Source organism: Variovorax sp. W2I14, from assembly GCF_050435205.1.
Classification (GTDB): Bacteria; Pseudomonadota; Gammaproteobacteria; order Burkholderiales; family Burkholderiaceae_C; genus Variovorax; species Variovorax paradoxus_C.
This window is the reverse complement of sequence record NZ_JBNDJX010000001.1, coordinates 902,543-1,128,180: the sequence shown is the minus strand read 5'-3', so window position 1 is coordinate 1,128,180 and position 225,638 is coordinate 902,543. Positions and strand designations below refer to the sequence as shown.

203 protein-coding genes, 7 tRNA genes, 3 pseudogenes and 1 riboswitch (1 of these 214 cut by a window edge) are annotated in these 225,638 nt (G+C 66.4%); of the genes and pseudogenes, 83 read left to right on the top strand and 130 right to left on the bottom strand.

All coding sequences use genetic code 11. From position 1 onward, the window contains the following. The 11 genes from QF040_RS05315 to icd all read right to left on the bottom strand — a co-directional run. Positions 1-763: the 5' portion of a TagK domain-containing protein gene (locus QF040_RS05315; RefSeq protein WP_429610124.1), read on the bottom strand. The gene continues 212 nt to the left of window position 1, outside the view; 763 of the gene's 975 nt are visible here — the first part of the coding sequence; its start codon is at positions 761-763; its stop codon lies beyond the left edge, outside the window. A 116-nt stretch (positions 764-879) separates the two neighbouring features. Continuing rightward, positions 880-1,596, bottom strand: a complete 717-nt coding sequence (locus tag QF040_RS05310; protein WP_429610123.1) for a TagF domain-containing protein — start codon at positions 1,594-1,596, stop codon at positions 880-882. Between the two features lie 12 nt (positions 1,597-1,608). After that, positions 1,609-5,607 carry a type VI secretion system membrane subunit TssM gene (tssM, locus tag QF040_RS05305; protein ID WP_429610122.1) on the bottom strand — a complete coding sequence of 1,333 codons (3,999 nt, stop codon included), beginning with the start codon at positions 5,605-5,607 and terminating at the stop codon, positions 1,609-1,611. A gap of 20 nt (positions 5,608-5,627) precedes the next feature. Continuing rightward, positions 5,628-7,007: a type VI secretion system protein TssL, long form gene (tssL, locus tag QF040_RS05300; RefSeq protein ID WP_429610121.1), complete on the bottom strand. Its 1,380-nt coding sequence runs from the start codon at positions 7,005-7,007 to the stop codon at positions 5,628-5,630. Beyond that, the gene (gene tssK / locus QF040_RS05295) at positions 7,004-8,359 is read right to left on the bottom strand and encodes a type VI secretion system baseplate subunit TssK (RefSeq protein WP_307512713.1); all 1,356 of its coding nucleotides are present in this window, start codon (positions 8,357-8,359) and stop codon (positions 7,004-7,006) included. Before tssK ends, tssL begins: the two co-directional genes overlap by 4 nt. 32 nt (positions 8,360-8,391) lie before the next feature. Then, positions 8,392-8,991, bottom strand: coding sequence for a type VI secretion system lipoprotein TssJ (gene tssJ / locus QF040_RS05290; RefSeq protein WP_429610120.1), 600 nt, complete (start codon positions 8,989-8,991; stop codon positions 8,392-8,394). Positions 8,992-9,070: 79 nt separating this feature from the next. Then, complete coding sequence (locus tag QF040_RS05285; protein ID WP_013541687.1) at positions 9,071-9,556, bottom strand: Hcp family type VI secretion system effector; 486 nt, start codon at positions 9,554-9,556, stop codon at positions 9,071-9,073. Between the two features lie 134 nt (positions 9,557-9,690). Then, positions 9,691-11,193, bottom strand: a complete 1,503-nt coding sequence (gene tssC / locus QF040_RS05280; protein WP_429610119.1) for a type VI secretion system contractile sheath large subunit — start codon at positions 11,191-11,193, stop codon at positions 9,691-9,693. A 21-nt stretch (positions 11,194-11,214) separates the two neighbouring features. Beyond that, entirely contained in the window at positions 11,215-11,760 is a 546-nt protein-coding gene (gene tssB / locus QF040_RS05275) for a type VI secretion system contractile sheath small subunit (RefSeq protein ID WP_429610118.1), read from the bottom strand. A 58-nt stretch (positions 11,761-11,818) separates the two neighbouring features. Beyond that, complete coding sequence (gene tssH / locus QF040_RS05270) at positions 11,819-14,518, bottom strand: type VI secretion system ATPase TssH (protein WP_429610117.1); 2,700 nt, start codon at positions 14,516-14,518, stop codon at positions 11,819-11,821. Positions 14,519-14,881: 363 nt separating this feature from the next. After that, positions 14,882-16,141, bottom strand: coding sequence for an NADP-dependent isocitrate dehydrogenase (gene icd, locus QF040_RS05265; protein ID WP_429610116.1), 1,260 nt, complete (start codon positions 16,139-16,141; stop codon positions 14,882-14,884). A 219-nt stretch (positions 16,142-16,360) separates the two neighbouring features. Here icd and QF040_RS05260 point away from each other — a divergent pair, with 219 nt between their 5' ends. The 3 genes from QF040_RS05260 (at position 16,361) to QF040_RS05250 (ending at position 17,586) form a co-directional block, all read left to right on the top strand. Further along, positions 16,361-16,684 (top strand): cell envelope biogenesis protein TolA, encoded by a 324-nt coding sequence (locus QF040_RS05260; RefSeq protein ID WP_307644968.1) that lies wholly within the window; start codon positions 16,361-16,363, stop codon positions 16,682-16,684. A 148-nt stretch (positions 16,685-16,832) separates the two neighbouring features. Then, the gene (locus QF040_RS05255; RefSeq protein ID WP_041942932.1) at positions 16,833-17,021 is read left to right on the top strand and encodes a hypothetical protein; all 189 of its coding nucleotides are present in this window, start codon (positions 16,833-16,835) and stop codon (positions 17,019-17,021) included. 94 nt (positions 17,022-17,115) lie between these two features. Next, positions 17,116-17,586 carry a DUF192 domain-containing protein gene (locus tag QF040_RS05250; protein WP_306876654.1) on the top strand — a complete coding sequence of 157 codons (471 nt, stop codon included), beginning with the start codon at positions 17,116-17,118 and terminating at the stop codon, positions 17,584-17,586. Between the two features lie 67 nt (positions 17,587-17,653). Here the strand turns inward: QF040_RS05250 and QF040_RS05245 are convergent, their stop codons facing one another. Together QF040_RS05245 and xseA are read right to left on the bottom strand one after the other, a co-directional pair. After that, positions 17,654-18,235, bottom strand: coding sequence for a superoxide dismutase (locus tag QF040_RS05245; protein ID WP_013541695.1), 582 nt, complete (start codon positions 18,233-18,235; stop codon positions 17,654-17,656). Positions 18,236-18,274: 39 nt separating this feature from the next. Further along, positions 18,275-19,603 carry an exodeoxyribonuclease VII large subunit gene (gene xseA / locus QF040_RS05240; protein WP_429614616.1) on the bottom strand — a complete coding sequence of 443 codons (1,329 nt, stop codon included), beginning with the start codon at positions 19,601-19,603 and terminating at the stop codon, positions 18,275-18,277. Between the two features lie 313 nt (positions 19,604-19,916). On the opposite strand from xseA, the gene QF040_RS05235 reads away from it, so the two are divergent. The 6 genes from QF040_RS05235 (at position 19,917) to adk (ending at position 23,732) form a co-directional block, all read left to right on the top strand. After that, the gene (locus QF040_RS05235) at positions 19,917-20,549 is read left to right on the top strand and encodes a MotA/TolQ/ExbB proton channel family protein (protein ID WP_013541697.1); all 633 of its coding nucleotides are present in this window, start codon (positions 19,917-19,919) and stop codon (positions 20,547-20,549) included. An 11-nt stretch (positions 20,550-20,560) separates the two neighbouring features. Beyond that, a complete protein-coding gene (locus QF040_RS05230; protein ID WP_041943708.1) occupies positions 20,561-20,986 on the top strand; it encodes an ExbD/TolR family protein in 426 nt (141 codons plus the stop codon). Next, on the top strand, positions 20,987-22,006 hold the full coding sequence (gene lpxK / locus QF040_RS05225) for a tetraacyldisaccharide 4'-kinase (protein WP_429610115.1): 1,020 nt from the start codon (positions 20,987-20,989) through the stop codon (positions 22,004-22,006). Beyond that, positions 21,987-22,169 (top strand): Trm112 family protein, encoded by a 183-nt coding sequence (locus QF040_RS05220; protein WP_007836935.1) that lies wholly within the window; start codon positions 21,987-21,989, stop codon positions 22,167-22,169. Before lpxK ends, QF040_RS05220 begins: the two co-directional genes overlap by 20 nt. Then, entirely contained in the window at positions 22,166-22,951 is a 786-nt protein-coding gene (kdsB, locus tag QF040_RS05215) for a 3-deoxy-manno-octulosonate cytidylyltransferase (RefSeq protein WP_429610114.1), read from the top strand. The genes QF040_RS05220 and kdsB overlap by 4 nt, the downstream gene beginning before the upstream one ends. Positions 22,952-23,075: 124 nt before the next feature. After that, a complete protein-coding gene (gene adk, locus QF040_RS05210; protein ID WP_429610113.1) occupies positions 23,076-23,732 on the top strand; it encodes an adenylate kinase in 657 nt (218 codons plus the stop codon). A 29-nt stretch (positions 23,733-23,761) separates the two neighbouring features. On the opposite strand, the gene QF040_RS05205 is transcribed toward adk, so the two are convergent. Next, on the bottom strand, positions 23,762-24,724 hold the full coding sequence (locus QF040_RS05205) for an asparaginase (RefSeq protein ID WP_429610112.1): 963 nt from the start codon (positions 24,722-24,724) through the stop codon (positions 23,762-23,764). A 73-nt stretch (positions 24,725-24,797) separates the two neighbouring features. Here QF040_RS05205 and lexA point away from each other — a divergent pair, with 73 nt between their 5' ends. From lexA to QF040_RS05160, 9 genes and pseudogenes are all read left to right on the top strand, one after another. Next, the gene (lexA, locus tag QF040_RS05200) at positions 24,798-25,481 is read left to right on the top strand and encodes a transcriptional repressor LexA (protein ID WP_013541704.1); all 684 of its coding nucleotides are present in this window, start codon (positions 24,798-24,800) and stop codon (positions 25,479-25,481) included. 138 nt (positions 25,482-25,619) lie between these two features. Next, positions 25,620-25,976: a hypothetical protein gene (locus QF040_RS05195; RefSeq protein ID WP_429610111.1), complete on the top strand. Its 357-nt coding sequence runs from the start codon at positions 25,620-25,622 to the stop codon at positions 25,974-25,976. 100 nt (positions 25,977-26,076) lie between these two features. Then, positions 26,077-27,084 (top strand): D-2-hydroxyacid dehydrogenase family protein, encoded by a 1,008-nt coding sequence (locus QF040_RS05190; protein WP_013541706.1) that lies wholly within the window; start codon positions 26,077-26,079, stop codon positions 27,082-27,084. A gap of 60 nt (positions 27,085-27,144) precedes the next feature. Beyond that, positions 27,145-28,302 carry an MFS transporter gene (locus tag QF040_RS05185; RefSeq protein WP_429610110.1) on the top strand — a complete coding sequence of 386 codons (1,158 nt, stop codon included), beginning with the start codon at positions 27,145-27,147 and terminating at the stop codon, positions 28,300-28,302. Positions 28,303-28,446: 144 nt separating this feature from the next. Then, a pseudogene (locus QF040_RS05180) lies at positions 28,447-29,969 on the top strand (3-hydroxyacyl-CoA dehydrogenase). Between the two features lie 38 nt (positions 29,970-30,007). Further along, complete coding sequence (locus QF040_RS05175) at positions 30,008-30,787, top strand: oxepin-CoA hydrolase, alternative type (protein WP_429610109.1); 780 nt, start codon at positions 30,008-30,010, stop codon at positions 30,785-30,787. Between the two features lie 60 nt (positions 30,788-30,847). Continuing rightward, positions 30,848-31,567, top strand: coding sequence for a Crp/Fnr family transcriptional regulator (locus QF040_RS05170; RefSeq protein WP_013541710.1), 720 nt, complete (start codon positions 30,848-30,850; stop codon positions 31,565-31,567). 1 nt (position 31,568) lies between these two features. After that, positions 31,569-32,675 carry a phosphotransferase gene (locus QF040_RS05165; RefSeq protein WP_306876671.1) on the top strand — a complete coding sequence of 369 codons (1,107 nt, stop codon included), beginning with the start codon at positions 31,569-31,571 and terminating at the stop codon, positions 32,673-32,675. A gap of 34 nt (positions 32,676-32,709) precedes the next feature. Further along, complete coding sequence (locus QF040_RS05160; protein ID WP_429610108.1) at positions 32,710-33,981, top strand: acyl-CoA dehydrogenase family protein; 1,272 nt, start codon at positions 32,710-32,712, stop codon at positions 33,979-33,981. 81 nt (positions 33,982-34,062) lie between these two features. Here the strand turns inward: QF040_RS05160 and QF040_RS05155 are convergent, their stop codons facing one another. The 5 genes from QF040_RS05155 to QF040_RS05135 all read right to left on the bottom strand — a co-directional run bounded on the left by QF040_RS05155 (position 34,063) and on the right by QF040_RS05135 (position 39,556). Further along, positions 34,063-34,545, bottom strand: a complete 483-nt coding sequence (locus QF040_RS05155; protein WP_429610107.1) for a GNAT family N-acetyltransferase — start codon at positions 34,543-34,545, stop codon at positions 34,063-34,065. Continuing rightward, positions 34,542-35,879, bottom strand: a complete 1,338-nt coding sequence (gene glmM, locus QF040_RS05150; RefSeq protein WP_429610106.1) for a phosphoglucosamine mutase — start codon at positions 35,877-35,879, stop codon at positions 34,542-34,544. The genes QF040_RS05155 and glmM overlap by 4 nt, the downstream gene beginning before the upstream one ends. Further along, a complete protein-coding gene (gene folP, locus QF040_RS05145; RefSeq protein ID WP_429614615.1) occupies positions 35,876-36,688 on the bottom strand; it encodes a dihydropteroate synthase in 813 nt (270 codons plus the stop codon). Before folP ends, glmM begins: the two co-directional genes overlap by 4 nt. A gap of 115 nt (positions 36,689-36,803) precedes the next feature. Then, positions 36,804-38,720: an ATP-dependent zinc metalloprotease FtsH gene (gene ftsH / locus QF040_RS05140; RefSeq protein WP_307600787.1), complete on the bottom strand. Its 1,917-nt coding sequence runs from the start codon at positions 38,718-38,720 to the stop codon at positions 36,804-36,806. 167 nt (positions 38,721-38,887) lie between these two features. Then, positions 38,888-39,556: an RlmE family RNA methyltransferase gene (locus QF040_RS05135; protein ID WP_307600788.1), complete on the bottom strand. Its 669-nt coding sequence runs from the start codon at positions 39,554-39,556 to the stop codon at positions 38,888-38,890. An 88-nt stretch (positions 39,557-39,644) separates the two neighbouring features. Here QF040_RS05135 and QF040_RS05130 point away from each other — a divergent pair, with 88 nt between their 5' ends. Beyond that, the gene (locus QF040_RS05130; protein ID WP_429614614.1) at positions 39,645-40,124 is read left to right on the top strand and encodes a YhbY family RNA-binding protein; all 480 of its coding nucleotides are present in this window, start codon (positions 39,645-39,647) and stop codon (positions 40,122-40,124) included. Between the two features lie 26 nt (positions 40,125-40,150). Continuing rightward, positions 40,151-40,870 (top strand): glycosyltransferase, encoded by a 720-nt coding sequence (locus QF040_RS05125; protein ID WP_429610105.1) that lies wholly within the window; start codon positions 40,151-40,153, stop codon positions 40,868-40,870. Positions 40,871-40,919: 49 nt separating this feature from the next. On the opposite strand, the gene QF040_RS05120 is transcribed toward QF040_RS05125, so the two are convergent. From QF040_RS05120 to rpsB, 21 genes are all read right to left on the bottom strand, one after another. Further along, positions 40,920-41,336 (bottom strand): DUF4149 domain-containing protein, encoded by a 417-nt coding sequence (locus QF040_RS05120; protein WP_307685261.1) that lies wholly within the window; start codon positions 41,334-41,336, stop codon positions 40,920-40,922. A 23-nt stretch (positions 41,337-41,359) separates the two neighbouring features. Next, positions 41,360-41,836, bottom strand: a complete 477-nt coding sequence (gene greA, locus QF040_RS05115) for a transcription elongation factor GreA (RefSeq protein ID WP_013541721.1) — start codon at positions 41,834-41,836, stop codon at positions 41,360-41,362. A gap of 64 nt (positions 41,837-41,900) precedes the next feature. Then, on the bottom strand, positions 41,901-42,770 hold the full coding sequence (locus tag QF040_RS05110) for a Kdo hydroxylase family protein (RefSeq protein WP_429610104.1): 870 nt from the start codon (positions 42,768-42,770) through the stop codon (positions 41,901-41,903). A gap of 8 nt (positions 42,771-42,778) precedes the next feature. Beyond that, entirely contained in the window at positions 42,779-46,027 is a 3,249-nt protein-coding gene (carB, locus tag QF040_RS05105; RefSeq protein ID WP_429610103.1) for a carbamoyl-phosphate synthase large subunit, read from the bottom strand. Next, positions 46,020-47,228 (bottom strand): glutamine-hydrolyzing carbamoyl-phosphate synthase small subunit, encoded by a 1,209-nt coding sequence (carA, locus tag QF040_RS05100; RefSeq protein ID WP_306876681.1) that lies wholly within the window; start codon positions 47,226-47,228, stop codon positions 46,020-46,022. Before carA ends, carB begins: the two co-directional genes overlap by 8 nt. A gap of 139 nt (positions 47,229-47,367) precedes the next feature. Continuing rightward, a complete protein-coding gene (locus tag QF040_RS05095) occupies positions 47,368-48,153 on the bottom strand; it encodes a TrmH family RNA methyltransferase (protein ID WP_429610102.1) in 786 nt (261 codons plus the stop codon). Between the two features lie 7 nt (positions 48,154-48,160). Continuing rightward, positions 48,161-48,877, bottom strand: coding sequence for a ribonuclease HII (gene rnhB, locus QF040_RS05090; protein ID WP_429610101.1), 717 nt, complete (start codon positions 48,875-48,877; stop codon positions 48,161-48,163). After that, positions 48,849-49,997, bottom strand: a complete 1,149-nt coding sequence (lpxB, locus tag QF040_RS05085) for a lipid-A-disaccharide synthase (RefSeq protein ID WP_429610100.1) — start codon at positions 49,995-49,997, stop codon at positions 48,849-48,851. The genes rnhB and lpxB overlap by 29 nt, the downstream gene beginning before the upstream one ends. Positions 49,998-50,007: 10 nt before the next feature. Beyond that, entirely contained in the window at positions 50,008-50,796 is a 789-nt protein-coding gene (lpxA, locus tag QF040_RS05080; RefSeq protein ID WP_429610099.1) for an acyl-ACP--UDP-N-acetylglucosamine O-acyltransferase, read from the bottom strand. Positions 50,797-50,821: 25 nt separating this feature from the next. Continuing rightward, on the bottom strand, positions 50,822-51,271 hold the full coding sequence (fabZ, locus tag QF040_RS05075; RefSeq protein WP_013541729.1) for a 3-hydroxyacyl-ACP dehydratase FabZ: 450 nt from the start codon (positions 51,269-51,271) through the stop codon (positions 50,822-50,824). A gap of 23 nt (positions 51,272-51,294) precedes the next feature. Further along, on the bottom strand, positions 51,295-52,272 hold the full coding sequence (gene lpxD / locus QF040_RS05070) for a UDP-3-O-(3-hydroxymyristoyl)glucosamine N-acyltransferase (RefSeq protein WP_429610098.1): 978 nt from the start codon (positions 52,270-52,272) through the stop codon (positions 51,295-51,297). A gap of 14 nt (positions 52,273-52,286) precedes the next feature. Beyond that, complete coding sequence (locus QF040_RS05065; RefSeq protein WP_176657742.1) at positions 52,287-52,832, bottom strand: OmpH family outer membrane protein; 546 nt, start codon at positions 52,830-52,832, stop codon at positions 52,287-52,289. Then, positions 52,833-55,295: an outer membrane protein assembly factor BamA gene (gene bamA, locus QF040_RS05060; protein ID WP_429610097.1), complete on the bottom strand. Its 2,463-nt coding sequence runs from the start codon at positions 55,293-55,295 to the stop codon at positions 52,833-52,835. Between the two features lie 38 nt (positions 55,296-55,333). Further along, a complete protein-coding gene (gene rseP / locus QF040_RS05055; protein WP_429610096.1) occupies positions 55,334-56,704 on the bottom strand; it encodes an RIP metalloprotease RseP in 1,371 nt (456 codons plus the stop codon). A gap of 24 nt (positions 56,705-56,728) precedes the next feature. After that, entirely contained in the window at positions 56,729-57,916 is a 1,188-nt protein-coding gene (ispC, locus tag QF040_RS05050; protein ID WP_429610095.1) for a 1-deoxy-D-xylulose-5-phosphate reductoisomerase, read from the bottom strand. After that, complete coding sequence (locus QF040_RS05045; RefSeq protein WP_176657746.1) at positions 57,913-58,758, bottom strand: phosphatidate cytidylyltransferase; 846 nt, start codon at positions 58,756-58,758, stop codon at positions 57,913-57,915. The genes ispC and QF040_RS05045 overlap by 4 nt, the downstream gene beginning before the upstream one ends. Before the next feature lie 21 nt (positions 58,759-58,779). Next, positions 58,780-59,499, bottom strand: a complete 720-nt coding sequence (uppS, locus tag QF040_RS05040) for a polyprenyl diphosphate synthase (RefSeq protein WP_013541736.1) — start codon at positions 59,497-59,499, stop codon at positions 58,780-58,782. Positions 59,500-59,507: 8 nt separating this feature from the next. Next, the gene (frr, locus tag QF040_RS05035; protein WP_007836991.1) at positions 59,508-60,068 is read right to left on the bottom strand and encodes a ribosome recycling factor; all 561 of its coding nucleotides are present in this window, start codon (positions 60,066-60,068) and stop codon (positions 59,508-59,510) included. Between the two features lie 11 nt (positions 60,069-60,079). Continuing rightward, positions 60,080-60,802 (bottom strand): UMP kinase, encoded by a 723-nt coding sequence (gene pyrH / locus QF040_RS05030; RefSeq protein ID WP_013541738.1) that lies wholly within the window; start codon positions 60,800-60,802, stop codon positions 60,080-60,082. A 96-nt stretch (positions 60,803-60,898) separates the two neighbouring features. Further along, positions 60,899-61,822, bottom strand: a complete 924-nt coding sequence (gene tsf, locus QF040_RS05025) for a translation elongation factor Ts (RefSeq protein ID WP_429610094.1) — start codon at positions 61,820-61,822, stop codon at positions 60,899-60,901. Between the two features lie 81 nt (positions 61,823-61,903). Further along, positions 61,904-62,659 (bottom strand): 30S ribosomal protein S2, encoded by a 756-nt coding sequence (gene rpsB / locus QF040_RS05020; protein ID WP_013541740.1) that lies wholly within the window; start codon positions 62,657-62,659, stop codon positions 61,904-61,906. 212 nt (positions 62,660-62,871) lie between these two features. Between rpsB and QF040_RS05015 the strand changes: the two genes are divergently transcribed. Next, the gene (locus QF040_RS05015; RefSeq protein WP_429610093.1) at positions 62,872-64,197 is read left to right on the top strand and encodes an amidase; all 1,326 of its coding nucleotides are present in this window, start codon (positions 62,872-62,874) and stop codon (positions 64,195-64,197) included. Between the two features lie 53 nt (positions 64,198-64,250). After that, the gene (locus QF040_RS05010; RefSeq protein WP_429610092.1) at positions 64,251-65,504 is read left to right on the top strand and encodes a D-amino acid dehydrogenase; all 1,254 of its coding nucleotides are present in this window, start codon (positions 64,251-64,253) and stop codon (positions 65,502-65,504) included. Here the strand turns inward: QF040_RS05010 and QF040_RS05005 are convergent. After that, complete coding sequence (locus QF040_RS05005; protein WP_429610091.1) at positions 65,494-65,922, bottom strand: hypothetical protein; 429 nt, start codon at positions 65,920-65,922, stop codon at positions 65,494-65,496. The two genes, QF040_RS05010 and QF040_RS05005, sit on opposite strands and share 11 nt — an antisense overlap. 30 nt (positions 65,923-65,952) lie before the next feature. Here QF040_RS05005 and QF040_RS05000 point away from each other — a divergent pair, with 30 nt between their 5' ends. Beyond that, entirely contained in the window at positions 65,953-67,413 is a 1,461-nt protein-coding gene (locus QF040_RS05000; protein WP_429610090.1) for an NAD(P)H-hydrate dehydratase, read from the top strand. A 7-nt stretch (positions 67,414-67,420) separates the two neighbouring features. Here the strand turns inward: QF040_RS05000 and QF040_RS04995 are convergent, their stop codons facing one another. Continuing rightward, a complete protein-coding gene (locus QF040_RS04995; protein WP_429610089.1) occupies positions 67,421-68,188 on the bottom strand; it encodes an SDR family oxidoreductase in 768 nt (255 codons plus the stop codon). Between the two features lie 48 nt (positions 68,189-68,236). Then, complete coding sequence (rnr, locus tag QF040_RS04990) at positions 68,237-70,504, bottom strand: ribonuclease R (protein ID WP_429610087.1); 2,268 nt, start codon at positions 70,502-70,504, stop codon at positions 68,237-68,239. 81 nt (positions 70,505-70,585) lie between these two features. Here rnr and QF040_RS04985 point away from each other — a divergent pair. Both QF040_RS04985 and QF040_RS04980 read left to right on the top strand, forming a co-directional pair. Then, positions 70,586-70,670, top strand: a tRNA-Leu gene (locus QF040_RS04985). A 164-nt stretch (positions 70,671-70,834) separates the two neighbouring features. Next, positions 70,835-70,919 (top strand) — tRNA-Leu (locus QF040_RS04980). Positions 70,920-70,997: 78 nt separating this feature from the next. Here the strand turns inward: QF040_RS04980 and rimO are convergent. The 6 genes from rimO to QF040_RS04950 all read right to left on the bottom strand — a co-directional run bounded on the left by rimO (position 70,998) and on the right by QF040_RS04950 (position 77,026). Beyond that, complete coding sequence (gene rimO / locus QF040_RS04975) at positions 70,998-72,404, bottom strand: 30S ribosomal protein S12 methylthiotransferase RimO (protein ID WP_429610086.1); 1,407 nt, start codon at positions 72,402-72,404, stop codon at positions 70,998-71,000. A gap of 78 nt (positions 72,405-72,482) precedes the next feature. After that, a complete protein-coding gene (phaR, locus tag QF040_RS04970) occupies positions 72,483-73,043 on the bottom strand; it encodes a polyhydroxyalkanoate synthesis repressor PhaR (protein WP_013541748.1) in 561 nt (186 codons plus the stop codon). Positions 73,044-73,113: 70 nt separating this feature from the next. Then, the gene (locus tag QF040_RS04965) at positions 73,114-73,497 is read right to left on the bottom strand and encodes a hypothetical protein (protein WP_429610085.1); all 384 of its coding nucleotides are present in this window, start codon (positions 73,495-73,497) and stop codon (positions 73,114-73,116) included. A gap of 155 nt (positions 73,498-73,652) precedes the next feature. Continuing rightward, positions 73,653-73,729: transfer RNA gene (locus QF040_RS04960), tRNA-Val, on the bottom strand. Between the two features lie 48 nt (positions 73,730-73,777). Then, positions 73,778-75,967 carry a RelA/SpoT family protein gene (locus QF040_RS04955; RefSeq protein ID WP_307645100.1) on the bottom strand — a complete coding sequence of 730 codons (2,190 nt, stop codon included), beginning with the start codon at positions 75,965-75,967 and terminating at the stop codon, positions 73,778-73,780. Positions 75,968-76,030: 63 nt separating this feature from the next. Next, positions 76,031-77,026 (bottom strand): alpha/beta fold hydrolase, encoded by a 996-nt coding sequence (locus tag QF040_RS04950; RefSeq protein WP_429610084.1) that lies wholly within the window; start codon positions 77,024-77,026, stop codon positions 76,031-76,033. Between the two features lie 26 nt (positions 77,027-77,052). Here QF040_RS04950 and QF040_RS04945 point away from each other — a divergent pair, with 26 nt between their 5' ends. Further along, on the top strand, positions 77,053-77,823 hold the full coding sequence (locus tag QF040_RS04945; RefSeq protein ID WP_429610083.1) for a 3-hydroxybutyrate dehydrogenase: 771 nt from the start codon (positions 77,053-77,055) through the stop codon (positions 77,821-77,823). A gap of 27 nt (positions 77,824-77,850) precedes the next feature. Here QF040_RS04945 and QF040_RS04940 read toward each other — a convergent pair whose 3' ends face one another. Further along, entirely contained in the window at positions 77,851-78,552 is a 702-nt protein-coding gene (locus QF040_RS04940; protein WP_013541752.1) for an SIMPL domain-containing protein, read from the bottom strand. Between the two features lie 49 nt (positions 78,553-78,601). Then, the gene (locus QF040_RS04935) at positions 78,602-78,958 is read right to left on the bottom strand and encodes a hypothetical protein (protein WP_429610082.1); all 357 of its coding nucleotides are present in this window, start codon (positions 78,956-78,958) and stop codon (positions 78,602-78,604) included. Between the two features lie 173 nt (positions 78,959-79,131). On the opposite strand from QF040_RS04935, the gene ompR reads away from it, so the two are divergent. Then, on the top strand, positions 79,132-79,863 hold the full coding sequence (gene ompR / locus QF040_RS04930) for a two-component system response regulator OmpR (protein ID WP_007837017.1): 732 nt from the start codon (positions 79,132-79,134) through the stop codon (positions 79,861-79,863). 83 nt (positions 79,864-79,946) lie between these two features. Next, complete coding sequence (locus tag QF040_RS04925) at positions 79,947-81,362, top strand: ATP-binding protein (protein WP_429610081.1); 1,416 nt, start codon at positions 79,947-79,949, stop codon at positions 81,360-81,362. Here the strand turns inward: QF040_RS04925 and ispF are convergent, their stop codons facing one another. Beyond that, a complete protein-coding gene (ispF, locus tag QF040_RS04920) occupies positions 81,363-81,857 on the bottom strand; it encodes a 2-C-methyl-D-erythritol 2,4-cyclodiphosphate synthase (RefSeq protein ID WP_429610080.1) in 495 nt (164 codons plus the stop codon). It abuts the gene before it with no gap. Beyond that, positions 81,854-82,567: a 2-C-methyl-D-erythritol 4-phosphate cytidylyltransferase gene (gene ispD, locus QF040_RS04915; RefSeq protein ID WP_429610079.1), complete on the bottom strand. Its 714-nt coding sequence runs from the start codon at positions 82,565-82,567 to the stop codon at positions 81,854-81,856. Before ispD ends, ispF begins: the two co-directional genes overlap by 4 nt. 119 nt (positions 82,568-82,686) lie before the next feature. Here ispD and mfd point away from each other — a divergent pair. From mfd to QF040_RS04900, 3 genes and pseudogenes are all read left to right on the top strand, one after another. Continuing rightward, positions 82,687-86,160, top strand: a pseudogene (gene mfd, locus QF040_RS04910) (transcription-repair coupling factor); the annotation flags it as partial. A gap of 6 nt (positions 86,161-86,166) precedes the next feature. Further along, positions 86,167-86,880, top strand: a complete 714-nt coding sequence (gene serB / locus QF040_RS04905; protein WP_429614613.1) for a phosphoserine phosphatase SerB — start codon at positions 86,167-86,169, stop codon at positions 86,878-86,880. Then, entirely contained in the window at positions 86,877-87,944 is a 1,068-nt protein-coding gene (locus tag QF040_RS04900; RefSeq protein ID WP_429610078.1) for an Ldh family oxidoreductase, read from the top strand. Before serB ends, QF040_RS04900 begins: the two co-directional genes overlap by 4 nt. A gap of 4 nt (positions 87,945-87,948) precedes the next feature. Here the strand turns inward: QF040_RS04900 and QF040_RS04895 are convergent, their stop codons facing one another. Further along, entirely contained in the window at positions 87,949-88,272 is a 324-nt protein-coding gene (locus QF040_RS04895; protein ID WP_257859564.1) for a DUF6172 family protein, read from the bottom strand. Between the two features lie 74 nt (positions 88,273-88,346). Between QF040_RS04895 and QF040_RS04890 the strand changes: the two genes are divergently transcribed. The 3 genes from QF040_RS04890 (at position 88,347) to QF040_RS04880 (ending at position 92,516) form a co-directional block, all read left to right on the top strand. Then, on the top strand, positions 88,347-88,574 hold the full coding sequence (locus QF040_RS04890) for a hypothetical protein (RefSeq protein WP_013541760.1): 228 nt from the start codon (positions 88,347-88,349) through the stop codon (positions 88,572-88,574). A gap of 93 nt (positions 88,575-88,667) precedes the next feature. After that, the gene (locus tag QF040_RS04885; protein ID WP_429610077.1) at positions 88,668-89,984 is read left to right on the top strand and encodes a sigma-70 family RNA polymerase sigma factor; all 1,317 of its coding nucleotides are present in this window, start codon (positions 88,668-88,670) and stop codon (positions 89,982-89,984) included. A 129-nt stretch (positions 89,985-90,113) separates the two neighbouring features. Continuing rightward, positions 90,114-92,516 (top strand): TonB-dependent siderophore receptor, encoded by a 2,403-nt coding sequence (locus QF040_RS04880; RefSeq protein WP_429610076.1) that lies wholly within the window; start codon positions 90,114-90,116, stop codon positions 92,514-92,516. A 53-nt stretch (positions 92,517-92,569) separates the two neighbouring features. Here the strand turns inward: QF040_RS04880 and QF040_RS04875 are convergent, their stop codons facing one another. Next, the gene (locus QF040_RS04875) at positions 92,570-93,757 is read right to left on the bottom strand and encodes a PLP-dependent aminotransferase family protein (RefSeq protein WP_429610075.1); all 1,188 of its coding nucleotides are present in this window, start codon (positions 93,755-93,757) and stop codon (positions 92,570-92,572) included. Between the two features lie 140 nt (positions 93,758-93,897). On the opposite strand from QF040_RS04875, the gene nth reads away from it, so the two are divergent. Next, on the top strand, positions 93,898-94,545 hold the full coding sequence (nth, locus tag QF040_RS04870; protein ID WP_429610074.1) for an endonuclease III: 648 nt from the start codon (positions 93,898-93,900) through the stop codon (positions 94,543-94,545). 10 nt (positions 94,546-94,555) lie between these two features. Next, on the top strand, positions 94,556-95,404 hold the full coding sequence (locus QF040_RS04865; RefSeq protein WP_429610073.1) for an Ivy family c-type lysozyme inhibitor: 849 nt from the start codon (positions 94,556-94,558) through the stop codon (positions 95,402-95,404). Between the two features lie 63 nt (positions 95,405-95,467). Here QF040_RS04865 and QF040_RS04860 read toward each other — a convergent pair whose 3' ends face one another. From QF040_RS04860 to QF040_RS04845, 4 genes are read right to left on the bottom strand one after another with little or no spacing between them, the layout of a single operon-like run. Then, positions 95,468-96,031, bottom strand: a complete 564-nt coding sequence (locus QF040_RS04860) for a histidine phosphatase family protein (RefSeq protein ID WP_429610072.1) — start codon at positions 96,029-96,031, stop codon at positions 95,468-95,470. Beyond that, on the bottom strand, positions 96,028-96,822 hold the full coding sequence (locus tag QF040_RS04855; protein WP_429610071.1) for an adenosylcobinamide-GDP ribazoletransferase: 795 nt from the start codon (positions 96,820-96,822) through the stop codon (positions 96,028-96,030). The genes QF040_RS04860 and QF040_RS04855 overlap by 4 nt, the downstream gene beginning before the upstream one ends. 5 nt (positions 96,823-96,827) lie before the next feature. Beyond that, complete coding sequence (gene cobT, locus QF040_RS04850; protein ID WP_429610070.1) at positions 96,828-97,868, bottom strand: nicotinate-nucleotide--dimethylbenzimidazole phosphoribosyltransferase; 1,041 nt, start codon at positions 97,866-97,868, stop codon at positions 96,828-96,830. Next, complete coding sequence (locus QF040_RS04845; protein ID WP_429610069.1) at positions 97,865-99,331, bottom strand: cobyric acid synthase; 1,467 nt, start codon at positions 99,329-99,331, stop codon at positions 97,865-97,867. Before QF040_RS04845 ends, cobT begins: the two co-directional genes overlap by 4 nt. Before the next feature lie 155 nt (positions 99,332-99,486). Here QF040_RS04845 and QF040_RS04840 point away from each other — a divergent pair, with 155 nt between their 5' ends. Next, positions 99,487-99,723 (top strand): hypothetical protein, encoded by a 237-nt coding sequence (locus QF040_RS04840; protein ID WP_429610067.1) that lies wholly within the window; start codon positions 99,487-99,489, stop codon positions 99,721-99,723. Here QF040_RS04840 and QF040_RS04835 read toward each other — a convergent pair. The 4 genes and pseudogenes from QF040_RS04835 to QF040_RS04820 form a co-directional block, all read right to left on the bottom strand. Next, positions 99,698-101,170 (bottom strand): efflux transporter outer membrane subunit, encoded by a 1,473-nt coding sequence (locus tag QF040_RS04835; RefSeq protein WP_429610066.1) that lies wholly within the window; start codon positions 101,168-101,170, stop codon positions 99,698-99,700. The genes QF040_RS04840 and QF040_RS04835 overlap by 26 nt on opposite strands. A 30-nt stretch (positions 101,171-101,200) precedes the next feature. Next, positions 101,201-104,496: pseudogene (locus QF040_RS04830) on the bottom strand (efflux RND transporter permease subunit). Between the two features lie 40 nt (positions 104,497-104,536). Next, positions 104,537-105,793, bottom strand: coding sequence for an efflux RND transporter periplasmic adaptor subunit (locus QF040_RS04825; protein ID WP_429610065.1), 1,257 nt, complete (start codon positions 105,791-105,793; stop codon positions 104,537-104,539). Between the two features lie 149 nt (positions 105,794-105,942). Further along, positions 105,943-106,833: an alpha/beta hydrolase gene (locus tag QF040_RS04820; protein WP_429610064.1), complete on the bottom strand. Its 891-nt coding sequence runs from the start codon at positions 106,831-106,833 to the stop codon at positions 105,943-105,945. Between the two features lie 191 nt (positions 106,834-107,024). Here QF040_RS04820 and QF040_RS04815 point away from each other — a divergent pair, with 191 nt between their 5' ends. Further along, the gene (locus QF040_RS04815; protein WP_429610063.1) at positions 107,025-107,939 is read left to right on the top strand and encodes a LysR family transcriptional regulator; all 915 of its coding nucleotides are present in this window, start codon (positions 107,025-107,027) and stop codon (positions 107,937-107,939) included. Positions 107,940-107,982: 43 nt separating this feature from the next. On the opposite strand, the gene QF040_RS04810 is transcribed toward QF040_RS04815, so the two are convergent. Beyond that, positions 107,983-108,453 (bottom strand): OsmC family protein, encoded by a 471-nt coding sequence (locus QF040_RS04810; protein ID WP_429610062.1) that lies wholly within the window; start codon positions 108,451-108,453, stop codon positions 107,983-107,985. Positions 108,454-108,486: 33 nt separating this feature from the next. Beyond that, positions 108,487-109,329: a helix-turn-helix domain-containing protein gene (locus QF040_RS04805; RefSeq protein WP_429610061.1), complete on the bottom strand. Its 843-nt coding sequence runs from the start codon at positions 109,327-109,329 to the stop codon at positions 108,487-108,489. A 121-nt stretch (positions 109,330-109,450) separates the two neighbouring features. Here QF040_RS04805 and QF040_RS04800 point away from each other — a divergent pair, with 121 nt between their 5' ends. Both QF040_RS04800 and QF040_RS04795 read left to right on the top strand, forming a co-directional pair. Continuing rightward, on the top strand, positions 109,451-110,425 hold the full coding sequence (locus QF040_RS04800; protein ID WP_429610060.1) for a Bug family tripartite tricarboxylate transporter substrate binding protein: 975 nt from the start codon (positions 109,451-109,453) through the stop codon (positions 110,423-110,425). Positions 110,426-110,441: 16 nt separating this feature from the next. Continuing rightward, positions 110,442-111,287, top strand: coding sequence for a PhzF family phenazine biosynthesis protein (locus tag QF040_RS04795; protein WP_429610059.1), 846 nt, complete (start codon positions 110,442-110,444; stop codon positions 111,285-111,287). A gap of 6 nt (positions 111,288-111,293) precedes the next feature. Here the strand turns inward: QF040_RS04795 and QF040_RS04790 are convergent, their stop codons facing one another. Genes QF040_RS04790 through QF040_RS04715 form a run of 16 tightly spaced genes read right to left on the bottom strand, consistent with a single transcriptional unit; the run spans position 111,294 to position 127,134 of the window. Continuing rightward, a complete protein-coding gene (locus QF040_RS04790) occupies positions 111,294-112,022 on the bottom strand; it encodes an LrgB family protein (protein ID WP_429610058.1) in 729 nt (242 codons plus the stop codon). Beyond that, complete coding sequence (locus QF040_RS04785) at positions 112,019-112,372, bottom strand: CidA/LrgA family protein (protein ID WP_429610057.1); 354 nt, start codon at positions 112,370-112,372, stop codon at positions 112,019-112,021. Before QF040_RS04785 ends, QF040_RS04790 begins: the two co-directional genes overlap by 4 nt. A gap of 4 nt (positions 112,373-112,376) precedes the next feature. After that, on the bottom strand, positions 112,377-113,387 hold the full coding sequence (locus tag QF040_RS04780; protein ID WP_429610056.1) for an aminotransferase class I/II-fold pyridoxal phosphate-dependent enzyme: 1,011 nt from the start codon (positions 113,385-113,387) through the stop codon (positions 112,377-112,379). Next, a complete protein-coding gene (gene cbiB, locus QF040_RS04775; protein ID WP_429610055.1) occupies positions 113,384-114,352 on the bottom strand; it encodes an adenosylcobinamide-phosphate synthase CbiB in 969 nt (322 codons plus the stop codon). Before cbiB ends, QF040_RS04780 begins: the two co-directional genes overlap by 4 nt. Before the next feature lie 21 nt (positions 114,353-114,373). Beyond that, positions 114,374-114,568, bottom strand: a complete 195-nt coding sequence (locus QF040_RS04770) for a hypothetical protein (RefSeq protein WP_429610054.1) — start codon at positions 114,566-114,568, stop codon at positions 114,374-114,376. Next, entirely contained in the window at positions 114,565-118,413 is a 3,849-nt protein-coding gene (gene cobN / locus QF040_RS04765) for a cobaltochelatase subunit CobN (protein WP_429610053.1), read from the bottom strand. The genes QF040_RS04770 and cobN overlap by 4 nt, the downstream gene beginning before the upstream one ends. Beyond that, complete coding sequence (locus QF040_RS04760; RefSeq protein WP_429610052.1) at positions 118,410-118,766, bottom strand: DUF2149 domain-containing protein; 357 nt, start codon at positions 118,764-118,766, stop codon at positions 118,410-118,412. Before QF040_RS04760 ends, cobN begins: the two co-directional genes overlap by 4 nt. Further along, on the bottom strand, positions 118,763-119,236 hold the full coding sequence (locus tag QF040_RS04755) for a MotA/TolQ/ExbB proton channel family protein (protein WP_429610051.1): 474 nt from the start codon (positions 119,234-119,236) through the stop codon (positions 118,763-118,765). The genes QF040_RS04760 and QF040_RS04755 overlap by 4 nt, the downstream gene beginning before the upstream one ends. After that, entirely contained in the window at positions 119,236-119,937 is a 702-nt protein-coding gene (gene bluB, locus QF040_RS04750; RefSeq protein WP_429610050.1) for a 5,6-dimethylbenzimidazole synthase, read from the bottom strand. The genes QF040_RS04755 and bluB overlap by 1 nt, the downstream gene beginning before the upstream one ends. 5 nt (positions 119,938-119,942) lie before the next feature. Continuing rightward, positions 119,943-120,512, bottom strand: coding sequence for a cob(I)yrinic acid a,c-diamide adenosyltransferase (cobO, locus tag QF040_RS04745; protein ID WP_429610049.1), 570 nt, complete (start codon positions 120,510-120,512; stop codon positions 119,943-119,945). Between the two features lie 13 nt (positions 120,513-120,525). Beyond that, entirely contained in the window at positions 120,526-121,302 is a 777-nt protein-coding gene (locus tag QF040_RS04740) for an ABC transporter ATP-binding protein (RefSeq protein ID WP_429610048.1), read from the bottom strand. Beyond that, positions 121,299-122,309: a FecCD family ABC transporter permease gene (locus QF040_RS04735; RefSeq protein ID WP_429610047.1), complete on the bottom strand. Its 1,011-nt coding sequence runs from the start codon at positions 122,307-122,309 to the stop codon at positions 121,299-121,301. The genes QF040_RS04740 and QF040_RS04735 overlap by 4 nt, the downstream gene beginning before the upstream one ends. A gap of 11 nt (positions 122,310-122,320) precedes the next feature. Next, positions 122,321-123,190, bottom strand: a complete 870-nt coding sequence (locus QF040_RS04730; protein WP_429610046.1) for an ABC transporter substrate-binding protein — start codon at positions 123,188-123,190, stop codon at positions 122,321-122,323. Next, positions 123,190-123,768 (bottom strand): bifunctional adenosylcobinamide kinase/adenosylcobinamide-phosphate guanylyltransferase, encoded by a 579-nt coding sequence (locus QF040_RS04725; protein WP_429610045.1) that lies wholly within the window; start codon positions 123,766-123,768, stop codon positions 123,190-123,192. The genes QF040_RS04730 and QF040_RS04725 overlap by 1 nt, the downstream gene beginning before the upstream one ends. Further along, complete coding sequence (locus tag QF040_RS04720) at positions 123,755-125,182, bottom strand: cobyrinate a,c-diamide synthase (RefSeq protein ID WP_429610044.1); 1,428 nt, start codon at positions 125,180-125,182, stop codon at positions 123,755-123,757. The genes QF040_RS04725 and QF040_RS04720 overlap by 14 nt, the downstream gene beginning before the upstream one ends. Continuing rightward, complete coding sequence (locus QF040_RS04715; RefSeq protein ID WP_429610043.1) at positions 125,167-127,134, bottom strand: TonB-dependent receptor domain-containing protein; 1,968 nt, start codon at positions 127,132-127,134, stop codon at positions 125,167-125,169. Before QF040_RS04715 ends, QF040_RS04720 begins: the two co-directional genes overlap by 16 nt. A gap of 106 nt (positions 127,135-127,240) precedes the next feature. Continuing rightward, positions 127,241-127,510: riboswitch (cobalamin riboswitch) on the bottom strand. A gap of 187 nt (positions 127,511-127,697) precedes the next feature. Between QF040_RS04715 and QF040_RS04710 the strand changes: the two genes are divergently transcribed. From QF040_RS04710 to QF040_RS04695, 4 genes are all read left to right on the top strand, one after another. Further along, positions 127,698-127,922 (top strand): hypothetical protein, encoded by a 225-nt coding sequence (locus QF040_RS04710; protein WP_013541792.1) that lies wholly within the window; start codon positions 127,698-127,700, stop codon positions 127,920-127,922. Continuing rightward, the gene (locus QF040_RS04705; protein ID WP_429610042.1) at positions 127,919-128,251 is read left to right on the top strand and encodes a cell division protein ZapA; all 333 of its coding nucleotides are present in this window, start codon (positions 127,919-127,921) and stop codon (positions 128,249-128,251) included. Before QF040_RS04710 ends, QF040_RS04705 begins: the two co-directional genes overlap by 4 nt. Positions 128,252-128,533: 282 nt before the next feature. Further along, on the top strand, positions 128,534-129,355 hold the full coding sequence (locus tag QF040_RS04700) for a sulfite exporter TauE/SafE family protein (RefSeq protein WP_429610041.1): 822 nt from the start codon (positions 128,534-128,536) through the stop codon (positions 129,353-129,355). 67 nt (positions 129,356-129,422) lie between these two features. Beyond that, positions 129,423-129,848 carry a universal stress protein gene (locus QF040_RS04695; protein WP_429610040.1) on the top strand — a complete coding sequence of 142 codons (426 nt, stop codon included), beginning with the start codon at positions 129,423-129,425 and terminating at the stop codon, positions 129,846-129,848. 24 nt (positions 129,849-129,872) lie between these two features. On the opposite strand, the gene QF040_RS04690 is transcribed toward QF040_RS04695, so the two are convergent. Beyond that, positions 129,873-130,835 carry a helix-turn-helix domain-containing protein gene (locus QF040_RS04690; protein WP_429610039.1) on the bottom strand — a complete coding sequence of 321 codons (963 nt, stop codon included), beginning with the start codon at positions 130,833-130,835 and terminating at the stop codon, positions 129,873-129,875. A 171-nt stretch (positions 130,836-131,006) separates the two neighbouring features. On the opposite strand from QF040_RS04690, the gene QF040_RS04685 reads away from it, so the two are divergent. From QF040_RS04685 to QF040_RS04675, 3 genes are all read left to right on the top strand, one after another. Beyond that, entirely contained in the window at positions 131,007-132,041 is a 1,035-nt protein-coding gene (locus QF040_RS04685; RefSeq protein ID WP_429610038.1) for a carbon-nitrogen hydrolase family protein, read from the top strand. 16 nt (positions 132,042-132,057) lie between these two features. Next, positions 132,058-133,119 (top strand): phenylacetaldoxime dehydratase family protein, encoded by a 1,062-nt coding sequence (locus QF040_RS04680; RefSeq protein ID WP_429610037.1) that lies wholly within the window; start codon positions 132,058-132,060, stop codon positions 133,117-133,119. Between the two features lie 70 nt (positions 133,120-133,189). After that, positions 133,190-134,638 carry a serine hydrolase gene (locus QF040_RS04675; protein WP_429610036.1) on the top strand — a complete coding sequence of 483 codons (1,449 nt, stop codon included), beginning with the start codon at positions 133,190-133,192 and terminating at the stop codon, positions 134,636-134,638. Here the strand turns inward: QF040_RS04675 and QF040_RS04670 are convergent. The 8 genes from QF040_RS04670 to QF040_RS04635 all read right to left on the bottom strand — a co-directional run bounded on the left by QF040_RS04670 (position 134,635) and on the right by QF040_RS04635 (position 142,301). Continuing rightward, positions 134,635-136,170 carry a malonate--CoA ligase gene (locus QF040_RS04670; RefSeq protein ID WP_429610035.1) on the bottom strand — a complete coding sequence of 512 codons (1,536 nt, stop codon included), beginning with the start codon at positions 136,168-136,170 and terminating at the stop codon, positions 134,635-134,637. The two genes, QF040_RS04675 and QF040_RS04670, sit on opposite strands and share 4 nt — an antisense overlap. 23 nt (positions 136,171-136,193) lie before the next feature. Continuing rightward, positions 136,194-136,961 (bottom strand): enoyl-CoA hydratase/isomerase family protein, encoded by a 768-nt coding sequence (locus QF040_RS04665; protein WP_429610034.1) that lies wholly within the window; start codon positions 136,959-136,961, stop codon positions 136,194-136,196. Then, positions 136,958-137,941: a Bug family tripartite tricarboxylate transporter substrate binding protein gene (locus QF040_RS04660; protein WP_429610033.1), complete on the bottom strand. Its 984-nt coding sequence runs from the start codon at positions 137,939-137,941 to the stop codon at positions 136,958-136,960. The genes QF040_RS04665 and QF040_RS04660 overlap by 4 nt, the downstream gene beginning before the upstream one ends. An 83-nt stretch (positions 137,942-138,024) precedes the next feature. Beyond that, positions 138,025-139,491, bottom strand: a complete 1,467-nt coding sequence (locus QF040_RS04655) for a malonyl-CoA decarboxylase (protein ID WP_429610032.1) — start codon at positions 139,489-139,491, stop codon at positions 138,025-138,027. 46 nt (positions 139,492-139,537) lie between these two features. Continuing rightward, positions 139,538-140,206: a GntR family transcriptional regulator gene (locus QF040_RS04650; RefSeq protein WP_429610031.1), complete on the bottom strand. Its 669-nt coding sequence runs from the start codon at positions 140,204-140,206 to the stop codon at positions 139,538-139,540. A 134-nt stretch (positions 140,207-140,340) separates the two neighbouring features. Then, positions 140,341-141,168, bottom strand: coding sequence for a prolipoprotein diacylglyceryl transferase (lgt, locus tag QF040_RS04645; RefSeq protein WP_429610030.1), 828 nt, complete (start codon positions 141,166-141,168; stop codon positions 140,341-140,343). 57 nt (positions 141,169-141,225) lie between these two features. After that, entirely contained in the window at positions 141,226-141,495 is a 270-nt protein-coding gene (locus QF040_RS04640) for a hypothetical protein (RefSeq protein ID WP_429610029.1), read from the bottom strand. Positions 141,496-141,527: 32 nt separating this feature from the next. Next, complete coding sequence (locus QF040_RS04635; RefSeq protein WP_429610028.1) at positions 141,528-142,301, bottom strand: SDR family oxidoreductase; 774 nt, start codon at positions 142,299-142,301, stop codon at positions 141,528-141,530. A gap of 135 nt (positions 142,302-142,436) precedes the next feature. On the opposite strand from QF040_RS04635, the gene QF040_RS04630 reads away from it, so the two are divergent. Continuing rightward, positions 142,437-143,369, top strand: coding sequence for a LysR family transcriptional regulator (locus QF040_RS04630; RefSeq protein WP_429610027.1), 933 nt, complete (start codon positions 142,437-142,439; stop codon positions 143,367-143,369). On the opposite strand, the gene QF040_RS04625 is transcribed toward QF040_RS04630, so the two are convergent. Continuing rightward, a complete protein-coding gene (locus QF040_RS04625; RefSeq protein WP_429610026.1) occupies positions 143,366-144,298 on the bottom strand; it encodes a LysR family transcriptional regulator in 933 nt (310 codons plus the stop codon). The two genes, QF040_RS04630 and QF040_RS04625, sit on opposite strands and share 4 nt — an antisense overlap. 100 nt (positions 144,299-144,398) lie before the next feature. Here QF040_RS04625 and ilvD point away from each other — a divergent pair, with 100 nt between their 5' ends. Next, positions 144,399-146,093 carry a dihydroxy-acid dehydratase gene (ilvD, locus tag QF040_RS04620; protein WP_206178947.1) on the top strand — a complete coding sequence of 565 codons (1,695 nt, stop codon included), beginning with the start codon at positions 144,399-144,401 and terminating at the stop codon, positions 146,091-146,093. 4 nt (positions 146,094-146,097) lie between these two features. Here the strand turns inward: ilvD and QF040_RS04615 are convergent, their stop codons facing one another. Both QF040_RS04615 and QF040_RS04610 read right to left on the bottom strand, forming a co-directional pair. Next, positions 146,098-146,922, bottom strand: a complete 825-nt coding sequence (locus tag QF040_RS04615; protein WP_429610025.1) for a DUF3592 domain-containing protein — start codon at positions 146,920-146,922, stop codon at positions 146,098-146,100. A gap of 53 nt (positions 146,923-146,975) precedes the next feature. Next, positions 146,976-147,230 carry a TIGR04438 family Trp-rich protein gene (locus tag QF040_RS04610; RefSeq protein ID WP_013541815.1) on the bottom strand — a complete coding sequence of 85 codons (255 nt, stop codon included), beginning with the start codon at positions 147,228-147,230 and terminating at the stop codon, positions 146,976-146,978. Positions 147,231-147,338: 108 nt separating this feature from the next. Here QF040_RS04610 and QF040_RS04605 point away from each other — a divergent pair, with 108 nt between their 5' ends. Continuing rightward, positions 147,339-147,647 carry a c-type cytochrome gene (locus QF040_RS04605; RefSeq protein ID WP_307645041.1) on the top strand — a complete coding sequence of 103 codons (309 nt, stop codon included), beginning with the start codon at positions 147,339-147,341 and terminating at the stop codon, positions 147,645-147,647. Between the two features lie 16 nt (positions 147,648-147,663). On the opposite strand, the gene QF040_RS04600 is transcribed toward QF040_RS04605, so the two are convergent. Continuing rightward, positions 147,664-148,170: a LapA family protein gene (locus QF040_RS04600; RefSeq protein WP_306876779.1), complete on the bottom strand. Its 507-nt coding sequence runs from the start codon at positions 148,168-148,170 to the stop codon at positions 147,664-147,666. A gap of 251 nt (positions 148,171-148,421) precedes the next feature. Continuing rightward, entirely contained in the window at positions 148,422-150,419 is a 1,998-nt protein-coding gene (acs, locus tag QF040_RS04595) for an acetate--CoA ligase (protein WP_429610024.1), read from the bottom strand. 147 nt (positions 150,420-150,566) lie between these two features. On the opposite strand from acs, the gene QF040_RS04590 reads away from it, so the two are divergent. Beyond that, on the top strand, positions 150,567-151,202 hold the full coding sequence (locus QF040_RS04590; RefSeq protein WP_429610023.1) for a YqhA family protein: 636 nt from the start codon (positions 150,567-150,569) through the stop codon (positions 151,200-151,202). 21 nt (positions 151,203-151,223) lie between these two features. On the opposite strand, the gene QF040_RS04585 is transcribed toward QF040_RS04590, so the two are convergent. Beyond that, a complete protein-coding gene (locus QF040_RS04585) occupies positions 151,224-152,141 on the bottom strand; it encodes a LysR family transcriptional regulator (RefSeq protein WP_429610022.1) in 918 nt (305 codons plus the stop codon). A gap of 110 nt (positions 152,142-152,251) precedes the next feature. Between QF040_RS04585 and QF040_RS04580 the strand changes: the two genes are divergently transcribed. Next, a complete protein-coding gene (locus QF040_RS04580) occupies positions 152,252-152,869 on the top strand; it encodes an NAD(P)-dependent oxidoreductase (protein WP_429610021.1) in 618 nt (205 codons plus the stop codon). A gap of 64 nt (positions 152,870-152,933) precedes the next feature. Here the strand turns inward: QF040_RS04580 and fumC are convergent, their stop codons facing one another. Continuing rightward, on the bottom strand, positions 152,934-154,331 hold the full coding sequence (gene fumC, locus QF040_RS04575; protein ID WP_429610020.1) for a class II fumarate hydratase: 1,398 nt from the start codon (positions 154,329-154,331) through the stop codon (positions 152,934-152,936). Between the two features lie 518 nt (positions 154,332-154,849). Between fumC and proV the strand changes: the two genes are divergently transcribed. From proV to QF040_RS04540, 7 genes are all read left to right on the top strand, one after another. Then, positions 154,850-156,103, top strand: coding sequence for a glycine betaine/L-proline ABC transporter ATP-binding protein ProV (gene proV / locus QF040_RS04570; RefSeq protein ID WP_429610019.1), 1,254 nt, complete (start codon positions 154,850-154,852; stop codon positions 156,101-156,103). 21 nt (positions 156,104-156,124) lie between these two features. After that, positions 156,125-157,294: a glycine betaine/L-proline ABC transporter permease ProW gene (proW, locus tag QF040_RS04565; protein WP_429610018.1), complete on the top strand. Its 1,170-nt coding sequence runs from the start codon at positions 156,125-156,127 to the stop codon at positions 157,292-157,294. Between the two features lie 23 nt (positions 157,295-157,317). After that, positions 157,318-158,325 carry a glycine betaine/L-proline ABC transporter substrate-binding protein ProX gene (gene proX / locus QF040_RS04560; RefSeq protein ID WP_429610017.1) on the top strand — a complete coding sequence of 336 codons (1,008 nt, stop codon included), beginning with the start codon at positions 157,318-157,320 and terminating at the stop codon, positions 158,323-158,325. Positions 158,326-158,402: 77 nt separating this feature from the next. Beyond that, positions 158,403-159,956 carry a fumarate hydratase gene (locus QF040_RS04555; RefSeq protein ID WP_429610016.1) on the top strand — a complete coding sequence of 518 codons (1,554 nt, stop codon included), beginning with the start codon at positions 158,403-158,405 and terminating at the stop codon, positions 159,954-159,956. Between the two features lie 4 nt (positions 159,957-159,960). Further along, positions 159,961-160,758, top strand: coding sequence for a glutamate racemase (gene murI, locus QF040_RS04550; RefSeq protein WP_429610015.1), 798 nt, complete (start codon positions 159,961-159,963; stop codon positions 160,756-160,758). Positions 160,759-160,771: 13 nt separating this feature from the next. Then, positions 160,772-161,554, top strand: coding sequence for a hypothetical protein (locus QF040_RS04545; protein ID WP_429610014.1), 783 nt, complete (start codon positions 160,772-160,774; stop codon positions 161,552-161,554). Positions 161,555-161,642: 88 nt separating this feature from the next. Beyond that, positions 161,643-163,847, top strand: a complete 2,205-nt coding sequence (locus tag QF040_RS04540; protein ID WP_429610013.1) for an Ig-like domain-containing protein — start codon at positions 161,643-161,645, stop codon at positions 163,845-163,847. Positions 163,848-163,850: 3 nt separating this feature from the next. Here QF040_RS04540 and QF040_RS04535 read toward each other — a convergent pair whose 3' ends face one another. From QF040_RS04535 to QF040_RS04475, 13 genes are all read right to left on the bottom strand, one after another. Beyond that, positions 163,851-165,155 (bottom strand): MFS transporter, encoded by a 1,305-nt coding sequence (locus QF040_RS04535; protein WP_429610012.1) that lies wholly within the window; start codon positions 165,153-165,155, stop codon positions 163,851-163,853. A gap of 33 nt (positions 165,156-165,188) precedes the next feature. Beyond that, positions 165,189-165,830: a DUF6806 family protein gene (locus tag QF040_RS04530; protein WP_429610011.1), complete on the bottom strand. Its 642-nt coding sequence runs from the start codon at positions 165,828-165,830 to the stop codon at positions 165,189-165,191. 21 nt (positions 165,831-165,851) lie between these two features. Then, positions 165,852-165,943: transfer RNA gene (locus QF040_RS04525), tRNA-Leu, on the bottom strand. 98 nt (positions 165,944-166,041) lie between these two features. Further along, a tRNA-Cys gene (locus QF040_RS04520) sits at positions 166,042-166,115 on the bottom strand. 63 nt (positions 166,116-166,178) lie between these two features. After that, positions 166,179-166,254, bottom strand: a tRNA-Gly gene (locus tag QF040_RS04515). 54 nt (positions 166,255-166,308) lie between these two features. Then, on the bottom strand, positions 166,309-168,750 hold the full coding sequence (gene lon / locus QF040_RS04510; protein WP_307507629.1) for an endopeptidase La: 2,442 nt from the start codon (positions 168,748-168,750) through the stop codon (positions 166,309-166,311). A gap of 10 nt (positions 168,751-168,760) precedes the next feature. Beyond that, positions 168,761-170,026, bottom strand: a complete 1,266-nt coding sequence (gene clpX / locus QF040_RS04505) for an ATP-dependent Clp protease ATP-binding subunit ClpX (protein ID WP_013541833.1) — start codon at positions 170,024-170,026, stop codon at positions 168,761-168,763. Between the two features lie 111 nt (positions 170,027-170,137). Next, positions 170,138-170,746, bottom strand: a complete 609-nt coding sequence (gene clpP / locus QF040_RS04500) for an ATP-dependent Clp endopeptidase proteolytic subunit ClpP (protein WP_013541834.1) — start codon at positions 170,744-170,746, stop codon at positions 170,138-170,140. A gap of 114 nt (positions 170,747-170,860) precedes the next feature. Further along, positions 170,861-172,180, bottom strand: coding sequence for a trigger factor (tig, locus tag QF040_RS04495; protein WP_429610009.1), 1,320 nt, complete (start codon positions 172,178-172,180; stop codon positions 170,861-170,863). Positions 172,181-172,206: 26 nt separating this feature from the next. After that, positions 172,207-172,293: transfer RNA gene (locus tag QF040_RS04490), tRNA-Leu, on the bottom strand. Positions 172,294-172,502: 209 nt separating this feature from the next. After that, positions 172,503-175,673, bottom strand: coding sequence for an efflux RND transporter permease subunit (locus QF040_RS04485; RefSeq protein ID WP_429610008.1), 3,171 nt, complete (start codon positions 175,671-175,673; stop codon positions 172,503-172,505). Beyond that, a complete protein-coding gene (locus tag QF040_RS04480; protein WP_429610007.1) occupies positions 175,670-176,860 on the bottom strand; it encodes an efflux RND transporter periplasmic adaptor subunit in 1,191 nt (396 codons plus the stop codon). Before QF040_RS04480 ends, QF040_RS04485 begins: the two co-directional genes overlap by 4 nt. 115 nt (positions 176,861-176,975) lie before the next feature. Continuing rightward, positions 176,976-178,820 (bottom strand): potassium transporter Kup, encoded by a 1,845-nt coding sequence (locus QF040_RS04475; RefSeq protein ID WP_429614612.1) that lies wholly within the window; start codon positions 178,818-178,820, stop codon positions 176,976-176,978. Positions 178,821-178,968: 148 nt separating this feature from the next. Here QF040_RS04475 and hpnC point away from each other — a divergent pair, with 148 nt between their 5' ends. Genes hpnC through QF040_RS04455 form a run of 4 tightly spaced genes read left to right on the top strand, consistent with a single transcriptional unit; the run spans position 178,969 to position 182,274 of the window. Continuing rightward, positions 178,969-179,883 (top strand): squalene synthase HpnC, encoded by a 915-nt coding sequence (gene hpnC / locus QF040_RS04470; protein ID WP_429610006.1) that lies wholly within the window; start codon positions 178,969-178,971, stop codon positions 179,881-179,883. Next, positions 179,880-180,719: a presqualene diphosphate synthase HpnD gene (hpnD, locus tag QF040_RS04465; RefSeq protein ID WP_429610005.1), complete on the top strand. Its 840-nt coding sequence runs from the start codon at positions 179,880-179,882 to the stop codon at positions 180,717-180,719. The genes hpnC and hpnD overlap by 4 nt, the downstream gene beginning before the upstream one ends. Next, the gene (gene hpnE, locus QF040_RS04460; RefSeq protein WP_429610004.1) at positions 180,716-181,975 is read left to right on the top strand and encodes a hydroxysqualene dehydroxylase HpnE; all 1,260 of its coding nucleotides are present in this window, start codon (positions 180,716-180,718) and stop codon (positions 181,973-181,975) included. Before hpnD ends, hpnE begins: the two co-directional genes overlap by 4 nt. Next, positions 181,972-182,274, top strand: coding sequence for a hypothetical protein (locus QF040_RS04455; protein ID WP_429610003.1), 303 nt, complete (start codon positions 181,972-181,974; stop codon positions 182,272-182,274). The genes hpnE and QF040_RS04455 overlap by 4 nt, the downstream gene beginning before the upstream one ends. A 4-nt stretch (positions 182,275-182,278) precedes the next feature. Here the strand turns inward: QF040_RS04455 and QF040_RS04450 are convergent, their stop codons facing one another. Then, positions 182,279-182,920: a LysE family translocator gene (locus tag QF040_RS04450; protein ID WP_306876799.1), complete on the bottom strand. Its 642-nt coding sequence runs from the start codon at positions 182,918-182,920 to the stop codon at positions 182,279-182,281. Positions 182,921-183,040: 120 nt separating this feature from the next. Here QF040_RS04450 and QF040_RS04445 point away from each other — a divergent pair, with 120 nt between their 5' ends. Beyond that, the gene (locus QF040_RS04445; protein ID WP_013541845.1) at positions 183,041-183,346 is read left to right on the top strand and encodes an NIPSNAP family protein; all 306 of its coding nucleotides are present in this window, start codon (positions 183,041-183,043) and stop codon (positions 183,344-183,346) included. A gap of 3 nt (positions 183,347-183,349) precedes the next feature. Here QF040_RS04445 and QF040_RS04440 read toward each other — a convergent pair whose 3' ends face one another. Continuing rightward, entirely contained in the window at positions 183,350-184,081 is a 732-nt protein-coding gene (locus QF040_RS04440) for an HAD family hydrolase (protein ID WP_429610002.1), read from the bottom strand. Positions 184,082-184,096: 15 nt separating this feature from the next. Here QF040_RS04440 and hemH point away from each other — a divergent pair, with 15 nt between their 5' ends. Continuing rightward, the gene (gene hemH / locus QF040_RS04435; protein ID WP_429610001.1) at positions 184,097-185,140 is read left to right on the top strand and encodes a ferrochelatase; all 1,044 of its coding nucleotides are present in this window, start codon (positions 184,097-184,099) and stop codon (positions 185,138-185,140) included. Positions 185,141-185,145: 5 nt separating this feature from the next. Here the strand turns inward: hemH and QF040_RS04430 are convergent, their stop codons facing one another. The 11 genes from QF040_RS04430 to QF040_RS04380 form a co-directional block, all read right to left on the bottom strand. Beyond that, entirely contained in the window at positions 185,146-185,646 is a 501-nt protein-coding gene (locus QF040_RS04430) for a thioredoxin family protein (RefSeq protein ID WP_429610000.1), read from the bottom strand. A gap of 178 nt (positions 185,647-185,824) precedes the next feature. Beyond that, a complete protein-coding gene (locus tag QF040_RS04425; RefSeq protein ID WP_429609999.1) occupies positions 185,825-186,331 on the bottom strand; it encodes a DUF1993 domain-containing protein in 507 nt (168 codons plus the stop codon). 57 nt (positions 186,332-186,388) lie between these two features. Next, on the bottom strand, positions 186,389-187,273 hold the full coding sequence (locus tag QF040_RS04420) for an alpha/beta fold hydrolase (protein WP_429609998.1): 885 nt from the start codon (positions 187,271-187,273) through the stop codon (positions 186,389-186,391). Then, the gene (locus QF040_RS04415; protein ID WP_307607381.1) at positions 187,270-188,337 is read right to left on the bottom strand and encodes a branched-chain amino acid ABC transporter permease; all 1,068 of its coding nucleotides are present in this window, start codon (positions 188,335-188,337) and stop codon (positions 187,270-187,272) included. Before QF040_RS04415 ends, QF040_RS04420 begins: the two co-directional genes overlap by 4 nt. Positions 188,338-188,351: 14 nt before the next feature. Continuing rightward, positions 188,352-189,335 (bottom strand): branched-chain amino acid ABC transporter permease, encoded by a 984-nt coding sequence (locus QF040_RS04410; protein WP_429609997.1) that lies wholly within the window; start codon positions 189,333-189,335, stop codon positions 188,352-188,354. Between the two features lie 148 nt (positions 189,336-189,483). Continuing rightward, positions 189,484-190,212 carry an ABC transporter ATP-binding protein gene (locus QF040_RS04405; RefSeq protein WP_429609996.1) on the bottom strand — a complete coding sequence of 243 codons (729 nt, stop codon included), beginning with the start codon at positions 190,210-190,212 and terminating at the stop codon, positions 189,484-189,486. 145 nt (positions 190,213-190,357) lie between these two features. Further along, positions 190,358-191,125 carry an ABC transporter ATP-binding protein gene (locus tag QF040_RS04400; RefSeq protein ID WP_429609995.1) on the bottom strand — a complete coding sequence of 256 codons (768 nt, stop codon included), beginning with the start codon at positions 191,123-191,125 and terminating at the stop codon, positions 190,358-190,360. Positions 191,126-191,172: 47 nt separating this feature from the next. Further along, complete coding sequence (locus tag QF040_RS04395; protein WP_429609994.1) at positions 191,173-192,621, bottom strand: extracellular catalytic domain type 2 short-chain-length polyhydroxyalkanoate depolymerase; 1,449 nt, start codon at positions 192,619-192,621, stop codon at positions 191,173-191,175. 179 nt (positions 192,622-192,800) lie between these two features. After that, entirely contained in the window at positions 192,801-193,988 is a 1,188-nt protein-coding gene (locus QF040_RS04390; protein ID WP_013541857.1) for a substrate-binding domain-containing protein, read from the bottom strand. A 153-nt stretch (positions 193,989-194,141) separates the two neighbouring features. Continuing rightward, positions 194,142-194,408, bottom strand: a complete 267-nt coding sequence (locus QF040_RS04385) for a hypothetical protein (protein WP_429609993.1) — start codon at positions 194,406-194,408, stop codon at positions 194,142-194,144. Further along, positions 194,405-195,925, bottom strand: a complete 1,521-nt coding sequence (locus QF040_RS04380) for a sigma-54 interaction domain-containing protein (RefSeq protein WP_429609992.1) — start codon at positions 195,923-195,925, stop codon at positions 194,405-194,407. The genes QF040_RS04385 and QF040_RS04380 overlap by 4 nt, the downstream gene beginning before the upstream one ends. A 138-nt stretch (positions 195,926-196,063) precedes the next feature. On the opposite strand from QF040_RS04380, the gene QF040_RS04375 reads away from it, so the two are divergent. The 5 genes from QF040_RS04375 to QF040_RS04355 are packed head-to-tail and all read left to right on the top strand — an operon-like array spanning position 196,064 to position 204,010. Beyond that, positions 196,064-196,831, top strand: a complete 768-nt coding sequence (locus QF040_RS04375; protein ID WP_429609991.1) for a TetR/AcrR family transcriptional regulator — start codon at positions 196,064-196,066, stop codon at positions 196,829-196,831. Beyond that, on the top strand, positions 196,828-198,342 hold the full coding sequence (locus tag QF040_RS04370; RefSeq protein ID WP_429609990.1) for an efflux transporter outer membrane subunit: 1,515 nt from the start codon (positions 196,828-196,830) through the stop codon (positions 198,340-198,342). Before QF040_RS04375 ends, QF040_RS04370 begins: the two co-directional genes overlap by 4 nt. Next, the gene (locus QF040_RS04365; RefSeq protein WP_429609989.1) at positions 198,339-199,571 is read left to right on the top strand and encodes an efflux RND transporter periplasmic adaptor subunit; all 1,233 of its coding nucleotides are present in this window, start codon (positions 198,339-198,341) and stop codon (positions 199,569-199,571) included. The genes QF040_RS04370 and QF040_RS04365 overlap by 4 nt, the downstream gene beginning before the upstream one ends. Before the next feature lie 19 nt (positions 199,572-199,590). Continuing rightward, positions 199,591-202,731, top strand: a complete 3,141-nt coding sequence (locus QF040_RS04360) for an efflux RND transporter permease subunit (RefSeq protein ID WP_429609988.1) — start codon at positions 199,591-199,593, stop codon at positions 202,729-202,731. Positions 202,732-202,756: 25 nt separating this feature from the next. Further along, the gene (locus QF040_RS04355; protein WP_429609987.1) at positions 202,757-204,010 is read left to right on the top strand and encodes an acyltransferase family protein; all 1,254 of its coding nucleotides are present in this window, start codon (positions 202,757-202,759) and stop codon (positions 204,008-204,010) included. A gap of 102 nt (positions 204,011-204,112) precedes the next feature. On the opposite strand, the gene QF040_RS04350 is transcribed toward QF040_RS04355, so the two are convergent. The 3 genes from QF040_RS04350 to QF040_RS04340 all read right to left on the bottom strand — a co-directional run bounded on the left by QF040_RS04350 (position 204,113) and on the right by QF040_RS04340 (position 207,255). Continuing rightward, complete coding sequence (locus QF040_RS04350; protein ID WP_429609986.1) at positions 204,113-205,636, bottom strand: tripartite tricarboxylate transporter permease; 1,524 nt, start codon at positions 205,634-205,636, stop codon at positions 204,113-204,115. A 1-nt stretch (position 205,637) separates the two neighbouring features. Further along, complete coding sequence (locus tag QF040_RS04345; protein ID WP_429609985.1) at positions 205,638-206,198, bottom strand: tripartite tricarboxylate transporter TctB family protein; 561 nt, start codon at positions 206,196-206,198, stop codon at positions 205,638-205,640. A 97-nt stretch (positions 206,199-206,295) separates the two neighbouring features. After that, entirely contained in the window at positions 206,296-207,255 is a 960-nt protein-coding gene (locus QF040_RS04340; protein WP_013541867.1) for a tripartite tricarboxylate transporter substrate binding protein, read from the bottom strand. Between the two features lie 140 nt (positions 207,256-207,395). Between QF040_RS04340 and QF040_RS04335 the strand changes: the two genes are divergently transcribed. The 5 genes from QF040_RS04335 to QF040_RS04315 all read left to right on the top strand — a co-directional run bounded on the left by QF040_RS04335 (position 207,396) and on the right by QF040_RS04315 (position 211,142). Then, positions 207,396-208,076: a response regulator transcription factor gene (locus QF040_RS04335; RefSeq protein ID WP_013541868.1), complete on the top strand. Its 681-nt coding sequence runs from the start codon at positions 207,396-207,398 to the stop codon at positions 208,074-208,076. Between the two features lie 7 nt (positions 208,077-208,083). Continuing rightward, positions 208,084-209,502, top strand: coding sequence for a sensor histidine kinase (locus QF040_RS04330; RefSeq protein ID WP_429609984.1), 1,419 nt, complete (start codon positions 208,084-208,086; stop codon positions 209,500-209,502). A 19-nt stretch (positions 209,503-209,521) separates the two neighbouring features. Then, positions 209,522-209,956: an RNA-binding S4 domain-containing protein gene (locus tag QF040_RS04325; protein WP_307507701.1), complete on the top strand. Its 435-nt coding sequence runs from the start codon at positions 209,522-209,524 to the stop codon at positions 209,954-209,956. A 43-nt stretch (positions 209,957-209,999) separates the two neighbouring features. Next, positions 210,000-210,806: a polyphosphate kinase 2 family protein gene (locus tag QF040_RS04320; RefSeq protein ID WP_429609983.1), complete on the top strand. Its 807-nt coding sequence runs from the start codon at positions 210,000-210,002 to the stop codon at positions 210,804-210,806. Positions 210,807-210,953: 147 nt separating this feature from the next. Next, the gene (locus QF040_RS04315; protein ID WP_052810687.1) at positions 210,954-211,142 is read left to right on the top strand and encodes a hypothetical protein; all 189 of its coding nucleotides are present in this window, start codon (positions 210,954-210,956) and stop codon (positions 211,140-211,142) included. A gap of 59 nt (positions 211,143-211,201) precedes the next feature. On the opposite strand, the gene QF040_RS04310 is transcribed toward QF040_RS04315, so the two are convergent. Beyond that, complete coding sequence (locus tag QF040_RS04310) at positions 211,202-211,873, bottom strand: hypothetical protein (protein WP_013541873.1); 672 nt, start codon at positions 211,871-211,873, stop codon at positions 211,202-211,204. A gap of 162 nt (positions 211,874-212,035) precedes the next feature. Between QF040_RS04310 and QF040_RS04305 the strand changes: the two genes are divergently transcribed. Further along, a complete protein-coding gene (locus tag QF040_RS04305) occupies positions 212,036-212,368 on the top strand; it encodes a c-type cytochrome (protein ID WP_429609982.1) in 333 nt (110 codons plus the stop codon). Positions 212,369-212,395: 27 nt separating this feature from the next. Here the strand turns inward: QF040_RS04305 and QF040_RS04300 are convergent, their stop codons facing one another. From QF040_RS04300 to QF040_RS04290, 3 genes are all read right to left on the bottom strand, one after another. Further along, a complete protein-coding gene (locus tag QF040_RS04300) occupies positions 212,396-214,366 on the bottom strand; it encodes an ATP-binding protein (RefSeq protein ID WP_429609981.1) in 1,971 nt (656 codons plus the stop codon). Between the two features lie 80 nt (positions 214,367-214,446). Next, complete coding sequence (locus tag QF040_RS04295; protein WP_013541876.1) at positions 214,447-214,905, bottom strand: (2Fe-2S)-binding protein; 459 nt, start codon at positions 214,903-214,905, stop codon at positions 214,447-214,449. Between the two features lie 10 nt (positions 214,906-214,915). Then, positions 214,916-217,117 carry a molybdopterin cofactor-binding domain-containing protein gene (locus tag QF040_RS04290; protein ID WP_429609980.1) on the bottom strand — a complete coding sequence of 734 codons (2,202 nt, stop codon included), beginning with the start codon at positions 217,115-217,117 and terminating at the stop codon, positions 214,916-214,918. 191 nt (positions 217,118-217,308) lie between these two features. Between QF040_RS04290 and QF040_RS04285 the strand changes: the two genes are divergently transcribed. The 7 genes from QF040_RS04285 to QF040_RS04255 all read left to right on the top strand — a co-directional run bounded on the left by QF040_RS04285 (position 217,309) and on the right by QF040_RS04255 (position 225,569). Beyond that, on the top strand, positions 217,309-218,025 hold the full coding sequence (locus QF040_RS04285) for a Crp/Fnr family transcriptional regulator (RefSeq protein WP_306876842.1): 717 nt from the start codon (positions 217,309-217,311) through the stop codon (positions 218,023-218,025). Positions 218,026-218,298: 273 nt separating this feature from the next. Then, entirely contained in the window at positions 218,299-218,835 is a 537-nt protein-coding gene (locus tag QF040_RS04280) for a MarR family winged helix-turn-helix transcriptional regulator (RefSeq protein ID WP_429609979.1), read from the top strand. A 6-nt stretch (positions 218,836-218,841) separates the two neighbouring features. Then, positions 218,842-220,425, top strand: coding sequence for an ABC transporter substrate-binding protein (locus QF040_RS04275; RefSeq protein ID WP_429609978.1), 1,584 nt, complete (start codon positions 218,842-218,844; stop codon positions 220,423-220,425). A gap of 123 nt (positions 220,426-220,548) precedes the next feature. Beyond that, positions 220,549-221,490, top strand: coding sequence for an ABC transporter permease (locus QF040_RS04270; RefSeq protein WP_429609977.1), 942 nt, complete (start codon positions 220,549-220,551; stop codon positions 221,488-221,490). Between the two features lie 35 nt (positions 221,491-221,525). Next, positions 221,526-222,467, top strand: a complete 942-nt coding sequence (locus QF040_RS04265) for an ABC transporter permease (protein WP_429609976.1) — start codon at positions 221,526-221,528, stop codon at positions 222,465-222,467. A 2-nt stretch (positions 222,468-222,469) separates the two neighbouring features. Next, a complete protein-coding gene (locus QF040_RS04260; protein WP_429609975.1) occupies positions 222,470-224,119 on the top strand; it encodes a dipeptide ABC transporter ATP-binding protein in 1,650 nt (549 codons plus the stop codon). A 64-nt stretch (positions 224,120-224,183) separates the two neighbouring features. Beyond that, positions 224,184-225,569, top strand: a complete 1,386-nt coding sequence (locus QF040_RS04255) for an amidase (RefSeq protein ID WP_429609974.1) — start codon at positions 224,184-224,186, stop codon at positions 225,567-225,569. The last annotated feature ends 69 nt before the right edge of the window (positions 225,570-225,638 follow it).

The window sequence follows — 225,638 nt, the reverse complement described above, 5'->3', positions numbered from 1 at the left end:
CGAACGCCTCGATGACCTGGTCGATGCCTTCGCGCGGCAGCAGGATGTCACGCAGCAAGGGATACGTCTCGGCCTGCCTGCTCAACTCTTCCAACGTGGGGGCTGCCTCGGTGCCGAAAGCCACGAAGCCCTCCCAGGGAGTGCGGCCAGCGAGTTGGCCGGGATCCTGGACCACGCGCACGAATTCCTCGTGCAACTCATCCAGCAGGACACTTGCAGGTCCGGCATCGAGCGGTGGCCCGGCGGAAGGCGCGGCCCGCGCTTCGAGTCGCGGTCTTTCGTCAAGCAGTGCAGCCAAGGTGTCTGCGGCAGGGCGAGACCTTGCACCCGAGATGTCGAGCACGCCGAAAGGGTCTGCCAGAGGATCGATTCGCCGGCCGTTGTCACTGCCCTGGCTATTGAGGTCGCGCAGATCGAAGGTTTGTGGCGGTGCCGTCCCAATGGTCCGGTCTTCAGGCACGGCCAACTGGATCGCTTGCGTTTCGAGGGCCCCTGGCATTGGTTCAGGCGCTTGTCGAACTTCTTGCGTCCCCTGCTCCAGCACGAAGCGCAGCAGCCCCAGTTCGAGCGTATCGCCCACCGCGACAGGCACCACCGCGCCTGCCCGAACTCGCTTGCCGTTGCGTGCGCACATCAGCGTGTAGCTGCCATTGCTCAATTGCCATCCCTCCGCTTCCCCGCACCAGGCAATGCGGCACAGATTGGCGACGCCTCCCGTGCCCACGCCGTGGTGCTCGGCACATGGCTGGAGGATGTTGGCCATGCCTGCGCCTGCCGGTGGAATCGACATGGTTTCATTTCGCGCCTCGCCGCCGCTATGGGTGAGGCGAAGAACCAAAGGAGCCACATGGGTGTTCCCCGCGTAAAGACTGCCAGTGTTCACGGCGAGGCGCTCCACAGTCTTTTCAGCTTGTGGGCTGCACCGATGAACCGGCCATTGGCGTCCTGTTGCCAGAACGCGCTCTCGGCACTCGCGCCTTGCAGGCGGTGCGGCCAATCGGCCCAAGGAAGATGGCGGACGCCATGCAATGCGGCCGCGGGATCGTTGCGAGGGGCCGGACCCGTTCGCTGATCGAGCAGGGCTTGCATCCAGCGAACGCGCTGTACGGAGAAGTTCTTTTCCAACTCGCGGCTCTCCGCGCGCAGCGCACGCAACGTGGTCTCCAGGGCATGAATATCGGCAAGCCCGATGCATGCCTGGCGAGCGACGGCGCGCGCAAGCCAGAACTGCCAATCGAGCGGCTGACGAAGTTGCGCCTCGAAATGCCGCATGGCCTGGCGCGGCGACTCCTGCTGATAGATCACCAGGGGATGAGATCGCCCTTCCCTGTCTACGGACAGCGCAATCACGCCAAGCACAAACCGTTGCCGCGCGAACGGCAAGGTGCCGGGCGGCAGCGCAAAAGCCACCGGCACCGACATGACCCTCGCAGTGGCCCCGATGTCCGCATCAAGGCCGTGCGTCGCGAGCCATTGCGTCCACGCCTCCGCTTCACCCTGCCGCACGCCGCTGCATACGAGGTCCGTGTGGCCCCGCAGCCTGCCCCAGATAGCCGGTGGAGGTATGCGCCAGGGAGCAATCAGTCTTGCGAGCATGGAATCAGGACTTCATGCCGCTCGACCCGGGCAGCGGAAGCCCTTGAGCACATCGCTGTTGAGCGGGTTGGGCTGGCTGCCCGAGTTGATGTCGATCAACGCCTTGCGACCGTCGAATGAATATTCGACGCTCAGCCGCCCCGGCGTCGCCGTGTTCACGATGCGGCCCTTTTCAAGCAATCGGAACAACGCCCATGGACCGCTGGCCAGAAGGGTCGAGGTGGGGCCCGAGATGCGCGGATTGGCCGTGATCTCCGCCATTGCACCGCCACGCGGCCCCGGCCAGTGAACGGTAAACGCCTGCACCGGGCCATGGATGTAGCGCTGGCCCTGCCCGTCGATGTCGATGACCAGATCAGTGATGCTGGGCTCCAGTTCGAGCACCCGGAGGTCCATCTTCCAGGCCAGTTTCTTGCCGCCCGCATCGCGGAAGAAAAGGTCGCGTATCTGCTGGGCGCGGTAGAAGGCATCGAGGTTCGGCCCGCTCTGGGCCAGCAGCTTGAGCAGTTCGCCAAGCAATGTCGGCCCCGGGGTCGCGGGGGCCGGCGCCACTCCGCCGGCTACGCCCTCGGCACCGGCAACGGCCTGGGCCACATTCGGGTCCTTGTAGCGCCATGGGCGCGCGCTGGTATCGACGTAGGAAGCCAGGTATTTGTTGAAGAACTCGTCCGCGGCACCGCTCGCGGCGAAGACCAACGTGAAGTCTTCGATCGATGCGTCCTGCGCCACCTCGGCCAGCGGATAGCGCCCTTCCACGCCACGCTTGCATGGTTCGCTGACCTGCATCGCCATCAGGCCCATGATGCGGTCGAGTTGCTGCTGGGCCTGGTTGCGCAGGATGCCGGTGGAACCGAGCGCCACCTTGTCGCCGCCGCTCGTGGCCAACGCGGTCAGCACCTCGCGAAACGGCGCCGGGAGTTTTCCGGCCTCCAGCTTCAACCGCGCACCAACTTCGGAGCCTCCGGGCGGCAGGCTGCCTGCCGTCAGCGCCGTATCGGCCACGACCAGCAGGGTATAGAACTCGTTGACAAGGCCTGAGATGGTTTCGAGCCCCGGCTTGGCGCCGGTGGCTCCAGCGCTTGCAGCACCGATGTCCGGCTGGCCCGTCACCACTTCGCGCAGCGCCGCAAAGCGGTTGTCGACGATTTCCTTTTCGAGTCGCTCCTCCGCACGGATGCCGAGATTCCTGCCGATCGCGCTCGTCTGCTTGCTCAGTTCATCGGAAGCCTTGTCGAGAAACCCCTTTTCCTCCTGGACGCGCACGACCAGTGGACGCGACAGCGTGGTCTCGCGCGCCGCCGCACGCGCCAGCCGCGCCAGGGGCGAGTCGGGCGCGGCGAACTGGCGCAACACGCTCAGGTCGAAACCCAGGCTGGTGCCGGTGGTGTCGCCGCCTCCGACCGTGCGAATCGATTCGAGAAAGGCTTCCCAGTGCTGGGCATATTCGCTCAGGTACTGGCGACGGATGTCGTCGAGGAACGGATCGTTCTGCAATTTGCGGGCAGCGGCATCGAGCACAGCCGAGGCATTGCGCCCCATCACCCATGCGTCGTCGTCAATGGCCTGCCCGACGAATTCCGGCAAGCGCTTGCTGAAGACGTCGTGGTACCCGTCGTAAGTGAAAAGGCCCGGCACCCCTTTCTCGAGAGGCAGGCCGCCGGCACGGGAAAATACGGTGCCTGCTTGCGGCCCGACCGCCCGGACCAATGTGAATTCCTGGGGCGCCTCGCGCAGCATTGCCGCCTTGGCGCGTTCGTAGACGCGTTGCGTCGAGGTGTTGCTGTTCAGGAAGTCCTGCACAGCACGCACGAGCGCCTCGTTGGGCAGCGATGCCGACTGCACCGGACGTTCACCGGAGAAAAGTGCCATGGCATGGCCTGTCATCGAAGCGCGTCCGCCGAAGGCGGCGGCACTGTCGGTGCGCTCCCAGTCCTTGAGAACCCAGTTGCGGACATCCCGGGCACCTCCCTTCATGTACCGGTCCTTGTCGTGCAGGAGCTTGTAGACGCGCAGGGTTTCATAGGCGATCTTGGCATCGCCGTCCTTCATGCTCTGCGTCAGTACGGCCTCCATGCGCTGCAGGATGGTCGGCAGCAAGGTGTGATCCTGCAGTTGGGCATAGGTGTCGGCGGCCACTGCAAGCACTGGCGGCACGCTGTACAGGCCATAGCGAAAGCTGCCCGGCGGGCTGTCGATGTCCAGCTCCGCATAGCCGGGCAACTCGCGTGCGCCGTTCAGTACATCCGGCACGCCAGACGGCTTGAAGCTGCCGAGCAGCGCGCTCACCTGTCCGGCAAGCACATCGGTACGCTGGCTGACGGTGTCCAGGTATCGGCGGTTGTTGCCGAAGCTCACGGCCAGCGCACCGGCCAGCCAGATGAAGATCACGAGCGCCAGGGCGTGTCCCATCAGACGCAACAGCCGGAACCGAAACTCCCAGCGCAGATTGGGCCTCACCAGGTGAGCCTCCGGGATGATGACCTTGGTCAGCAGGTCCTGGAGAAAGAATCCTTGCTGCCCCTGTTCGGGCGACGTGCCCGCGGCCTGCAGATTCGAAGATGGCGACAGGCCGAGGCTGCGCTGCAGTCGCTGGACCAGCGTCTGGTGGTCGGCGGGCACCTCTGCATGGGATTGCGCACCGCTCGTGAAGTACACGCCGCGCAGCGTGTCGTGCAACTGGGTCCTGTCGAAACGCGAGACAAGAAAGATCTGGTCCAGCATCGGCACCAGCGGCACAGCCAATGCGGCCAGTTCCTTGGGCAATGCGAACAGACGCTTGCGACGTTCGACGTCGAACTCCTCATTCAGTCTCGCACGAAGCCCATCGGCCAACCGGTCGTTGAGCAATGCAAGCTCCGCGTCCACCTGCGTGCGGAGGGTGTCCCGGACCTGCACGCCGGCCCGTGTGTTTTTCATGCCGTGGAATGGCAGCGCGAAGCCCCAGGCCTGCATGCGCCCTTCGCCGGTGAGCGATTGAAAGTATTCGCTGAACCCACGCAACAGATCCATCTTCGTGACGACCACGTACACGGGGAAACGAATGCCCAACTCCTGACGCAGATCGGTCAGGCGGTCGTGCACCAGGCTTGCATGCTCGGCGCGCTCCATCTCGGTCATGGTCAACAACTCGGCTGCATCGAGCGTGACGATCACGCCGTTGAGCGGCGCACGCGTGCGGTGCTTGCGGAGCAGGCCGAGGAAAGCGCGCCACTCGATCGGATCGGTCGTGGGATTGCGCTCCTGCGTGGTGTAGCGGCCTGCTGTGTCGATGAACACGGCCTCGTTGGCAAACCACCAGTCGCAATGCATGGTGCCGCCCTCCGACTTGAACACCACGCGCTTCGACGCATTGCCCATCTGGCGGGCCAGGGGAAACTGCAGCCCCGCATTGAGCAACGCCGTGGTTTTCCCCGCACCGGCGCTACCGATGACCATGTACCAGGGCAGTTCGTACAGGTGGCGATTGCCTTCGAACAAGCGACGCAATCCACCGCGACCGCGCAGGCCCTTGAGTTGCGCCAAGGCGCGTTGGACTGCGGCGGTGACCGTCTTGATCTCTTCCTTGGCCGTCTCGTCCTTGCCCGCATCCTTTCCGAAGCTCAGGACCTTTGCTAGCAGGTCCTCGTTGTTGCGCAGGGCCTGCCAGAAGCGATAGAGCCAGTACAACGCATACAGCAGCAGGATCGCGCCAATGATCGCCACACGCACGCCGACCGATGCGAGCGGCTTTGCCGCACCGATGTCCAGCAAAGGCCCCGCCTGCCAAAGCAAGAGGCACAGCGCGGCCACCCCGACGAGGCTGTACGGCCCCGAAACGAGCCAGAGGATGCCAAGCACCAGCAGCAACACGATGAAAGCCACGCGCACGTCGACCGAAGCCAGCGGGCGCAGTCCATCCACGGCAAGCAACGGACCGACGAACCAGATCGCCAATGCCAGCAGCACCATGGCGACGAAGGCCAGCATCTGCCGGGAAAAAAGAAACGCCAGGAACTGTTTGAGGTATTGCATGAGTGACTCCCGTCGCGCCTCTAGCGCGCCGCCGGCGTTGTGGCTGGCGACGTGGGGCTCCCGCCGTCGCCCTGGACGACGACGATGTCGACGCGGCGATTCCTGGCGCGCCCGGCGGCCGTTGCACTGTCGGCCATCGGCATCGTGTCGCCGCGCCCTTCGGTACGGATGCGCGACGCCACCACGCCCTTGCCCAGCAATACGGCGCTCACCGCCTCGGCCCGCTTCTCGCTCAAGACCTGGTTGTTGGGAAACTCGCGGGTCTTGATCGGGCGGTTGTCGGAGTGGCCGGTGATCTGGACAGAGCCCGAGACTTGATTGACCTCGTCCGCCACCTTGCCCAAGACCGGAAGGATCTTTGCGTTCAGGCGCGCCTGGCCGGGGATGAACATGTCGTCGCCTCTGAACGTGACCGCGCTGCGGTGCTCGTCTTCTTCCACGCTCACGGTGCCGCGTGCGATCTCGGGAGCCAGCAGCTCTTTCAGGCGCAGAGGTTTGACCGCCGGCGCTGGCGGTGCGGGTGGCGGACGCATCCGGCCGATGGCGGCGATGCGTTGCTCCACGTCGGCGCTGGTCTGCAACAGCTGGTACTTGTACCAGGCGAAAAGGCCGCACAAGACCAGTGTCAGCAGCGACACCGTCAGCCACACTGGAATGCTGCGCAACAGGCGGAACGTGCCCGCACCCACACCCTTCCAGTGCGGGGAAAGATCGCGCGGGACTTCGCCCCGCGCCGTACCAAGCAGTGTGAAGAGCCGATGGCGAACCGTCTCCAGCTGCCGGCGCCCATTGGTCGCCGTGCCGAAGCGTCCCTCGAAGCCCAGCCCCAGGACCTGGTACATCAGCTCGAGCAGATCGATGTGCTCCTGCGGACTGGCGGCCAGACGCCCGACCAGCAGGAAGAATTTGTCGCCGCCCTTCGTGTCACCGTGGAATTTCGCAGCCAGCTGCTGTCCGGCCCAGATGCCGGCCTCGCCATTCTTGCCGCCGCCCCACTCCGTGCTGTTGGCAGCCTCGTCGAGCGCGGTGCACAGCGAATAGCTTGCCGCCACCGCATGCTCGTGCCTGATCTGCGCGCTACCGCAGAGGGATTGAAAGCTCGCGACCTCGCGCTCCAGCAGTTGATGCAGAATCGTCACGCCCTCGCTACCGAGCGTCGCCGGCATATCGGCGAGTGCGCGCAGCAGCGGTTGCGCCGCCTCGAGCAGAGGATTCCTGGAGGCAGTGACCGCGACCAGACGCACTTGCATCGATGGCTCGGGGGCGAGATGCACACCCTTCTCTGCTGGATCACCCGGCAAGGAATCGTTGGGTGAAGAGTCGGCAGACGGATCGAGCCTCCGCGAGTCGTCGTGGGGCTCTTCCTGGTCGTGCGTGGGATCTTCGACGAAGGGTTTCATTTCTCTCGCACGCCCCAGAGTTCAAGACGCAGACCAGGGAACTCGCCTGCCACGTGCAGCGCCAGTCCACCGTGCTTGACCATGTGCTCCCACAGCGGCCCGCGCGAGTCGATCTGAAAATAGACAAAGCCTGCGTTGAAGGGAATCTGGCGCGGCGGCACCGGCAGCGTTTGCAGCGGAATCCCGGGCAGATGCGAGCGGATGAGTTCGCCAAGCCGATCGCTCGGCCCGACCTTGCATCGCGCCGGAAACTCGCTGGCCAGCTGATCAGGCGGTGTATGGGCCGCCACGGCGAATACGAGGCTCGAGAAGCCCTGCAGCTCCGAGGGCTCGACGCTTGCCACGCGCACGCCGTTGGCGCGATTGGCAAGGGGAATGCTCTGCGCGCTGCGAACCAGCACATCGTTGAGCAAGGCCTGCACATCGGCGATCAGTCCTCTGAAAGACAGGCACGGATCGATGTGCCGGTAGGCCGGGTGCTCGGTGGGGCGACGCGTGCTCGCGCGCACGAACGTCGCAAGCTCCCCGCTGAGAGAGCACAAAGCGGTGTACAGCACCTCCGGCGAGGTTTCCCGCACGCGCAGCCAGTGCTCGAACAAGGGCTCGTAGCGATTGAGTATCTGCAGCAACAGGAAATCAGACACCTCGGCCGATTCGCTCGACTTGCCGTCATTGCCGCTGAGCCGCGCCGCAAGCGTTTGCGCGCGAAGACGGCACAGGCCGTGCAGGTTCGTCACCCAGTCCGCCAGCAGCGGGCTCGCGCCGTAGCCAGCGACTGGCGGGATCAGATACGGGTCGGTGGCGATGCTCCCATCGGAGCGCAGCACCGTCACCTTGGCGAGCGGAAGACCGATCCAGGCATCCGTCAGCTCCCTTTGCGGAAGCAGGCGCAAGCGAAGCCGCGAAAGCTGCACCGTCTTCGGGCCTTGTCCGATGGAATTCGCGTCGCGCAACTCGGTGTCGAAAACCGAGAAGCGTGCGAGCGACGCCGCAGCAGCCATCGCGTCGTCGAAAGTCGTTTCCTCGCCATTGGGCGTGCGAATGGGCACGGCCAGATGGATGACCTGCTCCAGATGCTCCGGCTGGATGGTGAGCGGCGCGGGCGGCAGCGTCTGGCCGGGGGCGTCGAAGGGGGTGCCGTCCGAAAAAATGCCCGCGGCACTGGCGAGCACGAGCTTGCCAAGGGACAGGGACTCCGCATCGATGCTGTAGTGATTGAAGCCCCAGTAGAACGGGCTGAGCGAGGCCGTGCGCTTGTGGGCGAGGTGCTCGAGATAGCGCTCCTGCTGCTGGAACAGCTGCGGGCGCAGGAAGAGTCCTTCGCTCCAGGCGACTTTGTTGTACCAACTCATGGGATCGATCGTTGTGCGTTCAAGTCGCAGACCTATTTGAGGGGGGTGAGCTGGATGCCCTTGGCTTGAAGGCCGATCTGCAACTTGAGCTTGTTCGCCGGCAGGACCGAGCGATACCAGGCGACTTCCGGTGCGGGATCGATCTTTTGCACCGCTCGCCAATCGGCTTGCGCGAGATCGCGGTAGCCGGCGACGACACCGATGGCCGCAAGGTCGGGGTGCGACTCGCGGCGGATGGTCTTGACATCGCCGGGCCGCAGGATGAATTCGTCTCGAACGAGCAGCTCGCTGCCGATCAGGGCCTTGTCATTGCCGGAGAGCGAAAAGTAGTCGGCGGCTTCGAAGACGCCTTCCGACTTGAGTTCGTAGATGCGCACCAGGATGGGCGCCGCCCTGCCCTTGTCGTCGGGATTGACGCCGGCCTCCGCCGTGATCGTGATGTCGAGCTTTGTCTGCTCTCTCGGGTAAGAGAACTGGGCATGCGAGGGCCGTGTCGTCCCCAGCGCGAACGCCAGAACGAGCAACGAGAGCACCGCGGGAAGCCATTGCCGTGAGGCGGTTCGCCGGGGACAAGGCACATTGAATGACATGCTGAAAAGGACGTGATGCGATCCGGAGACGGGAATGGCCATATGCAGCGCAACGCACCTTCGTGCGCCGCGCCGCTTGAGGCCGTGAGGCTCTGAGCTGACTCAGGCCCTGCCGTCGTTGTCAGGACTCCTTGTTGCCCTTGATGTCGTAGCCGGCCGTGACCGCGCCACCGCTGCCGCCTTGGGCGTTCTGCACCGAGTACTCCTGCTTGATCTTCGAGAAGGACAGGCGCACACGTTCCCTGATGCGCAACTCATCGGAGTTCGAACCGAAAGGCTGGACGGCCGTGATGATCACGTCGGAGAACGTGAGCTTGAGGTACTCGAGCGGATTGCCGCCGGCCTTGCGAACGGTGAGCTTCGCCTCCTGGACGTGCTTGCCTGTGAGGCAATACTTCATCAGGTTGGGACTCGATCGATCGACGTAGTGCTCGAACTCCAGGTCCTCGACCGTGGCCTTGCCGGCGCCGCCGCCCGAGCCCGCATGCATGGTGGATTCCTGGAAGGCCTTCCAGTTGAAGGCCAGGACCTCGATCTCGTTCTTGTGGTCGGAATCCTGGGACTCGCCCTCGATCCCGTTGATCTTCAGAAAAATGTCTTGCGTCATAAAAAACTCCCTGAACTTTGTTTTTTCAATATCTGACTGATGCGCTCCAGCGCCCTTTGCGCTTCGAGCGACTTCGCGGGTGGCGTCTTCGCGCCACTTCATCGAACGACTCGGAATGGATGGAGGCAGGCCTGTCAGGCAGCCTCTTTGAGAGACGGCAACTTTGCGACGAGGCGCAATGAAACGGTCAAGCCTTCGAGCTGGAAATGCGGGCGCAGGAAGAACTTCGCGCTGTAGTAGCCGGGGTTGCCCTCGATGTCTTCCACCACGACTTCAGCCGCCGCGAGCGGCCTGCGCGCCTTGGTTTCCTGCGAGGAGTTGGCGGGATCGGCATCGACGTAATGCATGATCCATTCGTTGAGCCAGCGCTGCATGTCCTCGCGCTCCTTGAAGGAACCAATCTTGTCGCGAACGATGCACTTGAGGTAGTGCGCGAAACGGGTGCTCGCGAACAGGTACGGCAGGCGGGCCGACAGATTGGCATTGGCCGTCGCATCCGGGTCCATGTACTCCTGCGGCTTCTGCATCGATTGCGCACCGATGAAGGCAGCGTGATCGGTGTTCTTGCGGTGAACCAGCGGAATCAGGCCTGCCTTGGCGAGCTCGGCTTCGCGGCGGTCCGAGATCGCGATCTCGGTCGGGCATTTCATGTCGAAGCCGCCGTCGTCGGTTGGGAAGGTGTGGCATGGCAGGTTTTCTACCGTGCCGCCCGACTCCACACCGCGGATCATCGTGCACCAGCCGTAAAGCTTGAAGCTGTGGTTGATGTTGACGGCCATGGCATAGGCCGCGTTGCTCCAGACGTAGTTCCGATGATCGGCGCCTTCGGTTTCCTCCTCGAAATCAAACTCGTCGACCGGGTTGATCTTTGCGCCATAGGGCAAGCGCGCGAGAAAACGCGGCATGGCGAGGCCAACGTAGCGCGAGTCCTCGGTGTTGCGCAACGAATTCCAGGGCGCGTGCTCGAGGTTCGAGGTGATCTTCGCCAGGTCGCGCGGGTTCGCAAGCTCTTGCCACGACTCCATGCCGAGCAACGAAGGTGCCGACCCCGCGATGAATGGCGCATGCGATGCGGCCGAAATCTTGGCAATGGCGCCGAGCAGTTCGACATCGGGCGGTGTGTGGTCGAAGTAGTAGTCCGCCACTAGGCAGCCATAGGGCTCGCCGCCGAGCTGTCCGTACTCTTCCTCGTAGATGCGCTTGAATATCGGACTCTGGTCCCAGGCAATGCCCTTGTGGCGACGAAGCGTGCGGCGCACTTCATCCTTCGACACATCCATGAAACGGATCTTGAGCTTCTCGTCCGTTTCGGTGTTGTAGACCAGGTGATGCATGCCGCGCCAGGCCGACTCGACCTTCTGGAACTCGTCCTTGTGCAGCACGAGGTTGATCTGCTCCGAGAGCTTTCGATCGATCTCCGCAATGATGGCCTCGATGCTGCTGTAGGCATCGTCGGTCATCGTCGCGGCATTGACGAGCGCCTGCTCGGCCAGGGTGCGAACGGCTGCCTCGACGGCGTCGCGAGCCTCATCGGTCTTGGGCTTGAACTCCTTGTCCAGCAGGGACGCAAAGTCGGAAGGGTTGGCGTATTGCGCCGTGACCGGCGCGTCGAGCACGGCATCGCTTGTGGTGTTCATGTGAAGTTCCTAGGTTCGGATTCACGCCGCCGAGTCGGCAGTCCGTGCGTCGTTGTGATCTGTTGCCGCGCGGGGCTTGGGAGCCTGCGCCAACGACTTCATGAGCGCGGGGTCTTGCAGCAGCTGGTTGAGCAGGCCTTCGGCACCGGCCTTGCCGTCCATGTACGTCTGGAGATTGGCAAGCTGGGTTCGCGCCTCGAGCAGCCGGCTCAAGGGCTCGACCTTGCGGGCCACGGCGGCCGGCGAGAAGTCATCGATGCTCTCGAAGGTGATGTCGACCATGAGTTGTCCCTGGCCCGACAGCGTGTTGGGTACGGCGAAGGCCACGCGCGGCTGGATCGCCTTCATGCGCTCGTCGAAGTTGTCGATGTCGATGTCGAGGAACTTGCGGTCGGCCACCGGCGGCAACGCCTGGGTGGGTTTGCCGGAAAGATCGGCCAGGACACCCATCACGAAAGGCAGCTCGATCTTCTTCTCCGAGCCGTAGATTTCCACGTCGTATTCGATCTGTACGCGTGGCGCCCTGTTGCGGGCGATGAATTTCTGACTGCTGTTGTTGTTTGTCACGAAAACTCCCTGATGGAAACTAAGAAATAGAGCGCTGGAAACACTGCGCTTCGAAGCGTCAGACGTATTCGGTATGGCAGGTGACGACATCTCCTTCCTGCAAACGCGGCCCTGTTTTTCCGAGCGGCCTTGCATCGACGGAGATACGCGCGATCGTTCGCTTTTCCTGCAAGGCGTTGAGCCACTGCCGCGACAAGACCGGGAGCAGGTTCTGCTCGATGAAGCCCGTCAGTCGGCGTGCCCCGGTTTCATGCGTGCCGCATCGATCGACGATTTCGGCCACCAAACCCGGGGCGTAGTGCAATTCGATGCCATGCTTCTTTTTCATCCGATGGACCACGTGGTCCAGATGCAGCGAGACGATGCGGCTCAAGGCCTGCACACCCAATGGCAGGTAAGGCACGACGGACAGGCGACCGAGGAATGCAGCCGGGAAAACCTGGCGAAGAACAGGCTGCAGCGCTTCGCGCAGGGTTTCGACTTCGGGCGGCGATGCAGGGTCTTCGCAAACGCTCTCGATGAGTTCCGCACCAGCGTTGCTCGTCAAAAGGATGGTCGTGTTCCTGAAGTCGATGCGGCGGCCTTCGCCGTCCTCCATCCAGCCCTTGTCGAACACCTGGTAGAAGATTTCGTGGACGTCCGGATGCGCCTTTTCCACCTCGTCGAGCAGGATCACGCTGTAGGGCTTCCGGCGCACGGCCTCCGTCAGAACACCGCCTTCTCCGTATCCCACGTAGCCCGGCGGCGAGCCCTTCAGCGTCGAGACGGTGTGCGGTTCCTGAAACTCGCTCATGTTGATGGTGATGAGGTTCTGCTCACCGCCATACATGGCGTCCGCAAGTGCCAACGCGGTTTCGGTCTTTCCAACGCCTGAAGGACCGGCCAGCAGGAAGACGCCGACCGGCTTGTTCGGATCGGTCAGACGCGCCCGCGACACACGGATGCGCTCCGCAATCGCGGCAAGCGCGCGGTCCTGGCCGACAACACGTTCGCCGAGCGTGGCTTCGAGCCTGAAGACTGCGGCAACTTCGTCTTGCACCATGCGGCCAACCGGTATTCCCGTCCAATCTGCAACGACGGCCGCGATCACCGACTCGTCGACCTGGGAAAGAACCAATGGCGTGTCCTGCTGGCGCAACAGGAGTTCTTCTTCCAGGGCATGCAGTCGCGCCGAGGGCCACTCGCCCTCGGCGCCACTCTCCCCCTCCTCCTCCCTCTTCTTTGTTCTCAGCGATTGAATCTGCTGAACCATCGCAAGCTCTTCTTGCCACCGGGCCTCGTAAGTCGAGAGTTCATGTTCGGTGGCATCGAGTCGGGCATTTGCCGCTTCGAAGCGCTTTGATCGGGCGTCACTGCCTCGCGAGATCGCGCTTTCCTGAGCCAGCAAGGCGAGCTCCACGTCCAGGGCTGCGACCCGCTGTCGCAGTTGATCGACCACGGCGGGTGGCGTGTGCAACGACATGGCGACACGTGCGCATGCCGTGTCGAGCAGGCTGATGGCCTTGTCCGGCAACTGGCGCGACGGAATGTAGCGATGGGACAGGGACACCGCCGCCCGCACCGCCTCGTCCAGTACCGTGACACCGTGATGTTCGGCGAAGACGGCGACCAGCCCGCGCACCATTTCGGCGGCCGAGGCCTCTTCTGGCTCGGAGACCTGCAGCGTCTGGAAACGACGGGTCAGTGCAGGGTCCTTCTCGATATGGCGCTTGTATTCGCTCCACGTGGTCGCGCCGATGGTGCGCAAGGTGCCGCGTGCGAGAGCAGGCTTGAGCAGATTGGCCGCATCTCCGGTACCGGCCTGTCCGCCGGCACCGATCAGGGTGTGCACCTCGTCGATGAAAAGAATGACCGGCTGACTCGACTTGCTCGCTTCTTCGAGCAGCGACTTCAGGCGGGACTCGAACTCCCCCCGCATGCTGGCGCCGGCTAACAACGCCCCCACATCGAGGCTGAGCAGGCGCGCATCGCGCAGCGAGGGCGGAACCTCGCCGTTGGCGATTGCCAGCGCGAGTCCTTCGACTACCGCCGTCTTGCCCACCCCGGCCTCTCCGGTGAGCAGAGGGTTGTTCTGCCGCCGGCGCAGCAGGATGTCGACCATCGTGCGGATCTCGTGCTCACGGCCGATCACGGGATCGATTTGCCCGTCGCGTGCGCTGTCGGTCAGGTCTCTGCAATACCGGGCCAGGGCAGATTTGCCATCTGACGAATCTGCAATCGCGCCGCTCGCTTCTCCTGGCGTTGCAGCCGGGAGGCCCAAGCCATCGTGCGGCCCTTCGTTGCGTTCAGGGGAGCCTTCGATGAGGGAGACGACGGTATCCGTCAATTGCTCGACCGGGAGCTTGCGGAACGCGGGCGACATGCCAAGGAGCAGCCGCCGCAGATCAGGCGTTTGCACCAACGCCGCGAGCAGCCACGCACTGCGCACACGACGATCGCCGAATTCGAGGCTGGAGAGGATCCAGGCGCGCTCAATGGCCGCTTCGACGTGATGGGAGAAATCACTCAGCGATGTCGCGCCCGAGGGCAATTCCGACAATCTGGAAATCAGATCTTTTTCGATGACCTGAAAATCAATTTGGTAATGGCGGCAGATGCGATGAAAATCGCTGTCATTGAGTTGCCAGATTTGATGAATCCAATGCGTCAATTCGACATATGGATTTCCTCGCAGCTTGGCAAATGCTGTTGCGGCTTCAATACCGCGAAACAAGGTGAGATTGAGCTTTCCGAACAGCGCCCGTCGGGAGATGGTCATTGCAACCTAGCGGCTCGCAGCTGACGTTAATTGCGCATTGAAATCACGCGGCTTCCCGCTCGGCAAAGCACCGATCTCTGCTGTTTTTCCGCCCATTTCTCGCTCCCTATGCTTTTTCGAATAGGCGCGATTTTGCGTGCTTGCGCAGACCTGTGGCGGAGCACAGTTCCTACCAATAGTTAAATACCGAAAGCAGGCAATTGATCTGTGAAATTTCTCCGGGAGCAGACGGTCCAGAAATTCGCAAGTAGTAATTTCTATTGAATGGAGCGGCTATTTGGCCAACAAAAAAGCCCTTGAATTCCTTTCGGAAGTTCAAGGGCTCGTTGCCTGACGTCGCAAGACGTCGAAGCGCGCAGTCGATTACATGTGCTCGATCATGACTTGCCCGAAGCCCGAGCAGCTCACCTGCGTCGCACCTTCCATCAGGCGCGCGAAGTCATAGGTCACCCGCTTGCTGGCAATCGACTTTTTCATCGCGCTGATGATCAGGTCGGCCGCTTCGGTCCAGCCCATGTGGCGCAGCATCATTTCGGCCGAGAGGATTTCGGAGCCGGGGTTCACGTAGTCCTTGCCGGCGTACTTGGGCGCGGTGCCGTGCGTGGCCTCGAACATTGCGACGGTGTCGCTCAGGTTCGCGCCCGGAGCGATGCCGATGCCGCCGACCTGTGCGGCCAGCGCGTCGGACACGTAGTCGCCGTTGAGGTTCAGCGTGGCGATGACGCTGTACTCGGCGGGACGCAACAGGATCTGCTGCAGGAACGCGTCGGCAATGCTGTCCTTGACGGTGATTTCCTTGCCCGTCTTCGGGTTCTTGAACTTCATCCACGGGCCGCCGTCGATCAACTCGGCGCCGAACTCCTTGGCGGCCAGGTTGTAGGCCCAGTCACGGAAGCCACCTTCGGTGAACTTCATGATGTTGCCCTTGTGCACGATGGTCACGCTGGGCTTGTCGTTGTCGATGGCGTACTGGAATGCCTTGCGCACGAGGCGCTCGGTGCCTTCGATCGACACGGGCTTCACGCCGATGCCGGACGTGTTGGGGAAGCGGATCTTCTTGACGCCGAGCTCGTCCTGCAGGAACTTGATGAGCTTCTTGGCCTTGTCGCTTTCGGCTTCGAACTCGATGCCGGCATAGATGTCTTCCGAGTTCTCGCGGAAGATGACCATGTTGGTCTTGTGCGGCTCGCGCACTGGACTGGGGACGCCTTCGAAATACTGGATGGGGCGCAGGCACACGTAGAGGTCGAGTTCCTGACGCAGCGCAACGTTCAGCGATCGGATGCCACCGCCGACGGGCGTGGTGAGCGGGCCTTTGATGGAGACGACGTAGTCGCGCACCGCGTGCAGGGTTTCCTCGGGGAGCCAGACGTCGGGGCCATACACCTTGGTCGACTTCTCGCCGGCATAGACCTCCATCCAGTGAATCTTCTTCTTGCCGCCGTAGGCCTTGGCCACTGCGGCGTCCACCACCTTGAGCATCACCGGCGTGATGTCCAGCCCCGTACCGTCGCCTTCGATGAAGGGAATGATCGGTTGATCGGGCACATTCAGCGAGTTGTCTGCATTGACCGTGATCTTCTGGCCTTCGGTCGGGACTTTGATGTGCTGATAGCTGGACATGAGGGGGATGCGCTCCGGGAGTGACGTAATTTTGACGAGTGTCAGCGAATTCAGACAGCGAGGGGGTTCCGCTGTACAACCGGCTAACAAATCGCTGTACATTTTAGACGCTGCCCATCAGCTGGCGTTTGTCAACCATGGGGCCATTGGGCTCGTTACTGGCTGACCTTCTGCTCGCCGGGAGGCGTTTCCAACCAATTCTCGATAGAGGAATCTTCAATGAGCAAAATTCTCGCAGTCATGATCGCTGGTCTGTTCGCAGCTGGCGCCTATGCCCAAAACCCGGCCGGCACCACGCCCGAACAAGGGAACGCAACCAACAGCAAGTCGCAAGCACGCGCCGAAGCCAAGAAGGATGCCAAGCCCGCTGGTCAAGTGGCCGCTCCCGCTGGCGACATCGCCAAGACGCCCGAAGGCGGCAACCTCGGCGGCGACAAGGCTGCAGCCTCTGGCGAAAAGCGCGCGGAAACGCGCGACCAACGTCGTCGCAACAAGGACGGCAGCGTCAAGCGCAAGTCGACCCAAGGCGGCACGCCCAAGTAATTCGGCGTCCCCTGAAAAAAGCGCTCCTCGGAGCGCTTTTTTTTCGTCCGCCTCGACCAAAGTGCTGTCAACCGCGTGCGATGGGCTCCGTTGAATGTGGACCTTCCACAGGGAGGTGATCCAAATCAACGATATCAAAGGATTTCTCATGAACAAGCTGCTCGCAGCCCTGGTCGCCGGTCTCTTCGCTGCCGGTGCATTTGCTCAAACCCCCGCACCCGCGGCCGCCGCTCCGGCCGCACCTGCTGCTCACAAGGCCAAGGCCAAGCACGCAGTCAAGAAGCACAAGGTTCGCCACGTGGCCAAGGCCCACACGGCTGCCGCCAAGAAGGTGTAAGCTTTCAAGCTCACCCGGCAATGCCCGCATCAGCGGGCATTTTTATTGGTTACGGGCCGGGCCTTCCACGACCCCGCCCTGAAAGAGTTCTCCGATGTTTCAGCGTTTAGCCGCCCTGCTCCTGCTGTCCGCCTCGTTCGTGATGCCGACTCATGCTCAACAACAACAGCAGCAGCAACCCCAGACCGATCTTGCGCGCACGCAGTTGTCGGTCGGCCTGTACAAGATCGATACCCAAATTGCCCAGACGCCGCAGCAGCGTGAAATCGGGCTGATGTTCCGCAAGACCATGCCGCAGGCGGAGGGCATGATCTTCGTTTTCGAGCAGCCCGCCACGCAGTGCTTCTGGATGCGCAACACCCTGCTGCCGCTGACGGCCGCCTTCGTGGCGGATGATGGCCGCATCGTCAACCTGGTCGACATGCAGCCGCTGACCGAAAACTCGCATTGCTCCGAAGAACCCGTGCGCTATGTGCTCGAGATGAACCAGGGCTGGTTTGCCAAGAAGAACATCAAGAAGGGTGCCAAGCTGGGTGGCGAACTGTTCTCAGCCACCAAGCGCTGAGTTTCTGCCGCCTTCAGCCCACAAAAAAGCCGACCCGAGGGTCGGCTTTTTTGATGCGCGAATGTGCTCAGCCGAAGTTCTTGGCCGCGAAGTCCCAGTTGACCAGCTTCGCCAGGAAGGTCTCGACGAACTTGGGGCGCAGGTTGCGGTAGTCGATGTAGTAGGCGTGTTCCCAGACGTCCACGGTCAGCAGCGCCGTGTCAGCGGTCGTCAGCGGCGTGCCGGCGGCACCGGTGTTCACGATGTCCACCGAACCGTCGGCCTTCTTCACGAGCCAGGTCCAGCCCGAACCGAAGTTGCCGACAGCCGACTTCACGAAGGCTTCCTTGAAGGCGTCGTAGCTGCCCCACTTGGCATCGATGGCCTTGGCCAGCGCGCCGGTCGGTGCGCCGCCGCCTTGGGGCTTCATGCAGTTCCAGAAGAAGGTGTGGTTCCAGATCTGGGCAGCGTTGTTGTAGATGCCGCCGCTGGCCTTCTTGATGATCTCCTCCAGCGTGAGGGCTTCGAACTCGGTGCCCTTCTGCAGGTTGTTGAGGTTCACCACGTAGGCGTTGTGATGCTTGCCGTAGTGGTATTCGAGGGTTTCCTTCGAATACTCGGGTGCCAGCGCGTCGAGGGCGTACGGCAGGGGTGGGAGCACATGTTCCATGGTTTTTTCTCGTGGGTTGGTTGTGGGGAATAAAGGATTCTAGGAACTAATTTTCGAGGGCGCGTCGGACGTGTTCCCGTTGTTGCTCCCTCCATGCGTCACGGTCAGGTCGACCTCGCCATCCGCAAGCCGCGCGACGACCGCGTCACCCGCGTTCAACTTCTTCGCGCTGACGACCGCGCGGCCATCCGCATCGGTGAGCCAGGCGTAGCCGCGCTGCAGCACGAGCGCCGGATCGAGCAGACGCAGACGCAGAGCCACGCGCTCCAGGCGCTCGCGCCGCTGCACGAGTGCGCGGTCGAATTTCGCTGGAAGATTGACCGCGATCGATCGTGGTACCTGCGCCAAGCGCTCCTGTCTTGACAGCACCGCAAAGTGCAGGCGCTGCGCATGGTGCGCCAGTCGAAGTTGCTGGCGAGCCACCAGGTTCGACGGACGGCCGAGGCGGCCTGCGGCCTGATCGAGCCGCTGCCCGAGCACGTCGAGGCGCGTGCCCAGCGCATCTCCGAGCCGTTCATCGAGCAAATCGAGCGCCCCGAGCCACAGGTCGCGCGGCGCGCTGACGAGTTCGGCCGCGGCGGTGGGGGTGGGCGCACGCAGGTCGGCGCAGAAATCGGCGATGGTGAAGTCGGTTTCGTGCCCGACACCGCTCACCACCGGCACGGGGCTCTGCACGATGGTCCGCGCCAGCGTCTCGTCGTTGAAGGCCCACAGGTCTTCGATCGAACCCCCGCCTCGCACCAGCAGAATCACATCGACGGCCGGCTCCAATGTGTAGAGCGATTGCAGCGCGCGCACCAGCTCGGCGGGCGCATTCGCGCCCTGCACTGCCGCCGGGGCCAGGACCACGGGGATGTGCGGCACGCGCCGTCGCAGCGCGGTCACGACGTCGTGCAGCGCGGCCGCGCCGAGCGAAGTGACGACACCGACCGCGCGCGGCATGGTGGGCAGCGCACGCTTGCGCGCCGGATCGAACAGCCCCTCGGCTTCGAGGCGCGCCTTCCGCTGCAGGAACTGCTCGAAGAGCGCGCCCTGCCCGGCGCGCCTCAGGCTTTCGACGACCAGTTGGAGATCGCCGCGCGGCTCGTACACGGCAAGGCGTCCACGCACTTCCACCTGGTCACCATCCCGGGGCGAGAAATCGAGCAATCCGGCGGCGCGGCGGAACATCGCGCAGCGCAACTGGCCGGACTCGTCCTTGAGCGAGAAGTAACAATGTCCACTCGAGGCGCGCGAAAAACCCGAGATCTCGCCGCGCACGCTGACCGGATTGAAGCGTGCGTCCAGCGTGTCGGCCACTGCCCGGCACAGCGCGCCGACAGCCCAGATGCGCGGCCCGGGCGCGGAATTCGTTTCACGCAAGTTCACAAAGCGCACGAATGGCCGAAAGCCACTCTTCCACAACAGGCCTGACTTCCCCCGCCCCAAGTCCCCCATGCGGGGCAGGCGCACGGTTTCTCGTGCAAGTGGTTGATTTCATTCAAAAAAGTACTGCTCAAAATTCAATCGATCTAGCGGAAAGGCCCATCCATGCGGGTTCGGACGAGTTGCGAAGCAGGTTAATCACAAAGTTATCCACAGAATCTGTGCGTCCTTGCTGACACGCAAACAAGCCGCATGCCGATGGTGGGCTCGGTGGATAATCGCCGCGCATTTGCAGTCTACGGGCCGGAGGATTTTCTTGTTTTCCATCATTGTTGCCGCGGGTTGGCCTATTTGGCCGCTGCTCGCTTGTTCGGTTATTGCGCTCGCGCTGGTTATAGAACGTTTCACGAGTCTGAAGACCGTGAAGGTGCTTCCGCCAAAATTGCTCGACGAAACCATCACTGTCTCGCGCGGAGCCATTCCCGGCCCTGACGTCGTCACGAAACTCGAACGCAACTCGATGCTTGGCCAGGTGCTGGCTGCGGGCCTGCGGGCGCTCAACGCCAATCCGCGCTGCACCGAAGACGATCTTCGCGCTGCCATGGAAGCGTCGGGCCGCACCATCGCTCACAAGCTGGAGCGCTACCTGCCGGCGTTGGCGACCATCGCCTCCGCTGCGCCGCTGCTCGGCCTGCTGGGTACGGTGATCGGCATGATCGAGATCTTCGGTTCGCAGTCGCCCGTCAACGGCGCGGTCGGCTCGGGCAACCCGGCGCAACTGGCGCACGGCATCTCGATTGCTCTGTACAACACGGCGTTCGGTCTGATCGTGGCGATTCCCACGTTGATCTTCTGGCGCTACTTCCGCAGCCGTGTCGACGAATACCTGCTGAACCTCGAACTCTCGGGTGAGCGCTTTGCACGCCACCTGAACGCGCTGCGCAAATGACCCGCGCCCGCATGCAGTTTCGCCACGGCGCGCGCGACGAGCCGGAGATCAACCTGATCCCGTTCATCGACGTGCTGCTGGTCATCCTGATCTTCCTGATGCTGTCGACCACCTACAGCAAGTTCACCGAGATGCAGTTGCGGCTGCCGACGGCGGACGTGGACGCGCAGCGCGACTATCCAAAGGAAGTGATCGTCACGGTCTCCGCCGACGGCCGCTATACGGTCAATAAGGCCGCGGTGGCGGACCGCAACGTGAGCACCGTGGCTGCAGCACTCGGCGCCGCGGCCACCGGCGGCAAGGAAAGCGTGGTGATCATCAGCGCCGACGCAAGCAGCCCGCACCAGGCCGTGGTCACGGTGATGGAAGCCGCGCGCCGCGCCGGCCTGATGCAGATCACGTTCGCCGCACAGTCGACGGCGCAAGCCGGGCACTGAGTGCCGTCGCAGGGCCGCAGCAGCACGGGCGCAGCCTCGCGGCTGCAGGACGCCTGGCTGCACCGCGGCCTGCTGGCCTGCCTGCTGTGGCCGCTGTCGCTGCTCTACGGCGCGATCTTTTCGCTGCGCGGCTGGCTCTATCGGATCGGATGGTTGCGGGCCGAACGCGTCCCCGTTCCCGTGATCGTCGTCGGCAACGTGATTGCGGGCGGTGCGGGAAAGACGCCTGTCGTGATGGCCGTCGTCCGGCATCTGCAGGCTCGTGGGCTTCAGGTCGGCGTGGTGTCGCGCGGGTACGGCCGACGCACCGACGATTGCCGCGAAGTGCTCGACGGGAGCGATCCCCACGATGTCGGCGACGAACCGGCGCTGATTCGCCACGCTACAAATGCACCGGTTTTCGTCGCGCGACGACGCATCGAAGCCGCGCGCGCGCTGCTGGAGCGGCATCCGGCCACCCAAGTGATCGTGAGCGACGACGGGCTGCAACATCTGGCGCTCGCTCGCGACATCGAGATCTGCGTGTTCGACGACCGCGGCATCGGCAACGGCTGGCTGCTGCCTGCGGGCCTGTTGCGCGAACCCTGGCCACGTCGCTGCGACCTGGTGCTCCATAGCGGCGAGAAGCCTGCCTTTTCGGGCGGCTACACCGCCACGCGCAACCTTTCGCAGGATGCGGTTGCAATCGATGGAAAACATATTCCTCTGGAGGCTCTCGCGGGCAAGTCGCTGATCGCGCTGGCAGCCATCGCGCGGCCCGAAGGGTTCTTCGACATGCTGCGCGCGCGCGGTCTCGCGCTCACCGAGACCATCGCCCTGCCCGATCACCACGACTTCGACGCTTGGCAGCGCCCGTCCGGCAGCGAATACACCTTGCTGTGCACCGAGAAAGATGCAGTCAAGCTGTGGCGCAAGGCGCCCGATGCGCTGGCCGTGCCGCTGCACTTCGAACCTGCCCCGGAATTCTTCGCTGCACTCGACGCAAAGCTATCATCGCCCGATGGATACCAAGCTGCTTGAACTGCTCGTCTGCCCCGTGACCAAGGGCCCCCTGACCTGGAACCCCGAGAAGCAGGAGCTGTGCTCCCGCAGCGCCCGCCTCGCCTATCCGGTGCGCGATGGCATCCCGGTGCTGCTCGAGAACGAGGCGCGCACGCTGTCCGACGAAGAGCTGGGTCTGTGACCGGCTCCGTAAGCTTCACCGTCCTGGTGCCGGCACGCCTCGCCTCGACGCGGCTGCCCAACAAACCACTTGCCGATATCGCGGGCCTGCCGATGGTGGTGCGTGTCGCGCAACGTGCGAGCCAGTCCGGCGCATCGCGCGTTGTTGTGGCTGGGGACGATGCGTCCATCGTTTCGGCCTGCAAGGCACACGGCGTCGAAGCCATCCTCACTCGCCAGGACCATCCGAGCGGCACCGACCGGCTGGCTGAAGCGTGCGAGCAACTGGGCCTCGATGGCGACGAGATCGTCGTCAACGTACAAGGCGACGAGCCGCTCATCGACCCCGAGCTGATCGATGCCGTCGCCGCCGCGCTGGCCCTGCATCCCGAAGCGGCGATGAGCACGGCGGCTCACGAGATCGATTCGGTGAGCGATTTCATGAACCCGAACGTGGTGAAGGCGGTGCTCGATGCCCAGGGCAATGCGCTTTACTTCAGCCGCGCCCCGATTCCCTGGTGGCGCGATGGCTCGGCCGGCGGTGCGGCACCGACCGTGCTGCCCTCGCCCGCGCCGCTACGACACATCGGCATCTATGGCTATCGCGCCGGCTTCGTGCGGAAATTTCCGTCGCTGCCGCCATCGCCCGTCGAAGCCACCGAAGCACTCGAGCAATTGCGCGCGCTCTGGCATGGGCATCGCATCGCGGTGCACGTGAGCCATGTCGCGCCCGGGCCGGGCATCGACACCCCTGAGGATCTGGCGCGCGTGCGTGCCGTCTTTGCTGCCGGACCCGCCTCCTAAGACGTGCGTCGCGGAGGGAATTCCCTATGGGGACGCATGCTATCCTCGACGTGAAATCCGCCTCGCCCAGCCCTCGGGCCAACGCTTGGCGTGACACAAAATCTAAGAACCGTCCGAGGACACCATGAGACTAATTTTGCTGGGCGCGCCCGGGGCGGGCAAAGGCACGCAAGCGGCCTTCATCTGCCAGAAATACGGCATCCCCCAAATCTCGACCGGCGACATGCTGCGCGCCGCCGTCAAGGCCGGCACGCCGCTCGGATTGCAGGCCAAGGCCGTCATGGATGCAGGCGCACTGGTGAGCGACGACCTGATCATCAACCTCGTGAAAGAGCGCATCGCCCAGCCCGATTGCGCCGATGGTTTCCTGTTCGACGGTTTTCCGCGCACCATCCCGCAGGCCGATGCCATGAAGGCCGCGGGCGTCAAGCTCGACTACGTGCTGGAGATCGACGTGCCTTTCAGCGACATCATCGAGCGCATGAGTGGCCGCCGCTCGCACCCGGCATCTGGCCGCACCTACCACGTCAAGTTCAACCCGCCCAAGGTCGAAGGCAAGGACGACTTGACCGGTGAAGACCTGATCCAGCGCGAGGACGACAAGGAAGAAACCGTGGGCAAGCGGCTCGACGTGTACAGCCAGCAGACGCGTCCGCTGGTCGACTACTACTCGGCCTGGGCCAAGGCCGATCCGGCCGCTGCCCCGAAGTACCGCGCGATCAAGGGCGTCGGCACGGTCGACGAAATCACGCAACGCGCCCTGGCGGCACTGAGCAGCTGATCCCGCCGCCCTTTTTACAGGGCGGCTATTTATTTCCCTAGCAGTTCCAGCATCAGCGCGATGCGCGCCTTCACGGGCGTGAGCGCGCCTGCGTCGCGCAGCCGGTCATCGGGCTTCGGCAGAATGCGACCGCTGGTGCAGCGCGTCGCGCGCAGCACCGCAATGCCGGCGTCCTGTGCCTTGAGTGCTGCCGCTTCCAGCGCGTGGTGCACGGTGCCATTGCCGGTAGTCGCGAGAACCAATCCGCGGACTGGTTCTTCCGCGCCCTCCCGAAGAAGTGCATCGATGATTGCGCCACTCGCACCGGCGTGGCTCATGACGATCTCGACCCGCGGCCAAGGCCCTGATGCGCTCAGCGCCGTCGATGCCTGGGGAGACGGCGCAGCCGGCCACTCCCTCACGCGCCTCACCGCGCCCTCTTCCACGTAGCCAATCGGCCCTGCATCGCCGGATGCGAAGGCATCGAGGCGGTACGTGTGCACCTTCTGCACTTCCACCCCGCTGTGGACCGTGCCAGCACACACCGCCGTCACGCCCTGCGCGCCCGCCGTCACCGCGACAGCGATGGCATCGCGCACGTTCTGCGGACCATCCGGCGAAAGAGCAGTGGCCGGGCGCATCGCGCAAGTCAGCACCACAGGCTTCGCCGGTGCCAGCACCGAATGAAGGAAGAAGGCGGTCTCCTCGAGCGTGTCGGTGCCGTGGGTGATCACCACGCCAGCCACATCCGGCTGCGCGAGCCAATGCGCGCACCGCTGCGCGAGCTTCTGCCAGATGTCGATGGCCATGTCCTTGCTGTCGACCTGCGCCACCTGCTCCGCCAGCAGGGTGACGCCCTCAGGCGCGTCGATGCCACCCAGCAAGTCCGACACGTCGACCTGCCCAGCGGTGTAGCCGATGTTGTCGCCGCTGCTGGAGGCCTTTCCGGCGATGGTTCCGCCGGTCCCCAGAACCACCACGCGACGCACTTCGGGCAACGGGGAATTGGCCATGACTTGTCAACTTCCAAAAACTGGTTAAAAATACAGGTACTGGATATCTAGCCAGTGCCGCAAGGAACCACATATGCAGTTCGCCGTGAAGCTTACCGCCCGCCAGCAGCAGATCCTCGACTTAATCCAGAGCGCCATTGCGCGCACTGGCGCCCCGCCCACACGCGCCGAAATCGCCAATGAGCTGGGGTTCAAGTCGGCCAACGCTGCCGAAGAGCACCTGCAGGCGCTGGCCCGCAAGGGCGTGATCGAACTTGTCAGCGGCACCTCGCGCGGCATTCGACTCAAGGGCGATGCGCTGCGTTCGCTCAACGAAACGCGGCATCGCGAAGGCGGGCAGTTCTCGCTCTCGCTGCCGGGCATGGCGCAGTTGGCGCTGCCGCTCATCGGTCGCGTCGCGGCAGGCTCGCCGATCCTGGCGCAAGAGCATGTCGACCAGACTTACTACGTCGAGAACACGCTCTTCCAGCGCCAGCCCGATTACCTGCTCAAGGTACGCGGCATGTCGATGCGCGACGCCGGCATCATGGACGGCGACCTGCTCGCCGTGCAGGCCACCAAGGAAGCGCGCAACGGCCAGATCGTCGTGGCACGCCTGGGCGACGAAGTCACCGTCAAGCGCCTGAAGCGCAACAAGCAGGTGATCGAGCTTCACGCCGAGAACCCCGACTACCCGACCATCATCGTCCAGCCCGGCGAGCCCTTCGAAATCGAAGGCCTCGCGGTCGGCCTCATCCGCAACACCATGCTGATGTAGGTCTCGCGGCCTGCTTGCAGCAGCACCCCATCCGGCCTCGACAGGTGGCGGGCGTATGGCGCGAAGTCGCCATCACCCTGTCGCGGCCGATTCAAGAAATCCTGCCTGTGTTCAACCTCAGACTTTTTTGGAGTTCACATGGGAATCGCCCTCCTCGCCATCGCTGATTTCTGGATGCCGCTGCAATCGCTTGCAAACCGGTTGTTGCCTGCGCGCCGCGCTCACCGCCGGGACAGCAGCGACACTGCCGCCGGCCTGCGCTACGTGGCCGTGCGCCCCGCCTGCACCACGCGCACCGCTGGTACGCCTGCACCGACGGCAACCGCCACCGCGACGGCACGCCCGCTGCGTGTAGTTCGCGTGATCGACGGAAAAAGCCGGGACCGCAGCCGCATGGTGATCTCGGGCCGCATGGCCGATGTCTGCGCGGAGCTCGACCGACTGGCCGCACTCGAAGCCGCGGAAACCGCACCCAGTTCCACGCGCCTGCACTGAGGCATTTCCCCCGGCGAGCCGCACCAGCAGTGCCCCGGGGGTGGGTATCCAAACGTTCACTGGCGCGACATCCCAATGCTGCGAGGCACAATGGCACGCCATGAACATTGTGATCCTTGACGATTACCAGGACGCCGTGCGCAAGCTGCGCTGCGCCGCCAAGCTGGACGCGTACGCGGCCAAGGTCTACACCAACACGGTCAAGGGCATCGGCCAACTGTCGGTTCGCCTGAAAGACGCCGACGTGATCGTGCTGATTCGCGAGCGCACCCAGATCTCGCGCCAGCTCATCGAAAAGCTGCCCAAGCTCAAGCTCATTTCGCAGACCGGACGCGTCGGCGGCCACATCGACGTCAATGCCTGCACCGAGCGCGGCGTGGCGGTGGCCGAAGGCTCGGGCTCTCCGCAGGCACCGGCCGAACTCACCTGGGCGCTGATCATGGCGGCCATGCGCCGGCTGCCGCAGTACATCAGCAACTTGAAGCACGGAGCGTGGCAGCAGTCGGGGCTCAAGTCGGCTTCGATGCCACCCAATTTCGGACTTGGCTCGGTGCTCAAGGGCAAGACGCTCTGCATCTGGGGCTATGGCCGCATCGGCCAACTGGTCGCGCGCTATGGGCAGGCCTTCGGCATGCAGGTGGTGATCTGGGGACGCGAAGCGAGCTGCGCCAAGGCGCGCTCCGACGGCTTTCAGGTCGCGCAGAACCGCCACGAATTCTTTGCCGCGGCCGACGTGCTCTCGGTGCACCTGCGGCTCAACGAGGAAACCAACGGCCTCGTCACGCTCGAAGACCTGTCACGCATGAAGCCGACAGCGCTCTTCGTGAACACCTCCCGCGCAGAACTGGTCGAGGCCGATGCCCTGCTCGCCGCGCTCAATCGCGGACGTCCGGGCCTCGCGGCCATCGACGTGTTCGAGAGCGAACCGCCGCTGCAGGGCCACGCCTTGCTGCGCCTCGAAAACTGCATCTGCACACCGCACATCGGCTATGTGGAGCAGGACAGCTACGAGAGCTACTTCGGCCAGGCTTTCGACAACGTCGTGAGCTTCATCAAGGGCAATCCCACCAACATCGTGAATCCCGGCGCCTTGCAGGTCCGCCGGTGAGTTCATGAGCCGCCGGGCCGCTCCAAGGCGAATACCGCAGCCGAAGGCGCAGGTCATTCGATGAGCCGGCCTGCGCCTCGAGGCGCGCTCTGGGCGCTGCTGGCCGGCAATTTCGTGATCGGCACCGGCGTGATGGTGGTGCCCGGCACGCTCAACGAGATCAGCACATCGCTTGCTGTCACTGCTGCGACAGCGGGCCAGCTGATCACCGCCGCCGCGATCGTGATGTGCCTCGGCGCACCGTTGCTGGCGGCCTTGGTCGCGGGCTGGGATCGCCGCCAGCTCCTGGCCCTCACGCTCCTCTGGTATGCCGCCGGACACGCCCTCTGCACGCTCATGCCGAGCTTCGCCGCGCTCTTGCCGGTGCGCATGCTCACGGTGATTGCGCCGGCGATCTTCACGCCCCAGGCCGCGGCCTGCGCCGGCATGCTTGTGCCGCCGGAACACCGCGGGCGCGCCGTGACCTTCGTTTTCCTTGGCTGGTCGATGGCCTCGGTGCTCGGCCTGCCCATCGGCGCGCTGATCGGCGGCCACCTCGGCTGGCGCATGGCCTTCATGGCCATTGCGCTGCTCAGCATCGTCAGCGCCGCTTCGATCTGGCTCACGCTGCCCACCGGCATCCGGCCTGCCGCGCTCACGGCCGCCGCGTGGTCTCGCGTGCTGCGCAGCCCGGTGCTGATGGGCATCGTTTCAGTCACGGCGCTCCAGGGCTCGGGACAGTTCGTGCTCTTCAGCTATTTCGGACCCATCCTCAAGCAGAGCTTCGGTGCGGACGCCAACACGCTGAGCCTGATGTGGGCGCTGTTCGGCGCCTTCGGGCTGATCGGCAACATGGTGGTCAGCCGCTACATCGACCGCGTGGGCGCCGGCCGGATGGTGCTTCTGACGTCCTCGTTGATCGCCTTGAGCCTGCTGCTCTGGCCGTTCGCGAGCACGCTCGCCTGGCTCGCGGTGGTGATCGTGCCCTGGGGCATCGGCTGCTTCGCCACCAACTCGGCTCAGCAGGCGCGGCTCGTGGGCCTGGCGCCCGCGCTCGCGCCCGGCTCCGTGGCGCTCAACAGCTCGGGCATCTACATCGGTCAGGCGGTCGGCGCGGCGCTCGGCGGCTGGCTGCTGGCGAACGACGCGGCGCCGTGGCTGAGCCGAGTCGGCCTGGCGCTGCTGCTGCTTGCCATTGGCCTCAGCGTCGCCATCGACCGCAGCCGCCGCGCGTCCTGAAAACACGAGACCCGCGTAAGACCCGGGATGCATCGCCCGCGCGGGATTGCAAAATCGGAGGCTGCCGACGCTCGCCAGCCGCTTTCCGGCCAGCACCTGCGCGTCAGGCCCTCACACCACTCAACCAGCGAAAATCTCCATCAAATGACAGTGAACTACCAACGGATCGGGCTCATCGGCGCGGGCGCCATGGGTCGCGGCATCGCGCAGATCGCCGCGCAGGCCGGCAGCGAGGTGCTGCTCCTCGACAGCTTTGCGGGCGCCGCCGAACGCGGACGCGAAGCCCTCATCGCCCAGTGGAACAAGCTGCACGAAAAGGGCAAGCTCGATGCCGCGACGCGCGATGCACAGATCGCGCTCGAGTGCAGGCCGTCGATTCAATCGAGGCACTCGCTGGTTGTGACCTCGTGATCGAAGCAGTGATCGAAGACCTCGAAGTCAAGCGCAAGCTCTTCCGCGAAATCGAGGCCGTGGTGGCCCCGACTTCCACGCTGGTCACCAACACGTCCTCGCTCTCGGTGACGGCCATTGCGGCCGGGCTCGCGCATCCCGAGCGTTTCGCGGGCTTCCACTTCTTCAACCCCGTGCCGCTGATGAAGGTGGTCGAGGTGGTGGCGGGCTTCAAGACCGCGCCCGAGGTCTGCAAGCAACTGGCCGGCTACGCGGTGCAGATGGGCCACAGCGCGGTGCAGGCGCAGGACACGCCCGGCTTCATCGTCAACCATGCGGGCCGCGGCTACGGCACCGAGGCGCTGCGGATCGTCGGCGAAGGCGTGACCGACTTCGCGACCATCGATCGCATCCTGAAGGACCAGGCCGGTTTCCGCCTCGGCCCGTTCGAGCTGCTGGATCTGACCGCGCTCGACGTGTCGCACCCGGTGATGGAATCGATCTACCACCAGTACTTCGAGGAGCCGCGCTTCCGCCCGAGCGTGATCACCGCGCAGCGCCTCGCCGCCGGCGCGCTCGGCCGCAAGACCGGCGAAGGTTTCTACCGCTACACCGACGGCGTGATGCAGCAGACGCCCGAGGCTCCGCCACCCGTGGTCGACGGCACCCCCTCGGTCTGGGTCTCGCCCCGCGCCGCGCGCCGTGCCGAGTTGCTGCGCCTGATCAACACGCTGGGCGCGCAGATCGACAGCGGCGCCACCGCCGCGCCGCATTCGCTGATCCTCGTGGCCCCGCTGGGCTTCGACGTGACCACGGTCGCGGCCGTCGAGCGCCTGGACGCCACGCGCACCGTCGGCATCGACATGCTGATCGACGACGCCGCCACCAAGCGCCGCGTGCTCGCCACCAATCCGGCCACGCGCCGCGACATCCGCGATGCCGCGCATGCCCTCTTCGCACGCGACGGCAAGGCGGTGAGCGTGATCCGCGACAGCGGCGGCTTCGTCACGCAGCGCGTGATCGGCACCATCGTCAACATCGCCACCGACATGTGCCAACAGCGCGTGTGCTCGCCGGCCGACCTGGAGACCGCGGTGCAGCTGGGTCTTGGCTACCCGCGCGGCCCGCTCGCGATGGGCAACCTCTACGGCCCGACCAACATGCTCGAAGTGCTGTTCAACCTGCAGACCGTCTACGGCGACCCGCGCTATCGCCCGAGCCCGTGGCTGCGCCGCCGCGGTGCGCTGGGCCTGAGCCTCCTGCACGAAGAAGAATAAATAACAAACCACCAACCGACTGGAAACGCGACACAGCGATGACCGCCGAACTCAAGAGCACGAGCGAAGGCAGCACCATGGTGCTGACCATCTCCAACCCGACCCAGCGCAATGCGCTGGGCCCCGAGATCTACGCCGCGGGCATCGAGGCGCTCAACGGCGCCGAGAGCAGCAGCGAGATCCGCAGCGTAGTGATCGTGGGCGAAGGCGCATGGTTCTGCGCGGGCGGCTCGTTGCAGCGCCTGTTGGCCAATCGCGAACTCGACCGCTCGGTGCAGGCCGAGAGCATCGAGGGGTTGCACAACTGGATCGATTCGATCCGCACCTTTCCGAAGCCGATCATCGCGGCCGTCGAAGGCGCCGCGGCCGGCGCGGGCTTCTCGCTCGCCCTCGCCTGCGACTTCGTGGTGGCAGCGCGCGACGCGGTATTCGCGGCCTCCTACAGCAACGTGGCGCTGTCGCCCGATGGCGGCCTCAGCTGGCACCTCGGGCAGCAGCTGCCGCGCCAGCTCGCCAGCGAATGGCTCATGAACGGTGAGCGCATCGCCGCGCCGCGCCTGCATGCGGCCGGCCTCGTGAACGAACTCACCGAAAGCGGACAGGCGCTCGCGGGCGCCCTGGCACTCGCGAAGAAGCTCAACGCCCGCGCGCCCAACTCGCTCGCCAGCATCAAGGAGCTGCTGAGCGAAGCACGCGGCGCCACGCTGGCCGCGCAGCTCTCGCAGGAGCGCGATCACTTCGTGCGCAACCTGCACCATGCGAACGCGGGCATCGGCATCGCCGCGTTCCTCGGCAAGAAACCGCCGCAATACGAGTAGCGCCTCGCGGCGTCGCTCCCGTGACACCCACCAGCTTTTCAGTCGCCGAGAGGACAACCAATGGACGACCCCATTCTTACCATCGAAGAACGTGAAGCGATCAACAGTGGTCGCTGGTTTTCTTCCCTATCTCCATCGTTACGGCACGACATCCTCCGATGCGCTTTCGTCAAACGCTACAAGGACGGCGACCTGATCGCCGCACGCGGCGATCCACCCGAACACTGGATTGCCTGCGCCAGGGGCGCGGTGCGGGTCAGCTCGACGGCCGTCTCGGGCAAGCAGGTGACGCTGACCTACGTGGAGCCGGGCATCTGGTTCGGCGACGTGGCGATGTTCGACGGGGACCGGCGCACGCACGACGCCTATGCGCATGGGGACAGCACCATCCTTTGCGTGGCGCGGGCCGACTTCCAGAAAATCCTGGCTGCGCACGTGGAGCTCTACGAAGCGCTGATGCGGCTGCAGGCACGCCGCATCCGCACGCTGTTCGGGCTGGTGGAAGATCTCAACACCCTTCCCTTGCGCGCACGCCTGGCCAAGCAGCTGATTCACCTCGTGCGCAGCTACGGCGTGCCCAACCTGGACGATGGCAGCCAGATGCGCATCGGCCTGCAACTGGCGCAGGAAGAGTTGGCGCAACTGCTCGGCGCATCGCGCCAGCGCGTCAACCAGGAACTCAAGACCATGGAACGCGAGGGCAGCATCCGGATCGAGCCGGGCGGCCTGGTGGTTCTCGACCGTGCGGCGCTGCGGCGCATTTCCGAAGCGGATATCTGACATGAGCCAGGACTTCTCCAACTTCGTCGGCACCCGCGCGGTGTCGCAGCAGCATGCCTTCGACATCGAGGTGCTCGCCGCCTGGCTCGAGAAGAACCTCGAGGGTTTCAAGGGTCCGTTGACGGTGGAGATGTTCAAGGGCGGGCAGTCGAACCCGACCTACAAGCTCGTCACGCCCACGCAAAGCTACGTGATGCGCGCCAAGCCCGGCCCGGTCGCCAAGCTGCTGCCCTCGGCGCATGCGGTGGAGCGCGAGTTCAAGGTCATGAGCGGCCTGCAAGGTACCGACGTGCCCGTGCCGCGCATGCATTGCCTCTGCGAGGACGAGTCCGTCATCGGCCGCGCCTTCTACGTGATGGAGTTCATGCAGGGCCGCGTGCTCTGGGACCAGTCGCTGCCCGGCTTCAGCAACGCCGAGCGCGCGGCCTACTACGACGAGATGAACCGCGTCATCGCGGCGCTGCACACGGTCGACTTCGCGGCCCGGGGCCTGGCCGACTACGGCAAGCCCGGCAATTACTTCGAGCGCCAGATCGGCCGCTGGAGCAAGCAGTACAAGGCCTCGACCGATGGCGCCGGTGAACTGTCGCAGCCGATCGAGGCCATGGAGCGGCTGATCGACTGGTTCCCCGCCCACATGCCGGCGAGCGCGCGCGACGAGAGCAAGGTCTCGATCGTGCACGGCGACTACCGCCTGGACAACGTGATGTTTCACCCCACCGAGCCGCGGATCATCGCGGTGCTCGACTGGGAGCTCTCCACGCTGGGCCATCCGCTGGCGGACTTCAGCTACCACTGCATGTCGTGGCACATGCCGCCCACCACCGGCCGCGGCATCGGCGGCGTGGACGTCGCGGCGCTGGGCATTCCCACCGAGAGCGAATACATCCGCCGCTATTGCGAGCGCACGCGCATCAGCACGCCCGAGGCGCTGGCGCCCGACTGGAACTTCTATCAGGCCTATAACCTGTTCCGCATGGCCGCGATTCTTCAAGGCATTGCGAAGCGGGTCGAGGCCGGTACCGCATCGAGCGAGCAAGCCGTGGCATCGGCCCGCGGCGCACGGCCGATGGCCGAGATGGCCTGGCAGTTCGCCCAAAAGGCGTAACCAGCCTTCCCCCAAAAACCCACCAGGAGACGACATGGATTTCGAATATTCGGCCAAGACCAAGGAACTGCAGAAGCGCGTCAAGGCGTTCATGGACGAAAACATCTACCCGGCAGAGGCCGAGTACAGCGCCGAGCTGGCTGCGAACACGGCGGCCGGCAAGCGCTGGACCGCATTGAAGACGGTGGAAAAGGTCAAGGAAAAAGCCAAGGCCCAGGGCCTGTGGAATCTCTTCCTGCCGGTCGACAGCGCCTCGGCCTCCGGCTACGCAGGTGCAGGCCTCACGAACCAGGAATACGCGCCGCTGGCCGAAATCATGGGTGCGGTGCCATGGGCGAGCGAAGCCTTCAACTGCTCCGCCCCCGACACGGGCAACATGGAAACCATCGCCCGCTACGGCTCCGAAGAGATCAAGGCGCGCTGGCTCAAGCCGCTGCTCGAAGGCCAGATCCGCTCGGCCTTCGCGATGACCGAGCCCGACGTGGCATCGAGCGACGCGACCAACATCTCGACCCGCATCGAACGCCAGGGCGACGAGTACGTGATCAACGGCCACAAGTGGTGGATTTCGGGTGCTGCCGATCCGCGCTGCGCCGTCTTCATCACGATGGGCAAGAGCGATCCGGACGCACCGCGCCATTCGCAGCAGAGCATGGTGATCGTGCCGGCCGATGCCAAGGGCATCCGCATCGTGCGTCCGCTCAACGTGATGGGTTACGACGACGCGCCGCACGGCCACGTCGAGATGTATTTCGAGAACGTGCGCGTGCCTGTCGACAACATCCTGCTCGGCGAAGGCCGCGGTTTCGAAATCGCCCAGGGCCGCCTTGGCCCGGGACGCATCCACCACTGCATGCGCCTGATCGGCCTGGCCGAGCGCGCGCTCGAGCTGATGTGCAAGCGCGCCTCCTCGCGCGTCGCCTTCGGCAAGACCGTCGCCTCTCAGACCGTGACGCAGGAGCGCATCGCCGAAGCGCGCTGCAAGATCGACATGGCCCGCCTGCTCACGCTCAAGGCCGCCTGGCTGATGGACGTGGCGGGCAACAAGGTCGCCAAGAACGAGATCGCGATGATCAAGGTGGTGGCGCCGAGCATGGCCTGCCAAGTGATCGACTGGGCCATGCAGGTCCACGGCGGCGGCGGCATGAGCGACGACTTCCCACTCGCCTACGCCTATGCCGGTGCGCGCACGCTGCGCTTTGCGGACGGCCCGGACGAAGTGCACCGCAATGCAATCGCGAAGTGGGAGCTGGGCAAGTACGCGCCCAGCAAGACCGAAGCCGACGCACCCGTCACGCGCTTCTGATTTGTCTTGCTCCCTCTCCCCTCGGGGAGAGGGTTGGGGTGAGGGCCGGCGGCGATCATTTCGCCTCGGCCCTTTTTCTTTTCAGAGCTTCTTCTGCAAAAAGATCGCGTGCCCGAAGGCCGGATCGAGCTGGTAGCCGATGAAGCCTTCACGCTCATACGAGCGCAGCGCCGGCGCATTGCCCGACAGCACTTCGAGCGTGAGCTTGCAGGCGCCGCGCTTGCGTGCCTCCTGCTCCACCAGCGCGAACATCTGCTGCGCGACGCGCTGGCCGCGATGGCTGGGCAGCACGACCACGTCGTGCACATTGACCAGCGGCTTGCAGGCGAAGGTCGAGAAGCCCTCGATGCAGTTGATCAGGCCCACGGGCGTGTCGCCATCGAAGGCCAGCACGCTGAAGGCCTGCGGACGCGCCGCCAGCGCCGCGGGCAAGCCTTCGCGCACGGCGGCATCGAGCGGCGTGCCGCCACCGGCAGGATCGCGGGCGTAAGCGTCGAGCAGATCGACCAGCGCCGCGGCCTGCACGGCGTCACCGTAATCCGCGACGAAGGTCCGGATGCTCATTGCGCCGGCTGCAGCGTCGCTGCCAGGCGCTCTGCACACGAGCGCGACTGCTTGGCATCGCGCGCCTCGACCATCACCCGCACCAGCGGCTCGGTGCCGCTCGCGCGGATCAGCACGCGGCCGCCGTCGCCCAGTTCGGCCTCGATGCGCTTCGTTTCGCTGGCCAGCGCCTTGTTGTCCTGCCACTTCTGATCGGGCGCGACGCGCACGTTGATCAGCGTCTGCGGAAACAGCGTGACGCCTTCGAGCAACTGCGCCACAGTCTTGCCGCTGCGGACGCACGCCTGCAGCACTTGCAGGGCGCTCACGATGCCGTCGCCGGTGGTGTGACGATCAAGCGCCAGCAGATGGCCCGAGCCCTCGCCGCCCAGAAGCCAGCCGCGCTTGTCGAGCTCTTCGAGCACGTAGCGGTCGCCGACCTTGGCACGCACGAATTCAATGTCCTGCCCGCGCAGCGCGACTTCCACCGCCTTGTTGGTCATGAGCGTGCCGACCACGCCCACCGGCTTCTCGCCGCGCGCGATGCGCTCGGCCACCATCAGGTAAAGCAGTTCGTCGCCGTTGAAGAGGCGCCCGCTGGCGTCGACCAATTGCAGGCGGTCGGCGTCGCCGTCGAGCGCGATGCCGTAGTCGGCCTTCTGCGCGGTCACCGTGGCGACCAACGCCTCGGGATGTGTGGCGCCGAAGTCCTTGTTGATGTTGAGCCCATCGGGCGCGCAGCCGATGCTGGTCACTTCCGCGCCCAGTTCGTGGAACACGTTGGGCGCCACTTGATAGGCCGCACCGTGCGCTGCATCGACCACGAGCTTCATGCCGCGCAGCGTGAGGTCGTTGGCGAAGGTGCTCTTGCAGAACTCGATGTAGCGGCCGGACGCATCGTCGAGGCGGCGGGCCTTGCCGAGGTTGACGGAATCCACCCAGACCGGCGCTTCTTCCAGTACGGCTTCGACGGCCAGCTCCCAGGCATCGTCGAGCTTGGTGCCCTGCGCGCTGAAGAACTTGATGCCGTTGTCGGGAAAGGCGTTGTGGCTCGCGCTGATCACCACGCCGAGGCTCGCGCGCTGGGCACGCGTGAGATACGCCACGCCGGGCGTGGGCAGCGGTCCCAGCAGCACGACGTCGACACCGGCCGAATTGAAGCCCGATTCGAGCGCCGATTCGAGCATGTAGCCCGAAATACGGGTGTCCTTGCCGATCAGTACACGGGGGCGGGCTTCGGTTTTCTTGAGCACACGGCCCACGGCGTGCGCGAGGCGCAACACGAAGTCGGGTGTGATGGGTGCCTGGCCGACGGTGCCGCGGATGCCGTCGGTGCCGAAATATTTGCGGGTCATGCGAGTTCCTCTTTTGTTTGTCTTTGTTGTGCTGCTGCCTTCATGGCGCGCCACACCGCGAGGGCGGCCACCGTGTCGCGCACATCGTGCACGCGCACGATGGCGGCGCCGCGGTCCACGGCCAGCACCGCAGCCGCGACGCTGGGCACGATGCGCTCGCCCGCCGCCTCGATGCCAGTGACGGCGCCGATCGACGACTTGCGCGACCAGCCCAGGAGCAGCGGGTAGCCGGCACCGAGCAGCTCGCGCTGCCGGCCCAGCAGGGCGAAATTCTGCGTCACGGTTTTCCCGAAGCCAATGCCCGGGTCGAGGGTGATGCGCGATGGATCGATCTGCAGCGCGTGAAGCTGTGCCAACTGCGCGGCCCAGAACGACAGCACCTCGGGGATCACGTCGCCCTGCATCGGCACGGCCTGCATGGTCTGCGGATCGCGGTGCATGTGCATCAGGCAGATGCCGCACGACGGATGCGCCGCCACGGCTTCGCGCGCGCCCGGCTGGCGCAGTGCCCAGATGTCGTTGACGATGTCCGCGCCCAGGTCGAGCACGGCGCGCATGACCTCGGGCTTGTAGGTGTCGATGGAGAGCGGCACGTTCAGCTTCACCGCCTCGCGCACCACAGGCAGCACGCGCGCCAGTTCGGCGTCGAGCGGAACGGCCGGGCTGCCCGGGCGGGTGGATTCGCCGCCGATGTCGAGAATGTCGGCGCCCTCCTTCAGCAACTGCTCGCAATGGCGCAGCGCGGTGTCGGTGGAGGCGTGTGCGCCGCCGTCGGAGAAGGAATCGGGCGTGACGTTGACGATGCCCATGACGCGCGGCTGCGCGAGGTCGATCCTGAAGCGCGAGGTCTGCCAGACTGCCTCGCCCGGCGCACCATGGAAAACGGGGCCAGAGGCCCCGTTGTTGCTTGATTTCAAGCCCACCTCAAGCGGCGGTCGGCGCCGGGTCAGTGTTGACCGCCGGCGTGCCGCCACTGCCGCCGCTGCCCGAAGGAGGGGTCCGCGGCGTCCAGTCCTTGGGCGGACGCGGTGCGCGGCCGGCCATGATGTCGTCGAGCTGCTCGGAGTCGATGGTTTCCCATTCGAGCAGCGCCTTCGCCATCGCGTGCATCTTGTCGCTGTTCTCTTCGATCAAGCGGCGCGCCAGGGCGTACTGCTCGTCGATGATGCGGCGGACTTCGCCGTCGACCTTTTCCATGGTCTGCTCGCTCATGTTCGTGGTCTTGGTGACCGAGCGGCCGAGGAACACTTCGCCTTCGTTTTCGGCATAGACCATCGGGCCCAGCGCATCGGTCATGCCGTAGCGCGTGACCATGTCGCGGGCGATGGAAGTCGCGCGCTCGAAGTCGTTGCTGGCACCCGTCGTCATCTGGTGCATGAAGACTTCTTCGGCGATGCGGCCACCGAACAGCATGCTGATCTGGTTCAGCATGTATTCGCGGTCGTAGCTGTAGCGGTCCTGCGCCGGCAGGCTCATGGTCACGCCCAGGGCGCGGCCACGCGGAATGATCGTGACCTTGTGGACCGGGTCGCACTTGGGCAGCAGCTTGCCGATGAGGGCGTGGCCGGACTCGTGGTAGGCCGTGTTGCGGCGCTCTTCCTCGGGCATGACCATGCTCTTGCGCTCGGGGCCCATGAAGATCTTGTCCTTGGCCTTCTCGAAGTCCTGCATCTCGACGACGCGCGCATTGCGGCGGGCGGCCATGAGAGCTGCTTCATTGCAGAGGTTGGCCAAGTCGGCGCCGGACATGCCGGGCGTGCCGCGGGCGATGACGCTCGGGTTCACGTCCTGGCCCAGCGGGACCTTGCGCATGTGCACGCCGAGGATCTGTTCGCGACCGCGGATGTCGGGCAGCGTGACGTAGACCTGGCGGTCGAAACGGCCCGGGCGCAGCAGCGCGGCGTCAAGGATGTCAGGGCGGTTGGTGGCAGCCACCACGATGACGCCGAGGTTGGTTTCGAAGCCGTCCATCTCGACCAGCATCTGGTTCAGGGTTTGCTCGCGCTCGTCGTTGCCACCGCCGAGGCCGGCACCGCGCTGGCGACCCACTGCATCGATTTCATCGATGAAGATGATGCAGGGCGCATTCTTCTTGGCGTTCTCGAACATGTCGCGGACACGGGCAGCGCCCACGCCGACGAACATTTCAACGAAGTCGGAACCGGAGATCGAGAAGAAGGGAACCTTGGCTTCGCCGGCGATCGACTTGGCCAGCAGGGTCTTGCCGGTGCCGGGAGGGCCAACCAGCAGCAGACCGCGCGGAATGCGGCCGCCGAGTTTCTGGAAGCGCTGCGGGTCTTTGAGGAAGTCGACGACTTCGCGGACTTCTTCCTTGGCCTCATCGCAGCCTGCGACGTCGGCGAAAGTGACCGTGTTGTTGTTCTCGTCCATCATGCGGGCCTTGCTCTTGCCGAAGCTGAATGCCCCGCCCTTGCCGCCGCCCTGCATCTGTCGCATGAAGTAGATCCAGACGCCGATCAGGAGGAGCATCGGGCCCCAGCTCACCAGGAGCGTCATGAGGAGCGAGCCCTCTTCGCGCGGCTTGACGTCGAACTTGACGTTGTGGTCGATCAGGTCGCCCACGAGGCCGCGGTCGAGAACCGTGGCGGTCGTGCGGATCTTGCGGTCGTCGTTGGTGACAGCGACGATCTCGCCGCCGCCGGCGCCTTCAGGGATGACGGCGCTCTTGATCTGGTTGCCGCGAACCTGGTCGAGAAACTCGGAGTAGCTCACTGCGCCAGAGCCGACGCCGCCGCGGGTGTCGAACTGCTTGAACACAGTGAACAACACCATGGCAATGACGAGCCATACGGCAACTTTGGAAAACCACTGATTGTTCAAACGAAGCTCCAGTCGAAAGCGCGTGACGAGGATGTGAAAAAACGCGCTATGGGTACGCAATTGCGCCCCATTTTAGGCTTTTCAAGCTGCGAAAAACGGGCATTTCCCTAAAGCAGCCATAGCCTGACAAGGGTTTGCGCCCCCTGACCACCCGTAGCGGCAAGGTATCAAGGCGTATCCAGGGCCTTCAAGCCCATCCCCACCAGGAACGTCTCGGCCGATTTATCGCGCGACGCCTTGGGCTTGAACGGCTTGACGGTACGGAAACTGGCCTTGAACAGCTTGACCGATTCGTCATAGCCGCCTCCGTGGAAAAGCTTGGCCACCAGAGCGCCCTCGGGCTTCAGATGGTGCTGGGCGAAGTCGACTGCAAGCTCGATCAGGTGCGCAATGCGGGCGCCATCGGCCGAATGGATGCCCGAAATGTTGGGTGCCATGTCCGAGACCACCAGATCGGCCTTCCGTCCCGCCAACACCCCGAGAACCTGCTCCAGCAGCTCCGCCTCGCGGAAATCCCCCTGGATGAATGTGACGCCCTCGATGGGCTCCATGGCCAGCATGTCGAGCGCGATGATGGTGCCGTTCAGCGTGCCGACAGCGGCGCCCTCGGGCGACATGCGCCGTCGCAGGTACTGGCTCCAGGCCCCGGGCGTGGAGCCCAGGTCGACCACCAGTTGACCCGGTTTGACCAATCCCAGCGACTCGTCGATCTCCTTGAGCTTGTAGGCGGCGCGTGCGCGATACCCCTCTCGCGTGGCCAATTTCACATACGGATCATTGATGTGATCGTGAAGCCAGGCTTTGTTGACTTTTTTGCTTTTTGCTTTGGTGCTCATTGGGAACCTCCGTGCTCCGCACTGCGGTATTCGCCTTGGGAACGGCCCGGCGGCTCAGGAGGTGCTTTCTACCCTCGATAATACGGGGATGCCCGCCATTCAACTTACCCCTGCCGAGCGCAAGGTGCACCGCGCCGAAGCTCACCACCTGGATCCGATCGTCATGGTCGGTGGAGACGGGCTCACCCCTGCCGTGAAAAAAGAGGCCGACGCGGCGCTCAAGGCCCATGGCCTGATCAAGGTGCGTGTGTTCTCCGACGACCGCCTCGCCCGCGACGCCATGCTGCAAGAACTCGCCAACGAGCTCAACGCCGCCCCCATTCAGCACATCGGCAAGCTGCTGGTGCTCTGGCGCCCGATTCCCGAAAAAGAAAAAGTGGTCGATGAAGACCGCATGCCGGGCCCGCGCGACGTCAAAGTCCTGAAGTACAGCAAGCGCGGCGGCCAGCGCCCCGAAATCAAGACGCTGCGCGTGCTCGGCAACCAACGCCTCACCCCCGGCGGCACCATCAAGCGCGCCAAGGCGAAGCGGCCGCTGTCGGCCAAGAAGCGCAACCAGTCGGATTGAGCCGGGTGGGACGCCATATCCTCTGCATGAAGTGGGGCACGAAATACGGCCCCGAATACGTCAACCGCCTCTACGCGATGGTGCGCCGCAACCTGAGCGGCGACTTCAAGTTCGTCTGCCTGACCGATGACGGCACCGGCATCCGCCCCGAGGTGACCTGCCTTCCTATCCCCCCGCTGAACCTGCAACTGGCCCCCGGCCAGCGCGATGGCGCCTGGAAGAAGCTCACTACGCTCGAAGGCGACCTCCACGGACTGCGCGGAACCGCCCTCTTCCTGGACGTCGACGTGGTTGTCGTGGGCAGCCTCGATGCCTTCTTCGAGCAGCCTGGCGAGTTCCTGATCATTCACGACTACGCCCGGCCGTGGCGGGGCCGGCGGATCACCGGAAATTCATCGGTCTACCGGTTCGAGTTGGGCGCGCATGCCGACGTGCTGGCGTATTTCCGGAACAACATGGACAAGGTCCAGGCCGAATACCGCAACGAACAGACCTACCTGTCCGCCATGCTGCACAAGCAGGGCAAGCTCTCCTACTGGCCGGACGACTGGTGCCCGAGCTTCAAGTACCACGGCATCCCTGCCTGGCCGACCAACTACTGGGAAGCGCCCTTCGTTCCCGAAGGCGCACGCATCATGATTTTTCATGGCGAGTGCAATCCGCCTGATGCGCTGGCTGGTCGGCGCAATCGCGCCTTCCGGTACATCCGGCCGGCGAACTGGGTCGCTGAGTTCTGGAAAGAGTGAGTGTGTAGATGGCGGCGAAAGCCGCCATCGCCGCTTTACCGGCGATAGGTCAGCGACCGGGCCGAGCGCCCATGCGCCAAAGCAGCACCAACGTGCACAGCCATTGCGCGACATACATGCCGCTGCCGACGGTGTGCCACAGCTTGAGGTTTTCCCGCGCCAGGATGCGCGGCGCCACGGCGTATTGCTGGAGCAGCGCCAGCAACAGCGCGCCGAGGACGAGACCAATGGAAGTCATCGTGGCCGCGTCCATTCGTTCATCGGCCTTGCTCCGGAAATGAATCAGCAGGATCAGGCCGCACCCAATGGCGACCCAGCTCTGCGCCTCGAACAGCTGGCCGGCAAAATTGCCCGCAACCGCCGGATTGCCTAGCTTGGCGAACAGCATCGGCACCACGAGGAAGCCGATCGTCGTGAGGCTGCCCCACCAAAAGGCGGCGAGCAGCAGGGCCAAGCGGTCTTTCATCGAAGGTTCTATCGGCTGGACGATCAGAGGTAGCGAACCGCCACGATCTCGTAGCGCTTCAGGCCGCCCGGGGCCTGCACTTCGGCGGTGTCGCCCTCTTCCTTGCCGATCAGCGCGCGAGCGATCGGACTGGAGATGTTGATGAGGCCCAGCTTCAGGTCGGCTTCGTCCTCACCCACGATCTGGTACTTGACGGCTTCACCCGACTCTTCTTCCTCAAGTTCGACGGTCGAGCCGAACACCACCTTGCCGCCGGCGTCGAGCTCGGACGGATCGATGATCTGCGCGGCCGAAAGCTTGCCCTCGACCTCCTGGATGCGGCCTTCGATGAAGCCCTGGCGGTCCTTGGCGACTTCGTATTCGGCGTTCTCGCTCAGGTCGCCCTGCGCGCGCGCTTCGGAAATCGCGTTGATGACCCAGGGACGCTCAACGGTCTTCAGTTGATGCAACTCGGCGCGCAGCTTTTCGGCACCGCGCTTGGTGATTGGAATGGTGGCCATGTTTGGTTCTCCATAAAGCGAAACCGCCGAACGATGCCGTTCGGCGGTCGATTGGGGGGACAGATCAGACGAGATTGCGTCCGGTCAGCCGGCTCAGGATGGCGAGCGGGCTCGAGGCGGGATTGTATTGCTTCGAAGCGGCCAGATGAAGGGTCTGCTCGAGCATGTACTGGCCCGCCATCACAGCGTGCGAGGTCTGGTCGGAAAAGCACACCCACACCGAACCCGGCGGGAACTCGGCCTTCTCCTGGGGAGAGGCTTCCTGGTACGCCATGTCCGACTTCATACCGTCGTGCAATTGCAGCATCAGGTGGTCGTATTCACTGCGGAACGACTTGGTCACATGCAGCGCCTGCAACAGCTTGGCCTGCCAGCGTACGTAGGGCTTGGCCCGCGGCAGGAAACGCCTGGCGATGTCCTCGAAAGGCTCGCCCACGCGCCAGACGCGCGGCGCGCCTTCGGGGTTCACGTTGGTGAATACGCGCAGGATGCGCTCGCCGTAGTTGGGCCGCGACGGAAACGCATCGACGTGCAGCCGACGGTCGTCCGCACGCCACGACTGCACGCGCGTCTCGACCTGCGCCGGCCGGTAGCTCGTAGGCGCGAGGCGCAGCGCCGGCGTGTAGTGCGGCAGCAGGCCATGAATAAGCTGCTGCGCCTGCGCGCGAAATCGTCCCACCATCGCCGCCGCAGTGCGCTGCACGGCCTCGTCGCCGACGGCGCCCTTGAGCTTGCCGTTGGCGTCGAGGCTGATGTTGCGCACGTCGGGCGACAACAGGCTGGGCGTCAGCAGGCTGCGCTCTTCGGGCAGCAACTCGAAACCCAGGCGCGGAAAGTACAGCACCTTGCCTGCTTCCAGCTCCGCGATCCACGCCTCATTGGGAGTGGCTGCGTTCCAGTCGGTCAGGCCGAGTTCGACGAGCTGCGTTGCCATGTGGTCGCTCAGGCTGCGGCGAGTTGCGCGTGCATCTCCTGCACCGAGATCACGCCCAGCTCGTCCATGAAGCCCATGCCCTCGACCGCGGCTTCGGCGCCGAAGATCGTGGTGAAAGTCGTCACGCGGGCCAGCAGCGCCGAGGTGCGGATCTGCCGCGAATCGGTGATCGCGTTGCGGCGTTCTTCCACCGTGTTGATGACCAGCGCAATCTCGTTGTTCTTGATCATGTCCACGATGTGCGGGCGGCCCTCGGTCACCTTGTTCACCGTCGCGCATTCAATGCCCGCAGCGGCGATGGCGGCGGCCGTGCCCTTGGTCGCGATCAGTTCGAAGCCCAGTTTCGCCAGGCCGCGCGCCACTTCCACGGCACGTGCCTTGTCGTTGTTCTTCACCGAGATGAAGACCTTGCCCGACTTCGGCAGGTGCGTGCCCGCGCCCAGTTGCGACTTCACGAAGGCTTCGCCGAAGGTCTTGCCCACGCCCATCACTTCGCCGGTCGACTTCATCTCCGGGCCGAGGATCGTGTCCACGCCCGGGAACTTGACGAACGGGAACACGGCTTCCTTCACGCTGAAGTACGGCGGCGTCACTTCCTTGGTCACGCCCTGCGATGCGAGCGACTGGCCGGCCATGCAGCGTGCGGCCACCTTGGCGAGCTGGATGCCGGTGGCCTTGCTCACGTAAGGCACGGTGCGCGATGCACGCGGGTTCACTTCGAGCACGTAGATGACGTCCTTGCCATCCTTCTGCTGGATCGCGAACTGCACGTTCATGAGGCCGACCACGTTCAGCGCCTTCGCCATCGCGGCGCTCTGGCGCTTCAGTTCGGCGATGGTGTCGGCGTTCAGGCTGTAAGGCGGCAGCGAGCAGGCGGAGTCGCCCGAGTGCACGCCGGCCTGTTCGATGTGCTCCATCACGCCGCCGATCAGCGTGCCGCCTTCGGCGTCGCGGATGCAGTCGACATCGCACTCCACGGCGTCGTTCAGGAAGCGGTCGAGCAGCACCGGCGAGTCGTTGCTGACCTTCACGGCTTCACGCATGTAGCGCTCGAGGTCGCGCTGCTCGTGCACGATTTCCATCGCGCGGCCACCGAGCACATAGCTCGGACGCACCACCAGCGGATAACCGAGGGCAGCAGCCTTTTCGAGCGCTTCAGGTTCGGTGCGCGCGGTGGCGTTCGGCGGCTGGCGCAGGCCCAGCTCGTGCAGCAGCTTCTGAAAGCGCTCGCGGTCTTCGGCTGCGTCGATCATGTCGGGCGAGGTGCCGATGATCGGCACGCCGTTGGCTTCGAGGTCGAGCGCGAGCTTCAACGGCGTCTGGCCGCCGTACTGCACGATCACGCCGAACGGCTTTTCCTTGTCGACGATCTCCAGCACGTCTTCGAGCGTCAGCGGCTCGAAGTACAGGCGATCGGAGGTGTCGTAGTCGGTCGACACAGTCTCGGGATTGCAGTTGACCATGATGGTCTCGTAGCCGTCTTCGCGCATCGCGAGCGCGGCGTGCACGCAGCAGTAGTCGAACTCGATGCCCTGGCCGATGCGGTTGGGACCGCCGCCGAGCACCATGATCTTCTTCTTGTCCGTCGGGTCGGCTTCGCACTCGTCTTCATAGGTCGAGTACATGTAGGCCGTGTTGGTAGCGAACTCGGCGGCGCAGGTGTCCACGCGCTTGTAGACCGGACGCACGCCAAGCGCCCGGCGCTTCTCGCGGATGGCCGTGTCGGTGGTCTTGAGCTGCTTGGCGAGGCGGCGGTCGGAGAAACCCTTCTTCTTGAGCGCGAGCAGCGTGTCCTTGTCGATGTCGTCCAGCGACTTGGTTTCCAACTCGAGTTCGATCTTCACGATCTCCTCGATCTGCACCAGGAACCACGGGTCGATCTTGGTCAGCGCGAACACTTCATCCACGCTCAGGCCCATGGCGAAGGCGTCGCCCACGTACCAGATGCGCTCGGGGCCGGGCTCGCCCAGTTCCTTCTCGAGCACTTCGCGGTCCTGCGTCTTCTCGTTCAGGCCGTCGACGCCCACTTCGAGGCCGCGCAGGGCCTTCTGGAACGATTCCTGGAAGGTGCGGCCCATGGCCATCACCTCGCCCACCGACTTCATCTGCGTCGTGAGACGCGAGTCGGCCTGCGGGAATTTCTCGAACGCGAAACGCGGAATCTTGGTGACCACATAGTCGATCGAGGGTTCGAACGACGCGGGCGTCGCGCCGCCGGTGATCTCGTTGCGCAGCTCGTCGAGCGTATAGCCCACGGCCAGCTTGGCCGCGACCTTGGCGATCGGGAAGCCCGTGGCCTTGGAGGCCAAGGCCGACGAGCGCGAGACGCGCGGATTCATCTCGATGACGACCATGCGGCCGTCCTTCGGGTTGATCGAGAACTGCACGTTCGAACCACCGGTATCGACGCCGATCTCGCGCAGCACGGCCAGCGAGGCGTTGCGCAGGATCTGGTATTCCTTGTCGGACAGCGTCTGCGCGGGGGCCACAGTGATCGAGTCGCCGGTGTGCACGCCCATGGGGTCGAGGTTTTCGATCGAGCAGACGATGATGCAGTTGTCGGCCTTGTCGCGCACGACTTCCATCTCGTACTCTTTCCAGCCGAGCAGCGATTCTTCGATCAGCAGCTCGTTGGTGGGCGAAGCTTCGATGCCGCGCTTGCAGATGGTCTCGAATTCGTCGGGGTTGTAGGCGATGCCGCCGCCGGTGCCGCCCAGCGTGAAGCTAGGGCGGATCACGGTCGGGAAGCCGAGCGTCTTCTGCACGGCCCAGGCTTCGTCCATCGTGTGGGCGATGCCCGAGCGGGCCGAACCGAGACCGATCTTGGTCATCGCGTCCTTGAACTTCAGGCGGTCCTCGGCCTTGTCGATGGCTTCAGGCGTGGCGCCGATGAGCTCGACCGGCTTGTTGGTGGCCGCGCCCGTGTACTTGTCGAGCACGCCGTTGCGCCAGAGGTCGAGCGCGCAATTCAGCGCGGTCTGGCCGCCCATGGTCGGCAGGATCGCGTCGGGGCGTTCCTTGGCGATGATCTTCTCGACCGTCTGCCAGGTGATGGGCTCGATGTAGGTGACGTCGGCCGTGGCCGGGTCGGTCATGATCGTCGCGGGGTTGCTGTTGATCAGGATGACCTTGTAGCCCTCTTCGCGCAGCGCCTTGCAGGCCTGCACGCCGGAGTAGTCGAACTCGCAGGCCTGGCCGATGATGATCGGGCCGGCGCCGATGATGAGGATCGATTTGAGGTCTGTGCGCTTAGGCATTCTTGCTCTCCGTCTTTTCTGTCTTGTTCTTTTCCATGAGTGCCGTGAAGCGGTCGAACAAATAGCCGATGTCGTGCGGGCCGGGCGAGGCTTCCGGGTGCCCCTGGAAGCAGAACGCCGGCTTGTCGGTGCGGGCCAGCCCTTGCAGCGTGTTGTCGAACAGGCTGATGTGGGTGGGACGCAGGTTGGCCGGCAGCGACTTCTCGTCGACCGCGAAGCCGTGGTTCTGGCTGGTGATGCTCACGCGGCCGTTGTCCAGGTCCTTCACCGGATGGTTCGCGCCGTGGTGGCCGAACTTCATCTTGAAGGTCTTGGCGCCCGAGGCGAGCGCCATGATCTGGTGACCCAGGCAGATGCCGAAGGTGGGGATGCCGGTCTCGATCAGTTCCTTGACGGCGCTGATGGCGTAGTCGCAAGGCTCCGGGTCGCCAGGGCCGTTGGCCAGGAAGATGCCGTCGGGCTTGAGCTTGAGCACGTCGGCTGCGGGCGTCTGCGCCGGCACCACCGTGATGCGCGCGCCGCGCTGCGCGATCATGCGCAGGATGTTCTTCTTGACGCCGTAGTCGAAGGCGACAACGTGGAACTTGGGCGTGATCTGCACGCCATAGCCCGGCTTGCCGTTCAGGTTCACGAGCTTCCACTCGGTCTCGGTCCATTCGTAGGTTTCGGTGACCGACACCACCTTGGCAAGGTCCAGGCCCGCCATGCTCGGCGCGGCCTTGGCGGCGGCGATGGCCTTGTCGATCAGCGCCTGCGTCACCGCTTCGCCTTCGGCCAGGCCCAGGATGCAGCCGTTCTGCGCGCCGTGGGTGCGCAGATGGCGCGTGAGCTTGCGGGTGTCGATGTTCGCGATGGCGACCGTCTTGCCGGCCACGAGGTATTCGCTCAGCGTGGCGGTCTGGCGGAAGTTGGAGGCGACGAGGGGCAGGTCCTTGATGATCAGGCCCGCGGCATGGATCTTGTCGGCTTCGATGTCTTCCCCGTTGACGCCGTAGTTGCCGATGTGCGGATACGTCAGGGTGACGATCTGCTGGCAGTAGCTCGGGTCGGTGAGGATTTCCTGGTAACCGGTCATGGCAGTGTTGAACACCACTTCACCGGTCGTGGAGCCGGCGGCTCCGATCGAATTGCCTTGAAAGACCGTGCCGTCTGCGAGCGCCAGGATGGCGGGCGGGAAATTTCCCTTGAGAGACAAAAGCACTGGGTTCTCCGGATGGTTACGGTCGCCCGGAGCCCCAGGCGCGTTGCCTGCGGACTGCTGCTTAAGGGGATTTTGGCGTTAAAGGCGGCCGGGCGACGCTATTGCGAGTAAGCCCCCGATTGTAGCCCGGACTGGAGGCCTATCTGGCCTGGAGGGCTGCTCCGCTTGCATGCAGGCAGATGGCGGCGGCTGCCGCCACATTCAGCGACTCTTCACCGCCGGGCTGGGCGATACGGATATGGTGCGTCGCGCGGGCTTCCAATGCGGCGGAAACGCCCTGCCCTTCGTGGCCCATCAGCCAGACGCAGGGGTACGGCAGGCGGGCCTGGTGAAGCCATTCGCCACGGTGCGAACTGGTGGCGACAAGCGGGATCTTCAAAGCGTCGAGCGCATCGGCCTCCACGCCTTCGATCAGCCGCAGGCCGAAATGAGCGCCCATGCCGGCGCGCAGCACCTTCGGCGCCCACAGTGCGGCCGTTCCCTTGAGCGCGATCACCTGGGTGAAGCCGAAAGCGGCTGCGCTGCGCAGGATGGACCCGGCGTTGCCGGCGTCCTGCAGGCGGTCGAGCACCACGCTCGGGGCGTCCGGGATCAACTCCGGCCGCGCCGGCAGGTCGAGCACGAAGCCCATCGGCGCCGGCGACTCCAGGCCGCTGACGCCGCGGAGCAGATCATCGGCGACGACTACGGTTTTGATAGCACTCGCACCCCATTCAGCCGGGGCGGTCGGCCAGAAAGACTCCGAAAACACCGCGATCGCCGGCTTTACGCCGCGCGCCAGCGCCGCCCGGCAAAGGTGATCGCCCTCGAGCCAGATACGCCCCAGCTTGCGATAGGCACCCGGGTCCTGGCCGAGTTTGCGCAGGTCCTTGAGCAGCGCGTTGTCGCGCGAGCTGATGTGGCTCGCGCCGGCGTCGGTGGTCATCGGCGGCTCAGGGCGCGGTGCGCAGGTCGAGGTGCACGGTCTCGGTCGTCGTGATCACCATGGGCATCGCCGCTTCCGTTTCGATGACCAGGGCACCAGCTGCCGTCCGCGTCAGCGCCGCGGCCACCGGACTGAACGACCTGCGGTGATGCACGCAGGCACCGTGTTTCTGCAGCGCCTCAAGGTGCTCGGGCGTGCCATAACCCTTGTGGCCGGCAAAACCGTAGTGCGGGAATTCGGTATGCAGCTGCTCGCACAGCCGGTCGCGATGGACCTTCGCCAGGATGGACGCGGCCGAAATCGCCTTGACCAGCGCATCGCCCTTGACCACGGCTTCGGCCAGCACATCCAGCGTCGGCAGCCGGTTGCCATCGACCAGCACCTTGGCGGGCTTCAGCCGCAGGCCTTCGACGGCGCGGCGCATGGCGATCATCGTGGCCTGCAGGATGTTGTGGGTGTCGATTTCCTCGACGCTCGCCTGCGCGATGGAACAGCACAGGGCCTTGGCCAGAATCTGGTCGTGCAGGCGTTCGCGCTGCAGGGCGGTGAGGGTCTTGGAATCGGCAAGGCCACGGATCGGCCGCGTGTCGTCGAGGATCACCGCCGCAGCCACCACGGGACCCGCCAGCGGGCCGCGGCCGGCCTCGTCGACGCCCGCGAGCAGGCCCGGCGCATCCCACACCAGGCGGGCCTGCTCAGCCTTCAAGAACTTTCTGGATCGCATCGGCGCAAAGTGTCGGCGTATCGCGCTGCAATTGCACGTGCAGCTCGGAAAATCTTTGTTGCAGGACCTGTGTCTTTTCAGGCGCATCGAGCCAGGCCAGCGTGGCCTGGGCCAGCGCCTCGGGCGTGGCGGTTTCCTGCAGCAATTCGGGCACCACGAATTCGCGGCACAGGATATTGGGCAGGCCAACCCAGGGCTGCAACTGCTTTTTTTGCATGAGGCGCCACGAGAGCCCATTCATGTTGTACGCGATAACCATTGGCCGCTTGAAGAGCGCCGCCTCGAGCGTGGCGGTGCCGCTAGCGATCAGCGTGACGTCACAGGCCGCCAGCGCGGCGTGCGACTGGCCGTCGAGCAACTTCACCCGACCCGCCATGCCGCTGTCCTGGAGCAAGGCGTCGACCTCTGCGCGCAGGCTCGGGATGATGGGCGCCACGAACTGGAGTTCGGGCCGAGCCTTCTGCATCAGCGCGGCGGCGGCGAAGAATCGCCCGGCCAGGTAGCGGATCTCGGAGCGGCGGCTGCCTGGCAGCAAGGCGACGACCTGCGCATCGGGCGCCAGTCCCAGCGCGGCGCGCGCTGCGGCGCGGTCGGGCATCATGGGGATCACATTGGCAATCGGGTGGCCCACGTAGCTCGCGGCAACGCCCTGCTTCTCGAGCAACTCGGGCTCGAACGGGAAGATGCACAGCACATGGTCGGCGGCCGCACGGATCTTCTCGATGCGCTTCGGTCGCCACGCCCAGATCGACGGGCAAACGAAGTGAACCGTCTTGATGCCCTGGCTGCGGAGCCCTGCTTCGAGATCGAGATTGAAATCTGGCGCATCGACGCCGATGAAGAGCTCGGGGCGCTCCTGCAGCAGCCGGGCCTTCAGCTGGCGCCGGATGCCGGCGATTTCCGCATAGTGCCGCAGCACTTCGATGTAGCCGCGCACCGCGAGCTTTTCCTGCGGCCACCAGCTCTGGAACCCGTGCGCGAGCATGCGAGGGCCGCCGATGCCGGCGGTCTGGAGGCCGGGCCAGCGGGCCTGCAGGCCGTCCAGGAGAAGCCCGGCGAGCAGGTCGCCGGACGCTTCGCCCGCGACCAGCGCGAAGCGTCGCTGTTCGGTTGACTGCATCGCCGTCACATCAGCGCGCAATGCCGCGCGTGGAACTGGCGAGGAAGGACTCCATCAAGGCGATGTCGCCCACTGCCTCGGGCATTTCGGCAGTCAGCGCGGCGATGCCTGCGCGCGCCTCTTCGAGCGTCTTGCCCTGGCGATACAGAAGCTTGTGCATCTGCTTGACCGCAGCGAGTCGCTGCGCCGAAAAATCGCGCCGGCGCAGGCCCACGACATTGAAGCCGCGGACCGCCAGCGGATTGCCGTCGACCAGCATGAAGGGCGGGACGTCCTGAGATACCGCGCTCGCGAAGCCGACCATGGCATGCGCGCCGATCGAGACGAACTGGTGGATGCCGGTAAGCCCGCCGATCGTCACCCAATCGGCCAGGTGCACGTGGCCTGCCAGCGTCGTCTGGTTGGCCAGCGTGGTGTGGTTGTCGACATGGCAGTCGTGCGCAATGTGCGTGTACGCCATGATCCAGTTGTCGTTGCCCACGCTGGTCACGCCCCCTGCCCCCGGCACGCCGAGGTTGAAGGTGCAGAACTCGCGAATGACGTTCCGGTCGCCGATGACGAGCCTGGTCGGCTCGCCGGCGTATTTCTTGTCCTGCGGGATCGCGCCGAGCGAGGAGAACTGGAAGATCCGGTTGTCGCGCCCAATGGTCGTGCGCCCCTCGATCACGCAATGCGCGCCGATGGTGGTGCCCGCCCCGATCTGCACGTGCGGGCCGATGACGGCGTAAGGCCCGACCGACACCGAGGCGTCGAGTTGTGCCTGGGGGTCGACGAGCGCTGTCGAATGAACCTGGGTCATGCCTTGCTGATGACGAAAGCCGAGGTCAGCTGATCTGGCGCATGGCGCACATCAGCGTGGCTTCGCAGGCAAGCTCGCTGCCCACCAGCGCGCGGCCCTTGAACTTGGAGATGCCGGCCTTCATGCGTTCGATCTCGACTTCGAGCGTGAGCTGGTCGCCCGGCTCCACGGGGCGCTTGAAGCGCGCGCCGTCGATGGCTGCAAAGTAGTAGACGGTGTTGTCGTCCGGCACGATGTCGAGCGAGTGGAACGACAGCAGGGCCGCGGCCTGCGCCATGGCTTCGAGCATCAGCACACCGGGCATCACCGGGCGGTGCGGGAAGTGGCCATTGAAGAATGGCTCGTTCATCGTCACGTTCTTGAGCGCCGTGATGCGCTTGCCCTTTTCCATGTCCAGCACGCGGTCCACCAGCAGGAACGGGTAGCGGTGGGGGAGCAGCTTGAGGATTTGATGGATATCGAGCGTCGTCGTCATGATTTTCTGTTCCTGCATCGTCGTCATTTTTTCGGGAGGGCTTTCTCCAGCGCCTTCAGTCGTTCGCGCAGGCTGTGCAACTGCTTGAGCGTTGCCGCATTTTTTTCCCAGCTCGCATTGTCATCGATGGGAAACATGCCGGTGTATTGGCCGGCCTTGTGAATGGATCGTGTCACCACGGTCGCGGCGGACACATGCACGCCGTCGGCCACCGTCAGGTGCCCCAGCACGATGGCGCCGCCGCCAAAGGTGCAGTTCGCGCCGATGGTCGCGCTGCCGGCCACGCCGACGCAGCCCGCCATGGCGGTGTTCTTGCCGACACGCACGTTGTGGCCGATCTGGATCAGGTTGTCGAGCTTCACGCCGTCCTCGATGACGGTGTCGTCGAGCGCGCCGCGGTCGATGCAGGTGTTGGCGCCGATCTCCACGTCGTTGCCGATGCGCACCGCGCCCAGTTGCTCGATCTTGACCCAGGCACCCTGGTGCAGCGCGAGGCCGAAGCCATCGGCACCGATCACCACGCCCGGGTGCAGCAGGCAGCGATCACCGATCATGCAGTCTTCGCTGACCGTCACGCGCGACTTCAGCACGGTGCCCGCGCCGATGCGCGCGCCCCGCTCCACCACGCTGAGCGCGCCAATGCACGCCGTGGCGTCGATATGGGCTTCCGGGTGGATCACGGCGGACGGGTGGATGAGGTCGGCCTCCGGGCGCGCATGGCGCGACTTCCAGAGTTGCGTCAGGCGCGCAAAGTAGAGATACGGATCGGGCGTGACGATGAACGCCCCACGCGCGGCAGCCGCCTCCTGCATGGCAGGCGACACGATCACGCACGCGGCTTTCGAGGCTGCGAGTTCTTGCTGGTACTTGGGATGGCTCAGGAAGCTGAGCGCATCGGGCTGTGCATTCTGAAGCGGCGAAAGCCGTTCGATGGACAGCGTGGCATCTCCATGAAGCTCGCCCCCAAGGGCGTCAACGATGGCTCCGAGCTGCAGCGACACGCCGGTTCGCGGCGTTACTTGCCGGCCGCGGGCGCTGTGGAGCCGACCGACGCGTTCAGCGCCTTGATCACCTTGTCGGTGATGTCGTGCTTCGGATTGATGTAGATAGCTTCCTGCAGGATGGCGTCGTACTTTTCAGCTTCGGCCACCTGCTTCACGACGCGATTGGCGCGCTCGTAGACCTGCTGGAGCTCTTCGTTCTTGCGCGCATTCAAGTCTTCCTGGAATTCGCGGCGACGGCGCTGGAAGTCGCGGTCTTGATCGATCAGCGCCTTCTGGCGAGAGGCGCGCTGGCTCTCGGAAAGAGTCGGCGCTTCGCGTTCGAATTTTTCCGACGCGGTCTTCAGTGCATCGCCCTGCGAAGTGAGATCCTTTTCGCGCTTGAGAAACTCGGCTTCGAGCTTCGCTTGAGCCGCCTTGGCTGGCTGCGCTTCGCGCAGCACGCGGTCCGGATTCACGAAGCCGATGCGAAAGGTTTCCTGCGCCTGTGCAGGCGCAGCGACGATCGCGAAAGCGGGAATCAACAACGCACCAGCTGCGGCGCGAATCAAATGCTTCATTTAGAAAGACGTTCCGATCTGGAATTGCAAGCGCTGAATTCTATCCTTCGGGATCAAGACGGTTTGCAATCCCGTCACCGGATCCGGCCCCAACACTTCCTTCTGCGACTTGATGGGGAAGGCGTAGGCGAGGCGCAGTGGTCCCAGCGGCGAGATCCAGCTGATGCCGAAGCCGACGGAGGCACGCACCTTCTTCTGTGCTTTCCATTGCTCGTCGGACAAGCCGGGCGCGCGCGAACCGAACACATTGCCCACGTCGAAGAAACTGTAGAGACGCAAGGTGCGGTCGTTGCCGGCACCCGGGAACGGCGTGCTGAGTTCGGCGTTGAAGACCGCCTTCTTGGTGCCGCCCAGTGGAGCGCCATCGGTCTGACCGAGCAGCGGCACATCGCGCGGACCCAGTGAATTCTGTTCAAAACCGCGGACCGAACCCAGGCCGCCCGCATAGAAGTTCTTGAAGATAGGGAAGGTCTTGCCGCCCAGAGCCTTCGCATAGCCCACGTCGGCGTTGATCGCGAAGGTGTATTGCTTGTTGATCGCGAAGAACTGCTGGTATTGGTAGTTCGTCTTGATGTATTGCATGTCGCCGCCGACGCCAAGCTCGAGGTTGGCACGCTGCAGACGGCCGGTGGTCGGAACGAGCGCGCTATCGCGGCTATCACGACCCCAGCCGACGGTGAGCGGCACGCCCCAGACGCTCTTCTGGTCGCATCCAGTCACGATGAAGCCCGGTGGCCACGGCCCTTCGGTGTTCGTCTGGCACTGGAAATATCTCAGATAGGACTTGGGCGTATAGAGGCCCGAGAGCGAAGTCGACGAGTTCGGATCGAACGCGTACCGCTCAAGTCCGACGCCAAAAAACACGGTGTCAAGCTCGCTGAATGGCACGCCAAAACGGATGGACGCCCCCTGGTTGACCAGCTTGTAGTCACCGTCGGTGGTCTCCGAGTACGGACGCGTCGTCGTGTGATAGACGCTGATCGTGCGTGAGATGCCGTCCTTCGTGAAGTACGGATCTGTGGTGGTCAGCGACAGCGTGCGGTTGTACTTGCTGGTGTTGACCTGCACACCCAGGAAATTGCCCGAGCCGAACACGTTTTCCTGCGAGATGCCGAAGGTCAGCGCAACCTTCTCGGCGCTCGAATAACCGGCGCCGAGCTGCAGGCTGCCGGTGGGCTTTTCGGCCACGTTGACGGTCAGGTCCACCTGATCGGGCGAACCCGGCACCTCTTGGGTCTCGACGTTCACTTCGGTGAAGAAGCCCAGGCGGTCCACACGGTCGCGCGATACCTTGATCTTGTCGCCGTCGTACCAGGAGGCTTCGAACTGGCGGAACTCGCGGCGAATGACTTCGTCGCGGGTCTTGTTGTTGCCGCCGACGGACACGCGGCGCACGTACACACGGCGCGAAGGCTCTGCCTGCAGCGTGAGCGTGACGCGGTTGTTCACGCGATCGATGTCCGGGACGGCCTGCACACGGGCGAAGGCGTAGCCGAAGGTGCCGAAATAGTCGCTGAAAGCCTTGGTGGTTTCGGTGACCAGTTCGCCGTTGTAGGGCTCGCCGGGCTTGATGGTGATGAGCGATTTGAACTCGTCGTCGCGGCCCAGGTAGTTGCCGTTGAGCTTGACGCCCGCCACCACGAACTTTTCGCCCTCGGTGATGTTGACCGTGACCGTCAGGTCCTTGCGGTCCGGCGAGATGGCGACCTGGGTCGAATCGATGCGGAACTCGAGGTAGCCGCGCGTGATGTAGTACGAGCGAAGCGTTTCGAGGTCGGCGTTGAGCTTGGCGCGCGAGTACTGGTTGGACTTGGTGTACCAACTCATGAAGCCGCCGCTGTCCTGGTCGAAGAGGCTCAGCAGCGTCGATTCGCTGAAGGCCTTGCTGCCGACGATGTGGACTTCGCGGATGCGTGCGGAATCGCCTTCGGTGACGGTGAACGTCAGGTTGACGCGATTGCGCTCGATGGGCGTGACGGTGGTCACGACCTGCGCGTTGTAGAGGCTGCGGCTCACGTACTGGCGCTTGAGCTCCTGCTCCGCGCGATCGGCCAGCGCCTTGTCGTAGGGACGGCCATCGGTCAGGCCGATTTCGCGCAGTGCTTTCTGCAGCGCCGCCTTGTCGAATTCCTTGGTCCCTACGAAGTCGACGTCCGCAATGGTCGGGCGCTCTTCGACGATCACCACCAGCACGTTGCCGTTGACGTCGATGCGCACGTCCTTGAACAACCCCAGGTCGAACAGCGCACGAATGGCGGCCGAACCGCGTTCGTCACTGTAGGTATCGCCCACGCGCAACGGCAACGACGCGAAGATCGTGCCGGCCTCGACGCGTTGCAGGCCTTCTACGCGAATGTCGCGCACCGTGAAAGGCTCGACGGCCCAGGCTGCCGTGGCTGCAAGCGCACTGGCAACTACCGCGACAACGCTACGCAGGCGAAAGCGATTGGAGTTTTTGTTCATCTGTGAATTGAGCCGGCACGGAAAGGGCCGGCAGAAAGTTAACCAAAGAGCCGCGTGACGTCGTTGAAGAGTGCGACCGACATCATGACCAGCAGCAAGGCGACACCGCCGCGCTGAAGCCGTTCCATCCAGGCGTCAGAGACGCTTTTGCCAGTCAGGCCCTCCCAAAGATAATACATCAGGTGTCCTCCATCGAGGACTGGCAGCGGCATGAGATTGAGCACGCCCAGGCTCACGCTGATGACCGCGAGGAAGATCAGGTACTGGGTCAGGCCGAGGCTCGCGGACTTGCCCGCATAGTCGGCAATGGTCAGCGGACCGCTCAGGTTCTTCAGCGATGCCTGGCCGGTCACCATCTTGGCCATCATGCGCACCGTCAATGCGGACATCTCCCAGGTGCGCACCACGCCGCGCCAGACGCCGTCAATCGGGCCCTGGCGCACCGTGACCATCTCGGGCGGCGCACCCACGTAGGCGCCGACACGGCCAACCTTGACGGCGCCCTCCTCGCGCACCTCGGGCTTCACCTCGAGCGTGAGCGACTGGCCACCGCGTTGAATCTCCCAGGCCTGGGTGCGCGGCTGGTCGCCGTCGACCGAAGCACGGATCACCTCGCGCAGCTGCTGCCCGTCGTAGATCGGCGTATCGCCGATGGCGCGCACCAGATCGCCCTTGCGCAGACCCGACTGCTCGCCGGCGCCACCGGCCATCACGTCGCCGATCTCCGGCCGGGTCAGGGGGGCGAGCACGCCGATCTTGCGGAACATCTGCAGATCGGCATCCTTGGCCTCCATCCGGCTCAGTGACAGCACCAATTGGCGTTCGGGCTTGCCGTCTTCGCCGGACACTTCGAGCGTGAGGTCCCGGGCGTCGAGCGCGCCCTGCGTCATGCGCCAGCGCAGATCCTCGAAGGACTGGACGGGCGTCAGATCGCCGTCGAAGCCGGCACGCGTGATGTGCTCCCCGCCACGCAGGCCCGCGGCCTCCGCCAGCGAAGCCGCCACCGGCCGCGCCAGCTTGGCAACCGGCTCTTCCACGCCGATCCAATTGACGGCCGTGTAAAGCGCGATCGCCAGCAACAGGTTGGCGATGGGACCGGCCGCCACGATGGCCGCGCGCGAACGCAGGGGCTGGGTGTTGAAGGCCCGATGCCGCTCCTCGGGCGCCACGGGGCCCTCGCGCTCGTCGAGCATCTTGACGTAGCCGCCCAACGGAAAGGCGGCGATGACGAATTCGGTCTGCTGCCCCGGGTGCTGGCGCTTGGGCTGCCAGCGGAACAGTGTCTTGCCGAATCCGATCGAGAAGCGCTCCACCTTGACACCGCAGGCGACAGCCACGCGGTAATGGCCGTATTCGTGCACCGCGATCAGGACGCCGAGTGCAACCACGAAGGCTATGACAGTGAGCATCGGATCCTCAACGAATGGGGGAGGTCAGGCTGCGAAACGCAGCGCTGCGGCATTGGCCGCAGCACGGGCGCTGGCATCGAGCGCCAGCAGATCGGCCAGCGACGCCGGCTTGGAGGGGACAACAGCTTCCAAAGTTTCCATGTTGACCGCATGAATGCGATCGAAACGCAGGCGCCGGTCCAAAAAGGCCTCGACGGCGACCTCGTTGGCCGCATTGAGCACCGCCGTCGTTCCGGGCGCCGCGCGCAATGCGTGCCATGCAAGACCCAGGCCGGGGAAGAGTGCCGCGTCAGGCGCATCGAAGGTGAGCGACGCCATCTGGCGGAAATCGAGCCGTGCCGCCCCGCTCTCGATGCGCTCGGGCCAGGCCAGGCCGACCGCGATCGGCACCCGCATGTCGGGCGTGCCGAGTTGGGCGATGACCGAAGCATCGGAGAACTGCACCATCGAATGCACCACGCTCTGCGGATGGATGACAACCTCGATCTGCTCGGGCAACACACCGAACAGGTGGCGCGCCTCGATCACCTCGAGCGCCTTGTTCATCATCGTGGCTGAATCGACCGAGATCTTGCGGCCCATGACCCAGTTGGGATGGGCGCAGGCCTGCTCGGGCGTGACGCTGCCCAGGGTCTCGGGCGCGCGGGTGCGGAACGGGCCGCCCGAAGCGGTCAGGATGATCTTGTCGATGCGCCGCGCCCAAGTGGACGGATCCTCGGGCAGCGACTGGAAGATGGCCGAGTGCTCGCTGTCGATCGGCAGCAGCGTCGCGCCGCCCTCGCGCACCGTGCGCATGAACAGTTCGCCGCCGACGACCAGGGCCTCCTTGTTGGCAAGCAGCAGGCGCTTGCCGGCGCGCGCGGCGGCCAGGCAAGGGCCGAGCCCGGCGGCGCCAACGATGGCGGCCATGACGGCGTCTACCTCTTCGTGCGACGCTATCTTTTCAATAGCATCATCGCCCGTCAATACATGGGTGTTCAGGCTGTTTTGCTTGAGCTTCTCGGCCAGCAACGCCGCATGCGGCGCGCTCGCCATCACGGCGAACCGGGGCGAGAACTGCGCGCACTGCGCCAGCATCTCGTCGACCTTGGTGGCCGCGGACAGCGCGAAGACTTCGAAGCGCTCGGGGTGCCGTGCAATGACGTCGAGCGTGCTCACGCCGACCGACCCGGTCGACCCCAGCACTGTGACGCGTTGCTTGGGAATGTTCACAGGAAGGCCAGCATCATGGCAATGGGAAGTGCGGGCAAGAGGGCATCCACACGGTCGAGCACGCCGCCATGGCCGGGGAGCAGGCGGCTGCTGTCCTTGGCGCCGGCGCTTCGCTTGATCAGCGATTCGACCAGGTCGCCCACGACGCTCATCGCGGCGAGGAACACCGCGCCGATCAGGAGCAGCCACCAGCCGCGCTCGTTCAGGCGGGTGTAAAGGCTCGGCACCGTGGCGCCCAGGGCCTTGTCGGCGAAGACCCAGGCAACGGCGAGCACAAGGACGCCGATCATTCCGCCCCACACGCCTTCCCAGCTCTTGCCAGGGCTGATCGCCGGAGCCAGCTTGCCGCGGGTGAACTTCAGGCCGAAGGCGCGGCCCGCAAAATAGGCGAACACGTCCGCCACCCAGACCAGCACGAGGATCGACAGCAGGAAGTTGATGCCGACCATGCGCGCCTGCACAGCGGCGAGCCACGCTACCCAGAGTGCCAGCAGCCCGCCGACCAGGCGCAACCCGCGCGGAATGCGGGGCCAGCCCGGCACCGCCACGCGCAGCAGCGCGGCGCCACCGAGCACCCAGGCTGCGCTGGCCAGCATCCACATCAGGACCAGCGGTTGTTCGAGCAGGCCCAGCCACCACGAGAGCCCGCAGAGCGCGACCATCTCGGCACCGAGGAACAGCGACATGCCCTGGCCGTAGCCGTTCAGGCGCCCCCACTCCCACGCGGCCGCACCAATCAACACGAGCATCACGCAGGCAAATGGAATGTAGTTTCGGTAGAACAGCGCCGGCAGCAGGATCGCGAGCAGCACGATCGCCGTGAGGATGCGTTGTTTGAGCATGCGGGAGGTTGTGAGGCCTTCTCAGGCCGCAGCCGTCGAGACCTGTGCCGAGGTTTGGCCGAAGCGGCGCTCGCGACCCTGGAACGCGGCGATGGCCTCGTCCAGCGCGGCCTCGTCGAATTCGGGCCAGAGCTTGTCGCTGAAGAAGAGCTCGGCGTATGCACTTTGCCAGAGCAGGAAATTCGACAACCGCTGCTCGCCGCCGGTGCGGATGAACAAGTCGGGGTCAGGCACATGGGCCAGCGCCATGGCGCGGTCCATGTTCATCTCGGTCATCGGAAGACCCTGCTCGGCAAGCTTGGCCGCGGCCTGGGCGATGTCCCAGCGCCCACCGTAGTTGAAGCAGATATTGAGCACGAGCCGCGTGTTGTGCGCGGTCGCCTCTTCGGCACTGACCAACCCGGCCACCAACTTGGCGGACAGACCGCCGCGTTCGCCGACGAAATGCAGCCGAACGCCGTCGCGGCTCAGGCGCGGCACCTCGCGCGCCAGCGCGCCCACCATCAGCGACATCAGGCCGGAGACCTCGTCGGGGGGACGATTCCAGTTCTCCGAGGAGAACGCGAACACGGTAAGAACACCCACGCCGCGGTCGGCGCAAGCCTTGACGCAGCGACGCAGCGATTCGACGCCCTGCTTGTGTCCCGCCACGCGGGGCAAAAATCGCTTTGTCGCCCAACGACCGTTGCCATCCATGACGACGGCAACGTGGTGGGGAATGGGCGGCGGCGAAGAGGCCATGGCGGGCCTCAAACGGCCATGATCTCCGCTTCTTTCGCCGCGACCAGACGGTCGATTTCAGCGATATGGCGGTCGGTGACCTTCTGGATCTCGGCTTCGGCGCGCTTCTGGTCGTCCTCGGACGCCAGCTTGTCCTTGACCAGCTTCTTGACCGACTCGTTCGCATCGCGGCGCAGGTTGCGCGTGGCGATCTTGGCGGTTTCGCCTTCGTTGCGAACCAGCTTGGTCATTTCCTTGCGGCGCTCTTCGCTCATGGCGGGCAGCGGCACGCGGATGAGGTCGCCCATCGATGCGGGGTTCAGGCCCAGGTCGCTTTCGCGGATGGCCTTCTCGATCTTGGCGCCCATGCCCTTTTCCCAGGGCTGAACGCTGATCGTGCGCGAATCGAGCACCGACACGTTGGCCACCTGGCTCAACGGCACTTGCGAGCCGTAATACTCGACATGGATCGAGTCGAGCAGCGCCGAGTTGGCACGGCCCGTACGGATCTTGGTGAGGTTGTTCTGGAATGCGGCGAGCGACTGATTCATCTTCGCGTCGGTCGCACTGCGGATGTCTGCAATGGTCATCTCAAATACTCCTAGGCATGCACCAGCGTGCCCTCGTCCTCGCCCATCACGACGCGCTTGAGCGCGCCGCTCTTGAGAATCGAGAACACCTTGATCGGCAGCTTCTGGTCGCGGCACAGCGCGAAGGCCGTGGCGTCCATGATGCCGAGATTTTTTGCGATCGCCTCGTCGAAACTGAGCGAGACGTAACGCGTTGCGTGGGGGTCGAGCTTGGGGTCGGCGGAATACACACCGTCCACCTTCGTGGCTTTGAGCACCAGCTCGGCACCGATCTCGGCACCGCGCAGCGCAGCCGCCGTGTCGGTGGTGAAGAACGGGTTGCCGGTACCGGCCGCGAACACGACGACCTTGCCCTCTTCGAGGTACTGCAGGGCCTTGGGGCGCACATAGGGCTCGACCACCTGCTCGATCGCGATGGCGGACATCACGCGGGCCACGAGGCCCTGCTTGTCCATCGCATCGGCCAGCGCCAGTGAGTTCATGACGGTGGCCAGCATGCCCATGTAGTCGGCGGTGGCGCGGTCCATGCCGACCGAACCGCCCGCGACGCCGCGGAAGATGTTGCCGCCGCCGATCACGACCGCGACCTGCACGCCCATGTTCACGACCTCGGCCACGTCCTGCACCATGCGCACGATGGTCGCGCGGTTGATGCCGAAGGCGTCATCGCCCATCAGTGCCTCTCCCGACAGCTTCAACAAGATTCGCTTGTGGGCTGGGCGGGCATCAGACATGGGCAATTTCCTTTGAGTTGGCGGTGACGAGTGTAAAACGTAGCGATGAAAAAACGACGGCACGCGAGCACGCGCCGTCGTTGGAAGCCTTATGGCTTAAGCAGCGGCCTTGGCTGCTGCAACTTGCGCGGCCACTTCGGCAGCGAAGTCGTCAACCTTCTTCTCAATGCCTTCGCCGACCACGTACAGGGTGAAGCCCTTGATCGAGGTGTTTGCGGCCTTGAGCATCTGCTCGACGGTCTGCTTGTCGTTCTTCACGAACGGCTGGTTGTGGAGCGAGACTTCCTTGAGGTACTTCTGCACGCCGCCTTCGATGCGCTTGGCAACGATGTCGGCCGGCTGCGGCTTCTTGCCCTCGGCTTCGGCCGTCTTGCGGTCTTCTTCAGCCTTGCCAGCGGCAACAGCGCGCTCTTTTTCGATCAGTTCGGCAGGCACGTCCGACGCCTGGATGGCAACTGGCTTCATGGCGGCGATGTGCATCGCGACGTCCTTGGCCGACGTGTCGTCGCCCTCGAACTCGACCATCACGCCAATGCGCGTGCCGTGCAGGTACGAAGCCAGCTTGCCGTTGCCGGCAAAGTGCTTGAAGCGGCGGAAGCTCATGTTCTCGCCGATCTTGCCAATCAGGCCCTTGCGCACGTCTTCGAGCGTCGGGCCGAAGCCGTCCTGCTCGTAGGGCAACGCGCCCAACGCAGCGATGTCGGCGGGGTTGTTCTTGGCGACCAGCATCGCGGCAGCGTTGGCCAGGGCCAGGAAGCTGTCGTTCTTGGTGACGAAGTCGGTTTCGCAGTTGATTTCGATCATGCCGCCGGCAGCGCCGTCGACGAAAGCCGTGACCACGCCTTCGGCCGTGATGCGGCCCGACGCCTTGCCAGCCTTGTTGCCGAGCTTGATGCGCAGCAGCTCTTCGGCCTTTTCCATGTTGCCTTCGGCCTCGGTCAGGGCCTTCTTGCATTCCATCATCGGCGCGTCGGTCTTTGCGCGCAGTTCGCCGACCATGCTTGCGGTGATTGCAGCCATTTGTGTATCTCCGTAAATCCAAAAATCAGGTTAAAAAAAAGGGGCACCAAAGCCCCTTCTTCAGGCTCGCGAGAGCACCAATCAGGCCGAAGCGCTTTCTTCGACTTCGACGAATTCATCGCTGCTGCCTTCGGCAATGGCCTTGACCACGTCACCGCCGGCGCTGTTGCGGCCTTCGATGATCGCGTCGGCAATACCGCGCGCGTACAGCGTGACGGCCTTGGACGAGTCGTCGTTGCCGGGGATTACGTAGTCAATGCCTTCGGGCGAGTGGTTGGAGTCCACCACGCCGATCAGCGGAATGCCCAGCTTCTTGGCTTCGGCCACGGCGATCTTGTGGAAGCCCACGTCGATCACGAAGATGGCATCAGGCAAGGCAGCCATGTCCTGGATGCCGCCGATGTCCTTTTCGAGCTTCGCGATTTCACGCGAGAAGGTCAGCTGCTCTTTTTTGCTCAGGCTGTCGAGGCCGGCTTCTTGCTGGGCCTTCATGTCCTTCAGACGCTTGATCGAGGTCTTGACGGTCTTGAAGTTGGTCAGCATGCCGCCGAGCCAGCGGGTGTCGACGAAAGGCACTCCGGCGCGGCGGGCTTCTGCAGCGACGATTTCACGGGCCTGGCGCTTCGTGCCGACCATCAGGATCGTGCCGCGGTTGGCCGTGAGTTGCTTGGCGTACTTCATCGCGTCCTGGAACATCGGGAGCGACTTTTCCAGGTTGATGATGTGAATCTTGTTGCGATGGCCGAAGATGAACGGAGCCATCTTGGGGTTCCAGAAGCGGGTTTGGTGACCGAAATGGACACCGGCTTCCAGCATTTCGCGCATGGTGGTAGACATTAGAAATTACTCCAAAGGTTGGGTCTAAAATCCAGCCCGTTTTGCGCTCCTTTCGAATGGAGTCACAACACCTTGATTGGGCCGGTTTGCGGATGTGTTTGGCTGGATGCAACGGGAGCCGTCGCTCGACCAGCGAAACCCAAAGAGTATAGCACGGCCGCAGCCTCTCTTTCCCCTTGAAACCGAGCCGTCCGCGGCACCTGCAGCCACCCATGAACGACCTTCACGCCGCCCGTCTTACCCTTCAGGCAGGCGGCTCCGATGCACGCACCGAAATGGAGCGCGCCATCGAAATCTCTCAGTCCCCGGCCTGCGCCCACGTTTTCACCCGCACGATGTTCGACGAGGCCCGCCAGGGCGCCGCCGAAGCGAATCCTGAAAGCAGGCTCGCCGGACTCGCCTTCACGTCCAAAGACCTGTTCGACATCGCCGGCCAACCGACGCTCGCAGGATCCGTCGTCCTGTCCCATGCATCGGCGGCCAAAACCGATGCCGTTGCCGTGGCACGACTCCGCGCTGCGGGCGGCGTGCTCACTGGCCGTACCAACATGAGCGAGTTCGCCTTCTCGGGAGTGGGCGTCAATCCGCACCACGGCACGCCGGTCAACGTCAGCGACAAAGCCACCCCGCGCATCCCGGGCGGCTCCTCTTCCGGTGCGGCGATTTCGGTGGCCAGCGGCGCTGCCTTCATCGGCCTGGGCTCCGACACCGGTGGCTCGATCCGCATTCCGGCCGCGCTGAACGGCATCGTCGGTTTCAAGAACACGGCCCGCCTGGTGCCGGCCGACGGCGCGCTGCCGCTGTCGACCACGCTCGACACCGTCTGCGCCATGACGCGCTCGGTGCGCGATGCGATCACCGCGCACGAGATCCTCTCTGCCCGCCGCGTGACCGCCGGCACGGCGCCACTCGCCGCCTACAGGCTGGCCGTCGTGAAGAACGTCTTCTTCGACGGCATCGAGCCAGCCGTAGCTGCCGCCTTCGAACGCACGCTGAAAACGCTTCGCAGCGCCGGCGCCCGCATCAACGAAATCGAGTTACCCGAGCTGGCCGACCTGCAATCCATCAACGCCACGGGCGGCTTCTCGGCAGCCGAATCCCACGCCTGGCACCGCTTGCTGCTGGAGCGCAGCGGTGCGGGTTACGACCCGCGCGTGGCCCAGCGCATCCTGCGCGGCGCCACGATGAAGGCGCATGAATACATCGACCTCATCAACGCCCGCCGCGCCTGGATCGCCCGGGTCGAGACGGCGCTTGCGCCCTTCGACGCCGTGCTCTCGCCAACCGTGCCCATCACCGCGCCGTCGATCGCCAGCGTGGCGCCGGGCGCCGAGCGCGACGACGAATTCTTCCGCGTCAATGCGCTGCTGCTGCGCAACCCGTCGATCGTCAACATGCTCGACGGCTGCGCCCTCTCGTTGCCCTGCCACGCCGCCGGCGAATTGCCGGTCGGCCTGATGCTGTGGCACGCCGCGCTGCATGATGACGCCGTGCTCGCCATCGCCCTGCAGGCGGAGCGGGCGCTGCAAAACCAATAGCTGTCCACGCCGCCTCGCGGGCGTCAGCCGTCTCTTTTACCTCTGAACAATCAATGAAAATCGCGATCGTGGGCGCCGGCATCATCGGCGTCACCACCGCCTGGGAACTGGTCTCCGACGGCCATGAAGTGACCGTGTTCGAGCGCCGCGGCGCCGCGGCCGAAGAAGCCAGTTTCGCCAATGCCGGCGTCGTCGCGCCGGGCTACGTCACGCCGTGGGCTGCGCCGGGCATGCGCATGAAGGTGCTCCGCTCGCTGCTCTCCTCGCACGGCGCCATCAAGCTGCGCTGGCCGCTCGGCGCACGCGACCTCGGCTGGATGTCGCGCTGGCAAAAGGCCTGCAAGCTCGAGACCTACCTCGCCAACCGCGCCCGCATGCAGCGCCTCGCCTTCTACAGCCGCACCCGGCTGCACGAAGTGAGCGAGGCGCGCGAGCTCAGCTACGAGCGCAGCGACGGCTACCTGGTGCTGTTGCGCTCCAAGCGCGAGAAAAAGCTGATCCAGCCGGGCCTCGAGGTACTGCGCACGGCCGGCAGCGTGTTCCGCGAAGTCGACGCCGACGAAGCCCGCCGGATCGAACCCGCGCTCAATGCCGACACGCCGCTCGCGGGCGCCATCCACCTGCCGGAAGACGAAGTCGCCAACTGCCGCCAGTTCGCGCTGCTGCTCAAGTGGGAGGCCGAGGCGCTCGGCGCGCAGTTTCATTTCAACTGCGACATCGCGCCGCTCAGCCGCGCGGCACCCACCTCGCTGTCGCTTGCCAGCGGTTCGGAAGCGCTGCGCTTCGACGCTGTGATCGTCTGCGCGGGCCTCGACTCGGCAACCCTGCTTCGGCCGCTGGGCCTGCGAATTCCGCTCGCACCGGTCTATGGCCACTCGGTCAGCGCGCCGGTGCGCGAGCCGCTCAATGCACCGCGCAGCGCGGTGATGGACGAGCGCTACAAGGTCGCCATCTCGCGCCTGGGCCAACGTGTGCGCGTGGCCGGCAGCGCCGAGATCGGCGGCTCGCTCGACACGATGAATCCGGCCGCGATCCAGACGCTCTACAAGGTGCTGCACGACTGGTTTCCGGGCGCCGCGACGCTGCAATCGGGCGTGCAGCAATGGAAAGGCGCGCGGCCGATGCTCCCCGACGGCCCGCCGGTGCTGGGGGCGAGCGGCATCCCCGGCGTGTGGCTCAACCTCGGGCACGGCTCGAGCGGCTGGGCGCTGTCGTGCGGCAGCGCGCGCGTGCTGGGCGACCTGATCGGCGGACGCGACCCGGGCGTCGATCTCGAAGGCCTGGGCGTCGAACGGCTCAGTCTTTAGGGTCCCACCGACGAAGCATTTCCGGACTCGGCGGCAGCTCGACCGGCAGGTCGAGCTCCGCTGGCGGCCTGAGCTTCTCGGCGGTCCACGCCAGCAGCGCAGGTGCCACGAGCGCAAAGAAAACAAGGCACAGCAGATCGGCGCCCATCATCAGCCAATGCTGCATGGTGGAAAGCCCGTCGACCGGCAGATCGAACCATCGGATCACGCCGACGCCATAGGCGACACCTGCAACCCAGGCCACATCGCGCAGCGGCACCCAACGCCTCACTTCGGCGAGCAAGAAGGTGCCCCACACGAGGCCCAGCAAGCCGAGCGACCACGCCACGCCAGCGATCCATGCCAGCGTCGCGGCCACGAAAAAGACGATCCCCGCAAGCAGCAGGACCAGCAGCCAGCCAAGGCTCTTGAGCTTCATCCGTCGATCATAGGACGGCAAAATGCCTCGATGCACCGCATCACCCCCGCCACCGTCGCCGACCTGTTCGACATCGCGGCAACGCGTCGCATCGAACAGGCTGCAGCCGCCGCCCTGCCCGCCCACATGCTGATGCAGCGCGCCGGACTTGCCGTGGCGCGGCTCGCGATGTCGATCGCGCCGCATGCGCGCACGATCTGGATCGCCTGCGGTCCGGGCAACAACGGCGGCGATGGCTTCGAGGCCGCGGCGCAATTGCAGCATCGCGGCTTCATGCCGATCGTCACGTTCGTGGGCGACGAGCACCGCCTGCCGCCCGATGCCAAGGCATCGCTGCAGCGCGCCCGCGATGCCAGCGTCATCTTTGCGCCGAAGCCGCCCGCCGAATACGAGCTGGCGATCGATGCGCTGCTCGGCATCGGATCGACACGGCCGCCCGGAGGCGTGATGGCCGAGTGGCTGCGGGAGATGGATGCGAAAGGCCAGCCGGTGCTCAGCGTCGATGTGCCGTCCGGGCTGAACGCGGACACGGGCGTGCTGTCGGGCAGCACTGGAGCCCATGCGAACACGGCCCGCTTCTGCGTGACCTTCCTGACCTTGAAGCCCGGCCTCTTTACCGCGCACGGCCGCGATTCAGCAGGCACTGTGTGGTTCGACGACCTCGGCTTCGGTGGCACCGCCGAGCCGCCGACCGCCCGCCTGGCAGGCGCACCCAAGGCGCAGGCCCGCACCCACGCATCGCACAAGGGCAGCTACGGCGATGTCGCAGTGATCGGAGGAGCGTCGGGCATGGCGGGCGCCGCGTTGCTGGCCGGATCGGCCGCGCTGCATGCAGGGGCCGGCCGCGTATTCGTCGGGCTGCTCGATCCGAGCGCTGCGCCGGTGGACACAGCGCAACCCGAGTTGATGCTTCGCGACGCCAGCGCGCTCGACCTCTCGGGCATGACCGCAGTCTGCGGCTGCGGCGGTGGCACGGACGTTCGCTCGGCGCTGCCGCGCGTGCTGGCGACGGCTGCTGCCTTGGTGCTCGATGCCGACGCGCTCAACGCCATCGCCACCGACAGCGCATTGCAGACGCAACTGGCATCGCGTGCCCGGCGCGGAAGGCCGACCGTGATCACACCCCATCCGCTGGAAGCAGCGCGTCTGCTGGGTTGCACTGCCGGCGACGTTCAGGCGGATCGGCTGTCGGCGGCGCGCCAACTCGCATCGCGCTTCGACGTCGTCGCCGTGCTCAAGGGCTCGGGTACGGTGATCGCCGACGACAGCGGCGCGCCGGCGGTGCTCAACATCACAGGCAATGCGCGGCTTGCGACTGCCGGAACCGGCGATGTGCTGGCCGGCATGATCGGCGCCGCGCTGGCAGCGCAGCAACCGGCATTCGAGGCAGCATGCGAAGCCGTCTGGCGACATGGCCGCATCGCCGACACCTGGCCAACGAATGCGGCCCCGCTCACGGCTGGCACGCTGGCCCGCCAGGCGCCCTTCTGACAGCTTTTTAGCCGCGCCCGACGAAGGGCATCTTCGTCGCCATGATCGTGTGGAAGAGCACGTTGGCTTCCAGCGGCAGGTTCGCCATGTAGAGCACCGACTGGCCCACGATCTTCACGTCGATCAGCGGCTCGATCGCGAGTTCGCCGTTCGCTTGTGGCACACCCGTGGCCATGCGGGAAGCCAGCTCTGTCATCGCATTGCCAACGTCGACCTGGCCCACGGCAATGTCGTACTTGCGGCCATCGAGCGACGCGGTCTTGGTCAGCCCCTCGACCGCATGCTTGGTTGCCGTGTACGCAATCGAATTCGGACGCGGCGCAGTGGCCGAGATGGAGCCGTTGTTGATGATGCGGCCGCCCATCGGCACCTGCACCTTCATCGTGCGGAACGCCTGCTGGATGCAAAAGAACATGCCGGTGAGATTGATGTCGACCACGCCCTGCCACTGCGCGGGCGTCCAGTCCTCGAACGGGCCCGGCGGGTTGCCCACGCCGGCGTTGTTGAACAGGAGGTCGACGCGGCCGTAGCGCTCCACCGTGGCGGCGAAGAGCGACTGCACCGATTCGGCATTCGACACATCGGTCGGCACCGCGAAGGCGCGCGCACCGGCGCCCGACTCCTCGGCCACCTGCTCCAGCGGTTCGAGACGACGGCCCGCAAGGACCACGCTCCATCCATCGCCCAGCAGCGCCAGCGCAGCGGCCCGGCCGATGCCGGAACCCGCACCCGTGACGATCGCGATGCGGGCCTTGTTGTTGCTTTCAACGCTCATGCTCAATGTCTCCTTCTAGTCTTGTTTGTATCTGGGGATTGCCACGCGTCATCCGCGGCGGGGCTTGCGCCCCTTCATCTTGTTGGCGGCTTTCTTGACCGCCGACTTGAAGGCCTGCATCGCCGACTGCGGCCCGGCGGCAACTGCAGCCGTACTGCGCTCCGCCCGCTGGTCGCTGGTGGCCGCCTCTGCCTTGTGGCGCGAGCCGCGCTTGGCCGATGCCTTGACCGGCACGCCGGATGCGGCACCCTTGTCCTTCATGGCCCGCGTCGTCAGGTCTTCGCCTTCGCGGACGAGGCGGAAGTCGATCTTGCGGCCGTCCAGATCGACGCGGCTCACCTGCACCCGCACCCTCGTGCCGATGGCATAGCGGATACCGGTGCGCTCGCCGCGCAGTTCCTGGCGCATCTCGTCGAATTTGAAGTATTCGCCGCCGAGCTCGGTGATGTGCACCAGGCCCTCGACGTACATCGCGTCGAGCGTGACGAAGATGCCGAAGGTGGTGGCCGCACTGACCACGCCGCCGTATTCCTCGCCCAGATGCTCGCGCATGTACTTGCATTTGAGCCAGGCCTCGACGTCACGGCTGGCCTCGTCGGCGCGGCGTTCGTTGGCGCTGCAGTGCAGGCCCGCGGCCTCCCACGCCAGCACTTCCTTGGTCGGCGCGATGGTCGCCTTCTGCGGCTTGGTGGTCGGCGCCTTCACGCGCGAAGCGAGCCGCTTGGCCAGCTTGGCGTGCGCCTCGCCCGGGGTCGGCAGCATCGGCAGCTGGTAGCGCGTCTTGGTGAGGATCGCCTTGATCACACGGTGCACCAGCAGGTCGGGATAGCGACGGATCGGGCTGGTGAAATGCGTGTACGCCTCGTAAGCCAGACCGAAGTGGCCGCTGTTGAACGGCGTGTAGATCGCCTGCTGCATCGAACGAAGCAGCATCGTGTGGATCTGCTGCGCGTCGGGGCGCTCCTTGGTGGCTTCGGCAATCGCCTGGAACTCGCCGGGCTTCGGATCGTCGGTGATGCTGAGGCCCACGCCCATGGCCTTGAGGTAGCCGCGCAGGATTTCTTTTTTCTCCGGCGTCGGACCTTCGTGCACGCGGAACAGGCCCGGGTGCTTGCCTTCGGCAATGAAGTCGGCGCTGCAGACGTTGGCCGCAAGCATCGCTTCTTCGATGAGCCGATGCGCTTCGTTGCGCGTGCGCGGCACGATCTTCTCGATGCGGCCGGCGTCGTCGCAGATGATCTGCGTCTCGGTGGTTTCGAAGTCGACCGCGCCGCGCTTGCCGCGCTGCTTGAGCAGGGCCTTGTAGACGTCGGCGAGGTTCAGCAGGTCTTTGACGCGGTCCTTGCGTTTCGCAGCCTCGGGGCCGCGCGTGTTGCCGAGGATTGCAGCCACCTCGGTGTACGTGAAGCGCGCGTGGCTGAACATCACGGCCGGGTAGAACTGGTACGCGTAGATCTCGCCATCGGCGGCCACGAGCATGTCGCACACCATGCAGAGGCGTTCGACCTCGGGGTTCAGCGAGCAAAGGCCGTTCGACAGCTTCTCGGGCAGCATCGGAATGACGCGGCGCGGGAAGTAGACGCTGGTGGCGCGGTCGTAGGCATCGATGTCGATCGCCGAGCCGGTCCGCACATAGGCGCTGACGTCGGCAATCGCGACGAGCAATCGCCAGCCCTTGCCGCGGCCCACCTTGGCGGGTTCACAGTACACGGCATCGTCGAAGTCGCGGGCGTCTTCGCCATCGATGGTGACGAGCGGGATGTCGGTGAGGTCGACGCGTCCCTTCTTGTCGGCAGGGCGAACCTTCTCGGGCAAGGCCTTGGCCTCGCCCAGGCATTCCGCGGAAAACTCATGCGGCACGCCGTACTTGCGCACGGCGATCTCGATCTCCATGCCGGGGTCGTCGATCTCGCCCAACACTTCTTTCACACGGCCGACGGGTTGGCCGAAAAGCGCGGGCGGCTCGGTGAGCTGCACCACAACCACCTGGCCCACCTTGGCGGGACCGGTCGCCCCCTTGGGAATCAGGACGTCCTGCCCATAGCGCTTGTCTTCAGGGGCTACGAGCCAGATGCCGCCCTCGTGCAACAGGCGGCCGATGATCGGTTGCTCGGGACGCTCGACGATCTCGACCACGCGCCCTTCGGGACGCCCGCGGCGGTCTTGGCGCACGACTCGCGCCTTGACGCGGTCCTTGTGCAACACCGCGCGCATCTCGTTCGGGGGCAGGTAGATGTCTGCCTCGCCGTCATCGCGTTGCACGAAGCCGTGACCGTCGCGATGTCCTTGAACAGTGCCTTCGAATTCGTCCAGCAAGCCGCTGGAATTGACATTATTTTTGATATGATCTCCTTCTTTCCTGAAATTCAAAACGTACTTGCTTTCGCAGGTATGTGGGCCCAGATGGCGGAATTGGTAGACGCACTAGTTTCAGGTACTAGCGAGTAACATCGTGGAGGTTCGAGTCCTCTTCTGGGCACCAAGTTTAAACAGACCCTCATCGGGTCTTTCGATTCAAGCCACCGGTCTCCGGTGGCTTTTTTCTTGCCCGCTCGAGTTAGAGCCGGCACAGAGCAACCCACGAATTCCTTCGTTGCGGCGAAATTGCAGCATTCGATTTGGTATACTCGTAGGCTTTCCTGAAATGCCCAGATGGCGGAATTGGTAGACGCACTAGTTTCAGGTACTAGCGAGTAACATCGTGGAGGTTCGAGTCCTCTTCTGGGCACCAGAGTCAAGCAGACCCCTACCGGGTCTTTCGAATGAAGCCACCGGCATCCGGTGGCTTTTTTCTTGCCCGTTCGAATCATCAAACAGGCAGCGCGATCAGGTCATGTCCCTCGGCGCCCACGATGCGCGCGCGGGTGAACTCACCGACCTTCAGCGTCTTGCTGATCTTCTCGGGTGGCAGAAGCCGCACGGTGCCGTCGATCTCGGGGGCATCGGCATAGGTGCGGCCCACGCCGCCCTTGCGACCCATGCCGGGCGCCGAATCGACCAGCACCTGCATCGTCGCGCCAATACGGCGTTGCAGCTTGGCGATTGACACGGCTTCGGCCACTTCCATGAAACGGGCGCGACGCGCTTCGCGCTCGGCCTCGGGCAGCATGCCCGGAATGTCGTTGGCGGTGGCGCCTTCGACCGGGCTGTAGGCAAAGCAACCGGCGCGATCGATTTCAGCCTCGCGGATGAAGTCGAGCAGATGCTCGAATTCCTGCTCCGTCTCACCGGGGAAGCCGGCGATGAAAGTACTACGGATCACAAGCTCCGGGCACACCTCGCGCCAACGCGCGAGTCGCTCCAGATTCTTCTCGCCGCTCGCGGGACGCTTCATGCGCTTGAGCACATCGGGATGGCTGTGCTGCAGTGGCACGTCGAGGTACGGCAGCACCTGGCCGCTCGCCATCAACGGGATGATTTCGTCGACGCTCGGGTACGGATACACGTAGTGCAGGCGAACCCAGGCACCGTAAGGCTCGGCGATTTCGCCAAGCGTGCGCACCAGTTCAAGCATGCGGGTCTTGACCGGCTTGCCATCCCAGAAACCGGTGCGGTACTTCACGTCGACGCCGTAGGCGGAAGTATCCTGGCTGATCACCAGCAGCTCTTTCACGCCGCCTTCGAAGAGGGCCTTGGCCTCGCCGAGCACATCACCCACCGGCCGCGACACGAGGTCGCCGCGCATCGACGGAATGATGCAGAAGGTGCAGCGGTGATTGCAGCCTTCGCTGATCTTCAAGTACGCATAGTGGCGTGGCGTCAGCTTGAGGCCGGCAATGCCGAAAGTGCTCGGCACCAGGTCGATGAACGGATCGTGCGGCTTGGGCAGATTGGCATGTACCGCATCCATCACTTCTTGGGTGGCATGCGGACCGGTGACGGCCAGCACGCTCGGGTGCATCTGGCGCACCAGATTGCCGCCCTGGTCGCCGGTCTTGGCACCCAGGCAGCCGGTGACGATCACACGGCCGTTCTCGGCCAGCGCTTCACCGATGGTGTCGAGGCTTTCCTTCACGGCATCGTCGATGAAGCCGCAGGTGTTGACGATCACCAGATCGGCACCTTCGAAAGTCTTGGAGGTTTGATAACCCTCGGCGCTCAGCCGGGTCAGGATCAATTCTGAATCTGTAAGGGCCTTGGGGCAGCCAAGGCTCACAAAGCCGACCTTGGGGGCGGTCGACGTGGTCGTTCGTTCGGGGGAGGCAACTTCGCTCATATGCCTCTATTGTCCCAGCTATCGGTGACAACCGGGCAATCATTGGGCAAGCCCCGTCTCGGCCATGCCCGGCGGCGCTCAGGGACGCTTGATGCCAAAGGCCCCCAGCACCTGCTCGGTATTTTTCTGCATCTGTTCCTGCATCTGCAGGAAGACATTCTTCGATTGCTCCACGTAGTTGCCCATGAGGCCCTGGAGCATCGGCGACTGCATGGTCATGAATTTCGACCACATCTCGGGCGTCAGGCCCTCGGCCTTGTCGGCGAGTTGGGCCTGCACTTCGGTCATCGCCTGGATATTCTTCTCGAGGTAGGGCCCCATGTAGCCCTGCATCGCCTGACCATAGAAACGGATGATGTTGGCCAGCACCTGTTCGGTAAACATCGGGGCGCCGCCCGCCTCTTCTTCCAGGATGATCTGCAGCAGGATGCTGCGCGTGAGGTCGTCGCCAGTCTTGGCATCGCGCACCACGAACTGGGCATTCTGGATGACCAGCTGCTTCACCTCGGTCAGCGTGATGTACGTGGATGTCTCGGTGTCGTAGAGCCTTCGGTTGGGGTACTTCTTGATCACACGCTGTACCGGCTTGACCCCGGACTTCTTGCTCTGCACTGCGGACTCCTTCACATGGACGCCCATGTCATCGGATGATTCTAGGGAGCGGTTTTGCTGCATCGCGACAAGGTTTACCCTGACCGCGCGCCACACTTCAGCCGCGCGATGTCGCGTACTCGGCGCCACATGCATGGCAGGCGGCTGTTTCGGGGCGTTCTTCGGTCGCCTCGCGAAAGCGAAGCGGACTCTTGTGACCATAGACCACCCAGCATCGCGGGCAGTGTTCTTGCCCCGCGGTCGGCAGATAGGCGCGGGCGCGCTGTTCGGCGCGCTCCTCGGTCACCGCCACGCCTTGCCGGAGAGCCCGCGCCACTTCGCGCGCTGCCATGGTGTCGGTGCGACCGCCTGCATGGTCGTTGATGCCATAGACCGCGCGCGCAAACTCGATGGGGGCCTGCCGCAACAGCGCGGCAACGCGTGCGCCAACATGAGCCCGATCAACCAGCGTTGATCGCGTATTCATCGGATCGCTTGTCAAGAAATTGGGAGTGAGATTGCAGAACGGCCAAGGTAGCACAACAACATGGCTATGGTCTTTTTCTGCATCACCACAAGGACGATTGAAACACCGGGGAACCCGGTGAAAGCTCTGCTCAACAGACCCGGTGGTTGGCCGGAAGTTGAAACAGAAATTGGTAGGCGCGATTGGACTCGAACCAACGACCCCCACCATGTCAAGGTGGTGCTCTAACCAGCTGAGCTACGCGCCTAAGGATGTGTCCGAGAAGCAGCTATTGTAGCAGGAGAAAACACGCTTTTTAGCGGCGACGTGCAGATCGCACACCAACAACTGCAGTGACGATGCCGAGCACCTGCGTCAATCGTGCTGCATCGGCGATTTCCACAGTGAACGTCATCCACGCCGTGCCCTTCACCGATTGCGTCTGCACACCGATCACATTCATCTTTTCTCGAGCGAACACATCGGAGATATCGCGCAGCAGGCCTTGGCGGTCGGCCGCTTCGACAGCGACATCGACCGCATAGACCGGCGCATCGCCCCCCTTCTTCGTCGCACCCCATTCGACATCGATCACACGTTCGCCATCGCGCGTGGCCATCATGCGGAAGTTGCTGCAATCGCTGCGGTGCACGCTGACGCCGTGGCCGCGTGTCACGAAGCCGCTGATGGCATCGGGCGGCGCAGGCTTGCAGCACTTCGCGAGCTGCGTCATCAGCGACGACACGCCCACCACCAGCACGCCGCCCTTGCCGGACTTTTCGCTGCCGCGCGACTTCTTGATCTGCACGCCGTCGTCGGGGTTCGGTGCCGGCTCCGGCGGACGCAGCAGCGTCTCGATGTTGCGCAGGGAGAACTCGTCCTTGCCCACCACTTCGAACAGATGGTCCGCCGACTTGAAGCCGAGCTGCGAAGCCAGGTCCTCGAGCCGCATGGCCGTCTTGCCTTCACGCTGCAGCAGCTTCTCTACCGCTTCGCGTCCGCGTGCGACGGTCTCGTGCGTGATCTGCGCGTTGAACCATGCGCGCACCTTGGCACGCGCGCGGTGACTTGCCAGATAACCCAGTTCGGCATTGAGCCAATCGCGCGACGGGCCGCCTTCCTTGGCTGCAATGATCTCGACTGTCTGCCCATTCGACAGCGGCGTATTGAGCGGCACCATGGCGCCATCGACGCGCGCACCGCGGCAGCGATGGCCCAGCGTGGTGTGCACCGTATAGGCAAAGTCCACCGGCGTCGCGCCCTGCGGCAACTCGACGATGGCTGCATCGGGCGTCAGCACATAGATGCGGTCGTCGAACAGGCCCTGCCCCTGCAAGCCGCCCGAGAGATCGCGCTCCCATGCCAGCAGTTGACGCAGCACCGCGATCTTCGCGTCGTACTCGCCGCTCGCCCAGACGCCCGCATAGCCCTTGTGCCCTGCTTCCTTGTAGGCCCAGTGCGCGGCCACGCCATGCTCGGCGTGATCGTGCATTTCTTCCGTGCGGATCTGGATCTCGATCGGCTTGCCCGGCTTGCCGTCGACCAGCTCGCGCACCACCGTGTGCAGCGACTGGTAGCCGTTCGGCTTGGGCCGCGCGATGTAGTCGTCGAACTCCTCGTCGATCGGCTGGAAATGCGTGTGCACCCAAGCGAGCGCCGCATAGCAGTCCTTCACGTCCGCCACCACCACGCGCAGCGCGAGGATGTCGAACACCTGCGCGAAGTCGAGCGACTTGCCGCGCATCTTCTTCACGATGCTGTAGATGTTCTTGGGCCGCCCCTGCACCGTGGCGTGCACGCCCTCGGCCTGCAGTTCGCGTTCGAGTTCCGAGCGCAATTGCTCGATGTGGCCTTCACGCTCGATGCGTTTTTCGTCGAGCAGGCGCGCAATCAGCTTATAGGTTTCAGGCTCGATGAAGCGGAACGAAAGATCCTCGATCTCCCACTTCACCTGCCAGATGCCCAGCCGGTTGGCCAGCGGCGCGAACACCTGCAGCGACTCGCGCGCCACGCTCTCGGGCGCCGGCTGCTTGCTGGCCGCCGCATGGCGCAAGGTCTGAAGGCGCGACGCAAGCCGCAGCATCACGACACGCAGATCGCGCGAGAACGCCAGCAGCATCTTGCGCACGTTCTCGGTTTGCGCACCGGCGCCCTCGATGTGATGCCCCTGCGACGCCGATCGGGCCTGCTCCTGCACGCGCACCAGCTTGGTGGTCTCGACCGCGAGCGCCGCGAAGTTGTCGCCGAACACCTTGGCGATCACTTCCTGTGGCCGGTTCAGGTGCTGGCACGAATAGACGAGATAGCTCGCCGCCTGCATGGCCTCGGAGCCGCCCATCTTCGCGACGATGGCGGCCACCGCATCGGCATGCGCCAGAGTGTTCTCGCCGGTGTCGAGTTTTTCATCGGCGATCAGCGGTTCGGCAAATGCGCGGGCGCGCGCGAGCATGTTCTCGATCACCGGCGTGCGATCGGCGGTTGCCGCGGACAACGGGTAGTCGACCACGGCGGTATCGGACAGGGGTGCCGTGTGCAGGCTCGATGACTCGCGCTTCACGCTTTCACCCCATCAGTCGAACAGAAAGGAAGTGACGACGGCGACCTGCGCGGGATCGATGAAGGTCGGCGCATGGCCCACGCCTTCGAACTCGACCAACGCTGCCTTCGGGCCGCGTTGCGTCATGGCTTGTGCCGTTTCGCGCGAGAGCAAGTCCGAATCGGCACCGCGCGTCACCAATGTGCGCGCGGTGATGGCGTCGTACAGGCTCCACATGATCGCGCCGCCCTGTGCCGCCGCTTCGGGTGTGATGGCGCGTAGCGCCACGGCGATGGCCGGGTCGTAATGCAGCAGCCACTGGCCATCGCCCGCGTCGTTGCCGGCTTCGATCTTGGCGGCACCATCGGCCGCGCGCTGCGAAGCGGGCACCACCATGTGCTGCGAGAGCGCGAGCCATTGCTCGGGCGTGTGCGGACCGAAGCTGGTCGAGATTGCCCACATCGCATCGGCCGCTTCTTTCACGCTGCTGTAGCGACCGCCCTGCCCCACATAGGCTGCGATGCGCTGAAGCGCGACAGGCTCGATCGTTGGACCGACATCGTTCGCGATGAAGCGGCGCACTGGCCGCGCGAGCGGCAGTTCCTTGTGACCCGCCAACACGAAGCCGATCAGCCCGCCCATGCTGGTGCCGAAATAGTCGAGCGTGTCGATCGCCTGTTCGCGTTGCAGCTGGGCAATGAGCGCCACCATGTCTGCCGCGTAGACCGGCACTTGATAAAAGGCGGGATCGCGCAGCCAGTCGCTGCGCCCGCGCCCCACGACGTCGGGGCAGACCACCCGCACATTGCCACCCGCGCGCGTCACGATGGCCTGTGCCAGCACGTCGAAGTCCCGACCCTGCCGCGTGAGCCCGTGCACGCAGACCACGACATGCGCGCTGCGCTCGTCGCCCCATTGCCAATAGGCCATGCGATGGCCGCCTTGGGCGTCGTCGCATGCCACGTAATGAAGCGTCGGTTCGGTCATGAAAACGGGGAGGTCGTGGTGCGGATAATGGTCTCGTTGCATCGTAATTCATCCGGAGATTGATCTTCATGCTCAAAGGCAAAACCGCGCTTGTCACGGGGTCCACAAGCGGCATTGGCTTCGCCATTGCCAAGTCGCTCGCCCAGCAAGGCGCACACATCGTGCTCAACGGCTTCGGCGATGCCGAAACGCCCAAGTCCCAGATCGAAGCGCTCGGCGTTCGCGCCGAGTACCACGGCGCCGACATGAGCAAACCCGGCGAGATCGAGGACATGATGAAGTTCGCCGCATCGAAGTTCGGCCGCGTCGACATCCTCGTGAACAACGCCGGCATCCAACACGTTGCCAAGGTCGAGGACTTCCCGGTCGAACGTTGGGACGCGATCATCGCGATCAACCTCACCAGCGCATTCCACACGACGCGCCTCGCCATCCCGGCGATGCGCGAAGCCAACTGGGGCCGCATCATCAACGTCGCATCGGCGCATGGCCTCGTGGCCTCGGCGCAGAAGTCAGCCTATGTCGCCGCGAAGCACGGCATCATAGGCTTCACCAAGTCGGTCGCGCTCGAAACCGCGACCACCGGCATCACCAGCAACGCGATCTGCCCGGGCTGGGTGCTGACGCAGCTCGTGCAAAAACAGATCGACGACCGCTCGGCCCGCGAAGGCATCTCGGCCACGCAGGCGCAAAACGATCTGCTGGGGGAGAAGCAGCCCTCGCTGCAGTTCACGACGGTCGAACAACTCGGCGGACTCGCGGTCTTCCTGTGCTCGCCGGCAGCCGACCAGGTGCGCGGCGTGGCCTGGCAAATGGACGGCGGCTGGACAGCGCAATAAAGCGCCGTCCAGCGGGGCCTGCGCTCTTTACTTGAGCTGCACCGACCCCGACACGTTCACGATCACGCTGGTCTTGCCGGCTTCGACCGGCACGGCCGAATCGGCCGAGAACGACTTGGCCTGCATCGCCATCACCCGCGGACGCGGCCCACCGTCGTTCGCGTTCACCGACACCTCGCGCAGCGTGTAGCCGCCGAAGCCAAAGCCCTTGGCCAGCTCGTTGGCCTTCTGCTTGAAGTTCTCGATTGCGATGTTCTGGGCTTCGGTCTCGGTCTTGGCACGCTGCTCGCGGCTCAGGCCGAAACCGACGTTGCCCACGCTGAGCGTGGTGATGCGGCCGGCCGTCTGCGTGATGCGCGGAAAGTCACGGCCTTCGAGCACCAGTTCGGTCGACCCCTGCCAGCCGTTGATCTTGCCGTCCTTGGTGTAGCGCGGCGAGAGGCTGAAGTTGCCGGTGCGCACGTCGAGCTGACCAGTCTGGGCGTTCTTCTTGGCTTCGGTCAGCGCGGCATCGAGCGCGGCCTTGAGCTGGGTCTGCACCGTGGCCGCATCGGTCGCGTCGCGGGTGGTCACGAGCGTCATGCTCAACAGGTCCTGCTGGACCTCGACCGTGCCGGAAGCGGTGAGCTGCAGCACGTTCTGCGGTGCCGGGGTGACCACGTTCTGGGCCAGCGCGGAACCGGCGGCGGCCAGGGCGGCGCAAACCGCGAGCAATTTGATTTTTTTCAAGACAAGGGACTCCCTAGATTGATGGCGAGGAACGCCCGCGCCGAGGCGCTCAGTGGCGCTGGCTGCGCGGCACGTTCAGCGCACGGGCGGCGGGCATCGGAGCCGGCGAGATCCGCTCGGCTGGCTGCGATTCTGCCGAATTCGCCATGGCGCCCACGCCTGGCGGCATCCACTGCCCCCGGATCTGCTGCCGCAGCTCGAACAGTTCCCCGGCGGTCAGGCGTCTGCCGGCGGCGGCTTCCTCACGTCGGATTTCCTCTCGCTGCGCCGCCCGGTGGGCGGCCACGGCATTCCGCACTTCGCTGCGGCGTACCTCGCCGACCCTGAAAAAGTCACCAGAAACCGCCCATGTGGAACCACAGGCGCAGAAAAGGAGCAATGGCAGTGCGGAAAAAGGAAGTCTCATCGAGTGTTGGTCATGAAGGCAGGGGAACTTTGCCACCGCTGCGCTAACGTCGGATGACCAGAGGGCGAGCTTCCGCAAGTTTTGTAACTTAGTGTCAAACCATAAGTAAATCCGGCTCGATGGGGTGCTAACGCCTTCAGAATCGGCGCTGTTACAAATTCAACGTTGTAGAAATGACTCAAGTTCCCGCTCGCACCGACAAGATCGTGATCGTCGACGACGACGCCCGCATCCGTGACCTCCTTCGCCGCTACCTGACCCAGGAAGGTTTCGAAGTGATCGTGGCCGAGGACGGCAAGGCGCTCAACCGCATCCTGTTGCGCGACACGGTCGACCTGATCGTGCTCGACCTGATGATGCCCGGCGAAGACGGGCTCTCCGTCTGCCGGCGCCTTCGCGCCGCCAACGACCGCACGCCGATCATCATGCTCACCGCCAAGGGCGAAGACGTGGACCGCATCGTCGGCCTGGAAGTCGGCGCCGACGACTACCTCGGCAAGCCCTTCAACCCCCGCGAACTGCTGGCCCGCGTGCACGCCGTGCTGCGCCGCCGTCCGCCGCTCGAGGCACCCGGCGCGCCCTCCACCGAGAACGAGACCGTCACCTTCGGCCCGTTCGCCTTCGATCTCGGCTCGCGCACGCTCAAGAAGGACGGCGAAGAGCTCTCGCTGACCACCGGCGAATTCGCGATGCTGAAGGCGCTGGTGCGCCATCCGCGCCAGCCGCTGTCGCGCGAAAAGCTCGCGCAGCTGGCCCGTGGCCGCGAGTTCGAGCCCTTCGACCGCAGCCTGGATGTGCAGATCTCGCGGCTGCGCAAGCTGGTGGAGTCCGACGCCGCGGCGCCGCGCTACATCCAGACCGTCTGGGGCGTGGGCTACGTGTTCGTGCCGGACGGCACGGCCTGAGCCGCCGCTGAGAGGTGGCCATCGGCCCATCTGCCAGACCTGCCAGACCCGGCCCCGCGCAGGAGGACGGCGCGCAGGTCACGATGCCGAGCCCGCTGGAGGCCAGCGCGGCGCGTGACCGTCGCCCCGGCCTCAAGCTGGGCTTCAGCCTTTTCTGGCGCACTTTCTTCCTGCTTGCGCTGCTGCTGATCGGCTGTACGGTCGCCTGGCTGCAGACGTTCCGCTCGCTCGAATACGAGCCGCGCGCCATTCAAACCGCCCACCAGATCGCCTCGCTCGTGAACCTCACGCGCGCGGCGCTGGTGTATTCGGACGCCATCACCCGCGTCTCGCTGATCAAGACGCTGGCCGACCAGGAAGGCGTGCGCATCCTGCCGCGCGAGCCCAATGACCGGTTCCAGCCTTACACCAGCGGTGCGCTCGACCAGCGCGTGACCGAGGAGCTGATCGACCAGCTCGGCGAAGGCACCACCGTGGCCAGTCGCGTGAACGACGAGGCGGGCCTGTGGATCGGCTTCACGATCGAGAGCGACACCTACTGGCTGCTCTTGGACCCCACGCGCTTCAGCCGCGTGGGCGGGCGCACCTGGCTGGTCTGGCTCAGCACCGCGATGGCGCTGTCGCTGGCCGGCGCGGCGCTGATCACCCGGCTCATCAACCTGCCGCTCAAGCAGTTGTCTCGCGCCACCATGCAGGTGCGCGAGGGCGAGTACGAGGCGCACAGGCTCGACGAGCGCGCCCGCACCAACGAAATCCGCGCAGTCAACATCGGCTTCAACCGCATGGCCGACCAGCTTGCCAAGATCGAGCAGGACCGCGCGATCATGCTGGCCGGCATCTCGCACGACCTGCGCACGCCGCTCGCGCGCCTGCGCCTTGAAACCGAGATGAGCGTGGCCGACGAAGACGCCCGCGACCACATGGCCGCCGACATCGCCCAGCTCGACGCGATCATCGACAAGTTCCTCGACTACGCCCGGCCAGACCATGTCGATCCGCGCCCCGTGCTGCTGCGCGATGTGGTCGATGCCTGCACCTACGCCGTGCAGGACTACGAGGAGATGAACATCAAGGTCGAGGTCCCGCCCGACCTGCGGGTGCTGGGCGACGAGGTCGAGCTCACCCGCGTGATCTCCAACCTGGTCGAGAACGCGCGACGCTACGGCAAGACGCCGGCCACCGGCGTGGCGGACGTCACGATCCAGGCGCAGGCGAACAACGATGCGGTGCTGATCAAGGTGCGCGATCACGGTGCAGGCGTCGAGCCCGCCCTGCTTTCGCAGCTGACCAAGCCGTTCTTCCGTGGCGACGCGGCGCGCACCTCGGCGGCGGGCGCGGGCCTGGGCCTGTCGATCGTGGCGAAGAACATCGAGCGCATGGGCGGCACCTTCGCGCTCACCAGCACGCCGGGGCGCGGGCTCGCGGCCCACATCCGCATGCCGCGTGCGATGCCGACGCCCAAGCCGGGCGAAGTACCGGGCGGCAAGAAGCCCGGCTGATCAGCGGTGGAGCAGGACCGCCGCGCGCGCTTCCATCGCGCGGCCCTCGCCCACCGGGCCGAGCTTCTCGGCCGTCTTGGCCTTCACATTGACCTGATCTAGCGCGATGCCCAGCGTGTCCGCGATGCGCTGACACATGAGCGGGATGTGCGGCGCCAGCTTCGGCGCCTGCGCGATCACGGTGCTGTCGATGTTGCCGATCTCCCAGCCGGCGGCCCGCACGCGGCGCGCCGCTTCGGCCAGCAGCACCGCCGAATCGGCACCGCGGAATTGCACGTCGGTGTCGGGAAAGTGCCGGCCGATATCACCGAGTCCGGCACCGCCGAGCAGCGCATCGGTGATCGCGTGCAGCAGCACGTCGGCGTCCGAATGCCCCAGCAGGCCGGTGGTATGCGGTACCTCGATGCCGCCCAGGATGAGCTTGCGTCCCGCCACGAGCTGGTGAACGTCCCAGCCCTCGCCGACGCGAATGTTGAAGGGTGCAGATGACGTCATGCGATGGCCTTCTTGCGGCTGAGCAACACCGCCTCGGCCAGTGCGAAATCTTCGGGAAAGGTCACCTTGAAATTCTGGGCGCTGCCCGGCACCAGCAGCGGCGAGAGGCCGATGGCCTCGATGGCGCTGGCCTCGTCGGTCACCGCGTCGCCCACGCGCTCCAGCGCGTCGAGCAGCATGCCGATGCGGAACATCTGCGGCGTCTGGGCGAGCCATTTGTCGGCCCGCGAGAGGGTCTGCGAGACGCGGCTGTCGGTCGAGGACACCTTCAGCGTGTCGGCCAGCCGGTGCGCCAGCAGGCCACCGACGGCGTCGTGCTCGCAGGCGGCGATCAGCGCCTCGATCTGGCTGGAAGTGACGAGGCAGCGCGCCGCGTCGTGCACCAGCACCCAGTCGTGTGCCCCGGCACCCTTCTGCCGCAACGCGGCAAGGCCGTTGCGCACCGTGGCCGCTCGGGTCAGGCCGCCGACCTGCAGCAGGTATTCGCCGTCACCCGGAAAACGCGGCAGCGCGGCCTGCACTTCACGGTCGTCCGGCGACACCACCACGGCCAACCCGGCAAAACGCCCGGCCAGCGCGCGGAACGCCTCCACCGTATGGGCCACCATCGGCACGCCCGCGATCCGCTGGTACTGCTTGGGCTGGGCGCCACCCGCGCGATGGCCGGAGCCGGCACAAGGGATCAGCACGAAAAATCGGGAAGAAGACATTGATGAAGGCGGCACGGGCCAATGGCCGACAAGCGAATAAAGGGCCGCCATTCTAGAATTGCCCTCCGCACACCCCTCGCCGCCCGGCGCGGGGTGTCTTGCATTTTTCGAAGCGTTCCATGGACCTCCCCCACCTCACGGCGGGCAAGCGTTTCACGCTGCCGCGCCCCCCTCTGTCGGCCGATGCCCTGCTGCTCGCGCAGCTGGGCATGCGCGAGAAGGCTGCCGGCCGCGCCACCGCGATGTTCACGGCCGACGCCAACGATGCGCAGCGCCTCATCGACGAGATCGCATTCTTCGCGCCCGACCTGCGCTGCGCTCTCTTTCCCGACTGGGAAACGCTGCCCTACGACAGCTTCTCCCCCCACCAGGACCTGATCAGCGAGCGCCTCGCCACCCTCTGGCGCATCAGCCAGAAAGAGGCCGACGTGGTGCTGGTGCCCGCCACCACCGCGCTCTACCGCCTCGCGCCGCCCGCATTCCTGGCCGGCTACACCTTCCACTTCAAGGCCAAGCAGAAGCTGGAGGAATCCAAGCTCAAGGCCCAGCTCACGCTGGCCGGCTACAGCCATGTGACGCAGGTGGTGAGCCCGGGCGAGTACGCGGTGCGCGGCGGGCTGATCGACCTCTTCCCCATGGGCTCGCTGGTGCCGTTCCGCGTCGACCTGTTCGACGACGAGATCGACTCCATCCGCACCTTCGACCCCGACACCCAGCGCAGCCTCTACCCCGTGCCCGAGGTGCGCCTGCTGCCGGGCCGCGAGTTCCCGATGGACGACGACGCCCGCGCGCGCTTTCGCAGCCGCTGGCGCGAACTGCTCGAAGGCGACCCGACGAAGAGCCGTATCTACAAGGACATGGGCAACGGCGTGGCGACCGCCGGTATCGAGTACTACCTGCCCCTCTTCTTCGACGAGACGGCCACGGTGTTCGACTACCTCGGGCCCGACGCCACGGTCGTGCTGCACGGCGACCTCGAACCCGCGTTCCAGCATTTCTGGCAAGACACGAACGAGCGCTACCGACTGGTGCGCGGCGACCCCGAGCGTCCCGCGCTGCCGCCCGAGGCGCTGTTCCTCAATGCCGAACAGTTCTATCAGCGCGCCAAGCCGCACGCCCAATTGGCCATCCGCGGCGACATCGCCACCGACACGCCCTACGCCGAGTTCGACAAGCTCCCGCCCTTTGCCGTGGTGCGCGGCGCCGAAGACCCGCTGGTCGGCCTGAAGGCCCACATCGCCGCCACGCCGCACCGCGTGCTGATGATTGCGGAAAGCGACGGCCGGCGCGAAAGCCTGCTCGACTTCCTGCGCGCGAGCGGCGTAAGCCCGCCGGCCTTCGACTCGCTGGCCGAGTTCGAAGCCTCCACCGACGAAAAGATCGGTATCGTCACCGCCGCGCTGGCCTCGGGCTTTGCATGGCGCGAGCAAGGCATCGACCTCGTCACCGAGACCGAACTCTTCGCGACCGCGCCCACCACGCGCCGCCGCAACAAGAAGCAGGAACAGGTCAGCGACGTCGAGGCGCTGATCAAGGATCTTTCGGAGCTCAACGTCGGCGACCCGGTGGTCCACACCGCGCACGGCATCGGCCGTTACCGCGGCCTCATGCACATGGACCTGGGCCAGGGCGTCGACGCCGAAGGCAAGCCGCTGTTGCAGGAAATGCTGCACCTGGAGTACGCCGACAAGGCCACGCTCTACGTGCCCGTGTCGCAGTTGCACCAGATCAGCCGCTACACCGGCGTGAGCGCCGACGAGGCGCCGCTGCACCGGCTGGGCTCCGGCCAATGGGAAAAGGCCAAACGCAAGGCCGCCGAGCAGGTGCGCGACTCTGCGGCCGAACTGCTCAACATCTACGCCCGCCGCGCCGCTCGCGAAGGCCATGCCTTCCGCTACTCGGCCGCCGACTACGAGGTGTTCGCCAACGACTTCGGCTTCCAGGAAACCGCCGACCAGAAGGCCGCGATCCACGCCGTGGTGCAGGACATGATCTCGCCCCAGCCGATGGACCGGCTGGTCTGCGGCGACGTGGGCTTCGGCAAGACCGAGGTCGCGCTGCGCGCCGCCTTCATCGCGATCACCGGCGGCAAGCAGGTGGCGTTTCTTGCGCCCACCACGCTGCTGGCCGAGCAGCACTACCAGACGCTGGTCGACCGCTTTGCCAAGTGGCCGGTGAAGGTGGCGGAGATGAGCCGCTTCCGCTCGGCCAAGGAAATCACTGCCGCCGCGAAGGGGCTGGCCGAGGGCCAGATCGACATCGTGGTCGGCACGCACAAGCTGCTTTCGCAGTCGGTCAAGTTCAAGAACCTGGGCCTGCTCATCATCGACGAGGAGCATCGCTTCGGCGTGCGCCATAAAGAGGCGATGAAGGCGATGCGCGCCGAGGTCGATGTGCTCACGCTCACCGCCACGCCGATTCCGCGCACGCTGGGCATGGCGCTCGAAGGCTTGCGCGATTTGAGCGTGATCGCCACCGCGCCGCAGCGGCGCCTGGCGATCAAGACCTTCGTTCGCAACGAGGGCACCGGCGTGATCCGCGAAGCCGTGCTGCGCGAATTGAAGCGCGGCGGGCAGGTCTACTTCCTGCACAACGAGGTCGAGACCATCGAGAACCGCCGCCAGAAGCTCGAAGAAATATTGCCCGAGGCCCGCATCGCAGTCGCCCACGGCCAGATGCCCGAGCGCGAGCTGGAGCGCGTGATGCGCGACTTCGTGGCGCAGCGCTACAACCTCTTGCTGTGCTCGACCATCATCGAGACCGGCATCGACGTGCCCACCGCCAACACCATCGTGATGAGCCGCGCCGACAAGTTCGGCCTCGCGCAGTTGCACCAATTGCGCGGCCGCGTCGGCCGCTCGCACCACCAGGCCTATGCCTACCTGATGGTTCCGGACACCGAAGGCCTCACCAAGCAGGCGGCCCAGCGGCTCGACGCCATCCAGCAGATGGAAGAACTGGGTTCGGGCTTCTACCTCGCGATGCACGACCTGGAAATCCGCGGCACGGGCGAAGTGCTCGGCGAGAACCAGAGCGGCAACATGATGGAGATCGGCTTCCAGCTCTACAACGAGATGCTGAGCGAAGCGGTGCGCGCGCTCAAGGCCGGGCAGGAGCCCGACCTGCTGTCGCCGCTGTCCGTCACGACCGAGATCAACCTGCACGCCCCTGCGCTCTTGCCCGACGACTACTGCGGCGACGTGCACCTGCGCCTGTCGTTCTACAAGAAGCTCGCCACCGCGAAGACACCCGACCAGATCGACACGCTGCTCGAAGAAATCGTCGACCGCTTCGGCAAGCTGCCGCCGCAGGCGCAGACACTCATCGATACGCACCGCCTGCGCGTGCTCGCGCGGCCGTACGGCGTGGTGAAGGTCGATGCGGCGCCGGGCATCATCAACATCACCTTCAAAAAGGACGCACCGGTCGACGGCATGGCCATCATCCAGCTGGTGCAGAAGAACAAGCACATCAAGCTCGCCGGCAACGAGAAGCTTCGCATCGAACGCGAACTCAAGGAGCCGAAGGACCGCGCGCAGATGGTGCGCGACGTGCTGCGCAGCCTCGGTCAACCCCTCGTCAAGGAACCCGCCCCCCGCATGAGCGCTACAGAAGAAATCTCCTCCGGCCTCGTCCTCCAGCGCGTGAAGCCGCCGCTGGCGCTGGCCGACTTCAAGCTGATCGCGTTCGACATGGATTCGACGCTGATCAACATCGAATGCATCGACGAGATCGCCGATGCGGTCGGCAAGAAAGCCGAGGTGGCCGCGATCACCGAGGCCACGATGCGTGGCGAGATCAAGGACTTCAAGGAGAGCCTGCGCCGCCGCGTGGCGCTGTTGCAGGGCATGCCGGTCGAAGCGCTGCAGCAGGTGTACGACGAGCGGCTGAAGCTCAACCCGGGCGCTAGCGAACTGGTGGCGGCCTGCAAGAAGGCCGGCCTCAAGGTGCTGCTGGTATCGGGCGGCTTCACCTTCTTCGCGAACCGCGTGAAGGACCGGCTGGGCATCGATTTCGCCCGTTCGAACCTGCTCGATGAAGCCGACGGCAAGCTCACCGGCCAGGTCGTGATGCAGAGCTGGGGCGACATCTGCGACGGCGCCGAAAAGCGCCGCACGTTGCTCGAAGTCGCGTCGCTCATGGGCATTTCGCCGCAGGAAACCATCGCCGTCGGCGACGGCGCCAACGACCTGCCGATGATGGGCGAGGCCGGGCTCTCGGTGGCCTATCACGCGAAGCCGAAGGTGCGGGAGCAGGCCATGGTGGCCATCAACGAAGGCGGGCTCGAACGGCTGCTGGAGATCCTGAAGTGACCGACGCCAACGTGCCGCTCTACAGCGCCGACGCGCTGCGCGACTACGCGAGCGCCCTGCTGCAGAAGGCCGGGCTCGCCGCAACGATGTCCGACAGCGTCGCCCGCACCCTGGTCGAAGGCGACCTGCTGGGCCACGACACCCACGGCCTCGCGCTGCTGGCGGGCTATGTGAAGGAAATCGAATCCGGCGGCATGACGCGCGACGGTGCGCCCGAGGTGCTGTCGGACCGCCCCGCCGCCGTGCTGTGGGACGGCAAGCGCCTGCCCGGCCCTTGGCTCATGGACCAGGGCATGGACCTGCTGGTGCCACGCGCCCGCGAACTCGGCACTGCCTCGCTCGTGATCCGCCGCAGCCACCACATCGCCTGCCTCGCCGTCTACATGCTGCGCGCGCTGCAGGAAGACATGCTGATGCTGCTGGCCTGCTCGGACCCGAATGCGGCCAGCGTCGCGCCCTTCGGCGGCACGCAGGCGGTGTTCACGCCGAATCCGCTTGCGATGGGCTTTCCGCTTTCGCACGGCGGCGTGATGGTCGACATCTCGGCCTCGATCACCACCAACGGCATGAGCAACCGCAAGCGCGCGGCCGGCGAGACCTTCGCGGAGAAATGGCTGATCGACGCCAGCGGCAAGCCGACGAACGACCCACAGGTGCTGTTCGATGAGCCACCCGGCACGCTGCTGCCCGTGGGTGGGCTGAGCCATGGCCACAAGGGCTACGGCATGGCGCTGCTGGTGGAGACATTGACGGCAGGGCTGGCGGGCTTCGGCCGGGCCGATCCGAAAGAGGGCTGGGGCGCGACGGTGCACATCACGCTGCACGACCTGAATGCGTTCGGCGGCAAGGAAGCGTTCCTGCACCAGATGGACCACGTGGCGGCTCAGTGCCGGGACAACGCGCCCATCGACCCTGCGAAGCCGGTCCGGCTGCCGGGAGAAGGCGGGTTGAAGCGCCGGGAAGCGCAATCGAAGAACGGGGTGCGGCTGCACCCGTCGATTGCGCGCTCGCTGCAGGAAGCGGAGCAGCGCCACGGCCTGCAGCTCGCGCAGGCGCTTCTCTAGAGGGTCAGTCTTCCTCGGGCGGCTCTTCGGTCCGCTCCCCGGCCGGGCGCGGCGTGCGCTTGCCGGGCTTGGCGAGGATCTCGACGTAGAACTGCTTGCCGGCATCTTTCACGATGCCGTCGATCAGCTTGTTGATGGCTGGCAACTGGGCGACTTCAGCGGTTTCCGCCGATGCCCCGAACTTGCAATCGAAGTCCCAGAAATCGCTGCCCTCGGGCAGGTCGCGCCGCCGTTCGCGCTTGATGTACTTGCTGATCTCGTGCTTGATGGCTTCGACGAGACGATCGGGGTGCTTGCCCTCGACTTGAAGCTGAAAGGTTTTTCTCATGGGTGATCGTAACTCCCTGGTGGGCACTGCCGCGCTGTGTACAGTCGGCGGTTCAATGGAAAGCAGGTGAAGACATGGCGCGCGCGAACGACTGGGCAAGCAAGGTGATGGCATTGGTGAACGGCGGAAACGCTCCGGCCGCCATCGCGCAGATCAAGGTCGCGCCCTCGGTCAAGGACCTGAAGGCGCTGCAGACCATCATGACGCTCTCGAAAATGAAAGGCCGCTATCCGAACGTGGATGCGGCCATCTCGGACAACCTCGACCTGCTTGCGGCGCCCCGCCTGCATCGCTCGCCCTGAGGCATCGTCCCGCAACCTGATCCGGAGTCCTCGCCAAATGAGAACCGTTCTCGACAATAATCGAGAAACGATTACGTACGTTCTCATTTGCCCATGTCCGCCCAACTCTCCCCCACCCCGCTGCTGCGAGCCTTTCAGGACAGCTATCAGGACCTGGTGCGGTTCATCGCTCGGCGCACCGGCAGCACGCACGACGCACGCGAGTTGGCGCACGACACCTGGCTGCGCCTGGCCGAGCGGACCGAGAGCGAGCCGGGCGACAGGCCCTCGCCGGAGCCCGCCGCGCGCGCCTATGTCTACACCGTGGCCGAAAACATCGCCATTGATCACCTGCGCCACCGGCAACGCGGCATGGAGCGCTTCGCTTCGGCACCGCAAGACGCCGACGCCGAGGTGGGCGCTGCGCACGACCACAGCACGCACGACATAGCGGAACGCTTGTCGCATCGGCAAGCCCTCGACGCGGTCGATGCGGCGCTGCGGCAGTTGCCGCAACGAAGCCGCGACATCTTTCTGGCGGATCGCCTCGAAGGCACCGGCCACGCAGAACTGGCCGAGCGATACGGCGTCTCCATCAAGACCGTCGAGCGCGAAGTGATGCGTGCGCTCGACAGCGTGGAAGCGGCACTGCACCGTTGGCGCGGCGACACGGCACCAGTGCGCACCGGACGCCGCCGGGCGCTGTCGGCACTGCTTGGCGTCGTCGGCATGGGCGTCGGCAGCACTGCGCTGTGGCAGGCATGGCGCCAATGGATACCGAGCTACCAGAGCACCCTGGCCACAGCCGTCGGCCGCCTCCGGACCCAGACCCTGCCGGACGGCACCCGCCTCAGCCTCGATGCGGCCAGCCGCACCGAAGTGGCTTACTACGCCACGCGCCGCGCCGTGCAACTGCTTGCGGGCAGCGTCTTCTTCGACGTGGCGCGCGATGAAACGCGCCCTTTCGTCGTCACCGCGCTGGGCCACGAGATCACCGTGCTCGGCACCCGTTTCGAGGCTGCGCTGCAAGACGGCAACCTGCGCGTGGCGGTTGAATCGGGTCAGGTGCGGGTTCGCAGCAGCAGCGGCGAAGAACGCGTCCTCGGCGCCGGCGACAGCGTGCGCATCGATGCATCACAGCAGTTCACCACGGCGCACCCCGGCGAGGCCGTTGCGGTGGCGCCATGGCGCGAAGGCTGGCTCGACTTTCACCATGTGCCGCTGGGCGAGGTCGTGTCCCGCCTCGCCCGCTACAGCCCGCGGCCCCTGCGCGTCGAGCCCGATGCCGCTTCGCTGCCTGTGTTCGGCCGCGTGCACATCGCACAGGCCGGCACCTGGCTGCGCCTGCTGCCCGGCAGCCTGCCCGTGCAGGTGAGCGAAGACCTGGGCAGCCCGCATGCCATCGTCATCGCGCGCCGCTCGCCATCCTGAGATCGCGAATTTTTGCGAATTGCATGAGGGATTCCCACTGCTCGGTCGTATCAGCCTGAAGAGCCCGGGAAAGTCCGCCCAGCGGATGACCCGGTATCCCATGGCCCAGAAATGAACCGACCTCATCGCATGCCTTCTCGCACCCCCCTTCCACGCGGCGCCTCGCGCCACCTGATCGCCGTCGCCGTCCTGGCCTGCATCGCCCAGGCGGGCCAGAGCGCGATGGCCCAAGACACGGCAGCCCCGCGGACCTCGCAAGCCACACCGACGGCGGCGGGCGCAGGCGCGGTCATCGGCTTCTCCATCCCCGCCCAACCCCTCGATCAGGCGCTGAACCAACTGGCCCGCCAGGCCAGCCTGCAGTTGCTGGCGCCGTCGGCCTTGCTGAGCGGCCTGCGCAGCCGCGCAATACAAGCCGACCTGAGCGTCGGCGCGGCCACCTCGCAACTGCTGCAAGGCACGGGATTGACCGCTCGGATGACAGGCAACATGCTGGTCATCGAACGGGCCGCGCAGACCTCCGACACCACGCTGCCCGCCGTGACAGTCAACGCCTCCGCAGAGCGCGAAACCGCCATCGGTCCGGTGCCCGGCTATGTGGCGCGGCGCAGCCAGACCGCCACCAAGACCGACACGCCGCTGCTCGAAGTGCCGCAGTCGATCTCGGTCATCGGGCGGGAAGAAATGGACGCACGCGGCGTGCAGGACATCATGGAAGCCGTGCGCTACACGCCCGGTGTCACGGTCAACAACTGGGGCTTCGACCCCCGGGGCATCGAATGGATCCTGATGCGCGGCTTCGACACGACAACGGGCATTGCCGGCTACCGCGACGGCCTCGTCCTGCCCGCCTATTCCGTGACCGAGCCCTACGGCGTCGAGCGCGTCGAAGTGCTGCGCGGACCGTCCTCGGTGACCTTCGGCCAAGGTGACGCCGGCGGCATCATCAACCGTGTGAGCAAGATGCCGAGCAACACGCCCGTGAACGAAGTCGAGGTGAAGTACGGCAACTTCCAGCGCAAGCAACTGGCCTTCGACCTGGGCGGAGTCGCCGGCGACACCCTCAGCTACCGTCTGGTCGGTCTCGGTCTGGACACCAACTCGCAGGTGTACTACGGAGATGGCACGCCGTTCTCGAACAAGCGCACTTACCTGGCTCCTTCGCTGCGCTGGCAGCCCTCGGCCGACACCTCGTTCACGCTGCTCGGCGAGTTTCTGGACAACAAGGCCAGCGACGACGTCTTCTATGTCATGGACAAGGCGGGCAACAACACCGGCATCGTTCGCGGCGACCCCAACTTCAGCCGCATCCGGAACCGCCAGGAATCGCTGGGCTACCTGTTCGAACACCATGTGAACGACAACTGGACAGTGCGCCACAACCTGCGCTACTCCGACGCCCGCATTGAAAAGCACATCCTGCGTCACGCCCTGCTGCCGGACAACCACACGCTCACGCGCAGCGCGCGCTCCTTTCCCGAGTGGTACGGCCAGTGGAGTTCGGACGCACAGCTGCAGGGCCGTGTCCGTACCGGGATCGTCGAGCACACGCTGCTGTTCGGCTTCGACGCGACCCGCATCCGCTACACGTCCAAGGAGTTCTCGGGACCGGCACCCGGCCTGGACCTGCGCTATCCCGTCAACACCCTGCCGATACCAGAGCCCCTCGTTCCCGCGAGCAACTACACCCAGATCACCCAGCAACTCGGCCTCTACGCCCAGGACCAGATCAAGATCGACGACCGCTGGGTGCTCACGCTCAGCGGCCGGCAGGATCGCGTGAAGTCCGAGACCACCGACCGCATCAACAGCACCCGCAAAGGCCAGACCGACAACAAGTTCAGCGGCCGTGCGGGCCTGAGCTATCTGGTCGGCAACGGTTGGGCGCCGTATGTCAGCTATGCCACGTCCTTCATGCCGACCAGCGGCGTCGACCTCAACGGCAACCCGTTGCAGCCGACCCGTGGCAAGCAGGTGGAAGCCGGCATCAAGTATCAGCCCGAGGGTTCGCGCACGTCGTTCGCCGCGGCTGTCTTCGACCTGCGCAAATCGAGCGTGGTCACCTATGACCAGGACACCTTCGAGCCCCGTCAGATCGGCCGCATCCGCTCGCGCGGACTCGAACTGGAAGCCAAGGCCGAACTCGCTCGCAACCTGAACTTCACCGCCTCCTATACCGTGCTCAACATGAAGGTGCTGGAGAGCGCCAACACGAGCGAGATCGGAAAGATGCCGATCCAGGTGCCCAAGCAATCCGCCTCCTTGTGGCTCGACTACACCCTGGGCAATGGCATCGGATTCGGTGGCGGTGTGCGCTACATCGGCAGACGCTGGAACGACGTGACCAACACCTCGGACGAAGGCGGCGTTGCGCTGTTGGACGCCACGGTGCACTACAAGACCGGCCCCTGGCGCTTCGCACTGAGCGCAACCAACCTGGCCAACCGCAAGTACACCGCCTCACGCGCCTACAACAACTACTACAGCGGCAACGAGCGCACGCTGGTCGCCAGCGCGAAGTACCAGTTCTAGGCAGCGTCCGGCCGGCAGTGCGCAACCCGCGCACCACCGGCCCCCGCAATGCTTCAGAGCGCCTGGCCGAGGCGCTTCACACCCTCTTCGATCTTCGCCACATCGGCCGTCGCAAAACTCAGGCGCAGCGTCGACACGTCGGGCTTCTCCGCAAAGAACGGCGCGCCGGGTACGAAGGCCACGAGCTTCTCGATGGCGCGCTTGGCCAGCTCATTCGCATCGGCCAGCTTGCCGTTGGCGCCCGTAAGGCGAGCCCAGAAGAACAATCCGCCGTTGGGCTGCGTGAAGCTCACGGCATCGCCCAGTTCGCGCTTCAGCGCCGCGCCCATGGCCTGCGCGCGCTGGCCGTAGACCTCGCGCACATGCGCGAGCGTGGCGGGCATGCGGCCGCTCTTGAGGTATTGCGCGGCCGTTGCCTGCGAGAAAGTGCTCGTGTGCGCGTCGCTGAACTGCTTGCACATCGTCGCCTTGGCGAGCAGTTCGGGCGGCGCGATCATCCAGCCGATGCGCAGGCCCGGGCTCAGCACCTTGCTGAGGCTGCCGCAATGCGCGAGCAACTCGCGGCTGCCGGGCACGTCCTTGCTCAAGGCGAGGATGGAAGGCGGCGGCGCTTCGCCGAAGTAGAGGTCGCCGTACGGGTCGTCCTCGACGATCAGCGTCTGGTACTTCACGGCCAGTTCGAGCACCTTCTTGCGGCGCTCCAGCGTCAGCATCGCGCCGCTGGGATTGCCGAAGGTCGGGATCAGGTAGACGAACTTGGGCTTGTGCTCGGCGATGAGCTTTTCCAGTTCGTCGGTCTTCACGCCGTTGGCGTCGATCGGTGCGCTGATGAGCTGCGCGCCGTAAAGGCGGAAGCACTGGATGGTGGCCAGGAAGGTCGGGCCCTCGACGATCACCTTGTCGCCGGGCGAGATCATGGTCTTGCCCAGCAGGTCGAGCGCCTGCTGGCTGCCGGTGGTGACGATCAGGCCGCTGGGGTCCACATCGACGCCCTTGGTCTTCATGAAGGATGCGAGCTGGCTGCGCAGCGGCTCGTAGCCTTCGGTGGCGCCGTATTGCAATGCGCCGCCGGGTTCTTCGGTCAACGCCTTCTGGCTCGCTTCCTTCAGGCCCTCGACGTCGAACATCGCGCTGTCGGGGAACCCGCCTGCAAAACTGATGATGCCGGGCTTGCCGAGCAGCTTGAAGAGTTCGCGGATGGCGGAGGTTTCGACGTTGTCGAGGCGGGAGGCGAATTGCATGATGGTCAGTCTCACTTTCTGGTCGCCATTGTCGCGAAAGCCGGTGCATGAATGCTGCATAAGGCCATCGGCTTTCAACGATATATTGCGCCTGTCGCCGCCCTGCGCGCCCGGGCAGACGCGCGGCGCCCCCGAGCCCCATGAAAAAAGACAATATCCCCCTCTTCTTCGCCACCCTGCAGGCGGCCAACCCCACGCCCGAGACCGAACTCGAATACGACACCCCTTTCGAACTGCTGGCCGCCGTGCTGCTATCGGCGCAGGCCACCGACGTGGGCGTGAACAAGGCCACGCGCAAGCTGTATCCGGTGGCGAACACGCCGCAGGCGATCCTCGACCTGGGCGTCGAAGGGCTGGAGAGCTACATCAAGACCATCGGCCTGTACCGCAGCAAGGCGAAGCACCTGATCGAGGCCTGCCGCATGCTGGTCGAGCTGCACGGCGGCGAGGTGCCCCGCACGCGCGCCGAGCTCGAAGCGCTGCCGGGCGTCGGCCGCAAGACCGCCAACGTGGTGCTCAACGTGGCCTTCGGCGAGCCGACCATGGCGGTCGACACCCACATCTTCCGCGTGAGCAACCGCACCGGGCTCGCGCCGGGCAAGACGCCGCTGGAGGTGGAACTCAAGCTCGAGAAGCGCGTCCCACCGGAATACCGGCTGCACGCGCACCACTGGCTCATCCTGCACGGCCGCTACATCTGCGTGGCGCGCAAGCCGCGCTGCTGGGAATGCGCGGTGGCGCCGTACTGCGACTACAAGCCCAAGACACCGGCTCCGAAAACGAAATGACAACGCACGCATGACGATCCTGAAGACCCACGGCGCCCTGCTCGCCACCGCCCTGCTCTCGGCAGCCGCCTCCGCGCCGGGCGCCGCGTGGTCGCAGCAGGGCAGCAAGGGCCTGCCACCCGACGCCATGGCGGCCTACGGCGGCCGCTGGTCGACCTCGTGCGCCGATGCGTCCGCACCGACGCTGCAGGTGCGCGAGGACCAGTTGATCGTCGAAAGCGGCAAGCGCCGGGTGGTCGGCCAGTCGCCCGAAACGGCCCACAGCTTCTTCGGCAACAGCCAGCCGCCGGCCCGCTTCGACGTCGCCCTGATGAGCGATGTCGACAAGGCCGGCGCCCTGACCTTCCTGGTCTTCCGCGAGGCGCGGGGGCAGTCCATCACGCTGGATGCCGCCAAGCCGGTGGCGGGCCAACTGGGCCCTGAGCTGATGAAGCTGCGCTACTGGCGATGCGACGGCTCCGCGCGCGCCGCGCTGCCGGCCGTGGAACCCACCGCGACGAAGCAACCCGCTCCGCCAACAGGCAGCCCGGCCGCGCTCGCGCAGGGCCCCGCGATGCAGAAAGCCTGGCGCGCCGCATTGAGCACCAAGGAAAACGACCGCTGGCTGGTGCGCCGCGAGGGCCCGGCGCCCGAGCCGCAATGGGTCACCGTGGCCGGCACGCGCTATGTGCTGCATGCCTTCTGCAAGCCGCACGACTGCCATGACAACAACGCGATCGCGCTCTACGACCAGGGCTCGGGACGCATCTACGGTCTGGTGCAGCGCAACGGAAAGAACGTCCTCGTGGGCGCACCGCCGCAGGCGCTGGCGCCGCAGCTGGACAAGCTCTGGCGCGAGCAGTGGCGGCAGAAGAACTGAGCTGACGGGCGCTTTCCCGGAGTCCGTCACCACCTCGAACCGCAGTTCGCGCGAGGGTCGCAGTCAGCCGGCCGGCGGATGCTCGAAGTTCAACCAGCCGCCGAATGCCAGTTCGCCGACCGGCCAGTCGGCAGCGGCTTCCGGGCAGCGAACGCCACGCTGCAACAGCGTCACCGCCCTCAGCACGCCGGCGTGAGTGACCCAGAGCGCATCGCCCTCGCCCGCCAGCCATTCATCGTGTGCCTCGGCCGTGCGCCGCATGAACGCACGCACGCTCTCGCCGTTCGCGCCGGCGATGCCGTCGGCGAAATTGCCGGTCCAGGCCTCGAACTCCTCGCGCGCGATGGCGGACCATGGCTGCCCTTCCCATGCGCCGAAGCTCATCTCCGCCAGACGGGCATCGTGCTGCACAACCAGATCCGGACGCAGCGCTGCGATGGCGCCGGCCAATGCGGAGCAACGCCGCAGCGGCGAACTGCGCAGCGCGATGCCGGCGGGCAGCAAAGGCGCGATGCGTTGTGCGGCGGCCAGCGTGGCTTCGGCTTCCGCTTCGAGGTCGGTCGTGCCGTAGCAGAGCCCGGGCTCCGCGATCACGGGCGCGTGGCGCAGCAGCCAGAGCTTTTTCATGCCTGCCAGGCGAGCGCCAGATAGATCGCCAGCTCGCAGACCTGCTGGGTCGCCCCGAGCCCGTCGCCGGTGAAGCCCTGCAGGCGACGCATGAAAAGACGCGCCATCCAGCCCGCGGCCACGACGACGGCCAGCAGCGCCGCGACGACATGCACCACGTCATGCGCGCACAACAGCAGCGCCACGGCGGGAATCGACCACAGCACGGCGACGATCAGCGCCCCGCCGCTGATCGCATCCGCCAGCGGCTTCGCCTTGCTCGCCCCGCTGTCGCCCACATAGGGCAGCCATCGGATCAAGAACAGCGGCGCGAGGCGCGACAGCACATGCGCCCCGACGATTGCCAAGGCCACTGTCTCCAGCCCACGCCCGGCCAGCGTCGCGAGCAGCGCGAACTTGAGGCCCAGCGCAAGCACCAGCGCCACGGCACCGAAGGCGCCGATGCGCGAGTCCTTCATGATCTCCAGCGCGCGATCGCGGTTGGCCGAGCCGCCGAGACCATCGGCCACGTCGGCCAGGCCGTCTTCATGGAAGGCACCGGTCAGCATCACGGTGGCGACGGTGCTCAGCACGGCTGCGGCGAATGCGCCGGCCACGCTCTGCAAGCCGACGCCCACGGCCACGAAGACCAGTGCGGCCACCCCGCCCACCAACCAACCAATGCCCGGCAGATGCGCCGCACTCGCCCGCAGCATCTGCGGACTGAACCCGACCCACGTCGCAAGCGATCCCGTCACCGGCACGCGCGTGAAGAACTGCAGTGCCAGCAGGAAGTGGCGAATGCCGTTCATCGAACTCAGTTTTCCTTGCGCGACACGCCCGCCGCCTCGAAGCTCGCCATCTCGCGCAGGATGCGGCAGGCCGATTCGAGCAGCGGCCAGGCCAGCGCGCCGCCCGAGCCTTCGCCCAGGCGCAGGTCGAGGTTGAGCAAGGGCTCAAGTCCGAGATGTTTCAGCAGCAACGCATGGCCCGGCTCCGCAGAGCTGTGCGCGGCCACGCAGCGCTGCGTCACGTGCGGCTGCAGCGCCTGTGCGACCAGCACCGCGGCGCTGGCGATGAAGCCGTCGACCACGATCACGCGACGCTCCTCTGCCGCCTGCAACACCGCGCCCACAAGCGTGGCGACTTCGAAGCCGCCGAACGCAGCCAGCGCATCGAGCGGCTCCGTCGCCGTCGAATGCAGCGCAAGCACTTCGCGCAGCACATCCCGCTTGCGGGCGAGCCCCGCCGCATCGAGGCCGGTGCCCGAGCCGGTGCAAGCGCCGATGTCCAGCCCGGCAAGCCGAGCCAGCAGCAGCGCAGCCGACGAGCTGTTGCCGATGCCCATCTCGCCCAGCAACAAGGCATTCCCCGGCAGCGCGCGCACCACCTCGCGGCCGTTGGCGATGGCCTGCGCGCATTGCCCGGCAGTCATCGCCGGGCCAGCCGACGCATCCGCAGTCCCGGCAGCAATCCGTCGCGACACCAGCCCCGGACGAGGCTGGAAGTCCCGCCGCACGCCGCAATCGACCACCGTCAGCGCCAGCCCGTGCTGCCGCGCGAGCACGCTGACCGCCGCGCCACCGGCAAGGAAGTTCTCGACCATCTGCCAGGTCACATCGCTCGGAAATGCGGAGACGCCGCGCGCCGCCAGCCCATGGTCGCCCGCGCAGACCAGCATCTGCGGCGCCTCGAGCACCGGTGCTTCGCTGCCCAGGATCGTGCCGATCCGCAGGGCCAGCGTCTCGAGCCGGCCCAGCGCGCCGAGCGGCTTGGTCTTGTTGTCGATCGCGTGCTGCAGCCTGGCTGCCAGCGCGGCATCGGTGATATCGGAGATGGAGGGAATCGTGTCGTTCATGCGGATTCAATCAGGCCGGCAAGCACGCCGGCGTCGAAATGGGTGTCGATGAAATCGGCCAGGCCGTCGAAGGTGCTGTCCAGCGTCGGGGCCGCCGCACCGAACAGCGCATGCAGCACCGCGGCATCCTCGAACAGGCCGTGAAGGTACAGCCCGAGCACATTGCCGCGCGCGTTCTGCCAGGCGAGGCCCTCGGGCATCACCGCGTGACCGTCCTCGGCCATCTGCGGGTGCGCGGCGGTCTGGCCGTGGTGGATTTCGTAGCCGGCCATCGGCACATCCGACAGCGCGGCCCAGTCGCCGGTCAGCGTGCCGAAGGTGGCGTTGCGATGGCGCACAGTCTTCTCGCGTTCAAACACGGTTACCAGCGGAAGCAGGCCGAGCCCGGGTGCGTTGCCATCGATGCCGTGCGGATCGACCAGCGCCTCGCCCAGCATCTGCAGCCCGCCGCAGATGCCCAGCACCACGCCGCCCCGCGACGCATGCACAGCCACGGCGCTGTCCAGCCCCTGCGCGCGCAGCCAAGCCAGGTCGCCGCTCGTGTGCTTGGAGCCGGGCAGCACGATCCAGTCGGCGCCGGCCACGTCGGCGGGCGTGCGCGCCCACACGAGGCGCACGCCGGGCACGTTCTTGAGCGACTGGAACTCGTCGAGGTTGCTGATGCGCGGGTACGCGATGACCGCCACCGTCGTCGTCACCTTGCCGCTTGCACGGCTGCGGTCGTCGAACACGCCGTCTTCCTCGGGCAGGCCGTGCTGCCACCACATCGGCAGCGTCGCGACCGTGGGCACGCCGGTCAGCGCCTGCAGCTTCTCGGGCGCGGGCGACAGCAGCGAGGCGTCGCCGCGAAACTTGTTGAGCACGAAGCCGTGCAGCAGCGCGCGGTCGGCCTCGGGCAACAGCGCCCAGGTGCCGTAGAGATGGGCGAAGGCGCCACCCCGGTCGATGTCGGTTGCCAGCAGGCAGCGGGCCTCGGCGTAGCGGGCCACGCGCAGGTTGACGATGTCGCTGGCCATCAGGTTGATCTCGGCCGGCGAGCCCGCGCCCTCGATCACAAGCACGTCGTTTTCGGCGCGCAGCTCGTCGAGCGCCTGTGCGATCTGCGGCCACACGCGTTCGCTGCGCCCGCGCCAGGGTAAGGCCGACAGCGCCTCGCTCACCTGCCCCATCAGGACGACCTGGCTGTGGGTGTCGCGCTCGGGCTTGAGCAGCAGCGGATTCATCCGCACATCGGGCACGGCGTTCGCGGCCAGGGCCTGGAAGTACTGGGCGCTGCCGATCTCGCCGCCGTCGACCACGCGGGCGTTGTTGCTCATGTTCTGCGCCTTGAAGGGCGCCACTTTCAGCCCCTGCCGCGCATACCAGCGGCACAGCGCCGTGGCCAGCCAGCTCTTGCCGGCTCCGCTGGTGGTGCCCAGGACCATGACGCACCGCGCCGGCCTGCTTTTCGCCGTTGAACTCATGGACCGGATTGTCGTTGAGCGCCGGCGGCCCCCAAGCCGGGCGGCCGAAATGCGGCATCTTTCACGCAGGCGGCCGCAGATGCGGTTGCGTTTTGAATCCGGGGTCGGCGCGTATCCGTATACAAGACATACCAATGCCTTGCGATCACGGACCCATGCCTGCCCTCAACGACCTGGCGCTCACCGTCGAAGAACGCGAGCCGGGCCAGTTCTACTGGACCCTTCTCGAAGCCCTCGACAACAGTGGCCATTCAGACCTTCACGACAGCCGCGACACCCTCGACTACCGGGTGTTCCGCTCGGCCGCCAAGCCGCAGGCCAGCCACTCCAACGCCCTGGCCCTGGGCGTCGCGGAGCTCCAGAAGATCAGCGCGTCGCCACCTTCTGCGTAGCGGCGGCGGATGCCGTCGCGGCCGGCACTTCCCATGTACCGCCGATCGCGCGGATCAGGCCCACAGCCGCCTGGTACTGCGCCGACTTCACCTGCAGCGCCTGGCGCCGGTTGCGCAGTTCGCTCCGGCGCGCATCGAGCAGATCGAGCTGGCTGATGTAGCCGTTGCGGTAGCGCGTGTCCGACAGGCTCGTCGCCCGCTGGGCCGACGACACCGCCTTGGCCTGCACGACCGACTGCTCCTGCAGGATGCGGATCGCCGCCAATTGGTCTTCGACCTCCTGGAACGCCACCAGCACCTGCGTGCGGTAGCTGGCGAGCGCGCCGTCGAGCTGGGCATTTGCGCCCTGCACGCCGGCCTCGCGGCGGCCGCCGTCGAAGATCGGCAGCGACAGCAACGCGCCCACGCCCCATGAACGGGCCGACCACTTGAAGAGGTCGCCGATCTCGGGCGAGGCGTAGCCAGCAGCGCCGGTCAGCGAGATGTCCGGGAACCACGCGGTCTGCGCCACGCCGACGCGGGCCTGCGCCGCGAGCACCGCGTTCTGCGCGGCCGACACGTCGGGCCGGCGCGTGAGCACCGTGCCGGGCACGCCGGGGGGAATCGCCGGCAGCGCCGTCGCCCACTCGTCGGTGCGCACGCCGAAGCTGGAGGCCGAATCGCCCACCAGCACCGCGAGCGCATGCTCGACCTGGGCGCGTTGGCGGTCGAGCGCCAGCGCATCCGATTCGGTGGACGACACCTCGGTCTGCACGCGCGCCACGTCCAGCTCGGCGATGTCGCCAGCGGCCTGGCGGCGCTGCGTCAGGCGCAGCGTGTCGCTGTAGGCCTCGACCGTTTCGCGCATCAGTGCGCGTTCGGCGTCGAGCGCGCGCAGCTGCAGGTAGGTCTGCGCCACTTCGGCCTGCACCGCGAGCCGCGTGCTCTGCAGCAGGCCTTCGCGGCCGACCGCATCGAGCTTGGCCGCGTTGCTGGCGCCAGAGAGGCGGCCGAACAGGTCGACTTCGTACGAGAACGTGGCGCCGATGTTGGTCATCGTGCCCGGCCTGACGCTGGCGGAAGCCTTGTCCAGGCCCGCGCCGCGGTTGGCGCCGGCGCCCAGTCCGATCTGCGGCAGCCGGTCGGCATTGGCGCTGCGCGCCAGCGCGCGGGCCTCGGCCAGCCGCGCTGCTGCGGCCTGGATGTTGTTGTTGTTGACGTCGGCCTTCTCGACCAGCGCATTGAGCACCGGGTCGTTGAACGCCAGCCACCAGGCGCCGCGGGCCTGCGCTTCGGAAGGCAGCGCCTTCGTGAAGCCGGCGGGCGGCGTGGCGCCCTGCTCCTTGAACTGCGCCGTGGTCTGGATCTCCGGCACGCCGGAGGGCACGGTGGCGCAACCGGCCAGTGCCAGAGCCGCCACCAGCGGCAGCAAGGCGCCGCGGACCCAAGGTTGGAATGCGAATTTCATGATGAACTTTCTTCTTGATCGGTTGTGCGATCAGTCATGCGACTCGTGCGAGGGACGCGGTGAAGCCGGCACCGGGTGCAGCCCGCCACCGCCCGAACCACCGTGCGAAGACGAAGGTGCCGGAGCGGCCGGATGGCCCGCCGAGACGAACTCCTCGCCATGCGGCACTTCGCCATGCAGCTTGAGCGGCCGGTTGCCCGCCAGGCGGCGCAGCAGCACATAGAACACTGGCGTCAGGAACAGGCCGAAGGCCGTCACGCCGATCATTCCGGCGAACACCGCCACGCCCATGGCCTTGCGCATTTCGGAGCCAGCGCCGGTCGAGAGCACCAGGGGCAGCACACCCATCACGAAGGCCAGCGAGGTCATGAGAATCGGGCGCAGGCGCAGGCGGCTCGCTTCGATCGCGGCCTGGATGGGCGTGCGTCCGGCGAACTCCAGCTCCCGTGCGAACTCCACGATCAAAATCGCGTTCTTCGCACTCAGCCCCACCAGCACGATCAGCCCGATCTGCGTGAAGACGTTGTTGTCACCCCCCGATATCCACACGCCCGCCATCGCAGCCATGATGCCCATCGGCACGATCAGGATGATCGCGATTGGCAGCGTCAGGCTCTCGTACTGGGCAGCCAGCACCAGGAACACCAGCAGGATGGCCAGCGGGAACACCAGGAATGCGGAGTTGCCGGCCAGGATTTCCTGGTAGGTCAGCTCGGTCCACTCGAAGCTCACGCCCTTGGGCAGCGTCTCGGCCGCGATCTTGGTGATCACGTCCTGCGCCTGGCCCGACGAATAGCCCGGAGCCGGACCGCCATTGATGTCAGCGGCCAGGTAGCCGTTGTAGCGCATGGCGCGTTCCGGACCGAAGGTCGAATCGACCTTCATCAGCGCCGCGAGCGGCACCATCTCGCCCGAGGTCGAGCGCACCTTCAAGAGGCCCACGTCTTCGGCACGGGCGCGGTACGGCGCATCGGCCTGGACGCGCACGGAGTACGTGCGGCCGAACTTGTTGAAGTCGTTGGCGTACAGGCTACCCAGGTAGATCTGCATCGTGTCGAAGATGTCCGTCACCGGCACGCCGAGCTGGCGGGCCTTGGTGCGGTCGATGTCCGCGTAGAGCTGCGGCACGTTGACCTGCCAGCTCGTGAACATGCCCGTGAGCTCGGGCGCGGCCTGCGCCTTGGCCATGAAGGCCTTCACCGCGGCGTCCATCTGGTCGTAGCCGACCGAGGCGCGGTCTTCGATCTGCAGCTTGAAGCCGCCCGTCGTGCCCAGGCCCGCCACCGGCGGCGGCGGGAACATCACGATGAAGGCGTCCTGGATGCTGGAGAAGGCGCCGTTGAGCTGGCCCGCCACCGCACCGCCGCTCTGGTCGGGGCGCTTGCGCTGGTCGAAGGGCTTCAACGTGGCGAACACGATGCCCGAGTTCGAGCTGTTGGTGAAGCCGTTGATCGACAGGCCCGGGAAGGCAATGGCGTCTTCCACGTTCTCTTCCTCGGGTTCTTCTTCATGATCTCGCCCATGCGCTTGATCACTTCGTCGGTGCGGTCGAGCGTGGCGCCATCGGGCAGTTGCGCAAAACCGATGAGGTATTGCTTGTCCTGCGCCGGCACGAAGCCGCCGGGCACCGCCTTGAAGAGCCCGAAGGTCACCGCGATCAGCGCGACGTAGATCGCCAGCATCAACGCCTTGCGAGAAATGACGTTCTTCACGCCGCCGCTGTAGGCCTCCGAACCGCGATGGAACAGCTTGTTGAAGCCGCGGAAGAGCCAGCCGAAGGCCTTGTCCATGCCGCGCGTCAACGCGTCCTTGGGTTGGTCATGGCCGCGCAGCAAGAGGGCCGCAAGCGCCGGAGACAACGTCAGCGAGTTGATGGCCGAGATCACCGTCGAGATCGCGATGGTCACCGCGAACTGGCGATAGAACTGGCCCGTCAAGCCACTGATGAAAGCCAGTGGCACGAACACGGCCACCAGCACCAGCGCGATCGCGATGATGGGCCCGGACACTTCGCGCATCGCGCGGTACGTCGCTTCACGCGGCGTGAGCCCCGCCTCGATGTTCCGCTCGACGTTCTCCACCACCACGATGGCGTCGTCCACCACGATGCCGATCGCCAGCACCAGTCCGAAGAGGCTCAGCGCATTGATCGAGAAACCGAGGACGTGCAGCACCGCGAAGGTACCGATCACCGACACCGGCACAGCCAGGAGCGGAATGATCGATGCGCGCCACGTCTGCAGGAACAGGATCACGACCAGCACCACCAGCGCGATGGCTTCGAGCAGGGTGTGGATCACCGATTCGATCGATGCGCGCACGAACTGCGTCGGGTCGTAGGCGATGCGGTATTCCAGGCCTTCCGGCATGTTCTTGTTGAGCTCCTCCATCGTCTTGCGAACGTTGGCCGAGATGTCGAGTGCGTTGGAGCCCGGTGCCTGGAACACACCCATGCCGACGGCCGGGTCGTTGTTCAGGAGCGAACGCAGCGAGTAGTCGGCGGCGCCCATTTCGAGGCGGCCGATGTCGCGCAGGCGCGTCACGGCGCCGTCGGTGCCGCTCTTGACGATGATGTCGCCGAATTCTTCTTCGCTCTGCAGGCGCCCTTGCGCATTGATGGAGAGCTGCATGTCCACGCCCGAGAGGCCCGGCGATGCGCCGACCACGCCGGCCGCGGCCTGCACGTTCTGGCCGCGGATCGCAGCCACCACGTCGCTTGCCGAGAGGCCGCGCTGCGCAACCTTCTGCGGATCGAGCCAGACACGCATCGAGTAATCGCCGCCGCCGAAGATCTGCACCTGGCCCACGCCTTCGATGCGCGCGAGCGGGTCCTTCACGTTCAGCACCGCGTAGTTGCGCAGGTAATTGATGTCGTAGCGGTTGTTCGGCGAGACGAGGTGAACCACCATCGTCAGGTCGGGCGCGCTCTTGACGGTCGTGATACCGAGACGGCGCACTTCCTCGGGCAGGCGCGGCTCGGCTTGCGAGACGCGGTTCTGCACGAGCTGCTGTGCCTTGTCGGGATCGGTGCCGAGGCGGAAGGTGACGGTGAGCGTCATCACGCCGTCGGTCGTCGCCTGGCTGCCCATGTAGAGCATGCCTTCGACGCCGTTGATCTGCTCTTCGAGCGGGGTTGCAACGGTTTCGGCGATCACCTTGGGGTTGGCGCCCGGGTACTGGGCGCGCACCACCACCGAAGGCGGCGCGACTTCCGGGTACTCCGAGATCGGCAGCCCGCGCAGCGCGATCAGGCCGGCTATCAGCATCAATAGCGACAGCACGCCGGCAAAGATCGGCCGGTCGATGAAGAATTTAGAGAGATTCATGTTGGTTCTCCGGTGAGCACTGGTGCGCTCCCCTCCGGTTTCAGGACTTCGCGGCTTCCGCCACGCGTTCCGGTTGTTGTTGCTTGGCGGCATCCGCCTTGGCGTCCATCGTCACGTTCTGCGGCACCACCAGCGCACCCGGGCGGATGTGCTGCAGGCCATTGACCACGACGCGATCGCCGGCCTTCAGGCCCTTGCTCACGACGCGCAGGCCGTTGATGGAAGCGCCGAGCGCCACTTCGCGGTAGACCGCCTTGTTGTCTTCACCCACGACCATCACGAACTTCTTGTTCTGGTCGGTGCCGATGGCGCGTTCGCTCACCAGCAGCGCCGTGTCGTTGCGCGCCTGGCCCATGCGGATGCGGGCGAACTGGCCGGGGATGAGCGCGCCGTCCTTGTTGTCGAACGAAGCGCGCACGCGCACGGTGCCGCTGCGGGCGTCGACCTGGTTGTCGATCAGTTGCAGCTTGCCGGTGAACGGCGTGCCTTCGAGGCCGGCTGTGCCCATCTGCACGGGGATCGTGTCGATCTGGCCGCGGGCGCCGGCGTTGGCCGGCAGGTCCTTCAGGGCGCGGGTGACGACCTGCTCGTCGGCATCGAAGCTCGCATAGATCGGGCTCACCGACACCAGCGTGGTCAGCACCGGCGCGCCGGGGCCCGCGGCGACGAGGTTGCCCACCGTCACTTCGAGCTTGCCGATGCGGCCGGAGACCGGTGCGCGCACCTGGGTGTAGCCCAGGCTCAGGCGTGCGGTCTGCAGCGAGGCTTGCGCGGCGCGCAGGTTGGCTTCGGCCTCGCGGCCGGCGTTCACGCGCTCGTCGAGCTCACGCTGCGCGATGGCCTGCTCGTCCCACAGACGCTTGGCGCGTTCCTGCTCGCTGCGGCTGAACGCCTGGCGGGCTTGCGCCGAGGCGACCTGCGCTTCGGCACGCTCCACTTCGGCGGCATACGGTGCGGGGTCGATGGTGATCAGCAGGTCGCCCTGCTTGACCAGCGCGCCTTCACGGAAGTGCACCGCCTGCACGGCGCCTGCCACGCGGGATCGCACGTCGACGCGCTCGACCGCTTCGAGGCGGCCCGAGAACTCGTCCCAGGCGTTGATCTCGCTCGACGCGACGGTCGCGACCGACACCGGCGTACCCTGCTGCGCCGCGACCGGTGCCGTGGCCTCGGCCTTGAAGCTGTACATGCCCACGACCGCGGCGGCGACCGCCAGCAGTGCGGTGAGGCCGGTCACGGCGGGCCAGAGGCTCTTGCGGGCGGCGGAAGACAGCTTGTGTTGTTCGTTGTTCGACATGGTTTCGTCCTTCTCGATGACTTTTTGGGATGCAACAGGCCACCCCGGTGCTTTTGGCACCAGGAGGCGGATTTCAGGGAAAAAAGGGGCCGTACGCCCGCCTCGAAGGAGGCGGCGGCTGTCAGTGGGCGGTGCTGACTCTTGCGGGTCTAGCTGGGCTCGGGCGCTGCCGGGGGCGGCGGCGCCGGAGGTGGCGTCGTCGCGCTGAAGAACTCGCGAAAGTGCTGCTGCACGTTGGCGGCACAGTCCCGACAACCCTCGTTTTCAGGGTCGTACAGCGCTCTGGGCCAGTTCGCAGCGCCGGGCAGCACGCTGCTGGTGACCTCGATGCCGGCCGCGCGCAAACGGCCTGCGAAGGTCATGGCTTCGTCGCGCATCGCGTCGTCCTGCCCCACCAGCACCAGCGCAGGTGCCAGGGCAGACAGGCGCAGCGACCCGCTCGGCACCGCATAGGGGTGCGTCGCGTTCGAAGGGCAGCTCAAGTACTTTTCCCAACCGCTCGCCCAGCGGCATTCGGGCGCATCGTTGGTCGCCTTGCGCAGCGAGGCGGTGCCTGCGCACGGATCGAGCATCGGCGACAGAAGGATCTGGCCTGCCACCGGCGGATGCGCCCGGTCGCGGGCGATCAGCGCAACGGCCGCGGCCAGGTTGCCACCGGCTTCTTCGCCGGCCAGATAAACCAGCGCGCCCTTGCCGCCCAGCTTGTTGCGTTGCTTGTAGAGCCATTCAAGGGCGGCATAGCCGACTTCGATGGGCTCGGGGAACGGCACCAGCGGATAAGCCAGCGAAACCACCACCGCGCCCGCGCCGGCCAGCAGCCGGCCCACATTGCGCCCGTTGTCCAGGCCGCCGCACACGAAGGTGCCGCCATGGAAATGCAGCACCAGGGGTGCCGTGTCGCTCTTGGCGCGCTGTCCGTAGACACGGGCGGCCACCGGCTCGCGACCGGGCAGTTCGATCAGCAGATCGGCTTCCACGCCTTGCACCGCGGCAGCAGCAGCGGCAGCTTCGGCAGAACGGGACGATGGAACGGGTGACATGGACGACCTCAGGGTGATGGGCGATGGTTGAAATATAAGGCGCCGTGTGTGACATGAAACAGGCAACCTGACCCCACTCTGTTTCCAAACGGCTAACAATCCGTATGCCACAGGGGGTTGAGCGCCTTGTGTGAGAATCCGCCTCCCTCCGGCGTGGGCCGGCCCCCTCAACAGGCATTCACAGGCATTCAATGGATCAGATCCAGGCAATGCGGATCTTTGTCCGCGTGGTGGAAGCCGGCACATTCACCCGTGCCGCCGATTCACTCGCCCTGCCCAAAGGCACGGTCACCAAGCAGATCCAGGCGCTGGAATCGCGCCTGCGCGTCAAGCTCCTGAACCGCACCACACGCCGCGTGACGGTCACGCCCGACGGCGCCGCCTACTTCGAACGCGCCGCCCGCCTCCTGAACGACTTCGACGACATGGAGGCCAGCATGACCAATGCACAGGCCAGCCCCACGGGGCGGCTGCGCATCGATGTCGGGACTTCGGTCGCCCGGCAGATCATCCTGCCCAACCTCGCCAGCTTCTGCGACCGCTATCCCGACATCCAGGTCGACCTGGGTGTGAGCGACCGAACGGTCGACCTCATCAGCGACAACGTCGACTGCGTGATCCGCGCGGGCGAGCTCAGCGACCAATCGCTGGTGGCCCGGCGCATCGGCACCCTGCATTTCGTGACGGTGGCTTCCCCCGCCTACATCAAGCGCTATGGCGCACCGCAGCATCCGAACGACATCGAGAAGCGTCACACGGTGGTGAGCTATTTCTCGGGCACCACGCGGCGCATCTATCCGCACGAGTTCCACAAGGGCGACGAGCGCATCGAGCTGAACGGGCCGTACCGGGTGTCGGTGAACGAGAGCAATGCGCACATGGCTGCGGTGCTTGGCGGCTTCGGCATTTCGCAGTGCATTACCTTCATGGCCGATCCGCACCTGGAAAGCGGCGAGTTGGTCGAGGTGCTGGCCGACTGGAGCCGCGATCCGCTGCCGATCCACGTGGTGTATCCGCCGAATCGGCACCTGAGCGCGAAGGTGCGGGCGTTCGTGGATTGGGCGGCCGAGCTGTTCGCCAAGAACCCGCGGCTGCAGCGGCGTTGAGACTCACGTCCGGCGCACGGACCTTGCACCGGCGCCGCCGCTGCTACGACCGATAGACCGGCTCGCAGCGCACATCCGTCTTCACCGAATTCGCGATGAAGCACTCCTCGTGCGCGCGGTGGTGCATGTGTTCGATCTGCTCGCGCGTGGGCAGGTTCTCGCCCGAAAACGTGACTTCGGGCCGGAGCGTGACGACGGTCATGGCCATCTTGCCGTCGGCGTTCTTCTCCATCACGCCGCTCGCCGCATCGAAGTAGCGGTCGACGCAGAACTTGCGCTTCACCGCCATCGTCAGGAACCACAGCATGTGGCAGCTGGACAGCGATGCGACGAAGGCTTCCTCCGGGTCGACCGCCGACGCATCGGAGAACGGCAGCGGCACCACGTGCGGCGAAGACGAACCCGCCCATTCCGCGCCGCCATCGAAGCGCAATGAATGCCTGCGGCTGTAGGTGTTGGCCAGGAAGTCCTGATCGCCTCGTTGCCACAGGATTTCTGCGGTGTATTCGGACATGGTCGTCGTTCTCCGTGGGAGTTGTTCGTTGATTCAGTGGCGCGGTGGCGCCGAAGCGCGGATCTGCGCGGCGGTCACCGCCCATGCCTTGCCGAGCATGCGCGAGAGGTAGGAGCCCGACTCCCATCCCACCTGCTGCGCGACGGAGAGCACCGAGTCGTCGGTGGTCTCGAGCAGATAGCGCGCGCGCTCCAGTCGCTTGCGTTGCTGGAACTCGAGCGGCGATGCATCGAACGCTGTCTTGAAGATCCGTTCGACCTGCCGCCGCGACATGCGGTGCCGCTCGGCGAACGCGTCCAGCGAGAGCGGGCGCGCGAGGTCGGCCTCGATGCCGTCGGCCAGCAGCGCCGCAAGCACCTGGGCGGGCGCACCCTTGTCGTTCGGCTGCACGAGGGGATGGGCAGTGAGCCGCGCCGCCTCCATGACGAGTGCGCCGCAGTGGGCGGCGACGCGCTCCTCGGTCTCGCCCGCCTGCGCCAGCGACAGCATCTGCTGCGACAGCACGGTGAGTGCCGCACTCCCCGCTCGCATGCCCTGCGCCGGCGCATGCACGCCCTGGGCGCGCAACGCCATCTCCCAGAACTCGGAATCGACATACACCGCGACATGCGTCTGGCGCAGCGTCTGCGCGCTCGTCGCGTGGGCCGCACCTGCGGCGAACCAGAGAAAGTGGCCGGGCGAAGACTGCAGCGCGTCGCCCTGCGCATCGACGATGTCGAAGCGGCCCGCGAGCGGCACGAAGAGCATGTCGCAATCGTGCGCATGCGTGCTCGTTGCATAGCCCTCGCGCGCGTTCGCCACCATCGTCGCCTTGTGGGCGAGCCGGTCGATGAACGGCGAAATCCGCAGGCCGGGCTGGGCGTCTTTCGGTGGCATGGGCGGGATTGTCGCCAATGTCGCTTTCGTGCGCGAGGGTGTCGCGATCCGTCGCACCTCGACGGTGGCCTTCGACAAGACTAGGCCGCATCCCACTCTGTCGATCCTGCAAGGAAGCTTCATGAATCCCTCGTCCCTCGTGCACGCCGGCCTGCGCCTGGCTGCTGTCGGTGTGCTGGCAGCCGCAGCGGCTGCACACGCCGCCTATCCGGCCAAGCCCGTGACCATCGTCGTGCCCTTCCCCGCGGGCGGCGGCACCGATGTGATCTTCCGCGCGGTGCAGGTGAAGCTGCAGGCCGAACTGGGCGTGCCGGTGATCATCGACAACCGCGCCGGCGCGGGCGGCACCGTCGGCACGGGCTACGCAGCCAAGGCCACGCCCGACGGCTACACACTGCTGGCAGCGACGACCACCACCATCGCCTCGGCCCAGGCCGTGTATCCCAAGCTGCCCTACGACCCGCTGGCCGACCTCACACCGGTCGGCATGCTCGGCACCACGCCTTTCGTGCTGGTGGTGTCGCCCGCACTGCCTGCGCAGAACCTCGCCGAGTTCATCCGCTACGCCAAGGCCAAGCCCGGCACGCTCAACTACGGCAGCATCGGCAACGGCACCGCGAGCCACCTGGCGGCGGAGCTCTTCAAGCAGCGCACCGGCGTCGACATGACGCACATCCCCTACCGCGGCGCCGCGCCCGCGCAGACCGACCTGATGGCCGGCCAGATCCAGGCGCTGTTCGACAACCCCGTGGCGCTCGCGCCGCAGGTGCGCGCCTCGCGAATGCGCGCGCTGGCGATCAGCCAGCCCTCGGCGGTGTTCCCCGAGTTGCCGACCTTCGAGGCGTCGGGCCTCAAGGACTTCAAGCCCGAGCTCTGGTATGGCCTGATGGCGCCCGTCGCCACGCCCAAGGATGTGCTGCAACGCCTGCGCACTGCCCTCGACAAGGTGCTGCAAGACCGCAACCTGCGCGCCGACATGATGAGCAAGGGCGTCGCCCCGGAAAGCCTGAGCCCGGAAGCGTTCGCGCAAAAGATCCGTGCCGACATCGCGCTGTGGGGCGGCATCGCCCGCGCCGTCAACGCCAAGGCCGATTGAGGGGAAGGAAAAATAGATGACCATGCAACTCGTTCGCGTATTCGCCCTCCCCGGCGCCGACACTGGCGGGAACCCCGCGCCCGTCTGGCTCGATGCCGACGACATGACCGCTGCGCAGATGCAGGAACACACGCGTGTGAGCGGACATGAATCGGTGTTCGTGCTGAAGCCGTCCAGCGCCGACCACCAGTTCCGCATGCGCTATTTCGTGCCGCGCCACGAGATGGAAATGTGCGGCCACGCGACCATCGGCGCGCTGTGGCTGCTGCATGCGCGCGGCCTCTGGAATGGCGAGCCGGTGCGCATCGAAACCCTGAGCGGCACGGTCGAGGGCCGCTACATGCAGGGCACGGTCGAGATCAGCCAGCCGCGCGCACAGGTGCAGGTCGTGGGCGATGCGCTGGTGCAGGCGATTGCGCGCTGCCTCGGCGTGGAAATGCGGCAGATCGTCGGGCCGGTGCTCAATTCGGCAACGAGCCGCGTCAAGACACTGGTGCACCTCGAAAGCCTGGACGTGCTGCACACGCTGCGCGTGGACCTGGGCAGCGTCGAGGCCCTGTGCGACCGGCTCGGATCGACTGGTCTCTACCCCTTTGCACTCGCCAGCAACGTTGGCCCGGTCGTGAGCGCGCGGCAGTTTCCGCGCTCGTCCGGCTATCCGGAAGATGCCGCCACGGGCATCGCCGCCGCCGCGCTGGCCTGGGGTCTGCGCGAACAGACGCTGGCGGGCGATGCGGCCACGCTGGTGACTGTCCGGCAAGGCGAGGCGATGGGCTCGCCTTCGATGATCGGCGTGCGGCTCCCCGCGCGTGGCGAGGAAACGCAGGGCTGCTGGCTGCGCGGCGACGCGCGAGCCATGTGAGCAGCGTCAGGCGCCGAGCAGCTTGACCAGCAACGGCACCAGCAACGCCGTCGCGATGCCGTTCAGGCCCATCGCCAGCGCCGAAAAAGCCCCGGCAGTTTCGTTCACCTGGATGGCCCGCGCAGTGCCGATGCCATGCGCCGCCATGCCGACTGCAAAGCCGCGCACCGCGGGCTCCTTGATGCGCAGCAGGTTCAACAGGCCCGTCGCCATGATCGCGCCCGAGATGCCGGCCACCGCAGCCGCCACCGCGGCCAACGACGGCAGGCCGCCGATCTTCTCGGCCACGCCCATCGCGATGGGCATGGTGGCCGACTTCGATGCGAGCGACATGATCAGTTCGTGCGAGCCGCCCAGCGCCCACGCGATGCCGATGGCAGAGACGATCGCCGCAACAGAGCCCATCAGCAGCGCGACACCGATCGGCAGCCACAGCCGACGCAGCCGCGCGATCTGCCCGTAGAGCGGCACCGCCAGCGCCACGGTCGCCGGGCCGATCAGGAAGTGCACGAACTTCGCGCCTTCGAAATACGCGTCGTAGGGCGTGCGCGTGACGAGCAGCACCGTCACGATGACGACGACGGAGATCAGCACCGGATTGATCATCGGGTTCGCGCCGCTGCGCTTGTGCAGCCACAGCGCGCCCAGGTACGCGAGCAGCGTGAGCGACAGCCACAGCAGCGGCGACTGCGCAAGAAAGACCCAGATCTCGGAGAGCTTTGCCGGGGCGCTCATTCGGCGTTCTTCCCTGTGATTCGGATCATCCAGCGGAAGGTGAGCGCGGTAACGGTCATGGTGAACGCCGCGCCCAGAATGCCGGCCGCCAGGAACGGCAGCCACTCGCGCCCCACCCGCTCGAAATGCAGCATGACGCCGGTCACGGCGGGAATGAACAGCAGCATCAGGTTGCGCAGCAGATGGCCCGAGGTGTCGGTCAGCGCCTGCGGCACGCCGCCGCGCACGAGCAGCGCGATGAAGAGCAGCACCATGCCGATCAGAGGACCCGGAATCGGCAGGCCCAGCCACTGCACGAGCAGTTCGCCGGCCAGTTGGCAAAGGAAGAGCGAGGTGATGGCGTAGAGCATGGCTTCAATCTTCGGCGGAAGCGGCGGCGCGTGTCCAGGCCTGCCTCAGCGCCTGCTGGCTCTGCGGCGGAAGCACGCCCAGGCGCACGTGGCCCGGCAGGCCGAAGGAGGCGCAGTCGCGCAGCTTGATGCCGTCGGCACGCAAGGCGGTGGCGAGCCGGGGGTATGGGGTGTCGGTGCGGGCGCAGAAGAAATTGGCGTCGCTGGGGAGGCACTGCCAATTCAGCGATTCGCAGAGGGCGCGTTGTTGCAACTTCCAGGTTCGCAGGGTGTGCAGGCTTTGGGCGAGCCAGGCCTGGGCTTCGTCGCCGGTCCAGGTGTCGAGCAACGCGACGCCGTGGGTGCCGAGCGGCCATGACGGAGCGAGTTGCTCGAGCCGCTGGATCAAGGGCGCGGCGGCAGCGTCGTCCGGCGCGATTGCATAAGCCGCGCGGATACCGGTGAGGCCCATGGCCTTGTTGGGCGTCCACAGTTGCCAGACGCGATCACGCTGCGCCCCGTCGAGCGAAGGCCGACCTTCGAGGCGGAGCGGCTCGTACGCCATGTCGAGCACACAGGTGCTGCCGGCATCGGCGTGCAATGCGAGATCTTCCTGGGCCTGCCCGAGCGGGCTCGACGGCTCGCAGCACCAGTGCAGCGCCGCATCGCGATGCGGCTCCGGTGCGCGCAGCACCTGCAGACCCCAGGCCTGCGCCGCGCGCTCGTAGTCGCCATAGCTGTGCGCCGGCAACCAGACCTGCCGCCCGCCACCTTGCGCGACGGCCGCACTGATGCGATGGATGAATTCGCTCGCGCTCGCAGCGATCACGATGCGCTCGCCCGCAACGCCATGAAAGGCAGCCAGCCTGTCGCGCAACGACGTGTAGCGCGGATCGGGATAGTGCGCGGCATCGACCGCGCGCAATGCAGCCACCGCCGCCGGGCACGCGCCCACCGCGTTGCCATTGGTCGAGAAGTCATGCGGCGCCGCGCCGGTTTCGTCGGGGCCGCCGTGCATGCCCGGGGTGAATGTCATGGCCACCCCGCCATCGCAACGATGGCCGCCGATGCGAACACGGCGGCCGCCAGCACCGCCCTGCCACTGAGCACCGCGGTGCGCCGCGTGTCCTCTGCCGCGGCTTTGCGCCCCTCGCCGTTCAAGGTGTAGACGCCGGGCTTCGCCAACCGCACGCCCACCAGCAACGCCATCGCCGCCATCGGCCAGCCGCTGTTGGGCGACGGCGTGCGGCGCGCTTCGCGGCCCAGATCCCTCGGCCATCGCCATGCCACAAGTACCAGCAGCAGCACGGTGATGCGCGCCGGAAGCCACGAGAGCACATCGTCGGCACGCGCGGCCCACTTGCCGAGCCAGGTCCAGTCGCGGCCGTTGCGCAAACCGCGGTAACCCCACATCGCATCGGCCGTGTTGGCGAAGCGGTAGAGCGCCGCGCCCGGCAGGCCGAGCAGCACGAACCAGAACAGCGGCGCCACCAGCGAATCGTTGAGGTTCTCGGCCAGCGATTCGATCGCGCTCTCGCGCACCTCGCGCTCGCTGAGCGCGGACACATCGCGGCTCACCAGCCGGGCCAGTTGCGCCCGGCCCGCGTCGAGCGACACAGCCAGCGCCGCCTCGACCGCGAGCACTTCGTCGCGCAGCATCCGCCATGCGAAGAGCGGCTTCAACAACAGCCCCAGCAGCACGGTCGCGGCCCATGCGGGAAGGTGCAGCGTGACGAGCGATTGCAGCAGCTGCGCCGCGCACCAAGCCGCGGTGCCGCCGAGGCACCACGTCAGCGCGCCGATGAAGAAGACCGGCAAGTCCACGCGCTTGACCCGGTGCGGCTCCGGCGCGATGCGCGAGCCGATCCAGCCGAGGTACTGACCCATCCACACCACCGGATGCAAGCGCGCCGTCGGCTCGCCCAGCCAGCGGTCGATGGCCAGCGCGAGCCAGAGCGCCGCGACGGCGATGAGGGCGTGGGCGAAGGAGAGAGCTGGCATGGGGGCCGTCATTCTCGCGAATCAGGCCGTGGTGGCAGCCGGCTGTCGCGCCCGGCCGCGCCGCCACTGCGCGAACGCGCCGAGCGCGATGAGCAGCGCCGCGCCGAAGGCGACCCAGAGCCGGAGCACCATGGTCTCGGCCTTCGGCGGCGGTGCCTCGTCGGGCGTGGGATCGAGCTTGAGGCCGGTCACGGGCTGAGCGCTGTCGTCGCTCATGGATGTGGGCTTGTCGGGTGCTGCCGGTGCGGGCGAAGGCGCGGTGGCCGGCGCCGCTGCAGGCGCCCTCTGCACTTCCACCGGCGCGGCAACGCGCGGGGCGCCAGTTCCGCCTGCACGAAGCGCTGCACCGCCGTATTGCGCTCGCGAAGACCCGTGGCGCGCACCGCCTCGGCATAGGCTTTCGCCAACTCGCGCCGCGTCGCGACATCGGGCTTCCAGTAGTCCAGTCGCACCGCATCGAGCATGCGCTCCAGCGTCTGTGCGAAGGCGGTGCGGTTGTCGACCTCCAGCCATTCCCGCGTGCCCAGCTTGTATCGGTCGCGCACATACACGTCGTGCAGCGACTGCCACTGGTCCTGCCGCACGGTGCCCGGCGCGGTGACTTGCCAGCCCCAGAGGAACTGCGCGGTCTTGAGAACCTGCAGCGTGCCGCTGTAGCCCTCGGCCTTCTGCGCTTCAATCCATTGCGGGTGTAGATAGCGCGTCTGCATTTCGCGGGCGATGGCGCCGGCGGCCGTGTCGGTGCGCACAGTGCCGGCGTCGCGCAGGTTCTGCACGTACAGCGCCGGGTCCTTGCCGGTGAGTTGGCGCACGGCCTGCGCGATGCCGCCCAGGTACTGGAACGGATCGTCGTTGGTGAGCACGCCGTATAAGTTGGAGGTGCGCGCCATCAGCGCCGCATCGACCTGCGCGAGATTGCCCGCGTAGGCGCCGGGTCGCGCCGCACCGCCGAGCCCCTGGCCGTAGGCGTGGCCCATGCGGTCCATGTAGAGCTGCGCCATCTGCGCATCGCCGCCGCCGCGCCGCTGCGAAGTCCAGACATCGCTCGCGAGCGCAGCTTCTTCGAGCCCGGCGCCGTAGCTGCCCTGCTCGTTCGAGAACACGCGCGCGGTCGACCAGCGCTTGGCCTCGGCCGGCGTTGCGCCTTCCGCGCGCAGCTTCCGGGCCAGCGCCTCGCTGTGCTGCGCGACGGCGTTGCCGGGCTCGTTCAGGGCCGCCACCTGCTGCACCGCCTCGTCGAGCCAACGCATCACGTTCGGGAACTGGTCGCGGTACGAGCCGGTGACGCTGACCAGCACGTCCATGCGCGGCCGCTTCAATGTCGATGCAGGCAGCACCTCGATGCCCGCGATGCGCCCTGCCTCGTCCCAGCGCGGCTTCACGCCCATCGCGTAGAAGGCCTGGCTCTCCAACACACCTTGATGGCGGGAGGCCTCGCCGGCCCAGAGGGTGAAGGCGATCTTCTCGGGCGGCTTGCCGGCGTGGGTCTTGGCGTGCTCGGCGATCCACGCATCCATCGCAGCGACGCCGATGTCCCAGGCGGTGCGCGTCGGCACACGGCTCGGGTCGAAGCCATAGAGGTTGCGGCCGGTCGGCAGGCTGTCGGGGTTGCGCACCGGGTCGCCGCCATAGCTGGCCTTGAGGTAGCGGCCATCGAGCGCGGTGAGCAGGCCTTCGATTTCTTCGTTGTGTGCGAGTGCGGTGTCGATCTTTTGCGCGCGCTCAGCCATGGCTCGCAGCGCTTCGGCTTTCGGGGCATCCGCGCCCATCGCGCTCGCTGCATCGACATCCTTGAGCGCCACTTCGACCCACTGCGCCGGACGCGAAGCCGCGATGCTCTTCGCGTCGATGAGGAAGGCTTCATCGACGTCTTCCCCCAGCGCCTCGGCCAAGGGCTTGCCGAGGATCTGCAGGATCGTCATGCGCCGCCGTTCCGCCTCGGGCGCCTGCCCGAAGGTGGCAAGGCCCAGCGGCTGCGCGGTCAGCGCCAGTTCGTCCAGGTACGGATGCAGCACCGCGATGAAGCCCGTGAAGTCGGCGCGAATGCGCGCGGGCGTCCATTTCAGGTCGCGGTCGTAGTGCTGCTCTACGAACTCCACGGTGAGCTGCCTTTCCATCGCGGTCTTCACCGGCCCGGGCGACAGCGTCTCCCAATCGTGCATGCGCTCGTGCATCGCCTGCACGCCGGGGCGAAAGCCCGCCGGCGCGAACATCGGCGTCGAATGGCTCACCATCGTCGCGCGGCCGCGGCGCTTGGCGGTCGTGGCTTCGCCGAGGTTGTCCATGATGTACGGGTAGATGTTCGGCAGGTCGCCGAGCGCGAGCAGCGGATCGTCCTGCACCGAGAGCCCGCGCTCCTTGCCCGCCGACCATTCGACCGTGCCGTGCGTGCCCACATGCACGACCGCATTCGCGCCGAACTGCGTGCGCAGCCAGAGGTAAGTCGCCAGATAGCTGTGGCTCAGCGGGATCGCCGAGCGGTGATAGACCTGTTCGGGCTTGCTCGCCACCTGCGTGCCGGGCTCGAAGCGTGGCGGCTGGCGCAGCACGACGACGTTGCCGAACTGCACGCGCGGGATGACGAAGGCCGGCTCGCCCGCGACCGGCCGCAGCATGGTCGATTTCTCGGGCGGTCCCCAGTAGGTCTCGATCCGCCGCTGCGTCTCCGTGGGCAACGAACGAAACCACGCGACGTAGCGCGCCAGCGGCAGCGAATCGGCCAGCCCCTTGCCGAGCAGCGGCTGCAACGCATCGCCGCCATCGACCGGGTAGTACGCCCTCATCGTCGCCTGTACCTGCGCGATGAGCGCGTCCGCACCGGGTATCTCGGTGCGATAACCCGCCGACTGCATCGCCGCCAGCATGTTGTTCACGCTGCGCGGCACGTTGAGAAACGACGCTCCGAAGTTCGTCTCGCCCGGCGGGTAGTTGTAGACCAGCATCGCGACACGACGGTCCACGGCCGGCGTGCGTTGCAGGCGCAGCAGCGCAGCCGCCTTGCCAGCCACGGCGTCGATCTGCGCGGGCAGCGGTTGCAGCCTGCCGGTGGCGGCGTCGCGCGCGCTCACGAGCATCGGGTCGGTCATGCCGGCCAGTTCGCTCGGGCTGTAGTAGGCGGCGATGTCGGTCTGCGCGAGGCCGTCCTTGCTTTGCGCCCATTGCGCGCCGTCCATGGCGAGCGACGGCAGGGTCTGCAACACCGGCACGCCGATGCGTTCGAGATCGGCCTTGCGCTCGTTCGGCGTGAAGACCAGCGAGGCGTTGACGATCAGGTCCGCAACGCGGCGCTCTTGCACACCGGCCGCATGCGTCATGCGAAAGAACAGGTCCTTCTGCTGGCGCGGGCCGTAGAAGGCATAGGCGCGCAGGCCGCGCTGTTCGAGCGCGCCGATCAGCGTATCGAGCCAGCCGGTGTCGTCGCCCGTCACGGTGGCGCTGTTGACGGCTATGGCGATGGTTCCTGCGGTGCAGGGCAGCTTGTCCACTGCCGCAATATCGGTCTCGATGCGTGGCCAACGCGGGTGATAGAAGCCCGAGAGCGGCGTCGGCACAGGCGGCGGCAGGCCGTTTACATCGTCGATCTGCGCCAGCGCCTTCATCGCCGACTTGAGGTTGGCCGTGCCGGCGAACCGCCAGTACTCGCGCAGCCGCTGCGCCCACACCGCATCGACGCCGCGCTCGGCGGCGAGCGGCGCCGCGCTGGCGCTTTGCCCCTTGGCGACGAGCGCGAATTCGCCGATCAACACATACGGCACGGCACCGCGCGAGATCACATCGCCGAATCGCGCCGCCGCGGCCTGCACCACACTGATGTGCGGTGCGTCGATCACCAGCAGCCGCGCGCCGCTGAGCGCCGCAGCCAGCGCCTCAGGCGAATCCTTCGCGGCCGACACCACCTGCAGCGGCAAGCCCACCTCGTGCGCCGCCGCCTGCAACCGCACCACGCGCGCCGGTGACACCAGCGATGTGCTCAGCACCACGATGCGCGAAGGCTCGTCCGGCTCGGCGTGCGCGCAGAACGCCAGCGCCATCCACAAGAGCCCGACAAGAAACCGCGTCACTTCCCGCCCTGCGCCGCAGGCACCGCATCGGCCGGCACATAGACCATCGTGCCGTCCTTCAACCGCCAGGCCGTGCCGGCCTTCTCGCCATCGCCCTGCCCCGTCGCACCGCTGGCCTTGAAGCGCGTCACCTTCTGCCCCTCGCGCGTGATGATCTCCATGTCCGGCTTGCCCTCGTTGCGGATGACCGTGACCTTGTCCTGCGCGAACGGGTTCATCGGGTTGTTGATGACCGCGATCATCAGCATGCCGATCACGACCATGAACACGTCGATCAGGTTGATGGTCGAGAGCACCGGGTCGTCGTCATCGCTGTCCAGGCTGCTCAGGATCGAGAACTGCCTGCGGGTCATGACAAGCGGTCCCGCGCATCGAGCACCGTCACCAGCTCGCGCATCAGCCAGCGCCGGCGCACGGTGTAGACCACGAAGGTGATCGAGGCCGAGGCCAGCGCCACGATCACCGCGGCGAACGCGGGCGCAAGGCTCTGCGCCACGCCCTGCGATTCGCCCGAAGCAACGGCCACCAGCGCCGGACCCATCGGGATCATCGTGGCGATCAGCCCGAGCATCGGCGCCACGCGGCTGCACAGGCGCACGCCTTCGAGTTGCTTCAGAACCATCAGCTCCATCTGCTCCTGGCTCGCATCGGCGTGGCGCTGCAGCGCGAGCACCCGCGACGGGTCGCGGCGGCGCTGCAGGTACTCGATGCAGAACGCGCCGAGGCAATACACCGCATAGACAAAAGACAGCAGCACGCCGAGCGTCACCGGCCAGAGGAACAGGCGCGCGAGTTCGAAGAGAACGGAATCGAAGGCCGGCATCAGGCGGGTTCCACGGAAGACAGAGTGGGAGAAAACAGGTCCGATGGCTGGCCCCAGCGTTCATCGAACACCAGCGCCGAGAGCGGCTCGCGCTTGGCCCAGCGTTCGCGCTGCAGCATCGGCTCTTCGTAGAAATCGTGCACCGGGCCGAGGCACAGCAGCGCGATGGGTTCGGCGCCTTCGGGCAGGCCGAGCAAGGTGCTCAGTTCGACCGGATCGAACAGCGACACCCATCCCATGCCCAGCCCTTCGGCGCGCGCCGCGAGCCAGAGGTTCTGGATGGCACAGGAGGCCGACGCCAGGTCCATCTGCGGCAGGGTGCGGCGGCCGAACACATGCTTGTCGCGGTCGTCGGCGAGCGACACGGCCAGCAGCTCGGCCGCATCGAGCAGGCCCTGTACCTTGAGGCGCATGAACTCGTCTTCACGCTCGCCGAGGGCGCGCGCCGTGAGCACGCGTTCGCGCTCGACCGCGTCGTGCAGGCGCCGGCGCAACGCAGCATCGCGGATGCGGATGAATCGCCATGGCTGCATGAAACCGACGCTGGGCGCGTGGTGCGCCGCTTCGAGCAGCCTCTGCAACACCTCGGGTGCGACCTCGCCGCCCGCGAAGTGCCGCATATCGCGCCGCTCGCGGATGGCTCGGTACACCGCCCTCGCCTCGTCGGCCGCGAATGCGTGTTGTTGCGGCTCCTGCGCCATCGCGCTCAATCCTCGATGCCGCGCTGCGCCGGGATGCCTGCCTTGAACGCGTGCTTGACCATCGTCATCTCGGTCACGGTATCGGCCAGCTCGATGATTTCAGGCGGGCAACGGCGCCCCGTGAGCGCCACGTGCACGTGCTTGGGCCGCGCGTGCAGCGTCTCCAGCACGCCTTCGAGCGGCAGCCAGCCGTAGATCAGCGGATAGGTGATCTCGTCGAGCACCACGAGAAAGAACTCGCCCGACAGGATCGCCGCCTTCGCCTTTTCCCACCCGTCGCGCGCAAGCTGGCCCGAGCGTTCGAGGTCCTGGCTCTTCCAGCTGAAGCCGTCGCCGAGCCCTTCGATCGGAATCCCGATCTGCTCGAACATGCGGTGCTCGCCGAAGCGCGCCGAGGGCACCTTCATGAACTGGTAGATCTTCACGGCCTTGCCGCGGCCATGCGCGCGCAGCGCGAGGCCGAATGCGGCCGTGCTCTTGCCCTTGCCGTCGCCGGTGTTGACGATGACGATGCCGCGGCGTTCGCCCTCGGGCTTCTCGTAGGGCTTTTCGCTGGGGGGAGTTTCGATCTGCATGGGTGTGTGTTCCTTATTTCGGCAGTGCGATCCACTGGTCCGCCACGCGGTGGACGCGGATGCGGTGGTCGAACACCTGTTCGAGCGCGGTGTGGGTGGCCGGGTCGGCGCAGCCGCCGTGGTGCACCACGCGGCCCTTGTCCATCACGACCATTTCGTCGGCGGCCAGTGCCATCGGCAATTCGTGCAGCACGCTGACCACCGTGCGGCCTTCGGCCACGAGGGCGCGGGCGGTCTGCATCCAGTCGGCCTGGTGCGGCGGGTCGAGGTTGGCGAGCGGCTCGTCCATCAGCAGCACCTGGGCCTCGACTGCGAGCGCGCGGGCGAGCAGCACGCGCTGGCGCTCGCCGCCCGAGAGCTGGCCGAGCGGGCGGTCGCGCCAGTCCCAGGCCTGCGTGCTGCGGAGCGCTCGCTCCACGGCTTCGCGGTCGGCCGCGCTCGGGGCGGCGAGCCAGCGCTGGTGCGGCAGGCGGCCGAGCATCGCGACGTCGTAGACCATGAGATCGTCGGCGCTCGCCTCGCCCGTGCCGCTCTGGCCGAGCCAGGAGAGGCGTTGTGCGCGGATGCGGGCTGGGATCTTGCCCTCTGCCTCGCCGAAGAGTCGCACGTCGCCCCGGTGCGCGAGCAGGCCCGCGAGCGCCTTGAGCAGCGTCGACTTGCCCGCGCCGTTCGGGCCGACGATGCTGGTCCAGCGCGCGGACGAAAGCACAAGGTCGATGCCGTGCAGCACCTCGGTCGTGCCGAGCGTGGCGCTGACGCGGCGCGCTTCGATGGCCGGTGTGCCGCTCACGACAAACCTCCACGCGCGCTGCGGCGGTGCATGAGCCACAGCAGATAGCTGCCACCGAGCACCGCGGTGAGCACGCCGACCGGCAGTTCCTGCGGCGCAATCAGCCACCGCGCCAGCAGGTCGGCCGCCATCAGCAGCAGGCCCCCCATCAGCGCAGCGAGCACGATCAGCCTCGCATGCGTGGTCTTGACGACCGAGCGAACGAGATGCGGCGCCGCGAGGCCGACGAAGGCGATCAAACCGGTCTGCGCCACCGCCGCGCCAGTCGCCAGGGCAAGCACCACGACCAGCGCCGCGCGCATGGCGCCGAGCGGCAGGCCGAGGCTGTGGGCAGTCGCCTCGCCGAGCGCCAACCCGTCGAGCACCGGCGCAAGAGCCCATGCCGCCAGCAGGCACACCGCGCAGACCGCGCCCATCACGGCGCAGGCGCTCCAGCCGACCAGGCCGGTGCTGCCGAGAATGAAGCCCTGGATGGCCTGCAGGATGTCCGCCGAGGCGATGGTGATCAGGTCCTTCGCGGCGCCGAGCACCACGCCGACGATCACGCCCGCGAGCAAGAGCCGCAGCGTCTGCTGCACACCGCGCGCCAGCGTCAGCGTGAGCAGCACCGCGAGCACTGCACCGATGAAGGCCGCTCCGGTGAGCCCGAGGCGCATCACCCATTGCGTGCTCGCGGCCGAGCCGCCGAAAAGCATCAGCGCCACCGCGACGCCCAATGACGCACCCGAGGCGCTGCCGAGCAGATAAGGGTCGGCCAGCGGATTGCGGAACAGCCCCTGCGCCACCGCGCCCGCGAGCCCGAGCAGCGCGCCCGCGAGCCATGCGCCGAGGGTGCGCGGCAGGCGGATGTCCCACACGATCTGCAACGCCACCGGGTCGTGCCGCGCGGCCAGAAGGCTCTCGAAGCCGGTGCTGCCGATGCCGAGGCCGAACAGCAGCAGCGCGGCGCCCAGCACCAGCAAGGCCGCGCCGAGCAGCACGACGCCGCGCAGGTGGGCGGTGTGCATGCGCGCGGCGTTCACTGGCCCTTGTCCACCAGGCATTGCGCCATCAAGCGTGCCGCTTCGTCCATGCGCGGGCCGGGGCGCACGAGCACATCGGACTGCAGCGCATCGAAGCGGCAGATGCGGCCTTCGCGCACAGCGCGGATGCCGCCCCAGCCGGGACGCTGTTCCAGCCCCTGCGCGCTGCGCACGCTGACCATGATGAGGTCGGGATTGGCGCGCACCACGTACTCAGGGTTCAGCTTGGGAAAGGGCCCGAGCTTCGCGGGCACGATGTTCTTCATGCCCAGCCGCGTGAGCGTTTCGCCGATGAACGACGACTCGCCCGCCGCGTATGGCGTGCTGTTGACCTCGAAGTACACGCGCTTGCCCCGCGCGCTCGCGGGCACCGACTGCGCCGCCGCCGACACGCTCGCATCGATCACGCGCCACACGCGCGGCGCCTCGTTCGTGCCGAGCACCTCATCGAGTTTGCCGAGCACGCGCTGCACATCGGCATGGCTCTTGGGTTCGAGCACCAATACCTTGAGGCCCAGCGCCTCGAGCCGCTGCGTGACGCGCGACGACTTGGCGAGCAGCACCGCATCGGGCCGGAGCGCGACGATGGCTTCCACGTTGGGCTCGATGCCGCCGCCCATCTGCGGCAAGGCGCGCACCGCGGCCGGCGAGTTGGAATAGTTGTCGACGCCCACCAGCCGCTCGCAGGCGCCGAGCGCGCAGACGGATTCGGTGAGCGACGGCAGGAGCGAGACGATGCGCTGCGGCGGCTGCGGCAGGCTCACGGTGGTGCCGCGTTCGTCGACCACGTCGAAGGCGTGCGCGGCAAGCGCGCACAGCGACAGGCCGATGGCGGCGAACAGCGAGGAAACACGGCGCAGCTTCATCAGGCGGGCGCCTTCAGGCTCAGCGGCAGGCCGGCGACCATCAGCGTCACGCGGCTGCATGTGGCGGCCACGTCCTGGTTCAGGCGGCCCAGCGCATCGACGAAGGCGCGCGTTTCGCGGCCGAGCGGAATCACGCCCAGGCCGATCTCGTTGCCGACCAGCACTACCGGTCCGCGCGCCTCGCGCAGCGCGATCTGCAGCATCGCGATGTGCGCCGAAGGCGTGCGCGTCGTCGGCCGAGCGGCTTCGGTGCGCAGCGGCATCAACAGGTTGGTGAGCCAGAGCGTGAGGCAATCGATCACCACCAGCGTCTCGGGCGCGCTCTGCGTGACGATGGCGCGCGCGAGTTCGACCGGCTCCTCGATGGTCCGCATGCCGGGCACGCGCTCTGCGCGGTCGGCCTGGTGGCGCACGATGCGCTCCTGCATCTCGTCGTCATAGGCCTGGGCGGTGGCGATCAGCACGGCGCGGTGCGTGCCGGGCGCAGCTGCGAGCCAGTCGATGGCGCGCTGCTCGGCGCGACGCGACTTGCCGCTCTTCTGACCGCCGAGGATGAATTCGTGCTCAACAACGGTCATCGATTGCTTCCTTTGCGGCATCGTTGCCCAGCTCGATCGGCATGGCGCCGAAAAGTCGCGCGGTGGCTTCCGAGCTGGAAGCGAACCACGCGTGGAAATAGCTGGCCCGCACCGGGCCGTGTACATAGAAAGCCTCGCCGCTGCGCGCACCAACGGCCTGCGTGGCGCCGGGCCGCGCGGTGTGGGCGAATGGCGCGAGCGGTGTTTCGCAGCGCGAATAGTGGAAGGTGTGGCCGCGCAGGGTGTGGCTTCCCAACTGGAGTTGCTGGGGGCCAAGGCCGGCAAGGCGCTTCTGCATGGTCACGCGGCCGGGGAGCAGGCCCCAGAGGCGATGGACCTGTTGCTGTTCTGAATCGCCCGTAGCCAGTTCGTCGAACAGCGCCATCATTCCGCCGCACTCGGCCCACACGGGCTTGCCTGCGGCGGCATGCGCGGCCAGGGAGGCGCGCATCGATTCGTTCGCCGACAGGGCCTCGGCATGCAGCTCGGGGTAGCCGCCCGGGAGCCAGACGGCATCGCAGGCCGGCAACGCATCGCCGGCCAGTGGCGAGAAGAACGAAAGCCGCGCGCCGAGTGCCGAGAGCACGTCGAGGTTGGCGGGGTAGATGAAGGAGAACGCCGCGTCGCGCGCGATGGCGATGGTGCGGCCTGCCAGCAATTGCGGCGTGCCTGCGTCGTCTGTTGTGACCGGATCGAAACGCATCTGCGGCAACTGCGAGACCGGCAACTGGCCCAGCGGCGTGTCGGCCAGCACATCGGCGGCCGCATCGAGCCGCGCCATCGCGTCGTCGAGCTCATTCGCGCCGACAAGGCCCAGGTGCCGTTCGGGCAAGGTGAAACTCGCATCGCGCGGCAAGGCGCCCATCCATTGCGAAGGTTCGCGCAATGCGTCCTTCAGCATGCCCGCATGCCGCTCGCTCGCCACGCGATTGGCCAGCACGCCGGCCCACGGCAGGCCGGGCTTGAAGTTCTGCAATCCGTAGGCCAGCGCCCCGAAGGTGCCGACCATGGCGTGCGCATCGATCACGGCCAGCACCGGCAGGCCGAAGCGCTCCGCGAGGTCGGCCGCGCTCGGCGTACCGTCGAACAAACCCATCACGCCTTCGACGATCACAAGATCGGCCTCGTCCGCTGCGGCGTGCAGGCGCGCCCGGCAATCGGCCTCGCCCGTCATCCAGAGGTCCAGCGAATGCACCGGCGCGCCGGTGGCGAGCGCGAGCCAGTGCGGATCGAGAAAGTCCGGCCCGCACTTGAAGGCCCGCACCCGCCGGCCTTGCCGCGCATGCAGCCGCGCGAGCGCCGCAGCCAACGTGGTCTTGCCCTGCCCCGAGGCGGGCGCGGCGATCAGCACCGCGGCACAGGTGGCTGCCGTGCCGTCGCGTCGTCGCGAAAGGTCGTTTACTGCGGTGTCCACTTGAGGCCGAGGTAGGCGGTGCGGCCCCCGTTGGCGTAGAGGCGTGCGTACTGGTAGTCCTTGTCGCCCACATTGTCGATGCGGGCCACGAGGTTCAGGTCCCGTGCGATCTGTGTACTGGCCGACAGGTTCAGCAGCGTATAGCCGCCGAGCTTGATCTTGTTGGCCGCGTCGTCGTAGCGCTGGCTCGAAGCCTGCACTTCGGCGCCCAGCGTCCAGCCGGCCACGTGCCAGTCGGCGCCCAGCGTGCCGTGGCGCTTGGCGCGGCGTGCGAGCAGGTTGCCGGTTTCGGTGTCCTTGGGGTCCTGCACGTCGAACGAAGCGCGCAGCGTGACGTCGCCGATGCGCTGGCTGGCCGAGAGCGTCGCACCTTGCAGCGTGGCGCGGGCCACGTTGGTGTAGCAGCCGAAGGTCGAGGCGCAGCCCGTGGCGGTGCCCACGAAGTTGATCAGGTTGCGCACGCGATTGCGGTACACCACGATGCCGGCGGTGGTGCCGTCCTTGGCGTAGTTCAGGCCCAGCTCGAGGTTGCGGCTGTCTTCGGGCTGCAGCGTGGCCACGCCGTATTCGCTGAAGCGCTGGTAGAGCGTCGGCACGCGGAAAGCCGTGCCGGCCGATGCGGTGAAGCGCAGCGACGGCAGAATGGCAAAGCCATAGGCGGCGCTGCCGGTGGTCTTGCCGCCGAACTCGCTGTCCTTGTCGCGGCGCACATGCAACTGCAGCGAATGCGGGCCCTGCACGAAGCCGTAGCCGAGCGCGAGCGCGTTCTGCGAGCGGTCTTGCGAGAAGAGCTTGGCCGAGGTGGTGGGTGCGTTTTCGAGCGCGTCTTCGCGGCGCTCCAGCGTGGCAGTCACCAGGTGCGGGCCGAAGCGGAATTCGTTCTGGAACAGGTAGCCGCGCAGGTTGGTTTCGGTACGGTAGAACGACGGCTGCGTCTTGTAGACCGATTGCGAGTCGGTCACCTGCACGCGGGTGCTGTAGATGTCGTTCCACTTGGCCGACCAGGTGAGGCCGGCGGTGCGCAGCGTGTTGTCCGAGACGTCGTTCCTGAAGCGGATCGGCGGCCGGGTCCTGAAGCTGACCGAGGCGTCGTAGCCGGCTTCGACGTTGCTCTGGAGCAAGGTGGCTTCGATGCGCTGGTCGGGCGTGATCTGGAAGCCCAGCTTCAGGTTGCCCGAGGTGCTGCGGTAGCCGTCGCGGTCGGGGCTGGTGAAGCCGTCCTTCGAGGGCGTGCGCTTGGATGCGGGCTGCACGTCGAAGCCCTTGCTCTCCTCGTGCGCCACGCCGAACGAATAGTCGAACAGGCCCGACTTGCCGCTCACGCCGCCCTCGATCTTGCGGAGGCCATGGCTGCCGAAGCCGACGCCCGCGTAGGGCGACACGCCCTCTTCGCCGCGCTTGGTGAAGAGCTGGATCACGCCGCCGATGGCGTCGGAGCCGTACACCGCGGCGGCCGGGCCGCGCAGCACCTCGATGCGGTCGATCTGCGCGAGCGGAATGCCTTCCCAGCCGGCGCCGCCGGTCGATTGCGAGTCGATGCGCACGCCGTCCAGGTAGACGGCCGTGAAGCGCGTCTCGGCCCCGCGGATGTAGAGGCTGGTGTTGTTGCCCACGCCGCCGGTGCGCGTGATCTCGATGCCGGGCTGGCGCGCCAGCACGTCGGCCACGCCGGTCGCGCCGCTGCGCTCAATGGCCTGGCGGTCGATGATGGACACGTCGCCCACCAGGTCCGACAGCGGCTGCGGCGTGCGGTTGGCCGTGACCACCGTTTCCCCCAGCGTGGCTGTTGCTGCCTTTTGTTCCTGCGCATGCGCAAGCGTGGGCAACTGAATCAATGCGAGGCCGCCGAAGGCCGAGGCCAGCGCAAGCGGGAGGCCGGCAAGGCGGCGATGGCGAATGGGCGCAGGCGCGCGACCGCGGGAAACGCGGAAAAGGGAAACGCAGGAAATCATGAGTGAGCCGAACGAACGTCAATGCCCCTGGCCGGCCTCCCCGCCGGCGCCCTGGGCGCAATGACCGCCGCGGGCATGAACCGGTTCTATTCGTTCATTCATGCATGCGGCAGCCGCCTTGTTGGCCGGTATCCGGGCTGGCAGAACGGCCCCTTGCCGCCTTCCCAGGCACCTGTTTCAGGGCGCCCAGTGGCTGGATGGAAAGGGGTGACGCCTTGCGGCGCCGTCTGCTTGACCGTTGCGGGGGCAGCGCAGGCGGCTTCGGCCTTGATCCGATGTGTCCGGCTTTCCGGATCTCTCGGGGGCGTTCACTCCTGCTTCCCGTTGAACTGCACCGTGCGAACCACGGCGCGAGCACCAACGGGCGGGATTTTAGGCCCAGCGGCGGATGCGCTAAGTCGAAAGTTGTGGCGCCGCCGTCGCACCTCTGTCCATCTCTGCACCCGTCTTTGCCGAAAATTTGAATGCCTCGGGCGCAGGCCGCAGAATCGCCGCCAGGACGAAGCCAGGCGCCGCGCTGACTGCCAGCGGACCGCCTCCCCGGGAAACTACAATCGCCAACCATGCCCGCCTCCAGCCCCATCGATCAGATCGCCGAGCGTGTGGAACGCTTGCTCGTGCGTCACGAAGAGGTACAGCGCACCAATGCGCTGCTCCAGGAACAGGTCGATGCGCTCGTGCGCGAACGCGACGGGCTCAAGTCGCGGCTCGCCGCGGCACGCACGCGCCTCGACGCACTGCTCGAGCGGCTGCCGGCTGAACCACCTCCCGAAGATTCCACCGCATGAAGCAGATAGAAGTACAGATCATGGGCCAGAGCTATTTGCTCGGCTGTCCCGACGGCGGCGAGCCGCAGCTGCGCGATGCGGTCGAACGCGTGGATGCCGCCATGTGCAAGATCCGCGACGCAGGAAAAGTCAAGGCGCGCGATCGCATCGCGGTGCTGGCTTCGCTGAACCTCGCCTTCGACCTCGCGGCACAGCAAGCGGCAGCGGTTGCAGCACCTGCCGCAGCGCCAGCGCCTGCCACAACCGAGCCCGGCGAAGTCGACGCCAAGGCCGCCCAGCTCATTCAAAAGCTCGATCAGGCGCTGGCCGGCGATGGTCATTTGCTCTGAATGAACACCATGGACTCATACGGAGCGTAAAATCCGAACTGTCTGCGGTGCGCGTCGGGCTTAATATTTCCTTGTTCCAATGCTCTCCGGAGCCGGGCTTGGTACATCGCTTGACGGGCGTGATCATCTCGCGTCAGATGAACCCGAAGTCTTGCTGCCCTCGCCCACCTGAACCCTGGTTCAGGATGCGGGTTCGGCGCCCACTTGCAGACACCTTTTTCCATCGGCACGGCCCCCAGCACACACTGCTCGGGGCCGTTGCTTTGTCCGAAGACCCGCAGCGTGACCGAATTCCTCGACCCCCTCCTGATTCTTGAACTTGCCGCACTCGGCCTGGGTACCGGCTTTCTCGCGGGGCTCCTGGGCATCGGCGGCGGCATGCTGATGGTGCCGTTCATCACGATCATCATGGGCCACCGCGGCGTGTCGTCCGACCTCGCGGTGAAGATGGCGATCGCCACCTCGATGGCCACGATCATCTTCACTTCGGTCTCCAGCGTGCGCGCGCACCACAAGCGCGGCGCGGTGCGGTGGGACATCGTCAAGCGCCTCGCGCCCGGCATCGTGATCGGCAGCCTGGCCGGGAGCCTGGGCGTGTTCGCGCTGCTCAAGGGCACTGCGCTCGCCATCTTCTTCGCGCTGTTCGTGGGCTTCTCGGCCACGCAGATGTTCCTCGACAAGAAACCCAAGCCCACGCGCCAGATGCCGGGCACCGCAGGCCAGCTCGCGGGCGGCGGCGTGATCGGCTTCATCTCGGGCTTGGTGGGTGCGGGCGGCGGCTTCATCAGCGTGCCGTTCATGACGTGGTGCAACATCTCCATTCACAACGCGGTGGCCACGAGCGCCGCGCTGGGCTTCCCCATCGCGGTGGCCAACGTGCTCGGCTACGCGATCAGCGGCCAGACGGTGCAGGGCCTGCCCACCGGCTCCTTCGGCTACATCTGGCTGCCGGCGCTGGTGGTGATTGCCCTGTGCAGCGTGTTCACCGCACCGCTGGGCGCCAAGGCCGCGCACACGCTGCCGGTGAAGAAGCTCAAGCGCGTGTTCGCGAGCATCCTCTATCTTCTCGCCGCCTACATGCTCTGGAAGGGCCTGCGCGGCTGAAAAAAGCCCCCATGGTCCGGGGGTGTGACCCGTTGCGATGCGCCAGACGCAGCCGTATAACGGTTTCATGAAAATCCTCATCGCCGTCGATGGCAGCGCCTACACCCGCAAGGCGCTCGACTACCTCGTCGCCAACCGCACCATGTTCGTGGACGGGCACGAGCTCATCGTGGTCCACGTATGCACCGGCATCTCGGGCCATGTGACACGGCATCTCAGCAAGGAGATCGTGACCGAGTACTACGCCGAGGAAAGCGCCAAGGTGCTCGATCCGGTGAAGGCGCTCCTGGCCGAGAAGGGCATCGGCAACTACACGATCGACAAGCGCCACGGCCATCCGGCCGAGGAAATCCTGAAGTCAGCCACCGCCGCGCATGCCGAGCTGATCGTGCTCGGCACCCACGGCCACGGCATCTTCGGACGCGCGCTGATGGGCTCGGTCGCGACGAAGGTGATCGGCGAGACCGATATCTCGGTCCTGCTGGTCCAGTAGCAAGTAGTAGCAAACGCCCGGCTGCTACTGCACCCGCTGCTGCCGCCACTCGCGCGGCGAGCAGCCGAAGCGCTCCCGAAACGCGCGGCTGAAATGCGCCGCATCGTTGAAGCCGCGCCCATACGCGATCTCCCCCACCGGCTTGCCCGCAAGACGCGGCTCCAGCAGATCGCGGCTGCAGGCTTCGAGCCTGCGTTCCCAGATGTACTGTGAAGGCGTCAGCGGCTCGCTCTTGAAGACGCGGTGAATGTGGCTCGCCGACACCCCGAGTGACGCCGCGAGACTGCCCACCGAGAGCGACGGATCGGCCAGTTGCTCGTCGATGCATCGCTTCACGCGCGCAAGGTGGTACGCCGTCAGATTGCTGAGCGATGGCGCACGCGCCGCCGGCAGCGTCTGCAGGCCCGCCACCAGGATGCTCTGCACACCGTTCGCCACGGCCAGCGCCGATGCGGGCTGCAGCGTGTCGATGTCCTCGCGCAGCGTGCGGATCATGCCGAGCAGAAGATGCCCCGCGCCCTCGTTGCCCGACACCGTGGTGGCCGTCAGCGCCTCGGTGTCGCGCAACTCGCTGCGCAGGCGCTCGCCGGGCAGCTTGAGCACGATCTGCTCGAAGCGGTCGTCGAACAGCAGCTCGTAGGGTCGCGTGCTGTCGTACAGCGCGAAGTCGCCGGCCGAGAGCACCGCATCGCGCCCGTCCTGGCGCACCACGCCGCGCCCCTGCGCCTGAATGCTCACGAGGAAATAGTCGTCCCCCGAGCGCGCGATGTGCCCACTCGTGCGCATGACCTTCTGCGCGCCTGACTTGACCACCGACACGTCGAGGCTGGGCAGCGAGTGCTGGCGGATGCTGCCTTCGAAGCGGCCGATGTCGTCCGGCCGCACCGGGTCGCACCCGAGCTGCACGTAGACGTTGCAGATCATGTCGGTCCAGTAGGCCAGGCGCTGGTCGCGCGCCACGGCATCGGTGCTGAGCAACTGGTTCATTGGATTTCCCGGAAAGCGGATGCGTGCAACGCTGGAACAAGAACGCCGCCAGTTCGGATCAAGGCGTTCCGCGGCGGCGAATCTACGCTTCAAGCAACCCGCATGCCACCGCGCAAACCCGCGTTGGCGGTGTGCGAAGTTGTTTCATCACCCCACTTCCGGAGACCCGCCATGCCCACCACCATTCACCCCAAGTTCCGCGTCGCCGCCGTGCAGGCCGCGCCCTTGTTCCTCGACCTCGACGGCACCATCGACAAGACCATCGATCTCATGGCCGAGGCAGCAGGCCAGGGCGTGAAGCTCATCGCCTTTCCCGAGACCTGGGTGCCCGGATACCCGTGGTGGATCTGGCTGGATTCGCCTGCCTGGGGCATGCAGTTCGTGCAGCGGTACCACGACAACTCGCTGGTCGTCGGCTCGGCCGAATTCGACCGCATCAAGGACGCCGCGCGCAAGCACAGGATCTGGGTGTCGCTCGGCTACAGCGAGAAGGCCGCGGGCAGCCTCTACATCGCGCAGGCGCTCATCGACGACCAAGGCCACACCGTGCAGACGCGCCGCAAGCTCAAGCCCACGCACGTGGAGCGCACCGTGTTCGGCGAAGGCGACGGGTCCGACCTCGCCGTGGCCGACACGGCCATCGGCAACATCGGCTCGCTCTCGTGCTGGGAGCATCTGCAGCCGCTCAGCAAGTACGCGATGTATGCGCAGAACGAGCAGATCCACTGCGGCGCATGGCCCAGCTTCTCGCTCTACCGCGGTGCCGCCTATGCGCTCGGGCCGGAGGTCAACAACGCGGCGAGCCAGGTCTACGCCGCGGAAGGTCAGTGTTTCGTGGTCGCGCCCTGCGCCACCGTCTCGCCTGCGATGAGCGAGCTGATGTGCACCGATGCCGGCAAGCAGCAGATGCTGCGCACCGGCGGCGGCTTCGCGCGCATCTACGCGCCCGATGGTTCGCCGCTCGGCACGCCGCTGGCCGAAGACCAGGAAGGCCTGGTGATCGCCGATATCGACCTCGGCATGATCTCGCTCGCCAAGGCGGCCGCCGACCCGAGCGGCCACTACTCGCGGCCCGATGTCACGCAGTTGCTGCTCAACAAGACGCGCCGCGAGCCCGTGGTCTTTCAGCGCACGCCCGAGCCCGAAAGCAGTGCCCCCGAAGCGGTGGCCGCAGGCACCGAGCCGCGCCTGCAACTCGCCGCCTGACCGCACCGGAGCCACCATGGAATCCGCCATCGCCGAGCATCTGAAATGCCCCCGCACGCGGCACCGCCGCGTCGAGGACGACTACACGCCGCCCTACCCCGTCTGGTCGGCCCGCGCGCCCGTCTCGGTGACGCAGGTGACGATGGGCTATTTCGGCGTGCAGTCGCGCGGCCCCGAAATGCAGGGCCGCGCCTGCGCCGCGCTGATGAAGATCGCACGCGACTTCGCGCTGCCCGACGGGCCGGGCCATCACGACCTCGCGCACTACGTCGATGCCGACGGCTTCGACAACATGGTCGCGATCGCCTACTGGCACGACGCCGCGGCCTTTGCGCGCTGGAACGCCACGCCCGCCATCGACGCATGGTGGCGCTCGGACGAACGCCTCGCGGAAGGCCTCGGCTACTTCCGCGAAATCGCCTCGCCGCGTGTCGAGCACTTCGACACCATGTTCAACACGCCGGACCGCTTCGAGGGCGTCGGCGTGGTGATGGGCGAGGTCAGCGGCGAGCTGCAGGAGCACGGCTACTGGGGATCGATGCGCGACCGCATCCCGCTCTCGCAGACCGATGCGATGACGCCCTCGGGCACGCGCGCAGTCGTCGCCGGCATACCGGCGCTGGGCCAGCGCGTGCGCATCGCGGGCCACGAGAACATCGCAATGATTCGTTCGGGCCAGGAGTGGGCCGACACCACCGGCCAGGAGCGCACGCTCTACCTGGAAGACATGGAGCCGGTGCTGCGCGAAGGCATGGACTTCTTGCGCGACCAGGGCCTGGGCATCGGCTGCTACAGCAACCGCTACATGCACCATCTCGACGCGAAGGGCGCGCCACTGCAGAAGTCATTCGGCCTCAGCTACTGGCGCTCGCTCGCCGACATGGAGCGTTGGGCCGAATCGCACCCGACGCACGTCGCGATCTTCGGCAGCTTCATGCGCTATGTGCAGGCGCTGAACTTCCAGCTGCAGCTGCGCGTGTACCACGAGGTGTCGGTGCTGAAGGCGGATGAGCAGAGCTACGAATACATCAACTGCCACGCACGCAGCGGGCTCATGAACGGGCTCGCCGCGACTTAGGAAAGAGGCTCGGCGGGGATTGCTTTAGGATGCGCGGCCCTATTCCAAGGCCGCAAGGCAGGACCCCGACATGTGGAGCGATCTCGAAAACCTCGTCGAAGCCTCGATGCAGGAATGGAAAGTGCCCGGCCTCGCGTTGGCGGTGATTCAAGACGGCGAAGTGGCGCTGCTGAAGGGCTACGGTGTGCGCGACACCGACACCGGCCTGCCCGTGACCACCGACACGCAGTTCCTGCTGTGCTCGATCACCAAGTCGTTCACTGCAGCGGGCCTTGGCTTGCTGGTCGACGAAGGCAAGCTCGAATGGAATCGCCCTGTGCGCGACGTGATTCCCGAGTTCCGCCTGCACGACCCCGTGGCGAGCGAGCGCCTGACCGTGCTGGACCTGCTCTGCCACCGCAGCGGCCTGCCGCGCCACGACTGGATCCACGAGCCCGGCGATCTCTCGGGCGCGCAGATGTTGCCCCTGCTGCGCCATCTCGCACCAAGCCGCGAGTTGCGCGACAGCTTCCAGTACTCGAACCTCGGCTACATGGTCGCGGGCACGGTCGCCGAGCGCATCAGCGGCCAGAGCTGGGAAGACTTCACCACCGAACGGCTGCTCAAGCCGCTCGGCTTCAAGGACTTCGGCTTCACCATCGAGGCGCTGGCCGCCGCGAAAAACGCCGCGCGCCCACACGCGATGCTTGGCAGTGAATGCGTGCCGTCCCCGTTGTGGCCGATCCGCACCACGGCCGGCGGTGGCATCAATGCCTCGGTGGCCGACCTGGCGAAATGGGCCCGCTGCCTGATCGACGGAGGCAAGGTCGATGGCACGCAGCTTCTTTCCCCGAAAGCGTTGCGCGAGATGAGCACGCCCCGCATGCACGTGGGGCGTTCCGAACAGGCCGAGATCGGCGACTCGCACTATGGCTTCGGACTTTTCTGCGAGAACTACCGTGGCGACCGCACGCTGTCGCACTCGGGCTCGTGGCTCGGCTGGGCCACGCTGATGACGGTGTTGCCTGAGCGCCGCGCGGGCGTCGTGGTGCTGACAAACCGTGCGCCGAGCGCCGTTACCTCGTTGCTCACCTACGCCGTGTTCGACCGCATCAGCGGACGCGAGCCGGTCGACTGGTTCGGACGCCTCGTGCCCAAGCGTCGCCAGTTCCTCGAGCAGCAAAAGCTCGACAAGAAGAAACTCGAAGAAAAGCGCCGCGTCGGCACACGTCCCAGCCACGCACTCGAAGAGTACGCAGGTACCTACGAGCATCCGGCCTACGGGCGCATCGCAATCTCTGCAGACGGCGATGGCCTCTCCTGGCACTGGCGCGGTTTTTCAGGCCAGCTCACCCACTGGCACTACGACGTGTTCACCACGCCCGACAGGCCCTCCGAATTCCACCCCGACAACCTGGCGCTGACCTTCCTTTGCGACCGCGAAGGCCGCATCGACCGGATCACGGCGCCCTTCGAGCCGGCAGTGCCGGACATCGTCCTCCAGCGCGTGGCCGAAAAGATGGTCGCCGCGAAGGCCTAGGCGAACAACCCCTTGTGCTCGGCGCGCAGCAGCGCCTTCTGCACCTTGCCCATCGTGTTGCGCGGCAGCTCGGGCACGACGAAGCAGCGCTTGGGGATCTTGAAGTTCGCGAGCTTCGACTTGAGCTCCGCCACGATGGCGTCGGCATCGATGACGGTGCCCGGCTTGGCGATCACGATGGCCACGCCCACTTCGCCGAAGTCGGGGTGCGGCACGCCGATCACCGCGCTCTCGGCCACGCCGGCCATCTCGTTGATGTAGCCCTCGATCTCGGCGGGGTAGACGTTGTAGCCGCCGCTGATGATGAGGTCCTTGCTGCGGCCGACGATGGTGATGTAGCCGCGGCCGTCGATCTTGCCGACGTCGCCGGTCTTGAAGAAACCGTCGGCGGTGAACTCTTCGGCCGTCTTCTCTGGCATGCGCCAGTAGCCGGCGAACACGTTCGGGCCATCGACCTCGATGCCGCCGATCTCGTCGGTGGTGCAGTCGTTGCCGTTCCCGTCGCGCACGCGCAGTTGCACGCCCGGCAAGGCGAAACCGACGGTGCCGCCACGGCGCTCGCCCTGCTCGGGCTTGTAGGGGTTGGAGGTGAGCATGACCGTCTCGCTCATGCCATAGCGCTCGAGGATCGTGTGGCCAGTGCGCCCCTGCCATTCGTCGAAGGTCTCGATGAGCAGCGGTGCCGAGCCTGCGACGAACAGGCGCATGTTGCGCACGGCTTCGCGCGTGAGGCCGGGCTCGGCCAGCAGGCGCACGTAGAGCGTCGGCACGCCCATGAACACAGTGGCTTCGGGCAGCTTGGCGACGATGCGCTTGGGGTCGAACTTCGCGAACCACAGCATCTTGCTGCCGTTGAGCAGCGCGCCGTGCAGCGCGACGAAGAGGCCGTGCACGTGGAAGATCGGCAGCGTGTGAATGAGCACGTCGCCTGGCGTCCAGCCCCAGTAGTCCTTGAGCACCTCGGCGTTCGACAGCAGGTTGCCGTGCGTGAGCATCGCGCCCTTGCTGCGGCCGGTGGTGCCGCTCGTGTAGAGGATCGCGGCGAGGTCGTCGGGCGACTTTTTCGCGGGCGTGTGCTTGTCGCTGCACTGCGCCGCCACTTCGAGCAGCGTGCCGGTGCGGTCGTCGTCCAGCGTGAACACGTGCCGCGTGCCCGCCGCGTTGGCGATGGGCCCGACCCACGAGGCATTGCGGCTGGTGCACACCACGACCGCGGGCTCGGCGTTGCCGATGAAGTACTCGATCTCCGCGCTCTGGTAGGCGGTGTTGAGCGGCAGGAACACATAGCCCGCGCGCAACGTCGCGAGGTACAGCAGCATCGCCTCGACCGATTTCTCGACCTGCACCGCGATGCGCGCGCCCTTCTCGAGCTTGAGCGCATCGAGCAGGTTGGCGATCATCGCGCTCGCGCGTTCGAGGTCGCGCCACGAATAGAAAAGGCCGTTGTCGGTCTCGACCGCGATGCCGTCGAGGTCGGTGGGAAAGGCCGCGCGCAAGGCGGCGAACAGGTTGGCGTTGGTTGGCTTCTTCATCGCTTCGTCTTTGAACCGGTACTTCAGAAATTCGGGGTGCGCTTGGCAAGGAAGGCAGCAATGCCTTCGCGGTGCTCGGCGGAATCGGCGTAGTCGTAGGCCGTGGCGAGCAGGTTCTGCGTCGCACCGGCCTTCAGCGCGGCGAAGGTGCGCTTGTGCAGGCGCGCGGCCTGCGGCGCGAGCGCGGCGATGCGGTCCGCATGCACCTGCACTGCGGTCGCGACCTCGTTGTCGGGCAACACCTGCAGCAGGAAGCCCGCGTCGTACAAACGCTGGGCGCCGTGCACGCCGGCAGCCAGCAGCATGTCGCGCGCGAGCACGTCGCCGATGGCGCCGTGCACGAGGACCGCTTCGCGCGGCGCCATGGGAAAACCCAGCTTGGCGATCGGCGCGCCGAACTTCGCGGACGCGCCTGCGATGCGGATGTCGCAGCAACTCGCGATCTCGATGCCGGCGCCCATGCAGGCGCCTTCGATCTGCGCGACCAGCGGCAGCGGGCAATCGAGCAGCGCCTGCAGCGCAGCCCACACCTCGTTCTCGTGGAATTCGCGCAGGCTCGGCTCTTCGAAGCGGAACGACGGGTATTCGGAGATGTCGCCGCCCGCACAGAAGGCACCGCCCTCCCCGCGGATCACGAGGCATCGAAGGCCCGCATCGTCCAGGCCCGTGAATACCTCGCGCAGCTCGCGCCACATCGCGCGCGTCATCGCATTGAGGCGGCCCGCGTTCGACAGCGTGACGACCGCCACCGCGCCTTCGCGGCGCAGTGACACAGTGCCCGCAGCCGTCATTCGAGCTTGGCGCCGGAGGCTTTCACGACCGTGGCCCAGCGCTTGATTTCGGAGTTCACGAAGCCGCCGTAGGCTGCCATGGTGAGGGTCGGGATCTCGGAGCCGTTCTGCGCCCAGATGGTCTTGAGCTCGTCGGTGGCGAGCGCCTTCTTCATGTCGTCGACCGCGCGCGCCTGCGCTTCGGCCGGCGTGTTCTTCGGCGCCCAGAGGCCGTACCAGGTGGTGACGGTGTAGTCGGGCAGGCCCACTTCGGCGGCGCAGGGCACATCGGGGAAGGCCGGGTTGCGCTTGGCGCCGGCGACCATCAGCGCCTTGATGCGGCCGCTCTTGATGTGCTGCGACGAGGAACCCAGGCCATCGAACATCAGGTCGACGTTGCCGGAGATCAGGTCCGACAGCGCCGGGCCCGCGCCGCGGTACGGGATGTGGGTGATGAAGGTGCCGGTCTGCAGCTTGAAGAGTTCGCCCGCGAGCTGGTGCGAGGTGCCCGAGCCGGCCGAGCCGTAGTTGAACTTGCCCGGGTTGCGCTTCACCAGCGCGATGAATTCCTGGATGGTGTTGGCCTGCACGCGCTTGGGGTTGATGACCACCACCTGCGGCACATTGGCCAGCAGCATCAGCGGCACGAAGTCTTTCTCGATGTCGTAGTCGAGCTTGGGGTACACCGAAGGCGCAATGGCGTGGTGCACGGCGCCCATGAAGAGCGTGTAGCCATCGGCCGGCGCCTTGGCCGCGATGCTCGCGCCCAGCGTGCCGCCGGCGCCGCCGCGGTTGTCGATCACCAGCGTCTGGCCCGCCACCTTGGTGAACTGGCCCGAGAGCGGCCGCGCGAAGGCATCAGTGCCGCCGCCGGCCGGGAACGGCACGATCATCGTCACCGGCTTGGTCGGCCAGCCCTGCGCGCGCGCGGCGCCGCAAAGAACGGCCGCACCGGCGGCGGCCACGCGCAGAACGTCACGTCGCTGAAAACTCTGGTTCATTTGTCTCTTCTCCGATCGTTGTGGATTTTGCCGCCCCATGCGGCGTTAGGCGCCTTCTCCGCGCCCGCCTTGTTGTCGAACGTTCAGCCTTTTTTGAAGAACAGGCTTTCGATGTCTCCCGATACCGCGACCTTGCCATCGCCCAGCCAGGTCCGATGCTTGTCGAGGCGCTTCAAGTCGTACAGGTAATTGACCATGAGCCCGTACGACTGCTTGTGCCCCTTGGGCGAGGGATCGCCCGCCCAGTTCAGCCGTTCGACCCGTGCGCCGTTGCCCAGATGGAAGCGCGCGACCGGGTCGGCCGGCGTGCCGTCGACCAGCGCACGGCCCAGGTACTCGGCGGCCGCCTGCAGCAGCCATTGGCGCAGCGGCGACTTGGCATCGAAGGTGGCGGCGGCTTCCACGGCGGCGAGCAGGCGCTCGGCCGTGGGCGGCACCGAGCCGACGAGGCGGCCGAGTTCGGCCTCGCGCTTTTCATCGAGGCGCGGCATGAGGTCGGCGGCGTTCTTGGCGAGCCAGGTGCGAAAGCCCGGAATCGGCGAGAGCGTGGCAAAGGTCTTCAGGCGCGGCAGTTCGTCCTGCAGCGTCTCGACCACGCGCTTGATGAGCGAATCGCCGAAGCTCACGCCGCGCAGGCCGTTCTGGGTGTTGCTGATCGAATAGAAGATCGCGGTGGTCGCCTTGGCGGGCAGCACCGGCACGGCCGCCTCGTCCAGCAGCGGCGTGATGCCGTCGCTGATGCGGTCGACCAGTGCCACCTCGACAAAGATCAGCGGCTCGTTGGGCAGGCGCGGGTGGAAGAAGCCATAGCAGCGGCGGTCGCTGTCGTCCAGCCGGTTCTTCACGTCGGACCAGCTCTTGATGTCGTGCACCGCCTCGTAGCGGATGAGCTTCTCGATCAGCGAAGCCGGCGAATCCCAATCGATGCGGCGCAGCTCGAGGAAGGCGACGTCGAACCAGGTGGAGAAGAGTTGCTCGAGCTCGGCATCGAGCGCGAGCAGGCGCTTGTCGGCCTTCAGGCACGGCAGCAGGTCGGCGCGCAGGTCGACCAGAAAGCGCATGCCCGTGGGCTCGACCGCGAAGCGCTGCAGAAGGCGCATGCGCGGCGAAACGAGCGCGCGGCGCAGCTTCATTTCGGCCTGCCCTTCGTCGGCCGTGCCGACCGCGGCCTGGTGCTGGTCGCGCGCGGTCTTGAGCTTTTGCGCATCGGCGGCGAAATGCTCGCTCATCAGCGCCCAGTAGTCGCGGCGCTCCTCGGGCGTGGCGCCAGCGTAAGCCTCTGCGATGGCGTGGGCCCGGCGGCCGCCCTCGACCTCGCTCACGCGCGGATCGATCACGGCCTGCAGGTCGGCGAGCACGCGGCGCAGCGCGCGCGGCGACAGGGCCTCGTCGGCCTTGCGCAGCGTGACCTGCAGGCGCTCGGCGGTCGTGCGCTCGCTGGGCTTGGCCGCATTCTTCGGCGCGCTCTTGGCGGCACCTTCGGGCGCCACGGGCACCTTGGACTTTTCGCCAGAGCGCAACCGCGCCTGGAACCATTCGGTCGCACTCATCGCTGGACTCCCCTGTCAAAGGTTGCGGGCGCACCGTGGCAAATGGTCACGGCATCACCCTGGATTTCTGTTGCCGCGCCACCTCGCGCAGCGCTTCGCGCTGGCGCGTGAGGTGCGTGCGCATGGCGGCATCGGCGCCTTCGCTGTCGCGCGCCTTGAGCGCCGCGAACACAGCCAGGTGTTCCGACAGGCTCTGGTCGAGCCGGCCCGGCGCATGCAGTTGCTGCAGGCGCGCGAGCTTCAAGATCTTGCGCAGATCGCCGATCACCTGCGCAAGCCACCGGTTGTCGGCGAGCTTGATGATCGCCTCGTGAATGATGTGGTTGGTGGCGTAGTAGTCGTTGATGCGGCGCGCCTTGGCGTGGCGCTCCAGGCGCTCGTGCAGCGCGTCGAGTTCGTGCAGTTCGGCATCGCTCGCGTTGCGGGCCGCCTCGAAGGCGCAGCGGCCTTCGAGCAGCGCGATCACCGGAAAAATTTCGTCGAGGTCGCGCTCCGTCACTTCGTTGACGAAGCAGCCGCGCCGCGGCTCGTGCCGAAGCAGGCCTTCGGCGGTGAGCACCTTGAGCGCTTCGCGCAGCGGCGTGCGCGAGATGGAGAGCCGCTCGCACAGCGCGACTTCGTCCAGGAAACTGCCCGGCGCCAGCGTGCCCGCGAAGATCTGCTCGCGCAGCGTGGCGGCGACTTCGTCGTGCAGGGAGTTGGGGACCAGGCGCATGGAGATGGGGCTCTCGACCGTGGGTGGCTCGGCGTAATTTCCTGTAATTACGCATAATTGTGAGCGCGCAAACAATGTTGCGCAAGTGTCACGGGCGGCCCGCCCCGCCCGTGATTACCCTGAGATCGCCCGCTTCAGGCGCGTGCGGCGACCGTCTTCTTGGCGCGACCGAACCAGAACCACAGCGCGATGCCGGCAATCACCATCGGTACGCTGAGCCACTGCCCCTGGCTCAGGCTCAATGCCCGGAGGCCGAGGAAGTCGTCGGGCTCGCGGAAGTACTCGGCAAAGAAGCGCAGCGCGCCATAGCCGATCAGGAACACCGCGGCCACCTGCCCTTCCTTCCGTTCCTTGCGCGCATAGAGCCACATGATCACGAAGAGCAGCAGGCCTTCGAGCAGGAACTGATAGATCTGCGAAGGATGGCGCGGCAGCATCGAGCCGCTCTGCGGGAACACCATGCCCCAGGGCAGGTCGGGGCTGCTGAAGCGGCCCCAGAGTTCGCCGTTGATGAAGTTGCCCACGCGGCCCGCGGCGAGCCCGGTCGGCACGCAGGGCGCGACGAAGTCCATCACCTGCCAGAACGGCCGCGCGCGCGAATGCGAGAACCACACCATCGCGCCGATCACGCCCAGCATGCCGCCATGGAAGCTCATGCCGCCCTGCCACACGTAGAGGATCTCGAGCGGATGGGTCAGGTAGAACTCGGGCTTGTAGAAGAGGCAATAGCCCAAGCGCCCGCCGACGATCACGCCCATCACGCCGAGGAAAAGAATGTCCTCGATGTCCTTGCGCTGCCAGGCGCCCTGCCCGACCAGCGAGCGATACGGCTCATGGCGCAAGCGGCGAGTGCCGAGGAAATAGAACAGCGCGAAGGCCGCCAGGTAGGTCAGGCCGTACCAGTGAATGGCGACGGGCCCGAGCTGCAGGGCGATGGGATTGATCTGCGGATACATGAGCATCCGCGGATTGTGCCCGGCCGGAATGTCGCGGCCGGCACGGGGGCATTCAAGGCAATCTCAGCGCCCGAACTTCCACCACAGGAGGCCCGCCACCACGGCCGGCACCGCGAAGATGAAGAGAAAAATCGGCAGCTCCTCGCCCACCGAGTACCCCGCCTTGATCACGCCCACCGCCATGTTGATGCCCGCGCCGACGAACCACGCCGGAATGAACCACTTGGCGGCGGTGGCCAGCGCCAGCGAAGAGCCATCGCCGATGAAGCGGCTGGCCAAGAGAAACACCACCAGCAGCACGAAGCCGCCACCCATCACCATGACTGTGTGCATATGCGTTGTCCTCCGGGCGCGATCTTGCGGGATCAGCGGGTGGTGTAGCCACCGTTGGCAAGAATCGTCTGGCCGGTGATCCACCAGCCTTCGGTGACGAGAAAACGCACGATGGGCGCGATGTCCTCGATGTCGGTCAGTCCCTTCTTGGAGAACTTGCTGAGCGCCGCGGCGCTGCTGTGGTATTCGACGGCTTCCTTGCTCTCCTGGCCGTAGAAGAACGGCGTGTCCATCGGGCCGGGGCCGATGCCGTTGACCGAGATGCCGCGATCGCCGAACTCCTTGGAGGCTGCGCGGGTGTAGTGCTCCACGGCGGCCTTGGAGCCCGGGTAGATCGAATAGAACGGCGTGTAGGCCGCCAGCAGCGAGCTCACGATCGTCACGATGCTTCCGCCATCGGCCATCGTGCGGCCGGCCTGCTGGATGAAGAAGAACGCGGCCTTGGCGTTGGCGTCGAAGCTCTTGTCGTAGTCGGCCTCGGTCACGTCGAGGATCGGCTTCTTGATGACCACGCCCGCGGTGTTGATCGCGATGTCGACCTGGCCGAAGTGCTTCACGGCCTGGTCGAACAGCTTGACGTTGTTCTCCACCACCGAGAGGTCGCCCTGCACCAGCAGCGTGTCGGCGCCCTTGGCCTTGAGCGCCACGGCGGTTTTCTCGGCATCGCCGCGCGAGGCGTCGCTGTTGTAGTGGATGGCGATGCCGCGGGCGCCGCCGTCGACCAGCTGGTGGCCGATGAGTGCGCCGAGGTTCTTGCCGCCGCCGGCGATGACGGCGACCTTGTTCTTGAGGGTGCGTGCGGACATGGAATGAACTCCTGTTGAAGAAAAGCGTGGATGTGTGACGGGAAGCCGCAGTCTATTGATTGAAAGCATCGAGATAAAGCGAGCGAACGCCGCTAGACTGTTCAAAAAATCACGAACAATCGAGGCAGTACCGCCATGGACCGCATCGACCTGCTCAAGGTCTTCCTCAGCGTTGCCGAAACCGGCAGCTTCACCCGCGCGGCCGACCGCCTCGCGCTGCCGCGCGCCGCCATCTCCACGGCAGTGCAGCAACTCGAAGCTCGGCTGGGTTCGCGCCTCCTGCACCGGACCACGCGGCGCGTCAGCCTCACACCCGATGGCGAAGCGCTGCTGGAGCGCGCCCGTGCGCTTGTCACTGACATGGAGGACATCGAGCAGCAGTTCCTGCCCGCACACAGCAATGTGAGCGGGCGGCTCAAGGTCGATGTGCCGAGCCGCATCGCGCGGCTGGTCATCGCACCGGCCCTGCCGGATTTCTTCGCGCGCTTTCCGGCCATCGAGCTGGAGCTGGGTTCGAGCGACCGCGCGGTGGACCTCGTGCTCGAAGGCGTCGACTGCGCCTTGCGCGTCGGGCCGCTGGCCAGCAGCAGCCTGGTGGCGCGGCCGCTCGGGCACTTCACGCTGATCAACTGCGCGAGCCCCGCCTACCTCGCGCGCCACGGCACGCCGCAAACGCCGGCCGATCTGCCGCAACACCTCGCGGTCAACTACGCCTCGCCGACCAGCGGCCGCGCGGCACCGTGGGAGTGGCAGCGCGACGGCGAGGCCGCGACGCTGCGCATGCGCAGCCAGGTGGCCGCGAACAATGCCGAGACCTACATCGCCTGCGCGCTGGCGGGGTTGGGACTGATCCAGATTCCCGCCTACGACGTGCGCGGGCACCTCGCGGCCGGCGAGCTGGTCGAGGTGCTGCCCGAAGCACGGGCCGAGCCGCTGCCGGTGCAGCTGGTGTACCCGCACCGGCGCAACCTCTCGCGGCGGATGCAGGCTTTTGCGGGGTGGCTCGAAACGCTGCTCGCCGACTCGCTCGACAAGCCCGCGGGCACTCGCCCCCGCAAGACGCGTTAGCCGCGCTCGCGCACGAACGCCACGAAACGCGCGAGCGCCGGATTGTTCGCGCCCTCGGGCCAGACCAGGCTGGTCTCGCACACCGGGAGCGCCGGCGCACTGCGGCGACGGGCGGCCGGCGCGAACTCCGCGGCACGGCGGTAGACCACGCCCGCCCGTCGGAACTGCGTGACGCTCTCCGGCACCCAGGCCACGCCGATGTCTCCGGAAACGAGGTTGACGATGGTCTGCATCTGGATGGCTTCCTGCGCGAGCTGCGGCACCCGGCCCGCCGCGTGATAGAGCCCGAAGATCGCGTCGTGCAGCGAAGGCACGATGCGGCGCGGAAAGATCACCAGCGGCTCGGCCAGCACGTCGGCCAGCAGCAGCGCCTCAGTGCGGGCCAGCGCGTGCCGGGCCGGCAGCGCGAGCACCAGCGGCTCTTCGGACACGGCCAGCCGCGTAAGCCCCGGCGGGGCCGCACCGGGCGAATGCAGCATCAGGCCGGCATCGATCTCGCCGCGCGCAAAGGCTTCGAGCTGCACGTCGCCGGTGGCCTCGACCAGTTCGAGCGCCACCTCGGGGCACAGCACGCGGAACTCGCGCACCCACGCCGGCAACTGCTCGAAGCCGACCGTCGAGACGAAGGCGATGCGCACCCGCCCCACCTGCCCCGCCGCCGCGGCGCGTGCCCGCGCGGGCAGCGCCTGCGCACGCGCCAGCAACTCGCGCACATCGGGCAGCAGAGCCTCGCCGGCGGGCGTGAGCGCCACGCGCCTGCGGGTGCGATCGAACAGCACCACGCCCAGTGTCTTCTCCAGTTGGGCGATGGCCTGCGTCACCGGAGGCTGCGTCATGTGCAGCCGCACCGCAGCGCGGCCAAAGTGCAGTTCCTCGGCCACGGCGACGAACTGGCGCCAGGCACGCAGGTCGATCAGTGCTTCATTCATATGTCGAGCATATCAATCCACACGCCAAATTGGATTGGAACGAATCAATCAGAAGTCCGATACTTGGCGTCCCCGATCTCCCCACGATAGAAGAGACACCATGGACACCAAGCCAATCCAGATCAACCGCCGCAGCGCCAACATCGTCGAAGGCAAGAGCCGCGCCCCCAACCGCTCGATGTTCTATGCCATGGGCTACGAAGAGAGCGACTTCAAGAAGCCGATGGTCGGCGTCGCCAACGGCCACAGCACCATCACGCCGTGCAACTCGGGCCTGCAGAAGCTGGCCGACGCGGCCATCGCGGGCATCGAGGAAGCCGGCGGCAACGCGCAGGTGTTCGGCACCCCCACCATCTCCGACGGCATGGCCATGGGCACCGAGGGCATGAAGTACTCGCTGGTGAGCCGCGAGGTGATCTCCGACTGCATCGAGACCTGCGTCGGCGGCCAGTGGATGGACGGCGTGCTGGTGGTTGGCGGCTGCGACAAGAACATGCCCGGCGGCCTGATGGGCATGCTGCGCGCCAACGTGCCGGCCATCTACGTGTACGGCGGCACCATCCTCCCCGGCCGCTACAAGGGGCAAGACCTGAACATCGTGAGCGTGTTCGAAGCCGTGGGCCAGAACGCCGCCGGCAACATGAGCGACGAAGACCTGCACGAGATCGAGAAGCGCGCCATTCCCGGCACCGGCTCCTGCGGCGGCATGTACACGGCCAACACCATGTCCAGCGCCTTCGAGGCGCTCGGCATCTCGCTGCCTTACTCCTCGACCATGGCGAACCCGCACGACGAGAAGGCCAACTCGGCCAAGGAATCGGCCAAGGTGCTGATCGAGGCGATCAAGAAAGACCTGAAACCGCGCGACATCGTGACCAAGAAGGCCATCGAGAACGCCGTGGCCGTGATCATGGCCACCGGCGGTTCGACCAATGCGGTGCTGCACTTCCTGGCGATCGCGCACACGGCGGGCGTCGAATGGTCGATCGACGACTTCGAGCGCATCCGCAAGAAGGTGCCGGTCATCTGCGACCTGAAGCCCTCGGGCAAGTACCTCGCGGTCGACCTGCACCAGGCCGGCGGCATTCCGCAGGTCATGAAGGTGCTGCTGAACGCGGGCCTCCTGCACGGCGACTGCATCACCATCAGCGGCCAGACCATCGCCGAAGTGCTGAAGGACGTGCCCGACGTGCCGCGCGCCGACCAGGACGTGATCCGCCCGATCGACAAGCCGATGTACGACGAGGGCCATCTCGCGATCCTGAAGGGCAATCTCTCGCCCGAAGGCGCGGTCGCCAAGATCACGGGCCTGAAGAACCCAGTCATCACCGGCCCGGCGCGCGTGTTCGACGACGAGCAGTCGGCGCTCAAGGCGATCCTGGACGGCAAGATCGTGGCCGGCGACGTGATGGTGCTGCGCTACCTCGGTCCCAAGGGCGGCCCGGGCATGCCCGAGATGCTCGCGCCCACGGGCGCGCTGATCGGCGCGGGCCTCGGCGAAAGCGTCGGCCTCATCACCGACGGCCGTTTCTCGGGCGGCACCTGGGGCATGGTGGTCGGCCACGTCGCGCCCGAAGCGGCGGCCGGCGGCACGATCGCTTTCGTGAACGAAGGCGACTCGATCACCATCGACGCGCACAAGCTGGTGCTCGAACTCAATGTGCCCGAAGCGGAGCTCGCCAAGCGCCGCGAAGGCTGGAAGGCTCCGGCCCCGCGCTACACGCGCGGCGTGCAGGCCAAGTTCGCGTTCAACGCATCGAGCGCGAGCTCGGGCGCGGTGCTCGACAAGTTCTGATCGGTCACATCATCATCCAGGCACCGTAGCCGAAGGCGATGAAGCCCAGGCCCACGATGCCGAGGATGCTGCGCGACTCGAATGCCATCGCCGGCGGAAAGCTCTGCACCACCAGGTGCAGCAGCGCGCCGGCGCCGATGGTCATGAAGCCGGCGCCGAGCCCCTTTCCGGAATCTTCGTCGGGATAGAGAAAGCACACGGCAAAGCCGGCGAGGAACACCACGTTGGCCAGCACCGTGCCGCATGTGCGCCATCGTTTTTGCGCGGGCGTGGCCTCGGGCTCCTTGTCCCAGGCGTTGGACGACGGGCGCCCCTCCTTGATCGCCATGCCGGTGAAGAAGAGGCCGAACATCGTCGGGAATCCGCCGAAGAGGCCGAGCCCCCAGACGATGCCCCACATGTTCTGGAAATCGGCCACCAGCGCCTGGGCGGGGTCGGCCGGCTTGTAGCGCACGTCGACCGCATCGCCCGGTTCCTTGTCGGAGAGCCCGCCGCCCAGGCCCTTGACCTGCCGCACCGCGCCATCGGAGGCGGTGTACGCGACGACCGGCGCGCGCGTGGTGGTGGTGCGGCCCTTGTCGTCCTTGCTGCGCTCTTCGACGAATTCGACGAGGTTGCCTTCCACGAGCACCGTGTCGGCAATCGATTGATAGCGCTGCCAGCCGACCGTGGCCGCACCGTACAGCCCCGCGCAACCGATCAGCAGCGCCCCGACGCCGACACCCCAGAAGAGCTTCTTGCGCCAGCCCACGAGGGCGCCGATGGCCGGCCCGACAAAGAGGGAGAGCCCGAAGACGAGCAGTGCGTGGGTGGCGGCTTCGTCATCCATGGCGCGCTTTCATTGTTGCAGCGCGGGGATGGTTGCCGGGAGCGGCTATGCGCTCAGCGGCGCGGGCGCTGGCCGTTGCTGGTCGGCACGCCCATGTTGGTCTTCTGGCGGTCGATGCGCGCTTGCTTGCGGCGGTTTTCGCGCTCGATCACCTTGCGCTTGGTGTAGCCCGACGAATCGGCCCATGCCCACCATGCGACGGCCAGTGCGAACGGCGACAGCACGATCCACCAGCTCCAGCCGGCGACCATGCCGACTTCGAAATACTTGAGGGCCAGGCTCAAGATGCCCAACAGCAGAAACCACATCGCGAATCCCTCCGGGTTGTTGTCAACGCATCCGGACGCCGGCGGGCGGCGCTACCTACAATCGCGTTGGCATCGAATGTAACCCAGCCCTTACGAAATAAATCCCCCATGAAAAGAGTTCTGTTCGCCGCAGTCCTGGGCCTTGGCCTCGCGGCCCCCGCCTTCGCCGACCTGGCCCTGGCCACGTCGAAGAACTGCATGAGCTGCCACGCGGTCGACCGCAAGGTGCTCGGCCCGTCCTTCAAGGACATCGCCACGAAATACAAGGACGACAAGGGTGCGGTCGACACCCTCGCCACCAAGATCGTGAAGGGCGGCTCCGGCGTGTGGGGCCCGGTGCCGATGCCGGCGAACAACCAGGTCAGCGAGGCCGATGCGAAGAAGCTGGCAGCCTGGGTGCTCGCAACGCCGCGCTGATCCGCCGCTGATCAGCTCAACCCTGAGGGTTGATGTCGGCCGGAACCACCACCGGCCGGCGCTCGATGCGGTCTTCGAGCTGGCCGATGTGCGCGGCCAATGTGTTGTCGGTCTGCTCGGAGCGCACCCGCACCGCTGTCTCGAGTTGATCAATGCGCGCCACCAGGGCCGCATGCCGGTCGGCGTTGTGCGCCATGTGCTTGTTCTCCTGCGCTTCGAGGAAATTGCGCAATTCGGTGAAGCGCGAGGCCTCGGCCTTGTCGGCGAGATCGCGTTGGACCTGCATTTCCTTCGTGTGGCGCTTGGTGTCCAGCAGCACCGAGCTGTGCAGATACAGCACATAGACCAGGAAGAAGGCGGCCAGCACGACCGTGAGGCCCAGCATGATCAGCCCCAGCGGCGCCGAGACGGTCATGAAGCCCAGCCAGACATCGGTGGGGGCCGCGAGGGTCCCCCAGTTCAATGCGGCGAGCGCTGCGATCAGCAGCACGATGACGAACAGGAAAGCGGATCTCACGCCCATTTGGCGCCTCCTTTGAAAAGATCGAACACAACGGCCGCGCGCGTCGAGGCACGCAGCAACCGTCGGGTTTTACCTCAGGCAAAGGGTCCATCCGGCGCAGCCGGACGGACAGGCGGCCACGTCCTACAGCCGTTCTGACAACTGTTCGAGGATTGCGGAATTTTGCCGGCACATCACATCGCTTCGCGATATGAGTGCCGTCTTCACCGGCGGCGCGCTTCGCGCTGACCGGCCTTCGGCCGGATCCTGGATCAGTTTGTCTGCGACAACTGCTCCAGGATCGCCGGGTTCTCCAGCGTCGAGGTGTCCTGCGTGATCTCCTCGCCCTTGGCGATGCTGCGCAGCAGGCGCCGCATGATCTTGCCGCTGCGCGTCTTGGGCAGGTTGTCGCCGAAGCGGATGTCCTTGGGCTTGGCGATGGGGCCGATTTCCTTGGCCACCCAGTTGCGCAGTTCGTTGGCGATCTGCTTGGCTTCCTCGCCGGTCGGGCGTGCGCGCTTCAACACCACGAAGGCGCAGACAGCCTCACCGGTCACGTCGTCGGGGCGCCCCACCACCGCGGCTTCGGCCACGAGGTCGGTCTTGGAGACGAGGGCCGATTCGATTTCCATCGTGCCCAGGCGATGGCCCGACACGTTCAGCACGTCGTCGATGCGGCCGGTGATGCGGAAGTAGCCGCGGTCGGCGCTGCGCACCGCGCCGTCGCCGGCCAGGTAGATCGTGCCGCCCATCTCTTCGGGGAAGTAGCTCTTCTTGAAGCGTTCCGGGTCGTTCCAGATCGTGCGGATCATCGAGGGCCACGGCCGCTTGATGACAAGCATGCCGCCCGCGCCGTTGGGCAGGTCCTTGCCGGTCTCGTCGACGATGGCGGCCATGATGCCCGGCAGCGGCAGCGTGCACGAACCCGGCACCAGCGGCGTCGCGCCCGGCAGCGGCGTGATGACGTGGCCGCCGGTTTCGGTCTGCCAGAAGGTGTCGACGATGGGGCATCGCTCACCGCCGATATTGCGGTGGTACCACATCCACGCCTCGGGGTTGATCGGCTCGCCGACCGAGCCGAGGATGCGCAGGCTCGTGAGGTCCCAGTTCTTCGGATGCACCTTCTCGTCGCCCTCGGCCGCCTTGATGAGCGAGCGGATCGCCGTGGGCGCCGTGTAGAACACCGAGACCTTGTGCTTCTCGATCATCTGCCAGAAGCGGCCCGCATGCGGGAAGGTCGGGATGCCCTCGAACACCACCTGCGTCGCGCCTGCCGCGAGCGGGCCGTAGGCGACGTAGGTGTGGCCGGTGATCCAGCCGATGTCGGCGGTGCACCAGAACACGTCTTCGGGCTTGATGTCGAAGGTCCAGTCCATGGTGAGCTTGGCCCACAGCAGGTAGCCGCCGGTGGCGTGCTGCACGCCCTTGGGCTTGCCGGTGGAGCCCGAGGTGTAGAGGATGAAGAGTGGATGCTCGGCGTTCACCGGCACGGGCGGGGACTCGGTGCTCTGGCCCTTGAGCGCTTCGGTGAAGGTCTTGTCGCGGCCTTCGACGCGGTTCCACGCGGTGGGCGTGCGTTCGTAGACGAACACCGTCTTGATCGACTCGCAGCCGCCCAGCGCGATGCCGTCGTCCACGATGGCCTTGAGCGGCAGTTCCTTGCCGCCGCGCAATTGATAGTTGGCGGTGATGACGGCCACGGCGCCTGCGTCGATGATCCGCTCCTGCAGCGCCTTGGCCGAGAAGCCGCCGAACACCACGCTGTGGGTGGCGCCGATGCGCGCGCAGGCCTGCATCGCGATCACGCCCTCGACCGTCATCGGCATGTAGATGACGACGCGGTCGCCCTTCTGGATGCCCGCGGCCTTGAGCGCGTTGGCGAACTGGCTCACACGGGCGAGCAGTTCCTTGTAGGTGACGTTGGTGACGGTGCCGTCGTCGGCTTCGAAGACGATGGCCGTCTTGTTCTCGACCGGGGTGCCGATGTGCTTGTCCAGGCAATTGGCGCTGGCATTGAGTTCGCCGTCGCCGAACCATTCGTAGAACGGGGCCTTCGACTCATCGAGCGTCCGGGTGAAGGGCTTGGTCCACTGAAGGTTGCCCTTGGCCAAGCGGGTCCAGAAGCCTTCGAAGTCGTCTTCGGCCTCCTTGCACAGTGCGTCGTAGGCGGCCATGCCGGAAATCCGGGCGCCTTCGGTGGCGCGGGCGTCGGGCGGGAATACGCGGTTCTCGACGAGGACGGATTCAATGTTTTTCGATGCGCTGCTCATTCTCTTTGTCTCCTGGGTGGATGCGGCCGTAATGTCGACGGGGCCACTTACGGGTCACTGACGCGTCCGATGTTAGTTCGCAGGGTTATCACGAGTGCGTCACGGGGGCACCCCTAAAATCGCCGGTCGTCCACGAACCCCCACCCGATGTCCGCTCCCGATCCCCTCGACCCGCTGAACCCGCCCACTCCCCGTGCTTATCCGATGGGGCCGCTGCCCCGGCTGATCTTTGCGAGCCGCTGGCTGCAACTGCCGCTGTACCTGGGCCTGATCGTGGCGCAGGCGGTATACGTGGTGCACTTCCTGGTCGAACTGCTGCATCTGGTCGAGGCCGCGTTCGGCAGCCAGACCGCGCTGCAGGCCCTCATCACCAGCATCGGCTACAAGACCACCGCGCCGGTGGGCACGCTCAACGAGACGGTGATCATGCTGGTGGTGCTGGCGCTGATCGACGTGGTGATGATCTCCAACCTGCTGATCATGGTGATCGTCGGCGGCTACGAGACCTTCGTGAGCCGCATGAACCTCGAAGGCCACCGCGACCAGCCCGAGTGGCTGAGCCATGTGAACGCCTCGGTGCTCAAGGTGAAGCTGGCCACCGCCATCATCGGCATCAGCTCGATCCACCTCTTGAAGACCTTCATCAATGCGGACAACTACACCGACCGCGTGCTGATCGCGCAGACGGTGATCCACATCGCCTTCCTGTTCTCGGCCATGGCGATCGCCTACACCGACAAGCTGATGAACCAGGCGGCCGCCGCCGGCTCTTCCCGCCACTGAACGAGATCACGCCGCCCTGCCTCAGCGGGGCGGCGGCAAGTCCCACGACGGCACTTCGGTGAAGCGCTCGGCCAGAAAGTCGAGCATCGTGCGCAGCGTGGCCGGCATGTGCTTGCGCGAGGTGTACACGGCGTACATGCCGACGACCTGCGGCTCGCAATCCTCGAAAAGCGACACCAGCTCGCCCGACTGAAGCAGCGCTGCAGTCAGGTAGGTCGGCAGCATCGCAATGCCCGCTCCGGCCCGCGCGAGGCACATCAGGCTCGCGGCATCGTTGGCCGACACGTTGCCATTCACGGCCACGGACAACGGCTCCCCGTCCGCCTTGCGGGTGAAATTCCAGAGGCTGTGGCCGAAGTAGGAATGCGTGAGGCAGTTGCGCTGGGCCAGTTCGTCCACACGCAGCGGCTTGCCGTGCTCCTTCAGGTACGCGGGCGAGGCGCACACCACCGAGCGGCAGGTGGTGAGCCGGCGCGCGATGAGGTTGGGATCGATCTCCGCCGCCGTGCGGATCGCCAGGTCGATGCGCTCGTCCACCAGGTTGACGGTGCGGTCCAGCAGCACGAGGTCGACCGCCACGCCCGGGTAGAGCCGCACGTAGTCCGCGATGGCGTCGGCCAGCTGCGCCTGCGCGAACGACGTGCCGGTCGTGATCCGCAACTGCCCCTGTGGCGCTTCGGCCGGATGCCGCACCGCGGCCTGCATGTCGCCCGCGAGTTCGAGCACCTGGCGACAGCGCGGCAGCAGTTCCTCGCCCGCGGCGGTGAGGCTCAGGCGGCGCGTGGTGCGGTGCAGGAGCCGTGCGCCGGTCCATTGCTCGAGTTCGGCCACGTAGCGCGTGACCACCGGGCGAGACAGGTCCAGTTTTTCGGCCGCGGCCGACAGGCTGCCCGAATCCACCACGTTCACGAACACCCGCATTGCGTTCAATCGATCCATTCGAACGATTTTAGGAATAAAGAAGCGCGTATTTCGAGGTATTTCTTTCGAAACCAGAAACCTAAGATGAGCCCCATCCCATCCACTTCCGACATTTTCTGGAGTCATTCATGAGCCACATCGCCATCATCGGCGCCACCGGACGCGCCGGCGGCCGCCTTCTCGAAGAAGCACTGCGCCGCGGCCACACCGTCACCGCCATCGCACGCAAGGCCAGCGAAAAGCTGTCGGGCCGCGCCAATGTGAAGGCCGTCGACGTCGACGCGCTCGACGGCCCCGCGCTCGAGAAAGCCCTGGCCGGCCACGACGCCGTGTTCAGCGCCGCGCACTTTTCCACCGTGCCGCCCGCAGCCATCATCGAGCCGGTCAAGCGTGCAGGCGTGAAGCGCCTGCTGGTGGTCGGCGGCGCCGGCAGCCTGTTCGCGGCGCCCGGCCTGAAGGTCATCGAGACGCCGAATTTCCCCGATGCCTACCGCGCCGAAGCCACGGCCGGCGGCGTGTTCCTCGATGCGCTGCGCGCCGAGAAGGAACTCGACTGGACCTTCCTCTCGCCCTCCGCCGAGTTCGTCGAAGGCGAGCGCACCGGCAAGTTCCGCCTCGGCAAGGACGACCTGCTGGTGAGCGCCGAAGGCCGCAGCTGGATCACTTTCGAGGACTACGCGATCGCGTTCATCGACGAGCTCGAGAAGCCCGCGCACTCCCGCCAGCGCTACACGATCGGCTACTGATCGATCGATCGGCCGGCAACGAAAAAGGACCCTCGCGGGTCCTTTTTTCGTGGTGCGGCGCGGCTCAACGCCCCGTCATGTTCTCCGGCACCACCCACTGGTCGAACTGCTCGGCCGTCAGGTGCCCCGAGGCGATCGCTGCTTCGCGCAGGCTCGTACCTTCCTTGTGCGCCTTCTTCGCGATGTAGGCCGACTTGTCGTAGCCGATGTGCGTGTTCAGCGCGGTCACCAGCATCAGCGAGCGCTGCACCAGCTCCGTGATGCGTTCGCGGTTCGGCTCGATGCCCACGGCGCAGTGGTCGTTGAAGCTCACCATGCCATCGGCCAGGAGACGCACGCTCTGCAGGAAGTTGTGGGCCACCATCGGGCGGAACACGTTCAGCTCGAAGTTGCCCGAGGCGCCGCCGATATTGATGGCCACGTCGTTGCCGAACACCTGCGCGGCCAGCATCGTGACGGCTTCGCTCTGCGTCGGGTTGACCTTGCCCGGCATGATCGACGAGCCGGGTTCGTTCTCGGGAATGCTCAGCTCGCCGATGCCGCTGCGCGGGCCGCTCGCCAGCCAGCGCACGTCGTTGGCGATCTTGTTCATGCTGGCCGCCAGCGTCTTGAGCGCGCCGTGGGCATGCACCAGCGCATCGACGCTGGCCATGGCTTCGAACTTGTTCGGCGCGGTCACGAACGGCAGGCCGGTGAGCTTTGCCAGTTCAGCGGCGACCTGCTCCGCGTAGCCCTTCGGCGCATTGAGCCCGGTGCCGACGGCTGTGCCGCCCAGCGCCAATTCGCTCAGATGCGGCAACGCGGCGCGCACGTGCGCTTCGCCGTGCGCGAGTTGCGCCACGTAGCCCGAGAACTCCTGGCCCAGCGTGAGAGGCGTGGCGTCCTGCAGGTGGGTGCGGCCGATCTTCACGATGTCGGCGAAATCCTTCGACTTTTTCTCCAGCGTGCCGCGCAGCTTGGCGATGGCGGGCAGCAGCTTGTGGGTGATGGCCTCGACGGCCGCGACGTGCATGGCGGTCGGGAACACGTCGTTGCTCGACTGGCTGCGGTTCACGTCGTCGTTCGGATGCACGAGGCGCCCTTCCCCGCGCTCGCCGCCGAGGATTTCGCTCGCGCGGTTGGCCAGCACCTCGTTGACGTTCATGTTGGTCTGCGTGCCCGAGCCGGTCTGCCACACCACCAGCGGGAATTCGCCCGGGTGCTTGCCGGCAATGACTTCGTCGGCCGCGGCCACGATGGCCTGGGTCTTCTTCTCGTCCTGCAGGCCCAGCGCGTGGTTGACCACGGCCGATGCGCGCTTGACCTGCGCGAGCGCCTTGATGATCTCGCGCGGCTGCTGCTCGCCGGAGATATCGAAGTTCTGCAGCGAGCGCTGCGTTTGCGCGCCCCACAGCTTGTCGGCCGGCACGTCGATCGGACCGAAGGTATCGCGTTCGGCACGGGTCTTGGGGGAAGTCGTCATGAGAAAAGCTCCGCAGTCTGGGGAAATCGGGTGCGCCGCCCACCGGCGCGGCCCAGAGTATCGCCCTGATAAGAATGGCTCTCATCTGACGCGGACTTTGCGTCACGGACCACGGCCGCCCGAACCCGCCGGATTGACAGGCTTCATGTCAAAAAGTTATAATCCAAGTCTTTCGAGGACCTATAAGTCATGTGGATGACGCTGTAGGTCCCGCCTTCACTACTCGCGGATCTTCGAATCCCGTCGCGGTGCAGGTTCATCCCGCCAGGCCTTGCCCGGCAAACCCCGCCGGATCTTTTCCGGCCCCACTGCCACGCCAACATTCGGCGGGCACTGGTTTCGTCGCCACGTCGTCTTCAGTGCCTGTCGGCAGCCCCAAAGGCTCGCCGGGCCATTGCACGCGTCTTCTCGCGCTCTCTGTTCGGACGGTCCATTGGCTGCTGATGGCGTGACCGTTGCCGTCCTGTGCTTTGCCGGGGCGGCGCTGTGTCCAACCTTTCAACAAGGAGCCCCGGCATATGGCCAAAGGAATTCTCATCGACCATGTCTTCAAGGTGTTCGGCGATTCGCCCGAGCAAGCCCTCGAACTGGTCCGCCAAGGTTTTTCGAAGAAGGAAATCCTCGCGCAGACGGGCCAGTCGATCGGCGTGTTCGATGCCACCTTCGAGATCCAGGCCGGCGAGATCTTCGTGATCATGGGCCTGTCAGGTTCGGGCAAGTCGACGCTGGTGCGCCTGTTGAACCGGCTGATCGAGCCGACGGCCGGGCGCATCGTGATCGACGGCGCCGACATCAACGAGCACTCCGACACCAAGCTGCGCGCCCTGCGCCGCAAGGACATCAGCATGGTGTTCCAGTCGTTCGCGCTGATGCCGCACATGACGGTGCGCGAGAACACCGCGTTCGGCCTCGAGCTCTCGGGCACGAGCAAGAAAGAGCGCCTTGCGCAAGCCGACAAGGCGCTCGCCCAGGTGGGCCTTGCGGGCTGGGGCGACAGCTACCCCGACGAGCTCTCCGGCGGCATGCAGCAGCGCGTGGGCCTGGCGCGCGCGCTGGCCTCGGACCCGTCGATCCTCTTGATGGACGAGGCCTTCTCGGCGCTCGATCCGATCATCCGCACCGAGATGCAGTCGGAGCTCCTGCGCCTGCAGCAGGAGCAGCGCCGCACCATCGTCTTCATCTCGCACGACCTGGACGAAGCCATGCGCATCGGCGACCGCATCGCGATCATGAAAGACGGCCAGGTGATCCAGGTCGGCACACCCGACGAGATCCTGCGCAGCCCCGCCGACGACTACGTGCGCAGCTTCGTGCGCGGCGTAGACGCGGCGGCCGTGTTCAAGGCAGCGGACATCGCGCGCAAGTCGCTCACCGTGGTGTGCGAGCACCCCGAACGCGGTGCGCGCGCGGCGCTCAAGCTGCTGGAAGACCAGGACCGCGACTTCGCCTATGTGACCAGCCCGAACAAGCGCTTCCTCGGCGTGGTGTCGGCCGACACGCTGCGCGGCGCGCTCGACGGGCATTCGGGGCCGCTCGGCCTGCAGCACGCCTTCCTCGCCGATCTGCCGCGCATCGACGCCGAAGCGCCGGTGGCCGGCCTCATCGGCCAGCTCGCCCAGGCGCCGTGCGCGCTGCCGGTGGTGGCGGGCGACGGCCGCTTCTGCGGTGCGATCAGCAAGACGACGCTGCTCAAGTTCCTGGACCGCGACACGCCGCCGATCGAGCCCGTCTTCCCGCATGCCGCCCCCGCGCTCGCCGCCGAGCCGCACTGAATCCACGAAGGAAACTGAACGATGAACGACACCACATTGCCTTCCGACCCGAACATGCACGACCTGGGCGCCGCGTTGAACACGGCCCCGGAGCCCGCGGCCTTCGTCGATCCGTGGGAAGCGCTTTCAGCGGCGCCCGACACCTCGGCCACCAGCGCGTGGCTCGATGCGCCCATGAACGCGGCCCATCAGCTCGCAGGCCAAGCCGACACCGCCACCAGCGGTTTTCAACTGCATCGCCTCTGGGACGGCACCCTCCCCGTCGAGTCCTGGATCAACCAGGGCCTGGGCTGGGTGGTCGAGCATTTCCGCCCCTTCTTCCAGACCGTGCGCCTGCCCATCGACAGCACGCTGAACTGGGTACAGGGCCTGCTCACCGGCCTGCCGACGCTCGCGATGATCGCGCTCATCGGCCTCTTCGCCTGGCAGTTCGCCGGCCGCGCGCTGGCCATCGGCACCACGGTGGCGCTGCTGCTCGTGGCGATGCTGGGCATCTGGCCCGAAGCGATGCTCACGCTGTCGCTGGTGCTGACCTCGCTCGTGTTCTGCATGGTCATCGGCCTGCCGCTCGGCGTGCTGCTGGCCAGCAGCGACCGGGCCCAGCGCGTCATGCGGCCCGTGCTCGATGCGATGCAGACCACGCCCGCCTTCGTCTACCTTGTGCCGGTCGTGATGTTGTTCGGCATCGGCAACGTGCCGGGCGTGATCGTGACGATCATCTTCGCGCTCGCGCCGCTGGTGCGCCTGACCAACCTGGGCCTGCGCCAGGTGCGCCCCGACCTGATCGAGGCCGCGCGCGCCTATGGCGCCTCGCCCTGGCAGATGCTGGTGAAGGTGCAGCTGCCGCTGGCCATGCCCTCGATCATGGCGGGCATCAACCAGGCGCTGATGCTGTCGCTGTCGATGGTCGTCATCGCTTCGATGATCGCCGTCGGCGGCTTGGGCCAGATGGTGCTGCGCGGCATCGGCCGGCTCGACATGGGCCTCGCGACCGTCGGCGGTCTCGGCATCGTGCTGCTGGCGATTTCGCTCGACCGGCTGACGCAGGCGATGGGCAAGTCGCGCCGCAGCGCGGGGCGGCGCTGGTGGCACACGGGGCCTGCGGGGCTGGCACTGCGCGTGCTGCAGCGGCTCGTCGTCACGCCGTCGCGCGGTGCGGGCGCGCCCGTTCCCGCGCTTTCCACGCAATGACAGGTCACGGAGGAAATCAACGCATGAATAAAACCCGTCTTCTCATCGCCCGCGCCGTGCTCGCGCTCGGCTTCGTCGCCGTCGGCGCGACCGCACAGGCTGCCAACGACTTGCCCGGCAAGGGCGTCACCGTGCAGCCCCTCAAGAGCTCGCTCGCCGAAGAGGCTTTCCAGACGCTGCTCGTGATGCGCGCGCTCGAAAAGCTCGGCTACACCGTCGAGCCCATGAAGGACCTGGAGCCCGCCACCGAGCACCTGGCGATTGCCAATGGCGATGCCACCTTCATGGCCAATCACTGGAGCCTGCTGCACGCCGACTTCTACAAGAACAGCGGCGGCGACGCGAAGCTCTCGCGCACCGGCGTGTACTCGGACGGCGCGGTGCAGGGCTACCTCATCGACCGCAAGACGGCCGAGCAATACAACATCACCAACATCGCGCAACTGAAGGACCCGGCGATCGCCAAGCTCTTCGACGCGGACGGCGATGGCAAGGCCGACCTCACGGGCTGCAACCCCGGCTGGGGGTGCGAGCTGGCCATCGAGAACCACCTGACGGCCTACAAGCTGCGCGACACCGTCACTCACAAGCAAGGCAGCTACGCCGCGCTGATGGCCGACACGATTGCCCGCTTCAAGCAGGACAAGCCGATCCTCTACTACACGTGGACGCCGTACTGGGTCAGCGCCGTGCTGCGGCCCGGTTCGGACGTGGTGTGGCTGCAGGTGCCGTTCTCGTCCTCGCAGGAAGGCCAGACCGACACCCAACTGCCCAACGGCAAGAACTACGGCTTCCGGGCGAACCGGGAGCAGATCGTCGCGAACAAGGCCTTCGTCGAGAAGAACCCGGCGGCGGGCAAGCTGTTCGAGGTGATGAAGCTGCCCATCGGCGACATCAACGCCCAGAACCTGCGCATGAGCCAGGGCGCAAATACGCAGCAGGACGTGGAGCGGCATGCGGATGGGTGGATCCGGGTGCACCAGCAACTCTTCGACGGCTGGATCGCCGAGGCGCGGGCTGCTGCGAGGTAGCACGGCAGCCCCGGGGCGGCGGCTGAGATAATCCGGGGGCGTTTTCCCGTGTTTCCTCCTACAAAAAGCCCCCCACCATGACGACCACGATCCAGCAGGCCGACCTGATCGAATCGATCAGCGCCGCGCTGCAGTACATCAGCTACTACCACCCCGCCGACTACATCGCCCACCTGGCCCGCGCCTACGAGCGCGAACAGAGCCCCGCTGCCAAGGACGCCATCGCGCAGATCCTCACCAACAGCAAGATGAGCGCCACGGGCCACCGCCCGATCTGCCAGGACACCGGCATCGTCAACGTGTTCCTCAAGGTGGGCATGGACGTGCGCTGGGGCGGCTTCACCGGCAGCCTGGACGACGCCATCAACGAAGGCGTGCGCCGCGGCTACAACCACCCCGACAACACGCTGCGCGCCTCGGTCGTGGCCGATCCGCAGTTCGACCGCAAGAACACCAAGGACAACACGCCCGCGGTGATCTTCACCGAGATCGTTCCGGGCAACACCGTCGAAGTGACGGTCGCGGCCAAGGGCGGCGGCAGCGAGAACAAGAGCAAGCTCGTGATGCTGAACCCCGGCGACAGCGTGGTCGACTGGGTGCTCAAGACCGTGCCCACCATGGGCGCCGGCTGGTGTCCGCCGGGCATGCTGGGCATCGGCATCGGCGGCACCGCCGAGAAGGCCGCGCTCATGGCCAAGGAAAGCCTGATGGACGACCTGGACATGCACGAGCTGCAGGCCAAGAAGGCCTCGGGCGCCGAACTCAGCAAGGTCGAGGCGCTGCGCATCGAGCTGTACGAGAAAGTCAATGCGCTCGGTATCGGCGCGCAGGGCCTGGGCGGCCTGGCCACCGTGCTGGACATCAAGATCAAGATGTACCCGACCCACGCTGCGAGCAAGCCCGTGGCGATGATCCCCAACTGCGCGGCCACCCGCCATGCGCACTTCGTGATGGACGGCAGCGGCGCGGTGTACCTCGATCCGCCGTCGCTGGACCTCTGGCCCGACGTGAACTGGGCGCCCGACGAAAAGAAGAGCAAGCGCGTGAACCTCGACAAGCTCACGCCCGCCGAAGTGGCGAGCTGGAAGCCCGGCGACACGATCCTGCTGAACGGCAAGATGCTCACCGGCCGCGACGCCGCGCACAAGCGTATCCAGGACATGCTGGCCAAGGGCGAGAAGCTGCCGGTCGATTTCACCAACCGCGTCATCTACTACGTTGGCCCGGTCGATCCGGTCGGCGACGAAGCCGTGGGCCCCGCCGGCCCGACCACCGCCACGCGCATGGACGGCTTCACCGAGATGATGCTGGCCCAGACCGGCCTGATCGCGATGATCGGCAAGGCCGAGCGCGGCCCGGTCGCCATCGAGGCGATCAAGAAGCACAAGAGCGCCTACCTCATGGCCGTGGGCGGCGCCGCCTACCTGGTGAGCAAGGCGATCAAGACCGCGAAGGTCGTGGGCTTCGAGGACCTGGGCATGGAAGCCATCTATGAATTCGACGTGGTCGACATGCCGGTGACGGTGGCAGTCGATGCGGGCGGCACCAGCGCGCACATCACCGGCCCGGCCGAGTGGCAGAAGCGCATCGCCAGCGGCGAGTTCAAGACCATCATGATGGAAGAGGCCTGAGGCCTTGAAACCGGTCGGAGTGTTCGACAGCGGCGTGGGCGGGCTCAGCGTGCTTGCCGCGCTGCGCGCCGAATTGCCGCGCGAGCGCTTCGTGTATTTCTCGGACGCGGCCTATGCGCCCTATGGCGAGCGCGGCGATGACTATGTGATCGAGCGCTCGCGCAAGGTGACCGAACAACTGATCGCCGAGCACGGCATCAAGGCGCTGGTGGTGGCCTGCAATACGGCCACGACGGCGGCGATCCATCTGCTGCGCGCCGAGCATCCGGCGCTGCCCATCGTGGGCCTGGAACCGGCGCTCAAGCCCGCTGTGGCGACGAGCCGCACCGGCCACATCTCGGTGATGGCCACGCGCGGAACGCTGGCCAGCGCCAAATACGCGGCCCTGCGCGATTCGTTTGCCGGCTCGGCCACGGTTCGCGCCGTACCCTGTGACGGGCTAGTGAAAGCCATCGAAGGTTTCGACACCGAGGCCATCGCGACGCTCTGTGCGCGCTATATGGCGGAGGCCGGTCCTTTTGGCGATGCGGCCGGCGATGTCGACACGGTCGTGCTCGGCTGCACGCACTACCCGCTCGTCAAAGACCTGTTGCAACGTCACGCACCGGCCACGCTCCGCTTCATCGACACCGGCGCACCGGTTGCGCAGCAGACGCGGCGCGTGCTGGCCTCCATCGGCCGCCTCTCGGACGGCGAAGGCGGGCTGATCCTCCAGAGCAGCGGTGACCAGTCCGAGCTCGAAGTGGCCGCCGCACGCTGGCTGCAAATCTCGCCGCAAGGTACAACGGCGACCTCCGCCTGAAATCATCGCCGTCATGCGTCTCTTCCTGCGCCACGCCCTGCTCCTGCTGTGCCTTTCTGCCGCGGGCTTGAGCCACGCCGCCTGCGAGAGCGGCCTCGCCGAGCGCATGCACGCCAAGCTCTACCCCAAGCGCCCGCTCGACGAGCGGCTCGCGGCCTGCAAGGTGTGGCCGGCGTTCCCCGGCCGCAGCATCGTGGTGCTGCCGATGCCGCGCGAGACCACCGACAAGGGCGCCAAGGTCTTCGACCTCGAGGTGCTGCTGATCCAGCGGCCCGACAACGGCAACACCGAGCGCGACACCGTCATCGGCCGCCTCCTGCAGCCCGAGGCGCTCGACGAGGACGCCACCACCGCGATCCAGGACATCCGCATCGACACCTCGCGCTACGTGCTTGCCTCCGACGCACGCGCCTTCGGCGTGCGTGTGCGCTACCGCGGCAGCAGCGCACCGTCGAGCCCGCTGGCCAGCGAGACGGTGCGCCTCTACGTGCAGCACGGCAGCAAGCTGCGCGAGGTGCTGCAGGAGATCGAGCTCGACCACGACAACGGCGGATGGGATTCGACCTGCACCGGCCACTTCGAGAAGCTGCGCACCATGCTCTCGGTGGGCAAGTCGACGAGCAATGGCTTTGCCGACCTGCAGCTCTCGCGCACCCTCGTTCAGAGCCATGCGCAGGAGCAGGAAGACCAGGGCTGCATCGAGAAGACGCTGCCCGCGAAGTTCAGCACGGTGACGCTGCGCTACGACGGCGAACGGTTCAAGGTGCCGAAGTCGCTGCTGCAGCAACAGCCCTGACGGGACCCTGAACGGCGGTGCATTTTCACGGCACCGTCACACGAAAGTACCAGCATGCGCGGTTTGTCCAGAACAACAACCGCGCACCATGAACTCTGTCTCCGCCTCCCGCATTCCCTTCAAGCCCATGCTGCTCGCCAGTGCCCTCGCTCTCGTACTGGCCGCATGCGGCGGCGGTAGCGACGGAGGCGGCATTGCCTTTCCGCTGACCGGTGTCGCGCCTCCGCCCGCCGCCCAGCCACCCGTGGCACCGCCGGCGGCAGCCGAGCCGGACCAGCTGGTCTCGAAGGCGACGTTCACGCCCAATGCCGGCACCACCGAGGGCTCATCGGACGCCTCGACCGCCTTCGCCCTGCCCGACAACTTCATGATCGTGGCCGACGACGAGGCCAATGTGCTGCGCGTGTACCCGCGCGCCGGCGGCGCCGCGGTGAAGGAATGGAGCTACGAACTCGACGGACCGAAGCTGGGCAAGGAGCTCGACCTCGAAGCCGGCGTGCGGATCGGCGACACGCTGTACCTCACCGGCTCCAACAGCAACAAGAAGGACGGCGGCGATGCGCCCGACCGCTCGCACCTCTTCGCGGTGAAGGTGATCGGCACCGGCGCTGCAACCGCCTTCAGCTATGTCGGCCAGTTCTCGTCGCTCGAGGCGCAACTGGTGGCCTGGGACGCCGCCAACAGCCATGGCCTGGGCGCCAACCACTTCGGCTTTGCCATGTCGGCGGGCGCCGGCATCGTGCCCGAGCGGGTCGATGGCTTCTCGGTCGAGGGCATGACCAGCGCGCCGGGCGACAGCGCCCTGTGGCTCGGCTTCCGCGCCCCGCAGACCGGCCCTTCGACGCGCGCCAAGGCGCTGATCGTGCCGGTGCAGAACTACGCCGCGCTGGTGGGCGGCACAGCCACGCAGGCCGCGTTCGGCGCGCCCATCGAACTGGAACTCGGCGGCCGCGGCATCCGTTCGATCGACAAGGGCTCGGACGGCAACTACCTGATCGTCGCCGGCCCGGCAGGTGCCACGAGCGCGGACGTGGACCGCAACTTCGCGCTCTTCTCGTGGAACGGCAATCCGGGCTCGGCGCCTGTCGAGCTGTCGAACGACCTGGACAAGCTGCGCAAGGAAACTGGCGGCAGCTTCGAGTCGACCGTCGAGGTCCCCGGCCCGGTGAAGGCAGGCACGCACGTGCAACTGCTGCTGGACAACGGCGACACGGTATGGCCCGGCCAGACCAAGGCGTCGAAGGACCTCGACGCGGCCGACCAGAAGTTCGACGGCTACGTCGTTCGCCTGGGTCAACCATGGGTCGACACGGCTGGCCCGGTGCTGAAGACCGCTTCGCCCGCCGCGGGCCGCATGGGCGTCAACTTCGACACGTCGATCGTGCTGTCCTTCAACGAAGCGATCCGCCTTGGCGCGGGCAATATCGTGCTGCACAAGGCCGACGGCAGCGTCGTCGAGACCTTCAACGCCGCCAGTCCGGCCGCGCGCATGCAACTGGCATTCAACGTGCTGACGATCGTGCCGACCACCAAGCTCACGGCCGACACGGGCTACTACGTGACGGTGGACGCCAACGCCATCACCGATCCCGTCGGCAACGCCTTTGCAGGCATCGCCGATGCAACGAAGCTGAACTTCATGACGGCCGGCGCGCCAACGCCGCTGGTCGCTGGCGACCTGCTGTTCATGGCAGGCAATGCGGAGGCGCCGGATGCCTATGCCTTCGTGCTGCTCAAGGCCGTTAACGGCGGCACGCAAGTGATGTTCACCGACCGCGACCGCGGCAAGGATGGCGTGCTCGAGTTCACCGGCATCACGAACGAAACAGCCTTCGTCTGGACCGCCGACCAGAACCTGCCCGCCGGCAGCATCGTGACCATCCAGACCGACGTGACGGGCAACCCGATCGCCGACAAGGGCACCACGCTGGGGTCCCCGGGCGGCATCGGGAAGTCGGAGACCATCTACGCCTTCACCGGAGGCACCATCGAGAACCTGGCGCCCGGCAAGGCCGGCAAGATCACGGCGGTCGGCAGCTTCCTTGCGAGCCTCACGCTTGGCGGCGCCGCCGGCACCATTCCCGATGCGATCACGACGGCGGGCACGGGCTTTTCATTCACCGCGTCGCCGGCCAACCAGACCAACGCGATCTACAACGGACCGCTGGACCGTTCGAACCTGGCCTTGTTCGCAGCGCGTGTGAAAGACCCCGCCAACTGGACCGTGCGCTACGCGCCGGCGGTCGGCTGGCCGCTGACCAACAACAGCCTGTTCGGCGACAAGCTGCCCTGATTTCTACGGAGTGCGCAGCGCAGCCTCGCGGCCGCGCCGCATGTCGATCGGCAGCAGCAACAGCAACCCCGCCACGAACAGCACCGCGGTCGAGAGAATCGCGATGCGCTGGTTGCCGCCCGTGGCCCAGGTGATCGCGCCGAAGCTCAGCGGGCCGATGATGCTGGCCAGCCGGGTCGCGAAAGTCCAGAGCCCGAAGAACTCCGCCAGTTGCTGCGGCGGCGCGAGGTAGCCGGTCATCGCGCGGCCGGCGGACTGGCTCGAGCCCATCGCGAGCCCTGCGATGGCGGCGGCCCACCAGAAGCCGCCTTTGGTGGTCACCACGGCGGCGATCACGCAGACCGCGATCCACGCCACCAGCGTGACCGCCAGCGAGACCTTGTGGCCGAGGCGATCCTGGATGTAGCCGAACGAGAAAGCGCCGATGGCGGCGGCGACGTTGAGCACGAAGATCAGCACCATCGTCTCGCTCGCCACGAAGCCGATCACCTGTTCGGCGTAGATCGCCGCGAGCGTGATGGCGACCGCCACGCCGCCCTGGTAGCAGACGGTGCAGACCAGCAGCCACATGAAGTCGCGATAGGCGCGTGCCCGCTTGTAGGTGGCCCGCAATTGCTGCCACGCGCCAAGTTCGCCGCCTGCGGTTTTCGGCTGCGCACGCTCGGGCAAGAGCGCGAAGGTGGCGCAAGCCGCACCGCCATAGATGGCAGCCGTGATCAGCATCGTGACCGGCACGAAATGCGAAGCCGGCAATCCCCTCGCCTGCGACCACAGCACGTAGGCCAGGCAGATGCCGAGCGCGAGCATGCCGCCGACATAACCGAAGCTCCAGCCCCATCCGCTCACCTTGCCCATGCCTTCGGGCGTTGCCAGCTCAGGCAGGAAGGCGCCCGTGAGGGACTCGCCGTAGGAATAGAAGGCGTTCGAGACGATCACCAGCAACATGGCCATTGCAACGCCGCCCGAGGCGCCCGCAAAGCGCGGCGTGAGCGCCAGTGCGGCCGTGGCCACTACGCAGCCTGTGGTGGCGATGACCAACACCCGTTTCTTGGCACCGCGCAGGTCGGCCCAGGCGCCGATGGCGGGCATCGTGAGCATCACGATGGCGTAGGAGATGCTGAGTGCGGCGGTCCAGGCAAAGGCGGCCCAAGGCGCGCCCTTGGCGATGCCGCCCACGAAGTAGGCGGCGAACACGGCGGTGATGACGACCGTCGTGTAGCCCGAGTTCGCGAAGTCGTACATCGCCCAACCGAAGACCTCGCGCTTGCGCACGCCGGGGCGCAGCGCGGAGGCGGGAAACAGGGCCATGCGGCCTTGCGCTGGGCGAGTGGTTGCGGGTTGTTAGTGCAGGTGGCGCGGACGGCGACCGCCGCCGTGGCCACCGCCGCTTCCGCCGCTGCCCGGACCACCCGTGCCGCGCGGACGCTTGCCGATTTCGAGCGAGTTCACGAGCGCATCGAAACGGTCGCTGAAGAGGCGATCGATCTCGGAGACCACGCCACCCAGTTCGGCGCCGTCGAAATGGCGCTCCATGAGGTTGACGACGTCTTCCACCAGCAGGTCGCGTTGCACCTGCATGATCGCGGCCGGGTTGGGACCGACGAACAGCATCAGGAAATCGTCGCGGGATTCTTCGTCGGGGTCGCCTTCTTCCTCGTCGAAGTCGGTGTCGTAGAAGGTGACTTCGATCGCAGCGCCGCGGTCCGAGAGTTCGTTCAGGCCCATGCACATCTCGTCGAGTGCCTGGCGGAAGTCTTCGTCACCGGGGACGGTCCAGCAGATCTGCAGCGTGTGGTCCTTCTGCTCGAAGCGGATGCCGGGTTCTTCTTCGTAGGTGCTGGTGGCGCCGTCGGCCAGCGACTTGGCGCCTGCATATTTCCAGAGCGGCTTGAGCGCTTCCTGGATCTGCTCGAAGCTCACGTCCGAACGCAATGACACGTCGCCATGCACATGGATCTCAAATGGAGCGTTGTAGCGAGGCATCGAATGCTCCTTTTTTAAGTTTGGTACCCGGAACGGGGGTCGAACCCGTATGCCCCGATCAAGGAAGCGGCGGATTTTAAGTCCGATGTGTCTACCAATTTCACCATCCGGGCGTCAGGTTGGACATCGACGATAACCCAAACGAAACAAGCCCCGGCAACGATGGTTGGCGGGGCTTGTTTGTCTGATCGAATCGTGTCTAACGAGAAGGTGGAGGCGCGACCCGGAGTCGAACCGGGCTAGACGGATTTGCAATCCGTTGCATAACCGCTTTGCTATCGCGCCACGCAGAAAAACGAATTCGAACTTGCGAAAAAAAGGGAAGCATTTGCTTCCCTTTTTCAAAACTGGAGCGGGAAAAGAGTCTCGAACTCTCGACCTCAACCTTGGCAAGGTTGCGCTCTACCAACTGAGCTATTCCCGCGTTTCGAGCCTCGAATTATATACCAGTTTTTCGAGGCCTGGCAAATTCACGCCTTCAATGTTTGATCGAACCCTCGGCGGCCGGGGTGCCCGCACGCTGCTTGGCCAACTCGGCCACAGCGGCAGCCGAAGCAGCCACCTCTTCGTCGGACAGCGGCTCCGGCATCTTCTCGAGCGCGATCTCCAGGACCTTGTCGATCCATTTCACGGGCACGATCTCGAGACCGTTCTTCACGTTCTCGGGAATGTCCTGCAGGTCCTTGGCGTTCTCTTCGGGGATCAGCACGGTCTTGATGCCACCGCGCAATGCGGCCAGCAGCTTTTCCTTCAGTCCGCCGATGGCCGTGACCTCGCCGCGCAGCGTGATTTCGCCGGTCATCGCAACGTCGCTGCGCACGGGAATGCCCGTGAGCGCCGACACGAAGGCCGTCGTCATCGCCGCGCCCGCGCTCGGGCCGTCCTTGGGCGTCGCGCCATCGGGCACGTGGATATGGATGTCGCGCTTCTCGAACATCTCGTCCTTGATGCCGAGGCGGCGCGATCGGCTGCGCACCACCGTGCGTGCAGCCTCCACCGATTCCTTCATCACGTCACCCAGCGAACCCGTGCGGCTGATCACGCCCTTGCCGGGCATGGTGACCGCCTCGATCGTCAGCAGATCGCCGCCGACTTCGGTCCACGCGAGACCCACCACCTGGCCGACCTGGTTCTGCTTTTCGGCCAAGCCGAAGCTGTACTTGCGCACGCCGAGGAACTCGTTGAGGTTCGATCCATCGACCGTCACCTTCGGCGTGAGCTGCTTCAGCAGCAGGCCCTTCACCACCTTGCGGCAGATCTTCGAGAGCTCACGTTCCAGCGAACGCACGCCAGCTTCACGCGTGTAGTAGCGCACGATGTCGCGCACGGCCTCTTCGGTGACCGCAAGCTCCTCGTCCTTCACGCCGTTGTTCTTCATCTGCTTGGGCAGCAGGTACTTGATCGCGATGTTGGTCTTCTCGTCCTCGGTGTAGCCCGAGAGGCGGATGACTTCCATGCGGTCCAGCAGCGCCGGCGGGATGTTCATCGAATTCGAGGTGGCGACGAACATCACGTCGCTCAGGTCGAAGTCGACTTCCACGTAGTGGTCGCCGAAGGTGTGGTTCTGTTCGGGGTCGAGCACTTCGAGCAGCGCGCTCGACGGGTCGCCGCGGAAGTCGGTGCCCAGCTTGTCGATTTCGTCGAGCAGGAACAGCGGATTGCGCGTGCCGATCTTGCTCAGCCCCTGCAGCACCTTGCCCGGCAGCGCGCCGATGTAGGTGCGGCGATGGCCGCGGATTTCGGCTTCGTCACGCATGCCGCCCAGCGCCATGCGCGTGTACTTGCGGCCGGTCGCCTTGGCGATCGACTGCCCCAGCGAGGTCTTGCCGACGCCCGGTGGGCCCACGAGGCACAGGATGGGTGCCTTCACCTTGTCGACGCGTTGTTGAACCGCGAGATATTCAAGGATGCGGTCCTTGACCTTCTCGAGGCCGTAATGGTCGGCATTGAGCACGGCCTCGGCATTCGCAAGGTCGTGCTTGATCTTGGTCTTCTTGCTCCACGGCAGGCCGATGAGCACGTCGATGTAGTTGCGCACCACGGTGGCCTCGGCCGACATGGGCGACATCAGCTTGAGCTTCTTGAGTTCGCCTTCGGCCTTCTTGAGGCCCTCCTTGGACATCTTGGCGAGCTTGATCTTCTTCTCGATCTCCTCGATGTCCGCGCCCTCTTCGCCTTCGCCGAGCTCCTTCTGGATGGCCTTGACCTGCTCGTTGAGATAGAAGTCGCGCTGGTTCTTCTCCATCTGGCGCTTCACGCGGCCGCGGATCTTCTTGTCGACGTTGAGGATGTCGACCTCGCGCTCGAGCTGACCGAACAGGTTCTCCAGGCGCGCCTTGACGTCGTCCAGGTCGAGCACGGCCTGCTTGTTGTCGAGCTTGAGCGGCAGGTGCGCGGCGATGGTGTCGGCCAGGCGGCCGGCATCGTCGATGCTCGAGATCGAGGTCAGGATCTCGGGCGGGATCTTCTTGTTCAGCTTGACGTACTGGTCGAACTGCTGCATCACGGCACGGCGCAGGGCCTCGACCTCGGTGCCCTTCTCGCCGCCTTCGAGCGCCTCGACGGGCGTCACGTTGGCAGTGAAGTGCGTTTCGCCGTCATCGATGCGGTTCACGCGTGCGCGCTGCTGGCCTTCGACAAGCACCTTCACCGTGCCGTCGGGCAGCTTGAGCATCTGCAGAATGGTCGAGACGCAGCCGACCTCGAACATGTCCTCGACGGAGGGCTCATCCTTGGCAGCAGCCTTCTGGGCCACCAGCATGATGCGGCGCTCGGCCTCCATGGCCAGTTCGAGCGCCTTGATGCTCTTGGGGCGACCCACAAAGAGCGGGATCACCATGTGGGGAAACACCACGACGTCGCGCAGCGGCAGCAGCGGCAGGTCGAGTGCTTCGGGAGGCAGGGGGGTATGACCAGACATGCGAAATCCTTTACGCCTTCTTCGCTGCTTCGCGGTAGACGAGCAGCGGTGGCTTGTTTTCGTCGATGGTCGATTCCTCAACCACCACCTTGTCGACATTGGTCGCGTTCGGCAATTCGAACATGGTGTCGATCAGCGACTGTTCAAGGATCGAGCGCAGCCCGCGCGCACCGGTCTTGCGGGCCAGCGCCTTGCGTGCAATCGCCTTGAGCGCCGCCGGGCGAATCTCCAGGTCCACGCCTTCCATTTGAAGGAGCTTGGTGAATTGCTTGACCACCGCGTTCTTTGGCTCGGTCAGGATCTGGACCAGCGCGTCCTCGGAGAGTTCCGCGAGCGATGCGACCACGGGCATGCGGCCCACGAGCTCGGGGATCAGGCCGAACTTGATCAGGTCTTCGGGTTCGACTTCGCGGAACACCTCGGTGATGCTGCGCTGCGCCTTGCTCTTGACCGTCGCGCCAAAGCCGATACCCGAGGCCTCGGTGCGGTTTTCGATGACTTTCTCCAGGCCCGCGAAGGCGCCGCCGCAGATGAACAGGATGTTGGTCGTGTCGATCTGCAAGAAGTCCTGGTTCGGGTGCTTGCGCCCACCTTGGGGCGGCACGCTGGCCATGGTGCCTTCGATGAGCTTCAACAAAGCCTGCTGCACGCCCTCGCCCGACACGTCGCGCGTGATCGAGGGGTTGTCGGACTTGCGCGAGATCTTGTCGATTTCGTCGATGTAGACGATGCCGCGCTGGGCACGCTCGACTTCGTAGTTGCAGCTCTGCAGCAGCTTCTGGATGATGTTCTCGACGTCTTCGCCTACGTAGCCGGCTTCGGTCAGCGTGGTGGCGTCGGCCATTACAAAAGGCACGTCGAGCATGCGCGCGAGCGTTTGCGCGAGCAGCGTCTTGCCCGAGCCTGTGGGGCCGATCAAGAGGATGTTGCTCTTGCTGAGCTCGACGTCGTCGCCCTTGGCCTTTTCCTTGTGGCGCAGGCGCTTGTAGTGGTTGTAGACCGCCACCGACAACATGCGCTTGGCCGGCTCCTGGCCGATCACGTAGTTGTCGAGGTTGGTCTTGATCTCCAGCGGCGTGGGCAGGTCGCTGCGCGCTTCGCGCGCTTCTTCACCAGCCGGCAGCTCGTCGCGGATGATTTCGTTGCAGAGATCGATGCACTCGTCGCAGATGAAGACCGAAGGGCCCGCGATCAGCTTCTTGACCTCATGCTGGCTCTTGCCGCAGAACGAGCAATAAAGCGTTTTTTCGCTGGAGGAGCCTTTTTTTTCGGCCATGGACAGATGCCTCGTTACAGGGGTATGGACAATGATAACTAAACAAAAACGGCGTTTCCCGTGTGGAAAACGCCGTTTTTTGCCTTTTGCGCCACAGGGCGCCGGGCAGTTTTAACCGCGCTTGGCAACGACCTGGTCGACCAGACCATAGTCCTTGGCCTCATCGGCCGTGAGGAAATAGTCGCGCTCGGTGTCGGTCTTGACCTTTTCCAGCGGCTGGCCGGTGCGCTCGGCCAGAATGCGGTTCATCTGGTCCTTGGTGCGCAGGATGTCGCGCGCATGGATCTCGATGTCGGTCGCCTGGCCGCGTGCGCCGCCGAGCACCTGGTGGATCATGACCTTCGAATTGGGCAGCGAGAAACGCTTGCCCTTCTCGCCGGCCGCCAGCAGGAAGGCGCCCATGCTGGCCGCGAAGCCCAGGCACATGGTCGACACGTCGGGCTTGATGAACTGCATGGTGTCGTAGATCGCCATGCCGGCGCTCACGCTGCCGCCCGGGGAGTTGATGTAGAAGGAAATGTCCTTCTCCGGGTTCTCGCTCTCCAGGAACAGCAGCTGGGCCACCACGAGGTTGGCGGTCTGGTCGTTGACCTCGCCCACCAGGAACACGATGCGCTCCTTCAGGAGGCGCGAATAGATGTCATAGGACCGTTCGCCGCGGCCCGACTGCTCGACGACCATCGGAACCATGCCGAGGCCTTGAATTTCGTTTGCGATCATGAATTAGCTCTCCGGGAAGTGGAATCGTTCGCTGTGTATGAACTGTACGCCTGAGTGAAATGGGGCTCGTGCCGCAAAGCACAAGCCCCATTGGCGTTGCGGTCAGCGACGGGATCAGCCTTGTTGCTGCTGCGCCATCAGTTCGTCGAACGACACCGACTTTTCATTGACCTTGGCCTTGGCGAGCACGAAATCGGTCACGTTGTTCTCGATGACGACGGCTTCGACTTCCGCCAGGCGGTTGTTGTCGCTGAAGTACCAGCGCACCACGTCGGCCGGCTTTTCGTAGCTGGCGGCCAGCTCGTCGATGTGGGCCTTGATCTGCTCGGGCTTGGCCTGCAGGTTGTTGGCACGCACCAGTTCGGCGACCACGAGGCCCAGGCGCACGCGGCGCTCGGCTTGCGGGCGGAACACTTCCTCGGGAATCGGCGCCTTGTCGGCGTCCTTGATGCCGCGCTGCTTGAGTTCGGCGCGGGCGCCTTCGATCATGCGGCTGACTTCGGACTGCACACTGGCGTTCGGCAGGTCGAGTTCGGCGTTGGCAACCAGCGCGTCCATCACGGCGTTCTTGTTGCGGGCCAAGAGGCGGAACTTCACTTCACGCTCGAGGTTGCGCTTGATGTCGGCGCGCAGGCCCTCGACCGTGGCTTCGGCGATGCCGAGCGACTTGGCGAGCTGTTCGTTGACTTCGGGCAGGTGCGAGGCTTCGATCTTCTTCAGGGTGACCATGAAGTCGGCTTGCTTGCCGGCCACGTCCTTGCCGTGGTAATCGGCCGGGAACGACAGCGGGAAGGTGCGGCTGTCGCCGGACTTCATGCCGCGCACCGCGTCTTCGAATTCCTTGAGCATCTGGCCTTCGCCGACCACGAACTGGAAGTCTTCGGCCTTGCCGCCCTGGAAGGGCTCGCCGTCGATCTTGCCTTCGAAGTCGACGGTCACGCGGTCGTCGTCTTGCGCGACGGCGTCTTGGGCGCGCTGGGCGAAGGTGCGGCGTTGCTTGCGCAGGATGTCGAGCGTCTTGTCGATCGCGTCGTCGCCCACTTCGGCCGAGAGCTTCTCGACTTCAGCGCCGGACAGGTCGTTGATCTTGACTTCGGGGAACACTTCGAACACCGCGTCGAAGGCCAGCTCGCCTTCGGGCGACTCTTCCTTCTCGGTGATGCGGGGCTGGCCGGCCACGCGCAGCTTGGCTTCGTTGGCCGCTTGCGAGAAGGCTTCGCCGACCTTGTCGTTCATGACTTCGTAGTGCACCGAGTAACCATAGCGCTGGGCCACGACGTTCATCGGCACCTTGCCTGGGCGAAAGCCGTCCATCTTGACGGTGCGCGCGAGCTTCTTGAGGCGCGAATCGACTTCGTTCTGGATGGTGCCGACCGGCAGGGTCAGCGTGATCTTGCGTTCGAGCTTCTCGAGAGTTTCAACGTTCACGGTCATGGTGTCTTCCTTGTGAGGGGTGTGGCTGGTGCGCGGGGCCGGACTCGAACCGGCACGTTCTTGCGAACGTCAGGACCTAAACCTGGTGCGTCTACCAATTTCGCCACCCGCGCTATTGCCATTTTTCAGGTGAATGCAAAAGCGGACGGCCCTGGTGCAGCGGATACCGGGGTACCCGCCTGCCCAAAGACCGTCCGCCTGAAATCGGTCAACCGCGCATTTTAAGCGCAAGAATGGGGGCCTCCCGGCTATTCACTTCGTGTAATTCGCCACCTCCCGAGGAGGAGGCGCGGACCACCTTGGGGCGGCCCGGCGGCGTCCGCTACCCCGCTTTTGGCTCCCGCTTGACACGGAATGCGGCGGCATACATTGCCGGCAGTGCCAGCAGGGTCAATACCGTCGCCACGATCAGCCCGCCCATGATGGCCACGGCCATTGGCCCCCAGAACACGCTGCGCGAGAGCGGAATCATTGCCAGCACAGCAGCCGCCGCCGTCAGCACGATGGGGCGCAGTCGCCGCACCGCCGACTCGACGATCGCGTCCCAGGCCGGCACGCCGGCACTCCGGTCGCTCTCGATCTGGTCGATCAGGATCACTGCGTTGCGCTGGATCATGCCCATGAGCGCGATCACGCCCAGCAGTGCCACGAAACCGAACGGCCGGTTCAGCAGCAGCAGCGCACCGGCCACGCCCGCAATGCCCATCGGCCCGGTGATGAACACCAGCAGCGAGCGGCTGAAGCTGTGCAGTTGCAGCATCAGCAGCGTGAACACCAGGAACAGCATGATCGGCACGCCCGCCACGATGGAGGCCGAGCCCTTGCTGCTTTCCTCGACCGCGCCCGCCACCTCGATGCGGTAGGCGCCCTGCCCGGCCGCATGCCAGCCGGCTTCTAGCTCGCGCAATTTGGGCATCAGCTGCTCGGTGACGGTCGCGCCCTGCAGGCCCTCGACCACCTCGCCCTGCACGGTGATCGCGTAGTCGCGGTTCTCGCGCCACATCACGCCGGGCTCCCAGGTGAACACCGGCCTGGCGATCTGCGTGAGCGGTATCGAGCGGCCCGAACTCGTCGGGATATAGGCATTGCCGATGTCCGAGATGGCCTCACGCTCGTCGGGCGACTGGCGCAGCACGATGTCGATCAGGAGGTCGTTCTCGCGGTACTGGCCCACGGTGGTGCCGCTGAACATGGTCCTAGAAGCCTGCGCGATCGCCTGGCTGGTCACGCCGAGCGCGCGCGCCTTGGCCTGGTCGATCTCTAGCCGAATCACCTTCACCGACTCGTTCCAGTTGTCGTTCACGCCGCGCATGTTGGCGTTCTCTCGCAGCACCGCCTTCACCTCGTCGGCGTGCGCGCGCAGTTGCGCAGGCTCGGTGCCGATCACGCGGAACTGCACCGGATAGGCCACCGGCGGCCCGTTGGGCAGCAGCTTGACGCGGCCACGCACCTCGGGGAATTCCTGTGCCAGCAACTGCGGCAGCTTCAGGCGCAGCGTCTCGCGCACCTTCAGGTCCTTGGCCAGCACGATGAGCTGCGACACGTTGGTCTGCGGGAACACCTGGTCCAGCGGCAGGTAGAAGCGCGGCACGCCCGAACCGATCCAGGTACTCACGGTCTTCACGCCCGCTTCCTGCATGAAGCGCTGCTCCACGCGCTTGGCCACTTCCTCGTTCGCCGCGAACGACGTGCCTTCCGGGAACCAGATGTCGACCAGGATCTCCGGCCGGCTCGAGTCCGGAAAGAACTGCTGCTGCACCTTGCCCATGCCCACGATGCCCAGCGCAAAGATCAGCACGGTCGCGCCGATGGTCATCCAGCGGTGCTCGACGCACCAGTTCACGGTGCGGCGGAAGGTGTTGTAGAAGGCCGAGTCGAAGAGCTCGTGCGGCGGCGCATCGGGATCGTGCGGCTTCACCTTCAGCAGCAGCGTGCCCAGGTACGGCACGAAGTACACCGACACGATCCACGACAGCACCAGCGCGATCACCGTCACCGCGAAGATCGCGAAGGTGTATTCCCCGGTCACCGACTTGGCCAGACCGATCGGCAGGAAACCAGCGGCGGTGATGAGCGTGCCCGTGAGCATCGGCTTGGCCGTCACGTCGTAGGCGAAGGTGGCGGCGCGGACCTTGTCGTAGCCCTCCTCCATCTTCCGCACCATCATCTCGACCGCGATGATCGCGTCGTCCACCAGGAGGCCGAGCGCGATGATCAGCGACCCCAGCGATATCTTGTGCAGCCCGATGCCGAAGTAATCCATTGCGAGGAAGGTCACGGCCAGCACCAGCGGAATGGTGATCGCCACCACCAGCCCCGGCCGCATGTCGATGTACCAGCCGAAGCGCCCGCCCTTGTGCAGGCCGAGCGCGATGATGCTCACGGCCAGCACGATGGCCACGGCCTCGATCAGCACGCCGACGAATTCGTTCACCGAACTGGCCACCGACACCGGCTGGTCCTGCACCTGCGCGAGCTTCACGCCGATGGGCAGGCGCTGGTCGATCTGCGCGGTCGCCACTTTCAGCGCCTTGCCGAGCGCGATGATGTCGCCGCCCTTGGCCATGGAGACGCCCAGCGCAATCACTTCCTTGCCCTGGTGGTGCACCTTGACGGCCGGCGGATCGATGTAGCCGCGGCGGATGTCCGCGATGTCGCCCAGCTTCAGCTGGTTGCCGGAGCTGCCGCGAATGGGCATGTCGCGCAGCTGGTCGACGCTGGTGAACTGGCCCGCCACGCGCACCTGCACCACATCCTGAGGCGACTGGATGGTGCCCGCGCTCTCGATCGCGTTCTGCGAGCCCAGCTGCGAGAGCACCGCGTTGAAGTCCAGGCCCAGCTGCGCGAGGCGCTTCTGCGAGATCTCGATGTAGACCTTCTCGTCCTGCACGCCGAACTGGTCGACCTTGGCCACGTCCTTCACCCGCAGCAGCTGCTGACGCACGTCGTCGGCGAGCGTCTTGAGTTCGGCATAGCTGAAGCCTTCGCTCTCCAGCGCGTAGATCACGCCATAGACATCGCCGAAATCGTCATTGAAGAACGGCCCCTGCACGCCCGCGGGCAGGGTGGCGCGCATGTCGCCGATCTTCTTTCGCACCGTGTACCAGACGTTGGCGACGTCGGCCGACTTGGAGGAGTCCTTGATGTTGAAGACGATCTGCGACTCGCCCGGCTTCGAGTAGCTGCGGATCTTGTCGGCGTACGGTGCCTCCTGCAGCGTGCGCTCGAGCTTGTCGGTGACCTGCTCGGCCACCTGCTGCGCGGTCGCTCCGGGCCAGTAGGTGCGCACCACCATCGCACGGAAGGTGAACGGCGGATCCTCGTCCTGGCCGAGCTGGAAGTACGCGAACGCGCCCAGCACCATCAGCACCACCATCAGGTAGCGCGTGAGCGGCGCATGGTCGAGCGCCCATTTGGAGAGATTGAAGCCGGCGGGCTTGGCGGCAGGCTTTTCGGCGTGCTTGTCGGAGGAGGTCGCTGCGCCTTCCGTCATTTGGCGGCACCTGCAGCGATCTCCTTCTTGCCGGCGGCGACAGGCTCCACGGCCTGCACCACATCCTTCCCATTGGCAGCGGCGGCCGCCGCCTCCTTGGACTGGTAGATGGTGACCTTCTGCCCCGGGGAGAGCACATGCACGCCCGCTGCCACGACCATCGTTCCGGGCGTGATGCCGCTGGCGATCACCGCCTCGTTGCCGTCGGCGGTGGCCACCTGCACGGGTTGCGAGCGCACCGTCATCGTCGATTTGTCGAGCACCCAGACGGCGGTCCCCTTGCCTTCCTGGCGCAGGGCGCTGGTGGGCAGCTTCATCACCGCGGTGCTGGTCTGGGCCAGTGCCTGCGGTCGGGCGTAGACCGTGGCGCCAAGCGGCGGCGCGGTGGCCGCGTCGATCGCGACCTTGACCGAATAGGTGCGGGTGACCGCGTCGGCGCTGGCGGCGACCTCACGCACCTGCCCCTGCAGTTCATTGCCGCCCGACCAGCCGCGCACCGTCACCGCGGAGCCTGGCTTGATGGCCTGGGCGCGGTCTTCCGGCACCGCGAACACCACGTCGCGCGCGCCGTCCTGGGCAATGCGAACGACCGGCGTGCCGGCCTGCACGACCTGGCCCGGTTCCGCCTCGATGGCGGTGATGACGCCCGCCACGTCGGCAACGAGGGTCGTGTAGTTCGCTTGATTGCCTTGCGAGGCAAGCTGGGCCTGTGCCTGCTCGAGTTGCGCCTGGGCCGCCTTCCAGGTGGTTTCGCGGCGCTCCAGTTCGGCGCCGCTGATGAAGTTCTGCTCGCGCAATTCGCGATAGCGCTTCAGATCGGCGGCCGCAAGGTCGCGGTTGGTCAGCGCCGCGGCCTGCTGGGCGCGGGCGGCGTCGGCGGCCAACCTGTAGTCCTGCGGATCGAGCTGCGCCAGCACCTGCCCGGCCTGCACATGCTGACCGAGATCGGCCTGGCGCTTGGTGATCTTGCCCGCCACGCGGAACCCGAGCCGCGATTCGACGCGGGCGCGGACCTCGGCCGAGAACTCGGGCTGGGCATCGAATTCACTGGTGCCGACGGTCACCAGCTTCACCGCTCGCACGGGCTCCTCGACCGCCGGCTTCGGCGAGCAGCCGGCCAGGAACAAGGAAGGAATCAGCAGCCACAAGGCGCTGCGCACACGGGGGGAAAAGGCGGAGGCGGTCATGAGACACCCAAGAAAGGACAAACCGGGTCTTTAATGACCCACCGGTTAGTAATCTAGGGTAAACGTTAAATACTGTCAATGACCCGCGGGTCAGTTGACTGGTACTTTCAGCCTCTCAGGTCCGCTGCCCCATCTCCACCAACCGGTTGTCGGGCAGCTCGAAGTAGTCCGACGCCCTCCCCGCATTGCGCTGCAGCCAGCCGAACAGCGCACGCCGCACCGGGTTCATGCCCGGCAGGTTCTCCTCGCCCACAGAGGCGCGCGAGACGAAATACGAAGTCTTCATCGAATCGATCGCCAGCGTCTTCTGGTAGGCCAGGATGCGGATGAACTCGGGCACATCGGGCCGCTCCATGAAGCCGTGGCGCGCGGTGACCACCCAGATGCCCTCCATCAACTGCTCCGCCTCGATGCGGATGCGGGCGTCGACGCGCGGCGTGTCGCAGGGCAGCACGCGCAGCAAGATCACCTGGTCGTGCAGCACCTGGTTGTGCTTGAGGTTGTGCAGCAGCGCATGCGGAACCGCCGTGGCATCGGGGTTCAGAAACACCGCGGTGCCGCTCACCCTGTGCGGCATGTGCCGCGCCAGCGATTCGATGAAGGGCCGCAGCGGCAGGCTTTCGGCGGCCGCGGCCTCCAGCCCGAGCCGCCGCCCCTTGGCCCAGGTGGTGAAGAGCACCATCACCACCGCCGCCACCGCCAGCGTGAGCCAGCCGCCGTCAGCCACCTTGAGGCTGTTGGCGATCACGAAAGTCAGGTCGACCACCGCGAAGGCCGCCACGGCCACCACCACCGCCACCTTGTTCCACTTCCACAGGCCCCAGGCGACGATGCCCGCAAGCAGCGTGGTCGTCACCATCGTGATCGACACCGCGATGCCGTACGCCGCCGACAACGCGCCCGAGCTGCGGAAGCCCAGCACCAGCAGCAGCACGCCCACCATCAAGAGCCAGTTCACCGCCGGCACGTAGATCTGCCCGATGGCCGAGCCCGAGGTCTGCACCACCCGCATGCGCGGCAGGTAGCCCATGCGCATCGCGTGCGCGGTGAGCGAGAAGGCACCCGAGATCACCGCCTGCGAGGCGATCACCGTGGCCATGGCCGCCAGCACCACCATCGGCAGCACGCCCCACGAGGGAAAGAGCCGGAAGAACGGGTTGTCGATGGCCGCCGGATTCGCCAGCACCAGCGCGCCCTGCCCGAAATAGTTGAGCACCAGCCCCGGCAGCGCGATGAAGATCCATGCGAGCCGGATCGGCTTGGCGCCGAAATGCCCCATGTCCGCATAGAGCGCCTCGCCGCCCGTGAACGCCAGGAACACCGCGCCCAGCACCGCGAGCGACTGCGCCCGGTGCTCGATCAGGAAGCCGAACGCACGCCGCGGATCGAGCGCCGCCAGCACCTGCGGCTGCTGCACCACCTGCCAGAGGCCCGCCGCGGCCAGCACGAGGAACCACAGCAGCATCACCGGCCCGAAGATCTTGCCGACCACGCCCGTGCCCTTCTTCTGCACCATGAAGAGCGCGACAAGGATGACGACCGTGATCGGGATCACCGCGCGCTGCAGCACCGGCGCCTGCACCTCCAGCCCCTCGACGGCCGAGAGCACCGAGATCGCCGGCGTGATGAGGCTGTCGCCATAGAACATGGCCGCGCCCACCAGACCCAGAAGGCCGATCGCGTTCCACACCCAGGGCTTGGTCTTCGGCCCGGCGACCGCGCTGCGCGCCAGCGCCTGCAGCGCAAGGATGCCGCCCTCGCCGTCGTGGTCGGCGCGCAGCACGAACACCACGTACTTCAGCGTCACCACGAACATCAGGCCCCAGAAGATCAGCGACAGCAGCCCCAATACCGAATCGGGCGTGAACGGCACGCCGTGCTCGGGATTCATCGTTTCCTTGAAGGCGTAGAGCGGCGAGGTGCCGATGTCGCCGAACACGACGCCGAGCGCGGCGATCATCAATCCGGGCCCCGCCGGATGCCCCGCTCCGCCTTGCGCTGGAATCTGGGCCGTGGAGGCCGGAGCCGGTGCGTTCATGGGGCGATCTGTTCGAAGTGGCAACGCACCGAGCATAGGGCCGGGACATCGCGTCGCGGACAATCGTGGCGTGTCCGCCACTCCCCACCTTGCCGCCCCGCCGGCACATTACGAAAACTTCCCGGTCGCCTCGTGGCTCTGCCCGCCGCATCTGCGACCGCCGATTGCCGCGATCTACCACTTCGCGCGCACCGCCGACGACATCGCCGACGAAGGCGACGCCTCGGCCGACCAGCGCCTGGACGAATTGCGCGCCTACCGGGACGAGCTCGCGGCCGCTGCGCAGGGCGAGGCGCTTGTCGACTCCCGCTGGCCGCACGTATTCGGCCCGCTGGCCCACAGCATCGCGCAATACGGCCTGCCCGAAGACCTGCTGACCGACCTGCTGAGCGCCTTCATGCAGGACATCGAGAAGACCCGCGACCACGGCACCTATGCCGACCGCGCGGAGCTGCTCGACTACTGCCGCCGCTCGGCCAACCCGGTCGGACGGCTGCTGCTGCATCTCTATGGCGTGCACGACGCACAGGCGCTGGCGCAGAGCGACGCCATCTGCAGCGCGCTGCAGCTCATCAACTTCTGGCAGGACCCGAGCGTGGACGTGCCGCGCGGACGCTTCTATTTCCCGCTGACCGACTGCGCCCGCCGCGGCCTCACGCGCGAGCACTTCAAGGTGTTCGAGCCGCTCTCGGCCGCGCCGCCGCCGCAGGAGGCCATCAACCTGGTGTCGGTCGTGTCGTTCTGGGCGCGCGAACTCATGGAAGAAGGCGCGCCGCTGGTGCACCGCTTGCCGGGCCGCGCCGGATGGGAACTGCGCCTCGTCGTGCAAGGAGGCCTCCGCATCCTCGACAAGATCACCGACCTGGGCTTCGACACCTTCTCCCAGCGCCCCACCATCGGCAAGGCCGATGCGCCCATCCTGCTCTGGAAAGCGCTGCGGATGCGGAGACAATGGCGCCCCATGAAAGCAGCGCCTCCCCGATGAATCCCGAGCAATACGTGCAAGACAAGGCGGCAGCCTCGGGCAGCAGTTTCTATTACGCCTTCCTGTTTCTGCCCAAGCCCCGGCGTGCCGCGATCACGGCGTTCTATGCCTTCTGCCGCGAGGTCGACGATGTGGTCGACGAAGTCAGCGACCCCGGCGTGGCCGCCACCAAGCTCGCCTGGTGGCGCACCGAGGTCGCGCAGTCCTTCGCGGGCACGCCCAGGCATCCGGTGATGCTGGCGCTGATGCCGCATGCCGCGGCCTACGGCATCGAGGCGCGCCAGTTGCACGAGGTGATCGACGGCTGCCAGATGGACCTGGACCAGACCCGCTATCTCGACTTCCCCGGCCTCGCGCGCTACTGCCACCTGGTGGCCGGCGTGGTGGGCGAAGTCGCGGCGCGCATCTTCGGGCAGACCGATCCGCAGACCACGGCCTACGCCCACAAGCTGGGCCTGGCGCTGCAGCTCACGAACATCCTGCGCGATGTGGGCGAAGACGCCCTGCGTGGCCGCATCTACCTGCCAGTCAACGAACTGCAGCAGTTCGACGTGAAGGCGCACGAGATCCTCAATCGCGTGCACTCGGAGCGGTTCGTGGCGCTCATGAAGTTCCAGGCCGAGCGCGCGCATGCCGCCTACGACGAAGCGCTCGCCCTGCTGCCGGTGGCCGACCGCCGCACGCAGAAGCCGGGCCTGATGATGGCCAGCATCTACCGCACGCTGCTGCGCGAGATCGAGAGCGACGACTTCCAGGTGCTGAACCAGCGCGTGAGCCTGACGCCGGTGCGCAAGTTCTGGCTCGCATGGAAAGTCCAGGCCTTGGGGCGGATTTGAAGATAGCCGTCATCGGCGCCGGCTGGGCCGGCCTCGCCGCTGCGGTCGAGGCCACGCGGCTCGGTCATGCGGTCACGCTGTTCGAGGCAGCGCCCATGCCGGGCGGACGGGCACGGCGCGTCGATCGCATGCACGGGATGGCGCTCGACAACGGCCAGCACATCCTGATCGGCGCCTACACGGCCACGCTGAAGCTGATGCGCGAGGTCGGTGTCGATGTCGAGAAGGCACTGCATCGCCTGCCGCTCTCCTTGCGATTCGCCGATGGCGGCGGGTTGAAGCTGCCGCGGCTGCCTGCGCCGCTCGATCTGCTGGCGGGCATCTTCACGGCGCGCGGCTGGACGTGGCGGGACAAGTCTTCGCTGCTGCGCACCGCCATCGGCTGGCGGCTTTCCGGATTCCGCTGCGCAAGCACCACCACGGTCGCCGACCTGTGCGCCGGCCTCTCGCCGCGTGTGATGCAGGAACTGATCGAGCCGCTGTGCGTGTCCGCACTCAACACGCCGGTGGCCCAGTCGAGCGGCGAAGTGTTCCTGCGCGTGCTGCGCGATGCGCTCTTCAGCGGCAGCGGCGGCGCCGACCTATTGCTGCCACGCGCAGACCTCGGCGCGCTCCTGCCGGATGCAGCGATCGCATGGCTGACGGAGCATGGCGCGACCGTGCGCATCGGCACACGCGTGCGGGCCATCGCACCCGACGCTGGCCAGTGGCGCGTCGACGACGAAGCCTTCGGCCAGGTCATCCTGGCCTGCGCCCCCTGGGACGCCGCGCGGCTCGTCCGCGCATCGGGCCTGCCGGCCGACCGCTGGTGCCAAACCACCGAGGCCTTGCGCTTCGAAGCCATCGCCACGGTCTACGTGCGCGGCGCCTCGAAGCTGGCAGAGCCGATGCTGGCCCTGCGCAGCGACCCGGCCACAGCACCCGCACAGTTCGTGTTCGACCGCGGCCAGCTCGGCGGCCCGGAGGGCGTGCTCGCGCTCGTCATCAGCGCCAACGAAGCATCGCGCGAAGTGCTGGAGCAGCAGGTGATCGCACAAGCGGCGACGCAATTGGCGCAGGCTTCGCTGGAGATCATCCAGACCGTCGTTGAAAAGCGTGCCACCTTCGCCTGCACACCCGCCCTCGCCCGGCCGCCGATGCGCATCGCGCCCGGCCTGCAGGCTTGCGGCGACTACATCGAAGGCCCCTACCCCGCCACGCTCGAAGGCGCGGTGCTCAGCGGATTGGCGGCAGCGCGGGCATCGACCACCTCATGACCGAACTGCGCTACCTCGACTTCGACTACAGCGAAGACACCGAAGGCCACGGCACCTTCGATGCCATGGCTTCGACTTCGCCGGAGAAAACACCCGAGGTGCATGCCGAGGTCGAACAAGTGCTCGCCTGGGCCGAAGCCACGTTTCCGGATGCGCGCGGCGCCTTGGACGAAGGCGCGGTCTGGGACTATGACCTGCAGGAAACGCGCGAAGACCCGCGCTTCACCACCATCACCTTCTCGATCAGCGGCACCGCCGACTTCTGCGCCGCGCTGCGCGAGCAATTCGCGCTCGACTGACTGATCAGGCTGCCTTGTTCGGCAGGCGCAGCAGGCTCAAGCCCAGCAGCACGAAGGCACCGCCGGACACGCGGTTGAAGAGCTTCGACCGGCGCGGATCGGACAGCTGCTTCTTCAGCATCCGCGCGAGCAGCACATAGAACGCATGCGACAGCACCGAGCCCGCAGCGAAGGTGGCCGTGAGCACCGCGAACTGCCCGAGGATCGGCGCATCGTGCGTGAGGAACTGCGGGAACAGCGCCGAGAAAAAGAGGATGCCCTTGGGATTGGTGAGCGCCACGGTCACGCCGTTGCCGAACAGGCGCCATGCTGCGCGCGGTGCGGCCGGCGTTCCGGGCACGGCCAGATCGGAGAACACGCTGGCCCGGTTGCGCCACTGCTTGATGCCCAAGTAGATCAGGTACGCCGCGCCGGCTACCTTCAGCACCATGAACGCGGAGGCCGAAGTCGTCAGCACCACGCCCAGCCCCGCCATCGCGGCGGCCGACACCATGAACAGGCCCACCGCATTGCCGAGCGAACTGATCATCGCGCGTCGCGGGCCCACGGAGATCGAGTTCGACACCGCGAGCAGCACGGCCGGACCGGGGGTGAAAGCGACAAGCAGCGTCACGCCGCAAAAGATGAGCCAGTTGGAGAGATGCACTTTCGGAGTTCCTGCGCGAAAGGTGGACAAGGGACGAGACGGGGGAGCGGGAAACTATAGTCCGACGGCCCGCCGCCCGCCCGGGCCGCGCCAATTGCCCCTCACCTCTGGACAAAGAACATGGTCACCTGCTACCTGCGCTACATCGTCGACGCCTACAAGCTCAAGGAATTCGAGCACTACGGCAAGCTCTGGATTCCGCTGGTCGAAAAGTTCGGCGGCAAGCACCACGGCTACTTTCTGCCCTCGGAAGGCGCGAACAATGTCGCGCTGGCGATGTTCAGTTTTCCGAGCCTCGCGGCCTATGAGAAATACCGCGCCGACTCGATGCAGGACCCCGAGTGCCAGGCGGCCTTCAAGTACGCAGAGGACACACGCTGCATCCTGAGCTACGAGCGCAGCTTCTTCAGGCCAGTCTTCGAATAAGTCTCAGGCGCCGAGCGCCACGCACAGCGCGTGCAGGTTCGGCACGATCAACTGCGGCCGCGCGCCATGCACCCAGGGGCGCTCGTCGCGCACCAGCCACGCGGCCTGCATGCCCGAGTTGAGCGCGCCGACCACGTCAAGCTCTGCGTCGTCGCCCACATGCAGCACATCCTTGGGCAAGAGGCCGACCGACGCCGCGGCGGCGCGAAAGATCGGTGCATGTGGCTTGCCGCTGCCGAAGGCGCGGGCATTGAACGCGGTCCGAAACCATCGGCCCACGCCGGTCTGGTGAATGTCCGCATTGCCGTTCGATACCGCGACCAGCGGATAGCGTTCGCTGAGCCACTTGAGCGCGGGCAGCGCATCGTCATAGAGCGTCACGCGCTGGCGCTCGGCGAAGAAGGCGTCGAAGGCAGGGTCGGCCAGCGCCGGGTCTTCGCCGGAGCGCTTGAGCGCAGTGCGGATCGACTCGCGGCGCAGCGCGCTCAGGTCGTGCGCGAGGTCCGAGCGCTCCTTCTCGGTGGCTTCGCGCAGTTCGCGCAGGATGCCGGGCGTGAGCAGCAGCGAGGCTGTCTTGGGCGCCTCGCGCAGCAGCCATTCCTGCAGCACGGCTTCGGCGCGTTCGATGGTCGGCCAGATGGGCCAGAGGGTGTCGTCGAGGTCGAGCGAGATCGCGGAGATGCGTTGGACATCGAGCGGCGCGGCGTTCGCCGGCGCTGTGGGGGCGGAGGTCATGCCTGAGAATATCGCATGCCTCAAGCCCCGACGAATGCCTCGACCAGCGCGGCCACAAACACCAGTTCCTCCAATGACCGCACCGCCGTCCTCTGGTGCAACCTGGGCTCCCCCGACGCCCCCACCGCCGCCGCCGTTCGCCCCTACCTCGCCGACTTCCTGGGCGACCCGCGCGTGGTCGAAATTCCGAAAGTGCTCTGGGCGCTCATCCTTCACGGCATCATCTTGCGCGTGCGGCCGGCCAAGTCCGCCGCCAAGTACGCGAGCATCTGGATGCCCGAAGGCTCGCCGCTCAAGGTATGGACGCAGAAGCAGGCGATGCTCCTGGCAGGCTGGCTCGGCGAACGCGGCCATCGCGTGACGGTGCGCGATGCGATGCGCTACGCCAACCCGTCGATCGCATCCCGCCTCGACGCGCTGCAGGCCGAGGGCACGACGCGCGTGCTGGTGCTGCAGGCTTATCCGCAGTACTCGGCCACCACCACCGCGAGCGTGATCGATGCGGTGAACGACTGGAGCCGTAAGCAACGCCGCATTCCCGAATTCCGCTTCGTGAACCAATACCACGACGATCCCGCCTACATCGACGCGCTCGCGCAAGGCATCGAGCGCCACTGGAAGACCGAGGGCCGCGGCGAAGTGCTGCTGATGAGCTTCCACGGCATTCCCGCGCGCAACATCGCGCTCGGCGATCCGTACCAGGCGCAGTGCCTCGAAACCGCGCGCCTGCTCGCGGCGAGGCTCGGACTTTCCGATGCGCAGCATCGCGTCACCTTCCAGTCGCGCTTCGGCCGCGCCAAGTGGCTCGAGCCCTACACCGAACCGACGCTGAGCGAGCTCGGCGCGAAGGGCGTGAAACGCGTCGATGTGGTGTGCCCGGGCTTCCCGGCCGACTGCCTCGAGACGCTGGAAGAAATCGCCATGGAAGGCCGCGAAGCCTTCCTGCATGCGGGCGGCCAGGCCTTCAGCTACATCCCGTGCCTGAACGACAGCCCGGCATGGATCACCGCGCTGGCCGGCATCGCCGAACGCAACCTCGCGGGCTGGCCGACCAAGTAGCTCACTCAGCCCGCGGCCTTGCGAGCCAGCAGCGCCTGGATCGCCGCTTCCATCTCGGCGTATTCGCCTTCGCCGAAGTGCTGGCGCATCACCTGCCCCTTGGCGTCGACCAGGTAGAACGCCGGCCAGTACTGGTTGTTGTACGCCTTCCAGGTGGTGAAGCCGTTGTCCTGTGCCACGGGGTAGCGGATGTTGAAGCGCTCGATCGCGTCCTGCACGTTGCGCGTCGACCGCTCGTAGGCGAACTCCGGCGAGTGCACGCCGACCACGACGAAGCCTTGGTCTTTATAGGTCTCGTACCAGCGCACCACGTGCGGCAGGGTCCGGATGCAGTTGATACAGGTGTAGGTCCAGAAGTCGACCAGCACCACCTTGCCCGCAAGCCCCTGCATCGTGAGCGGCCCCGAGTTGAGCCATTTCTCGATGCCCGCGAACTCGGGTGCGCGGCCATAGTCCTTGAGGCCCGGCGATGCGGCGAGCGCACCCTGCATCGGCCAACCGGCCATGGCAGCCGCGCCTGCAGCAAGACCTGAAAACGCCCTTCTCGACAGCAACTTGCCCATGATCGCAACCCCATTCGTGTCAGACCGACAGCGGTCTGGCGCGATTGTTGAGCGCGCGCCTTGTCAGCGCGCATGTGTCACGGCAATTTGAACTTTGTCGCAAGGCCGTGACGAATGGCGATCAGAACTTGCCGAGGTAATCCAGCTTGCCGATCGGCATGCCGCTGTGGCGCAGCACGTCGTAGGCGGTGGTCACATGGAAGAAGAAATTGGGCAGTGCGAACTGCAGCAGGTAGCGCTGCGCAGTAAAGGTGGCTTCGCCCTCGCGCGTCTTGATGGTCACGGGGCGCTCTTCCTGGCCGTCGATGAGCGCGCGGTCCACGGTCACAAGGAAATCCTGCGTCTTGCGAATGCGGGCCACCAGGTCGTCCCAGGTTTTTTCCTCGTCGGGGAAGCTGGGCGCCGTGATGCCCGCGATGCGCGCCGTGCCGAGCTTGGCCGCATCGCTCGCGCGCTGGATCTGACCGACCAGCGTGAGCATGTCGGGCGCAAGGCGCGCATCGACCAGCGTGGCGGTGTCGATGCCGTTGGCCTTGGCGTGCGCCAGGCTCTTGTCGAACAGGTGAGTCAGTTGCCCGAGACCGCGGGTGAAAACCGGGACGGACAGGTCGTACAGCGAGAGCGACATGGTGAGGCGAGCCTTGTTGTGGTTGAAGTCGGCGGCGATTGTGCTGCCGCCGCCCGTTCAACGACCGGCCGCCCGAATAAACCCCTCGATGGGCTCCAGTTGTTCGGGCACGTTGAGCGCAGGCGCGTGACCGCACCCCTGGATTTCGATGACCTGCAGCCGTCCCTCGGCACCCGGCCCGCGGCGCCGCATCTCCTCGACGACCTCGGGCAGCACCAGGTCCGACTCGGCGCCGCGCAGGCACAGCACCGGCACCTCGATCGCGTCGTAGTGCGGCCAGATCAGGTAGTCGTTGTCGTGCGCGCTGAACTGCTTGACCATCGCCGGGTCGTAGTGCGGCGTCACGCGGCCGTCGGCGAGGCGACGGGTGGAACTTTCGGTGAGGCGACGCCACTGCGCATCGCTGAGCCAGCCGTAGGGCTTGTAGACGGTCCGAAAGAACGCCTCCAGCTCGGCCACCGTGTCGAACGAAGGCGGCTGGCCCGCATAGGCGCGGATGCGCTCGATCGCCGCTTGCGCAAGCTGTGGCGCGTTGTCGTTGAGCGTGAGGCTCGCGATGCGTGCCTTCATGCGCGGCTCGAACAGACCCGAGGCGCACACCATGCCGATCGCGCCGCCCATCGAGGTGCCGACCCAGTGCACGCGGCCGAGGCGCAGTTCGTCGCACAGCGCATTGGCAAGGCGCGCGTAGAAGGAGAGCTGGTACTCCTCGTCGGGCAGCGGGCTCCATTGGCTCAAGCCGCGGCCGATGGTGTCGGGACAGATCACGCGGAAGCCGCGCGCCGCGAAGTGCTGCGCCAACTCGTCCATGTCGCGGGCTGTGCGCGCGAGGCCATGCCAGGCGATGACCACCGGCGCATCGGGCGGGCCCCATTCGAGCCAGTGGATCTCGCGGCCCGCGAGCTCAGCGTAGTGCGATGTGGGGATGAGAGGCGCGCTCATCGTGCCGCCCTCGCCCGCAGCTTGCCGACGATGCCGGTCGGGAAGTAATACACCGAGAGCACGAACAGCACACCCAGCCACAGCAGCCAGCGGTCGGGCGACAACAGCGCCGAGAGCCACGGCAACCCGCTCGCCGCCTCGCTGCCCAGCCGCAGCAAGTCCTGCAGGTAGCTCTGCGCCACCACGAACAGCACCGCGCCGATGGCCGCGCCGTAGATGGTGCCCATGCCGCCGATCACCACGATGAGCAGCACGTCGATCATGATCTCGAAGCTCAGCGAGGTGTCGGGCCCGTTGTAGCGCAGCCAGATCGCGAGCATCGCGCCGGCCAGCGTGGCGAACAGCGCCGACAGCACGGCGGCGGTCGTGCGGTACACCACCACGCGATAGCCGATGGCCTCGGCGCGGAACTCGTTCTCGCGGATCGCCTGCAGCACACGGCCGAAGGGCGAATTCACGATGCGCAGCAGCGCGAGCACCAGCACCACGGCGGCGACGAACAGCAGGTAGTAGCAGAGCAGCCGGCCATCGAGCGAAACGCCGAGGAAAGGCTCTTCAGCAAACTCGAAACTCGGCGAGATCAGCTCGGGCAGCTTGAAGGTCAGGCCGTCTTCGCCGCCGGTGAAGTCCGACAGTTGCGAGGCCAGCGTCTGGAACGCCGAAGCCACGGCCAGCGTGATCATCGCGAAGAAGATCGCGCGCACCCGGAGCGAAAACAGGCCGATCGCGAACGAGAGCACCAGCGAAATCGCGAGCGACGCGCCCAGCCCCACGAGCACCGCGCCCCAGTTGGGCCCGAGCCGCGAGGCCGAGATGGCAATGCCATACGCACCGATGCCGAAGAACATCGTGTGCGCGAAGCTCACGATGCCGGTGTAGCCCAGCAGCAGATCGAAGCTCGCGACCAGCACCACGAACACCAGGATCTTGGCCGCGACGCTGAGCGCCTTCACGCCCGGGAAGATGAACGGCGCGAACGCCAGCGCGAGGAACAGCGCCACCAGCAGCAGCGCCAGGAGGCGGCTGCGGGGCATGTCGTTGGAAAGAAGTCGTTTGAGGAACATGGGTGTCTTCTTCCTCAACGGTTCGCCACGGGGTACACACCCTGCGGCCGCCACAGCAGCACGGCCACCATCAGGAAGATGCTCGCGAACTGCGTGAGCGTGGGCAGCAGGAAGCCGATGTAGTTGGTCATGAGACCCACGAGCAGCGCGCCGATGAGCGCCCCGCCCGTAGAGCCGAGCCCGCCGATGATGATCACGATGAAGATCAGCACGTTGACCTGCGCGCCCATTTGCGGCACCAGGTTCTGCTGGAAGAGGCCCCACATCACGCCGCCCAGGCCCGCGAGGGCACTGCCCACCACGAACACGCCGACGAAGAGCCGTCCAATGCGGTAGCCGAGCGACTCGACCATCTCGCGGTCCTGCACGCCGGCGCGGATCAGCAGGCCGATCTTCGTGCGGCCCAACGTCCATGCGAGCAGGCCGAACACCACCACGCCCACCGCGACAGCGAGCAGGCGGTACTTGCTGATGGCCGCATCGCCGATCAACAGCGAACCACGCAACGCCTCGGGCAACGGCAGCGGCACCTGCGCCGGCCCCCAGATCACCTTGATGAGCTCCTCGCCGATGATCATCCCGCCCATCGTGATGAGGATCTGCTTCAAGTGCTGGCCATACACCGGCCGCACGATGAAGCGCTCGAAGGCGAAGCCGACCGCGCCCGCGACGGCCATCGCGACCAGCATCGCGGGGAACACCGCGACGAGGTTGCGCCAGAGTTCCTGCGAACCGGTCCAGTCGCCCATGAGGCCGAGCACGCTGCTCGCCACGAAGGCGCCGAGCGCGATGAACACGCCGTGGCCGAAGTTCAGCACGTCCATGAGGCCGAACACCAGCGTGAGGCCCGAGGCGATGATGAAGATGATCATGCCCATCGCGAGGCCCGCGACCGTGAGCGTGAGCCAGGTCGAGAACGAGCCGGTGAGCGGCAGCGCGACGAGCGCGAGCACCGGAGCAAGAAGCAGCGGCTTCCAGTCGAAGTCGAGTGCTTTCATTTCTGCGCTCCCTTTTCTTGCTCCTTCCCCCTCTGGGGGAAGGCTGGGATGGGGGCTGACGGCGCTTGCAAGGCCGCGCTGTATCGAAGGCCGCGAGCCCCCACCCCAACCCTTCCCCAGAGGGGGAGGGAGTAATACGTCGAATACTTCATAAGGCCAGTCCGAGCAGCGATTGCTGCAGTTGCGCATCGGCGGAGAACGCCGCCATCGAGCCGCTGTGCACCACGCGGCCGTTGTCCATCACCGCGACGTTGTCGCCCAGGCGCTGTGCGAAGTTGATGTTCTGCTCCACCAGCAGGATCGTCACGCCGCTGCGCTTCAACTCGGCGAACGCGTCGATCATGTTGTTGATCATCACGGGCGCGAGGCCCTTGCTGGGCTCGTCGATCAGGAGCAGCTCGCGCGGCTCGACGATGGCGCGCGAGACCGCCAGCATCTGCTTCTGCCCGCCCGAGAGCTTGCCGGCCGGGTGGTTCCAGAACTTCTCGACCGCGGGAAAAAGCTTGAAGATCCACTTCAGGCGCGTGTCGTCGATCTGCCCGGCATTCTTCGCGGCGCGCGCGGCGAGCAGCATGTTCTCCTTCACCGTGAGGTCGGAGAAGATGCCCATGTTCTCGGGCACGTAGGCGATGCCCAGGCCCGCGATCTGGGGCGTCTGCATCGCGGTGATGTCCTTGTCGGCGAAGCGCACCCTGCCCTCGGAGGCATGCCACAGGCCCATGATGGTCCGCAGCGTGGTCGTCTTGCCCGCGCCGTTGCGGCCCAGCAGCATGGTGAGCTGGCCTCGGGGCACGGCGAGGTCCACGCCGTGGAGGATGTGGTACGCGCCGATGTGCGTCTGTACGCCTTCGAGGGTGAGAAGGTTCTGAGCACTCATCGGTCTTGCTCCTTCCCCTTCCGGGGGAAGGCTGGGATGGGGGCAAGCGGCGCTGGCAAGGCCGCGGCGGTGTCGAGGCCGCGAGCCCCCACCCCGGCCCTCCCCCGGGAGGGGAGGGAGAAATTCAAATTCATCATCAGGCGTTTCATGCCGTGGCCTCCTTCGCGATGCCCAGGTAGGCCTCCTGCACCACCGGCGAGGCGATCACCTCGGCCGGTTCGCCATCGGCCACCAGCGTGCCGTTGTGCAGCACGATGATGCGGTCCGCGAGTTCGCGCACCACGTCCATCTTGTGCTCGACCAAGAGGATCGTCTTGGTCTTGTCCTGCTTGAGCTTGCGGATCAGGTCGAGGATGACCGGCGCCTCGGCCGCATTCATGCCGGCCGTGGGTTCGTCGAACATGAACACCTTGGGCTCCAGCGCCATGAGCAACGCCACCTCGAGCTTGCGCTGGTCGCCGTGCGGCAGGCTCGCGACCGTCGCGTGTTCGCGCGACTTCAGCGCCACGTCCGCGAGGATCTGGTCCGCGCGTTCGGTCAACGCCTTGTGATCGCTCCAGATGCTCCAGAGGTTCAAGCCCCGCCGGTGCGCCCCCTTGCGCGTGGCCTGCACCGCCAGCCGCACGTTTTCGAGCACCGTGAGATTGGGGAACAGGTTGGTGAGCTGGAAGGCCCGCCCCAGCCCCGCGTGCGTGCGCGCGGACGGCGACAGGCCCGAGAGCGATTGCCCATCGAGCGACACCGTGCCGGCACTCGCCTTGAGTTGCCCCGAGATCAGGTTGAAGTAGGTGGTCTTGCCCGCCCCGTTGGGGCCGACGATGGCCGTCAGCGTGCCCGGCGCAAAAGCGCAGCTCACGCTGTTGACGGCCACGTGCCCACCGAAGCGGATGGTCAGGTCTCGGGTCTCAAGCATCGTTGGTCATTGCAAAAAGAAAGGTGTCGTGTCGAAATCGACCGGCCTCAGCAGGTGCCGATCACGTAGTAGTTCGGGCCGGTCTGCTTCAGCGTGGTGGTCACGTAGATGTTCCACAGGCCCATGGCTTGCGCCGAGCCGTAGGCATACGTCAGGCCCCACAACGCATAGGCGCGCCCGGCCAGCGTGTGCGCATAGTTGCTCGCGGTGTAGCAGGTGCCGCCGGTACCGCCCGAGGTGGTGGTGCCGGTGGCGGCCGTCGACATCGCGCCCTGCGCGTTGCTCGCGTCCAGCGCCGCCACGGTCCAGCTGTAGGTGGTGGATGCGGCCAGGCCGGTGTCGGTGTAGCTGGTGCCCGCAACCGGTGCCGCGTTGACCTTGCTGCCGCCGCGGTACACGTTGTAGCCGGTGGCGCCCGAGACGCCGGCCCAGCCGATCACCATGCTGCTGGCGGTCGCGCCCGAGGTGCCGACGCCGGTGGGCGCCGGCAGCGACGAGCTACCGCCCGAGCTGGTCACGCGGTCGACCATGGCCTTCATCGCCGCCATCTGCGGGCCCGACTTCTTCGCGTAATTCACGCTGTCGTAGCCCCACCAGTCCCAGCAGCTGTTGGTGGCCGCGGTGCTGGTCTGCGGGTAGATGAGCACGATGTTGTTGGTGTCGGCCCAGCGGTTGTAGCCGGTCTTTTTCACGTACTGGTCGCCCACGTCGGTGTAGTTCTGCTTGCAGCCGTGCAGCACCAGGTGCACGCGGCACGAGGCGGTGGCGCAGGCCTGCGGCACGTAGATCCAGCCCGTGGCGGCCGCGCCGTGGCCGGTGATGAATTCCGACTGGTTGAACTCGGTGAAGGTGCCGCCCAGCGTGCCGTTGTTGCGCGGGTTCAGCGGGCCGTACAGGTGCGTGAGGATCTCGCCCGCGAGGTCGAAGCCGCAGTTGTTGATGTAGGGCGAGGCCGTGGTGCTGCAGGCGCCGCCGTAGTCGTCGGTGACCATCGCGTGGCCCGCGCCCAGGTTGTTCTTGTAGACCGTGTTGGCGGCCGGCACGAAGCTCTGGTAGTAGGTCTTCAGGTCGTCCATCACCGCCTGCTTGACGGTGTTGTCGGCGGTGCCGGAGAAGAGGTAGACCTTGGAACCGGTCATGTTCGACACCGGGTCGATCGTGCCGCTCGCGGCCCAGCTGTTGGTGGTGCTCACGAGCGTGGACACCGGGATGCTGGTGCTGTGCGTCATGCAGCGCCCCGTGGCGTTGAGCACCGAGCCTTCGGCGCAGTAGTACGGTCCACCGGCCACGATGCCGGCGCCGCGCTTGAAGGTGGCCGAATAGGCCACGTGCAGTTGCACCGCCATGAAACCGCCGGCCGAGAGGCCCGACACGCTCACCTCCGCCGGGTTGGCGTTGAGCGCCGGCAGCGGCACCGCCGCCAACGCGGCATGCGCCGCCACCGTCATTACCGCAGCCGCGGCCAGTCCCTTCCAGTTCCTTCTCATCGCTTGCATCGCTGTCTCCTTGTGTTGTGGGTATCGAACGCTTGCTTGCAGACTGACGAATCGGCCGTGGATCGCGCCGGCCTCGCGCGGACGCAGGCTGGCGCTTCGCCCGGCGGCCATCCGGGGCGAAATGGGAGCGGCGCTTTCTTGCGCGCCGCGCGGTTCAGGGGACGATTGCGCTGTGTCGATCAGCGCTTGTTCTTGATCGGAATGTCCATCTCTTCAGGCTTGATCTCATGGACCAATTCCGGCACGCCCCAGGCGAACGCCGGGTCGACCTTGATCTTGAAGTGGTACATCGACTGCATCGCCTGGTGGTCTTCCTTGCGGAAGGTCATCTTGCCCTTGGGCGTGTCGAAGCTCATGCCTTCCATCGTGCTGATGAGCTTGTTGGTGTTGGTGTCGCCGCCCGTCTTCTTGAGCGCCGTCACCACCGCCATCGCTGCCGAGAAACCGCCGGCGGTGAAGAAGTCCGGCGGCGTCTTGAACTGCTTGTAGTGCGCCGACACCATCGCCTCGTTCACCGGATTCTTCGGGATGCCGAAGTAGTAGTACGCGGCGCCCTCCATGCCCGGCAGCGCCTTGTACGCGGCCATGGCCGGCAGGATGTTGCCGCCGGTGGCGATCTCGATGTTGTAGCGCTTCAAGTCGAGGTCGACGATCTTGAACGGGTTGCCCGCGCCGGCCCAGACGATCCAGATGATCTTGCGGCCTGGCTGGTCCTTCAGCTTGTCGATCAGGCGCTGCGCGCCGGCGGTGAAGTCGGTGGTCGCGGGCGGCAGGTATTCCTCGTGCACCAGCTTCGCTTTCTTGAGCGCGGCGCCGAAGGCCTTCACGCCGTCGCGGCCGAAGGCGTTGTCCTGCGCGAGCGTGGCGACGGTGACGCCGGCCTTGTCGACCGCCACCGCGTTGGAGATCGCGTCCTGGCTCGAATTGCGGCCGGTCCGGAAGATGTACTTGTTCCACTTGTCGCCGGTGATCGAGTCGGCCACGGCGGGTTCGACCAACAGGATCTTCTTGTATTCCTCGGCCACCGGCAGCATTGCGAGCGCCACGCCCGAAGCGGTCGGGCCGACGGCCAGCGCGGCCTTGTCATCCGAATAAGCGGCCGCCAGCAACGACTTGCCGAGGTCCGGCTTGCCCTGGTCGTCCTTCTCGATGACCACGAGCTTCTTGCCGTTGACCGTCATCGTGCCGCCGGTGGCGTAGTCCAGGCCCATCGCGAAACCGGTCTGGGTCTGCTTGCCGTAGGCCTCCAGCGGACCAGTCTTGCTGTAGATGTGGGCGATGCGGATTTCGTTGGACTGGGCCCAGGCGGGGGCGGCAGCGGCGCAGGCGGAAAGCGCGGCCAGCGCGACGAGGTGGCGACGGATCATATTTATGTCTCCTGAAAGTGGTGACTGAATATTGCACAGTTCGTGCCACACGCCCAACTCATTGATTACAAAGGTTTCTTCATTGGGAAGAAGCCTTTTTCGCCTGATTTCAGAACACTTGTTGTGACTGAATTTCAGGCAACTGTCTTTTTATCAGTCAGGGTTTACTAGGAGCTTGCGCGCCGCGATCCAGCGCTGGAATTCGCGCTCGGCCTGCATCCGGAACTCGTTGCGCGTGTGGTTGCAGATCGCGTGGGCGAGGCGGCGATGCTTCTGGTTGCGCACGCCGCCCAGCGTCGAGTCGATGAGGTGCTCGATGGTCGCGGACTCGGGCCGGCCATGCGGCTCGTCGAAGTCCATGGGGAGGCCGCACCAGTGGCAGTTGGGGCCGAAGGTGGAACGGAGGGCTCGGACGCTCATGACGATTGCCCCTGGCTCGTCATGCGCTCGTACAACGTCGCGCGCGAAATGCCCAGCAGTCGCGACGTCGCAAGCTTGTTGCCGCCCGTGCTGGCCATGGCCGCCGCGATGGCCTTGCGTTCCAGTTCCGCGACCTGCTGCGCCAGGGGCCGCAGCAACGCCGCTTCTTCATCGCCATTCGCATGCGACAGATCAGGCAACTCGATCTGCTCCAGCCCCGCTTCCCGCAGGATGCGTTCGAGCTGCACGGCGTCGATGCGTTGCGAATCGCTGCGCATCGTCACCTGCTCCAGCACGTTGCGCAGCTCGCGGATGTTGCCGCGCCAGTGCTGGCCCGCGAGCAGCGCGAGCGCATCGGGCGTGAGTTCGGGCGGCGCCTCGCCGCTGCGCAGCGCCATGTCTTCGCCCAGCGCCTCGACCAGCGCGGGAATGTCGCTGCGGCGCTCCCGCAGCGGCGGCACGCGCAAGGGCAGCACGTTGAGGCGGTAATAAAGGTCTTCGCGAAACAGGCCGCGGCGCACCAGTTCGGGCAGGTCGCGCGAGGTGGCGGCGATCACGCGCGCATCGAAGGGCACGAGCTTGTTGGAGCCGAGCGGCTCGATCTCGCCCTCCTGCAATGCGCGCAGCAGCTTGGCCTGCAGGCCGAGCGGCATGTCGCCGATCTCGTCGAGAAAAAGGCTGCCGCCGTCGGCCAGCTTGAACTTGCCTTCGCGGCCTCGCCTGTCGGCGCCGGTGAAGGCGCCGGGCGCGAAGCCGAAGAACTCGGCCTCGAGCAGCGTGTCGGGCACGGCCGCGATGTTGACGCTGACGAACATGCCCTTGGCGCGCGCCGACGATGCATGGATCGCATGCGCCAGCAGCTCCTTGCCGGTGCCGGTTTCGCCCAGCAGCAGCACCGGGCTGGTCGACTGCGCCGCGCGGCGCGCATGGCGCTTCACTTCCACTGCGGCCGGGCTGCTGCCGATGAAGCTCGCGAAGGTGTACTTGGAGCGCCGCTGGCCGTCGGGCGCGTGCTGGTAGAGCGGGTTGTTGCGCTGGCTGGCCAGTTCGCGCCGCGCATCGTCGAGGTCGCGCTGCAGCAGCGCGAACTTGCTGATGAGCGGCTGCAGTGTGGTCTCGGGCTGGTCGAACAGCACGATGCCGATGGCGCCGATCACGTCGCCCGCGCCGCCTTCGGGACCATCGCTCTCCGCACGCAGCGGAATGCGGCTGACCACGAAGGTGCCCGCCTTGTTGGTCAGCAGGTCCACCAATATCGGCTCGCCGGTTTCGAGCACGCGGCGCATCTGCGTGTTGGGGATCACGTCCTCGACCATGTGGCCCAGGAATTCGTCGATGGAGGAGAAGCCCAGCGCCGGCAGGAAGCGCCGGTAGCCCTCGTTGACCCACACGATGCGCCCGCTGCTGTCGACCAGGAACATGCCCTGGCTGATGCTGGAGAACAGATGGAACATCGAGCGCGCGGCGAGCGCGAGGATGCCTTCGGCATCGAGGGGCAAGGCGGGGGGAGCAGGCATGGGCGGATCGTAACTGTGCATCGAAAGACAACAAATCCGGCCTCGATGCAGAGCCGGAAATGCCCGGAACGGCGTCGAAGAAAAAAAGCCTTCAGCAACCCTTAAGTAAATCAATCGTTTGATTTCGTCCGTGGTTTAATGCCGGGCATGAACGCGAGGGATCCCATCATTTCCACGCCGCCTCGTGCGCCCCGTGCACCGCGCGCCGATGGCGCCGAGGCGCGCCATCGGCTGCTGCACACCGCGCTGCGGCTCTTCGCGCAAAAGGGTTTCGCCAAGACCTCCACCCGCGAGATCGCCCGCGAGGCCGGGGTCAACATCTCGGCCATCAGCTATTACTTCAGCGACAAGAACGGCCTGTACGGCGCCTGCTTCACCGAGCCGATGGGTGGCGACTCCGACGACCTGGTGGCGATCTTCAGCACGCCCGACCTCACGCTCGAAGAGGCGCTGCGCATCTGCTTCACCTCGGTGATCGAGCCGCTGAAACAGGGCGAGATCGTGCGGCAGTGCATCCAGCTGCACATGCGCGAGATGCTGGAGCCGACCAGCCAGTGGGCCAAGGAGATCGAGCGCGACATCAAGGGCCCGCACCGCGCCATCGTCGAGCTGCTGTGCCGCCACCTGAAGCTGGAGCGTGCCGACGACGACATCCACCGCCTGACCTTCGCGATCACGGGGCTCTCGATGCAGCTCTACGTGAACCAGGATTTCATCGAGGCGGTGCGCCCCTCGCTCCTGCGCACGCCGCGCAGCATCGACACCTGGGCCAACCGGCTCACCGTCTACGCGCTGGCACTGGTGCAGGCCGAAGCCGCGCGCCGGCAGGCCCTGGCCGCCGACGAGAAAGCCGCAGCAACCGCGACTGCCGCCTCCCCGGCACGCGCCGCGAGAAAGAAGCCATGAGACGACTCCGACCGATTGCCTCCCTCTGCCTCCCCCTGGCGTTGAGCCTTGCCCTCGTGGGCTGCGGCCTCACACGCCCGCCAGCCAAGGTCGAGGCGCCCTTCCCTCCGCAATGGAATGCGCCTCTGCCCCATGGCGGCTCGCTCGCATCGCTGGCCGACTGGTGGCGCCAGCTCGACGATCCGCTGCTCGTCGAGCTGATCGCCGCGGCCGAAAACGCCAGCCCCAACCTCGCGAGCGCCGCGGCGCGCGTGGCCGAGGCGCGCTCCACGCGCGTGCAGGCCGGCGCGGCGCTGCTGCCCAGCCTGGACGGCACGGCGTCGGCGAGCCGCGGCGTCTCGGGCTCGTCCTTCAGTGGGGGCGGCACGAGTTCTTCTTCATCAAGCAGCAGCTCTGCCGCGGCGGCCACGGCACCGCTCACCACGCTGCAGGCCGGCCTGCAGTCGAAGTGGGAAATCGATCTCTTCGGGCGCCTGCGCGCCGACCGCGATTCGGCCCAGCAGAAGCTCGACAGCGCGACCGCCAAGTGGCACGACGCACGCGTGGCCGTCGCGGCCGAAACCGCCAACGCCTATTTCGCCGAGCGCGCCTGCCGCCAGCAGTTGCGCGTGTCCGAATCCGATGCCAAGTCGCGCAGCGAAACCTCGCGGCTCACCGACCTGTCGGCGCGCGCCGGCTTCACCGCGCCGGCCGATGCGGCCCTCGCCCGCGCCAGCGCCTCGGACGCTTCGGGCCGCCTCACGCAACAGCGCGCCCAATGCGCGATCCAGCGCAAGGCGCTGGTGGCGCTCAGCGGCATCGACGAACCCACGCTCGCGCAGAAGCTCGCCGTCTCGCACACGCAGCGCGCGCTGGTGGTGATGGGCGGCATCGAGAGCGTGCCGGCGCAGGCGCTGTCGCAGCGGCCCGATGTGTACGCGGCCGAACTCGCCGTGGCATCGGCCAGCGCCGACGTGGGCTCGGCGGAGGCCGAGCGCTATCCCAAGCTCAGCATCTCGGGTTCGATCGGCCGCACGCAGATCCGCACCAGCGGTTTTCGCGAGTCGCTGGAGACCTGGACGGTCGGGCCGGTGTCGCTCACCGTTCCGCTGTTCGACTTCGGCGCGCGCACGGCCAACACCAATGCGGCCAAGGCGCGCTACGCCGAGGCCGTGTCGCTCTACCGCGCGAACGTGCGGCAGGCGGTGCGCGAGGTGGAAGAAGCGCTCGTCAACCTCGACGCCACCGAAGCCCGCACCACCGACGCCGACAGCGCGGTGAAGAACTACCAGGCCTCCTTCGACGCCACGCAGGCGCGCTACAGCAGCGGCCTGGCCAGCCTGTTCGAGCTGGAAGACTCGCGCCGCACCCTCTTCGCCGCGCAGACCGCGCGCGTCACGCTGCAGCGCGAACGCGCCGAAGCCTGGGTTTCGCTGTACCGCTCGATGGGCGGCGGCTGGAACCGGACCGACTCGTCAGCGTCCTCGTCAATGACCTCTTCCTCGACCTCTACGGTTGCGACGTCACCATGAAAACAATGAAGCGTTCCACCCTCGTCATCGCGCTGCTGGCGCTCGTCATCGTCGTCGTTGCGGCCGTGTGGCTCGTGCGCAGCAAGCCCTCGGGCACGCCTGCCGAGCAGGCCGCGGCGGCCAAGGCCAAGGACGCCAAGGACGGCGCACCGGGACCCAAGCCCGCGCTCACCGTCACCGTCGCCAAGCCCGAAGCCACCGAGCTGACCGTCACGCTCGCGGCCAACGGCAACGTGGCCGCCTGGCAGGAGGCCGTGGTCGGCTCCGAGTCCAATGGCCTCCGGCTCGCCGAGGTGCGGGTGAACGTGGGCGACGTGGTCAAGAAGGGCCAGGTGCTCGCGGTCTTCTCGCCCGAGACGGTGCAGGCCGACATCGCGCAATCGCGCGCCTCGCTCGCCGAAGCCCGCGCCACCGCGGCCGACGCCGCCGGCAACGCCGCGCGCGCCCGGACGCTGCAGGCCACCGGCGCGCTGAGCCAGCAGCAGATCAACCAGTACCAGACGACCGAGCAGACCGCCAAGGCGCGCGTCGAAGCCGCCGAGGCCGTGCTGGCCGCGCAGCAGGTGCGCGGTCGCAACACGCAGGTGCTGGCGCCCGACGACGGCGTGATTTCCGCGCGCACCGCCACGGTGGGCAGCGTGGTCGCGGCCGGCACCGAGCTGTTCCGCCTGATCCGCCAGGGCCGCCTCGAATGGCGCGCCGAAGTCACCTCGGCCGAGCTCGCCCGCATCGCGGTCGGCACGCCCGCCTTCGTGGTCAGCGCCAGCGGTGCGCAGGTGCGCGGCAAGGTGCGAAGCATCGCGCCGACGGTCGATCCGCAGACGCGTGCGGCGCTGGTCTATGTCGACCTGCCCACGGTCCTGCAGAACACCGGCGTGAAGGCCGGCATGTTCGCGCGCGGCGACTTCGACCTCGGCCGCAGCTCCGCGCCCACGGTGCCGCAGGCCTCCATCGTTCCGCGCGACGGCTTCAACAACGTGTTCGTGCTGCAGCCCGACAACCGCGTCTCGCAGATCAAGGTGCAGATCGGCCGCCGATTGAACGACCGCATCGAGATCACGAGCGCGCTGCCCGAGGGCGCACAGGTTGTCGTGCAGGGTGCGGGCTTCCTGAACGACGGCGACCTGGTGCGCGTGGTGGCGGCAACGCCGCCGGCTGCGGCACCTGCACTGGCACCGGCGGCAGCCCAGCCGGCGAAGCCCGCGGCCTCCGCCTCGGTCGCCAAGTAAGACAAACAAGGACACGCCCATGAACGTTTCCGCCTGGTCCATACGCAACCCGATTCCGGCGGTGATGCTGTTCGTGCTGCTCACCTTCGGTGGGCTGCTGTCGTTCAACGCGATGAAGGTGCAGAACTTTCCGGACATCGACCTGCCGACCGTCACGGTCTCGGCGTTGCTGCCCGGTGCCGCGCCTTCGCAGCTTGAAACCGACGTCGCGCGCAAGCTCGAGAACTCCATCGCCACCGTGCAGGGCCTGAAGCACATCACCACCAAGGTGCAGGACGGCGCCGCCACGCTGATCGTCGAGTTCCGCCTCGAGAAGCCCGTGCAGGAAGCCGTGGACGACGTGCGCTCCGCGGTGCAGCGCGTGCGCGCCGACCTGCCGGCCGACGTGCGCGACCCGGTGGTCACCAAGCTCGACCTGGCGGGCCAGCCGGTGCTGGCCTTCACCATCGCCTCCACGCAGATGGACGCCGAGGCGCTCAGCTGGTACGTGGACAACGACGTCACCAAGAAGCTGCTCGCGCTGCCCGGCGTGGGCGCGGTGAACCGCGTGGGCGGCGTCACGCGCCAGGTGCACATCGACCTGGACCCGGGCAAGCTGCAGGCGCTGGGCGCCTCGGCCGCAGACATCTCGCGCCAGCTTCGCCAAGTGCAGGTCGAGAGCGCGGGCGGCCGCTTCGACCTGGGCGGCAGCGAACAGCCGGTGCGCACGCTCGCCACCGTGCAGTCGGCCGACCAGTTGAACGACATCCAGATCGTGCTGTCCGACGGTCGCCGCGTGCGGCTCGATCAGGTGGCGCGCATCAGCGACACCATCGCCGAGCCGCGCTCGGGCGCCTTGCTCAACGGCAAGCCCGTGGTGGGCTTCGAAGTGGCCCGCAGCCGCGGCGCCAGCGAAGTGGAAGTGGGCCGCGCGATACAGAAGGCGCTGGGCGAGATGCGCGCGCAGCGGCCCGACATCGAGCTGACCGAAGCCTTCAACTTCGTCGACCCGGTGGAAGAGGAATACAACGGCTCGCTGCACCTGCTGTACGAAGGCGCCATCCTGGCGGTGATCGTGGTGTGGCTCTTCCTGCGCGACTGGCGCGCCACTTTTGTCTCGGCCGTGGCGCTGCCGATGTCGGTGATTCCGGCCTTCATCGGCATGTTCGTGCTGGGCTTCTCGGTCAACGTCATCTCGCTGCTTGCGCTCTCGCTGGTGGTCGGGATCTTGGTGGACGACGCGATCGTGGAGGTCGAGAACATCGTGCGGCACCTGCGCATGGGCAAGACGCCCTACCAGGCGGCGATGGAGGCGGCCGACGAAATCGGCCTGGCGGTGATCGCCACCACCTTCACGCTGATCGCGGTGTTCCTGCCCACGGCCTTCATGAGCGGCGTGGCCGGCAAGTTCTTCAAGCAGTTCGGCTGGACCGCCTCGCTCGCGGTGTTCGCCTCGCTGGTGGTCGCGCGGGTGCTCACGCCGATGATGGCCGCCTACATCCTGAAGCCCGTCGTCGGCGAAGAAAAAGAGCCGGGCTGGCTGCGCTGGTACATGCGCGCCGTGGAATGGAGCACGCACAACCGCTTCAAGACCATGGTGCTGGCCACCCTCTTCTTCTTCGGCTCGCTGGCGATGATCCCGCTGCTCAAGACCGGCTTCATTCCGCCGGACGACAACTCGCAGACGCAGATCTACCTGTCGCTCGCGCCGGGCTCCACGCTCGCGCAGACCACGGCGGCCGCCGAGGAAACACGCAACCGCGTGATGAAGATCGACCACGTGAAGAGCGTCTACACCACGGTGGCCGGCGGCAGCGCGGGCGGCGACCCGTTCGCGAGCTTCGGCACGCCCGAGACGCGCAAGGCCACGCTCACCATCAAGCTGGACGAGCGCGGCGACCGGCCGCGCAAACAGGTGATCGAGAACCAGATCCGCACCGCCCTGGAAACCCTGCCCGGCGTGCGCAGCACCGTGGGCCTGGGCGGCTCAGGCGAGAAGTACATCCTGGCCCTCACCGGCGAAGACCCGGTGGCGCTGGCAGCCGCCGCCAGCGCGGTCGAGAAGGACCTGCGCACCATCGCGGGCCTGGGCAACATCACCTCCACCGCGAGCCTGATCCGCCCCGAGATCGCCGTGCGGCCCGACTTCGCGCGCGCCGCCGACCTGGGCGTGACCAGCGCCGCCATTGCCGAGACGCTGCGCGTGGCCACGCTGGGCGACTACGACCAGTCGCTCGCCAAGCTCAACCTCGCGCAGCGGCAGGTGCCGATCGTGGTGAAGCTGGAAGACTCGGCGCGCAAGGACCTCGAGCTGCTCGGGCGCCTGTCGGTGCCGGGCGCACGCGGCCCCGTCATGCTGAGCCAGGTGGCCTCGCTCACGATGGAAGGCGGCCCGGCCGTCATCGACCGCTACGACCGCTCGCGCAACGTCAACTTCGAGATCGAACTCTCCAGCGTGGGCCTGGGCGATGCGAAGACCGCGGTGATGGCGCTGCCCTCGATCCAGAAGCTGCCGCCTGGGGTGCGCGTGACCGAGGTGGGCGATGCGGAAGTGATGACCGAGCTCTTCGCAAGCTTCGGCCTCGCGATGCTCACCGGCGTTCTGTGCATCTACATCGTGCTGGTGCTGCTGTTCAAGGACTTCCTGCACCCGGTGACCATCTTGTGCGCGCTGCCGCTCGCACTGGGTGGTGCCTTCGTGGGCCTCTTGATCGGGCAGAAGGCGCTCTCGATGCCTTCGCTGATCGGGCTCATCATGCTGATGGGCATCGCGACGAAGAACTCGATTCTTCTGGTCGAGTACGCCATCGTGGCGCGCCGCGACCACGGCATGAGCCGCTGGGACGCGCTGCGCGACGCCTGCCACAAGCGCGCGCGGCCCATCATCATGACCACGCTCGCCATGGGCGCCGGCATGCTGCCGATTGCCGTAGGCTTCGGCGCCGCCGACTCCAGCTTCCGCTCGCCGATGGCGATGGCGGTGATCGGCGGGCTGATCACCTCGACCGTGCTGAGCCTCTTGGTGGTGCCGGCGGTGTTCACCTACATCGACGACATCGAGCACTGGATACGGCGCACCGTGCGCAAGCTGCGCGGCCAGCCGGCCGATCCGCACATCGACGACGACCTGCGAGAAAACCCGGCCGACGACAGCGGCACACCGGCCCGGACCAGCGCCTGACAACCCCGAGCCGAGCGACCGACCCATGAGCGTCTTCTCCGCCTGGCCGTACGTTGTGCTCATGGGGGTGGTGCTCGTCGCGCTGGCCCTGCCGGTCTTCCGCGCCGCCGACGAGCCGCTGTCGCGCGACCAGCGCACCACAACGCTCGACGGGCTGCGCGGCTTTCTCGCACTGAGCGTCTTCGTGCACCACCTGATGGTGACCCACGGCTACCTCGCCGATGGTGTGTGGACCTTTCCACCGACGGGCTTCCCCACGCAGCTCGGGCAGGTCGGCGTGGGGGTCTTCTTCATGATCACTGGCTTCCTGTTCTGGGGCAAATTGCTGGACACCCAAGGCCGGCCCGCCTGGCGCAGCCTCTACATCGGCCGGCTCTGGCGCATTGGCCCGATGTACCTGGTAGCGGTCGGGCTGATGCTCTTCGTCGTCGCCTGCAAAACCGGGTTCACGCTCAAGGAGCCGGTCTGGTCCGTGCTGGGCGACGCGCTGCAATGGCTGGCGCTGGGCATCGTGCCGACGCAGCCCGACGTCAACGGCTACGAAGGGACCCGGTTCATCCTCGCGGGCGTGACCTGGACGGTCTTCGTGGAGTGGCTGTTCTACGGATCGCTCTGGCTGATGGCACCGCTCGCGCGCCATGGGCGCACGCCGCGCTTCGTCGGCGGGGCCTTGCTGGTGTGCCTGCTGGCGCTGGCGTTCGCGGCGCTTCAGTCGGCCGGTGTTTCACCTTCGCACCCCACGCTGGCACTGGTGATCGGCGCCCTGCTCTGGGTGCTGGTGTCGTTCCTCATGGGCATGGTGTCGGCTTGGCTGGTGCGGCACGAAGGCGCGAGCCGGCTGCTTGCTTCGCGCCTGCCGGCAGATGCGGCTTCGCTGCTTGCCGTGGCCTGCATGGGCGCCGTGCTGTTCGGGTTCCCGCACATGGCCGGCCCTGTGCAGGCCGTGCTGCTCTGGGTCTTTTTCCACCTGGTCTGCGCCGGCAGCACGCTCTACGGCCTGCTGGCCCTGCGCGCGGCACGGCGCATGAGCACGGCGAGCTACAGCATCTATCTGCTGCAGGGCATTGCGCTGACCGCGGTCTTCGCTGTGCCGTCGGTGCGGAGTTTCGCGATGGCCGGCGCGCTGCAGTACTGGCTGGTCGGCATCCTCTGCGCGGTGTTGCTGGTGGCGGCCTCTGTGGCGAGCTACCGGCTGGTGGAGAAGCCGGGCATTGCGCAAGGCAAGCGTGCGAGATCCGGGCTGCGCGGCCTGCCCGCGGCGCAGGCGGCGAACTCCTGAGCGTCCTCGCACCGGTAGCGGCGGCCTTGCTTGAAGCGCCAAAAGAAAAATGCCGCGGGACCAAGGCGCCGCGGCATTCTTGAAGAGGAAGAAAAAGGCGCGTCAGGCGTCCAGCTGCGCCAGCCGCTTCAGCTTGCGTTCGCTCATGCGCTTGGCCAGGCGCGGCAGCACCAGCACGGCCACCACGACGATCACCAGCGCGATCGACATCGGACGCTGGAAGAACACCGCCGCACTGCCCTCGCCGATGGACATGGCGTTGCGCAGCTGCGCTTCGGCGAGCGGGCCGAGGATCATGCCGACCACCACGGGGGCGGTCGGAAAATCGAAGCGCCGCATCACCACGCCCAGCAGGCCAATGCCGTAGAGCAGGAACAGGTCGAATGCGCTCTGGCGCATGCCGTAGGCACCCACCGTCGCGAAGATCAGGATGCCGGCGTAGAGCTGCGGCTTCGGAATCTTCAGGAGCTTGACCCACAGGCCCACCATCGGCAGGTTCAGCACCAGCAGCATCACGTTGCCGATGTAGAGCGAGGCGATCAGCGCCCACACCAGCGCGGCCGAGGTGGTGAAGAGCTGCGGACCCGGCTGGATGCCGTAGTTCTGGAACGCGCCCAGCAGGATGGCGGTGGTGTTCGAGGTCGGGATGCCCAGCGTGAGCAGCGGAATCAGCGCGGCCGTCACCGTTGCGTTGTTGGCGGCCTCGGGGCCGGCCACGCCTTCGATGGCGCCGGTGGTGCCGAACTCGCCCTTGGCGTCCTTGTCCTTCGCGAGCTTCTTTTCGGTCGCATAGCTCAGGAAGGTCGGGATCTCGGTACCGCCGGCCGGAATGCAGCCGAAGGGCGTGCCGATGGCGGTGCCGCGCAGCCACGCGGGAATCGAGCGCTTCCAGTCGCGCTTGGTCATGTGCACGCGGCTCAGCTTGTTCTGGCCCTCGACCACCTTGCCCTCGTAGAGCACGGCGTAGAGCACCTCGGCCACCGCAAAGAGGCCGACCGCGACCAGCACGATCTCGATGCCGTCGAGCAGCTCGGGCACGCCGCCGGTGTAGCGGCCCTGGCCCGAAATCTGGTCGAGGCCCACGCAGCCCGCGGCCAGGCCGACGAACAGCGCCGTCATGCCGCGCAGCGTGCTCTTGCCGAGCACCGCGCTCACCGTGGTGAAGGCCAGCAGCATCAACAGGAAATACTCGGGCGGCCCGAGCTTGACCGCGAACTCGGCCACGAACGGCGCGAACAGCGTGACGATGACGGTGGCGATGGTGCCGGCCACGAACGAGCCGATGGCGGCGGTGGCGAGCGCCGCGCCCGCCCTTCCGCTCTTGGCCATCTTGTTGCCCTCCATCGCGGTCACCATGCTGGCGGTTTCGCCGGGCGTGTTGAGCAGGATGGACGTGGTCGAGCCGCCGTACATGGCGCCGTAGTAGATGCCCGAGAAGAAGATCATCGAGGCCGTGATGTCGACCTTGCCGGTGATCGGCAGCAGCATCGCCACCGCCACCGCCGGGCCGATGCCGGGCAGCACGCCCACGGCCGTGCCCAGGGCACAGCCGACCAGGCACCAGAGCAGATTGACGGGCGTGATGGCGGCGCCGAAGCCCGCCATGAGTGCGTTGAAGATTTCCATGTCAGAGCCAGCCAGTGGAAGTGAGGCCGGGCAGGTTGATGGCCAGGAACTGCGTGAACATCCAGAACACCGGGGCGGCGATGAGCGCGCCGGTGACGAAATCGATGACCCAGGTGCGCGGCGCGTTCACGCCGGGCTGCCCGCTCGCGCGGCGCAGGCCCTGCACGGCCAGCAGGTAGCACAGCGTGCAGCTCAGGATGAAGCCCAGCGTGGTGATGAGCGCCGCGTTGAGCAGCAGGCCGGCCGAGACCCAGACGAAGCCGGGCCAGTAGGCGCGGTCGGCGCCGGTGGGGGGATCGAGTTCGCGAAAGCCGCCGGTGCGCGCTTCCCAGAGGATCCATGCGCCGCACAGCACGAGCACCACGGACACCAGCCAGGGCAGGAAGTTGGGACCGACGCCGCCGTAGCCGGCTTCGGAAGAAATGTCGATGGCACCGAAGGCCAATGCCAGGCCGGTGAGCAGGACGCCCGCGCCGACGAGGGTTTGCGGCCAGACTGCCGCTTGAGCCGCTGCTTGCGCCCCCGCGTCGGGCGGCGAGACCGAGGAATCTGGAGTTGTCATTTTTGCTCCCGGAATGTGGTGCTGGATTTGAAAACGGCACGCTGTCGTCTCTTGCGAGGACAGCGTGCCATTCGGCAGGCAGGTGGCGCGGTGCGCGTCAGACCATGCCGGACTTGGTCATGATGGCGCGGAGGCTCGCGAAATCGTCGTCGACGAACTTGGCGAAGGCTTCGCCCGACAGCACGGCCGGCGTCCAGTCGTTCTTCTTGAGCGACTCGGCCCACGACGAGCTCTTCATGGCAGCCAGCACCATGTCGGTCAGCGCCTTGCGCTGCTCGGCCGAGATGCCGGGCGCGCCGTACACGCCGCGCCAGTTGCCGATTTCCACGTCGATGCCCTGCTCCTTGAGCGTCGGCACATTGATGCCGGGCAGGCGCTGGGCCGAGGTGACGGCAATCGCCTTCATCTTGCCGGCCGCGATGTATTCGGCGAATTCGCTGTAGCCGCTGCCGCCGACGGTGACGTTGCCGCCCAGGATGGCGGCGGTGGCTTCACCGCCTCCGCGGAAGGCCACGTAGTTGATCTTGGAGGGATCGGCGCCGACCTTCTGCGCGATCATGGCCGCAGCGATGTGCTCGGTGGAGCCGCGCGAACCGCCGCCCCACTTGACGCTGCCCGGGTCTTTCTTGAGCTGGTCGACCACGTCCTTCATGGTTTTCAGGGGCGAGTTGGCGGGCAGCACGAACACGTTGTATTCGGTGGTCAGGCGCGCGATGGGCGTGGCCTGTTCCAGCTTGACCGGCGGCTTGCCGGTGATGATGCCGCCCAGCATGACCGAGCCCATGACCATCAGCGCGTTGGCATCGCCCTTGGAGCCGTTCACGAACTGGGCCAGGCCCAGGGCGCCGGCGGCGCCGCCCTTGTTGTCGTAGGTGACGGTGTCGGCCACCTTGGCGTCGCTCAGGGCCTTGCCCAATGCACGGCCGGTGGTGTCCCAGCCGCCGCCCGGGTTGGCGGGGATCATCATCTTGACGTTGGCTGCGGCACGCGCCGAGAGCGGCAGCGCTCCGGCGGCGGCCAGGGCGGCCAGGGACTTCAAAAAGGTATCGCGACGCATTGTGGTTGTCTCCAGGGGCTGAAAGGAAAGTGGCAGGAACCTGACTCGGACCTGAGCCGCTATCATGCGCCGCCCCGCTGTCAGTTGGCTGTCCGCCAGACTGGGGAAAACACCAAAGTATCCAATCAGCCCTCCCCCGTATGAAGCTGCTGCTGGTCGAAGACGATCCCTCGATGCAAATCACGCTGCAGCGCACGCTGGGCCGCCGCCGCATCGATGTGCGCGTGTGCGGCGATGGGGCCGAGGCGGTGGCGCAGTGGCGCGCCATCGAGCCCGACGTGGTGGCGCTCGACCTGAGCCTGCCCAACCTCGACGGCCTGCAGGTGCTGGCACAGGCCCGCGCCGAAGGGCTGCGCACGCCGGTGCTGCTGCTCACGGCCCGCGGCACGGTGGGCGACCGCATCGTGGGCCTCAATGCCGGCGCCGACGACTACCTGCCCAAGCCCTTCGACCTGGACGAACTGGAAGCCCGCATCCGCGCGCTGCGGCGGCGCAGCCAGAGCGCCGGTCCCGACACCGGCCTGAACCCGCAGGAGATCGGCGGCCTGCGCTTCGAGCCCGACAACGGCGCCATCTACAACCGCGCCGACCTCCTGGAGCTCACGCCGCGCGAGCTCGCGCTCATGAAGGCGCTGATGATGAAGCCGGGCCATGCGGTCACCAAGGAGCGCCTCTTCGAGCTGGTGTTCCCGGGCGAGACCGACGTGCAGTACGAGGCCATCGAGGTGGTGGTGTATCGCCTGCGCAAGAAGCTCGTGGGCACGGGCGCAGTGCTGATGACGATGCGCGGCCTCGGTTATCTGCTGCGGCCCGAGACATGAAGGCTGCATGAAGAAAGTGTCTTCGCTGCGCGCGCGGCTGCTGTTCGGCATCCTCGCGCCGGTGGCGGTGTTCATCGTGATCAACAGCGTGAGCCTGTACCGCCAGAGCCTCGCGGCCGCCACCACCGCCTACGACCGCACGCTGCTCGCCTCCGCCAAGACCATCGGCGAGCAGCTCGACGTGGAGGGCTACGACGAGAAAGCGCAGTTGCGCGCGATCGTGCCCTACTCCGCGCTCGAAGCCTTCGAGGCCGACAACCGCAGCCGGCTCTTCTATCGCGTGTCCGCGCTCGACGGCGAGCTGATCTCGGGCTTTGTCGAACTGCCGTTCTGGCGCGGCCGCATTCCGGACCGCAGCGCGTACGCGGCGCTGGTCGATTTCTACGATGCGCAGTTCCGCGGACAGCCCGTTCGCGTCGCGGTGCTGCTGCAGCCGGTGGCCAGCGCGCGCGGCCGAGGCATGGCGGTGGTGCAGGTGGCCGAGACGCTCGAGCTGCGCGAGACGCTGGTGCGCAAGCTGCTGCTCGACACGCTCTGGCGCCAGTTGCTGTTGATGGGCGTGATCGCGGGCGTCACGGTGTTCGTGGTGCATCGCGCGACGCGTTCCGTGCGCGAGCTGGGCGAAGCGATAGAGGAGCGGCCGGCCGACGACCTCTCGCCCATCGATGCGCCCGACGCGCCGCGCGAACTGCGCCCCTTGATCGATGCCACCACCGAGGTGATGGGCCGGCTGCAGCGGCTGCTCGATCACCAGAAGCGCTTCGTGCGCGACAGCGCCCACCAGCTGCGCACGCCGCTGGCGGTGCTCAAGGCACAGGTGCAGTCGGCGCGCCGCGGCGACGTGGCACCCGAGCAGGCCTTCGGCGAGATCAGCCAGACGGTCGAGCGCGCCACGATGCTGGCCAACCAGATGCTCTCGCTCGCCAAGGTGGAGCAACTGCGGCAGCAGCCCGAGTCGGTGACGCTGGACCTCGGCGATGTGGTGCGCGGCATTGCGCTCGACCTGTCGCCGCTGGTGGCCGACAAGGCACTCGATTTCGAGCTGTCCATCGACGAGCCGGTGGCCGTGCGCGCACACCAGTGGATGCTGCAGGAGCTCACGCGCAACCTGCTGCACAACGCGATCAAGCAGAGCCCGCAGGGCGCGGCGCTGTCGGTCATCGTGCGGGCCGAGGGCGACCATGCGGTGCTCACCGTGCGCGACGAAGGGCCGGGCATTTCGCCCGAATTGCGGCAGCGGCTCTTCGCGCCCTTTTCCGCCGGCAGCACCTCGAGCGGCTCGGGTCTGGGCCTGGCGATCTGCAGCGAGATCGTGCTGGCGCTGGATGGGCGCATCGATCTGGACAACCGCACTGCGCAGGACAACACCGCACGCGTGGTCGGGCTGGATGCTGTCGTGCGCCTTCCGCTCTGGCGGCACAATTGATTTCCCACCTATGGAACCCATGGAACGTCTGCGCATCGACAAATGGCTCTGGGCCGCACGCTTCTTCAAGACGCGTTCGCTGGCCGCGGAGGAAATCGGCAAGAACCGGGTGCAGGTGAACGGCGATGTCGCCAAGGCCTCGCGCGAGGTGAAGGCCGGCGACACCGTGACGATGCGGCTGGGCGTGCAGACGCGGACCGTGACGGTGCGCGGCATCAGCGGCCAGCGCGGGCCGGCGCCCGTCGCCCAATTGCTCTACGAGGAAACGGCGGAAAGCATCGCCGCACAGGCCGCCATCCGCGAGCAGCGCCGCATGGGCAGCGAGCCGGCCTTGGCCATCGAACAGGGCCGACCGACCAAACGCGACCGGCGCGATCTCGATGGTGCGGTGCGCCACGCCGAATGGGACAACCGGTGGAGCGCCTCGATCGACCCGGAAGACACAGAGCGCTGATCGCGTACGCTGTCAGCTTTCCTTCTTCAAGGGGTTCCGGTTCATGGCCAGCTTCAAGAAATACCGCGTCGGCAACAAGTTCAAGCTCTCGCAGATCGACCCCGGCGACACCGCCTTCTGCGAAGGCAACGAGGCCGCCCAGCGCGAGGAAATCGACGCCCTGGCCGTCGAACTCGACGAGCTGCAGAACCTGCTGCACGCCGAAGGGCAGCGCAAGGTGCTGCTGGTGCTGCAGGGCATGGACACCAGCGGCAAGGACGGCACCGTGCGCTGGGTGTTCTCGCGCACCTCCCCGCTGGGCGTGCGCGTGACCGCCTTCAAGGCACCGACCGACGAAGAAAAGGCGCGCGACTATCTCTGGCGCTGCCACGCCGTCGTGCCGCGCACCGGCGAGATCGCGGTGTGGAACCGAAGCCACTATGAAGACGTGCTGGTGCCGGTGGTCGAAGGCTGGATCGACAAGGCCGAAGCCAAGCGCCGCTACGCACAGATCAACGACTTCGAGCGGCTGCTGACCGAGACCGGCACGGTCGTCGTCAAGTGCATGCTGCACATCGACAAGGACGAGCAGCGCGAGCGCCTGCAGGCCCGCATCGACACGCCCGGCAAGCAGTGGAAGTTCAGCATGGGCGACCTGGAGGTGCGCACGAAGTGGCCCGCCTACCAGCGCGCCTACGAGAGCGCGCTGTCGGCCACCTCGACCGAACATGCGCCCTGGTATGTGATTCCCGCCAACAGCAAGCGGCACCGCAACCTGATGATTGCGCAGCTGCTGGTGAAGACGCTGCGGCAGATGAAGTTCAAGGTGCCGGCGCCCGATCCGGCGCTCAAGGGAATGATCGTCAAGTAAGACGGGGTGCCGTTGGTTGCAGCGGCGTCGTGCTGCCGCAACGTGTTGTTTGTAAAGTGCTCGCCGGCCTACGAAGCGGAGCAGTTCTGCAAACTAAGGTTCATGGGTACCTGCTTCAGGTGCACTCATCAACCGAAGGACTCCAACATGAAAAAGATACTCTTCGTTCTTGCCGCCTGCGTGCTTTCGAGCGCGGCCCTCGCGCAACCGGCGCCCCGCCACGGACCGGGTTACGACCGCCCGCATGCAGCGCCGCATCACCGCAAGCACAAGGTCTGGGTGCCGGCGCACCGCGAACATGGCCGCCGCGTGCCGGGACATTACGTCTGGCGTTGAAGCCCCCCAAAAAAGAAGCCGGCATGAAAGCCGGCTTTTTCTATTTGGCCTGAACGAACTCAGGAACGGCGGACCGGCGACTGCGCCAGTACGCGGCACTTGCCGAATTCGCAGCGCACCGCCCAGATGCCGCCGTTTTCGCAAGGCACGTTGTACGACTCGAAGCCCGGGCCCTTGGCCGTGAGTTCGGCGCGCGGCTGCACGTTGCAGCGGCCGGCCTTGGCGAGCGATTCGACGTTGTACGTATCGACGCCAGTGCGGCGCGGCTTGGCGGCGACGACCGGATCGAAGGTGTGGCCGTAGAAGGTGTCGCGCACATCGGGGTCGAGGTTGCGATAGCCGCGCTTGGCCATGCAGTGGACGATCGCGATCTCTTGATGCTCGGCCATCAGTTCCGAGGTCGGGCGGCCGTTCCAGTCGATGACTGCGGCGCTGATGCCGGTGTACGAAGCAGCGGCCACGATGCCCTGGCCGTGCACGGTGATGAGGCCGAGGCCCAGCGCCAGCCACATGGCATCGCCGGTCTCGCTGCGCGCAGTGATGCGGGTGGCTGCGGTGCGGCAGGCCTGCACGTCGTTGTCGTAGCGCACCTTGTCGACGCCTTCCATGGCGACCATGGGCACGTAGGTGAGTCCGGACCCGGTGCCGGGTTCGGTCGGCACCAGCGGCGCCCTGGCGGTGCAGCCCATCAGGGCCACAGCGGCGAACGCAATGCTCAGCAACAGCTTCATGGGTTTTCCCTCGTCCTCTTTCGCGGTAGTTCCGCGGATTTAACCATACATATAGTTACTCTTGAATCGACTTGTCGCGAATGCACGACGACCGGCGAAGCGGCATGCGACCATGCATTCCCGCTCTCGGCGGGCCGCAAATCAAAGTACCTACAACCCTGCATGAAGCTCCTTCCGATCGCCGCCCTGCTGTTGCTTTTCGACAGCGCCTCCATCGCCATTGCGCAGACCACGCCAGTGGACCTGCTCAGGAAGAACGGCTGCATGGCCTGTCACGGGCTCGTTCACAAGCAGGTCGGCCCTGGTTTCGCGCAGATCGCGGAGCGCTATCGCAACGATCCGGAGGCGCCGCCGCGGCTGGCCGAGAAGATCCGCAACGGCAGCGTCGGCGCGTGGGGCCGGGTCATCATGCCGCGGCAAAGCCTGGTGTCGGAGGCCGACTCGCGGGTGCTGGCGACCTGGGTGCTTTCGCAGCCGCCGCTCGCGAAGAGATAAAGCCCGAAGCAGCGCCGGGCACTGGGCTCAAGCAGCCCGCACTGCCTTTTCTGCATCGACCTTGCGCTGGAGCGGCAGCCACAGCGTGAAGCGCGTTCCGCCGCTGCCGGACTCCCAGTTCACCGTCCCACCGAACGCCATGGCGCGCTGCTGCTGGTTGCGCAGCCCCCGGCCGCTTCGCTGCAGGGCCTCCTGCACGTCGAAACCCGCGCCGTTGTCCTCGATCGCCACCGAGACGCCCTCGCCCGCCGTCGCGGTGCTGAAGCTGATGATGGTGGCCCGCGTGTGGCGCAGCACGTTGGCGATGCACTCCTGCATGATCCGCAGGATGTGCAGCGCGCTCCCGGGGTCCAGCCATGGCAGCGCGGGCACGGGCTGCACCTCCCAGCGCAGCGCGACGCCTGCGCTCTCGATGCGCGGCGCCAGGCGAAAGCGCAGGGTGGCGAGCAGCAGCAGCAGGTCGGCGTCCACGCTCTCCATGGAGTCGATGGCCAGCTTCAGGTCGTCCATGCAGCCCCGGAGCACGTCGGAGATCTCGGTGTCGCTCATGGCGCCCCGCTCCACCGAACGGATGGCGCTGATCAGCGACGAGCCCAGCCCGTCGTGCATGTCCTGCATCAGCCGCCTGCGCTCGGCATCGAGCATCTGCTGGTTCTCGATCACGCGCAGCCGCTGGTAGCTCTGCTCCAGCTCGGCTTCGCGCACCTGCAACCGCTGCGCCAGCCCCTTGTTCAGCCGTGCCACCTCGGCAAACGCACCGGTGTACCGCTCGAACATGATGTAAGAGAAGACGAAGAAGAGGCTGATGATCGCGTAGGGCGAGGTGTACACGCTCTCGGGGCTCACCAGGTTGTTCTGCAGCAGCCCGTCGTAGGAGGTGAACGTGAGCGCGAAGACAGTCCACCCCGCCACCAATCGGCCTTCGGGCAGCTTGGCGCGCAATGCCTTGCGCAGGTTCACCGCAAAGATCAGCACGGCGACCGGCAGCACCATCAGGTTGAGCAGCGGCGTGATGAGGTAGAGGCTCGCGATGGACGGCGACAGGTGCGGCAGCGTGGCAATGCTGCAGGCCGTCGCCAGCGTCACCGACAGGCGGGTCAGCCAGGGCGAGGGCTGCTGGTGCAGGCGCTCCAGGAAGAGGTGGATCGCGACGATCAGCCAGATCAGCGAAGACACCGTCATCCACTCGAACAACTCGTCGGAGACCGGAAAGTAGTTGCCGCCGACGTAGTAGTGAAGCGTCCGCAGGAAGGCCAATGCCGAGATGGCGAAGAACAGCAGGTAGAGCGACTCGCGCCGCTTTCCCAGGTACACCGCAAGGGCGAAGGCGCCCACCGCCAGGAACGCCGCGCTGCCCATGGCCGGCACCTGAACCTGCAGCAGTTGGCGGATCTGGTAGCGCCAGTTCAGCGAGGCCTCGTCACCCACCCACACGGTCGAGAAGCCGCTTCCGCTGCTGCGCAGGCGGTCGACGCGGATCAGCACCGATGTCGGGGAAGGCGTGCCGGCCGTCGCATTCAAGGGCAGCAGCAGCGGATGGTTGTAGCCGTTGTGAATCGGGCTGCCATGCGACTGGTAGAGCAGCACGCCGTCGCCGTACACCGCGATGTGGCCGAGCGTCTTCCAGCGCGGCAGGTAGAGAAAGAGAAGGCGCTGCTGTTCAGAAGGCGCCGTGCCGGCCAGTTCGATGCGATACCAGTCGGTGATGGTGCGCACGCCGCCCAGCGGCGTGGGAACCAGCTCGCGCTCGGCCGTGTGCGGAAGGCTGACCTCTTTCCATCCCTCGGCCGGAAGCTCGGCATCTTCGATCTGCCGCGGAGGCTCGGAATAACCCGTGCCGGGAACGGACAGCAACTCGGCATGCGTGATGTGCACCGCGCCCTCGGGCGGCGAGCCGGCAGCCGCCGCATTGGCGAGCGGCAACACGGCCAGGCACAACGTCGCGATCCAGCGGCCCAGTCCGGTGCGGCGATCGGCGGCGGCGGGCGACGTGTGCATTGGTTAACAATTATGTCTCCCGGCCCACACATCCGCGTGACAGGCCGTGCACGGACGCCGCACCCGCCGCGCCCTGCCCGCTACCCCATCATGGCCGCGGCCGCCTTAATGGCCTCCCGGATGCGCCCGTAGGTGCCGCATCGGCACACGTTCTCGATGGCGTCGATGTCCGCATCGGTCGGGTTGCGGGTGCGCCGCAGCAAGTCGACCGCCGCCATGATCTGCCCCGGCTGGCAGAAGCCGCACTGCGGCACGTCCAGGTTCATCCAGGCCTGTTGGACCGGGTGCAGCACGTTGCCGTTGGCCAGGCCCTCGATGGTCGTCACCTGCCGGCCGCGCACGTCGGCCACCCGCGTCGAGCAGGTGGTAACCGCCTTGCCGTCCACATGGCAGGTGCAGGCCTTGCACACGTTGATGCCGCAGCCGTACTTCGGGCCGGTGATGCCGAGCTTGTCGCGCAGCACCCAGAGCAGCGCCATGTCGTCGGGCGCCTCGACGTCGACATTGCTGCCGTTCACCTTGAAAGATTGCACGGGCATGGTGGCCTCCTCAGGCGGGTACCGGCACGACGACCGGCGTGGGCAGCTTGCCCGGGGGGATGGGAGTGAAATCGACCGGGAAATTCAGCGGGAAGCTGCGCGGCTTGCGGCCGGTGGCGCGTGCATACGCGTTGGCGATGGCACCCGAACTGGCCGAGAGGCCCACCTCGCCCAGCCCGCCGATCGCCTCGCCGGTGCTGGCCGGCATGATGATGACCTTCACGTCCTTCGGGTAGTTCTTCATCCGCGCGAAGTGGTACTGCGAATAGCTGCCTTCCAGCGGCAGGCCGTTCTGGATGTGCAGCCCCGCCGTCAGCACGATGGAGATCGACTCGCAAAGCCCGCCCTGCATCTGCGCCTCGATGCCCGAGGGATTGATGGGCGTGCCGACATCGATCACGATGGTGGCGCGAATCACCTTTACATCGGTCGGCACGCGCGCATCGATTTCCACGATGCAGGCGGTGAACGACTTCGACTCCTGGTGCACGCCCACGCCCTGCGCGAAGCCTGTCGGCATCGCCTTGCCCCATTGCGCCGCCTCGGCCGCCGCCTTCAGCACCGCGCGTGCACGCGGCAGGCGCAGGTACTCGAGGCGGAAGGCAATCGGGTCCTTGCGCAGCGCCCGAGCCATGTCGTCGACCAGGATCTCCTCCACCAGCCGCGAAGGCTGGATGTGCACCGAGCGGTAGGAGCAGGTGTTCATGTCGATCGGCACCGGCGTCAGGAGCTTGGTGGTCACGCCGAAGTTGTACGGCGAGGTGACCATGGTCTTGAACATGACCTGCTCGATGCCGAAGTTGCCCACCGTCTGCGGAAAGCCGTTGGGCAATGCGATGGCCGCGGCGCCCAGCATCTCGCCGAAGCCGTGGCGCGTGTCGAGCCGCACCCCTGCAATGCGCTGCTCGAACGCGATGACCTGGCCCAGCAGCATCGTGGCGCGCGCCCGGTGGAACATCGGCGGGCGCACGCGGCCGTGGCGCATGTCGTCGGTGCGGTGGTACATCAGCTTGCAGGGCCGGCCCAGTGCCTTGGAGGCCTGCACCGCCTGCAGCGTTGCGTCCCAGAAGAGCCGTCGCCCGAAGGAGCCGCCCGAGGGCACCGCATGCACCTTGACCTTGTCCAGCGGCAAGCCCAGCTCGATGGCGATGGCCTGCTGCGTGACGATCGGGCTCTGCAGGCCTGACCAGATCTCTGCCCGGTCGGCGCGCACGTCGGCGATGGCGCACTCGGTTTCCATCGGGCAGTGCGAGACCGCCGCGAACTCGAACTCGCCCTCGACCGTGAGCGCGCCCAGCGGTGGCAGCAGGAACGGCAAGAGCGCGCCCTTGAGCTTCTGCTGGATGCTCGCGTTGGACTCGCCGGCAACGGGCCCGGCTGTCCAGGTGACGTCGAGCGCATTCACCGCGGCCCAGGCCTGCCCGAAGGTCTCGGCCATCACCGCCACGCCGGGTGGCGTGGGCACGATGCCGTTCGTCGCGGGAATCGGCGCAATGCCCAGCACGCCCGGCATCGCCGTCACCGTGTTCAGGTTGTTGATGCGCACGAACTTGCCGTTGATGGTCGGAGGCCGGCACACCATGGTCGGCTTGGCTTCGGGCACGGCCTGGTCCATCGAGAACTTCTTGCGGCCGGTCACGATATCCAGCGCGTCGAGCCGCGTGGTGCGCTGGCCGACCACCGCGTTCGCGCTGCCAGAAAGCAGCCCGCCCAGGCCGCCGAGCAACGGCATGCCGGCATGCAGCGAACGCACGCTCGACGAGCCGCCCGTGAGCTGATTGAAGATCAGCTCGGGGCTGGCGTCCGCCGAACCGACCTCGATCGCGCTGAGCGGCAGGCGCAGCTTGTCGGCCAGCATCATCGCGGCGGCGGTGGCGATGCCCTGCCCCGACTCCAGCCGCGGAAGCTCGAGCCGCACGCGGCCGTTGGCGATGTTGGTTACCTTGACCAGCGGCATGGTCGGCAGCGCGGTGAGCGTCACCGCATCGCCGATGTCGATCAGGTCGGTCGTGTCGGGCGGCGTCATCGGCAGGATCGCAGCCTTCGCCGAGGAAGGGGCAGCGATCCCGCCCAGGCCCACGGTGGCGGCGGCCGCGGCTGAAACCAGCGGCGCGGAAGCCGCGTACCCCAACAGGTCCCGCCGGCGCATGCCGGGTGGTTCGTCTTGGAGCGGCACATGCGTGGGGACCGCGCCGGATTCGGAATGTTCCATCCTTGTCTCCTGTCTTATGGTTGTGGCGAACAGGAGTCAATATGTCATGATCGTTTCGCCAAGGGTGTCGTTTCAAAGACATTTCTTACGCACGGATCCGCGGGCCTTTCCATGCAGGCCCACGCGGGTGGAGGAGTGAGGTGAGCAAGCCAGCCAGCTGAAAAGCAAGCAAGCGAGCAAGGAAAGCACGTATGTCGTCGAACGCCATGGAAACCATGCTCCGCGAGAGCCTGTGGGCACAGACCCTGACGGCCGAAGAGCTCGACCGCGTGATCCGCGAGTCGCACGAGCGCGAGGTGCCGGCCGGCGGTTTCGCGCTGCGCCGCGGCGAACCCGCCGATCTCTGGATCGGCATCATCGAAGGTCTGGTGAAGATGTCGGTCTCGCTGGCCGACGGCCGCGTTTCCACGTTCACCGGCGTGACCACCGGCGGCTGGGCCGGCGAAGGTTCGCTGCTCAAGCCCGGCCCGTGGCGCTACGACGGCGTGGCCATGCGGCCGACCCGCCTGGCCTGCGTGCCGCGCCACACCTTCGAGCGGCTGCTCTCGACGAACATCGAATTCAACCGGTTCCTGCTGTCGCACATCAACGCGCGCCTGAGCCTGTTCATCGGCCTCATGGAGTTCGACAGATTGCTCGGCCCCGATGCGCGTGTCGCGCGCTGCCTCGCCAGCCTGTTCGACCCGGTGCTCTATCCGCAGACCAGCAGCTTCGTGCGACTGAGCCAGGACGAGATCGGCCTCTTGTCCGCCGTCTCACGCCAGCGCGCGAACCGGGCGCTACACGAGCTCGAACGCGCAGGGCTGCTGCGCGTGGAGCATGGCGGTGTCGAGGTGCTCGATCTCGCCGGGCTGCGTGGCTATCTCGGCGAGACCGAATCGGTGGCGACGGCGTACGCGCGCCGATAGGCCGGGCAAGACTGGCCGCAGACCCGCGCGCTCGAGGTTCAGGCGAACCCGCCGCAAAGCTGGCCGGCATTCTGGTGCACGCGCCGCACCAAGCGCGTGCCTCATGACGGCAGCCAATGTGATTGGCTTGACCTCGAAAAGAGCAGCGCTTCATCTCTCTTCACCTCGACAGCGTCGCTCGTAGGTGATTTCCCTCGTCACCTGGCCCAGTGCTTGCATAAGCACCCTAGATAGTTGAATACTTCAACTATTGAATATTTCTTTCATCCGGCCATGCACGCACCACTCGAACTGAAAACCGACTACATCAACGTCCTGCTCGACCTGGCCTCCGAGCGAACAAGGGATCGTGGTTCCCGCGTGTACGAGATCGAAGTCGGCCTCTCGATCCGAGATGTGCGGCTGCTTCGCATGATCGGCGGCGCACCCGGCATCACGATGGGCCAGCTGGTGCAGACCTGCGCCATCGAGAAAACGCTGGTCTCCAAGCTCGTGGGCTCGCTGGTGCAGCGCGAGCTGGTGCAGCGCCAGATCGGCAGCGAAGACGCGCGTCAGATCCACCTGTGCCTCACGCCTTCCGGCATCGATCTCGTGCTGCAGGCCGAGCCCATCGGGCGGGAAATGGAAGCCCGCTTTCTCGATTGCCTCACCGTGGCCGAAGTCGCCGCCCTGCACCGCATCCTGAACAAGATCATCGATGCGGAAGCGGGTTCGCGCGACGTCTTCGAATTTCTGCTGACCCAACTGCGCGAAAGCAAGGCTGCGGATTCCTCTTCACCACCTCCCTCTGGCACCTCCCGAAAGAAATAAGGCTTCATGGCTATTCCACTCTCGCTGCGCCGCGCGTTCGCGGCCGCCCTGCCGGCATTGGCGCTCTCGTTTTCGGCCGCGGCCTCTGCGGAGACCGTGCTGCGCACCGTGCCTTCGTCGGACCTGAAGATCCTCGACCCGATCTGGACCACCGCCAACATCACGCGCAACCACGGGCTCATGATCTACGACACGCTTTTCGGCATGGACGAAAAGGGCGCGATCAAGCCGCAAATGGTGGACAAATACACCGCAAGCCCAGACAACAAGGTCTGGACCTTCACCCTGCGCCCGGGCCTGAAGTTTCACGACGGCGCACCCGTCACCTCGCAGGACGTGATCGCCTCGCTCGCCCGCTGGGCCAAGCGCGACACGCTCGGCCAGAAGATGTACGAGGCGATGGACAGCATCACCGCGGAAGGCCCCAATGGCTTTCGCATGACCTTCAAGCAGCCCTTCGGCGTGGTGCTCGATGCGCTGGGCAAGCCCAATCCGCTGGTGCCATTCATCATGCCCAGGCGCGTGGCGGAAACGCCCGCCGACAAGCAGATCGAAGAGATGATCGGCTCCGGCCCGTTCACCCTCGCCAAGGCGGACTTTCGCCCCGGCGACCGCGTGATCTACCGCAAGAACACCGCGTACGTGCCACGCAAGGAAGCGCCCTCGGGCCTCGTGGGCGGCAAGGTGGTGAAACTGGACCGCGTCGAATGGGTGCTGCTGCGCGACCCGCAGACGCAGGTCAACGCCCTGCTCAACGGCGAGGTCGACATGCTCGAGACCGTGCCCTCCTCCGGCTACACCGACATGCGCACCAACCAGAAGATCGAGCTGGTGGACGTGATGCCCGCGGGCCCGTTCACCGTGATCTACAACCACAAGGTCGCGCCCTTCAACAACCCGAAGGCGCGGAAGGCCGCCATGCTCGCCATCAACCAGGAAGCGATGCTGCGCGCCCAGGCCACCTTCCGCGACTTCTACAAGCCCTGCACTTCGATCTACCTGTGCGGCTCGGTCTATGCGAGCGACAAGACGGGCTTCTTCACCGGCAAGCCGCAGTTCGAGGAAGCCCGCAAGCTGCTCAAGGAATCGGGCTACGACGGCAAGCCTGTCGTCATCCTGCTGCCAGGCGATGCGCCGGCGTTGAACAAGCTGCCCGCCATCTACGGGCAACTGCTCAAGCAGGTGGGCTTCAACGTCGACGTGCAGACCACCGACTGGGCCACGCTCGTGACGCGCCGCACCAAGAAGGACTCGCCGGAAAGCGGCGGCTGGAATGCCTTCATCACCTTCTGGGGCGGCGTGGATGCCAGCAGCCCCATCACCTACAGCCCGCTGACCGGCAACGGCGACCAGGGCTACTTCGGCTGGCCCGTCGATCCCGAGCTGGAAAAGCTGAAGACGCGATTCATCGAAACCGCCGACTTCGCGCAGCGCAAGGACATCGCGACACAGATCCAGCTTCGCGTGCTCGAAGGCGGTGTGATTGCGCCGCTGGGCGAAGGCAAGGCGCCCACCGCCGTGCGCCGCGGTGTGGTGAGCGGCCTGCTGCCCTCGCCCGCCGTCCTGTACTGGAACGTGCGCAAGAACTAGGCACCGCCCTTTCTTTCTCTCTCTCTGTCATCGAGGCGTTTGACCGGTTGCACCCGTTGCAGCCGGTCGGGGAATTCCTCTGCCCGCGCCAGCCGATCCATCGCTCGAACGAGACCTTCTCACATGCTCAACTTCCTGTTGCGGCGCGGCCTGGCCACGGCGCCCGTGCTCCTGATCGTGGCCGTCATCGTCTTTCTTTTGCTGCGCATGACGCCCGGCGATCCGGCGGCAGCCATCGCGGGCGATGGCGCCACCGTGCATGACATCGAGCGCATCCGCGCGCAGCTCGGCCTGGACGCGCCGGTCGTCAGCCAGTTCTTCGGCTGGCTGGGCCACGTGCTGCGTGGGGACCTGGGCTATTCCTATTTCTACAAGATGACCGTGACCGAGCTGATCGGCCAACGGCTGGAGCCCACGCTGTCGGTGGCCGCCGTGACCGTTGTGCTCACCGTGCTCATCGCCGTGCCGCTGGGCGTGCTGGCGGCTTCACAGCGCGGCGGCCGGCTCGACCGTTTCATCATGAGCGCGTCGGTCCTGGGCTTTTCGGTGCCGGTGTTCGTCGCGGGCTACCTGATGATCTGGCTGTTCTCGATGCAGCTGGGCTGGCTGCCGTCGCAGGGCTACAACCGCATCGGCGAAGGCGTCGGCCCGTGGCTGCGCAACCTGGTGCTGCCCTGCGTCACGCTGGCCGTGATGTATGCGGCGCTGATCGCGCGGGTCACGCGCGCGGCGGTTTCCGAAGCGCTGACCGAAGACTACGTGCGCACCGCGCGCGCCAAGGGCATCTCCGAGCGGCGCATGCTGATTCGCCACGCGCTCGCGAATGCAGCCGTGCCGATCGCCACCATCATCGGCCTGAGCGTGGCCGGGCTCATCGGGGGCGTGGTGGTGACCGAAACCATCTACGCCATCCCCGGCCTCGGCCAACTGACGGTGGACGCGGTGCTATCGCGCGACTACCCGCTCATCCAGGGCATCACCCTCTTCTTCTCGCTCGTCTACGTGGTCGTGAACCTGCTGGTGGACCTCAGCTACCTGCTGCTCGATCCGCGCATCCGCTACTGACGCACGCGCCCCTCTTTCTTTCGGAGACCCTTTTCATGACTTCGATTTCCTTGCCGGCGGATACGGTGGAGACGGCGGCGGCCGCGCCGCACCGCCGCAAACCCTCCCTCCTACGCCGTGTCTTCGCAAACGCCGCCGTGCGCATGGGCAGCGTGCTCCTGTGCTTCATGGTGGTGCTGGCGGTCGCGGCGCCATGGCTCTACACCATCGACCCCAACGCGATGGACCCGGCCAACTCGCACCTGTCGCCGGGCGCGCATGCCGAATTCACGACGCTGGCCGGCGACAGCTTCCAGCGCTTCTTCCCGATGGGCACCGACAGCATGGGCCGCGACATCTGGAGCCGCACGGCCTATGGCGCGCGCATTTCGTTGTCGGTGGGCGTGGCGGTCGCACTGGGCTCGATCGCGCTCGGGATGCTGGTGGGCATGGTCGCCGGCTACTTTCGCCGGCTCGACGGAACGATCATGCGAGTGATGGACGGAGTGATGGCGATCCCCGGCATCCTCTTCGCCATCGTGCTCGTCGCGGTCTGGCGGCCCAGCCTGTGGACGGTGATCCTCGCCATCGTCGTTCCCGAGACACCGCGCGTGGCGCGGCTGGTGCGCTCGGTCGTGCTGTCGGTTCGCGAGGAGCCGTATGTCGAGGCGGCCATCGCGCTGGACACGCCCGCCTGGAAGCTGATGCTGCGCCACATCCTTCCCAACACGGTGGCGCCGCTGATCGTGCAGGGCACCTTCGTCTGCGCGGCCGCCATGCTGGCGGAAGCGGTGATGTCGTTCCTCGGCATCGGCCTGCCTTCCGACGTGCCGACCTGGGGAAACATCATGTCGGAGGGCCGCGCGTATTTCACGTCGCACCCGTCGACCGTGCTGCTGCCCGGCGTCTTTCTCGCGGCCACGGTGCTGGCGGTGAACATGCTGGGCGACGGCCTGCGCGATGCGCTCGATCCCAAGTTCAACAAGCGCGGGAGCTGACCATGGCACGCACGCTTCTTTCCACTCCCCGGCCTGCCGCCGGATCGCCCTGCCTTGTCGTGCGCGACCTGTGCATCGACCTGCCCGAAGGCGCGGACCGGCCGCATGCCGTACACGGTGTTTCCTTCGACGTGATGCCCGGCCAGGTCGTGTGCCTGCTGGGCGAATCGGGCTCCGGCAAATCAGTGATCGCCCAGGCCGTGATGGGACTTCTGCCCGATGCGCTCAAGCCTTCGGGCGGACGCATCGAGGTGCTGGGCGAGAACGTTCTTGTGGCCGACGCCGCACGCCTGCGCGCATGGCGCGGTGCCCGCATGGCCATGGTGTTCCAGGAGCCCATGACGGCGCTGAACCCGGTGATGCGCTGCGGCGCGCAGGTCGACGAGATGCTGGCCGAGCACACAGCGCTCGGCGCCGCGGAGCGCAGGCAGAAGGTGCTGGCCATCTTCGCGCGCGTCAAGCTGCCGGAGCCCGAACGCATCTACGACGCCTACCCGCATCAGCTCTCCGGCGGACAGCGGCAGCGCATCGTGATTGCCATAGCGCTCATCCTGCGCCCCGCGCTGCTGATCTGCGACGAGCCGACCACCGCGCTGGACGTGACCACGCAGGCCGAGATCCTGTCGCTCATCCGCGAGATGCAGCAGGAGAACGGCACGGCGGTGCTGTTCATCACGCACGACTTCGGCGTGGTCGCGGACATCGCGGACCATGTCGTGGTGCTGCAGCTCGGCCGCCAGGTCGAAAGCGGACCGAAGGACGACGTGCTGCGCCGGCCGAAAGAGCCGTACACGCGCATGCTGCTCGACGCCGTGCCGCGCATCGAACCCGCCTCGCGCCCTCCCGTCGCGGACGCACCGCCGCTGCTCGACGCACGTGGTGTGACCAAGACCTACCGCTCCGGCTCGTGGCCCGGCAAGCGCCGCACGGTGCATGCGGCGACCGATGTGTCACTCCAGCTGCACGCCGGCGAAACCGTGGGCATCGTGGGCGAGTCGGGCTCGGGCAAGTCCACCGTGGCGCGCTGCATCGCGCGGCTGATCGAGCCGACGGGCGGCGAGGTCTGGGTGCCCCACCTCGAAGCGCAGCACGCGCCGCGCGCACGACTCTCGGCGTTCCGGCGCATGGTGCAGGTCGTGTTCCAGGACCCCAACCGCTCGCTGAATCCGCGTCGCACGGTCGGCCAATCGATCATCGAAGGGCCGGTGAATTTCGGGCTCTCTCCCGAGAAGGCCTGGAAGCGTGCCGAAGAACTGATGGACCTCGTGCGGCTGAAGCCCGAGGTGCTGCACCGCTATCCGAGCGAGTTCTCCGGCGGCCAGCGGCAGCGCCTGTGCATCGCACGCGCACTGGCCTGCGAGCCCCAGGTGCTGATCGCCGACGAAGCTGTTTCGGCGCTCGACGTTTCCGTGCAGGACCAGATCCTCAAGCTGCTCGCGGAGATCCAGCAGCGCCTGTCCATCGGCATCCTCTTCATCACGCACGACCTGCGCGTGGCCAGCCAGATCTGCGACCGCCTCATCGTCATGCACAAAGGCCGCATCGTCGAACAAGGCACCGCGCGCGCCGTGCTTCTGTCGCCGCGCGAGGCCTACACCCGCTCCCTGTTGGCCGCGGCCCCTGGTCAGGGCTACGCATTCGGCCAGGGTTGATGCGCGCGCATCGGCCCCTGGCCCCGATCAACAACATTCCCGACCCGCAAACAGAAACAACATCATGGACACACCCCTGTACGCCCTCAGCGCCATTCAACTGCTCGAGCGCTATCGCGCCCGCACCCTCTCTCCCGTCGACGTGACGCAGGCCGTGCTGGCGCGCATCGAGCGCTGGGAGCCGAGCATCCACGCCACCTACGCGCTGGATGCCGACGCGGCCCTCGCCTCGGCGAAGGCTTCCGAAGCACGATGGACCCAGGGCACGCCGCAGGGCGAGCTCGACGGCGTGCCGGTCACGCTCAAGGAAAACATCGCCACGCGCGGCACGCCATCGCCGATCGGCAGCGCCGCCACGGTGCTGTCGCCGGCCGCGGCGGATGCGCCTGCGGCTGCGCGCCTGCGCGAAGCGGGCGCGGTCATCGTCACCAAGACGACGATGCCGGACTTCGGCTTTCTCGGTGCGGCCCCGTCGAGCTTTCATGCGCTCACGCGCAACCCCTGGGACCTCAGCAAGAACACCGGCGGCTCCAGCTCCGGCGCGGGCGCGGCCGCAGCAGCGGGCTACGGCCCCTTGCACCTGGGCACCGACATCGGCGGCTCGGTGCGCATTCCCGCCAATTTCTGCGGCGTGTTCGGACTCAAGCCCAGCCATGGACGGATTCCGGTCGACCCGCCGGCAGCCGCACGCGTGATCGGCCCGATGACGCGCACCGTCGCCGACGCCGCGCTGCTGATGAAGGTGGTCTCGCGCCCCGACCCGCGCGACTACATGAGCCTGCCGGCGCAAGACATCGCGTGGGAGCACCTCGGCCGCGACGTGCGGGGCCTGCGCATCGGCCTGTGGACCGACACCGCGGGTGGCTGGCCGATCGACCCCGAGGTGAAGGAAGCCGTGCTCGCCGCGGCGCGCCTCTTCGAGCAGGCCGGTGCCATCGTGGAGCCGCTCGCCGACTGGACCACGCTGGAGATGCGCATGGGCATGGCGCACTTCTTCACCATGCGCTGCCGCGTCGATCTGGCCGCGATGCCGGTGGAACGCGCCAAGCTGGCAGCGGACTACATCCATGCGGCGGGCGAGTTCGCAGGCTCGCTCTCGCCCGAGGAAACCTTCCGAGCCTTCATGCGGATGCAGGCGCTGCGCGCGGCGACCGTCGCCGCCACGCAGCCGTACGACTACGTGCTGTCGCCCGTGTCGCCGGTGCTGCCCTTCGCAGCAGAGGCCATCAACAGCGGTCCGGAGAATCCGCTGAAGGACTCGCACTTCACCTCGGTGTTCAACCAGTCGGAGCAGCCCGCGGCATCGATCAACTGCGGCTACGCCGCAAGCGGCCTGCCCATCGGCCTGCAGATCGCCGGGCGCCGGTTCGACGACTTGGGGGTGCTGCAGATGGCTGCGTTCTACGAGTCCGTGCGGGGGGCACAGGCGCCGTGGCCAGAGCCCGTGTGATGGGCTGAGGCATTGCCCTGCGGCGTAGACGCACAAACAGCGAAGGCCCGGGCAGCCGACGCAGCCACC

Excerpts from the sequence above, each read along its gene's own strand:
- proX (WP_429610017.1), top strand. The coding sequence starts at position 157,318 with ATGAATAAAACCCGTCTTCTCATCGCCCGCGCCGTGCTCGCGCTCGGC.
- cobO (WP_429610049.1), bottom strand. The coding sequence starts at position 120,512 with ATGCAGATCGAAACTCCCCCCAGCGAAAAGCCCTACGAGAAGCCCGAG.
- QF040_RS04715 (WP_429610043.1), bottom strand. The coding sequence starts at position 127,134 with ATGATTTCCTGCGTTTCCCTTTTCCGCGTTTCCCGCGGTCGCGCGCCT.
- QF040_RS04380 (WP_429609992.1), bottom strand. The coding sequence starts at position 195,925 with ATGCCTGCTCCCCCCGCCTTGCCCCTCGATGCCGAAGGCATCCTCGCG.
- QF040_RS04755 (WP_429610051.1), bottom strand. The coding sequence starts at position 119,236 with ATGCCGGCCTTCGATTCCGTTCTCTTCGAACTCGCGCGCCTGTTCCTC.
- lgt (WP_429610030.1), bottom strand. The coding sequence starts at position 141,168 with ATGCTCATGTATCCGCAGATCAATCCCATCGCCCTGCAGCTCGGGCCC.
- QF040_RS04350 (WP_429609986.1), bottom strand. The coding sequence starts at position 205,636 with ATGGAAATCTTCAACGCACTCATGGCGGGCTTCGGCGCCGCCATCACG.
- QF040_RS04275 (WP_429609978.1), top strand. The coding sequence starts at position 218,842 with ATGGCTATTCCACTCTCGCTGCGCCGCGCGTTCGCGGCCGCCCTGCCG.
- QF040_RS05285 (WP_013541687.1), bottom strand. The coding sequence starts at position 9,556 with ATGACGCAAGACATTTTTCTGAAGATCAACGGGATCGAGGGCGAGTCC.
- bamA (WP_429610097.1), bottom strand. The coding sequence starts at position 55,295 with ATGAACAAAAACTCCAATCGCTTTCGCCTGCGTAGCGTTGTCGCGGTA.
- QF040_RS04855 (WP_429610071.1), bottom strand. The coding sequence starts at position 96,822 with ATGAACGGCATTCGCCACTTCCTGCTGGCACTGCAGTTCTTCACGCGC.
- tssM (WP_429610122.1), bottom strand. The coding sequence starts at position 5,607 with ATGCAATACCTCAAACAGTTCCTGGCGTTTCTTTTTTCCCGGCAGATG.
- bluB (WP_429610050.1), bottom strand. The coding sequence starts at position 119,937 with ATGGCGCAGGAGCCGCAACAACACGCATTCGCGGCCGACGAGGCGAGG.
- QF040_RS04875 (WP_429610075.1), bottom strand. The coding sequence starts at position 93,757 with ATGCAATTCGCCTCCCGCCTCGACAACGTCGAAACCTCCGCCATCCGC.
- QF040_RS04375 (WP_429609991.1), top strand. The coding sequence starts at position 196,064 with ATGCCGGGCATGAACGCGAGGGATCCCATCATTTCCACGCCGCCTCGT.
- QF040_RS04330 (WP_429609984.1), top strand. The coding sequence starts at position 208,084 with ATGAAGAAAGTGTCTTCGCTGCGCGCGCGGCTGCTGTTCGGCATCCTC.
- QF040_RS04690 (WP_429610039.1), bottom strand. The coding sequence starts at position 130,835 with ATGAACCAGTTGCTCAGCACCGATGCCGTGGCGCGCGACCAGCGCCTG.
- fumC (WP_429610020.1), bottom strand. The coding sequence starts at position 154,331 with ATGACGACTTCCCCCAAGACCCGTGCCGAACGCGATACCTTCGGTCCG.
- QF040_RS04625 (WP_429610026.1), bottom strand. The coding sequence starts at position 144,298 with ATGAATGAAGCACTGATCGACCTGCGTGCCTGGCGCCAGTTCGTCGCC.
- QF040_RS04405 (WP_429609996.1), bottom strand. The coding sequence starts at position 190,212 with ATGAGTGCTCAGAACCTTCTCACCCTCGAAGGCGTACAGACGCACATC.
- QF040_RS04885 (WP_429610077.1), top strand. The coding sequence starts at position 88,668 with ATGTCCGCCCAACTCTCCCCCACCCCGCTGCTGCGAGCCTTTCAGGAC.
- cbiB (WP_429610055.1), bottom strand. The coding sequence starts at position 114,352 with ATGCCAGCTCTCTCCTTCGCCCACGCCCTCATCGCCGTCGCGGCGCTC.
- QF040_RS04835 (WP_429610066.1), bottom strand. The coding sequence starts at position 101,170 with ATGAAATTCGCATTCCAACCTTGGGTCCGCGGCGCCTTGCTGCCGCTG.
- QF040_RS05310 (WP_429610123.1), bottom strand. The coding sequence starts at position 1,596 with ATGCTCGCAAGACTGATTGCTCCCTGGCGCATACCTCCACCGGCTATC.
- glmM (WP_429610106.1), bottom strand. The coding sequence starts at position 35,879 with ATGACCCGCAAATATTTCGGCACCGACGGCATCCGCGGCACCGTCGGC.
- ispD (WP_429610079.1), bottom strand. The coding sequence starts at position 82,567 with ATGTCTTCTTCCCGATTTTTCGTGCTGATCCCTTGTGCCGGCTCCGGC.
- QF040_RS04425 (WP_429609999.1), bottom strand. The coding sequence starts at position 186,331 with ATGTCGCTCTCGCTGTACGACCTGTCCGTCCCGGTTTTCACCCGCGGT.
- QF040_RS05255 (WP_041942932.1), top strand. The coding sequence starts at position 16,833 with ATGAACAAGCTGCTCGCAGCCCTGGTCGCCGGTCTCTTCGCTGCCGGT.
- QF040_RS04725 (WP_429610045.1), bottom strand. The coding sequence starts at position 123,768 with ATGACCGTTGTTGAGCACGAATTCATCCTCGGCGGTCAGAAGAGCGGC.
- QF040_RS04860 (WP_429610072.1), bottom strand. The coding sequence starts at position 96,031 with ATGAAAAAGCTCTGGCTGCTGCGCCACGCGCCCGTGATCGCGGAGCCC.
- QF040_RS04295 (WP_013541876.1), bottom strand. The coding sequence starts at position 214,905 with ATGCCCGTGCAATCTTTCAAGGTGAACGGCAGCAATGTCGACGTCGAG.
- QF040_RS04440 (WP_429610002.1), bottom strand. The coding sequence starts at position 184,081 with ATGACCTCCGCCCCCACAGCGCCGGCGAACGCCGCGCCGCTCGATGTC.
- adk (WP_429610113.1), top strand. The coding sequence starts at position 23,076 with ATGAGACTAATTTTGCTGGGCGCGCCCGGGGCGGGCAAAGGCACGCAA.
- QF040_RS05000 (WP_429610090.1), top strand. The coding sequence starts at position 65,953 with ATGCACCGCATCACCCCCGCCACCGTCGCCGACCTGTTCGACATCGCG.
- QF040_RS04785 (WP_429610057.1), bottom strand. The coding sequence starts at position 112,372 with ATGCTCTACGCCATCACCTCGCTCTTCCTTTGCCAACTGGCCGGCGAA.
- QF040_RS04360 (WP_429609988.1), top strand. The coding sequence starts at position 199,591 with ATGAACGTTTCCGCCTGGTCCATACGCAACCCGATTCCGGCGGTGATG.
- clpP (WP_013541834.1), bottom strand. The coding sequence starts at position 170,746 with ATGATCGCAAACGAAATTCAAGGCCTCGGCATGGTTCCGATGGTCGTC.
- carB (WP_429610103.1), bottom strand. The coding sequence starts at position 46,027 with ATGCCTAAGCGCACAGACCTCAAATCGATCCTCATCATCGGCGCCGGC.
- QF040_RS05065 (WP_176657742.1), bottom strand. The coding sequence starts at position 52,832 with ATGAAGCATTTGATTCGCGCCGCAGCTGGTGCGTTGTTGATTCCCGCT.
- QF040_RS04680 (WP_429610037.1), top strand. The coding sequence starts at position 132,058 with ATGGAATCCGCCATCGCCGAGCATCTGAAATGCCCCCGCACGCGGCAC.
- QF040_RS04580 (WP_429610021.1), top strand. The coding sequence starts at position 152,252 with ATGAGCCACATCGCCATCATCGGCGCCACCGGACGCGCCGGCGGCCGC.
- QF040_RS04270 (WP_429609977.1), top strand. The coding sequence starts at position 220,549 with ATGCTCAACTTCCTGTTGCGGCGCGGCCTGGCCACGGCGCCCGTGCTC.
- QF040_RS04455 (WP_429610003.1), top strand. The coding sequence starts at position 181,972 with ATGACCGAACTGCGCTACCTCGACTTCGACTACAGCGAAGACACCGAA.
- QF040_RS04650 (WP_429610031.1), bottom strand. The coding sequence starts at position 140,206 with ATGCGCCTGGTCCCCAACTCCCTGCACGACGAAGTCGCCGCCACGCTG.
- ompR (WP_007837017.1), top strand. The coding sequence starts at position 79,132 with ATGACTCAAGTTCCCGCTCGCACCGACAAGATCGTGATCGTCGACGAC.
- QF040_RS04410 (WP_429609997.1), bottom strand. The coding sequence starts at position 189,335 with ATGAAAGCACTCGACTTCGACTGGAAGCCGCTGCTTCTTGCTCCGGTG.
- uppS (WP_013541736.1), bottom strand. The coding sequence starts at position 59,499 with ATGGCCTCTTCGCCGCCGCCCATTCCCCACCACGTTGCCGTCGTCATG.
- ispF (WP_429610080.1), bottom strand. The coding sequence starts at position 81,857 with ATGACGTCATCTGCACCCTTCAACATTCGCGTCGGCGAGGGCTGGGAC.
- QF040_RS04415 (WP_307607381.1), bottom strand. The coding sequence starts at position 188,337 with ATGTTCCTCAAACGACTTCTTTCCAACGACATGCCCCGCAGCCGCCTC.
- QF040_RS04655 (WP_429610032.1), bottom strand. The coding sequence starts at position 139,491 with ATGAGTGCGACCGAATGGTTCCAGGCGCGGTTGCGCTCTGGCGAAAAG.
- rnhB (WP_429610101.1), bottom strand. The coding sequence starts at position 48,877 with ATGCGATCCAGAAAGTTCTTGAAGGCTGAGCAGGCCCGCCTGGTGTGG.
- QF040_RS04670 (WP_429610035.1), bottom strand. The coding sequence starts at position 136,170 with ATGAAGAAGCCAACCAACGCCAACCTGTTCGCCGCCTTGCGCGCGGCC.
- frr (WP_007836991.1), bottom strand. The coding sequence starts at position 60,068 with ATGACCATTGCAGACATCCGCAGTGCGACCGACGCGAAGATGAATCAG.
- QF040_RS05110 (WP_429610104.1), bottom strand. The coding sequence starts at position 42,770 with ATGGCAACGCAGCTCGTCGAACTCGGCCTGACCGACTGGAACGCAGCC.
- QF040_RS04825 (WP_429610065.1), bottom strand. The coding sequence starts at position 105,793 with ATGTCGAACAACGAACAACACAAGCTGTCTTCCGCCGCCCGCAAGAGC.
- icd (WP_429610116.1), bottom strand. The coding sequence starts at position 16,141 with ATGTCCAGCTATCAGCACATCAAAGTCCCGACCGAAGGCCAGAAGATC.
- QF040_RS04365 (WP_429609989.1), top strand. The coding sequence starts at position 198,339 with ATGAAAACAATGAAGCGTTCCACCCTCGTCATCGCGCTGCTGGCGCTC.
- QF040_RS04475 (WP_429614612.1), bottom strand. The coding sequence starts at position 178,820 with ATGATCGCCGCGCTCGGCGTCGTGTTCGGCGACATCGGCACCTCGCCG.
- QF040_RS04535 (WP_429610012.1), bottom strand. The coding sequence starts at position 165,155 with ATGGCCCTGTTTCCCGCCTCCGCGCTGCGCCCCGGCGTGCGCAAGCGC.
- QF040_RS04305 (WP_429609982.1), top strand. The coding sequence starts at position 212,036 with ATGAAGCTCCTTCCGATCGCCGCCCTGCTGTTGCTTTTCGACAGCGCC.
- QF040_RS05165 (WP_306876671.1), top strand. The coding sequence starts at position 31,569 with ATGAGCCAGGACTTCTCCAACTTCGTCGGCACCCGCGCGGTGTCGCAG.
- QF040_RS04480 (WP_429610007.1), bottom strand. The coding sequence starts at position 176,860 with ATGACCGCCTCCGCCTTTTCCCCCCGTGTGCGCAGCGCCTTGTGGCTG.
- QF040_RS05175 (WP_429610109.1), top strand. The coding sequence starts at position 30,008 with ATGACCGCCGAACTCAAGAGCACGAGCGAAGGCAGCACCATGGTGCTG.
- QF040_RS04790 (WP_429610058.1), bottom strand. The coding sequence starts at position 112,022 with ATGAGCGCCCCGGCAAAGCTCTCCGAGATCTGGGTCTTTCTTGCGCAG.
- QF040_RS04310 (WP_013541873.1), bottom strand. The coding sequence starts at position 211,873 with ATGAAGCTGTTGCTGAGCATTGCGTTCGCCGCTGTGGCCCTGATGGGC.
- QF040_RS04890 (WP_013541760.1), top strand. The coding sequence starts at position 88,347 with ATGGCGCGCGCGAACGACTGGGCAAGCAAGGTGATGGCATTGGTGAAC.
- QF040_RS04840 (WP_429610067.1), top strand. The coding sequence starts at position 99,487 with ATGCCTGCCCTCAACGACCTGGCGCTCACCGTCGAAGAACGCGAGCCG.
- QF040_RS04395 (WP_429609994.1), bottom strand. The coding sequence starts at position 192,621 with ATGCAAGCGATGAGAAGGAACTGGAAGGGACTGGCCGCGGCTGCGGTA.
- QF040_RS04895 (WP_257859564.1), bottom strand. The coding sequence starts at position 88,272 with ATGAGAAAAACCTTTCAGCTTCAAGTCGAGGGCAAGCACCCCGATCGT.
- QF040_RS04290 (WP_429609980.1), bottom strand. The coding sequence starts at position 217,117 with ATGGAACATTCCGAATCCGGCGCGGTCCCCACGCATGTGCCGCTCCAA.
- QF040_RS05185 (WP_429610110.1), top strand. The coding sequence starts at position 27,145 with ATGAGCCGGCCTGCGCCTCGAGGCGCGCTCTGGGCGCTGCTGGCCGGC.
- QF040_RS04300 (WP_429609981.1), bottom strand. The coding sequence starts at position 214,366 with ATGCACACGTCGCCCGCCGCCGCCGATCGCCGCACCGGACTGGGCCGC.
- QF040_RS05195 (WP_429610111.1), top strand. The coding sequence starts at position 25,620 with ATGGGAATCGCCCTCCTCGCCATCGCTGATTTCTGGATGCCGCTGCAA.
- QF040_RS04345 (WP_429609985.1), bottom strand. The coding sequence starts at position 206,198 with ATGACAACTCCAGATTCCTCGGTCTCGCCGCCCGACGCGGGGGCGCAA.
- greA (WP_013541721.1), bottom strand. The coding sequence starts at position 41,836 with ATGGCCACCATTCCAATCACCAAGCGCGGTGCCGAAAAGCTGCGCGCC.
- QF040_RS05250 (WP_306876654.1), top strand. The coding sequence starts at position 17,116 with ATGTTTCAGCGTTTAGCCGCCCTGCTCCTGCTGTCCGCCTCGTTCGTG.
- QF040_RS04615 (WP_429610025.1), bottom strand. The coding sequence starts at position 146,922 with ATGGATGACGAAGCCGCCACCCACGCACTGCTCGTCTTCGGGCTCTCC.
- rimO (WP_429610086.1), bottom strand. The coding sequence starts at position 72,404 with ATGAGCGAAGTTGCCTCCCCCGAACGAACGACCACGTCGACCGCCCCC.
- phaR (WP_013541748.1), bottom strand. The coding sequence starts at position 73,043 with ATGGGCGTCCATGTGAAGGAGTCCGCAGTGCAGAGCAAGAAGTCCGGG.
- clpX (WP_013541833.1), bottom strand. The coding sequence starts at position 170,026 with ATGGCCGAAAAAAAAGGCTCCTCCAGCGAAAAAACGCTTTATTGCTCG.
- serB (WP_429614613.1), top strand. The coding sequence starts at position 86,167 with ATGAGCGCTACAGAAGAAATCTCCTCCGGCCTCGTCCTCCAGCGCGTG.
- QF040_RS04815 (WP_429610063.1), top strand. The coding sequence starts at position 107,025 with ATGGATCAGATCCAGGCAATGCGGATCTTTGTCCGCGTGGTGGAAGCC.
- QF040_RS04260 (WP_429609975.1), top strand. The coding sequence starts at position 222,470 with ATGGCACGCACGCTTCTTTCCACTCCCCGGCCTGCCGCCGGATCGCCC.
- QF040_RS04805 (WP_429610061.1), bottom strand. The coding sequence starts at position 109,329 with ATGCCACCGAAAGACGCCCAGCCCGGCCTGCGGATTTCGCCGTTCATC.
- hpnD (WP_429610005.1), top strand. The coding sequence starts at position 179,880 with ATGAATCCCGAGCAATACGTGCAAGACAAGGCGGCAGCCTCGGGCAGC.
- QF040_RS04780 (WP_429610056.1), bottom strand. The coding sequence starts at position 113,387 with ATGACATTCACCCCGGGCATGCACGGCGGCCCCGACGAAACCGGCGCG.
- tssK (WP_307512713.1), bottom strand. The coding sequence starts at position 8,359 with ATGAGTTGGTACAACAAAGTCGCCTGGAGCGAAGGACTCTTCCTGCGC.
- QF040_RS04630 (WP_429610027.1), top strand. The coding sequence starts at position 142,437 with ATGGACCGCATCGACCTGCTCAAGGTCTTCCTCAGCGTTGCCGAAACC.
- pyrH (WP_013541738.1), bottom strand. The coding sequence starts at position 60,802 with ATGTCTGATGCCCGCCCAGCCCACAAGCGAATCTTGTTGAAGCTGTCG.
- QF040_RS05190 (WP_013541706.1), top strand. The coding sequence starts at position 26,077 with ATGAACATTGTGATCCTTGACGATTACCAGGACGCCGTGCGCAAGCTG.
- QF040_RS04950 (WP_429610084.1), bottom strand. The coding sequence starts at position 77,026 with ATGCAACGAGACCATTATCCGCACCACGACCTCCCCGTTTTCATGACC.
- tsf (WP_429610094.1), bottom strand. The coding sequence starts at position 61,822 with ATGGCTGCAATCACCGCAAGCATGGTCGGCGAACTGCGCGCAAAGACC.
- QF040_RS04320 (WP_429609983.1), top strand. The coding sequence starts at position 210,000 with ATGGCCAGCTTCAAGAAATACCGCGTCGGCAACAAGTTCAAGCTCTCG.
- hemH (WP_429610001.1), top strand. The coding sequence starts at position 184,097 with ATGCCTCAAGCCCCGACGAATGCCTCGACCAGCGCGGCCACAAACACC.
- ilvD (WP_206178947.1), top strand. The coding sequence starts at position 144,399 with ATGGACACCAAGCCAATCCAGATCAACCGCCGCAGCGCCAACATCGTC.
- QF040_RS05095 (WP_429610102.1), bottom strand. The coding sequence starts at position 48,153 with ATGACCACCGACGCCGGCGCGAGCCACATCAGCTCGCGCGACAACGCG.
- proW (WP_429610018.1), top strand. The coding sequence starts at position 156,125 with ATGAACGACACCACATTGCCTTCCGACCCGAACATGCACGACCTGGGC.
- QF040_RS04400 (WP_429609995.1), bottom strand. The coding sequence starts at position 191,125 with ATGCTTGAGACCCGAGACCTGACCATCCGCTTCGGTGGGCACGTGGCC.
- QF040_RS04710 (WP_013541792.1), top strand. The coding sequence starts at position 127,698 with ATGCCCGCCTCCAGCCCCATCGATCAGATCGCCGAGCGTGTGGAACGC.
- QF040_RS05010 (WP_429610092.1), top strand. The coding sequence starts at position 64,251 with ATGAAAATCGCGATCGTGGGCGCCGGCATCATCGGCGTCACCACCGCC.
- proV (WP_429610019.1), top strand. The coding sequence starts at position 154,850 with ATGGCCAAAGGAATTCTCATCGACCATGTCTTCAAGGTGTTCGGCGAT.
- QF040_RS04485 (WP_429610008.1), bottom strand. The coding sequence starts at position 175,673 with ATGACGGAAGGCGCAGCGACCTCCTCCGACAAGCACGCCGAAAAGCCT.
- fabZ (WP_013541729.1), bottom strand. The coding sequence starts at position 51,271 with ATGACGACGACGCTCGATATCCATCAAATCCTCAAGCTGCTCCCCCAC.
- QF040_RS04370 (WP_429609990.1), top strand. The coding sequence starts at position 196,828 with ATGAGACGACTCCGACCGATTGCCTCCCTCTGCCTCCCCCTGGCGTTG.
- QF040_RS04995 (WP_429610089.1), bottom strand. The coding sequence starts at position 68,188 with ATGAGCGTTGAAAGCAACAACAAGGCCCGCATCGCGATCGTCACGGGT.
- QF040_RS04660 (WP_429610033.1), bottom strand. The coding sequence starts at position 137,941 with ATGAACCAGAGTTTTCAGCGACGTGACGTTCTGCGCGTGGCCGCCGCC.
- QF040_RS05260 (WP_307644968.1), top strand. The coding sequence starts at position 16,361 with ATGAGCAAAATTCTCGCAGTCATGATCGCTGGTCTGTTCGCAGCTGGC.
- QF040_RS04795 (WP_429610059.1), top strand. The coding sequence starts at position 110,442 with ATGACCATGCAACTCGTTCGCGTATTCGCCCTCCCCGGCGCCGACACT.
- QF040_RS04430 (WP_429610000.1), bottom strand. The coding sequence starts at position 185,646 with ATGGCCGGTTGGCCGATGCAGGGTGCGCTCGCCGCATCGCCGGGCCTC.
- QF040_RS05155 (WP_429610107.1), bottom strand. The coding sequence starts at position 34,545 with ATGAGCATCCGGACCTTCGTCGCGGATTACGGTGACGCCGTGCAGGCC.
- QF040_RS04820 (WP_429610064.1), bottom strand. The coding sequence starts at position 106,833 with ATGTCACCCGTTCCATCGTCCCGTTCTGCCGAAGCTGCCGCTGCTGCT.
- cobT (WP_429610070.1), bottom strand. The coding sequence starts at position 97,868 with ATGAACGACACGATTCCCTCCATCTCCGATATCACCGATGCCGCGCTG.
- rpsB (WP_013541740.1), bottom strand. The coding sequence starts at position 62,659 with ATGTCTACCACCATGCGCGAAATGCTGGAAGCCGGTGTCCATTTCGGT.
- QF040_RS04285 (WP_306876842.1), top strand. The coding sequence starts at position 217,309 with ATGTCGTCGAACGCCATGGAAACCATGCTCCGCGAGAGCCTGTGGGCA.
- QF040_RS04665 (WP_429610034.1), bottom strand. The coding sequence starts at position 136,961 with ATGACGGCTGCGGGCACTGTGTCACTGCGCCGCGAAGGCGCGGTGGCG.
- QF040_RS04735 (WP_429610047.1), bottom strand. The coding sequence starts at position 122,309 with ATGCACACCGCCCACCTGCGCGGCGTCGTGCTGCTCGGCGCGGCCTTG.
- QF040_RS04390 (WP_013541857.1), bottom strand. The coding sequence starts at position 193,988 with ATGATCCGTCGCCACCTCGTCGCGCTGGCCGCGCTTTCCGCCTGCGCC.
- nth (WP_429610074.1), top strand. The coding sequence starts at position 93,898 with ATGAAAAAAGACAATATCCCCCTCTTCTTCGCCACCCTGCAGGCGGCC.
- QF040_RS04355 (WP_429609987.1), top strand. The coding sequence starts at position 202,757 with ATGAGCGTCTTCTCCGCCTGGCCGTACGTTGTGCTCATGGGGGTGGTG.
- QF040_RS04800 (WP_429610060.1), top strand. The coding sequence starts at position 109,451 with ATGAATCCCTCGTCCCTCGTGCACGCCGGCCTGCGCCTGGCTGCTGTC.
- QF040_RS04600 (WP_306876779.1), bottom strand. The coding sequence starts at position 148,170 with ATGGGCGTGAGATCCGCTTTCCTGTTCGTCATCGTGCTGCTGATCGCA.
- QF040_RS05205 (WP_429610112.1), bottom strand. The coding sequence starts at position 24,724 with ATGGCCAATTCCCCGTTGCCCGAAGTGCGTCGCGTGGTGGTTCTGGGG.
- tssL (WP_429610121.1), bottom strand. The coding sequence starts at position 7,007 with ATGAAACCCTTCGTCGAAGATCCCACGCACGACCAGGAAGAGCCCCAC.
- QF040_RS05170 (WP_013541710.1), top strand. The coding sequence starts at position 30,848 with ATGGACGACCCCATTCTTACCATCGAAGAACGTGAAGCGATCAACAGT.
- QF040_RS04545 (WP_429610014.1), top strand. The coding sequence starts at position 160,772 with ATGCGTCTCTTCCTGCGCCACGCCCTGCTCCTGCTGTGCCTTTCTGCC.
- QF040_RS04325 (WP_307507701.1), top strand. The coding sequence starts at position 209,522 with ATGGAACGTCTGCGCATCGACAAATGGCTCTGGGCCGCACGCTTCTTC.
- QF040_RS05005 (WP_429610091.1), bottom strand. The coding sequence starts at position 65,922 with ATGAAGCTCAAGAGCCTTGGCTGGCTGCTGGTCCTGCTGCTTGCGGGG.
- QF040_RS04265 (WP_429609976.1), top strand. The coding sequence starts at position 221,526 with ATGACTTCGATTTCCTTGCCGGCGGATACGGTGGAGACGGCGGCGGCC.
- QF040_RS04605 (WP_307645041.1), top strand. The coding sequence starts at position 147,339 with ATGAAAAGAGTTCTGTTCGCCGCAGTCCTGGGCCTTGGCCTCGCGGCC.
- QF040_RS04925 (WP_429610081.1), top strand. The coding sequence starts at position 79,947 with ATGCCGAGCCCGCTGGAGGCCAGCGCGGCGCGTGACCGTCGCCCCGGC.
- QF040_RS04705 (WP_429610042.1), top strand. The coding sequence starts at position 127,919 with ATGAAGCAGATAGAAGTACAGATCATGGGCCAGAGCTATTTGCTCGGC.
- QF040_RS04635 (WP_429610028.1), bottom strand. The coding sequence starts at position 142,301 with ATGTCCGCACGCACCCTCAAGAACAAGGTCGCCGTCATCGCCGGCGGC.
- QF040_RS04555 (WP_429610016.1), top strand. The coding sequence starts at position 158,403 with ATGACGACCACGATCCAGCAGGCCGACCTGATCGAATCGATCAGCGCC.
- QF040_RS04585 (WP_429610022.1), bottom strand. The coding sequence starts at position 152,141 with ATGGATCGATTGAACGCAATGCGGGTGTTCGTGAACGTGGTGGATTCG.
- QF040_RS04540 (WP_429610013.1), top strand. The coding sequence starts at position 161,643 with ATGAACTCTGTCTCCGCCTCCCGCATTCCCTTCAAGCCCATGCTGCTC.
- QF040_RS04315 (WP_052810687.1), top strand. The coding sequence starts at position 210,954 with ATGAAAAAGATACTCTTCGTTCTTGCCGCCTGCGTGCTTTCGAGCGCG.
- acs (WP_429610024.1), bottom strand. The coding sequence starts at position 150,419 with ATGAGCAGCGCATCGAAAAACATTGAATCCGTCCTCGTCGAGAACCGC.
- QF040_RS05130 (WP_429614614.1), top strand. The coding sequence starts at position 39,645 with ATGCCCGCCATTCAACTTACCCCTGCCGAGCGCAAGGTGCACCGCGCC.
- rseP (WP_429610096.1), bottom strand. The coding sequence starts at position 56,704 with ATGCTCACTGTCATAGCCTTCGTGGTTGCACTCGGCGTCCTGATCGCG.
- QF040_RS04445 (WP_013541845.1), top strand. The coding sequence starts at position 183,041 with ATGGTCACCTGCTACCTGCGCTACATCGTCGACGCCTACAAGCTCAAG.
- lexA (WP_013541704.1), top strand. The coding sequence starts at position 24,798 with ATGCAGTTCGCCGTGAAGCTTACCGCCCGCCAGCAGCAGATCCTCGAC.
- QF040_RS04760 (WP_429610052.1), bottom strand. The coding sequence starts at position 118,766 with ATGACCCGCAGGCAGTTCTCGATCCTGAGCAGCCTGGACAGCGATGAC.
- QF040_RS05125 (WP_429610105.1), top strand. The coding sequence starts at position 40,151 with ATGAAGTGGGGCACGAAATACGGCCCCGAATACGTCAACCGCCTCTAC.
- tssJ (WP_429610120.1), bottom strand. The coding sequence starts at position 8,991 with ATGGCCATTCCCGTCTCCGGATCGCATCACGTCCTTTTCAGCATGTCA.
- QF040_RS04945 (WP_429610083.1), top strand. The coding sequence starts at position 77,053 with ATGCTCAAAGGCAAAACCGCGCTTGTCACGGGGTCCACAAGCGGCATT.
- QF040_RS05160 (WP_429610108.1), top strand. The coding sequence starts at position 32,710 with ATGGATTTCGAATATTCGGCCAAGACCAAGGAACTGCAGAAGCGCGTC.
- lpxB (WP_429610100.1), bottom strand. The coding sequence starts at position 49,997 with ATGCAGTCAACCGAACAGCGACGCTTCGCGCTGGTCGCGGGCGAAGCG.
- QF040_RS04420 (WP_429609998.1), bottom strand. The coding sequence starts at position 187,273 with ATGAGCGCGCCTCTCATCCCCACATCGCACTACGCTGAGCTCGCGGGC.
- tssH (WP_429610117.1), bottom strand. The coding sequence starts at position 14,518 with ATGACCATCTCCCGACGGGCGCTGTTCGGAAAGCTCAATCTCACCTTG.
- tig (WP_429610009.1), bottom strand. The coding sequence starts at position 172,180 with ATGACCGTGAACGTTGAAACTCTCGAGAAGCTCGAACGCAAGATCACG.
- QF040_RS04695 (WP_429610040.1), top strand. The coding sequence starts at position 129,423 with ATGAAAATCCTCATCGCCGTCGATGGCAGCGCCTACACCCGCAAGGCG.
- QF040_RS04255 (WP_429609974.1), top strand. The coding sequence starts at position 224,184 with ATGGACACACCCCTGTACGCCCTCAGCGCCATTCAACTGCTCGAGCGC.
- QF040_RS05220 (WP_007836935.1), top strand. The coding sequence starts at position 21,987 with ATGGATACCAAGCTGCTTGAACTGCTCGTCTGCCCCGTGACCAAGGGC.
- lon (WP_307507629.1), bottom strand. The coding sequence starts at position 168,750 with ATGTCTGGTCATACCCCCCTGCCTCCCGAAGCACTCGACCTGCCGCTG.
- QF040_RS04335 (WP_013541868.1), top strand. The coding sequence starts at position 207,396 with ATGAAGCTGCTGCTGGTCGAAGACGATCCCTCGATGCAAATCACGCTG.
- QF040_RS04340 (WP_013541867.1), bottom strand. The coding sequence starts at position 207,255 with ATGCGTCGCGATACCTTTTTGAAGTCCCTGGCCGCCCTGGCCGCCGCC.
- QF040_RS05045 (WP_176657746.1), bottom strand. The coding sequence starts at position 58,758 with ATGCTCAAACAACGCATCCTCACGGCGATCGTGCTGCTCGCGATCCTG.
- QF040_RS04530 (WP_429610011.1), bottom strand. The coding sequence starts at position 165,830 with ATGCCTCGCTACAACGCTCCATTTGAGATCCATGTGCATGGCGACGTG.
- QF040_RS04845 (WP_429610069.1), bottom strand. The coding sequence starts at position 99,331 with ATGAGTTCAACGGCGAAAAGCAGGCCGGCGCGGTGCGTCATGGTCCTG.
- QF040_RS04280 (WP_429609979.1), top strand. The coding sequence starts at position 218,299 with ATGCACGCACCACTCGAACTGAAAACCGACTACATCAACGTCCTGCTC.
- QF040_RS05230 (WP_041943708.1), top strand. The coding sequence starts at position 20,561 with ATGCAGTTTCGCCACGGCGCGCGCGACGAGCCGGAGATCAACCTGATC.
- tssC (WP_429610119.1), bottom strand. The coding sequence starts at position 11,193 with ATGAACACCACAAGCGATGCCGTGCTCGACGCGCCGGTCACGGCGCAA.
- QF040_RS04610 (WP_013541815.1), bottom strand. The coding sequence starts at position 147,230 with ATGTGGTTTCTGCTGTTGGGCATCTTGAGCCTGGCCCTCAAGTATTTC.
- QF040_RS04590 (WP_429610023.1), top strand. The coding sequence starts at position 150,567 with ATGTCCGCTCCCGATCCCCTCGACCCGCTGAACCCGCCCACTCCCCGT.
- QF040_RS05015 (WP_429610093.1), top strand. The coding sequence starts at position 62,872 with ATGAACGACCTTCACGCCGCCCGTCTTACCCTTCAGGCAGGCGGCTCC.
- QF040_RS04640 (WP_429610029.1), bottom strand. The coding sequence starts at position 141,495 with ATGCACACAGTCATGGTGATGGGTGGCGGCTTCGTGCTGCTGGTGGTG.
- QF040_RS04385 (WP_429609993.1), bottom strand. The coding sequence starts at position 194,408 with ATGAGCGTCCGAGCCCTCCGTTCCACCTTCGGCCCCAACTGCCACTGG.
- lpxA (WP_429610099.1), bottom strand. The coding sequence starts at position 50,796 with ATGACCCAGGTTCATTCGACAGCGCTCGTCGACCCCCAGGCACAACTC.
- QF040_RS05120 (WP_307685261.1), bottom strand. The coding sequence starts at position 41,336 with ATGAAAGACCGCTTGGCCCTGCTGCTCGCCGCCTTTTGGTGGGGCAGC.
- QF040_RS04935 (WP_429610082.1), bottom strand. The coding sequence starts at position 78,958 with ATGAGACTTCCTTTTTCCGCACTGCCATTGCTCCTTTTCTGCGCCTGT.
- QF040_RS05245 (WP_013541695.1), bottom strand. The coding sequence starts at position 18,235 with ATGGAACATGTGCTCCCACCCCTGCCGTACGCCCTCGACGCGCTGGCA.
- QF040_RS04810 (WP_429610062.1), bottom strand. The coding sequence starts at position 108,453 with ATGTCCGAATACACCGCAGAAATCCTGTGGCAACGAGGCGATCAGGAC.
- QF040_RS04770 (WP_429610054.1), bottom strand. The coding sequence starts at position 114,568 with ATGAGCGACGACAGCGCTCAGCCCGTGACCGGCCTCAAGCTCGATCCC.
- folP (WP_429614615.1), bottom strand. The coding sequence starts at position 36,688 with ATGGGCATCGTCAACGTCACGCCCGATTCCTTCTCCGACGGCGGCGCA.
- QF040_RS04880 (WP_429610076.1), top strand. The coding sequence starts at position 90,114 with ATGCCTTCTCGCACCCCCCTTCCACGCGGCGCCTCGCGCCACCTGATC.
- QF040_RS04675 (WP_429610036.1), top strand. The coding sequence starts at position 133,190 with ATGTGGAGCGATCTCGAAAACCTCGTCGAAGCCTCGATGCAGGAATGG.
- QF040_RS04685 (WP_429610038.1), top strand. The coding sequence starts at position 131,007 with ATGCCCACCACCATTCACCCCAAGTTCCGCGTCGCCGCCGTGCAGGCC.
- QF040_RS05135 (WP_307600788.1), bottom strand. The coding sequence starts at position 39,556 with ATGAGCACCAAAGCAAAAAGCAAAAAAGTCAACAAAGCCTGGCTTCAC.
- QF040_RS04730 (WP_429610046.1), bottom strand. The coding sequence starts at position 123,190 with ATGAAGCTGCGCCGTGTTTCCTCGCTGTTCGCCGCCATCGGCCTGTCG.
- QF040_RS04865 (WP_429610073.1), top strand. The coding sequence starts at position 94,556 with ATGACGATCCTGAAGACCCACGGCGCCCTGCTCGCCACCGCCCTGCTC.